This is a genomic window from Shinella agrisoli (assembly GCF_046557955.1).
Classification (GTDB): Bacteria; Pseudomonadota; Alphaproteobacteria; order Rhizobiales; family Rhizobiaceae; genus Shinella.
In genome coordinates this window covers 1-217,722 of sequence record NZ_JBJIEP010000010.1, presented here as the reverse complement: position 1 = coordinate 217,722, position 217,722 = coordinate 1, and the positions used below count along the sequence as shown (strand labels likewise).

Sequence of the window (217,722 nt, the reverse complement as noted above, 5' to 3'; positions counted from 1 at the left end):
TGCACCGGCCGGGATGCGCATCCCGGCCGGTGCATCCAGTAAACCACACTTCTTCCACACAAGCCCGAGGATGACGGAGGAGATGGGGGAGAGCGGGGATAAGGTGAGGGGCCGGGCAAGACGGACGGGCTGCTCACCAGCTCGTTCAGCCTCTCAAGCAGCCGATCGATCCGGCCTTACGCCGCCGGCGAAATCAGGCACGCGCCGTCCACCCGCGGCAGGTCGTCCGCCGCAACCGCCCTGCCGCCCTCCATGCGCACCCTGCCTTCCGCCACGAGCCTGAGCGCCAGCGGGTAGCTGCGGTGCTCGACGGTCAGCACCCGCGCGGCGAGCGTGTCGGCCGTGTCGGCCGGCAGGACCGGCACGGCCGCCTGCACGATGGCCGGGCCCTCGTCCATGCCTTCCGTCACGAAATGCACCGTGCAGCCGGCGATCCGCATGCCGGCGTCGAGGGCGCGCTGGTGCGTGTGGAGGCCGGGAAAGAGCGGCAGCAGGGAGGGGTGGATGTTGAGGATGCGACCCTCGTAGCGCTGGATGAAGGCGCCGGATAAGAGGCGCATGTAGCCGGCAAGGCAGACGATGTCGGGCGAGAGCGCGTCGAGCGCCTCGAGGATCGCCGCCTCGTGCGCCTCCTTGCCGGCAAAATCCCGGCGCAGGAAGGTGCGGGTCTGAATGCCCAGCGCCTCGGCCTTCGCCAGCCCGCCGGCCTCCGCCTTGTCGGAGAAGACCGCGACGATCTCCGCCGGGAAGTCCGGCGCCTCGGCCGCCTTCGCCAGCGCCAGCATGTTGGAGCCGCCGCCGGAGATGAAGGCGACGACGCGCTTGCGGGCGCGCGTCATAGGGCGAGCGCGCCCTTGTAGATCGTGCCGGCCGCGCCTTCGTTGCGGGCGACCATGCGACCGAGGCGGAAGACGCTCTCGCCCTCGCGGGCCAGCACGGCGGCGACCGCATCGGCCTTCTCCTCCGGCACGACCGCGATCATGCCGACGCCGCAGTTGAAGGTGCGCAGCATTTCCTTCGCCTCCACGCCGCCGGTCCCGGCGAGCCAGGAGAAGACGGGCGGCGCCTTGACGGCGTCAAGGTCGATCTCGGCGGCAAGATGCTTCGGCAGCACGCGCGGGATGTTCTCCGGGAAGCCGCCGCCGGTGATATGCGCCAGCGCCTTGATCGCGCCCGTCTCGCGGATCGCCTTCAGGAGCGGCTTCACATAGATCCTCGTCGGCGTCAGCAGCGCCTCGCCGAGGCTCTTCGCGCCGTCGAACGGGGCAGGGGCATCCCAGGCAAGGCCGGAGAGCGCGACGATCCTGCGCACCAGCGAATAGCCGTTGGAATGCACGCCCGAGGAGGCAAGGCCGAGGATGACGTCGCCTTCGGCGATGTCGCCCGCCGGCAGCAGCTTTCCGCGCTCGGCGGCCCCCACGGCGAAGCCCGCGAGGTCGTAGTCGCCATGCGAATACATGCCCGGCATTTCCGCGGTCTCGCCGCCGATCAGCGCGCAGCCGGCCTGCCGGCAGCCTTCGGCGATGCCCTCGACGATGGCCGCGCCCTGCTCGGGATCGAGCTTGCCGGTGGCGAAGTAGTCGAGGAAGAAGAGGGGTTCGGCGCCCTGCACCACGAGGTCGTTGACGCACATGGCGACGAGGTCGATGCCGACGGTGTCGTGCCGATTGGCATCGATCGCGATCTTGAGCTTGGTGCCGACGCCGTCGTTGGCCGCCACGAGCACCGGATCGGAAAAGCCGGCGGCCCTGAGGTCGAACAGCCCGCCGAAGCCGCCGATCTCGCCGTCCGCGCCGGGGCGGCGGGTGGAGCGCACCGCCGGCTTGATCTTCTCGACCATCAGGTTGCCCGCGTCGATGTCGACGCCCGCATCGCTATAGGTCAGACCGTTCTTTCCCGACTGGCTCATGCTCTCGTCTCCGGCTCGCGCGCTGTTGCGCCCGATTGGCACGATGGGGGATGAAGTGCAAGAAGAATGCCGGGAATGCAGGGGTTTTTTCACCGGTTTGCCGGCGGCCGTGTGGAGATTGCCCCTCACCCTGACCCTCTCCCCGCAGGCGGGGAGAGGGGACGCGCCACGCAGCCATGTGGAAATGGGGGAAAACGGTTCGGCATCTTTCCTTCGCCCCGCCTGCGGGGAGAAGGTGGCCGGCAGGCCGGATGAGGGGCATTTCGCACGAATGCGGCTTCTCCTGCTTTTCCAACGGAGCCTTGACCTTCCTCGCCCCCGCATCCTATCTCGTCTGCCAACAGCGGCGGAACACGGGAAAGAGCGCGATGGCAGCCCATATCAGCGGCGCGGGATTGAAGCGGCAGGTGATCTTCTGGCTCATCGCGCTCGCCTTCTTCGTGCTCTTCCTGCTCGTCTTCAGCGACATCCTCCTGCCCTTCATCGCCGGCATGGCGCTCGCCTACTTCCTCGATCCGGTGGCCGACCGGCTGGAGCGCTGGGGCCTCAGCCGCCTCATGGCGACGGTGGTCATCCTCGTCGCCTTCGTCGTGCTCTTCGCGCTGTCGCTGATGATCGTCATCCCGCTGCTGGCGACCCAGGCCGCCGACTTCCTCGAGACGCTGCCGGGCTATGTCAGCCAGCTGCAGGAGCTGGTGGCGAGCTTCAACCCCGATCTCCTGCCCACCTGGATCAGCAGCCAGATGGGCACGATCAAGCAGAGCTTCTCGTCCATCCTCGCCGAGGGCGCCGGCTTCCTCGGCACGGTGTTCAGGCAGCTCTGGAACTCCGGCATGGCGCTGGTCAACATCGTCTCGCTCCTCGTCATCACGCCGGTCGTCGCCTTCTATCTCCTGCTCGACTGGGACCGCATGATCGCCAAGGTCGACAGCTGGGTGCCGCGCGACCATGTGACGAACGTCCGCCGGATCGCTTCGGAGATGGACGCGGCGATCGCCGGCTTCGTGCGCGGGCAGGGCTCCATCTGCATCATCCTCGGCCTCTACTACGGCGTCGGGCTTTCCTTCGCGGGCCTCAACTTCGGCCTGCTGATCGGCCTCTTCGCCGGGCTCATCAGCTTCATTCCCTATGTCGGCTCGCTGGTCGGCCTGGTGCTCGCGGTCGGCGTGGCGATCGTGCAGTTCTGGCCGGACTACTGGATGATCGTCCTCGTCGCCGCCATCTTCTTTTCCGGCCAGTTCATCGAGGGCAACATCCTCCAGCCCAAGCTCGTCGGCTCGCGCGTCGGGCTGCATCCGGTCTGGCTGATGTTCGCGCTGGTCGCCTTCGGCGCGCTCTTCGGCTTCGTCGGGCTGATGATCGCGGTGCCGGCCGCCGCCGCGGTGGGCGTTCTTGTCCGCTTCGGCCTCCAGCGCTACCTTGACAGCGACCTCTATCACGGGGCGAGCAAGCCCGTCCTCCTCGAAGAGAGCCTGCCGGAAGAGTGACCGGCCTCGACAGCGTATCCGGGTAAGACCATGACCTCGCGCAGCAAGACCGCCGAACAGTTGCCGCTGGCCTTCGGGCACGATCCCGCCACGGGGCGCGACGACCTGCTCGTCGCAAAGCCCGTCGACGCGGCGGTGGCGATGATCGACGCCTGGCCGCACTGGCCCTCGCCCGTCGTCGTCATCGCCGGGCCGGTCGGCTCGGGAAAGTCGCACCTTTCCGCCATCTGGCGCGAGAAGGCCGGCGCGACGCTGGTTTCGGCCCGGCCGAGGGAGGGCGCGGAAGAGGCGGCCGCGCGCGGCCCCGTGCTCATCGAGGACGCCGACCGCGCCGGCTTCGACGACCGCACGCTCTTCCACGTCATCAACAATGTGCGCCAGCACGGCCACACGCTGCTCGTCACCAGCCGGCTCTGGCCGATGTCCTGGCCGGTCGACCTGCCGGACCTGCGCTCGCGCCTGAAGGCGGCGACCGTGGTGGAGATCGGCGAGCCCGACGACGAGCTGCTCTCCCAGGTCATCGTCAAGCTCTTCGCCGACCGCCAGCTCTTCGTCGACGACAGGCTCGTCGCCTATATCGTCGCGCGCATGGAGCGCTCGCTGGAGGCCGCCCAGACGCTGGTGGACCGGCTCGACCGCCTCGCGCTCGCCCGCGGCAGCCGCATCACCCGCGCGCTGGCGCAGGAGGTGCTGGGCGAGATGGTCGGCGGGGAGGATTTCGCGGGGTAGGTTCCCGGTGCCTGCGGTTTGCCGCCGTCGCATTTGGCGTTCGCCCCTCACCCTGACCCTCTCCCCGCAGGCGGGGAGAGGGGACTTGCCTTGCGGGCCGCCATTGCTTCAGGAAAACGGTGCGGCACATCTCCTTCGCCCCGCCTGCGGGGAGAAGGTGGCCGGCAGGCCGGATGAGGGGCAGTCTCCAGATGCGGCGGCCTGACCGCGATGGGAGATGCCCGGCAGAGGGGGAGTACCCGCCTTATTCCACCGCCCCGGATTGACTGTCACAGTTCCGTCGTCAAACTGGGATAGGAGCCGGAAGACGGTCAACGGGCGGAATGTGAAATGGATACAGCGACTTCGGACCTCTCTCAGGAAAAGCCCGTCGAGGACGCGGCGCCGGAAGGGGCGGTGGTCGACATCGAAGCCCTGATGGCGAGCCCCGAGCGCTTCATCAACCGCGAATTCTCCTGGCTCCAGTTCAACCGCCGCGTCCTGGAAGAGACGCTGAACACGGCCCATCCGCTGCTCGAGCGCGTGCGCTTCCTGTCGATCTCGGCGGCCAACCTCGACGAGTTCTTCATGGTGCGCGTCGCGGGCCTGGAAGGCCAGGTGCGCCAGGGCGTCGGCATCCGCAGCCCCGACGGCAAGACCGCCGCCGAACAGCTCGACGACATCCTCAAGGAGATCGACAACCTCCAGATGGAGCAGCAGGCCTCGCTCGCCGTGCTCCAGCAGTATCTCGCCAAGGAGGACATCCTCATCGTCCGTCCCACGGCGCTGTCGAGCGACGACAAGGTCTGGCTCCAGCAGGAGTTCACCCAGTCGATCTTCCCGGTGCTGACGCCGCTCTCCATCGATCCGGCCCACCCGTTCCCGTTCATCCCGAACCTCGGCTTCTCCATCGGCCTGCAGCTGGAAAGCACGACGGGCAAGGAGCCGATGACGGCGCTCCTGCGCCTGCCGGTCGCGCTCGCCCGCTTCATCCGCCTGCCGGACGCCGACCAGGCGATCCGCTACATCACGCTGGAAGACGCCGTCGGGCTCTTCATCGGAAGACTCTTCCCCGGCTACATCGTGCGCGGCTCGGGCACGTTCCGCATCATCCGCGACAGCGACATCGAGGTGGAGGAAGAGGCCGAGGACCTGGTGCGCTTCTTCGAGACGGCGCTGAAGCGCCGCCGCCGCGGCTCGGTGATCCGCATCGAGACCGATTCGGAAATGCCCGAATCGCTGCGCCGCTTCGTGGTGCAGGAACTCGGCGTGCCGGACAACCGCGTCGCCGTCCTGCCGGGCCTGCTCGCCCTCAACACGCTGTCGGAGATCACCAAGGCGCCGCGCGACGACCTGAGGTTCGAGCCCTACAATGCCCGATTTCCCGAACGCGTCCGAGAGCACGCCGGAGACTGCTTCGCCGCCATCCGCGAAAAGGACATGGTCGTCCACCATCCTTACGAGAGCTTCGACGTGGTGGTCCAGTTCCTTCTCCAGGCTGCGCGCGATCCTGACGTCCTGGCGATAAAGCAGACGCTCTACCGCACCTCCAACGACAGCCCCATCGTGCGCGCCCTCATCGACGCGGCCGAGGCCGGCAAGTCGGTGACGGCGCTGGTCGAGCTCAAGGCCCGCTTCGACGAGGAGGCGAACATCCGCTGGGCGCGCGATCTGGAGCGCGCCGGCGTGCAGGTGGTCTTCGGCTTCATCGAGCTGAAGACCCACGCCAAGATGTCGATGGTGGTGCGCCGGGAGGAGGGCAGGCTTCGCACCTACTGCCACCTCGGCACGGGCAACTACCACCCGATCACGGCGAAGATCTACACGGACCTTTCCTTCTTCACCTGCAACCCCACCATCGCCAACGACATGGCGAACATCTTCAACTTCATCACCGGCTACGGCGAGCCCGAGGCCGGCATGAAGCTCGCCTTCTCGCCCTATACGCTGCGCCCGCGCATCCTGCGTCACATCGACGAGGAGATCGCGCACGCGAAGAACGGCGCGCCGGCGGGTATCTGGATGAAGATGAACTCGCTGGTCGACCCGGAGATCATCGACGCGCTCTACCGGGCGAGCCAGGCGGGCGTGGAGGTCGACCTCGTCGTGCGCGGCATCTGCTGCCTGCGCCCGCAGGTGCCGGGCCTTTCGGACAACATCCGCGTCAAGTCCATCGTCGGGCGCTTCCTCGAGCATTCCCGCATCTTCTGCTTCGGCAACGGCCACGGGCTTCCCTCGGACAAGGCGCTGGTCTATATAGGCTCGGCGGACATGATGCCGCGCAACCTGGACCGGCGGGTCGAGACACTCGTGCCTCTGATCAACCGGACGGTGCATGAGCAGGTACTTTCGCAGATCATGCTGGGCAATCTCATCGACAACCAGCAGAGCTACGAGATCCTTCCGGACGGAACGTCCCGGCGCATGGAAGTGCAGCCCGGCGCCGAGCCGTTCAACGCTCAGCACTACTTCATGACCAACCCCAGCCTGTCCGGCCGGGGCGAAGCCCTGAAGTCCAGCGCACCGAGGGCGATCGCGGGCTGGCAAGGCCGCCGGAAGAAGTAACTGGACATGCATGGTCGAATCTGAAGCCCAGGGGCGTTTGCCTGGAATTGCCCCGGTCTCGGTGGTGGATATCGGTTCCAACTCCATTCGCCTCGTCATCTACGAGGGCATGAGCCGTTCGCCGGCCATGCTCTTCAACGAGAAGGTCATGTGCGGTCTCGGCAAGGGGCTTGCGAAGACCGGCCGCATGGACCCGGCGAGCGTCGAGCGGGCGCTCTCCGCCCTCCACCGTTTCAAGGCCCTGTCGAAGCAGGCCCGCGCCTCCACCATGTTCGCGCTGGCGACCGCCGCCGCGCGCGAGGCCGAGAACGGCCCCGATTTCATCCACCAGGCGGAAATGATCCTCGGCCAGAAGGTGCGCGTGCTGACCGGCGAGGAGGAGGCCTATTTCTCCGCCCTCGGCATCGTCAGCGGCTTTTACGATCCGGACGGCATCGTCGGCGACCTTGGCGGCGGCTCGCTGGAGCTGGTGGACGTCGCCGGCGGCATGATCGGCAAGGGCATCACCCTGCCGCTCGGCGGCATCCGGCTTTCCGAGGCCTCCGGCGGTTCGCCCGCGCAGGCGCGCGTCGTCGCGCGCAAATACCTGCGCACCGCCGGCCTCCTGAAGAACGGGGCGGGCCGCGCCTTCTATGCGGTCGGCGGCACGTGGCGCGCCATCGGCGCCCTGCACATGGAGATGCAGAACTATCCCCTGCACATGATCCAGGGCTACGAGCTCGGCTTTTCCGACGCCATGGATTTCCTGACGGACATCGTCACCGCCAAGGACCAGAAGGACCCGGCCTATGCGGCGATCTCCAAGAGCCGGCGCAACCTCCTGCCCTTCGGCGCCGTCGCCCTGCAGGAGACGATCGCCATCATGAAGCCCTCGCGGGTCTTCTTCTCCGCGCAGGGCGTGCGCGAGGGCTACCTCTATTCGCTGCTGCCGGAACGCGAGAAGGCGCGCGACCCGCTGCTCGCCGCCGCGGGCGAGCTCGCCATCCTGCGCGCCCGCTCGCCCGAGCACGCCCGCGAGCTTGCCGAATGGACCGGCCGCATGATGCCGCTCTTCGGCATCACGGAGACGGCAGAGGAGCGCCGCTACCGCGAGGCCGCCTGCCTTTTGGCCGACATCAGCTGGCGCGCGCATCCGGACTACCGCGGCCTCCAGGCGCTGAACCTCATCGCGCACGGCACCTTCATCGGCATCACCCATCCCGGCCGCGCCTTCATCGCGCTCACCAACTACTACCGTTTCGAGGGGCTCAACGACGACGCCGTCAGCAGTTCGCTGGCCGGCATCGCAACGCCCCGCCTGCGCGAGCTCGCCAAGCTCGTCGGCGGCCTCCTGCGCGTCGTCTACCTCTTCTCGGCCTCCATGCCGGGCGTCGTGCCGCACATCGCCTTCCGCAGGTCGGCGCAGCCGGACGTCGACCTCGAGCTCGTCGTGCCGGCGGACTATGCCGAGCTCGCCGGCGAACGGCTCGACGGCCGCCTCCAGCAGCTCGCCAGGCTGACGGGCAAAAAGCTCGCCTTCCGGTTCCTGTGATGCCCATGGCGAGCACCCGCTTCCTGTCCGCATCCCTCCTCGCCGCCGGCCTCCTCCTTGCGGCACGCGCCGCCGCGCAGGACTGGCAGGCGGTCGAGCGGGTCGAGCCCTATACGGTCGAGGGCTCGACGGGCCTGGAGATCTACCGGTCGATCGGCGAGCGCGGCCCCAAGCTCGGCGTCGCCCGCGTCATCGCCCATACCGGCTTCAAGCTCACCTGGACGCGCAAGTACGAGCGCCAGGGCGATGCCTGCGTCATCACGGTCAACCGGCCGAAGCTCGTCATCACCTACACGCTGCCGAAGCTGAAGACGAAGCTCTCCGAGCCGCTGAAAAGCCGCTGGGAGACCTTCATTTCCGGCGTGACGGCGCACGAGAAGGTGCACGGCGACTTCATCAAGGACATGGTGCGGCAGATCGAGGCGGTGAGCGTCGGCATGACGGTCGGGAACGACCCGCACTGCCGCAAGATCCGCCCCGAGCTGCAGGCCCGCCTCGGCGAACTCTCGCAGGCCCAGCGCGCCCGCAGCCGCGATTTCGACAAGGTCGAGATGAGCGACGGCGGCAACGTGCACCAGCTCATCCTGCAACTGGTCGATCCGCGGTAGCGGGGCGGTGCCGGCCCGCTTTCCGGTTCATTCGGCCTTCAAGAGCGCGCCGGCTTCCAGCAGCACGAACTCGTTGTCGTCCGCCTTGTCGAGCGCGCGGCCGGCGGAGAAGGGCAGGTTGTTGTCGTTGCCGACGACGATGTGCGTCTCGTCCACCCGGTCGACGTTCTCGATCGTCACGAACGGCATGTCGTAGAAGCCGTCGCCGCCGCCCTGGCGCTTCCGGTTGTCCGGGTCGGCGATCTTCAGGAGGTCGATATAGCCGATCTTGCGCACCGCCTTGCCGGCGTTCTCGTCGGTCATGGCGATCTTGTAGATGCGCTTGACCTTGGAGGGGGTGGCGAAGCAGTCCGGCTTCGGGTCCTTGGGATCGGCGCAGGCCTTGTCCGCCGTGCCGGCGCCGTTGTCGCGCTCGATCACCAGCGCGGTCGTCTCGTCCAGCATGTTGAAGTCGCCGATCGCCTCGCCGCCGTCCGCGAGCGGATAGAGCCAGCTGCGGCCCGTCCACGCCTTGGAGGCGGTGTCGAGCTCGATGATGCGCAGCGCCGGGCGGCCGTCCGCCTGCTCGACCGATTCGCTGTCGGTCCACAGCGGGCCTTCCAGCAGGCCGTAGAGCTTCGTGCCGTCCTTCGAGAGCGCCAGGCCCTCGTAGCCGCCGGAGCGCTTCAGGTTGAAGGCCGGCGCCTTCTTCGACGGGTCGGCCTGCACGGTGAGCGTCGGGTTGTCCGGCGAGGTCACCGGCTTGCCGTCGACTTCTGTCGCGATCACGTCGGTCAGCCGGCCGTCGAGGTCGAACTTCAGGATGTAGGGGCCGAATTCCTCGCCGACCCAGAAGCCGTCCGCCACCGGCTGGATGGATTCGACGTCGAAGTCGCCGCCCGTCAGGTAGCGCTTCCCGGCGCCTTCCATGACGATCGGGAAGGGCGCCTTCCTGTCCGGGTCGGAAAGGAAGACGGTCTTCACCGGCTCCAGCGTGCCCTTTTCCCAGTCGAAGCGCACGTTGTGCAGCATCAGCATGGCGTCGGTCGAGTTCAGCTTGTTGCCGAAGCCGTTGTCGGAGAGCGTCCAGAACGTGCCGTCCTCCATGGCCTTGATGCCGGAGAAGCCCTGCATCGGCTGGCCCTCGAAGGGCAGGGCGAGGCCCGTCTCGCGCACGCCGTCCTTGCCCATGACGCTGCCGGGCGCCTCGGCGCGCTTGCGGTCGGCGGTCGAGAACTTGCCGGAGGTCTTGAGGTAGTCGGCGGCGTCCGCCGGCGCGGCGATGATGGTGTCGGCCGGAAGGATCGCATGGCCCTTCAGCGTGGCCGGGAATTCCCTCTCCTCGGCGAGGGCGGCGGTGGTCATCACAAGCGCGAGCGCGGCGGTCGAAAGAAGGTGCCTGGTCATGATCGTCCCCATGGGTTGGCAAAGCGACGCCAGTTGATAGGCGGCGCACATGACGCTCGCTTGACAGTTGCTTGTCGCTTTCGTGACGGGGGAGGGATCAGGCGGCATCGTGGCCCAGCTTGCGGCGGATCTCCGTCAGGAACAGCCGCAGCGACGGCACCGGATCATTGTGGTGATAGACGATATAGACGTCGGAGACGGGCGGGTTCGGCCGGATCGGCACGAAGGCGAGCGGTCCGGCCGTCAGCCTGGCGATGCCAGCGGGCACGATGCTGACGCCGAAGCCCGCGACGATGAGGCTCGGGATCGACTGCGCGTCGATCACCTGCTGCGAGACGCGCGGACGATAGCCGGCGGCGACGATGCAGGCCATCACGTAGGCCGCGAAATCCGAGCTGTCCGGCCGCAGCACCACGTGCTGGTCCTCGCGCAGGTCGGTGATCGAGACGCTGGCGCGCCCGGCGAGCCGGTGGTCGCTGCGCAGCAGCGCCACCATCTCCTCCTGCCAGCCGTATTCGCAGGCCAGCTCCTCGTCGCGCGGCATCGAGCGGTTGAAGCTGACGTCGGTGCGGCGGCTGAGCACCTCGTTGATCTGCGCGGCGGGCGACTGCTCGTGCACGCGAAGGGTGATCCGGGGATGCGCCGCGGCGAAGCCCGCCAGGAGCTCCGACAGGCCGCCGCGCAGGATGGAGCCGGTCGTGCCGATCTCGATCATGCCGTCCTGGCCCTGCTGGATCTCGCGGATTTCCTGCAGGCTGCGCTCGTACTGGTCGAGCATGTTCCTGGCCCGCTGCAGGAACAGTTCGCCCGCGCGGGTGAGCGTCACCTTGCGGCTGGTGCGGCTGATCAGCTCGGCCCCCAGCTCGCGCTCGAGTGTCTGGATCTGCGTGCTGAGCGGCGGCTGGGACATGTTCAGCCGCTGGGCCGCGCGGGTGAAGCTCAGCTCCTCGGCCAGGACGACGAAACATTGAAGCTGACGCATCCTCATAGCGTTACCGTATAGATCGGTGATAAATCGATATTAGACAAAGATATGATATTCGCCAATATCGTTCCACGAGGGGCAACCGCTGCGCCGCCGATGCGAGGGAGACGGTGGAGGCCGTGCATCCGGCTCGCAGGCTGTCCCTTCCGTCACAGGGAGGAACACATATGCCGAATTGGTCGAAGTCCTTGTTTGGACAGGTCTGCCTCGCGCTGCTGCTCGGGGTGGCCGCCGGTTTCTTCGCGCCGGAGTTCGCTGCGAAGATGAAGCCGCTCGGGGACGGCTTCATCAAGCTCATCAAGATGCTGGTCCCCGTCATCGTCTTCTGCGTGGTCGTGCACGGCATCGCGGGGGCGGGGGACCTGAAGAAGGTCGGCCGCGTCGGCGTGCGCGCCATCGTCTACTTCGAGGTGATCACCACCATCGCCCTCGCGCTCGGCATCGCCATCGCCTACATCTTCGGGCCGGGCCACGGCATGAACATCGACGTCAGCACGCTCGACGCCTCGGCGCTGTCCTCCTATGTCGAGAGGGCGCACGAGGTCAGCAGCGGCGGCACCGTCGAGTTCCTGATGAAGCTGATCCCCAGCACGATGATCAGCGGCTTCGCCCAGGGCGACGTGCTGCAGGTGCTGGTGGTCGCCATCCTGTTCGGCTGCGCCCTGTCGCAGGTGGGAGAGCGCGGCAGGCCGCTCCTGCACATGATCGAGCTGGCCGGCGACGTGACCTTCAAGATCATGTCCTTCATCGTCCGCCTGGCGCCGATCGGCGTGTTCGGCGCCATCGCCTTCACGGTCGGCCGGTACGGCATCGGCTCGCTGGCGCAGCTCGGCTATCTGGTGGCGCTGTTCTACCTCACCATCGCGGTCTTCGTCTTCGTCGTCCTCGGCTTCGTGATGCGGCTCGCGGGCTTCAGCCTGGTCAAGCTGCTGCGCTACCTGCGCACCGAGGTCGGCATCGTCGCCGGCACCGCATCGAGCGACGCCGTGCTGCCGCAGACCATGCGCAAGCTGGAGCATCTCGGCATCAAGGATTCCACCGTCGGCCTGGTGATCCCGACCGGCTATTCCTTCAACCTCGACGCCTTCTCGATCTACCTGACGCTGGCCGCCGTCTTCATCGCCCAGGCGACGAACACGCCGCTGTCGACGGTCGACCTGCTGGCGATCCTGGGCGTGGCGCTGGTGACCTCGAAGGGCGCCCATGGCGTGCCGGGCTCGGCCATCGTGATCCTCGCCGCCACGCTCGCGGCGATCCCGACCATTCCGGCCATCGGCCTGGTTCTGGTGCTGTCGGTCGACTGGTTCATGGGCATCGCCCGCGCGCTGGGCAACTACCTCGGCAACTGCGTGGCGACGGTGGTGATCGCCTCCTGGGTCGGCGACATCGACCAGGACCGCGCCCGGCGGGTCCTCGACGGCGAGGCCATGCCGGCCCCCGCCTTCCCGGAAGAGCCCGCCACGCACGGCGCGGGCTGACGCCGGCGGAAGGCTGCGAGGAAAGGCCCGCGCCACGGCGCGGGCCTTTTCCGTTCCGCCCGCGGCGGAATGCTAAAGCTCCACCGCCTCGATCCGCTTGTCGACGAAGCGCAGCGCCACCTTGCCGCCGATGAGGTTGAGGGCGGTGTCGCCGAAGAGCTCGCGGCGCCAGCCGTGAAGGGCCGGCACGTCCGCCGCCTCGCCCTCGATGGCGATCCTTTCGAGGTCGTCGGAATTGGCGATGATCTTGGCCGCGACACCTTCCTTCTCGGCGACGATCTTCAGCAGCACCTTCAGCATCTCGCTGGCGGCGGCGGCGCCCTCCGGCACGTGGTTCTGGCGCGGCAGGCGCGGCAGGTCGGCCTTGGGGATCGCGAGCGCCTCGTTGATCGCCTCGACGAGCGCGGCGCCGGACTGCGAGCGTTCCCAGCCCTTGGGGATGGTGCGCAGGCGCGCCAGCGCCTCGGCGTCGGCCGGCTGCTGCTGGGCGATCTCGTAGATCGTGTCGTCCTTCAGGATGCGCGAGCGCGGCACGTTGCGCCCGCGCGCCTCGCGTTCGCGCCAGGCGGCGACCTTCTGCAGGACGGCCAGCTCCATCGGCTTCTTGACGCGCATCTTGAGCCGCCGCCAGGCGTCGTCCGGGTGCAGGTCGTAGGTCTCGCGCGATTCCAGCACCGCCATTTCCTCGGTGAGCCAGAGCGAGCGGCCGGCCGCGTCCAGCTTCTCCTTGAGCGCCAGATAGACGTCGCGCAGGTGCGTGACGTCCGCGAGCGCGTATTCGAGCTGCTTTTCGGTCAGCGGCCGGCGGCTCCAGTCGGTGAAGCGCGAGGACTTGTCGATGTGCACGCCCTTGATCTTCTGCACGAGCTGGTCGTAGGACACGCTGTCGCCGAAGCCGCAGACCATGGCGGCGACCTGCGTGTCGAAGATCGGATGCGGGATCAGCCCGCCGCGGTTGAAGATGATCTCGATGTCCTGCCGGGCGGCGTGGAAGACCTTCAGCACCGCCGGGTTCGCCATCAGCGCGAAGAAGGGGGCGAGGTCGAGGCCCTTGGCGAGCGGATCGACGATGACCTCGGTGTCCGGGCCGGCGAGCTGGATGAGGCACAGTTCCGGCCAGAAGGTCGTCTCCCGCAGGAACTCCGTGTCGATCGTCAGATACTCGGAACGGGCAAGCGTCTCACAGGCGTCGCGAAGGGCTGCGGTGGTATCGATGATCTGCATGACGGGCTCGGGCGGAACTTTCTCGAAATTTTCGATCGGGCAGCTTTAGACTCTTCACGGTTTTGCCACAATCGAAAAGTTGGCCGATGCAACCGGAAGGGTTGGGCATGGACGCCCCGCGCGCCGCCTGGTTCCCGGGCCGGGCCCGAGGATGACGACAGAAGAGAGGTGCGGAGGGCGATCACGACGGTTCCGCGTGCCGCGCCGCCGATGGGCAGCCCTCACGCCACCCGCACATAGCTCGTCATGCCGGTCTTCTGGTGCTCGATGATGTGGCAGTGGAACACCCAGTCGCCGGGATTGTCGGCGACGAGGGCGAGCTGCACCTTCTCGTCCGGCAGGATGAGGTAGGTGTCGGAGAAATGCGGGGCGGGCCGCTGCTTGTTCGAGTTCATCGGCCGGAAGACGAGGCCGTGCAGGTGGAGCGGGTGGATCTGCGGCGTCGGGTTCTCGACGTTGAAGATGTAGGTCTTGCCCGCCTTCATCTCGGCGAGCGGGGCGGTCGGGTCGCCCGTGTCGTCCGCCCACGGCACCTTGTTGATGGCCCAGAAATTGTAGCCGAGCGAGCCGCAGATGCCGTCCTTCGGCCGCTCCTCCGCCGAGGCGCTGAGGACGAAGGGGATTTCGCTGGCGGCCGAAAGGTCCGGCTCGGGCAGGGGATTTGCCGAAAGCGCCGGCAGGTCGGCGATGGCGCGCTTCAGCGAGGCGCCCGCGGCGCGGAAGGTGGCGAGCGTGGCGGGCTTCGTGCCGCGAAGGTCGCGCAGGGCGGCGAGCGCGCCCTCGCCGTCGGGCATGCGCAGCACGAGGTCGAGCCGCTGGCCGGGGCCGATCATCAGGTGGTCCGGCACGAAGCGCTCCGCGACGGGATTGCCGTCGAGGGCGATCACCTGCGCCTCGGCGCCCTCCACGGAGAGCGCGAGGATGCGGGTGACGTCCGTCGCGGCGAGGCGCAGGCGCACGAGGCCGCCGGCCGGCGCGTCGTATTGCGGCGACATCCGCCAGTTGGCGGTGCGCACGGTGCCGAAGGTGCCGGCGCGGGCGGCGTCGCGCGGGCGGAACTGGGCGATGAACTGCCCGTCGCCGCCGAGCCGCCAGTCGCGCAGGTTGAGCACGATCTCCGCGTCGAAGGCCGGGTCCGCCGGGTCCTCCACGACGACGACGCCGGCAAGGCCGCGGCCGATCTGCGTGAGCGTGTTGCAATGGGGATGATACCAGAAGGTGCCGGCGTCGGGCGGGGTGAAGGCATAGTCGAAGCCGTCGCCGCCGTAGACGTAGGGCTGCGTGAGGAAGGGCACGCCGTCCATGCCGTTGTCGATCCTGAGGCCGTGCCAGTGGATCGTCGTCGGCTCGTCGAGCCGGTTGTCGAGGCGCAGCGCGAACGGCTTGCCGCGCCGCATGCGCAGCACCGGCGGCACCTCCGCCTCGCCATAGGTCATGGCGCCCTTCGTCGGCCCCTTGCCGGTGATCATCGCCTCGGTGGTGCGCGCGACGAGCGTTTCCGCCGCCTCGGCGTTCGCCGGCCCGCCGAAGCGCCCCGCAAGGCCGAGCCCGCCGGCATAGGCCCCGGCGGCGAGTGCGCCCTTCATCAGCGTGCGGCGTGTCAGCATGGCGGTCCCTCCGGGTAGCGTTCCCCGCTGCCCCCTCGTCCGCCTGCCGGCATATCCGTTTCCCTCTCCCCTCGGGGAGAGGTGTGCCGGCGAAGCGGCGGCGGGGCGAGGGGGCGATGCGAAATGCTGTCCTGCTTCTAAACCTGAGCGCAGCGCTCAGCAATAAGCGGCGGGCGACCAGATTGCCGCAGCCTCAGCGCTCGTCGTCCCGGTCCTTGTCGGAGGCGGCGAGCTTGTTGAAGAAGAAGGAGGTGCGCAGGAGGTTGCGGAAGCGGCTGCGCCGCTCGCCGGCCGGCACGGGCGGGCGCGCGCTCATGCGCAGCGCCGTATAGGCCATGAAGGCGACGAGCACGGCGGCGGTGTAGAGGAACAGCGCCTCGGGCCCGAAGAACTGCAGGAGCACCGAGGCGAAGAGCGGGCCGATGATCGCCCCGATGGACCAGAAGAACAGCATGCCGGCCGAGACCAGCGCATGCTCGCCCTCGCCGGCATGGTCGTTGGCATGCGCCGAGCAGAGCGAGTAGAGCGGCATGGCGAAGGCGCCGAAGACGAAGATGCCGACGAAGTTCCTCCACTCGTCGCCGCCGGCGAAGAAGGCGAGGTAGAGCGCGGCGAGCGCCGAACCGAGCGTGGCGACGAGGATGATGAGGCGCCGGTCGAGCCGGTCGGAATAGACGCCGAGCGGATATTGCAGCACCACCCCGCCGACGATGCCGGCGCTCATGAAGCTGGCGATCGCCGTCACCGAGAGCCCGATGTCGTGCGCGTAGATCGGTCCGAGGTTGCGGAAGGCGGCGTTGGTGAGGCCGACGACGATGCAGCCGACGGTGGCGAGCGGCGAGATGTTCCAGAGCTTCTTCACGTCGAAGCGGATCGCCTCCGGCACGGTCGGGCTGGAGCGGTCGGCGAGCGAGATCGGCACCAGCGACAGCGACAGCGCCATGGCGATGACGGCGAAGAGCTCGAAGCCGCCGATGCCGATGCCGGGGATCAGGTATTGCGCGGCGGTGACGGAGCCGAGGTCGACGAGGCGGTAGACGGAGAGCGTGCGCGCCCGGTTGGCGTTGGTGACCGCCGCGTTCAGCCAGCTTTCGACGGTAGCGAAGAGGCTGGCGAAGCAGATGCCCGCCACCAGCCGCATCGCGAACCAGAAGAGCGGGTCGACGACGAGCACCATGGCGATGGCCGAGGCCGAGGCGATCGCCGCCATGGCGGAGAAGGTGCGGATGTGGCCGATGGCGCGCAGCACGCGCGTCACGTAGATGCAGCCGATGGCAAAGCCGATGCTGTAGCCCGCCCCGACGAAGCCGATCACCGAGGTGGAGAAGCCTTCCTGCGCGGCCCGGAGCGCGATGAACGTGCCCTGCAACCCGTTGCCCCCGATCAGGATGCCTGCGGTGACGAGAAGGGGAATCAGGGGACGAATCGTCGACATGCGGCCACTATGGCGAAGCTTTCGCGGAAAGGGAGAGGGAAAGCGGCGGCCTGCCGAAATTGTATACGAGAGGGTGGTTCGGAGCCCAAGGGCAAGCCGCCGCATAGCCTGCCCCTCATCCCGCTGCCGCGACCTTCTCCCCGCAGGCGGGGAGAAGGGGGATGACGCGCCGTTTTCCTCAGGCAAGGCCGGTTTGAAAAGCATGTCCCCTCTCCCCGCTTGCGGGGAGAGGGTCAGGGTGAGGGGCAAAGCCGCAGGCGCTTCCATTGGGGAGGGGAAGCCGCTCCTCAGCCGTCCAGCAGTTCCGCATCGTCCGCAGGTGGTCGGCCTGCAACGGCTTTTCGAAATAGCTCTTCACGAAGCTGTACTGCATCGCCCGCTCCCGGTCCCTGCCGAGATGCGAGCTGGTCAGCATGGCGACGACGGGGGCGTGCACCTCGAATTCCTGCGCATAGCGGTCGAGGAACTCGAAGCCGTTCATCACGGGCATGTTGATGTCGAGGATGATGGCGTCCGGCGTCTCGGCCCCTGCGGGCGCCGACCCCGTAAAATCCGGCTTTTCAGGCGGCGTCGTCGCGCGCCTGGGCCGCTTCCAGCCGTTCGGTCAGCGCCTGGAGCTCGCCGGTCAGCGCTTGCAGGGCTTCGAGCGGGCATCCCGTCGCCTTGCCGATCGCCATGCGGATGGCGACCGCCTCGTGCTGCATGGCGCGGCCCTTGTCGGTGAGCGTCACGAGCACCTGGCGCTCGTCGCTCCTGTCGCGGGCGCGGCGGATGTAGCCGGCCGCCTCCAGCCGCTTGAGAAGGGGGGAGAGCGTGCCGGAATCGAGCCCCAGCGTCTCGCCGAGCGCCTTCACCGTGCGCCCGTCCTCCTGCCACAGCGTCATCAGCGCGATATATTGCGGATAGGTGAGGCCGTAGGGGTCGAGCAGCGGCTTGTAGGTGCGGTTGAGCGCATGGGCCGCGGAATAGACGGCGAAACAGAGCTGCCGGTCGAGCGCCAGCATGTCCGCCGGAATGTCGTCTGTCTCAGCTTCGTCACGTTTGTCGGTCATGGTGCCATTGTCGCACAAACGGCCGGAATTGCAATTTGCAAAATCATATTGCGCGCAATCTAATTATGCGCTATCAGTATTCCATCGTCAACGACAGCAGGAAGGAGACACCCATGCCCATTCTCTACAGGACCAAGGCTTCCGCAACCGGCGGCCGCGCCGGCCACGGCGCGACGGAGGACGGCACCGTCGACGTGACGCTCACCGTTCCGAAGGAGCTCGGCGGCGACGGCGCGACGGGCGCGAACCCGGAAAAGCTCTTTGCGGTCGGCTATTCCGCCTGCTTCCTCGGCGCGCTGAAGTTCGTCGCCGGCAAGGAGAAGGTGTCGATCCCGGACGACGCCAAGGTCACCGCCACGGTCGGCATCGGCCCGCGCGAGGACGGCGGCGGCTTCGGTCTGGAAGCCGCCCTCGAAGTCTCGGCCCCCGGCGTCGACAAGGCCGTGCTGGAGGACCTCGTGAAGAAGGCCCACGTCGTCTGCCCCTACAGCCACGCCACCCGCGGCAACCTCGACGTCAAGACCACCGTCGCCTGACCGGCTCCGGCCATCGAGCGAAAAGGCCGCCCGCCGAACCGGGCGGCCTTTTGCCTGTTCCGCCGGGAACAGCGTCGGGAAGGGGGATGTGCGACCTTCCGATCACCGGATGAGAGAGGCTCATCCCAACCGATCAGGAGAGACCCCATGCGCAAGATCATCGTTTCCGCCGCCATCGCAGCCATCGCCGCCGTTTCCTTCGCCGCCCCCTCGCAGGCCGGCTACTACGGCTACGGCTACAAGCCGCACTGCTTCGTCAAGAAGGTGAAGTCCTACGACTACTACGGCAACGTGATCATCAAGAAGATCAAGGTCTGCAAGTAAGCCGTTCGCCCGCCGACCTCCCCGAAGGCCCGGACGTTCCCTGCGTCCGGGCCTTTCTTTGTGTGGTCGTACGGAGGTGGGTCCTCGGGTCAAGCCCGAGGATGACGACAGAAGAGAGGTGCGGCGATCGAAGCGGCGTCGCCGCATGCCGCATCGTTCAATAGACGGGAAACCGCTTCCTCCCCTCCGTCATCCTCGGGCTTGACCCGAGGATCCGTCCACACGGCACGCCGCACAATACATCTTGTCACGGGAAAAATAACGCCTATATTGTTTCCCATGAAAGGAGATCGTGTCATGCAGCGCAAGCCCGTACCGCAAGCCAATGCCGAAGGCGTCGTGCTCACCAAGGCCGCCGTCAATGCGGCGGAGCGGCTGGGGCTGACGGCGCGCATCCTTTCGGCGGTCATCGGCGTGTCGGAGGCGACGGTCTCGCGGCTGAAGCGGCAGGACGTGCTCCTGGAGCGCGGCACCAAGCCGTTCGAGCTTGCCGTGCTGCTCGTGCGCCTCTTCCGCTCGCTCGATGCCATCACCGGCGGCGACGAGACCGTGGCCCGCGCCTGGATGACGGCGCAGAACAGCGTCCTCGGCGCGCGCCCCGTCGACCGTATCGTCTCCATTTCCGGCCTCGTCGATGTCCTTGCCTACCTGGACGCCCGCCGCGCTCTCGTCTGAGGCGCGGCCCTTTTCGGGCGCCGTCTGGCGGTTCGTCGAGGCGCAGCACCGCGTCTCGACGCTGAAGCTCGTCGATACGCTGGACGAGCAGGCGCTGCTGGAAGACCTCCTCGAAGAGAGCAAGCCGGTGCTGCCGCCCGAATGCGCCGGGCTCGACTACCTGCTCGCCACGCCCTTCCGCTACGGCGCGGTCTATCCGCACGGCTCGCGTTTCCGCCGGGCAGGGCGCACCCTCGGCGTCTACTACGCCTCCCTCGCGGTGGAGACGGCGCTCGCCGAGATGGCCTTCTACCGGCTGCTCTTCTTCGCCGAATCGCCCGCAACGCCCCTGCCGGGCAATGCCGCCGACTACACCGCCTTCTCCGCCGCGATCGCGGCGGACGAGGCCATCGACCTCACGCTTCCCCCGCTCGACCGGGACGCGGCCTTCTGGACCCACCCGACCGATTACGCCGCCTGCCAGGTGCTGGCCGACGGCGCGCGCGCGGCGGGCGTCGCCGCCATCCTCTACCGCTCCGTGCGCGATCCCGCCGCCGGCGCCAATCTCGCGCTCCTCACCGCCGCCGCCTTCGCCGCGCCGCGGCCGGTGGAACGCCAGACCTGGCGCATCCGGCTCTCGTCGCTCGGTGTGCAGGCGCTCTGCGACCACCCGCCCCGCCGCATCGGTTTCTCCCGCGAGGATTTCCGCGCCGATCCGCGCATCGGGTGAGGGGCAGCGCCGAGCGCTTCCTACCGCCGCAGGCTTCCCAGGATGCCGCGCACCAGCGCCTTGCCGAGCGAGGTCGCCACGCTGCGGGCCACCGACTTCATCGCCGCTTCCGCCACCGTCTCGCGCTGGTAGCCGGAGCGGGCGCGCGGCTGCCTGGGGGCGGGCTGGGCGGCCGGTTCCTCGTCGCCGAAGCCGGGCAGCTTCCAGCGGCTGCCGCCGGAGGACGGCTGTCCGGCCTGCTCGGCCTCCGCCTGCTGCTGCGCGGCGGCGGCATCGGCCGCCTGCCTGGCGCGGGCGGTGAGGATCTCGTAGGCCGATTCGCGGTCGACATCCTCGTCGTAGAGGCCGGAGACGGGGCTGACCTTCATGATGTCCTGGCGCTCGGCGTCCGTGACCGGGCCGAGGCGCGAGGACGGCGGGCGGATCAGCGTGCGCTCCACCATGGAGGGCGCGCCCTTGCCTTCGAGCGTGGAGACCAGCGCCTCGCCGGTGCCGAGGTTGGTGATGACGGCGGCGCAGTCGAAATCCGGGTTCGGGCGGAAGGTGTCGGCCGCCGTCTTCACCGCCTTCTGCTCGCGCGGCGTATAGGCGCGCAGCGCGTGCTGCACGCGGTTGCCGAGCTGGGCGAGCACGGTCTCCGGCACGTCGAGCGGGTTCTGCGTGACGAAGTAGACGCCGACGCCCTTGGAGCGGATGAGGCGTACGACCTGCTCGACGCGCTCGACCAGCACCTTCGGCGCGTCGTTGAACAGAAGGTGCGCCTCGTCGAAGAAGAAGACCAGCTTGGGCTTGTCCGGATCGCCCACCTCCGGCAGCACCTCGAAGAGCTCGGAGAGCATCCAGAGCAGGAAGGTGCCGTAGAGGCGCGGGTTCATCATCAGCTTGTCGGCGGCGAGCACCGAGATCGCGCCGCGCCCGTCGTTGGTCGTGCGCATGATGTCGGAGATCTTCAGCGCCGGCTCGCCGAAGAACTGCTCGGCGCCCTGCTGCTCGAGGATCAGCAGCTCGCGCTGGATCGAGCCGACGGAGGCCTTGGAGATGAAGCCGAACTGGCTGGAGAGCGCGCCGGCGTTCTCGCCCATATAGTTGAGCAGCGCCTGGAAGTCTTTCAGGTCGAGCAGCGGCAGGCCGCCCTGGTCGGCGATCTTGAAGGCGATGTTGATGACGCCTTCCTGCGCGTCCGTGGCGTTCATCAGGCGCGAGAGGAGCAGCGGCCCCATCTCCGAGATGGTGGTGCGCACCCGGTGGCCCTTCTCGCCGTAGAGGTCCCAGAAGATCACCGGGAACTCCTGGAAGTCGTAAGGGGTGAGGCCGATCTGCTCGGCGCGCTTCTCAAGGAAGTCCTTCGGCTCGCCCATCGCGCCGATGCCCGAAAGGTCGCCCTTCACGTCGGCGCAGAACACCGGCACGCCGGCATTGGAGAAACCCTCGGCCAGGATCTGCAGCGTCACCGTCTTGCCGGTGCCGGTGGCGCCGGTGATGAGGCCGTGGCGGTTGCCGAACTTCAGCTCCAGATATTCCGGCTTGTTGTTCGTATCGTCCGGCTTGCGGCTGGTGCCGATATAGAGCTTTCCGTCCTGAAGAATGGAATCCGCCACGTTGAAACTCCTTGGCTGCCGGTTCCTCGTCCGATCCCCGAAAGGAGGCGGATCGCCGCGCCCTGACGGTTTTCATTGAATCGTCTCAGGCAGGTTATAAGGATAGTCCGGCACGGGAACAACACGCTTTGCAAGCGGTCCGCCCCGGCTGTCGAAGAGGCTGAAGGCCGGCTTGAGTTTGCCGGAGAATTCATTTACCTTGACGTCAACGTCAATTCCTTCGGAGGGTTTTCCATGAACGAACTCGTCACCCGCGTTTCCAATGCTGTCGGCATCGACGCGGCTCTCGCCGAAAAGGCCATCGGCATGATGCTCGGCTTCCTGCAGCGCGAGGCCGCGGACGGCCCGGTCGCCAGGATGATCGAATCCATCCCGGGCGCGGCCGACCTCGTCGCCAAGTACAACGGCGAAGGCGAGGGCAAGGGCCTCATCGGCGGCCTGATGAGCGCCATCGGCGGCGGCGGCGTGATGGGCCTCGGCCAGCAGCTGATGAGCCAGGGCCTCGGCATGGGCGAGATCACCGGCCTTGCCAAGGAGACCATCGCGGTCGCCCGCGAGCATGCCGGCGACGAGACCGTCGACGAGGTCGTCGCCTCCGTGCCGGGCCTCAGCCAGTTCGTCTGAGCTTGCCTTCGCCATCCCGCGCCGGCGCGGGATGGCCTGCCCGCATCATGCTTGGGCTTTCAGCCACTTGCGCAGGCGGCCGCGCGCATTGGCATAGGGGGATGAGGTGTTGAACTGGATCATCCTGCCCATCGGCCATTTCCCGTACCACGGGCGGCCGTAGAGCGCCGCGTCGTCCTTCTCGTTTATCGCGGCGACGATCCTGTCCTTGGCGGCATGCAGCCGTTCGACGAGTTGCGGATAGGGGACCCCGGCATAGTCGGCGTAGAATTTCTGCGCGAGGCGGCCGAGTTCGTTCCACTTGAATCCCGTTTCCGGAAAATCGACGGGCTGGCCAGCGGCGTCCCGCTCCAGCCATTTGAGCACCAGTTCGTTCCAGCCGGTGAGATAGGCGACGAGGTCGAGGGGGCTCATCTGCGTGCCCCTGGCATGCCCCTCCATCGTGCGCGCGTGGGCGAGGGCCGGAGGGACATCGTCCAATGCCTTTGCGAGCTTGCCGAACTCCGTGCGGATCGCCGCGAGCAGTCCGTCCCTGTCCCGTGGAACCGCCATGGCCGTCACCGCCGCCGCGAAAGCAGCATCACGGCGGTGAAGGCGACGAGGCCGAGGCCGACGGAGAGCGGTCCGGCCTTCGGCCCGCCGGCCTCCATGATCGCGCCGGTGAGGCCGGAGCCCGCGCCGCTGCCGGCCGCATAGGCGAGCGCGAAGGCGGCGCTGCCGGCGACCAGCATCGCGCCGCTGTAGCGTTCGCCGAGGATGGTGAGCGCGCAGGTATAGAGCGAGAAGGCGGCCGCGCCCATCAGCGCGAAGACGCAGAGGATCGCCGCCTGCGATTCCATCGACGGCAGGGCGAGGTAGCTCGCCGCCGCCACGCCGGCGGCCCCGAGCGCGACGCGCTCGCGCGGCAGGCGGTCGAGGGCGACGCCGATGAAGGGCTGGGCGATCGCCGTCGGCAGGGCGAGCACGGTCACGCTGACCGCGGCGAAGGCCTCCGAATGGCCCGTCTTCACGAAATAGACCGGCATGGCGGAGATCGCCGCGATGTCGGCGAAGCCGAAGGCGAAGACCATGCCGACGAGCAGCGGCGCCGCCCTGAAGAAGCGGAAGACGTCGCCGGTGGAGGACGGCTCCGGCACCGTGCGGGTGGAGACCGTCAGCATGCCGGTGGCGAAGGCGACGATGGCGAGGTAGACGGCCGTCAGCGCGAAGCCGAGCCCGCCCTCGCTGCCGAGGAGCGGAATGGCGAGCGGGCCGGCCGCAAAGCCGGCGCACATGCCCGCGCCGTAGATGCCGGAGACCCGGCCGCGCAGCCGGTCCGGGCAGGCGGCGTTCAGCCAGGCTTCGCCGAGCATGAAGATGAGGCTGGCGAAGAAGCCGAGCAGGAAGCGGGCGGCGAGCCAGACGGCGAAGGACGTGGATGCCGCGAAGGTGGCAAGGCACAGCGAGCAGCCGACGAGGCTCGCGATGATCAGCCGGTCGGCCCGCCAGCGCGCGGTGAGGCTGCCGACGAGCAGCGTCGAGGCCGCCAGCCCCGCGGCGAAGGCGAGCGCATTGACGCCGATCAGCGTCGAGGAGGTGCCGCGCGCCTCCAGCGTCAGCGAGATCAGCGGATAGGTGAGTCCCTGCGCCACGGAAAAGGCGGTGACGCCGAGGATGACGGCCGCGATGGCCGGCCAGTCCGGCGAAAGGACGGTGGTGGACGAGGACTGCATGAGGGCTCCCTGCCGCGCGCGGGGGGCGGCATGCTCTCCTTACCGGGTGCGCCGGGGATTGGGAAGGGAGGCCATGACGAGCGTTGCAGCATCGAGGGGGGTGGCTTGTCTTGCGGAACCGTTCAGCCCTTCACCGCCACGACGAACAGCCGGGGAAACCGCAACAGCCGCCGCCCGTCCGCCATCGGCGGGTAGGCGTCGGCGATGCGGCCTTCGTAGTCGGCGAGGAAGCCGCCGCGCTCGTCCGCCGGGATGCGGTCGAGATAGGGGCGCAGGCCCGTGCCCTTCACCCATTCGACGATCGCCGCCGCGTCCGCCATCGGGTGGTTGTAGGCCGTGTGCCAGACGTCGACGCGCGCCGCCTTGGGGCCGAGCGCATCGAAATAGGCGGCGGGGGCGGGCAGGGGCCTGCGGCGCGGGGTGCCGGCCTCGAAGGCCGCGCGCCAGGGCCCGGCGCGCGCGCTTTCCTCCATCAGAAGGTGGGAGGGCTCGCAGAGGTTGTCCGGCATCTGCACGGCGAGCACGCCGCCCGGGCGCAGGCCCTCCATCAGCCGCGCCAGCAGCGTAAGGTGATCGGGCAGCCACTGGAAGACGGCGTTGGCGAAGAGCAGGGCGGCCGGCTCGTGCGGGTGCCACTTCGCAAGGTCGCATTCGACGAAATCGACGCCCGGCAGGCGGTTCCGCGCCGCCTTGAGCATGTCGGCCGCGTTGTCGACGCCGCGCACGCCGCGGCCGGGAAAGCGTGCCGCCAGCAGTTCCGTCGAGTTGCCGGGCCCGCAGCCGAGGTCGTAGACCGTGCCGGCGGGAAGCGCGGCCGGCACCTGGGCGAGGAGGTCGCGGGCCGGGCGCGTGCGCTCGTCCTCGAATTTCAGGTACTGCGCGGCGGACCAGGCCATTCTAGAGGCTCTCCAGCGAGGGCAGGATCAGCGCCGGGCCGAGGTCGAAATACTCGTCCGGCATGCCGCTCCGGTTGATCCAGACGGTGCGGAAGCCGAATTTCGTCGCCCCCGCGATGTCCCAGCGGTTGGAGGACTGGAAGGAGACGGCGTCCGGATAGAGCCGGTAGCTGGTCGTCACCAGGTCGTAGACGGCGGGCGCGGTCTTGTAGGTCCTCAGCGCGTCGACGGAGAAGATGTCGTCGATCACCGTGTCGAGCGCGGCGTTCCTCACCGCCGAGGCGAGCATGGCCGGCGAGCCGTTGGAGAGGATGGCGACGGCGGCGCCGCGCTGCTTCAGCGCCTTCAGGACGGCGGGAACCTCCGGGTAGCAGTCGAGCTTCCAGTAGGCGTCGAGCAGCTTCTGGCGCAGCGCCGGATCGACGCCGCCGATGCGCTGGAACGTATAGTCGAGCGCCTGCTCGGTAAGCTGCCAGAAATCGGCGTAAGCCCCCATCAGCGCCCGCGTCCAGGAATATTCGAGCTGCTTGGCGCGCCAGATCTCGGAGAAGATCTGGTAGTTCGGCCCCACGTCGCCCGCATGGCGCCGCACCGCCGCGTGCACGTCGAACAGCGTGCCGTAGGCGTCGAAGACATAGGCGGCGTGGGACATGGGCGGCGATTCCTTATGGCACTGTCGTGGCGATTGGCGGGTATCGGGCGGGGAAAGTCAATCGCGGCCTGCCCCTCGTCCGCCTGCCGGCACCTTCTCCCGCAGGCGGGGCGAAGGACGGGATGTGCCGGCTTCCCCCGGGCGGAAGAGCGCGGCTTTCGGGAAAAGCGAGACCCCGGCCGCCTTCTCCCCGCTTGCGGGGAGAAGGTCGCGGCAGCGGGATGAGGGGCAACAATGCCCTCAGAACCGCGTGATCACGCTGATGCCGAGCTCCGTCGCCCGGTCCATCGCCGTCAGCGCCGGCACCGCCTCCTCCAGGCCGATGTGCCGGCCGATCAGCTTCTGCGGCGCGAGCCTGCCGCTTGCCATCATCGCCAGCATGGCGTCGTAGCGCCAGGCCTGCATGCCGTGGCTGCCGTAGATCTCCAGCTCGTGGCCGATGACCTGCGCCATCGGGATCTCGGGCGTCGCATGCTCGGCCAGCATCAGCCCGACCTGCACGTGCCGCCCGCGCCGGCGCAGGTTCCGGATGGAGTTGAAACAGGTGGCGGGCGAGCCCAGCGCGTCGATGGAGGCATGCGCCCCGCCGCCGGTGACCTGCCGCACGGCCTCCGCGACGTCCGCGACGTCGCGGGCATTTACGGTGGCGACCGCGCCCACCGTCTTCGCGAAGTCCAGCTTCTCCGCCGAGATGTCGATGGCGACCGGATTGGCCCCGAGCGCCGCCGCGATCATGATCGCCGACAGCCCAACGCCGCCGCAGCCGTGCACCGCCACCCATTCGCCGCCCGTCACCCGCGCCTGGTCGACGACGGCGCGGAACGAGGTGGCGAAGCGGCAGCCGAGGCTGGCGGCGGTGGCGAAATCGATCGTTTCGGGCAGATGCACGAGGTTGTGGTCGGCATGGTCGATCGCGACATATTCGGCGAAGGAGCCCCAGTGGGTGAAGCCCGGCTGGAACTGCGCCTCGCAGACCTGCTGGTTGCCCGAGCGGCACTCGCCGCAATGGCCGCAGCCGGAGACGAAGGGCACCGTCACCCGCTCGCCCACGCGGAACCGCCGCACCGCCGCGCCCACCGCCGCCACCGTGCCGGCGAGCTCGTGCCCCGGCACGTGCGGCAGGCGGATGTCCGGGTCGTGGCCCATCCAGCCATGCCAGTCGCTGCGGCAAAGGCCCGTCGCCTCCACCTTGATCACCACCCCGCCGGGCGCCGGCGCCGGGTCCGGCAGGGTGCGGATTTCGGGCGTCGCCCCGAAGGCCTCGTAATACATCGCGCGCATGGCTTTCTCCCTTTTCGTCCTCTATCGCACGCGCCCCGGAGACCCTCAACCGCGCGATCCATGACAAGGCCTGATGCACCCATTCAACATCTTGAATGGACAAGCCGCGCGCGCTGCCCGAAGGCATTTGCGGCTTGACCGGGCGCGCCGGGCGGGCCTTGATGGGCGAAAAGGAGTAGAAAATGCCAGTCGATACCTCACCACGCTCGACGACCTGGACCTTCGTGGACGGCGAATGGGTTTCCGGCAACCCGCCGCTCGTCGGCCCCACCTCGCACGCCATGTGGCTCGGCTCCACCGTGTTCGACGGCGCGCGCTGGTTCGACGGCATCGCGCCGGACCTCGACCTCCATTGCCAGCGCGTCAACCGCTCCGCCGAGGCGCTCGGCCTCAAGGCGGCGGTGAGCGCGCAGGAGATCGAGGCGCTCGCCTGGGAGGGCGTCCGGAAATTCGACGGCCGGACGGCGGTCTACATCAAGCCGATGTACTGGGCCGAGCACGGCTCCCCCGCCAGCGTCGTCGCGCCGGACCCGGATTCGACCCGCTTCGCGCTCTGCCTGTTCGAGGCGCCGATGGGCGATCCCAAGGCCGGCTCCTCGCTCACCGTCTCGCCCTTCCGCCGGCCGACGGTGGAATGCATGCCGACCGACGCCAAGGCCGGCTGCCTCTATCCCAACAATGCCCGCATGCTGGTGGAGGCGAGGAAGCGCGGCTTCGACAACGCGCTGGTGCGCGACATGCTGGGCAACGTCGCCGAGACCGCGTCCTCCAACATCTTCATGGTGAAGGACGGCGCCGTCTTCACGCCCGCCGCCAACCGCACCTTCCTTGCCGGCATCACGCGCGCCCGCGTCATCGGCCTCCTGCGGGAGGCGGGCTTCGAGGTGGCCGAGGCGACGTTGACGCTCGCCGATTTCGAGGCCGCCGACGAAATCTTCACCTCTGGCAACTATTCCAAGGTGGTGCCGGTCACCCGCCTCGACGGCCGCGACCTTAAGCCCGGCCCCGTCACCGCCAAGGCGCGCGACCTCTATTTCGACTGGGCGCATTCGAACGGCGACGCGTGAGGGAAAAGCCGGCGGAAGAGCCGCCTCCTTGCCCTATTCCTGCCCCGCCGGGTCCTGCGTCGTGTTGTCCCCGGTCGCGGCGCGGGCCTTCGCCGCCGCCTCGCGCTCGCTCTCGCGCACCACATGCAGGAACTCGGCGGCGATCGGCGGGGAGACCTCCACCGTCTTCTTCTGCTTGTCGTAGATGCAGACATAGGTGATCTGGCTCTTGGCTTCCGGCGAAAGCCCCTCGACGGCGGCGATGCCGAAGGACTGCGTGCCGGTCGGCTCGACGAAGACGGTGGGCGTCCCGAGCGCTTCCGGCAGGCTCGCAAGGCAGCTCTTCTCCACGTCGGCGCGGAACTCCTCCCAGGCATCCGGCGAGGAGGCGCGGGCGGCCGGTGCGGCGAGGCAGAGGGCAAGAAGGGCAAGGGGGATGGCGCGCATGGAAGGCTCCCGTGTTGCAGGCGGACGGGGCGAAATGCCCCGGATGCGATTTCGGTTCCCCGCCCGCGTCCTGGCGGGCGGAACGGGAAGGATTTTGCCCGCGGCGCGGAAAATTTGGAAGGCGGGCGGTTGCCTCTTCCGGTTGCCACTCCTATGTTCCGGGTCACGGATTTCATTCACAAAATTCCGTCGCCAGGCAATCCCGGCAAAAGTGCGCGATGCGGCTTTGGTCCGGGACTGCGTCAAAGCAAAGAGGAGACACGACGATGGCTTTCGAACTTCCGCCGCTTCCCTACGATTACGATGCGCTCGCGCCCTTCATGTCGCGCGAAACGCTCGAATATCACCACGACAAGCACCACAAGGCCTATGTCGACAACGGCAACAAGCTGGCGGAGGAAGCCGGCCTGGCGGACCTGCCGCTGGAGGAGATCGTCAAGAAGTCCTACGGCACCAACCAGGGCCTCTTCAACAATGCCGGCCAGCACTACAACCACATCCACTTCTGGAAGTGGCTGAAGAAGGGCGGCGGCGGCAAGAGCCTGCCAGGCGCGCTTCAGAAGGCGATCGACAGCGACCTCGGCGGCTACGACAAGTTCCGCACCGACTTCATCGCCGCCGGCACCACGCAGTTCGGCTCCGGCTGGGCCTGGCTCTCGGTCAAGGACGGCAAGCTCGCTATCTCCAAGACCCCGAACGGCGAGAACCCGCTGGTGCACGGCGCCGAGCCCATCCTCGGCGTCGACGTGTGGGAGCACTCCTACTACATCGACTACCGCAACGCCCGCCCGAAATACCTCGAAGCCTTCGTCGACAGCCTGATCAACTGGGACTACGTCCTGGAACGCTACGAAGCGGCCACGAAGTAAGCGCCTCGTTCCGCGAGATGACTCCAGGCCCCGGCCGGTGACGGCCGGGGCCTGGATTGTCGACACCCTTGCTCCCGGCACGCCGTCATCCTCGGGCTTGACCCGAGGATCCATTCTTTTCAAAGGCTTATGGATGGCCGGGTCAAGCCCGGTCATGACGGAGGAGAGGTTTGCGGACTTTGACGGCAGTCTGGGCCTGGCCGGGAGTGGCCGGGTTTTTTGTTCCGGGCCTCAAAAAGATTTTACTTTCATCGACTTCCCAAAATGCAATCATGCGGCCGCATCGTAAATCGGCGGCGCGGAATCGGCCAGCCGCCAGCAATCGGGAGAACTCGATGAAGTTCAGGATTTTGGCGGCCGCGGCCGCGCTTGCGGCCCTCGGCGCGGGCGCCGTCGCGGCGGCGGATGAGCCGCAGGTCGTCCGCCAGGACATGATGAAGAAGGTCGGCGGGGCCATGGGCGCGCTGTCCGGCATCGCCAAGGGCGAGAAGCCCTACGACGCGGAGGTCGTCAAGGCATCGCTGACCACGCTCAGCGAGGTGGGCAAGGCCTTCCCGGACCAGTTCCCGCCCGGCTCCGAGGCGGGCCACGAGACGGAGGCGAGCCCGAAGATCTGGGAAGCGACGGACGACTTCAAGGCGAAGTCCGCAAAGCTTGCGGCCGATGCCGAGGCCGTGCTCGCCGGCCTGCCGGCGGACCAGGCGGCGGTCGGCGCCGCGCTCGGCACGATCGGCCCCAATTGCGGCGGCTGTCATGAGGTCTACCGCCTGAAGAAATAGGCGGTAGGCCGGCTCCTCCTCAAGAATACGCTGACTGTCCCGGCATGCGCCGGGGCGGCAGCCTTGCGTCTCCCGGCCGCGGGAGCGGGATCCCGGTCAGCGAGAGGGAAAACCATGGCACTCAAGAAACTCCTCGGCGGCATCGTGCTGCTCGGCGCGGTCGGCGCCGGCGCGTTCCTCCTCGTGACCGCGCCCGGGCGGCTGCCGGCCGAGACCTGGGCCGCGGCGGGCGAGCCGGACCTTGCCAACGGCGAACGCGTCTTCCATGCCGGCGGCTGCGCCAGCTGTCACGCGGCGCCCGGCGCGCCGGACGACCGGAAGCTCGTGCTCGCCGGCGGGCTGGCGCTGAAGAGCCCGTTCGGCACCTTCCACGCGCCGAACATCTCGCCCGACGAGACGGCGGGCATCGGGGCATGGACGCTCGCCGAATTCGGCGACGCCATGAAGCGCGGCACCGGCCGCGACGGCGGGCACCTCTACCCGTCCTTCCCCTACGCCTCCTATGCGCGCATGACGGTGAAGGACATCGGCGACCTCTACGGCTATCTCAGGACGCTGCCGAAGAGCGCGAATGTCGCGCCGGGGCACGACCTGCCGTTCCCCTTCAACATCCGCCTGGCGCTCGGCGGCTGGAAGCTGCTCTACCTGAACGAGGCGCCGCGGGTGGAGCTGGCGGACGCCGACGAGACGGTGAGGCGCGGCCAGTACCTCGTGGAAGGGCCGGGCCACTGCGGCGAGTGCCACACGCCCCGCGACGTGCTCGGCGGCCTGAAGACGGACCAATGGCTCGCCGGCGGGCCGAACCCGGAAGGCGAGGGGCGCATCCCCAACATCACGCCCGCCGAGGGCGGCTTCGGCAGCTGGAGCGCGGGCGACATCGCCAGCTATCTCGAAACCGGCTTCACGCCGGAATTCGACAGCGTCGGCGGCTCGATGGTCGCCGTGCAGAAGAACCTCGCGCAGCTGCCGAAGGAAGACCGCGAGGCGATCGCCGCCTATCTGAAGGCGATCCCGGCGCGGTGAGGCGGACGATTGCGGCCGCGGGGCCCGGTCAGGCCGTCGCCTGCCGATGCTCGTCGCCGTACATCGCAAGATAGTCGAAAAGCTCGGCCGAGCCGAGGCCGATCGCCTCGAGGACCTCCCGCGCGAAGGTGACGGGCGCCGCGCCGGAGGCGGTGACGACCGCGCCGCCGCGCACGGCCTGCGGCTGGTTGCGGTAATGCGCCTCGCCGCGATAGGCGGGCACGACGTCCTTGAGCTGGCCGGGATAGTTGCCGGTATGCGCCCGGCCGTCGAGCAGGCCGAGGCGGGCGAGCTCCAGCGTGGCGTCGCAGATCGCCGCGACGGGCCTGCCGGCGTCGGCGAAGCGCCCGATCGGAGCCGAAAGGTCGGGCGCCGCGCCGGATTGCCAGATCGTGCCGCCGCACAGCACCAGCACGTCGAAATCCTGCGGCGAGGCGTCTTCCACGCTGCCGGCGGACCTGACGGAAAGGCCGCCGAGCGAGGTGACGTCCGCGCCGCCCGGCGTCAGAACCACGGTCTGCGCCCCGCAATCGCCGCGGGCCGTCGCCATCAGCAGGGCGCATTCCCAGTCGGCATATCCCTCGGTCAGTACGATCGCCAGTCGCTTCGCCATGTCTCGGCCTCCTGATCAGGATTCTTCGCGATTTCGGGCGCGGGACCGCCGCGCATTCCCGCCGGTTTCCTAGCCCAGGGACTGAACGTAGCGCATTCCGGTCACCGGGCCAGCCCGGAAATTCATCTGCTCGTAGAAACGGTGCGCGCCGAAATTGCCGGTCGCCGCGCTCACCGAGAGGTAGCCGCAGCCGGCGATGCGCGCATGCTCGCGGGCGCGGGAGACGAGGTGGCGGCCGATGCCGTGGCCGCGGTGGCCCTCGCGCACGAAGATCTGGTGCAGCTCCATGCCGCGCAGGCCTTCGAGCGCACGGTACATCGGAACGAGGAGCGCGTAGCCGATCAGCCGGCCGCCGGCCTCGGCGACGAGCGCGGTGATCCACGGGCCGGGGCCGAACAGGTCGCGGTCGAGATCGGCGGCGGAGATTTTCGCCGTGTCGCCGTGGCATTCGGCATGCAGCGCGATCATGTCGAGGATCTGCTGGAGGTCGCCCTGGCGCGCGGCGCGGATGGTCAGCATCGGCGGGCGGTCGGCGGCGTGCGGTTCGAGCTTGATGACGGTGTTGTGCATTTCGGGCTCCTTGGGTTTTATGCCACCAGGTGCCCTTGAAACAACAAAGCCGCCCGATGGCGGCTTGTTGACATGATCGAACAGCCGCTCCTTACCGGAACAGCCAAAAATACGTCGCGGCGATGTGCGTGTTCTTGATCATGGCCGCGATATTCTCCGTTTCGCGCCGTTTGTCAATCGAGATTTGCGTGAAAGGCGCCGGGAGGGGATCGCGCCCTTCAGACCACGTTCTCCACGCGCCCGGCGCCGAGCCGCACGACGTGGTCCGAAGGGGCGATCACGCTCGTGCGGTGGGTGACGGCGAGGATCGTCACCTCGCCGGCAAGGCCGCGGATGTGCTGCATGATTCCCGCCTCCGTCGCCTCGTCCAGCGCCGAGCTCGCCTCGTCGAGGAAGAGGAACTGCGGATCGGCGTAGAGCGCGCGGGCGATGGCGATGCGCTGGCGCTCGCCGCCGGAAAGCTTCATGCCGCGCTCGCCGACCAGCGTCTCGAAGCCCTCCGGCAGGCCTTCGATGAAAGGCAGGATCGCCGCCTTCTCCGCCGCGCGGCGCAGCCGGTCCCGGTCCATCTTCCGGCCGAGCACGATGTTGACGGCGAGCGTGTCGTTGAGCAGCACCGGCTCCTGCGGCACGATGCCCACGGCGGCGTACCAGTCCTCCTGGGACACGCCGGCAAGGTCCGCGCCGTCGACGGTGATCCGGCCGGAGGCGGGGGAGAGCGACTTCAGCGCGAGGCGCAGCAGCGTGGATTTGCCCGATCCGGTCTCGCCGACGAGATAGGTGATGCGGCCGCGCGCCGCGGTGAAGCTGACATCCTCCAGGCCGCGGCCGTTCTCGTGGGCGTAGGAGACGGCCTCGAAGGCGAGCCGGCCCGCCTTCGGCAGGAAGCCGCCGGGCGTGGCGGCCTCCGGCTCCTCCGGTGCGGCCCAGATGCGGGCGAGCGGCAGCAGCGAGGCCCGCGCGCGCACCACGTCGTCGACGGCGTGGCCGATCATCTCGAAGGGCTGGTTGAGCTGGAGCAGCAGCGTGTTGAACAGCACCACGTCGCCGACGCTGAGCTCGCCCGCCCGGTAGCGCGGCAGGAGGATGAGGAAGGTGACGACGAACTGCACCGCGAGCCCCGCGCCGAGCAGCGAGGAATAGCCGATGCGGCGGCAGAAGGCGGCCCAGTTGTCGCGCTCCTCGCGGGCCTTTTCGGCGAAACGCGCGCGCATCCAGCCGTGGCTGCCGAAATGGCGCAGCGTCTCCATGGCCGTCATGGCGTTGCCGACGAACCTGGAATTGGCCTGGCCGGCGGCGATCGCGGCATCGAGGAAACCGCGCGTGCGGTGGTTGGCGAGGCCGGTCAGCGCGATGAAGCCGCAACCATAGGCAAGGACGATCAGCACGACTTCGAGGTTGATCGTCGCGCCCAGCATGGCGAGCGCCAGCATGATCTGCGTGATGCCGGGCACGAAGACGACGAGGCCGAGCTGCACCAGCGTCATCAGCGCACCCTGGCTGCGCCGGCTGGCGTTTTCGATCTCGGCCGGGTTGTGCTCGACGAAGAAGGCGGCGCGCTTGCGCAAAAGCCGCTCGAACAGGCTGGTGCCGACGATGAAGCTGAGGTTCTGCGCGCTCATGTAGGAGAGGTACTGCACCATGTGCTGGAGCGCCGCGGCCGCGCCGATCATGAGCGCATAGACGGCAAGGCCCGCCGCCAGCCCCTCGGCGAGCCGGTCGGCGCTCATGGCGTCGACGAGGCGGGAGAAGAGGTAGGGCGCGGCGACCGCCGAGACGGCCGACAGGAACACGATGGCCGCGACCAGCGCCAGCAGCCCGCGCGATGCGCGCCAGTAATTGGCAAGGATGATCTTCACCGGCGCGGCGATCAGCCGCCAGTCGTCGTTCATGGCGAATCTCCCGGAGAGGATGGGGAAGGCGGCATGATGGAGGGGCCGGGGCGGGGAGGCAAGCCTTTGCACCGGCCTTTCTCCGGCGAAGGCAAGGTGGTGCGTCTGCCGCGTCACCCCCCTCTGTCCTGCCGGACATCTCCCCCTCAAGGGGGGAGATTGGATGGGGCACGGCCTCGCCCATTGCTGACGTTGCGGATTGAGCAAGGTTCGCACGTCTTGCCGATCTCCCCCTTGAGGGGGAGATGCCCGGCAGGGCAGAGGGGGGTGGCCCCGCCTCCTGAGCGGTGCAGGCCCGCTACGGCAGCGTATAGGCGATGACGTAGTCGCCCGGCTTGGTGCCGACGGAGCCGTGGCCGCCGGCGACGATCAGCACGTATTGCTTGTCGCCCACCGTGTAGGTCATCGGCGTCGCCTGACCGCCGGCGGGAAGGCGGGCTTCCCAGAGCTGGCGGCCGTCGGTGACGTCGTAGGCCCTCAGGTAGTTGTCGACGGCCGCGCCGAGGAAGGCGACGCCGCCCTTGGTGATGATCGGCCCGCCGATGCCCGGCACGCCCACCTTGAAGGGCAGCGGCAGCGGCGTCATGTCGTAGACCGTGCCGTTCTTGTGCTTGTAGGCGATCTCGCCCGTCGCAAGGTCCGCGCCGGCCACATAGCCCCACGGCGGCGCCTGGCAGGGAATGCCGAGCGGGCCGAGGAACGGGCCCATGTAGACGCCGTAGGGCGCGCCCTCGTTGCGGTTGAGGCCCTGCTCGGAGCCCTTCTCGTCCTGCCCCTTCGGCGGGATCTGGTCGCGCGGCACGAGGCGGGAGGTGAAGGCGAGGTAGGTCGGCATGCCGAACATCACCTGCCGCTCCGGATCGACCGCGACCGAGCCCCAGTTGAACGTGCCGAAATTGCCGGGATAGACGATCGTGCCTTCCAGCGAGGGCGGCGTGTAGCGCCCCTCGTATTTCAGCGACAGGAAGTCGATGCGGCATTTCAGCTGGTCGAACATGGTGATGCCCCACATGTCCTTCTCCGTCAGCGGATCGGGCATGAAGGTGAGGCCGGAGACGGGCTGCGTCGGCGCGGTGAAGTCCTCCGGGATCGCGCCGGTCGGGGCGGGCACCTCCTCGATCGGGATGATCGGCTCGCCGGTGCGCCGGTCGAGCACGTAGACGTCGCCCTGCTTGGTGGGGCCGACGAGGGCGGGGACGGTCGTCCCGTCGCGGGTGATGTCGATCAGCGCGGGCTGGGCCGGAACGTCCATGTCCCAGAGGTCGTGGTGCACGGTCTGGCGCACCCAGCGCACCGCGCCGGTCGCGATGTCGAGCGCGACGATGGAGGAGGAGTACTTCTCCACATGCTCGCTGCGGCCCATGCCGAGCTGGTCGGGCACGCGGTTGCCGAGCGGGATATAGACGAGGCCGAGCGCCTCGTCGTAGCTGAAGACGGACCAGGAGTTCGGCGAGTTGACCGTGTAGACCTGGCCTTCCGGCAGCGGCGTCGTGACGTCCGGGTTGCCGGAATCCCAGTTCCAGATGAGCGCGCCGGAATTGACGTCGAAGGCGCGGATGACGCCCGACTGCGACTGGGTCGAGTAGTTGTCGTTCACCGCCCCGCCGATGATGATCTTGCCGTCGGTGATGACGGGCGGCGAGGTGGAGTAGTAGTAGCCGGCCGGGTTGTAGGGCATGCCCTGTTCCAGCTGGAGCACGCCATTCTCGGCAAAGCCGGTGCAGACGTCGCCGGTCGCCGCGTCGAGCGCGATCAGCCGGGCGTCGGAGGTCGGCAGGTAGACGCGCGCCGCGCAGGCCGTGCCCGCGGTCGCCGCCGGGTCGGCATAGTAGGTCACGCCGCGGCAGGTCTGGTGCTGGCGGTCCGGGTTCATGCCGGAGTTGGAATCGTACTTCCACTTCTCCTTGCCGGTGGCCGCGTCGAGCGCGATCGCCCAGTTGTGCGGGGTGCACATGTAGAGCGTGTCGCCGATCTTCAGCGGCGTCACCTGGTAGGTGGTCTCGCCCACGTCGTCGGGCAGCTTGACGTCGCCGGTCTGGTACTGCCAGGCGACCTGGAGCGTTCCGACATTGTCCTTGTCGATCTGGTCGAGCGGCGAGTAGCGCTGGCCGTATTGCGTGCGGCCGTACTGGTGCCATTCGCCGGCCGGCACGTCGCCGCCGAGCGCGGGCGTCGCGTTGACCACGTCGGTCGGCAGCGCGCCGGCGACGTCGTGCGGGTCCTGCGTCATCGAATAGCCGGCGGCGGCGATGGAGACGAGGACAGCGATGGCCAGCGGCAGGGCCGAGGCCGGGTAGGGTATGCCGGTGGGGCTCGCAAAGCCGAGCGGCCGGCGGATGGCCGGCAGCATCAGCCACAGGCCGAGAAGCACGATGACGCCGCCGCGCGGGCCGAGCTGCCACCAGTCGAAGCCGACCTCCCAGACCGCCCAGCCGAGCGAGCCGAGGATGACGAGGGCGTAGAGCCAGAGCGCCGCGGCCGAGCGGCGCAGGAGCAGGACGGCGGTGGCGAGGAAGGCGATGCCGGTGACGAGATAGTAGGGGCTGCCGCCGAGCGACAGCAGCCACCCGCCTCCGCCCGTCAGCACCAGTCCGATGATGGCGATGACGGCGGCGGTAAGTGTTAGCAACATGACGGTCTCCGTTGGTGATGCCGGCCGCGGGGAGGAACGGCCGGCAAGACGTCCGGCTCAAGGAGGGACGCTGGAGAAATTAGGGCGAAAACGTGACGCTTCAATCCCGGAAAAGAAGGGATGCGAAAATTATACTTTTATACTCATGTTTTGATGGGCGAGGGCAGGCGCCAAGCGCGATGCCCCTTTCCTCCTCACGTGCCGCAGAAGGTGGCGGTGATCTCTTCCCCCGGCTTCGGCGGCTCGGCATAGGCGGCGAAGGCCGGCTGGTCCTCGTAGGGCCTCGCCAGCACGTCGTTCAGCGCGAAGAACAGCGAGAAGTCGCCGTGGTCGACCGCCTCGGTCAGCGCCTCCTCGACCTTGTGGTTGCGCGGGATGAAGGCGGGGTTGACCTTGCGCATCGCCGCCGCGCGCGCCTGCGGGGGCGTCGTCCCGCGCGAAAGCCGCTCGCGCCAGGCGGCAAGCCAGGGCGCCAGCGCGGCGGGATCTTCGAGCAGCCGGCCGAGCGCGGCGTTCGCCGCGCCGCTTTCCGCCGCGTCGGCGAGGTAGCGGAAGGCGAGCGTATAGTCGGCCTTCTGCTCGTAGAGGGTGACCAGCAGGTCGCGGATCAGCGCCTGGTCGCTCTCCTCCTCGTCCGCGCCAAGGCCGATCTTGGCGCGGATCACCGCCTTCCAGTGCTCCTGGAAACGGTCCATGAAGCGCCCGACGGCCTCGTTCGCCGCCTCCACCGCCTTCTCCTGGTCCTCGTCGAGAAGGGCAAGCAGGCATTCTGCGAGCCGGGCGATGTTCCACTGGCCGATCATCGGCTGGTTGCCGAAGGCGTAGCGGGCCCCGTGGTCGATGGAGGAATAGACGGTGCGCGGGTCGTAGCGGTCCATGAAGGCGCAGGGGCCGAAGTCGATGGTCTCGCCGGAGATCGTCATGTTGTCGGTGTTCATGACGCCGTGGATGAAGCCGACGCCGAGCCATTTCGCGATCAGCGAGGCCTGCCGCTCCGCCACCGCCTCCAGCAGCGCGAGATAGGCGTTCTCCTCGCCCTTCAGCTCCGGATAGTGCCGGCCGATCACGTAGTCGGCAAGGAGGCGGACATTGTCCGTCTGGCCGCGCGCGGCGAAGAACTGGAACGTGCCGACGCGCACGTGGCTCGCGGCGACGCGCGTGAAGACGGCGCCGGGCAGCACCCGCTCGCGGTAGACCGGCTGGCCGGAGGCGACCGCCGCGAGCGCCCGCGTCGTCGGGATGCCGAGCGCGTGCATCGCCTCGCTGACGATGTATTCGCGCAGCACCGGGCCGAGCGCCGCGCGCCCGTCGCCGCGGCGCGAATAGGGCGTCTGGCCCGCGCCCTTGAGCTGGATGTCGCGGCGCTTCCCGTTCCGGTCGACCACCTCGCCGACGAGGATCGCCCGCCCGTCGCCGAGCTGCGGCACGAACTGGCCGAACTGGTGGCCGGCATAGGCCATGGCGAGCGGCAGCGAGCCGGGCAGGGGCACGTTGCCGGAGAAATAGGCGGCCCCGTGCCGTTCGAGCGCGTCCGCGGCAAGGCCGAGCTCCTCGGCCAGCGGCCGGTTGAACGCGATCAGCCGCGGCGCCTCCACCGGCGTCGGATCGACCGGCGAGAAGAAGGCGTCCGGCAGGCGCGCATAGCTGTTGTCGAAGGGAATGGGGCGGGCCGTGTCCGGGGTCTTTTCCGGGGCCGTGTCCGCCGTCGCCGTGGTTGCGCCGCTCATCATCGTTCCGTCCCTTCCTTCGCGTCCATGCCTATCAGATAGGGTCTGCGGGCGGCGAGCGAAAGGTTTCTTCGCCGTAAAGCCCTTGCGGGGCGGGCAGGGATGGAATTTCATGGTCTTCTGAATAAGCGGAAGGGGCCGTCCGTTTCCTTCTTCAGCGGGGATGCGCGCCGTTCGGGATGCCGGCGGTCCCGGTCGTTCCTGGCCCGGTCGTTTCTTGGAGGATATCGTGCAGCGGAATGTCCATCGGTTGATCGGGGCGCTCGCCGCCTGTCTCATCGTCCTTGCGGCGCCCGCGGCCTTCGCCGCCGAGCGCTACGCGCTCCTCATCGGCAATGCCGGATACGAGGATGCCGAACCCCTGGAAAACCCGCTGAACGACATCGACCTCGTCGGCGAGGCGCTGGAGCGGGCCGATTTCGACGTGACGCGCGCCACCGACGTCGACCATCTCGGCATGCTCTCGGCGCTCAACACCTTCACGCGGGTGGCGGAGAAGGCCGAGAACCCGGTGCTCTTCGTCTATTTCTCCGGCTATGCGGTGCAGATCGGCGGGGAGAACTACCTGCTGCCGACGGATGCGTCCGGCCGCACGCTGACGGGCCTGCGCAACCGCTCGCTCGCCGTCTCCGAGATCGCCGACGCGCTGCGCAGGCTCGGCACCGGCCTCAAGGTCGTGCTCTTCGACGCCGCGCACGAAAACCCGTTCCCGGCGCTGCGCGACATCCCGGAGGGCCTTGCCGAACCGGGGAACGCCGGCGGCATCCACTACGCCTATGCCGCCGCGCCCGGCGCGGCCTACGACTATGCCGGCACGCCGATCAGCCCCTTCGCCTCGGCCTTCGTCGATGCGGTCAGCATTCCCGGCATCGCGCTCGAGGACGTCTTCCGCAAGGTCTCCGACATCGTCAGGGAGCGCAGCCAGGGCCGGCAGGCCGTCTGGCAGAGCGACGCGGACTACGGCGGGTTCGCGCTGAGCGCCAGGGACGCCAAGGTCGACGAGGCGGAGATCGCCTTCTACGAGTTCGCCTCGCTCTCGGACAACCGCGAGGCCTATGACCGCTATCTCAGCCGCTATCCGGAAGGCGTCTTCGCCTATGTCGCCGAACGCAAGATCGACCTCCTCGGCAGGACGTTCGAGGGCGCGCATGCGGACACGGGCAGCCTGCCATACGTCACGCTCTCCAACGACCGGCACGATCCCTGCGGGCGTCTCGCCTTCGCCGGCAACGATCGCGACCGGCGCCTCTCCGACATCTACAAGGACGGCCAGCTCGTGCTGATCGACCTCAGCTTCTGGGCGCCGCCGGAGGGCTGCGACTATCTCTCCTATTTCACGACCGTCTATTCGCACGAGCGGCTGCGCAACGTCATCACCTCGGCCGCCATCCCCGAGCGCCGCGTCCATGTCGCCACGCAGGACGACCTCAGCCCGAGCGAGGAGCGCGCGATCTACGACTACTTCGACGAGGACCGCCGCGGCTACGCCCAGTCGCTGATGTTCCGCGCGGTCAACGAGGACCGCCGCCACGGCCTCGGCATCGCGGTGAAGACGCCGGACGACAGCGCGCGCGAATATGTCGACGAGATCGACTGCGGCGACGGGTGCCTGCGCGTGCGCGGCCTCGTGCGTTTCCGCGACAATTCCGTGCGCTCGCTGGAGGACTACGAGTTCGAGTTCGTCGACGTGCGCCGCCTCGGCTACTACGACAGGTACCGCGACGCGCTGCGCGACTTCCCGGCCGCCGAGCATGCCTCGAACGACCATGCGGGCCACGAGGCGAAGGCGGACGGCTATGCCGGGGGCGGCTCGTCCGGCCATGACGACGGCTACGGCGCGGATGCCGATCCCTACCGCGCGGTGCGCTCGGTCGGCGGCTGGGACGTCGCCGCGGACTTCGCCGACGGGCGCTTCCTCAACTGCCGCGCCGTGCGCCGCGACGGCGGCCGCCATGCCGCCTTCCGCTGGTACGCCGACGGCCACGTGACCTTCGGCTTCCAGGATGCGTCCTACGACTATGCCGACAGTTACACGAAGGACGGCACCTACTGGATCGACGACGGCAGGGGCTACGACGTCGTCGGCAAGGCCTACGGCCGCCAGGAGATCGCCTACGACCTCGGCAGCGACCATGCGGTGATCGACGCCCTGAAGCGCGGCCGGTTCCTGCGCATCGGCGACGTGCGCACCAGCCTCAAGGGCTCCAGCGCGATGCTGACCGATTTGCAGGCCTGCGTCGGGGTGTTCCGGTAGGACGTCCGCCCCTCATCCGCCTGCCGGCACCTTCTCCCCGCAAGCGGGGCGAAGGGGTACGAGGCGAGGGCTTCCCGAAATCCGGAAAATGGCGCGGCATGTCCCTTCTGCCCGTTTACGGGGAGAAGGTGCCGGCAGGCGGATGAGGGGCAATTCCCGATCCTACACCTTCCCCGCCACCTTGATCGCGAAGGCGTATTCGAAGGCGATCTCCTCCAGGCGCTGGAAGCGGCCGGAGGCGCCGCCGTGGCCGGCGCCCATGTTGGTCTTGAGGAGGATCGGCTCGGCGCCGGTCGTCTTCTCGCGCAGCCTGGCCACCCACTTGGTCGGCTCCCAGTAGGTGACGCGCGGGTCGGTGAGGCCGGAGAGCGCGAGGATCGCGGGATAGGGCTTCGCCTCGACATTGTCGTAGGGCGAGTAGCCGGCGATGAGCTGGTAGAAGTCCCTGCTCTCGATCGGGTTGCCCCATTCGGGCCATTCCGGCGGGGTCAGCGGCAGCGTGTCGTCCAGCATGGTGTTGAGCACGTCGACGAAGGGCACGGCCGCGATGATGCCGCCGAACTTCTCCGGCGCCATGTTGGCGACCGCGCCCATCAGCATGCCGCCGGCCGAGCCGCCCTCGGCGACGATCTTCGCGTAGGACGTGAACTTCTCCTGATTCAGATAGTCCGCCGCGGCGATGAAGTCCTTGAACGTATTGGTCTTCCTGTCCATCTTGCCGTTCTCGTACCAGGCAAAGCCCTTGTCCTTGCCGCCGCGGATATGGGCGATGGCATAGACGAAGCCGCGGTCGACGAGCGACAGGCAGTTGGTGTTGAAGGACGCCGGGATGGTGATGCCATAGGCGCCGTAGCCGTAGAGCAGGCACGGGGCCGAGCCGTCCAGCGGCGTGTCCTTGCGGTAGAGCAGGGTGACGGGCACCGTCTCGCCGTCCGGGGCCGGGGCGAAGACGCGGCGGGTGACGTAGTCGTCCGGGTCGTGGCCGGAGGGCACCTCCTGCGTCTTCAGGAGCGTGCGCTCGCGCGTCGCCATGTTGTAGTCGAAGAGCTGCGAGGGCGTCGTCATCGAGGAATAGGAGAAACGGATGACGTCGGTATCGTATTCCGCCGCGCCCGAAAGGCCGAGCGAATAGGCCTCCTCGGAGAAGGCGATCGCGTGTTCCTCGCCGGTCTTGCGGTCGCGCACGACGATGCGCGGCAGGCCCTCGTGGCGCTCCAGCCACACGAGGTGGCGGGCGAAGGCCATGTGGCTGAGGATCAGCGTGCCGGGGCGGTGCGGCACGACCTCGCTCCAGTTCTCCCGGCCCGGCGCCGTCACCGGCGTCTGCATGATCTTGAAGTCCTTCGCCCCGTCCGCGTTCGTCAGGATGAAGAAGACGTCGCCGCCCTCCGTCATCGAATATTCGAGGCCCGTCTGGCGCGGGGCGACGACGATCGGCGTCGCGAGGAGGTCCTTGGTGGAGAGAAGCCGGTACTCGCTCGTCTCGTGGTCGTGGATGTCGATATAGATGAAGTCGTCGATGAGCGAGCCGCCGACCGACAGGAAGAAGCCCGCGTCCTTCTCCTCGTAGACCAGCCGGTCGTTCTCCTGCCGCTCGCCGAGGATGTGGTGGAAGATCTTCGAGGGGCGGTGGTTCTCGTCGAGCGCGGTGTAGAAGAAGCTCTTCGCGTCCGGCGCCCACACCCCGCCGCCGCCCGAGTTGACGATCTCGTCCGCGCGGTCCTCGCCGGTCGCAAGGTCGCGCACCTTCAGCGTGAAATATTCCGAGCCCTTGTCGTCATAGCCCCAGATGCCGAGCGAATGGTCGCTGGAATGGTCGAGGCCGGAGAGGCGGAAATACTCCTTGCCGGCGGCCTGCCTGTCCCCGTCGAGCAGGATCGCCCGCTCGCCGCCCTCGCGCGGCTCGCGGAAGTAGCGCGGCTGCTCGCCGCCGGTGACGTAGGCGGTGCCGTAGGCATAGGGGCCGTCCTTCACCGGCACGGAGCTGTCGTCCTCCTTGATGCGCCCGCGCATCTCGGCAAACAGCGTCTTCTGCAGCGCCTCGGTGTCGGCCATGGCGGCGGCCATGTAGGCGTTCTCCGCCTCCAGGTGCGCGCGGATCTCCGGCTGGAGGATGGAGGGATCCTTGAACATCGCCTGCCAGTTCTCGTCGCGGAACCAGGCGTAGTCGTCGGTGCGGGTGATGCCGTGGCGGGTGTCTGAGACGGGCTTCTTGGCGGCGACGGGGGCGGGCGGAAGGTTCTTGAAGGCGGACAATATCTCACTCCGGCGGATGGGTAGGCGGGACAGAAGAGATAGAGAGCCGGGGCGCTCGCATCAAGCGGAGGTTTTCGGTGAGAGGGAAAGCTTGCCCCTCATCCGGCCTGCCGGCCACCGTCTCCTTGGCTGCGGGGCGAAGGAGATATGCCGGGATGTTTTCCTCAACCACCCTTCTTGAGGCACGGCCCCTCTCTCCGCTTGCGGGGTGAGGGGCAAAGCCACAAGACCGCTGCCGTTCACCCCGGCAGGCTGCGGCGGGCCTTGCGCTTCGCAGGCCGCAATTCGTCGGCGATGGTCATGCCGATGATGGAGAGGGGAAGCGCCAGCATGGCGCCGGCCGCGCCCCACATCCAGGTCCAGAAGATGATGGCGGTGAAGATGATGAAGGCGTTGACCTCCAGCCGCTTGCCCATCACCGCCGGCATGACGAGGTTCTCCATGGCCAGGTGCACGAGGAAGAAGGCGAAGGCCGGCAGGAGGCCCATCACCAGCGTCTCGTGCGTCAGAAGGCCCGCCGTGGCGAGCGCGATGGTCATCAGCGTCACGCCGAGGAAGGGCACGAAGCTGGAGAGGAAGGCGAAGAGCCCCCACAGCGCCGGCATGGCGAGCCCGCCGCCCCAGGTGATGAGGCCGGTGACGACGCCGAGCGCGCCGTAGACCAGCGCGGCGGTGGCGAAATAATAGCCGAGCGCGCTGTCGATGGCGTTCATGATGCGGATGGTCGTCAGCCGCTGGCCGCGGCGCGGGAAGGCCATGATGATCATCTGCCTCAGCTTCAGCCGCGCCGAGAGGAAGAGCACGAGCGCGGCGAAGAAGATCATCGCCTGAAGCAGGGCGGGCGTGAGGCTCGCCGAGAGGATGCCGAGGATGCTGCCGGTGTTTTCCAGCACCTTCTCCATCGACATCTGGCCGGTCTCGAAGGTCTGCGGGCTGATGTTCAGCCAGCCGAGGCGGGAGAAGAGCGGGGTGATGCGGTCGTAGGCGCCGCGCACGAGGTTCGGCGCGTCGGCGGCCAGCTGCGCGACCGGCTCGGCCAGCAGCCCCGCCACGAAGAACAGGCCGAGGCCGAAGAGGCCGGCGAGCAGCAGCGCGGTCGGCAGCGGCGGAATGCCGAGGTCGTGCAGCTTTTCCGCCGCCACGCCGAAGATGAGGCCGGTGACGACGGCGAGCGAGAGGGGGATGAGGATCGGCGCCATCAGGTAGACGACGCCCATCGCCATGATGGCGAAGATGCCGATCGCCGCCCAGGCGGCGGCGATGTCGAGGCCGTAGCGGCGCGGCGCGCCTTCCACGAGGCCCTTCTCTATGTCGAGGCTGCCCCGCAAGAGGCGGCGTTCGGCCGGCTTTCCCGACAAATCGTGCATGGTGCGTCCCCCCAAGTTCGCGCCAGAAACGCGCGCCGCGAACGGAAGTTCCAGAACGCGGCGCTTGAAACCTTGGGTGGGTTGCGGCTGTCGTCAAATCGACCTATTGCGCTTCGGTCCCCAATGGGACGAGGCATGACGGCACGAAGAGGAGGCATATCGTTGAAACGGCACGCAACCGGGCTTCGGACCATCCTTTGCACGCTGGCGCTCGCGCCGCTCGCCGCATCGCCCGCGCTCGCCATCGACGCCCGCATCCGCAGCCAGCTCGAGAAGCTGACGCCCGAGGAGCGGCTGGAGCAGCGCTGCGACATCGAGGCGATGGACCGGATCGGCGACGGCAAGGGCGGCTTCCGCCCGGACAAGGTGATCGCCTACGCCTTCGGCGACCCCAAGCTCGACGGTACGACCTTCAAGACGAAGGGCGCCGTCTTCCGCAGCAGGGGCGAATGGTACCGCCTCTCCTACAGATGCGAGGCGAGCGAGGACCGCCTGGAGGTCAACGCCTTCAAATACAAGGTCGGCGACCGGGTTCCGCGCGAGGACTGGGCGGCGCATTACCTCTACGACTAGGCGAAGCGCCGGCGTCGGTGACGCACCCCCTCATCCGGGCCCTTCGGGCCCGAGGATGACGACAGAAGAGGGGTGCCGGACAAGCGGAGCGGCGCTTTATGCGCCGTCCATCCTCACTTATGCCGTAAGCTTCAGCCCGATGCCCCAGGGATCGACGAGCGATACCGTGCTGCCCGTGCGCGTTGCGGGGATCGAGAGGGCGTCGAGCTTCTTCACCGCCGCTTCGAGCCTTGCCGGATCGTTGAAGCGGATCGTGTAGTCGGAAAGGCCGCTCATGCCGTCCTGCCGCTTCGGCTGGCCGCGCGAGTTCCAGACGTTCGCCGCGACGTGGTGATGGTATTTTCCCGTGGCGAAGAAGCTGGCGCCGGGATAGCGCGCCATGACGTCGAGGCCGAGCACGTCCCGGAAGAAGGCGTCGGCCTGCGGGATGTCGGAGACCTGCAGGTGGATATGGCCGATGGCCGTGCCGTTCTCCTGGCCGCTCCAGCCGTCCTTCGGCGCCTCGTCGTAGAGCGCCTGCAGGTCGAGCCGGCGCGTCGCCATCTTCACCGTGCCGTCGGGCACATAGGTCCATTCGGACCGGTCGCGGTCGCGGTAGATCTCTATGCCGTTGCCTTCCGGGTCGTCGAGGTAGATCGCCTCGCTGACGAGGTGGTCCGAGGCGCCGGTGAGCGGCACGTTGCCGTGCGCGGCGTGCGCCAGCCAGCGGCCGAGCGCCTTGCGGTCCGGCACGAGGAAGGCGGTGTGGAAGAGGCCCGGCGCGTTGCGCGGCGCGCGGGCGGCCCTGCCGTCCGTCGTCAGCGTGAGCAGCGGCCGGCCGCCGACGCCGAGCGTCTCGCCGGAGGCGGATTTCTCGATCGTCTCAAGCCCCATCACCTGCCGGTAGAAGGCCGAGAGCATCGGCAGGTCGATCACTTTCAGGTGCGAATGGTCGACGAAGGCCGGCATGTCGATGGCGCCGGCCGTTTGTGTGCTATTGTCGGTCATGGTGGCGGTCTCCGCGCGAATGGGGCCGGCCTTGCTTGCAGCGATGCCAACGGCGGCGGCGCCGAGGAACGTCCGTCTGTCGAGGTCCGTCATGATGGGTCCTGTTCCGGTTTCATGGGAAACCGCTCTGTCGGGACGAATATGGCGGAGCGCGCGCGTTCACGAAAGGCGGCGTTTCGGCGATTTACCGTCAACGTGGCGTTGACGATGCGCCGCCGGAACTTGATTCCGATCAATGCCGGCGGGCGCGGGCGATGCCAATTTCGGCGCATGTTGAAACGAAGGGAGACGGGTATCGTGACGGACCTGGCGCATTACAAGGACATTCTTCTCAATCGCAAGCGCGAGCTCTACAGCCGCCTCAACAGGATCGAGAAGGACCTGGAGACGCTGAAGAGCGGCGACAGCGCCGACCGCGCGACCGAGCGCGAGAACGACGAGGTGCTGGAGGAATTCGGCACGACGGGCCTCAAGGAGATCGAGGCGATCGACGCCGCGCTCGACCGCATATCCGCCGGCACCTTCGGCCTCTGCGCCAAGTGCGGCGAGCCGATTTCCGCCGCGCGCCTCGCCGCCGTGCCGCACGCCGCGCTCTGCGAGGAATGCATCGCGCGGCAGTGACGGCGTGCCGCGGGGTGACGGATCCCCAGGCCCGCCCCGAGGATCCGTGTCAAACGGCAAACTTTCGTGATCCGCGCGCTTCTTGCTCCCGCGCCGCAAACGCGCCACCATGGCGGAAAAGCACGATGCAGGGCAGGCGAAGGTGGAAATCAAGGGCGTCAAGTGGAACTATGACCGGTACGAGGTGATCGCCGACGGCATCGTGCATGGCGTCGGCGTGGTCCTGGCGCTCGTCGGGGTGACGGCGCTGATCTTCTACGCCACGGTCTTCGCGACGAGCGGGCAGCTTGCGGCGGCCTGGGTCTACGGCGTCGGCCTCGTCTTGGCGCTCTCCACCTCCTTCGCCTACAATCTCTGGCCGGTCTCGAAAGTGAAGTGGCACCTGCGCCGCTTCGACCATTCGGCGATCTTCGTGCTGATCGCCGCCACCTACACGCCCTTCCTGCAGCGCGGCATCGACGATCCGTTCCTGGCCGGCATGCTCGTCTTCATCTGGGCCATGGCCGCGGCGGGCGTGGCGCTGAAGTTCCTCTTTCCCGGCCGCTACGACAAGCTGGCCATCCTCATCTATCTCGGCATGGGCTGGAGCGGCGTCTTCGCCGCCGGGCCGCTGATGACGCACCTTTCCACCGCCACGCTGACGCTGATCGTCACCGGCGGCGTGCTCTATTCGGTGGGCGTCATCTTCCATGTCTGGGAGAAGCTGCGCTTCCAGAACGCCATCTGGCACGCCTTCGTCGTGGCGGCGGCGGCCGTGCACTATTCGGCGGTCGTCACCAGCGTCGTCTCCGGCACCTGACGGGTCATCGCGCGGCCGGCGCGGCGCCCTGCGCATCGGCGCAGCCCTCGGCGGGGCGCAGCGACTTGGCCAGCCTGCCGACGACGGGCGAAACCTCCGCCTTCATCGCCTCGGGGTATTCGAGCACGAACGAGGCCACCGCATCCGCGCAGAGCGCGACGATGCGGTGGTAGACGATCCTGTCGCCGCGCGTGCCGGAAAGGCTCGCCCAGCCGGCGGTCTGCCGGTCGTAGGCAAGGTCCCAGCCTTCCTGCCGGTAGGTCGCGCGCCGCGCCGCCACCTCGTCCTCGAAGTCGCCGGCCGCAAGGACGTGCGCCCAGACGGCGAGCGTCGCCGCGCCGTTCGCGAAGGTCGCCCCGTCGCCGTTGCCGGCCTCGCGGGCAAGGGCGAAGCCGGGCGGGATCTCCGCCGCAAAACCGAAGCGGGCGTTGGCATAGGGCTCCCAGCCCTCCGCGACGGCGGCGGCGGGCAGGAGCAGCAGGAAAAGCGCAAGGAAGCGTCGCATGGCAGGACCGTTCGTTGAGGCCGTCTTGCGGATGACGGACAAAGACGGGCGTTTCATCGCCCCGCGGCGCAAGCAGGCTGGACAGCTTTCCCGCTCCTCCTGTATGGCATGGGGCAAAACCGGGGGGAACCATGGACATTACGATACGCGACGCCATGGAGGCCGATCTTCCCGCCATCATGGACATCTACAACGATGCCGTTGCCAACACGACGGCCATCTGGAACGAGGCGGTGGTCGACCTCGACGACCGCAGGAGGTGGTTTTCCGCCCGCCGCGAACGCGGCTTTCCGATCCTCGTCGCGCTGCGCGGCAGGCAGGTGATCGGCTATGCCTCCTACGGCGACTGGAGGAACTTCGACGGCTACCGCCATACGGTCGAGCATTCCGTCTATGTGCGCAGCGACGTGCGCGGAAGCGGGGTCGGCAAGCGCCTCCTGAAGGCGCTGATCGACCGGGCGAGCTTCAACGGCGTCCACGTCATGATCGCCGGCATCGAGGCGGAGAACGCCGCCTCGATCAGGCTGCACGAAACGCTCGGCTTCCGCGTGGTCGGCCGCTTCAGCGAGGTCGGCATCAAGTTCGGCCGCTGGCTCGACCTCACCTGCATGGAACTGAAGGTGCCGAAGCGCTAGCCTTCGCAGCTCCGCACGCAAGACCGCTGCGCAGCTTCGCTGGGATTGCCCCGATCAGTCCGGGTCGAAGCGCAGCGCCACGCCGTTCATGCAGTAGCGCAGGCCCGTCGGCGGCGGGCCGTCGGGGAAGACGTGGCCGAGATGGGCGTCGCAGTCCGAGCAGCGGATCTCCGTGCGCGTCATGCCGTAGGAATAGTCCGGATGGTCCGTCACCGCCCCGGGCTCGATCGGCTGGTAGAAGCTCGGCCAGCCGGTGCCGGAATTGTACTTCGTCTCGGACCGGTAGAGCGGCCTGTCGCAACAGATGCAGCGGTAGGTGCCCTTCTTGGAAAGGTCGAAATCCGGGCTGGAGAAGGCGCGCTCCGTGCCGTGCTCGCGCGTGATGCGGAACTGCTCCGGCGTCAGGATCTGCCGCCACTCTTCCTTCGTCCTGCTGACCTTCAATGTCGTCGTCGTATCGCTCATGGTGTCCTCCTGTCGGCTCCATAGATAGGCCTTGGAATGTGGCAAGACAATCGGCGCCGTCTTGAAAGCCGCCACGGTTCCTCTTATCCTCCATTGGCGGTGGAACGGAGGAAGTCATGCCCTTGAACATCAAGGACGAGGAAGCCCATGCGCTTGCCCGCGCGCTTGCGGAGGCGACCGGCGAAAGCCTGACCCGCGCCGTCAAGACGGCCATCGAGGAGCGTCTGGACCGCGTGCGGCACCTCAAGGCGCCGCGCCTGGCGGATCAGCTCGATCGTATCGCTCTCGATTGCGCGGGCCTGCCGGTGCTCGACCCGCGCACGCCCGATGAAATCCTCGGCTACGACGAGAACGGCCTGCCGCGATGATCGTCCTCGACACCTCGGCGCTCGTCGCCATCCTCACCGACGAGCCGGAGCGCCGGGCCTTCAACGAGGCGATCGAACGCGCGGCAACCCGCGTGATGAGCGCGGCGACGCTGCTGGAGGCGAAGATGGTGCTCTTCGCCCGCTACGGCGGCACCGGCGTCAACGCGCTCGACGCCTTCGTGCTGCGCGCCAATATCCGGGTGGAGCCCGTGACCGCGGCGCAGGCCGAACTCGCCTTCGACGCCTTCCGGCGCTTCGGCCGCGGCACGGGCCATGCGGCGCACCTGAACCACGGCGATTGCTTTTCCTATGCATTGGCGCGCGAAAACGCCGCACCTTTGCTGTTCAAGGGTGGCGATTTCGGGCAAACGGACATAGAAACAGCGCTCTGACAGTTCGGGGCCAATGACGGGCGAAGCCCGCGCAGCAAGGGGAAGGGGATGATGCCGGGCACGATGGGCTTGACCTTCCTTGCCTTTTGCCTGCCGTTCCTCGGCGCGATGATCGCGCCGGCCCTCACGCGGCTGCTCGGCCACAACGCCGCCTGGCCGCTGGCGCTCGTCCCGCTCGCCGTCTTCCTGCATTTCCTCGGCTTCGGCGCGGAGGTGGCGCGCGGCGAGATCGTCACCGGCGGCTATGCCTGGGTGCCGTCCTACAATGTCAGCTTCTCCTGGCTGATCGACGGCCTGTCGCTCGCCTTCCTGCTGCTCATCTCCGGCATCGGCACGCTGATCGTGCTCTATGCCGGCGGCTACCTGAAGGGCCACCCGCACCAGGGGCGGTTCTTCTCCTTCATCCTGATGTTCATGGGCGCGATGCTCGGCCTCGTCGCCTCCGACAGTTTTTTGATGCTCTTCGTCTTCTGGGAGCTGACCTCGATCACCTCGTTCCTGCTGATCGGCTTCGACCATCGGCGCGAGGCCGCGCGCCGCGCCGCCCTCCAGGCGCTGATCGTCACGGGGGGCGGCGGGCTCTTCCTGCTCGCCGGCCTGCTGCTCCTGTGGAACGTCACCGACGTCACGCAGTTCTCGCTGCTGATGTCCTTCGGCGCGGAGGTGCGGGAAAGCCCGTTCTACCTGCCGGTCCTCTTCCTCGTCCTCGGCGGCGCCTTCACCAAGTCGGCGCAGTTCCCGTTCCATTTCTGGCTGCCGAACGCCATGGAGGCACCGACGCCGGTATCCGCCTACCTGCACTCGGCGACCATGGTGAAGGCCGGCGTCTACCTCCTGATGCGGCTCAACCCGGTGATGGGCGGCACGCCGGCCTGGGAGACGATCCTGCCGGCCTTCGGCGGGCTGACGCTGCTTGCGGGCGCCGTGCTCGCCATCCGCCAGACCGACCTGAAGCTGATGCTCGCCTATACGACGGTCGCCTCGCTCGGCCTCCTGGTGCTGCTGACCGGCTTCGGCTCGGAGCATGCGGCCGCGGCGGCCGCGCTCTATCTCGTCGCCCATTCGCTCTTCAAGGGCGCGCTCTTCATGGTCGCCGGCCTCGTCGACCACGAGGCGGGCACGCGCGACGTCACGAAGCTCGGCGGGCTCAGGCGCGCCATGCCCGTCACCTTCCTGGCCGCGCTTCTCGCCGCGCTCTCGATGGGCGGCCTGCCGCCCTTCTTCGGCTTCCTCGCCAAGGAGGAGGTCTATGCGGCGCTCGCCGGCGGCAGCCCGCGCGCGCTCGCCTTCACGGCGGCCGCCGTCGTCGGCAACGGCCTGATGTTCGCCGCCGCCTTCGCCGTGGCGCTGAAGCCGTTCCTCGGAGCGCCCGTCGCGACGCCGAAGGAGGCGCACGAGGGGCCGGCGCTGCTGTGGATCGGGCCCATGCTGCTGGCGGCGGCGGGCCTTGCCGCCGGGCTCTTCTCCGCCGTCGCCCATGCCGTCCTGACTGCGCCGCTCGCCTCGGCCATTGCCGGCAGGCCGCAGGCCGTCACCGTCTCGGCCGTGCCGCATCTCGGCACCGCGCTCGCGCTCTCCGTGCTTACCGTCGCCCTCGGCGTCCTCGTCTTCCTGGTGCTCGACAGGGCGCGGGCGGCGGCGGACCGGCTGGTGGAGGACATCGGCTGGGGGCCGGACCGGGGCTTCGACCAGGCGATGGGCGGCCTCGTGCGCGCCGCCGCGAAGGTCAGCCGGCTCGCCCAGCCGGGGCTCATGGAGGTCTACATGACGGCGACCTTCGCGGTCATCGCGCTGGCGCTCCTCGTGCCGCCGGCCGTCTACGGCGAATGGCCGCGCCTGCCGGTCTGGCCGGCGGGCATGCCGTTCCACGAGCTCGCCGTGATGGCGCTCGCCGTCGTCGGCATCGGCGCGGTGCTGACGGCGAAGAACCGCCTGACGGCCATCGTCGCGCTCGGCATCCAGGGGTTCTGCGTCGCCGTGCTCTTCCTCCTCTTCGGCGCGCCGGACCTCGCCTTCACCCAGTTCATGATCGAGACGCTTTCCGTCGTCATCCTCGCGCTGGTCATGACGCGGCTGAGGCTGACGCCGCGCGACCACCGGCCGCTCAGGGAGAAGATCCCGGACGCCGCGATCGCCGCCGCCTGCGGCCTCGGCTTCGCGCTCTATCTCCTGAAGGTCGTGCAGGGCCGCTTCGACACCGCGCTCACCGACTTCTTCAACCTCTATTCCAAGACGGTCGCGCACGGGGCCAACGTGGTGAACGTCATCATCGTCGATTTCCGCGGCACGGACACGCTGGGCGAGATCGCCGTCGTCATGGTGGCGGGGCTGGCGATCCTCTCGATCATCCGCATCCGCAAGGGGAGGGCGTGATGGCGGGCGTTTGCAGCCTACACCCCTCTCCGGCCTGCCGGCCATCTCCCCCTCAAGGGGGGAGATCGGCAGGAGGCACGGCCTTGCCAAATCATCCTTCTCCCCGCCTGCGGGGAGAAGGTGCCGGCAGGCGGATGAGGGGCAGGCAGGACGTCAACCTCTTGCCGCCACCGGCCCCGTTCGACCGGCGCTGCCCCTCATCCCGCTGCCGCGACCTTCTCCCCGCGGGCGGGGAGAAGGGGCAGGAGGCGCGGCTTTCCGTCCTCAGGCCATTGCCCTGCGCGGCGTCCCGGCCCGCCTCCATCCCGGAGGGCGCCGCCGCATGAACACCCTCATCTTCCGCACCGTCGCGCCGTTCCTCACCGCCCTCATGGTGCTCTTCTCCCTCTTCGTCCTGCTGCGCGGCCACAACGAGCCGGGCGGGGGCTTCATCGGCGGGCTGATCGCCGTCTCGGCGCTTGCCGTCTTCGGCATCGCCAACGGGGTCGCCGCGGTGCGCAGGGCACTGTGGTTCCACCCGATGGCGATCTCCGCCTTCGGGCTTTTCATCGCCTGCCTCGCCGGCCTGCTGTCGGCCGCCTTCGCCGTGCCCTTCATGACGGGGCTCTGGGTCTATCCGTCGGTCCTCGGCGTCGAGGTGCCGCTCTCTTCCGTCATGCTGTTCGATACCGGCGTCTATCTCGTCGTGGTGGGCTCGATCACCTCGATCGCGCTGGCGCTCGAAGCGGGGGACGACGCCTGATGGAAGTGCCCTTCGTCCTGCTCATCGGCCTCTTCTTCGCCGCCGCCGTCTACCTGATGCTGTCGAAGTTCCTGGTGCGCGTGCTGCTCGGCGTCGTGCTGCTCGGCAACGGGGTGAACCTTCTCCTCTTCACCGGCGGCCGCATCCTGCGCGAGGTGCCGCCGATCATCCCGGCCGGCCGCGACGTGCCGGCGACGCTCACCGCCAATCCGCTGCCGCAGGCGCTCATCCTGACGGCGATCGTCATCTCCTTCTCCTTCTTCGCCTTCCTCCTCGTGCTCGTCTACCGCGCCTACCAGGACCTCGGCACCGACAACGGCAACGAGATGCGCCTGGCCGAGCCGGAGGACGATCCCCTCCCGCCGACCGGCTACTGACAGGACCCGCCCCGCCGATGGCCGTGAACCCCGCAGACCTTTCCGCAGCCCTCGTCACGACGCCGGTCGCCCCGGCCGACTGGCTGGTCGTGCTGCCGCCGGCCTGGTGCATCCTTTCCGGCGCGGTGCTGCTGATGCTGCGCAAGTCGCTGCACCTGCAGGGATGGCTCGCCGTCCCCGCGCTCGCCGTGCTCGTGCTGCTCGACGCCCTGCTGCTCGCCCATGTCGCGCAGAACGGCCCCGTCACCATGGTCATGGGCCGCTGGCTTCCGCCCTTCGGCATCGCCTTCACGGCGGACCTTACGGGCGCGCTCTTCGCGCTCGCCGGCGCGGTCGTGGCGCTCGCCGGCGGCGTGCACGCGCTCGGCGACATCGACGGCAGCGGCCGGCGCTACGGCTTCTATCCGTTCCTCCTCCTGCTGATGGCCGGCGTCTCCGGCGCGTTCCTGACCGGCGACGTCTTCAACCTCTATGTCTGGTTCGAGGTGCTGCTGATCTCCTCCTTCGGCCTGATCGTGCTCGGCTCGGAGCCGCGCCAGATCGACGGCGCGGTGAAATACGCCTTCCTCAACCTCGTCGCGACGACGCTGTTCCTGATCGCCACCGGGTACCTCTACGGCCTCTTCGGCACGCTCAACATGGCCGACATCGCGGTGAAGGCGGCGGAGAACCGCGCCGGCCTGCCGCTGATGACGCTCGCCGCGCTCTATCTCCTCGCCTTCGGCATGAAGGCGGCGGCCTTCCCGGTGAACTTCTGGCTGCCGGCCTCCTACCACACGCCGCGCGTGGTGGTCTCGGCGCTCTTCGCGGGCCTCCTCACCAAGGTCGGCATCTATGCGCTGCTGCGCACGCTGGTCATGCTGTTTCCCGTCGAGCGGGAGGAGCTGAGCTTCGTCATCGCGCTCGCAGGCGCCGCGACCATGGTGCTCGGCGCGCTCGGGGCGCTCGGCCAGAGCGATATCCGCCGGATGCTCGGCTATGTCGTCGTCTCCGGCATCGGCACCATGCTGGCGGGCCTGTCGCTCGGCAGCCCCGGCGGCGTCGGCGGGGCGATCTTCTACGCGCTGCATTCCATGGTGGTGATGACCGCGCTCTACATGGCGGCGGGGCTCGCCGGGCGGCTTGCCGGCACGTTCGACCTCAACCGGCTCGGCGGGCTCCATGGCCGCTCGGCGCCGTTCTCCGCGCTGTCGCTCGTGCTCTTTTTCGCCGTCTCGGGCCTTCCGCCCTTCTCCGGCTTCTGGCCGAAGGTCATGGTGGCGAAGGCGGCGATGGACATCGGCGCCTGGTGGCTGACGGCGACGGTCCTCCTCACCGGCTTCCTGACGACAATCGCGCTCGGCCGCGTCTTCGCGCTCGCCTACTGGCGCCCGGCGGAGGGCGCCCTGCCGGACGAGGCGATCCCCGCAAGCGCGCTCGTCCCGCTCGCCGCGCTCGCCGCGCTCACGGTGGCCTTCGGCCTCTTCCCGGACGCGCTGCTCGCGACGATCCAGCACGCCGCGCAGGGCCTTGCCGATCCGCGCGCCTATATCGGCTCCGTCTTTCCGGAGGGAGGCTGACCATGCGGCCCGCTGCCATCATCGCGCTCTTCGCGCTCGTCTGGCTCGCCGTCTCGGGCAGCTTCACCGTGCCCAACCTGCTGCTCGGCATCGCCGCGGGCGCGCTGTCGCTCGCCCTCATCCGCGGCCATGTCCGGCCGGACGGAAGGCGCATCCGGCCGCTGAAGGTGCTGTCGCTGCTCGTCCTCTTCCTCAGGGAACTGGCGCTCTCGGCCTTCAAGGTCGCGCTGCTGGTGGCGAGCCCGAAGATGGCGCTGAAGCCCGGCATCTTCGCCTTTCCGCTGACGGTCGACCGCGACTTCGAGATCGCGCTGCTCGCCAACCTCATCACGCTGACGCCGGGCACGCTCTCCGTCGACGTCTCCGAGGACCGCAAGGTGCTCTACGTGCACGCGCTCGACTGCTCCGATCCCGCCGGCATGCGGCGCGCCATCGCGGGCGGCTTCGAGAGGAAGATCATGGAGGCTTTCCGCTGATGGGTGCCGCGACCGTCATCTCCTTCGCCTCGTCGATCGCGCTCTTCCTGATGTGCGCGGCCTTCTTCCTGACGGCTTTGCGCGTCGTCAGGGGGCCGACGCTGCCGGACCGCATCGTCGCGCTCGACATGCTGGCGGGCATCGCCATCGGCTTCATCGCCGTCGTCGCGATCCGCACCGGCTTCAACCTCTATATCGACATCGCCATCGCGCTCGGCCTCGTCGGCTTCCTCGCGACGGTCGCCTTCGCCCGCTTCGTGCTGCGCCACGGCCTGGAGCCGGGCGAGGAGGACGAGGCCGGCCGCACCGCCCGGCGCGGCAGGCCGGCGGCAAAGGGGAGGGCGCGGCGATGACGGACCTCGTCCTTGCCCTCCTCGTCGGCGCCATGCTGATTGCCGGGGGCGTCTTCACCTTCCTCGCCGCGCTCGGCGTCGTGCGCCTGCCGGACGTCTATACGCGCATGCACGCCGCCTCGAAGGCCGGCACGGTCGGCTCGGGCCTGATGCTCCTTGCCGCCGGCATCCATGCGCTGGACGCGGCGGTCTTCACGCGGGCGCTGGCCGGCTTCGTCTTCTTCGTGCTGACCGCCCCGGTCGCCGCCCACCTCGTCGCCAAGGCCGCGCACGCCGCCGGCTACCGCCCGGCGCGGCTCACCGTTATCGACGAGATGCGCGACGCGCAGGAGCGCGATGCGAAGAAGCGTTGACAATGAGTTGAATTGCTTACCCCTAAATTTTGCAGTATCGGCTGGATTTCCGTGGATCGAATGGATTAATCAGAACTATCCTTCCCGAGATTCAAAATAATACTGGACAATGAATCCGGGAATGATATTTCAGGCTAAGTAAAGCATTCGGGTTGATTTAGCTTGCATGCGGCCTTCCTGTTTAAGTTGAGTTGATGCCCGGACCGCGCCCGCGCGGTATATATGTTGGCAAGAGAATCGGCGAAAACAGCGTCCGCTGTGGTGAAAAGTTATATTGACGCAAAATGCCGGTGTTTCGACAGGCATCGGTGCCTGCGGGCATTATTCCGCCACGCAATCGGCCGAGAACGAGGCTTTATAAGGAATTCGACAGCCAGGTCGATGGATGGGGCCATCGATCTTCGCGTTGCCCGATAGGAGAAAGAAATGACTGAAACGACCCTTGGCGCCGGCTCCAATCTACTCGTCGAACTCACCGCGGATATCGTCGCCGCCTATGTCGGCAACCATGTGGTGCCGGTCTCGGAACTGCCGGGCCTGATCGCCGACGTGCATGCGGCGCTCAACAACACGACCCAGCCGGCCGCCGCCGTCGAGGCGCCGGTCGTCGCCGAGAAGCCGAAGCCGCCGGTGCCGGTGAAGAAGTCGGTGCAGAACGACTACATCATCTGTTTGGAAGACGGCCAGAAGTTCAAGTCGCTGAAGCGCCACCTGATGACCCACTACGGCATGACGCCGGAAGAGTACCGCGAGAAGTGGGACCTGCCGGCCGACTATCCGATGGTCGCTCCCGCCTATGCCGAGGCGCGCTCGCGCCTGGCCAAGGAAATGGGCCTCGGCCAGCGCCGCAAGGGCAACAAATAAGAGCCCCCGCATCCGTTTCGCAGGCGGGACAGGCCGGAGCCGTGAGGTTTCCGGCCTTTTGCTTTGCAAGCGATAAGGAATAAAAGCCTACAGCGGGGATGACTGTCGCAAATTTATTAAGAAATTCAATGCATGGTTGTGGCTTGACGCTTCATTCATCCCCGCTCGTCCTCTAGGGTGTATGAATAAATTCCTATCAACGGAGTTGCCAGCCATGCACCAGTTCATCGTTTTCGAGAGGCGGCCGTCCCCGCAGGCCTCGCCCGGCGCCGTCCGCGCGCCGGAAACCAAGAGCGCGGAGCCGGACGCGGGCGCGCGGCCCGCCCGCCGGGCGACGGGCGCCCCGGAAGGCCCGGCCGTGCCGGCCCCGGTCGCCTGCCGCATCGTCCGCCAGCTCGTCCTGGAAATGACCGCGATGGCGAGCGACCGGCCGCTCTGGCGCCGCGACGGCAGGCGCTCCACCTGCCATGTGCGCCAGGTCGCCATGTATGTCTGCCATGTCGTGCTGCGGCTTTCGCTGTCCGACATCGGCGCGGCCTTCGGGCGCGACCGCACCACGGTCGGCCATGCCTGCAACGTGGTGGAGGATCGCCGCGACGATGCCGCCTTCGACGCCTTCGTCTCGGCGGTGGAGCGCGTCGTCATCTGCGTGTTCGGCACGGCGGGGATCGGCAGCCATGAGTGAGGTCCCCGAGAAGGCGAACGCCGCCGAAATGGCGCGGCTCCTGCGCTTCCTGCTGTCCGCCGGCGGGGCGGCGCTGGGCGGGGACGGCGTGCTTTCGGCCGGCAACGGGCGCTACCGGCCGCCGTCGCCCGCGCTCCTGGCCGAGGCGCTGCGCCTCGGCCTCGTGCGCCACACCGGCGCGCGCCTCGCCGCGACGCCGGAGGCGCGCGCCCACCTGAAGCGTCGGCTCTGCGAGGCGCAGACGCCGTTCGCCGGCCAGCATCGCGATCTGGCCGAGGTGGTCGTGCTGCGCGACGGGGCGCGGCAGACGGCGCTCGCCAACCGGCTGGAATCGCCGCTGGCCGCCCTCGCGCGGCTGAAGGAGAAGACGGGCGGGGCCTTCCTGCCGGAAAGCGCCATCGCGGCCGGCGAGCGGCTGCATGCGGACTTCACCCGCGGCGGCCTCCAGCCGCGCACGACCATGTCCTGGGAGCCGCGCATCGCCGGCCGGCAGAAGGGGGAGGCCGGCGCGGCGCGCGAGCTCACCGACACCGCGCTTGCCGCGCGCCTGCGCGTCGCCCGCGCCGTCGAGGCGATCGGGCCGGAGCTTTCGGGCGTGGCGCTCGACGTCTGCTGCTTCATGAAGGGGCTGGAGACGGTGGAGCGCGAACGGCAATGGCCGGCCCGCTCGGCAAAGCTCCTGCTGCGCGCCGCGCTGATGGCGCTTGCCCGCCACTATGCGCCGCCGGCCCCGGCGGGAAGGCGGTCGCATGCCTGGGGAGCGGAGGGCTATCGGCCGGAGCTTCGGCGGTGAGGAGCGGGACCGAAGAAAGGCCCTACGCCGCCACCTTCATCGCCGCCTCTTCCCGGATGCGCCTCACCATCGAGCGCAGGCCGTTGGCGCGCTGGGAGGAGAGGTGCTCAACGAGGCCGATCGCGTTGAACGTGTCGATGGCGTCGGTGGCGGCGATCTCGGAGGCGCGCTTGCCGGAATAGATGGCGAGCACGATGGCGACGAGGCCGCGCACGATATGGGCGTCCGAATCGCCCTCGAAGGTCATCACCGGGTCGGATCCGCCGTCGGCATGGCTGACGAGCCAGACCTGGCTGGCGCAGCCCTGCACCTTGTTGGCCGCCGTGCGCTTTTCCTCCGGCAGGTCCGGCAGCGCCTTGCCGAGCTCGATGACATAGCGGTAGCGGTCCTCCCACTCCTCGAGGAAGGCGAAGTCGTCGATGATCTCTTGCAGCGTGGCCATGTCGTATCCGTTCCGGGTGCTGGTTCCCATATAGGCGAGGGCGCCGCGGATTTGAACCGCAAACAGCCCCGGACGAAAAGAAACGCCGCAGGGAACGGGTCCGTGCGGCGGGTTGCAGGGCAACGAGTGAGGCAGGCAGAAAAGCAGGAAAAGAGGGGCGGCTCAGCCCTTGCGGTCGGGGCGGCGGGTCGGGATGGCGACGGTGCCGGTGATGACCTCGTCGTCGGCGTCGATCTTCGCGACGTCCGGCAGCGGCTGGTCGAGGGCTTCCTTCTTCGCCGGATCGGCCTTGGCGAGGTCGGCGCCCTCCTCGGCGAACTGGGTATCGAGGAACTGGTAGGCGATGCGGGCGCCCTCGCGGGCCCGGTGGCCGAGGGCGACGAAGGTTTCCGCGCCCTTCTGGCAGACGTCCGGCTTCTCAAGGCACATCGCGGTCACATAGTGGATCGCCTCGCTGGCGGCGGTGAACGTATCGCCGATCTGGACGGTCGGCCCCTGTTCCAGCTTCGCGGAGGATTCCGCGTCCAGGAAGGGGAGCAGGACGAGAACCAGTGAGAACCAGAACGTTCCCTTGATCAGAAACCACATCGCTTGCCATCCTCGTTGGGGCCTCGGCTCTTTGCGGCCTTCGGCTTGTTGGTCCTTGGCGAACCGTTGATGCGAGAATAGGGCCCGGAAGGAAATTCCCTTTTGCTGGAATCACTCGGGTTTTGCCCAGTTTTGATTAAAATGCGAGACAATCCGCACTTTAGCGGCATTTGAGGCAGATTTTAGCGAATGCCGTTAAGGATGATGGCGCGTCCTGCCGGCGCCCGTGCCCGGAATGCCGGAAGGCGCGCCTCCGGCCTCTTGCCCCAGAAGTTAATACGAACAGAAAAATGCCGCAAAATGAGGCGCTTACGCCCCGTTAACCACGCCGGACGAATGCCCGTTGGATTGCCCCGAAATGGGACTTTTGGGGCTTTTTCGCCCCCTTCCGGCCCCCCGCGTTTATCCTTTCCTTAAGTCGCCGATGCGATTTTGGGGCCACAGAAAAGAACATGAACGGCAGGGTTTTGCGTTGCGCCAATTGACCACCATCGCTGACAGAATGGCAGCCTGCCTGGGCGCCGTTGCCGGCGTTGCGGGCGCATGCGCCGCCGACGAGCGCCCGTCCTCGGCCCTGCGCGCCACGACGCTCGCGCTCATGGCCGCCGTTCCCGGCCTGCCGCTCGCCTTCTCCGCCGTCATGCCCGCTTCCGCCGCGCTGCCGGCCGGCGTCGCGCTCGCCGGTGCGGGCGCGCTGCTCGCCGCCGCGGCAAGCGCCGTGCGCCGTCCGAAGACCGCCCGGCCCGAGGCGGCCGCGCAGGAGGCGCCGCAAGCCGTCGCCGCCTTCTCCCCCTACGACCTCTTCGCCGGCCTGGTGACGCTGCACGACGCGCGCGGCTTCGTGACCGCCGTGCACGGCCGCGACCGCGCCGACATGCTCTCCTGGATGCGCGACCCGGCGGGCCGCGGCTATCTCGACCAGATCCACGTGTCCGACCGCCTCGGCTTCCTCGCCGCGATCGACCGCCTGCGCCAGGGCGGCGCGCGCGAGACCGTCGACATCCGCATCGACCGCCCGCGCATGGAGGCGGACGCCGAGCAGTTCGTGCACATGCGCGTGGAAATGACGGCGCTCTGCGGCCCCGACGGCGGGCTTGCCGCCGTCGTCGCCCAGTCGCGCGACATTTCCGAGGAGGCGAGGCTGAGGAACGAGAACGCGCGCAAGGCGGCGGAGGCCGAATCGGCCAACGACGCCAAGACCCGCTTCCTCGCTGCCGTCAGCCACGAGCTGCGCACGCCGCTGAACGCCATCCTCGGCTTTTCCGACATCCTCGCCGGCGAGTATTTCGGCCGGCTGGAGAACGACCGCCAGCGCGAATACGTGACGCTGATCCACCAGTCCGGCTCGCACCTGCTCTCGGTGGTCAACACCATGCTCGACGTCTCGAAGATCGAGGCCGGCCGCTACGAGCTGCTGACCGAGCCCTTCGCGGTCGCCGACAGCGTCAGGGCCTGCGAGCAGATGCTCGGCCTCCAGGCGCGCGAGAAGGGCATCAAGCTGACGAGCCGCGTGCCGCGCGCCATCGGCGAGGCGGTGGCCGACCAGCGCGCCATCCAGCAGATCCTCATCAACCTCGTCGGCAACGCGATCAAGTTCACCGACCGCGGCGGCGTCGTCACCATCGACGCGGCGCGCGAGGGCCGGGACCTCCTCCTGACGGTCAGCGATACCGGCATCGGCATCCCGGCCGACAAGCTGGAGCTGATCGGCCAGCCCTTCATGCAGGTGCAGAACGAGTATACCCGCAAGTACGAGGGCACCGGCCTCGGCCTGTCGCTGGTCAAGGGGCTCGTGGCGCTGCACGGCGGCAGCTTCGTCATCCGCAGCCGGCCGGGCGAGGGCACGGTCATCACCGTGCGCGTGCCGGTGGACGGCTCGGGCGTCGCGCGCGAGGGAGAGCGGGAGCCGAAGGGCGCCGCCCGATCCACCGTCGATTTCCCGCCGCGCCTTGCGGCGGCCATAGAGACCGTTTACGAGCCGTCGGACGATGGCAGGGACACGCAAGATGAACGCGCACGTCAGAAGACAGCCTGAGCGGCGGCCGCAGGGCCAGGCCCGCAAGGGCCGTTCCGGCGGGCGCGCGCCGGCGCCGCGCCGGCCGAACATCGTGATCGCCGGCCTGCTGGCGCTGGGGGGCCTCGCCGCGCGCCATCCGGGCGCCGTCGGCGGCACCTGCGCCTTCCTCGTCGTCTTCTCCTTCGTCGCGGCCAATGCGCTCTGGTACCAGCCGGGCGGCCATCCGGCGCCGTTCCTGAAGATGCGCTCGGCCGACAATTCGCTCGGCTTCACCGCCACGAAGCCGCAGCCGCACGACGTGACGACCTTCGTCATCGAGCGCCTGGACGAGGGCGAGGAACTGCCCGAGGTGACCGACGTCACGCCCGCCGAGCGGCCCTTCGACGAAGTGGCGACGATCATCGAGAAGCAGCCGGCGAAGACGCAGGCCGGCGAGGAGGGCGATCCGGTCGCCGCGGCGATCCTGGAAGCGGAGGCCGATCCCGCCGTCACCTCCGCCGTCGCAAGGCCGGCCCCGAGCGACCTGGTGATGAAGATCCAGAAGGGCCTCAGCAACATCGCCTATACGGACATCGCCGTGGACGGGCTGATCGGCGAGAAGACGCGCACCGCGATCCGCCATTTCGAGAAGCACTACCGCCTGCCGGTGACCGGCGAGCCCAACGAGCAGGTGCTGGAAAAGCTCAAGGACATCGGCGCCCTGTGACGCCGCCGGCATTCGACGAAAGTCTTACGCCTACGGCCGGCCCATCCGCCGCCCGCCTCTAAAGGATGCGTTAACCATGCCTGCCGGATGATCGTCCGATTATCGGGAGGATCGTCGAGCCATGTCCAACGCCGCCTTGCGGGAGACCGCGGATAGCCTTGAAGAGGAAGGGCCGGAACCGCCGGCCGATGCGGACGCGCTGCGCCGGGTGATCGGCTCGCTTGCCGCCGAGGCGTCGGACCTCGGCCTGCACCTCGTGGACATCGCCGGCTCCATCCAGGACACCGCCGCGCAATCGCGCGAGCATGCGGGCCTCTTCACGCGGCTGACGCAATCGGCCGCGGCGATCGCCGGCGCCAACGGCGACATCGCCCGCGCGCTCGGCGAGACCGACCAGCTTGCGGCGAGCGCCCGCAAGGTGCTGGGCGAGCAGGCCGCCGAGCTCGACGGCTCGATCGCCGCCATCGACCACATGGTCACGGCCTCCAACGAGATCGGCACGGAGATCTCCGCCTTCTCCGGCGCGCTCGCCGACGTCGGGCGGCTGGCGGACGCGATCGGCACCATCGCGCGGCAGACGAACCTGCTGGCGCTGAACGCCGCCATCGAGGCGGCGCGCGCGGGCGATGCCGGCAAGGGCTTCGCCGTCGTCGCGGCGGAGGTGCGGGCATTGTCGCTCGAGACCTCCAACACCACGGCCTCCATCCAGAAGACGCTGCAGGAGCTGCGCGCGCGCATCGACCGGCTGGAGGGCGCGGGCGAGGGCGCGCGGGTCTCGGCCGAGGGCGTCAAGGCGACGGCCTCCCGCGTGCAGGGCTCCTTCGCCGGGGTGGAGGAGGTCATGTCGAGGATCCTCGACAGCGCCTCCTCGCTCGCCGCGACCACCGGGGCGGTGGACAAGGAATGCAGCGAGTTCGCCCGGTCGATCGGCGCGGCCTCGGCAGAGGTCATCCGCTGCACCGAGATGCTGCAGAGCGCCTCTGGCAAGGTCGGCGAGGTGGTGGCCATCTCCGAGCGCATCATCCAGGCGACGGCGAGCGCCGGCATCGAGACGCCGGACAGCCCCTATATCCGCCTGGTGCAGGAACTGGCGGGCGAGGTCGCCGCCCGCTTCTCGGCGGCCGTGCGCAGCGGCGAGATCGGCATGGAGGCGCTGTTCGACCGGCAGTACCGGCCGATCCCCGGCACCGACCCGCTGCAGATGCTGACGCGATTTACCGACTTCACCGACCGGGTGCTGCCGGCGATCCAGGAGCCGGCGGTCGCCGCCGACGCGCGCATCGCCTTCTGCGCGGCGGTCGACGAGAACGGCTACCTGCCGACGCACAACCGGAAATTCTCCGAGCCGCAGCGGCCGGGCGATCCGGCCTGGAACACCGCCAACTGCCGCAACCGCCGCATCTTCGACGACCGCGTGGGCCTGGCCGCGGGCCGCAACACCCGGCCCTTCCTGCTCCAGACCTACCGGCGCGACATGGGCGGCGGCCAGTTCGTGCTGATGAAGGACATCTCCGCCCCCATCACCGTCCACGGCCGCCACTGGGGCGGGCTGCGGCTGGCGGTCCGGGTGTGAGGCACGCCGCGGCCTGCCGGCGATGGCGGCCGCGCTTGCCGGCATTGCCGTGCCGCCCGGCGCCGTGTATGCCGCGGTCATGCGCCTTCGTACCGACATCTTCGTTTCCGCCCTGATGCGCCGCGTCTTCGCCCGCGGCGATTTCGCCGCCGTGGAGGCGAAGGGGGCGGAGGAGGCGGGGGCGGTCTTCGTGCGGCAGGTCTTCCGCGACGGCGCCGAGAGCCTGCATGCGCCCGCCCCGCAGAGCCTCTTCGAGGCGGACGACGGCGACAGGCGGCTGTTCGAGACGCGGCTGGAACGCGTCGACGCCGGCGCGGTTGCCGAGGCGGTCGCGCGCGAGCGGCGCTTCGACGGCGACCTCTGGGTGGTCTCCATCGAGACGGACGACCTCGGCGACCTGATCGAGTTCGCCGGTGCCGGGCCGAGGGACGACGGGTTCTTCCGGCGGTAGATATGTCGTTCGGCTGCCGTGCCTTCCACTTGGGCGAATGCGGCGCCGCTCTCCCCGGCAGGGCAGATCGCCTGTTCCGCCGGGAACAGCCGGCGGCGCGGCGGTGTGGGAAAAGGAAGGCGCACGGGCAGCGGCCCGTGCCCGACCGCAAAGGAACGCCCCATGCTGATCGTGCTGCCTGCCCTTGCCCTGCTGATTTCGGGAATGTTCGTCGTGACGACGCTGGCTGCGCTTGCCGCCGGGCGCCGCGAGGGTGCGACGGTTCGCGCACCGGCCAGGCGCCGGGTTTTCCGGTAGAGATGGTCAGGAGGCGGCGCGTTGCCGCCCGATCCTGGAGGACCTGTCGTGGTGATCCTGCCCCTTCGCCTCAACGTCGTCACCGTTGGCCGCCTTCGGCAGGCCGTCGCCGTTCGTGTAGCGATCCGCCCTCTGCCAGCTCTCGACCCGGCGGGCCGCCTCGCCAGGATCTAGCGAGGCGAGCAGCGTTCCGGCGCCTCCCGCGGCGAGGTGCGGATAGATCCTCTCCAGCACGGACAGGCTGTCGGCCTCGGGCACGCCGAGAGCCAGCAGCGTCTCGGCGAGCTGCCGCCCCGATATGTCGAGGAGGATGCGCTCGGAAAGCCACTGGCTGGAGGACAGCGCGTCGGCGAGCGTCACGGCGACCATGCCGACCTCGCCGGCGCGCGCGAAACGCACGAACAGCGCCTGGTGGACCTCCGTGGCCGGCTCGAGGCGGATTTCGGGCTCGGCCCGAGGCGTCGCGGCGCGAACGAGCGCGCGCAGCTCCTCGCGGATGCCCTCCTCCCGCTCCAGCCGCGCGGCCTCCCTGAGGTCCGCCTCGCGGTCCCCGCCGGTGCGGCGGCTGGCGTGATGCTGGTGGGCGCCGACGAGCGCCTCGACGACCGCGGGCGAAAGGTCGTCGCGCCGGCCGATGGCATGGGCGTGCTCGGGGCCGGCCGCGCGCAGGATGCGCAGCAGCGTGCTGTCGGCGATGGCCTTCGATCCCATGAGGAAGATGGCGGCGATGCCGATCGGCTGGCGCGCGATGAAGACGGCGGTCTCCTCCGGCACCTGCGGGCAGCGCGAAAGCGCCGCGACCGCCTGCCGGCGGGCCTCCTCGGTGGAGGCCTCATAGAGCTGCTCGAAGAGCTCGCCGAACTGCCGCAGGTCCGATTTCGAGGGGAAGCGCAGGCTCTCGAAGCTGGAGACCGTGGCCATCAGCACGATGTCCTTCGGCCGCCCGGCTTGCGGTCTCTCCAGTTCGCGAAACCTGTCCGCCACAAAACACCTGTCATCCCCGGACCGGCGGCCCCTTGCCGATCCCCACTGTCGTTCACGAAAAGTAGAGGAAAAACGTTAGCGAGCCGTTAACCTTGCTCGCGCGGAAACCGCAATGTTTACAAGGCGGTGTCGCCGGGGTTGCATATGGCGGTCGAACGGGGCGTGCCGGAATGGCGCGGGGACCCCCGCCGCCCCGCCTGTGCCGCGGGGAACAGCATGAGGCGTCCGTTCACGCTAGTGTTAACAGCATGTTAACCCGATAGTCGCTAGTTTTGGGGGCGCGGATCTGCTCGTCTATTGCAACGGACGTGCTATGATTCGACCATGGAAGCGGCGCTTCGCCTCGAGGCGGCGCCGTTTCGGAAGGGAAAGGTGCGATCTTCCGGATGCCGGGCGGCCGCCAGACAACTTCCCGTGAATGGGAAACTTCTGGCCCGTATCGCCGTTTTCCACCCGTATGCGACTGGGATGACATCGAGCTCATGTCGCGTCCGGGTGAAGGAACCGGATGCACCGGCCCGCCAGGACGGGCAGGGTGAGATTTGTAGGAGTACTTCATCCGTCTCGATTCTTCTTCTGGAGGCGAGAATGGCAGACGTGGTACGATTGAAGGAATGGCTCGCGCGAACGCCGAGACGCGACACCATTCGCCCTGGGGCTCCGGCCCAGATACTGCTCTTTACCGGTGTGCGCTACGAGCGCCTGACCCCCGCCATGCTGGCAGCGCGCGGCAAGGCGGCCAAGCACGGCGCCCAGGACACGGCCCGCCGGCCTTAAGCGACGCCTCCCGTCGCCGCGGGCCGGCGATGGCGCGCGCGTGCGGACGGCCGCCGCGCATTGCCGGCCTTGGGCCAGTCGCGGGCCGGCCGCGGCACACCCCGCCGGATGCCTTGTCCTCATTGTTCCGCCGTGAAGGGTTCGCAGCTTGCGTCCGCCAGGAAGGCGGTCGCCGCGTCCAGCCGGCTTTGCGCGGGCACGAAGGTGCGCAGCACAGCATAGCCTTCCTCTCCCCGCATCTCCACGAGGATCGCCTGCTCCAGTTCCTGCGGCAGCGCCTTGCGCAGCGCGATGAGCTGGATGGGCGTGGCGAGGAGCGTGTCGAGCGCGCCGGAGACCGAGGTGCGGTCGTTCATGCTGAACACCTCGTTGGAGGCGCTGTCGTAGATGGCGAGGGACCAGAAGGGCACGTCGCCCTCCGCGAAGAGCCGGATGGGGCCGTTCTCCACCGAGAAGGCGCAGACGGCGGTCTTCATCGCCGGGTCGTCGTTGATCGGCGCCAGCGTGTCGCCGGCATCGGCGAGCGGGAAGAAGCGGTTCGTCTCGCCGAAAGCCTGCACGCGGGTATAGGCGTCGCGCCCGGTGAAGCTCGGCAGCGACAGGATGATGACGATGTGCAGCAGCGCCGCGCCGACGAGGCCGACGGCGATGGCATAGAGGAAGCTACGCATCGGCGCAGTCCAGCCGGGCGATGCCGGGCATGGAAAGGTCGATGAGGCCGGAGCTGCCCGCCGTCGGCGTGTCGAGCAGCGTCATGACCAGAAGGAACGGCGCCCTGCCTTCCGGCACCGCCAGCCAGTTGCCGGGCATGGCGGAGGAGCCGATGCGGATCACGAAGTCGCCGTCGGCGTTGCGCAGCACGGACCAGGCGTTGATGCCCGTCGGCAGGTCCGGGTGCGCGCCCGGCAGCGGGTTGCCGTTGCGGTCCGCCGCATGCAGCGTCCACAGGCGCGCGGGGGGCGTGATGCCGCGGATCTCGTAGCGGCAGTTTTCGACGAGGGTGCGGCTGTCGCTGTCCGTGGCGGCGGTGAAGGCGAGGCCCTCGGCGCTGCCGAGCAGCAGCCTGCCGTCGCGCGCGCGGTGGGCTTTGGCGTAAGGGTCGGCGTCGATCGTCTGCGCCGCCGGGAAGGCCGTCCACGGCCCGAGCGCGATGGCGCCGAAGCCGACCGTCGCCCGGAGCGCGTAGATCGAGCTGAGGATGCCGAGGCCGAAGGCGACGGCGAGCGCTGTGGCGATGACGAGGGGCGTGCGGAACAAGGGCGATCGACCGTGGGAATCAGGTTGGCGTCACTCTGTCCGGTTCGCCGGAGCAAGGTCAAGCGCCGCGTCGAGCGCGGCCACGCGGCCATCGGCCTTGAGCGGCTTGGCCTCGTTGAACCGGCGGGCGACGTCCTTCAAGAGCTTGGTGACCTCGGCCGAGAGCGAGCGCGGGCGCACGAGCGCCGGCAGCGCGTTCTCGTCGGCCGGCGCGGCGGCCACCTCCGCGGCCTTCGTGCCGTCCGGCAGCGGGTTCTCGATGCCGGGGATGGGGCGAAGCTCGATGCCCTGGTGGGCATAGTCCATCAGGCGCTTGAAGGTCATGGCGGGCAGCGAGCCGCCGGTCATGTTGTTGGTCGAGGTGTAGTCGTCGTTGCCGAACCACACGGCGGTCGTGTAGTTTCCGGTGAAGCCGACGTACCAGGCGTCGCGGTAGGCCTGGGTCGTGCCCGTCTTGCCGCCCGAGACGATGCCGCGCTCGAGCGCGCCGCGCCGGGCCGTGCCGCTCACCGGGATGGTGACGAGGATCCTGTTCATCGACGACATGGCCTTCTCGGAAAGGACGCGCTTCGGCGGCGGCTCGTCGCGGGAGAAATCGTAGAGGATGTCGCCGTCGTAGTTGAGGATCTGGCTGATGCCGTGGCGGCGCGACTGCAGCCCGCCCGCCGGGAAGACGCCGTAGGCGGTCGCCTGGTCGAGCACGGTCACCTCCGAGGTGCCGAGCGGCATGGTCTTGTCGGTGCGGATCGGCGTCTCCACGCCCATGGCTTTCGCCATCTCGGCGATCTTCGGCGTGCCGAGCTTCTCCTTGGCGAGGCGCACGGGCACGGTGTTGATGGATTTCGCCAGCGCCGTCATCAGCGTCATGCGGCCGGCATAGCTGCGGCCGTAGTTCTGCGGCGACCAGCCGTTCCAGCTGATCGGCGCGTCGACGATTGTCGTCTCGGGCGTCATGCCGGATTCCATGGCGGCGGCATAGGTATAGGCCTTGAAGGAGGAGCCCGGCTGGCGCAGCGCGCGCGTGGCGCGGTTGAACTGGCTTTCGCCGTAGTCGCGCCCGCCGACCATGGCGCGCACGGCCCCGCCGTTCTCCATCATCACCAGCGCGCCCTGCTTGACGCGGTAGCTCTCGCCGTACTGGCGAAGGCCGCTCTCCACCGCCTCTTCCGCCGCGGCCTGAAGGCCCATGTCGATGGTGGTGCGCACGATGAGCGAGTGCTGGGCGAAGGGCTTTGCGATGCGCTGCACCTCCTCGAAGGCCCAGTCGAGGAAGAAGTCGGGCGCCGTCTTCTCGTTGCGGTCGATGACGGTGGCGGGGTTGCGCCGCGCGGCGATCACCTGGCCCTCGGTCATCAGCCCGCCCTGCACGAGGTTGGTCAGGACCTCGTTGGCCCGGGCGCGGGCGGCCGGCAGGTTGACGTGCGGGGCATAGCGCGCCGGCGCCTTGAAGAGGCCGGCGAGCATGGCCGATTCGGCGAGGTTCACATCCGTCACGTTCTTGCCGAAGTAGAACTGCGCCGCCGCGGCCGCGCCAAACGTGCCGCCGCCCATATAGGCGCGGTCGAGATAGAGCCGCAGGATCTCCTTCTTGGAGAGGTTGGCCTCCAGCCAGAGGGCGAGGAAGGCCTCCTTGATCTTGCGCTCGATGGTGCGCTCGTTGGACAGGAACAGGTTCTTGGCGAGCTGCTGGGTGAGCGTGGAGCCGCCCTGCACGACGCCGCCGGCGCGCGCGTTCTCGTTCATGGCGCGGGCAAGGCCGAGGAAGTCGATGCCGAAATGGCTGAAGAAGCGGCGGTCCTCCGTCGCCAGAACCGCCTTGATCAGGTGGTCCGGCAATTCGTCGATCGGCGCGGAATCCTCGTGGATGATGCCGCGATGGCCGATCTCGTTGCCGTAGCGGTCGAGGAAGGTGACGGCGAAGTCGCTCTGGGCGCGCCAGTTGCCCTTGGTCTCCTCGAAGGCGGGCAGCGCCAGCGCCAGCAGCAGCACGAAGCCGGCGGTGCCGAGGTTCATGCCTTCGCCGGCGACCTCGAAGACCGCCCTTTTCCAGCCCTTGACGTGGAAGCGGCGGGAGAAGATCGTGATCTCCTCCCAGATCTCCGCCGCGCGGAAACCGGCGTTCCAGACCGTGGAGTCGATCCACGAATCGATCCGCAGGAGGATGTGCCGCTTGCGGCGGCGGGATTTTCTCGGCTTCTGGCTTTCGTCTTCCACGATCGCGGTCTCTTGCGTTCCTCGGTGCGGGCGCCACACTGCCCGCCACCGGTTAACGTCCTCTCACTACCGGTTTATTCTGGCACGATACCAGTCTTTTGCAGGCAGCAGAACGGAATTTGCGGGGAACGGTTACCGTCGCCGGCCCTTGACCTTTGCGCATAAGGGGGTCAGGGGTCGGGGATGACGACCCGCCGCGCGCAAAGGCAGGACGACCTGCCGTTCTGGAAGACCAAGACCCTCGCCGAGATGACCGACGCGGAGTGGGAGAGCCTGTGCGACGGCTGCGGGCTCTGTTGCCTCAACAAGCTGGAGGACTGGGACACCGGCGAGATCGCCTGGACCTCGATCCGCTGCGTGCTGCTCGACGGGGAGAGCTGTCGCTGCAAGGACTACGAGAACCGGCAGGCGAGCGTGCCGGACTGCATCCGCCTGACGGTGGAGAGCGTGGAGACGATCAGCTGGCTGCCGCCGACCTGCGGCTACCGGCTCGTGCGCGACGGCCACGACCTCTACTGGTGGCATCCGCTCGTTTCCGGCGATCCCGACACCGTGCACCAGGCCGGCATCTCCGCGCGCGGGCGCACGGTGAGCGAGGAGGGCATCGATATAGACGACTTCGAGGACTACCTCGTGACCTGGCCGCTGGACGTGGGCCGGCAGAAATAGCGGGCGTCAGTGAAGGCTCGCGGCGACGAGCTTCTTCGGCGCGACGTTGCGCCAGGCGGTGCCGATGAGGTCGCGCACGCGCTCGCTGTCGGCGTCCCCGAAATAAAGCGACGTCCAGCCCTTCAGGCCCCAGCCGCCGGGCACCGGCGCGCAGAGGCCGGGATCCGTCTCCAGCACCATCAGCTGCTGGTCGGGCGTGAACTTGAGCACGGCGCGGCCGGGCTCCGGCAGGGTCATGAACACCTTCTCGCCCACCCGGAAGTCGCGCTTGCCGAAATGGGCGCTTTCCCGCGCTCCGGGCATGCCGAGCGCCATCGCGATGAGATCGTCGGACACCATGGAAAAAGGATAGCACCGAACGGGAGGAAGGAAAAGTTTTCGCAAGGAATAGGAAAATAGTCCTTGACGGCGTGACGGTCGCCTGATAGGGTTATGGCATGGTCGGAAAGGTGCGGGCGGACGGATCGCCGGACTTTCCGGAGGCCGGATGGCCTGGCGGTATCCGCCCGCGGCCGGCTCGCAGGAACATGCAGGAATATATTGACAGGCGCTCGCTCCGACAGGACCGGGCGCCTTTTCTTTTCGGGTGCGGCGATGGAAGCGGACTTGACGATCGACCTCGACCTTTTCGGCGTCCTGCCGGAGCCGGCGGCCTATGACGGCCTTGGCGGCCGGCGGACGGTCTTCGAGGGCGGCGCGGCGCCGCTGCTCGACACCAAGGCCGAGGCGCCTGGCGGTCCCTTCCCCGACATGCAGGCCATGCTGCTCGAAATGACCAAGGAGCTGCGCGAGCGCTTCCAGCGCTTCCAGAGCCAGAGGGCGCTGGCCGACAGGGACGCGGAGGCCGCCGGCGACGAGGCTTCCCGCAAGCTGGCGCAGGCCGACGCCAAGGCGGCGATCGAGGCCGTCTCGCTGATCGTGCGCACCCTCGAAAAGATCGACAGCCTCCAGCGCACGCTGATCAGCGAGCGGGCGGCGGCGGACGGCGGCGAAGCGGACGACGAGGAGGCGCTGGCCGAGGAATTCGAGCGGCTCGTCGAGGCGCGGGTGAAGGACCGGGTGAATGCGGCGAAGGAAGACTGGATGCGCGAATTCGGGCTTGGCGGCGATGCTGCCGCGCGAATGGAAAGCGGGCCGTAGGGAACTGCTCGCCTCAAGGTCGATCCGGCAGAAGCTCGACAGGACGATGAGGAAGGCGGCAGCGCGCTTGCGGATGATCGAGGAACAGCGGGCGCGGGCGGACCTCAACGCCGCGATGGATGCGGCGGAGGCCGGCATCCGGCGGCGGCATGCGGAGGCCGGCGGCACATCCCGCGGGGACGCCGCTACGGCGGGCGACGGGGCTGCCGCATATGCGGCCGGGGATTGCCGGGCGGGCGCGGAAGATCGCGCCTCCGGCGTCCCCCTCATCCCGCTGCCGCGACCTTCTCCCCGCGGGGGAGAAGGGGGCGGGACGCACTCCGAATGCGATCCTCCCGCCGCAGGCGGGGGGATGGGGGGCCATGATACGGCTCCGGCGAAAAGGATGGCGTTCCGCAGCCGGGAGCAGTCCCGCGCGTGGCGCTTCACCTACCGCATCGCGCAGCTGCCGCCGCCGGGCGACTGGCGGGTGTGGCTGCTGATGGGCGGGCGCGGCTCGGGCAAGACGCGGGCGGGCGCCGAATGGGTGCATGCCCAGGCGCTGGCGCGGCCCGAGATGCGCATCGCGCTGGTGGCCGAGACGCTCGGCGACGCGCGCGAGGTGATGATCGACGGCGTCTCCGGCATCTGCCGCATCGCTGGGCGGTCGCGGCCGGACTTCGAGGCCTCGCGCCGCCGGCTCGTCTGGCCGAACGGGTCGATCGGGCAGATCTTCTCCTCGGAGGACCCGGAGAGCCTGCGCGGGCCGCAGTTCCATCTCGCCTGGTGCGACGAGCTCGGCAAGTGGAAGCACGGGCAGGAGACCTGGGACATGCTGCAGTTCGGCCTGCGGCTCGGCGAGGACCCGCGCGTGCTGGTGACGACGACGCCGCGGCCGGTGCCGCTGCTGCGGGCGCTGGCGGGCGATCCGGGAACGGCGGTGCGGCGCATCGCCACCGCGGACAATGCGCGGAACCTGTCGCCGGGGTTCCTGTCCGCCATGGCGGAGCGCTACGGCGGCACGCGGCTCGGCCGGCAGGAGCTCGACGGCGAGCTAATCGCCGACCGCGAGGACGCGCTGTGGAACCGGGCGCGGCTGGAGGCGATCCGGCTTCGCAACCCGGGGCCGCTCTCGCGCATCGTCGTTGCGGTCGACCCGCCGGCGACGGCGTCGGCGGCCTCGGTCTGCGGCATCGTCGTCGCGGGGCTGGACGGGGCGGGCCGCGCGGCGGTGCTGGCCGACTGCTCGGTGACGGGCGAAAGCCCCGCGGGCTGGGCGGGCGCCGTGGTGCGCGCCTTCCGCAAGTTCGACGCGGACCGGGTGGTCGCGGAGGTCAACCAGGGCGGCGACATGGTGGCGGCGATGCTGCGGAGCGTCGACGCCGCCCTGCCGGTGACGACGGTGCGCGCCACGCGGGGAAAGTTCCTGCGCGCCGAGCCGGTGGCCGCGCTCTACGAGCAGGGGCGGGTGGTCCATGCCGGCGCCTTCCCCGAGCTGGAGGACCAGATGTGCGATTTCGGGCCGGACGGGCTTTCCTCCGGCCGCTCGCCGGACCGGCTCGACGCGCTCGTCTGGGCGCTGACGGCGCTCATCATCGACCGGCAGGGCGAACCGCGGGTGCGCGGAATCTAGAACCTCAAGGGACAGGACGATGATCGACCGCAGGGCGTTTTTCGACGGCGTGCGCGGGGCCCTCTACGGCGGGCGGCTGCGGCGCGGGCAGGTGGCGGGGCTGACCGCGCTTCTCGACCGCTTCGAGCGGGGCGGGGAGACCGGCGACCGGCGCTTCCTCGCCTATATGCTGGCCACCGCCCATCACGAGACCGGCGGGCGCATGCAGCCGGTGCGCGAGACCTTCGCGGCGAGCGACGGCGAGGCGATCGCCCGCCTCGACCGCGCCTTCGCGGCGGGGCGCCTGCCGCAGGTCGCCGAGCCCTACTGGCGGCGCGACCCGCACGGTACGAGCTGGCTGGGCCGCGGGCTGGTGCAGCTGACGCACCGGCAGAACTACCAGCGCATGGCCGACCTCACGGGCATCGACCTCGTTTCCCGCCCGGAGCGGGCGATGGAGATGGCGGTGTCGGTGGAGATCCTCTTTTCCGGCATGCTGAAGGGCGCCTTCACCGGGCACAAGCTGGCCGACCATTTCTCCGGCTCCCGCGCCGACTGGACGGGCGCGCGGCGGATCATCAACGGGCTCGACCGCGCCGAGCGCGTGGCGGGATACGGGCGGGCGTTCCTTGCGGCGCTGGGCGGGTAGGGGCGTTGAATGCTGCCCTTCATCCGGCTGCCGCCACCTTCTCCCCGCAAGCGGGGCGAAGGGGATGTGGCTCCGGTTTCCCGGGAGATACGACCGTCATGGCAGCAGGAAAAGTTCGCGTCTTGCCCCTTCTCCCCGCTTGGGGGGAGAAGGTCCCGGCAGGGGGAGGAGGGGCGGCTTCGGGCGAACAATCGCATTTTCACAAGATCCGAGGGCATCATGAAGCTACCATCCTTCCTCTCGCGCCGGCCGCGGCAGGCGGCGGAAACCAAGGCGTCGGGCTTCTTCGCGCTGACGGCGGAGGGCCGGGCGCACTGGTCGAGCCGGTCCTACGCCTCGCTGTCGCGCGAGGGGTTCATGAAGAACCCGGTGGCGCACCGGGCGGTGCGCATGATCGCCGAGGCGGCCGCCTCGGTCTCCTGGCTCGCCTACGAGGGCGAGGCGGAACGGCCGGACGACGCCCGGCTCGCGCTGCTTTCGCGGCCGAACGCGCGCATGGCGGGCACGGATTTCTTCGAGACGCTCTACGGGCACCTGATGCTCTCCGGCAACGCCTTCGTCGAGGGCGTGCGGGTGGGCGAGGAATTGCGCGAGCTGCACCTCCTGCGGCCCGACCGGGTGCGGGTGATCGAGGGGCGGGACGGCTGGCCGGAGGCCTACGAATACCGCGCCGGCAACCATGTGCGCCGGCACAGGGCGGGAGATGCGGCGGCGGGCGAGGGGCAGGCGATCCTGCACCTCAGGCTCTTCCACCCGCTCGACGACCAGCTGGGCTTCGCGCCGCTGGAGGCGGCGTCCATGGCGCTCGACCTCTCCAACGCGGCGGCGGCGTGGAACAAGGCGCTGCTCGACAATTCGGCGCGGCCCTCCGGCGCGCTCGTCTACCAGCCGAAGGAGGGCGGCAACCTTTCGCCCGACCAGTACGACCGGCTGAAGGGCGAATTGGAGGAGGGCTATTCCGGCCCGGCGCGGGCGGGGCGGCCGATGCTGCTCGAAGGCGGGCTCGACTGGAAGGCGATGGGCCTTTCGCCGCGCGAGATGGATTTCGTCGAGGCGAAGAACGGCGCGGCGCGCGACATCGCGCTCGCCTTCGGCGTGCCGCCCATGCTGGTCGGCATCCCGGGGGACGCGACCTATGCCAATTACCAGGAGGCCAACCGCGCCTTCTGGCGGCTGACCGTGCTGCCGCTGGTGAGCCGCACGGCGGCCTCCTTCGCGGCCTGGTTCCGCGAGGACGGCGGGACGGCGCTGCGGCTGGTGCCGGACCTCGACCAGGTGAGCGGGCTGGCGGCGGAACGCTCCGAGCTGTGGGCGCGGGTGGGGGCGGCCGGGTTCCTGACGGACGAGGAGAAGCGGCGGGCGGTGGGGTATTGAGGGCAGAGGGGCTTTGCCCCTCATCCGGCCTGCCGGCCACCTTCTCCTTGGCTGCGGGGCGAAGGGGACAGGGCCGCCGGACAAAAGTGCCGCCTCCATGATTTCTTCGTGAAATCAAGGAACTGGCCTGGCAATCTGAATCGCTTTGCTTGCCTGCGGACCTTTCGCGCGAGCCCTTTGAATCGGATTTCGAGGAAACCGCCGCAAGGGATTCGAAAGACTCGGCAATCCCGCCGCCTCGCCCCGGCATTGGGCGGGCGGGGCCGCGGTTCGTTGTTTTCCACGATAACCTGAAAGGCTTAACGATGGCTGACTTCGGAAACGACGGCGGGCTGTGGACGGCCCGGCTCATCGGCGCGTGCGCGGGGGCGGCCGTCTCGCTCATCTACCTCCTGCCGAAGAGCCGCCGCGAGGCGGCCTGCCGGTTCCTGACGGGGCTGGCCTGCGGCCTCGTCTTCGGCGGGCCGGCGGGGCTGTGGATCGCCGTCCGGCTCGGCATCGCCGGCTATCTCGGGCCGGCGGAGGTGCTGCTGACCGGCTCGGCCGCCGCCAGCCTCTCGGCCTGGTGGGGGCTCGGGGTGCTGGCGCGGGTGGCGGAGAAGATGAGGGAATAGGCAGTAGGGGGTAGGCAGTAGGCAATAGGCAGTAGGGGGTAGGCAGTAGGGAGTAGGCAGTAGGGGGGAGGCAAGGGCGAGCTCGCGGCTGGGCTCGCAGGCATTCTCCGTCCCAACCCTACTGCCTACTGCCTATCCCCTACTGCCTCCCCCCAATTTCACATCGGAGAGACCCATGACAACCGACGACCTGCCGGTCTGGCGGACGAAGAAATATGCCGATCTGACGCTTCAGGGGGTATCCGGCAACGGGCTGTTTTCCGGCTATGCGAGCCTCTTCGGCGAGGTGGACCTCGGCAAGGACGCGATCGCGCCGGGGGCCTTCGCCCGCTCGCTGGAGCGGCGCGGGGCGGCCGGCGTGCGCATGCTGTTCCAGCACGACCCGGCCGAGCCCATCGGGCGCTGGCGCACCATCCGCGAGGACGGGCGCGGGCTCTATGTCGAGGGCGTGCTTTCGCCCGGCGTCGCGCGGGCCCGCGAGGTGCTGCACCTCATGAAATCCGGCGCGCTCGACGGGCTTTCCATCGGCTTCCAGACGGTGCGCTCGAAGACCGACCGGGCGAGCGGCGTGCGCCGCATCCTGGAGGCGGACCTCTGGGAGATCTCGATCGTCACCTTCCCGATGCTGCCGTCGGCGCGGGTGTCGAACGTGAAGAATGCGCGGTGGTTCCGCGACCGGGAGACGGAGCTCGTGCGCACCATGCGCCGGGCGGCCCGGATGATGAAACGCTAACGGAAGAAGAGGAAGACAGGATGGAGACCCAGAAGAGCGCGCCGGAAACCAAGGCCGTGCCGGAGACGATGGCCGCCGCCTTCGACGACTTCATGGAGGCCTTCGAGGCCTTCAAGGAGACGAACGACCGCAGGCTCGGCGAGATCGAGCAGAAACTGACCGCCGACGTGGTGACGCGCGAGAAGGTGGACCGCATCAACCGCGCGATGGACGAGCACAAGCGCGTGCTCGACCACCTGGCGCTGAAGAAGGCCCGCCCGGCGCTCGGCGGCGGGGAGGGCAGCCCGGAGGCGGGCGAGCACAAGGCGGCCTTCTCCGCCTACATGCGCCGGGGCGACGAAAGCGCGCTGCGCGCCCTCGAAGGCAAGGCGATGTCGGTCGGCTCGGCGGCGGACGGCGGCTACCTGGTGCCGCCGGAAACGGACGGCGAGATCGGCCGCCGGCTTTCCGCCGCCTCACCGATCCGGGCGCTCGCCACGGTGCGCCAGGTCTCCGGCGCGGTGCTGAAGAAGCCGTTCGCCACGAGCGGCATGGCTTCCGGCTGGGTGGCGGAGACCGCCTCGCGGCCGCAGACGGGCACCGTCCAGCTGGCCGAGCTCTCCTTCCCGACCATGGAGCTCTACGCCATGCCGGCGGCGACCCCGGCGCTGCTCGACGACGCGGCGGTGGACGTGGAGAGCTGGATCGCCTCGGAGGTCGACATCGTCTTCGGCGAGCAGGAGGGCACGGCCTTCGTCTCCGGCGACGGCATCAACAAGCCGAAGGGCTTCCTCAGCTACACCAACGTGGCGGAGGCGAGCTGGAGCTGGGGCAATATCGGCTATGTCGCCACCGGCGCGGCCGGCGCCTTCAAGGCGAGCGGCCCGTCCGACACGCTGATCGACACGATCTACGCGCTGAAGGCCGGCCACCGGCAGAACGCCAGCTTCGTCATGAACCGCAAGACGCAGGCGGCGATCCGCAAGTTCAAGGACGCGGACGGCAACTACCTCTGGCGCCCGCCGGCGACGCCCGGCCAGGCCGCCTCGCTGATGGGCTTTGCCATCGCCGAGGCCGAGGACATGCCGGACGTCTCGGCCGACAGCTTCTCCATCGCCTTCGGCGACTTCCGCGCCGGCTATCTCGTCGTCGACCGCACGGGGGTGCGCGTGCTGCGCGATCCCTATTCGGCCAAGCCCTACGTCCTGTTCTACACCACCAAGCGCGTCGGCGGTGGGGTGCAGAACTTCGAGGCGATCAAGCTGGTGAAGTTCTCGGCGAGCTGACGGCGTCGTCCAATGGTACCGCCGTCCCCGGGCCGGGCCCGGGGACGGCGGATCGTGTGTGCCGGCGGCCGTTCCCTGCCGCCGGCGCCGCGGGCGCGGTTTCCTCCCGGCCGCGCCCGCATCCCTTCTCCATCGAACAGGACGACCATGACGATCGCCGAACTCCTGCCGCCGGCGGCCGAGCCGATCACGCTCGCCGAGGCGAAGGCGCACCTGCGCCTCGATACGAACGACGAGGACGGGCTGCTGACCGCGCTCATCCGCACGGCGCGCCAATACCTCGAGGCCGAGACGGGGCTTTGCCTCATCGTGCGGCCCCTGCGCCTCTACCTCGACCGCTGGCCCGGGGAGAGGGTGATTCAGATTGCCAGGGGACCGGTGCAAGCCATTGAAACGGTGACGGTCTACGACGCGCTCGGCGAGCCGGTGGCGGTCGATGCGGCCGGCCATGTGCTCGACGGCGCGGCGCGGCCGGCGCGGCTGCTGCTGCCCCGGCGGCCGGCGGCCGAGCGCGCGGTCAACGGCATCGAGATCGATTTCACCGCCGGCTTCGGCGAGAGCGGGGCGGACGTGCCGGACACGCTGAAGCGGGCGCTGCTGCTGCATGTCGCGGCGATGTACGAGCTGCGCGGCGTGCTGGCGCCCGACGCCCAGCCGGGGGCCGTGCCGCCGGGCTACGACCGGCTGGTCGCGCCGCACCGCCTGAGGAGGCTGTGATGGCGAGGGTCCTCGATCCCGGCGCGCTCTCGGCGCGGCTCATCCTGGAACGGCCGGTCGAGACGCCGGACGGGCAGGGCGGCGCGACGGTGGAATACGCGGCGCTGGCGACGCTCTGGGCGCGCATCGAGCCGGTCGCCGCGAGGGCGGAGGAGGCGGCCGGGGCGCTCCGGGCCGCGGTGACGCACCGCATCTGGCTGCGGCGGCGGGCCGGCCTTGCCGGCGGCATGCGGCTGCGCAAGGGCGCGCGGCTCTTCGTCCTCAAAGCCTTCCGCGATCCCGACGAGACGGGGCGCTACACGCTCTGCGACTGCGAGGAGATCAAGCCATGAGCGGGGAGATAAAGCCATGAGCGCGGCGTCCGCCTTGCAGAAGGCCATCTTCGCCCAGCTTTCCGGCGATGCGGCGCTGACGGCGCTTGTCGGCGCGCGGGGCGTCACCGACCGCCGGCTCGCCGAGCCGGCCGCGCCCCTCGTGGTGATCGCCGGCATCGACAGCGCCGACCATTCGACGGCGAGCGAGCCCGGCGAGGAGCATACGGTGACGCTGGAGGTCTGGTCGCACGCGGCCGGGCACCGGCAGGCGCAGGCGGTCGCCGCCGCGGTGCGGACGGCGCTGCACGATGCCGCCCTGGCGCTCGTCGGCCATCGCCTCGTGCTCCTCCTCCATCGCGACACGCGGCTGCGGCGCGACGGCAAATCGCGGTTCCACCGGGCGGACATGCGGTTCCGCGCGGTGACGGAGCCGGACGACTGAACCCAGTTTTCCAAGGAAAGGACCTTGCCATGGTGGCACAGAAGGGGCGGGATCTGCTGCTCAAGATCGACAACGGGTCGGGTTTCGCCACGGTCGCGGGGCTGCGCTCCAAGCGGCTGTCGTTCAATGCCGCGCTCGTCGACGTGACGGATGCGGAATCGGCGGGGCGCTGGCGCGAGCTCCTGGGCGGGGCTGGCGTGCAGCGCGCGGCGGTCTCCGGCAGCGGCATCTTCAAGGACCAGGCCTCGGACGGGCTGGTGCGCTCGCTGTTCTTCGCCGGCACGATCGCCGCCTGGCAGGTCGTCATCCCGGATTTCGGTACGGTCGCCGGCCCCTTCCAGATCGCCGCGCTCGACTATTCCGGCGCACATGACGGCGAGGTGCTGTTCGAGATCGCGCTGGAATCGGCCGGCGCGCTGACCTTCGGGGCGCTCTGATGGGCGCGCGGGCGAACCGGCATCGCGGCGAGATCGAGGCCGTCATCGACGGCGAGCGGCGGGTGCTGTGCCTAACGCTCGGCGCGCTCGCCGAGCTGGAGACGGCCTTCGCCGTCGACAGCCTGACGGGCCTTGCCGAGCGCTTCTCCACCGGCCGGCTGAAGGCGGACGACCTGATCCGCATCATCGGCGCGGGCCTGCGCGGCGGCGGCAACCTCTTTTCCGACGAGGACGTGGCGGCGATGGCCGTGGCGGACGGGCTTGCGGGCTTCGCGCGCATCGCCGGCGACCTCCTGCAGGCGACGTTCGGGCCGGGCGGGGAGGCGCGAAACCCTCCGCAGCCGCATCCGGCCTGAGCGGCGCGAGCTCCGCCTTTCCCTGGAAGGCGGCGCTTCATGCCGGGCTCTGCCGGATGCGGCTGCCCGCAAGGGACTTCTGGGCGATGACGCCGCGCGAGCTGGCCTTCGCGCTCGGCCTTGCCCGGCCCGCGCCGGCGGCGCCGGGCCGGGCGGCGCTCGCCGCGCTGATGCATGCCTTTCCCGATGAGATGGAGTGAACCATGGCCCTTTCCGACGACACCCCGCTTTCCACCCCGCTGGTCGGCACGCTGGAGGACGCCGAGGCGCTCTCGGCGGTCTTCGACGACCTGGAGGCGCGCTCGCGCTCCTTCGGGCTGGCGCTCGCCAACGCGCTGAAGGGCGCGGCGGTGGACGGCAAGGGGCTGGAAAGCGTGCTGCGCGGGCTGGCGCTGCGCATGAGCGACATCGCGCTCTCCGCGGGGCTGAAGCCGCTGGAAGGCCTCCTGAGCGCCGGCGTCTCCGAGCTGCTGGGCGGCGTGACGCCCTTCGCCAAGGGCGGGGTCGTGTCCGCGCCCACCTATTTCGGCAGCGGCGGCGGCCTCGGGCTGATGGGCGAGGCGGGGGCGGAGGCGATCCTGCCGCTGAAGCGCGGGCCGGACGGAGCGCTCGGCGTGGCGGCCGAGGGCGGCGGGGCGGGTGCGCGCATCGTCTTCAACGTGACGACGCCGGATGCGGCGAGCTTCCGCAAGTCCGAGGGGCAGATCGCGGCCATGCTGACCCGCGCCGTGGGGCGCGGGCAGCGGAGCCTGTGAGGCGGCGTGCGGTGATTGCCCCTCATCCCGCTGCCGCGACCTTCTCCCCGCAGGCGGGAAGAAGAGGCCGGACGCAAGGGTTTCCCGCCCAAATGCTTATTGCTTGGGGAAGGTCGGGCATCCTCGCCTTCTCTTCCCTGCGGGGAGAAGGCCCCGGCAGGGGGACGCGGGGCGGGCAACCGGCAGGGTGCTTCCAGGAGAGACAAGATGGCAGGATTTCACGAGGTGCGGTTTCCGCTGCGGGTGGCGCTGGGCACGAGCGGCGGGCCGGTGCGGCGCACGGACATCGTCAGCCTTTCCAACGGGCGGGAGAACCGCAACCGGCGCTGGCAGGACGCGCGACGGCGCTACGACGCGGGGTCGGGCGTGCGCTCGCTCGACGATCTCTACGCGGTCCTCGCCTTCTTCGAGGCGCGGGCCGGGCAGTTCTTCGGCTTCCGCTTCCGCGACCCGGTGGACCACAAGTCCTGCGCGCCCTCCGCCGCGATCGGCGCGCAGGACCAGTTCCTCGGCGCGGCGGACGGGGCGACGGCGACGTTCCAGCTCGTCAAGCGCTATGCGGACGCCGGCGGCGAGACGGTGCGCCGGATCGACAAGCCCGTGGCGGGCACCGTGGCCGTCTCGGTGGCGGGCATGCCCGTGCCGGCGGCCGACTACACGGTGGACGCGGCGGCCGGGACGGTGACCTTCAAGCCGGGCAAGGTGCCGGCGTCGGGCGCCGTCCGGGCCGGCTTCGAGTTCGACGTGCCGGTGCGCTTCGACACGGACCGCATCGACATCGACCTCGCCCAGTTCGACGCCGGGCGCATCCCTTCCATTCCGCTTGTGGAGATCAAGCCATGAGGACCATCGCGAGCGGGCTCAAGGCCCATCTCGACGGCGGGGCGACGACGCTCTGCCATGCCTGGCGCGTGACGCGGCAGGACGGCACGGTGATGGGCTTCACCGACCACGACCGCGACCTTTCCTTCGGCGGGCTGACCTATCTCGCGGCGAGCGGCTTCGAGGCGAGCGAGGCGGAGGACGGCAACGGGCTTTCGGCCGAGGGCGGCGAGGTCTCCGGCGGCTTTTCCGCCGACGCGATCCGCCCCGAGGACCTTTCCGCCGGGCGCTACGACGGAGCGACGGTGGAGGTCTTCACGGTCAACTGGCAGGACACCGCGCAGCACCTGCTGCTGCGGACCGCCGAGCTCGGCGAGGTGCGGCGCGAGGGCGGGCTTTTCCGCGCGGAGCTGAGGCGCCTGACGCACCGGCTCGACCAGGTGCGCGGGCGCATCTACGGCCGCCAGTGCGACGCCGTGCTGGGCGACCGCCGCTGCGGCGTGGAGATCGCCGCCTACCGCGCGGCGGCGACGGTGAGCGCCGTGCCGGACGACATGCATGTGCGGGTGAGCGGCCTTTCCGGCTTTGCCGGCCGCTTCTTCCGCTACGGCGTCGCCGCCTTCACGAGCGGCGCGGCCGCCGGCCTCTCGGCGGACATAGAGGACCATCGCAAGATCGACGGCGCGGACGAGCTGACGCTCTGGCTGCCGATGGCGGCGAAGGTCGCCGCCGGCGACGCGCTGGAGGTGACGGCGGGCTGCGACAAGCGCTTTTCCACCTGCCGGGAGAAGTTCGGCAACGGGCTGAATTTCCAGGGCTTCCCGCACATGCCGGGCAGCGACTTCAGCTACGGCTATGCCGACGGCGAGACCGTGCACGACGGGAGCCCGCTCTATGACTGAGCCCTTCGGCGCGCGGGTCGTCGCCGTCGCGCGCACGTTCATCGGCACGCCCTACCGGCACCAGGGCTCGCGCAAGGGCGTCGGCTGCGACTGCCTCGGCCTCGTGCGCGGCGTCTGGCGCGAGCTTTACGGCGCGGAGCCGGAGGTGCCGGCGCCCTACGCGCCGGACTGGGCGGAGCGGACCGGCGAGGAACGGCTTCTCGAGGCGGCTGCACGGCATTGCGGGCCGGCCCTGCCGCCCAGGGCGCTGCGGCCGGGCGACCTCATCGTCTTCCGCTGGCGGGACGGCACGGCGGCCAAGCATGCCGGCATCGCCGCCCCGCACGACCGCTTCATCCATGCCTACGAGCACGCGGCGGTGATCGAATCGCCGCTCGTGCCCGCCTGGCGCCGGCGCATCGCCGGCGTCTTCCGTTTCCCGGAGCTTTCCTGATCCATGGCGACCCTTCTCTTCCAGGCGGCCGGCGCCGCGCTCGGCAGCGTGTTCGGCCCCCTCGGCGCGATCGTCGGGCGGGCGGCGGGCGCGCTCGCCGGCTCCGCCGTCGACCGCGCCCTCATCAACGGCGGCAGGACCGTCTCCGGCCCGCGCCTCGCCGATGCCCGCGTTCCGGGCGCCGAGGAGGGCACGGCGATCAGCCGGGTCTACGGCACGGCGCGCGTCGGCGGCACGCTGATCTGGGCGACGCGCTTCGAGGAGCAGGTGATCACCGAGCGCGGCGGCGGCAAGGCGAGCGGGCCGCGGACCCAGACCTACCGCTACTTCGCCAATATCGCCGTCGGCCTCTGCGAAGGCCCCATCGCCGGCGTTCGCCGCATATGGGCGGACGGCCGCGAGCTCGACCTGTCGGCCCTCCTGGTGCGGGTCTATACGGGCGCGCACACGCAGCCGCCCGACCCGCTGATCGAGGCCAAGCAGGGGGCGGGCAACACGCCGGCCTACCGCGGGCTCGCCTATGTGGTGCTGGAGCGCTTCCCGCTCGACGCCTACGGCAACCGCATCCCCGTCCTGCACTTCGAGGTGGTGAGGCCGGTCGGATCGCTCGAAGGGAAGATCCGCGCGGTCACCATCATCCCCGGCGCGAGCGAGCACGGCTATGATCCGCGGCTCGTGACGGAGGGGTCCGGCGCGGGCTCGGCCCGCCACCTCAACCGCAACATGGTCCTGTCCTCGACGGACTGGCTCGCCGCGCTCTCCGACCTTCAGGGCCTGTGCCCGAACCTCGAACGCGTGGCGCTCGTCGTCTCCTGGTTCGGGACCGACCTCAGGGCCGGCCATTGCCGCATCGTGCCGGGCGTCGAGGCCCGCGCGCGGGGCGCCGAGACGCGGCCGTGGAGCGTCGCCGGCCTGACGCGGGCGAACGCCTATCTGGTGAGCCGGAGCGGCGGGGCGGCGGCCTACGGCGGCACGCCCTCCGATGCGAGCGTGATCGCGGCGATCCGCGACCTCAAGGCGCGGGGGCTGGAGGTCTACCTCTATCCGTTCCTGATGATGGACGTGCCGGCGGGCAACGGCCTGCCCGATCCCTATGGCGGGCCGGAGCAGGCCGTCTATCCCTGGCGCGGGCGCATCACCTGCCATCCGCCCTCGGCGGACCGGACGGACGCGGCGCGGGACCAGGTCGCCGCCTTCCTCGGCAATGCCCAGGCGGGGCATTTCTCCGTTTCGGGCGAAAGCGTCGCGGCGCCGTCCGGCGACGAGGGCTTCCGCCGGATGATCCTGCATTACGCCTGGCTCGCGCAGGCGGCCGGCGGCGTCGACGGCTTCCTGATCGGTTCGGAAATGCGCGGGCTGACCTGGCTGCGCGACGGGGCGGGGCTGTTTCCCTTCGTCGAGGGGCTGTGCGACCTTGCCGGCGACGCGCGCGCGGTGCTCGGCCCCGGCACGAAGATCACCTATGCGGCCGACTGGAGCGAGTATTCCTGCTTCCGTCCGGACGACGGCAGCGGCGAGGTGCGCTTCCATCTCGACGCGCTCTGGGCCCATCCCGCCATCGACGCCGTCGGCATCGACAACTACATGCCGCTGTCCGACTGGCAGGACGGCGACACCCTTGCCGGCAACCCGGACGGGTTCCGCCATGCGGAGGACGCGGCGGGCATGCGCGGCATGATCGCGCGCGGCGAGGGCTTCGACTGGTACTACGCCAGCGACGCCGACCGCAGGGCGCGCAACCGCACCCCGATCACCGACGGGGCGGCGGGAAAGCCCTGGGTGTTCCGCTACAAGGACATCGAGGGCTGGTGGACGAACCTGCACTACGACCGCGCGCCGGGGGGAGCGGAAATGCCGGCCCCCACCGCCTGGGTGCCCCGCTCCAAGCCGGTCTGGTTCACGGAACTCGGCTGCCCGGCGATCGACAAGGGCGCGAACCAGCCGAACACCTTCGTCGACATGAAGAGCGTCGAGAACGCGCTGCCCTACCATTCCGGCGGCGCGCGCAGCGATTCGACGCAGCGCCGCTTCCTCGACGCCCACCACGACTGGTGGCAGGGCGGCGGGCCGGAGCCGGGCATGGTCGATCCCGGCCGCATCTTCCTCTGGACCTGGGACGCGCGGCCCTATCCGGCCTTCCCGGAGAACGTTGCGCTGTGGGCCGACGGGGTCAACTGGCCGCGCGGGCACTGGCTGAACGGCCGGCTCGGCGCGGCCACGCTCGCGGACGTCATCGCCTCCATCCTCGCCGACCACGGTTTCGCCGATTTCGACGTGTCCGGCGTGGCGGGCGACCTGCCGGGCTTCGTGCAGGGCGAGCAGGCCTCGGCGCGCGGGCTGCTCGAACCCCTCATGGCGGCGTTCCAGATCGACGCGCTGGAGGCGGACGGGCGGCTGACGTTCCGCTCGCGGCTGAAGGCGGCCCTGCCGGCCGCCGACCTCGACGTCCTCGCCGAACGCCCCGGCGAGGCGCTCTTCGAGGAGAGCCGCGGCCATGTCAGCGACCTCGCCGGCGAGGCGATCCTCGACCATTTCGACGAAACGGGCGCCCATCCGCGCGTGACCACCCGCTCGCGGCGCATGGCGGGCGACACGGACCGGGTGCTGCGGATGTCCCTGCCGGCGGTGCTGCATGCGGACGCCGCGGCGGCGAGCGTCGAGACGGCCCTGCGCGACCACCGCGCCGGCCAGCGGCGCGTCACCTTCCGCCTGCCGCCGACGGCGCTCGGCTTCACGCCCGGCGACGTGGTGCGGCTCGCCGGGGGGGCGGCGGGGCGCTTCCTGATCACCGGCATCACCGACGGGCTGGTGCGCGAGGTGGAGGCGCGGGGCATCGCGGCGGGCGACAGCGGGGCGCCGATGCCGGGCGGGGGCGGCCGGCCGGTGAACGGGGCGGGGCCGGCGGACGCCTTCGCACCGGTGGTCGCCTTCCTCGACCTTCCGGTCCTCGGCTCGGGCGAGCCGCAGGACTTCGCCTGCATCGCCGCCTATGCCCGGCCGTGGCGCTCCATGGTCGTGTCCAGCTCCGAAGGGACCGAAGGCTACCGCGTGCGGGTGCGCCTCGACCGGCCGGCGCGGATCGGATGGCTCGCCGAGCCGCTCGGCGAAGGCATCGTCGGGCGCTTCGACGGCAACGGGGCCGTCGTGCTCGACCTGCCCTCGGGCGGGCTCGCCTCCGCCGACCCGGTGAGCGTGCTGAACGGCGCCAACCGCATCGCCCTTCGCGCCGGAAACGGCGCATGGGAGATCGTCGGCTTCCGCGACGCGAGCGAGATCGCCCCGGGGCGCTGGCGGCTGTCGGGCCTCCTGCGCGCCCTCTGCGGCACGGAGGACGCCATGGCGGCCGGCCATGCCGCCGGGGCGCAGGCCGTGGTGCTCGACGATGCCGTGCGGCCGCTCGGCCTCGACGTGGAGGAGGTCGGGCGCCCTTCCAACTGGGTCGTCGACGCGGTGGGCGTGTCGGAGGCGCAGGCCGGCCCCTTCGCCTTCGCCGGCGGGCTGCGCGCGCTGACGCCGCTTTCGCCGGTGCATCTTCGCGCCCGGCGCGGGGCGGACGGCATCGCGCGGTTCTCCTGGGTGCGGCGCGGGCGGATCGATTCGGACAGCTGGCTTGCGGCCGAAATCCCGCTGGACGAGCCAAGCGAGGCCTACCGCCTCGACATCCTCTCGGGCGGGACGGTCGTGCGCAGCGTCGAGACCGGCGCGCCGTCCTATGCCTATCCCGCCGCGGACGAGCTTGCCGATTTCGGCGCCCCGCAGGCGACGATCGCCATCCGCGTGCGCCAGCTCGGCCGCGCGGTGCCGCTCGGCCTGCCGGCCGAGGCCACGCTCAACCTCTAGATCCTCGTTTTACCGACGCCGAAGCGATGACGCTTCGGCTGGAAACGCCCGGAAAGGAAAAGCCATGAACGACGTGAAAGCCTGGTACCAGTCCCGCACCGTCTGGGGCGCGTTGACGGCGATTCTCGCCTCGCTCGCCAATGCGGCGGGCGTCGAGGTGACGGCCGGCGACGAGGGCGAACTTGCCGATCTCGTCGTCGCGGCGATCGGCACGCTCGGCGGTCTCGTCGCCCTGATCGGCCGGATTTCCGCGCGCCGGCGCGTGACGTGACGCGCCGCCGGAGGGCCGGTTGCATTCATTTGCCATTCAGCGTGGATCGTTTATTGCTTGCATCAGAATGATCCGCACCTGAAAGTATGTTCATGGCATCGCCACTTCTCATATCCGCGCTTGCGGCCAGCCTGATGCTCCCGGCGCCCCTCGATACGGGCGCCGCACGGGATGTCGTCCAGGTGGCAGGCGACTGCAGCAATGCGGCCGCGCAGGTGGTGGCCCAGACCGGCGGCGAGCTTCTCTCGGCCGAACCGAGCGGCGACAGCTGCGTGGTGACCGTGCTGGTGCCCGGAAAGGGCAACGCCCGGCCGCGCAAGGTGACCGTGCGCGTGCCGATGTGAGGCCGCCGGGCGGTTCGCCCGGGCGATTTGATGGAGGTAGAAGAGGCGAATGCGCATCCTGGTGGTCGAGGACGACGTCAACCTGAGCCGGCAGCTCAGCGAGGCCCTGAAGGAATCGGGCTACGTGGTGGACCAGGCCTTCGACGGCGAGGAGGGCCACTATCTCGGCGACACCGAGCCCTATGACGCCATCATCCTCGACATAGGCCTGCCGGAAATGGACGGCATCACGGTGCTGGAGAAATGGCGCGCCGACGGCAAGTCCATGCCGGTGCTGATCCTCACCGCCCGCGACCGCTGGAGCGACAAGGTGGCCGGCATCGACGCGGGCGCCGACGACTATGTGGCAAAGCCCTTCCACGTCGAGGAGGTGCTGGCGCGCATCCGGGCGCTGATCCGCCGCGCGGCGGGGCATGCGAGCCCCGACATCGTCTGCGGGCCGGTGCGGCTCGACACCAAGGGCTCCAAGGCGACCGTCAACGGCGAGACGCTGAAGCTCACCTCGCACGAGTACCGGCTGCTCTCCTACCTCATGCACCACATGGGCGAGGTCGTCTCGCGCACCGAGCTGGTCGAGCACATGTACGACCAGGACTTCGACCGGGATTCCAACACGATCGAGGTCTTCGTCGGGCGCCTGCGCAAGAAGATCGGCGTCGACCTGATCGAGACCGTGCGCGGCCTCGGCTACCGGATGCAAGCCCCGGCCAATGGCAAATAGCGCCAGACGCTCCCGCTCGCTCACCTTCCGCGTCCTCTTCCTCGCCTCCCTCTGGGCTGCGGTGGCGCTCGTCGTCATCGCCGTCGTCATCTCCACGCTCTACCGGCAGAGCGCGGAGAAGAGCTTCCGCGATCTCCTGCGCGCGCAGCTCTACAACGTCATCAACTCCGTTTCGGCGGGCGAGAACACGCGGCTTGCCGGCACGCCGCAGCTCGGGGACCTGCGCTTCTTCCAGCCGCAATCGGGCTGGTACTGGATCGTCGAGCCGATCGGCGGGGCGCTGGAGGGCGAAGCCCTGACCTCGGCCTCGCTCGGCACCGGCAGCATCCCGATCCCCGACACGGACAGCATTCCCTTCGACACGCGCTACGAGCGCTTCTACACGACCATCGATTCCTTCGGCAACGAGGTGGAGGTGGGCGAGACGGAAGTGGTGCTCGACGACGAGGGGCGCACGGCGCGCTTCCGCGTGGTGGGTAACCGCGACGTCCTGGAGAACGACATCGACGACTTCTCCGGCAGCCTCTACCTGGCGCTCGCGGGCTTCGGCGTCGGCAGCCTCCTGCTCAACGCGGCGGCGATCCTCATCGGCCTCAAGCCGCTCGACCGCGCGCGCAAGGCGCTGGAGAAGATCCGGGCCGGGGAGAGCGAGCAGCTCGACGGCGATTTCCCAAAGGAAATCCTGCCTTTGGCGAGCGAAGTGAATGCGCTGATCGACAGCAACCGGCGCATCGTCGAGCGCGCGCGCATGCAGGTCGGCAACCTCGCCCATTCGCTGAAGACGCCGATCGCCGTGCTGCTCAACGAATCGCGCCTCATCGCGGCGCCGCAGGGCGAGCTGGTCAAGACGCAGGCCGAGGCCATGCAGGGCCAGGTGCAGTCCTACCTCAACCGCGCCCGCATCGCCGCCCAGCGCGAATCGGTGCTCGCCCGCACCGAGGCGCAGCCGGCGCTTGAACGGCTGGTGCGCGTGATGCGGCGGCTCAACGCCGACAAGCAGTTCCCGCTGACGGTCGATCCGCCCGGCCTCGTGCTGGCCATGGAGCAGCAGGACGTCGAGGAGACCGTCGGCAACCTCCTGGAAAACGCCGCGCGCTATGCCCGCACGACCGTCGCCACCCGCGTCCTCAACGCGCCGGCCGAGGTGCGCGGCAATGACGACGCGCGCAAGAGCTGGGTCGTGATCGAGGTCGAGGACGACGGGCCGGGCCTGGAGCCGGACGAGATCCGCGAGGCGATGAAGCGCGGCAAGCGGCTCGACGAAAGCAAGCCGGGCACCGGGCTCGGCCTGTCCATCGTCAGCGAGATCGCGTCGGAGTACCAGGGAACCTTCGGGCTTTCCAGGGGTTCCGGCGGCGGCCTGCTGGCGCGGCTCGTTCTGCCCGCCGTCACAAAGGATGTTGCCTGAGGCGGCGGACAATGCAAAAAGGAAGGAGCTCGCGGCAATGAGGATCGCGGGAGTGAAGAGTTACGGTGCGGCGTGCCGCCCCTTGCGTGAAGAGAGACGGTCCCAGCGGATGAAGACGGGTTTGCGCGGCGCCTTTTTCCCCCTCCTTCTGGCAACAGCGACAGTTTCGGGATGCACGACGACGTCCGGCGGCAGGGGTGTGGCCGGCGGCCTCATCGCGGCCGGTCCGCAGGGTGCCGCCGTCTATATCACCGCCCTGCAGGGCGGCCTCGTCAGCCGCAACGCGGCGGCGCAGCTTTCGAGGGCCGACATGCAGCGGGCGCTTGAGGCCGAATACCGCGCGCTGGAAGCCGCGCCCGGCGGCCAGCCCGTCGTCTGGCAGGGCAAGGGCATCGTCGGCTCCGTCGTCGCGGCCGCGCCCTACCAGGTCGGTTCGCAGAACTGCCGGCAGTACAGCCATACGCTGACGGTGGAGGGCCGAGATACCACGACGCGCGGCGCGGCCTGCCGCAATGCGGACGGCGCCTGGACGCCGCTTTCCTAGAACATTTCCAGCCGAAGCGGCATCGCGGCGGCGTCGGATAATGCGGAAAAAACAAGATCCTAATGGGATTCCGTTGAACCGGCTTCACGGGAATTCCCCCGGAGTCGGTCCGTGCCCGTTACGGGACCGTCCGGCCGTTGCGGCGAAACGCCTCAATTTTGCGTCATTGTTCCCTGGGGAATTGGAAAAGCCTCGGCGTTCCAGTATTTGAACGGTCATGTTTTTCTGGATCCTCGTCGCCATCCTGACGGCAGCCGTCGCGGCCGTCCTGCTTCTTCCCCTGCTGCGCCGCCCCGTGGCGGCGGCGGGCGACGCCAGCCATGACGTCGAGGTCTACCGCGACCAGCTCGAGGAGCTGAAGCGCGACGAGGCGACCGGCCTCATCGGCCCCGCCGAGGCGGAGCTCGCCCGCGCGGAGGTCGCGCGCCGGCTGATCGCCGCCAGCAAGGCCGAGGCGAAGGACCGGACGAGCCCGGCCGGGCGCCGCAACCGGCTGGCGCAGGCCTTCGTGATCGTGGCGCTGCCCGCCATCGGGCTCTGTCTTTACTTGGTGGGCGGCCGGCCGGACCTTCCGGCCCAGCCGCTCGCCGAACGCCTCGCCAATCCCGGCAACGACATCAACATCCTCATCGCGCGGGCGGAAAACCATCTGGCGCGCAACCCGGACGACGGCGCCGGCTGGGACCTCCTTGCGCCCATCTACTACCGGGGCGGGCGGATGGAGGATGCGGCGAACGCCTTCTCCGAGGCGATCCGCCTGCTCGGGCCGAGCCAGGACCGGCTGGACGGGCACGCCGAGACGCTGATCGCGCTTTCCAACGGCATCGTGACGGCCGAGGCGCGCGCCCGGCTGGAGCAGTCGCTGAAGCTGAAGGCGGACAATCCGCGCGCAAGGTACTATCTCGCGCTGGCGCTGGAGCAGGAAGGCAAGCGGGCGGAGGCGCGCGCGGCCTTCGAGGCGCTGGCGAGGCAGACGCCGGCCGACGCGCCCTGGCTGCCGCTCGTCAACCGGCACATCGCGGCGCTTGCCGAGGGGCAGGGCGGCGGGACGGCCGGCCGGCCCGGCAACCCGACGGCGGAGGACGTGGCGGCGGCCGAGGACATGCCGGCGGGCGACCGCCAGCAGATGATCGCCGGCATGGTGGAGAGCCTTGCGGCGAAACTCGAGGAAAATCCCGACAATTTCGAAGGATGGATGCGCATCATCCGTTCCTATGTTGTGCTGGATCAAAGGCCGAAGGCCGAAGCGGCGCTACAGACGGCGTTGAAGACCTTCCCGGCGGACAGCGAGAGCGGCAGACAGCTTCTGGCGCTGGCCCGGGACCTTTCAATTCCGGCCGAGGGTAGCGGACAATGACACGCAAGCAGAAACGTCTGGCAGTCATAGGCGGCGGGGTGGCCTTCCTCGTGGCGGCGGTGCTTCTCGTCATGTTCGCCTTCAGCCAGTCGATCGCCTATTTCTACGTGCCCGGGGACCTCGCCAAGGCCAATGTGGAGCCGGGCACGCGCATCCGCCTCGGCGGCCTCGTGGAAAGCGGCACGGTGAAGCGCGGCGAAGGCTCGACCATCACCTTCACGGTGACGGACACGCTCGCCACGGTGCCGGTGACCTATACGGGCATCCTGCCCGACCTCTTCCGCGAGGGGCAGGGCGTGGTGGCCGAGGGCGCCTTCGGCCCGGACGGGCTCTTCGTCGCCGACACGGTGCTCGCCAAGCACGACGAGACCTACATGCCCAAGGACGTGGCCGACCGGCTGAAGGCGCAGGGCGTCGAGCTTTCCGGCAAGGAAACGATCAAATGATCATCGAGCTCGGACACTATGCCCTGGTCCTGGCGCTGGCGACGGTGATCGTCCAGTCCGTGCTGCCGCTCGCCGGCACGATCCGGGGCGACCGCTCGCTGATGGCGGTGGCGCCGGCCGCGGCGCTCGCCGGCTTCCTGCTCGTGCTCTTCTCCTTCTTCGTGCTGACCTTCGCCTATGTCGTCTCCGACTTCTCGGTCGCCAACGTCTGGGAGAACTCGCACTCGCTGAAGCCGATGATCTACAAGATCTCCGGCGTCTGGGGGAACCATGAGGGCTCCATGCTGCTCTGGCTCCTCATCCTCGTCTTCTTCAGCGCGCTGGTGGCGACCTTCGGCGCCAACCTGCCGGAGCGGCTGCGCGCCAACGTGCTTGCGGTGCAGGGCCTCATCTCGACGGCCTTCGCGCTGTTCATCCTGCTCACCTCCAATCCGTTCCTGCGCCTTTCGCCCGCGCCGGCCGAGGGGCGCGACCTCAACCCGGTCCTGCAGGACATCGGCCTCGCCATCCATCCGCCGCTGCTCTATCTCGGCTATGTCGGCTTTTCCGTCTGCTTCTCCTTCGCCATCGCGGCGCTGATCGAGGGGCGGATCGATGCGGCCTGGGCGCGCTGGGTGCGGCCGTGGACGCTCGCCGCCTGGAGCTTCCTCACCGCCGGCATCGCCATGGGCTCCTACTGGGCCTATTACGAGCTCGGCTGGGGCGGCTGGTGGTTCTGGGACCCGGTGGAGAACGCCTCCTTCATCCCCTGGCTCGCCGGCACGGCGCTGCTGCACTCCGCGCTCGTCATGGAAAAGCGCGAGGCGCTGAAGATCTGGACGGTGCTGCTCGCGATCCTCACCTTCTCCATGTCGCTGCTCGGCACCTTCCTGGTGCGCTCAGGCGTCCTGACGTCCGTGCACGCGTTTGCGACCGATCCGACGCGCGGCGTCTTCATCCTCGCCATCCTCGTCTTCTTCATCGGCGGGGCCTTCTCGCTCTTCGCCTTCCGGGCGGCGACGCTGAAGGCCGGCGGCCTCTTCGCGCCGATCTCGCGGGAAGGGGCGCTCGTGCTCAACAACCTCATCCTGACGACGGCCGCCGCGACGGTGCTGACCGGCACGCTCTATCCGCTGGTGCTGGAGGCGCTGACGGGCGAGAAGATCTCGGTCGGCGCGCCCTTCTTCAACCTGACCTTCGGCCTCCTGATGCTGCCGCTCCTGCTGGCCGTGCCCTTCGGGCCGCTGCTCGCCTGGAAGCGCGGCGACATCCTGGCGGCCGGACAGCGGCTCTTCGCGGCCGCCGGCATCGGCCTCGTGCTGGCGGCGCTGGTCGTCTATGCCGAGAACGGCGGGCCGGTGCTCGCCTATTTCGGCCTCGCCATCGGCTTCTACCTCATCGCCGGCGCGGTCACGGACCTGTGGCTGCGCGCCGGCATCGGCAGGGTCAAGGGCGATGTCGCCTTCCGCCGCCTCGTCGGCCTGCCGGGCTCGGCCTTCGGCACGGCGCTCGCCCATATCGGCATCGGCGTGACCGTCATCGGCGTGATCGCCGTCACGGCGTTCGAGACCGAGCACGTCGTGGAGATGAAGCCCGGCATGCAGGTGGAGGCCGGCGGCTATACGCTGACCTTCGACGGCATGCGCCGCGGGCAGGGACCGAACTATTCGGAGGAGTCCGGCCATTTCACCGTGGCGCGCGGCGGCGTGATCGTCACCGACGTCTGGTCCTCCAAGCGCCTCTACACCGCGCGCCGCATGCCGACGACGGAGGCGGGCATCCGCACCTTCGGCCTCAGCCAGCTTTACGTGTCGCTGGGCGACGCGATGGCCGGCGGCGGCATCGTCGTGCGCGTCTGGTGGAAGCCGATGATCCTGTGCATCTGGATCGGCGCGCTGATCATGATGGCGGGCGGCGCGGTCTCGCTCTTCGACCGGCGCCTGCGCGTCGGCGCGCCGCAGAAGGCGCGCAAGGCCGGCAAGCCCGCGCTGGAGGCGGCGGAATGATGCGCCGCCTGCTCCTTGCCGCCGCCTTCGTGCTCGCCGCCCTGCCGGCCTTCGCCGTCAATCCGGACGAGGTGCTGGACGACCCGGCGCTGGAGGCGCGCGCGCGGGCGCTTTCCGCGCAGCTTCGCTGCATGGTCTGCCAGAACCAGTCGATCGACGATTCCAATGCCGAGCTTGCCCGTGACCTGCGCCTCCTCGTGCGCGAGCGGCTGAAGAACGGCGACAGCGACGAGGCGGTGATCGACTACGTCGTCTCGCGCTACGGCGAGTTCGTGCTGCTCAACCCGCGCCTTCGCGGCGAGACCCTGCTGCTCTGGGGCGCGCCGGTCGTGCTCTTCCTGGCCGGCGCCACGGCCATGTTCCTTTTCGTGCGCAGGCGCGGCGGAAAGCCGACGGGAACGCCGCTTTCGGAGGCGGAGAAGGCGGAGCTGGAGAAACTGACAGGCGAATAGCGAATAGGGAGTAGCGAATAGGGAGGAGCGTGTGTTGGCTCTATTCGCTATTCGCTATTCGCTATTCGCTGTTCCCGCCATCTCGCCCAACATTACGAAAAATTCATGCACCGGATAGTGCACCGTAATGTGAAGCGGCCTATCTCTTCGTCATCGGCTGCCGAACGCGGCCCTTGAAAGCAGAGAAAAGGTGCAAAGAATGTCCAAGATTTCAGCATTCCGTCCGGGCCTCAAGACCGCACTGAAGACGTCCACCGTCGCAGGGCTTGCGGCCGTCATGCTTGCGACCGGCATTCCCGCGCGCGTCACCGAAAGTTTTGCGGAAGCCGTTTCCGTCGAGGCGCCGCAGGTCGCGAGCTTCGCCGACGTCGTCTCGGCCGTCTCCCCGGCCGTCGTTTCCGTCCGCGTCCAGTCGGATGTCAAGCCGTCCGGCGACGAGAGCAATTTCTCCTTCAACTTCGGCGGCCGCGGTTTCGACGAACTGCCCGACGACCACCCGCTGAAGCGCTTCTTCCGCGAATTCGGCGGCCAGGACCAGTTCCGTGACGACCGCGGCCCGGATCGCCGCTTCGGCGACCGCCGCGGCCCCGGCCGCAAGCATCTGCGCCCGAGCGCGCAGGGCTCGGGCTTCTTCATCTCGGAAGACGGCTACATCGTCACCAACAACCACGTCGTCAGCGACGGCTCGGCCTTCACGGTCGTCATGAACGACGGCACGGAGCTCGACGCCAAGCTCGTCGGCAAGGACAGCCGCACGGACCTTGCCGTGCTGAAGGTCGAGGAAAAGGACAAGCGCAAGTTCACCTATGTGAGCTTCGCCGACGACAGCCAGATCCGCGTCGGCGACTGGGTGGTCGCCGTCGGCAACCCGTTCGGCCTCGGCGGCACGGTGACGGCCGGCATCATCTCGGCCCGCGGCCGCGACATCGGCTCCGGCCCCTACGACGACTACCTGCAGGTGGACGCCGCCGTGAACCGCGGCAATTCGGGCGGCCCGACCTTCAACCTCAACGGCCAGGTCGTCGGCATCAACACCGCGATCTTCTCGCCGTCCGGCGGCAATGTCGGCATCGCCTTCGCCATTCCGGCCTCCGTCGCCAAGGGCGTCGTCGCCGACCTGATGAAGGACGGCAAGGTCGACCGCGGCTGGCTCGGCGTGCAGATCCAGCCGGTGACCCGCGACATCGCCGACTCGCTCGGCCTTGCGGACGCCGCCGGCGCCCTCGTGGTCGAGCCGCAGGCCGATTCGCCCGGCGCCAAGGCCGGCATCAGGAAGGGCGACGTGATCACGGCGCTCGACGGCGAGCCGGTCAAGACCCCGCGCGAGCTCGCCCGCCGCGTGGCCGACATCGCGCCCGGCACCAAGGTCGACGTCTCGGTCTGGCGCGACGGCAAGTCCGAGAGCGTCCAGGTCGAGATCGGCACGCTCGAAGGCGAGCAGGTCCAGGCTTCGACGGGCACCGAGGAAACCGAGCCGGAAGCACCGGCCAGCGAGCAGGCGCTCGCCGACCTCGGCATCACGGTCACCCCCGGCGACAACGGCCTGACGGTCTCCTCCGTCGATCCGGACTCCGACGCCAGCGAGCGGGGCCTGAAGGAAGGCGACCGCATCACCTCCGTCAACAACCAGGCCGTGAAGTCCGCCGAGGACGTGGTGAAGGTCATCAACAATGCCCGCAAGGACGGCCGCTCCAAGGCGCTGTTCCAGGTCGAGACCAACGACGGCAGCCGCTTCCTGGCGCTGCCGATCGATCAGGGCTGATCGGCTCTCATTTCCCTGCCCGGGCGGCGCCGCGAGATCGCAAGGTTTCGCGGCGCCGCCGTATCGGGATGCGGCTCACTGGCCAAGTCCCGCGGAACATGCTGTAAGGTTCGTGCGATGAAGATACTGATTGTTGAAGACGATCTGGAGGCGGCCGCCTATCTGTCCAAGGCTTTCCGCGAGGCGGGCATCGTGCTCGACCATGCAAGCGACGGCGAGAGCGGCCTCTTCCTCGCCACCGAGAACAGCTACGACGTGCTGGTCATCGACCGCATGCTGCCGCGCCGCGACGGCCTGTCGCTGATCTCGGAGCTGCGCCGCCGCAACATCCATACGCCCGTGCTCATCCTCTCCGCCCTCGGCCAGGTGGACGACCGCGTGACGGGCCTTCGCGCCGGCGGCGACGACTACCTGCCGAAGCCCTATGCCTTCAGCGAGCTCCTGGCGCGCGTGGAAGTGCTCGGCCGGCGCAAGGGAACGCCCGAGCAGGACATGGTCTACCGCGTCGGCGACCTCGAGCTCGACCGGCTTTCCCACACCGTCAAGCGCGCCGGCAGGGAGATCCTCCTCCAGCCGCGCGAATTCCGCCTGCTCGAATACCTGATGAAGAATGCCGGCCAGGTGGTGACGCGCACCATGCTGCTCGAAAACGTCTGGGACTACCATTTCGACCCGCAGACCAACGTCATCGACGTCCATGTCTCGCGACTGCGCTCGAAGATCGAGAAGGATTTCGACCAGCCGCTGCTGCGCACCGTGCGCGGCGCGGGATACATGATGAAGGACGAGGCGGCGGGCTGATCCCATGAACAGGCTGCTCGGCCGGCTGACCGCCCTCTACCGTACCACGGCGGTCCGCCTCTCGGCCGTCTATCTGCTGCTCTTCGCCGCCTGCGCGGCCGTCCTCGTCTTCTACGTCTCCTCGATGTCGGAGGGCCTGCTCCGGCAGCAGATGCGCGAGGCCGTGGCGCAGGAAACCGAGCAGATCGAGCGCATCTTCGACAACAGCGGCATGAACGGCCTCCTGCGCACGCTGGAGCGGCGGGCCCGCCAGCCGGGCGCCAACCTCTATATCATCGCGAGCCCCACCGGCGAGGTGCTGGCCGGCAACGTGGCGTCGATCCAGCCCGGCGTGCTCGACACGGAAGGCTGGACCGAAACGCCGTTCCGCTACCAGCGCTACCAGGAGGAGGCGCGCGGCAACAACCGGCCGATGGCCTATGCGCAGGTCATTGTGCTGTCCAACGGGCTGCGCGTGCTCGTCGGCCGCGACCTCGGCGAGCCGGAGAATTTTCGCAGGCTCGTGCGCCAGGCGCTGATGGTCGCGCTCGGCGTGATGGGCGTCGGCGCGCTCGCCATCTGGTACCTGATCGGCCGCAACGCGCTGAAGCGCATGGACCGTATGTCGGACGCCAGCCAGCGCATCATGGCGGGCGATCTCTCGCAGCGCCTGCCGACGAGCGGTTCCGGCGACGAGTTCGACCGGCTCTCCGAATCGCTCAACACCATGCTCGGCCGCATCGAGAAGCTGAACGAGGGGCTGAAGCAGGTCTCCGACAACATCGCGCACGACCTCAAGACGCCGCTGACGCGCCTGCGCAACAAGGCGGAGGCGGCGCTCGCCGCCGGCGAGGCGGCGGACCACCGCATGGCGCTGGAAGAGATGATCGGTGAATCCGACCAGCTCATCCGCACCTTCAATGCGCTCCTGATGATCTCCCGCGTCGAGGCGGGGCAGGCGCCGGCGGAGATGAGCGCCATCGATATCAGCGGCATCGCCCACGACAGCGCGGAGCTTTACGAACCCGTCGCCGAGGAGTCCGGCCTCAGGCTCGTCACCGGAATAACGGACGGCATCGAGATCAACGGCAACCGCGAGCTCGTCGGCCAGGCGCTCGGCAACCTCATCGACAACGCGATCAAATATGCCGAGGGCAGCGGCGGCGAGCCGGAGATCCGCGTCTCGCTCGCCCGGCAGGGCGGCGACGTCGTGCTCTCGGTCGCCGACAGCGGCCCCGGCGTGCCGGACGACAAGCGCGAGGACGTGGTGAAGCGCTTCGTGCGCCTCGACGCCAGCCGCTCCAAGCCCGGCACGGGCCTCGGCCTCTCGCTCGTCGGCGCCGTGATGGAGATGCATCACGGCCGGCTGGAGCTGGATGCGACCCATCCCGGGCGGGAAAACAATCGGGGGCTGACGGTCAGGATGGTTTTCCCCGTCCGCCCGGACTGATACACCTCGTCTGAAAAGGCGAGGAGGCATCATGAGCGTGACGGAAGCGACGCGGTTTTCCGATCTTTCGGCCTCTCCGATCCGGCCGTTGAGCCAGACGGAGGTCAAGTCGGTCCTGTCCGACCTCAAGGACTGGGGCAGGGACCACGCCGCCATCGCGAAACTTCTCGGCGAGGAGGGGCCGCTCAGGAATTTTATCGTCGCGGCCTTCACGCTCTCGCCCTACCTGCGCGACACCGCCCGCATCGATCCCGGCCTTCTCGCCCGCGCGCTGGAGGAGCCGGTCCTGCCGGCCGTCGAGGCCGCCATCGCCCGCGCCCGCAAGGCCTGGGAGCCGGGGGACGGCGAGGTGACGGAAGCCGCGCTGATGACGCGGCTGCGCCTCGCCAAGCGCGAGGTCGCCTTCCTCACCGCGCTCGCCGACCTCGCCCGCATCTTCGACGCCCGCCGCACCACGACGCTCCTGACCGATCTCGCCACCGCCGCCACCTCCGCCGCAATCGACCATCTCCTCCTCTCGGCGCACGAGAGCGGCAAGCTGACGCTGCCCGACCCCGCCCGGCCGGGCGAAAGGTCCGGCCTCATCGTACTCGGCATGGGCAAGCTCGGCGCCGCCGAGCTCAACTATTCCTCCGACATCGACCTCGTCGTCTTCTTCGATCCGATGGCGGACATCGCGGCCGATCCGAGCGAGGCCGTCGAGACCTTCTCCCGCCTCGTGCGCCGGCTGATCCGCATCATGCAGGAGCGCACGGCGGACGGCTACGTCTTCCGCACCGACCTGCGCCTCAGGCCCGATCCGGGCGCCACGCCGCTCGCCATCTCGGTCGATTCGGCCATGCTCTACTACGAGGGCAGGGGGCAGAACTGGGAGCGCGCGGCCTTCATCAAGGCCAAGCCCATCGCCGGCGACCTTGCGGCCGGCGAGGCCTTCCTGAAGGAGCTCACCCCCTTCGTCTTCCGCAAGTATCTCGACTACGCGGCCATCGCCGACATCCATTCGATCAAGCGGCAGATCCACGTGCACAAGGGGCACGGCGAGATCGCGGTCAAGGGCCACAACGTCAAGCTCGGCCGCGGCGGCATCCGCGAGATCGAGTTCTTCGTGCAGACCCAGCAGCTGATCGCCGGCGGCCGGGTGCCGGCGCTGCGCCTGCGGGCGACGGAGCCGATGCTGCGGGAGCTTGCCAGGGCGAACTGGATCGACGCGGCGACCGCCGAGGAACTGACCGAGGCCTACTGGTTCCTGCGCGACGTCGAGCACCGCGTGCAGATGGTGCGCGACGAGCAGAGCCACGTGCTGCCGGAAGCGGAGGCCGAGCTGAAGCGCATCGCCTTCATGCTGGGCTTTGCGGACACGGCCGCCTTCTCCGCACGGCTCGTCGAGGTGCTGAAGACCGTCGAGCGCCGCTATGCGGTCCTCTTCGAGCAGGAGGCGAAGCTCTCCTCGGAGACCGGCAACCTCGTCTTCACCGGCCAGAAGGACGATCCCGACACGCTGGAGACGCTGAAGCGCCTCGGCTTCGAGCGCCCGGCCGACATTTCCCGCACAATCCGCACCTGGCACTACGGCCGCTACCGCGCCACGCAGTCCGTCGAGGCGCGCGAGCGGCTGACCGAACTGACGCCGGAGCTCCTGCGCGTCTTCGGCGAGAGCAAGCGGGCGGACGAGGCGCTGCTGCGCTTCGACAACTTCATCTCCGGCCTGCCGGCGGGCATCCAGCTCTTCTCGCTCCTCGGCAACAACCCGGCGCTGCTCTCCCTCATCGTCAACATCATGTCCTCCGCGCCGCGCCTTGCCGAGGTGATCGCGGCAAAGCCCCATGTGTTCGACGGCATGCTGGACCCCACCCTCCTCGCCGAGCTGCCGACCCGCGCCTATCTCGCCGAGCGCATCGAGGGGTTCGTTTCCGGCGCCCGGCACTACGAGGAGATCCTCGACCGCCTGCGCATCATCGCCGCCGAGCAGCGTTTCCTCATCGGCATCCGGCTTCTGACCGGCGCGATCAGCGGAAAGCAGGCCGCGCGCGCCTTCACCCATGTCGCCGACCTCATCGTCGCGGCGGCGCTGAAGGCGGTGCTCGCGGAGATCGAGGCGGCGCATGGAAGATTCCCCGGCGGGCGCGTGGCGCTGGTCGGCATGGGCAAGCTCGGCAGCTTCGAGCTGACCGCCGGCTCGGACATCGACCTGATCCTTCTCTACGACCACGACGGCGACGCCTTCGAGTCCGACGGTCCCAAGCCGCTCGACAACGTCAAGTATTTCACCCGCATCACCCAGCGGCTGATCGCGGCGCTCTCCGCACCGACCGCCGAGGGCGTGCTTTACGAGGTCGACATGCGGCTCCGCCCCTCGGGCAACAAGGGGCCGGTGGCGACGCGCATCACCTCCTTCGCGAAATACCAGGCGGAGGAGGCCTGGACCTGGGAGCACATGGCGCTGACGCGCGCGCGCGTGCTGTGCGGCGAGGACAGCCTCGTGAAGGAGGCGGAGGCGATCTTCCGCTCCGTGCTCGCCCGCAGGCGGGATGCGGCGAAGGTCGCGAAGGACGTCGCCGAGATGCGCGACCTCATCGACAAGGAAAAGCCGCCGAAGGACATCTGGGACCTCAAGCTCATCCCCGGCGGGCTGATCGACATCGAGTTCATCGCGCAGTTCCTCGCGCTCGTCGCGCCGGCGCGGGGCGCGCCGCAGCCGGAAAAGGCGCTGCCGACGGGCGATGCGCTGGCCGTGCTCGGCGCGGCGATGATGGACCCGAACGACCTCGACACGGTGCAGAAGGCGCTCGTCCTCTATACGGAGGTCTCGCAGATCGTGCGCCTCAGCATCGACGGAAGCTTCGACCCGAAGGAAGCCCCCGCCGGCCTCGTCGACCTCGTCTGCCGCGCCGGCGACTGCCCGGACCTACGCACCCTGGAGGCGGAGGTCCGCCGGGTGTCGAAGGCGGTGCGCAAGATTTTCCAGGGGGTGGTGAAGGCATAAACGTCGCGTCTTTGGCACCCCCCTCTGCCCTGCCGGGCATCTCCCCCTCAAGGGGGGAGATTGGATGGGGCACGGTCTTGCCTATCTCTAACAGCGCAATTTGAGCGAAGGTTCCGCCTCTTGCCGATCTCCCCCCTTGAGGGGGAGATGCCCGGCAGGGCAGAGGGGGGTAAACACCTGCAACCCTCTCACGCCGCCGCCAGATGCAGCGCCGCGAGCCGTTCCCGGTCGGGGATGCGCACGGAGATGATCGTGCCCTTGCCTTCGATGGAGTGGATGCGCATCGCCCCGCCGTGCAGGTGCGCGAGCGAGCGGGAGATGGCGAGGCCGAGGCCGGAGCCGCCCTTGCTCTTGGCGTACTGGCTCTGCACCTGCTCGAAGGGCTGGCCGATCTTCTGGAGGGCGGATTTCGGGATGCCGATGCCGCTGTCGGCGATCGTCAGCGTGACGGCGCCGCCCACCCTGCGCGCGCGCACCTCCACCTTGCCGCCCTCGTTGGTGAACTTCATGGCGTTCGACAGGAGGTTGAGGAGGATTTGCTTCATGGCGCGGCGGTCCGCGACGGTCAGCAGGTTCTCCGGGCAGGATTGCCGCACGGTGATGCTCTTCTTCTGCGCCTGCAGCATGGTGAGGCGCAGGGTCTCCTCGATCAGCGGCGCGAGGTCGACCGTCTCGCAGCTGATGCGCATATGGCCGGCCTCGATCTTCGACATGTCGAGGATGTCGCTGATGACGTTGAGCAGATGCTTGCCGCTCTCGTGGATGTCGCGGGAATATTCGCGGTACTTGTCCGAGCCGAGCGGACCGAACATCTGGTTCTGGAGGATTTCCGAGAAGCCGAGGATGGCGTTGAGCGGCGTGCGCAGCTCGTGCGACATGTTGGCGAGGAATTCCGACTTGGCGCGGTTCGCCGCCTCGGCGCGCTCCTTCTCCGCCTGGTAGTTGGCGTTGGCCAGCGAAAGCTCCGCCTTCTGCCGCTCCAGCTTGGCGCGGGAGGCGGAAAGGTCGCCGATGGTGGCCATCAGGCGGCGCTCGGATTCGCGTAAGCGCACCTGATGGCGCTTCATCATGGTGATGTCGGTGCCGACGGAGACGAGGCCGCCGTCACGGGTGCGCCGCTCGTTGATCTGCAGCCAGCGCTCGTCGGCAAGCTGAACCTCGCTCGTCTGCGAGATGCCGGTGCCGTCCGCATCCGCGATGCGCCGCTCGATGACTGGGCGGGCCGCGGCGGCGTGCACCGCCGCGCGGTCCGTGCCGGGCACGAGCACCTCGTCCGGAAGGCCGTAGGCCTGCTGGTAGTGCGCGTTGCACATGACGAGCCGGTCGTGCTTGTCCCACAGCACGAAGGCTTCGGACGTGCATTCGATGGCGTCGGCAAGCCGCTGGTCGGCCTCCTGGTAGCGCTGGGCGAGCCGGTGCTGCTCCGTCACGTCCATGGCGATGCCGATCATGTGCATGCGGCCGGAGGCCATGCGGATGAGCTGGGCGCGGGCGCGCAGCCACACATAGTGGCCTTCCGCATGGCGCATGCGGAACACCTGGTCCACCTGCTTGGCGTTGCCGCGGGCAACCGCGCGGGCGACCTGATAGATGCCGTCGTCGTCGGGGTGCATCAGGCGCGCCGCATCGCCGAAGGAAAGCACGCTGTCGCGCGGCGGCATGCCGAGCATCTCGTACATGGAGCGCGACCAGAACAGCCGCCGGTTCGTGAGGTCGAAATCCCACAGGCCGCAGCGGCCGCGGGCGAGCGCCGTCTCCACGCGCAGGTTCGATTCCGCGAAGATCGCGTCCGCATCGCGCGCCCGCTTCGCCTGGATGTAATAGGCGTAGAGGATGACGAGCAGGATGGCCGAGATGCCGGAGAACAGCGTGACGTTCAGCGCCACCTCGTCGCGCCACAGCACGGCGAGCTGGCCGAGCGGATTGGCGACGACGATGAAGCCGCCCTTCCGCGGCATCTGCACCAGCGAGGCATAGTAGTCCTGCCCGCCGATGCGCGTGCGGAAGACGCCGGCCGGCTCGCCGAAATACTGGGTGGCCGCAAGGTCCGGCGAGAAGCGCGCGAGCGACTGGCCGACATAGCGCGCGGCCGCCAGCGAGGCGCCGAAGACGCGGCCCTTCTCCTCGACGAAGAGGACGATGCCGCCCGGCTGCATGCGGTCCTGCGGCAGGTGCACGGACAGCGCCGCCTCCACCGCCATGCGGTCGGATCTCGCCAGGCTCTCGGCCATGGGGCCGGAAAAGACGGCGCCGACCGCGATTGCCGTCAGCGATGTCACATCGCGCACGCCCGTGTCCATCCGGTCGTGCTCGACCAGGATGCCGACCATCCGCGAGATGGCCACCACGGACAGGAAGGCGATGATCAGGATCGGTATCGACCGTTTCAGCACGGGCTCGGCCCGTGTCAGATGCCGTGCGGCAGGTCCGGCGAAAATCTTCGCCTGTCCCGTCAGCTCATTTTCCCAGGCCGCCATTCCCGGAAATTTGAGACGAGTCCACCCGCCGGCTGCGCGTCCTCGTTGCGCGTCCGCCATAGTCATAAACCTTGTAACCCTCTCGTGATTCGGCGCGCCGCTCGCCCGAATCTGCCCTAATGAATCAATTGTGATTCGGCTTGTCCAGAAGAAAAGGTAAAAGTCCTTTAACCATTTCTGACGGGTGCGATTTCGCAGTTCAAACCGGGTCGGCGCAGCTCTGGGCGCCATCGCGCCGCCGCGGGCCGTTCTCCTTCTCGCGCCACGCCTTCATCAACTGGGCGCGCCGGCGCGGATAGCGCGTGTCCATGAGTGCGATCTCGCGCATGCGGTCGGTGCGGAAATGCCGGAAGTCATCGCGCGCCTCGCACCAGGCGACGAGCATCCGCGTCTCCTCGAAATAGCCGAGCGCGACGGGCCAGACGACGCGTTCGGTGAGCGTGCCCGCCCCGTCCGCATAGGCAAGCCGCAGCTTGCGCTCGCGCCGGATCGCCGCCCTCAGCAGCGCAAGATCGATCACCTCGCTGTCGACGATCCGGCGAGGCCCGACGAGAAGAGCCGTGTTTTCCAGCTCATCGCGCAATTCCGCCGGCAGCACGGCCGAAATCTTGGCAAGCGCGTCCGAGGCCGCCCTGGTCACCGGGACATCGGCGAACTTCTGCACCCAGCGGAAGCCGAGGATCAGGGCCTCCAGCTCGCCTTGCGAGAACATGAGCGGCGGCAGCATGAAGCCGGGCCGCAGCACGTATCCCACGCCCGGCTCGCCCTCTATGTCGGCGCCCTGCGCCTGGAGCGTGGCGATGTCGCGGTAGAGCGTGCGGATGCTGACGCAGGTCTCCGCCGCAAGAACGGCGCCGCTCACCGGATGCCGGTGGCGTCTGAGAACCTGGAGGAGGGCGAGCAGTCTTTCCGAACGGGCCATCGCACGATACTGCCACTTTCTGGCAGCGTTGTCGCCTAGCGTCCTTCCGCCAACACAGCGAAAGGACGCTTCCAATGATCTCTCCGAACCTCGTGATCCTCTATGTCGAGGACCCCGCCCGCAGCGGCCGCTTCTACGAGAAGCTTCTCGAGCAGGCGCCGGTCTTCCAGTCGCCGGGCTATGTCGGTTTCGCGTTCGCAAACGGGCTCGGCCTCGGCCTGTGGTCGACGGCCGCGACGGACTTCGTTTCCGGCGGGACCGGCCAGCGATGCGAAATCGCTATCGCCATGGACGGAGACGACGGCATCGACGCCCTGCACGACAAGTGGAAGGCAGCCGGCGTCGCCATCGAGCAGCCGCCGTTCACGGCCGTCTTCGGCCGCACCTTCGTCGCGCTCGATCCGGACGGCCACCGCATCCGCGTCTGCCCGCCGGACAAGTAAGCCGGATCATGCCTTCAGCATGCGCTCCACGATGTCAGACACGTCGGAGGAGAGCTTTTCTCCCGCCGCGATGGTGCGCAGCGCGGCGCAGGCGTGGTCGGAGCGCACCTCCTCCAGCGCCCGCCAGGAGCGCATGGAGGTGAGGATGCGGGCGGCGAGCTGCGGGTTCTTCGGGTCGATCTCCAGGATCTGCCCGGCGAGGAAGTGGTAGCCTTCGCCGTCCGCCCGGTTGAAGCCGGTCGGGTTGGAGAAGGCGAAGGTGCCGACGAGCGCGCGCACCCGGTTCGGGTTCGCCTTGTTGAAGTGCGGGCTTTCCATCAGCGCCTTGACGCGCGCCAGCGCCCCGTCGCCCGGAATGGTCGACTGGATGGAGAACCACTTGTCGATGACCAGCGCATTGTCGGCGAAGCGTGCGCGGAAGGCCTCCAGCGCCTGCGTGGTTTCCGGCGCGTCCGGGAAGCGGTGGGCGAGCACGGTGAGCGCGGCGCTGAGGTCCGTCATGTTGTCGGCGGACGCGAACGCCTCCGCCGCGCGGGCCGGCGCGCCGTCGGAGACGGCGAGATAGGCCAGCGCCGCGTTGCGCAGCGCGCGGCGACCGGCGCCCGCCGCGTCCGGCGTGAAGGCGCCTTCGGTGCGGTGACCGTCGAAGAGCTCGGCGAAGACGGCGGGATCGCGGTTCGCGATGAAGGCGAGCACGGCCTCCCGGCCGGCGCGGATGGCGTCGGGATCGTTGTTGCTGCCCAGCTCCCGGGCGATGTCGGATTCGGAGGGCAGGGCGAGCGCCTGCGCCCGGAAGGCGGGTTCCAGCGCCTCGTCGCCGGCAATGGCGATCAGCGTGTCGGCGAGCACCGCGTTCGTCTCGACCGGCTCGCCGGCGCGGGCCTTGCGGGCCGCCTCGACGAGGTTCGGAAGCGCAAGGTCGTTCAGCGCCTGCCAGCGGGCGAAGAGGTCGCTGTCGTGACGCGCGATGTGGGCGAGATCGGCCGGCAGCCGCTCGAAATGCAGGTTGACCGGCGCGGAGAAGCTGCGGTTGAGCGAGACGACCGGGCGCGCGGCGATGCCGGAGAAGGTGACGGTCTGGCGGCGCTCCCTGAGGTGCAGCACGTCGCCGGTCACCTCCGCGCCGCTGACCGCGGCGGGCCTTGCTTCCGAACCGTCGGCGAGGATGAGGCCGAAGCGCAGCGGAATGTGCATCGGCTCCTTGGCGCTCTGGCCGGGCGTCGGCGGGATCATCTGCTCCAGCGACAGCGTGAATTCGCCCCTCGCCTGGTCGTAGGCGGTCGAGACGCTGACGAGCGGCGTGCCGGCCTGGCTGTACCAGAGGGAGAACTGGCCGAGATCGACGCCGTTCGCATCCTCGAAGCACCTGACGAAATCCTCGATCGTCGCGGCGTCGCCGTCGTGGCGCTCGAAATAGAGGTCCATGCCCTTCTTGAAGCCGTCCCGGCCGAGGATGGTCGCGATCATGCGCGTCACCTCGGAGCCCTTCTCGTAGACGGTCGTCGTGTAGAAGTTGTTGATCTCGCGGTATTTCGTCGGCCGCACCGGATGGGCGAGCGGCCCGGCGTCCTCGGGGAACTGCTCGGATTTCAGGTGCCGCACCTCGGCGATGCGCTTGACGGCGCGCGAGCGCTGGTCGGCGGAGAATTCGTGGTCGCGGTAGACCGTCAGGCCCTCCTTCAGGCACAGCTGGAACCAGTCGCGGCAGGTGACGCGGTTGCCGGTCCAGTTGTGGAAATATTCGTGCGCGATGATCGCCTCGATATTGGCATAGTCCTGGTCGGTCGCCGTTTCGGGGTCCGCGAGCACGTATTTGTCGTTGAAGACGTTGAGCCCCTTGTTCTCCATGGCGCCCATGTTGAAGTCGGAGACGGCGACGATCATGAAGATGTCGAGGTCGTATTCGCGGCCGAAGACCTCCTCGTCCCATTTCATCGAGCGCTTCAGCGCATCCATCGCATAGGCCGCGCGCGGCTCCTTGCCGTGCTCGACATAGATCTTCAGCGCCACCTCGCGGCCGGACATCGTGACGAACGTGTCCTCCACCACGCCGAGGTCGCCGGCGACGAGCGCGAAGAGGTAGGACGGCTTGGGGTGGGGGTCGAACCAGGCGGCGAAATGCTTGCCCTCGCCGTAGCCCGCCCCGCCGAGGAAGTTGCCGTTGGAAAGAAGCAGCGGGCAGCTCGCCTTGTCGGCGATGATGTTGACCGTGTAGACGGCGAGAACGTCCGGCCGGTCGGGGAAATAGGTGATGCGGCGGAAGCCCTCGGCCTCGCACTGGGTGCAATAGACGCCGTTCGTGCGGTAGAGGCCCATCAGCTGCGTGTTGGCCTCGGGATTGATCATCGTGGTGATCGTGATCTCGAAGGGTTCGCTCGCCGGCAGGTCGCGGATCGTCAGGCTGTCGGGCGTCGCGTCGTAGCGGGACGGGTCCATCTCCGCCTGGTCGAAGAGCAGGCCGGTCATCGTCAGCTCGTCGCCGTCGAGAACGAGCGGCGCGGCCGGGTCGGCGCCTTCGCGGCGATGGAAGATCAGCCGGGCCTCGACCTTGGTTTCCGTCGGGTCCAGTTCGAAGGTCAGGTCGACGCGCTCGAGAACGAAGTCAGTCTGGCGATAGTCTGCCAGATGGATGATCCGGCCGTTCTCTGTCCGCATGGATATGTCCTGCTCTTTGCCGTCCGGCCCCGTGTCGCTCTCGCACGACGTGCCGCCGGGTCGGTCTGCCCCCAATTTCCATGAATAGATATGCGTATTGGCTTAACATCTCATTTCCAGCTGCTTCGCCAATTCACAAATTCGTGCCATGCCGGCACAGTCCGTTCCCGTCCCGCTCCGATCAAAATTATCTGCGACGCATCACCAGAATTGATCCCACCCGGCGGACAATCCCGCTAGACTTGCAATCCTCTGAATCGGTTTTCCTGTCTCCTCAACGCCCGTTGCCATGGCCTGCCGGCCGTGACGAGTTCCCCGCATGGACATGCAGTCTCCCGATCCCATGAAGGGGATTTTCCTCAAGGTCGCTTCCGTGGTGATCTTCCTTTGCATGTCGACGCTCATCAAGGCGGCCGGCAAGGACATTCCGGCCGGGCAGATCACGTTCCTGCGTTCCGCCTTCGCCATGGTGCCGATCCTCGTCTTCCTCGCCGCCCACGGCCAATTGCGCGACGCCTTCCGCACGAACGACATATTCGGCCATTTCAGGCGCGGCTTCGTCGGCATCCTCTCCATGGGCTTCGGTTTCTACGGCCTCGTGCACCTGCCGCTGCCCGAATCGATCGCGCTCGGCTATGCCCTGCCGCTCTTTACGGTGGTGGTCGCCGCCGTCTTCCTCAAGGAGAGGGTCGGCATCTATCGCTGGACGGCGGTCCTGATCGGGCTCGCCGGCGTCGGCATCATCAGCTGGCCGCGCCTGACGCTGTTCCGGGAGGGCGGTTTCGGTTCCTCCGAGGCGATGGGCGCGCTTGCCATGCTGGCCTTCGCCGTGCTCGGCTCCTGTGCCATGGTGCTGGTGCGCAAGCTGGTGCAGACGGAGCGCACGCCGACCATCGTGCTCTATTTCTCGCTGTTCGCCTCCGTCTTCTCGCTCGGCACGCTGCCCTTCGGCTGGGCCGCGCTCAGCTGGCAGGCGCTCGGCCTGATGGCGCTCGCCGGCTTCTGCGGCGGCGTCGCCCAATTGCTGCTGACGGCGAGCTACCGCTATGCCGACGTCTCGACCATCGCGCCGTTCGAGTATACGTCGATCGTGCTCGGCATCGTCGTCGGCTATGTCCTGTTCGGCGACGTGCCGACGAGCACCATGCTCATCGGCACCGCCATCGTCGTCAGCGCCGGCATCTTCGTCATCTTCCGCGAGCACCGGCTCGCGCTGAAGCGCCGGGCCGAGCTCCGGCACCAGACGCCTCAGGGCTGACGCCATTCCGGCGTCGTCGTGTCCTCGACCCGCTCGTCCGTCACCGCGTCCGGCTGGAGGGCCGCAGCCGCCGCATCGGCGGCGAGCGGCTGCACGGCCATCGCCTGGTAGTCCGTCTTCGCGACGAGGCCGTCGTTCTCCTCCCGCCGGCTGATGCGCCAGGCGGCATAGGCGCCGTAGAGCAGGAAGTAGACCGCCAGCACGACGAACAGCGAGCCCGGCCCGAAGCGGTCCATGATCGGGCCGACCATCAGCGGCCCGGAAATCGTGCCGAAGCCGTAGACGATCATCATGCCGGAGGAGACCTCGACATATTCGTCCGGCTGCGCGCGGTCGTTGGCATGGGCGACGTTCAGCGCGTAGATGGGAAAGAGGACCGAGCCGACGAAGGCGGCGACGACATAGAGCAGCACCGGCGGCCCGCCGGCGACGACCGCCATCACCAGGCAGGATATGGTGCCGACCGCGCCGCAGGCGACCATGACGAGGCGGCGGTCCATCCTGTCCGAGGCGCGGCCGATCGGGATCTGCGAGAGCGCGCTGCCGAGAAGCACGCAGGCAAGCAGCGTCGCGCCTTCGGCGGTCGTCAGCCCCGTGCGCTGCGTGAACACGCCGCCGAGGTTGAGCCAGGCGCCCGACAGCGCGCCGGCCAGGAAGGCGCCGACGACGGCGACCCGCGAGCGCCGGTAGAGCGCCGGCACGTTGAAGCGCGCCTGCGTCGGCGGTGCGGGCAGCGGCGAGGAGGTGAGGGCGGTCGGCAGCAGCGCGACGGAAAAGATGATACCGCACAGGATGAAAAGCGAGGTGTTGGACGGATCGCCGAGCGGGACCAGGTACTGTCCGCCGATCGTGCCGACCATCGTCGTGATCAGGTAGATGGAGAAGACCGAGCCGCGGTTCTCGTTCGTCACGCGCTCGTTCAGCCAGCTTTCGACGATGAGGTAGCTGCCGGAGATGGCAAAGCCGGACATGGCGCGGAACAGCATCCAGGCCCGCCAGTCGACGACGAGGGCGCAGAGCAGGATGCCGATGGCGAGCAGCGTAATCAGCGCCACGAAGACGCGCACATGGCCGACGAGCAGCACGAATTTCGGCGTGACGATGCACGAGAGGGTGAAGCCGATCGTATAGCCGGTCGCGATCATCGAGATCGTCTGCGTCGACCAGCCTTCCGCGACGGCACGCACCGGAACGACGTAGCTTTGCAGGCCGAAGGCCACCATCATCAGCAGGGTGGACAGCATCAGGCTCAGGATGGAGACAAGGCTCGCCAGCATGGAGGCTCCGCTAAGAGGGCATTCGATCTCGGAATGTCGCTCTATTGCGGCGGCGGCGCGCTGTCCACTGCGACAGGTTCTGGCGTAAACCAGGGAGATTTTCAGGAAGGCCGCGCAATTCCCGGAAGGGTTGTGCTAAGAAATGCTGCCGGGTGAAATGCCCGGCAAATGAAAGGAGGTGAGACGTTTGAGAATCCGGCTTACGCTGACGATCAGGTTCAGAGGTTGGCGCTTCACCCTGACGATCAGCTAAGAAACTGAGGCCGGGCTTCGGCCCGGTCTCCACCGGAGGAAATTCGTCTCACCTCCTCACGATGGCGATGTTAGCACGATGCCGGTCGGCTTCAAAGCCCGGCCGCTTCTCAGTTGGGCAGGAAGGCCTTGAGCGGGTCGCGGCGCTGCGCGGCATCGCGCGGCAGGGAGGCCAGCACGGAATATTCCCGCGCGGCGTTCACGGCGTTGCGAATATCGGCGATGTCGGACATCAGCTTGCTAAACTTAGCCATGTCGTGCTCCTGGTTCTTGCGTCGAAAGGCGCGAGGCGCCGTGCATCCGTTCAGCGCTGGATGAATTCGGAGAAGAGCTGGACGGGGCGATTGATGCGGGCGAAGCCGGCGGCCGTGAGCTGCTCGTTGGCCGGGGCCGAGATGCCGCCGAAGCCATGGCCGGCGCGCAGGCCGGAATGGCGGAGCGTCTCGAAGCTCGAATGGATGGGCCGAAAGCGGGCGGTCATGGGTCTGTTCCTTAAATCCTGTCCTCCCGTGTCGCTATATTGCGCCGCAACATGGATTTTGCAATGCGACATTCTGCCCGGCAGATATGTGCAATTCGCATGGCTGCTGAAAGATTTTGTTCATGCTTGAGGCAGATTCGCGGACAGATTGGGACAACGGCGGCAAAGCGGAGCGCCAAGTCCTTGAAAAAGCTGAAAGTGCCTTTTGAGATCAGCCCTTCAGCCCTGCACGAAACGTAAGCAGGTCCTGCCAGGCGAGCCGCTTGCTGATCGGCGCCGACGCGAGATCCTGCGGGTGCAGCGTTGCAAAAGCGGGGATCGTGCGGCCAGAAACCTCGATGTTGCGCCATTCGCCGCGCAACTGGTGGATCGTTTCGTTGGAGCGGAACAGGAACCGCGCGGCGAAATTGCCGAGGATCAGGAGGTGATTCGGTTCGGCAAGGGCGATCTGCCGTTCGATGAAGGGCCGGCAGATGTCGGCCTCACGCTGCGAGGGCGGCCGGTTGCCCGGCGGGCGCCACGGCACGACGTTGGTCAGCAGGAGCTCCGCCCGGCCGAGCCCGATGCCGGCGAGCATGCGGTCGAGCATCGCCCCCTGCCGGCCGGAGAAGGGCAGGCCGTCGCGGTCGTCGTCGGCGCTCGGCATGGCGCCGATCACCATGACGGACGGTTTGGCCTTGCCTTCGGCGAAGACGAGGCAGCGGGCGCTTGTCTTCAGGTTGCAGCCGTTGAAGGCCTCCATCGCCGTGCGCAGCTCCTCCAGCGAGCGCGCGCTGCCTGCGGCGAACTCGGCCTCGGCCACCGCCTGGCCGTCCGGGATCGCCACGTTCGGCATCGGGGCGGGGGCCGCGGGGCGCGCCGGCTCCTGCCGCGCCGGTGCCGGCCGGGCCGGCTGCTGCGCGGGCGAGGCCTCCGGGGGCGCGGCTGCAACGCGCGCCGCGCGCATCGCCTCGAACGCGGCGATGCGGTCGACCGCCTCTTCCTCCAGCAGCCATTCCACGCCGGCATCGGCATAGAAGTGCAGGAGCGATCGCAATTGCTCGGGATGGAGGTCTCTGGCGGCGTTCATGGCATGCACATTATCGAAGCGGGCCGCGGGAGGAAAGCGCCCGCGCTCATGCGGCCCATTGCGCCACGTCGTCGCTTTCGCCGATCAGCGCGAGGCCGTGGGCGATCGACAGGAGCTCGCCGCCGCTCTCGATCCTCCCGGCATCGAAGCGCCGCGTGAAGATGCGCCGCACCGCCGGCACGAAGGAGGTGCCGCCGGTCAGGAACAGCTTGTCGATGGCGCCCGGCGCCGTGTTCGTCTTCTCCAGCACCTCGTCGAGCGCGCCTTCGATGCGGGCAAGGTCCGGGGCGATCCAGTCCTCGAAGTCGGCGCGCCTGACCGTCTTCCGGCCGGCCGCCCCGAGCGGGGCGAAGTCGAACGGCGCCTCCTCCGCGTCCGACAGCGCCATCTTGGTGGCCGAGATCGCCTGGTAGAGCGGATAGCCCTCGTCGTGCTCGACGAGATCGATGAAGAGCTCCAGCTTTTCCGGCTCCATCGACGCGCGCACCAGCGACTTGAGGTCGGAGAATTCGCGCGTCGTCTTGAAGATCGACAGCTGGTTCCAGCGGGCGAAACTGGCATAGTAGCCGGAGGGTACCTCCAGCACCTTGTCGAAGCTCCTGAAGAAGGTGCCCCTGCCGATTTCCGGCGCCACGAGGCGGTCGATCATGCGCGAATCGAAATGATCGCCGGCGATGCCGACGCCCGCATGGCCGATCGGCGTCGCCGTCAGCCGGCCGGCCTGCCGTTCGAAGCGGATCAGCGAATAGTCCGTCGTGCCGCCGCCGAAATCCGCGACGAGCACGGTGGCGTCGCTCTTCAAAGTCTGCGCGAAATAGTAGGCGGCCGCGACCGGCTCGTAGACGTAGTGGATTTCCGGAAAGCCGAGCCGCGTCAGCGCCGCGTTGTAGCGCTGGAGCGCCAGCGCCGGGTCCGGAGCAGCCCCGGCGAACTGCACCGGCCGCCCGGCGACGACGCGCGGGACGTCCGCCGGCCACTCGGCGCCGGCATAGGCCTTCAGCCGCCGCAGGAAGATTTCCATCAGGTCGTCGAAGGCGTGGCGGCGCGCGAAGATCAGCGTGCCCTGGAAGAGGGCGCTTGCCGCGAAGGTCTTGATCGATTGCAGGAAGCGGCAGTCGCCGGGATTGTCGATGAACTGGCGGATCGCCGCCTGTCCGGCCTCGACCTTCAGCGCCTGCGCCCCGACGATCGGATCCTTCATGAAGGAGAGCGCCGTGCGCATCGTGTCGGTCGTGCCGGCGCTGCTTTCGAACCGCATGGACCGCGTGGCGCCGCCACCCGCCGAAAGCGCCAGAACCGTGTTCGTCGTGCCGAAATCGAGCCCGAGTGCCCGTGCCATCGCCGTGCCCCCTGTGAATGCCGAACTGTATTGAACCGGAGCAGGCGGCTCCGCGTGAAGGGCGCGCGGGCGCGCCGAAAATGAAGAGCGCGCCAGATGGCACAGGCGGGCAGGGAAGGCAAGGGGAGGGGTAGCCTCCCGCCGCCTCACACCGACCGCGCCGCCCCGCCGTCGCAGCGGACGAGGCTGCCGGTGACGTAGCTCGCCGGCACGCTGCACAGGAACGCGGCGGCGGCGGCGAACTCCTCGACGGTGCCGTAGCGCCGCGCGGGGATCGCCTTTTCCGCGGCGGCGCGCACCTCTTCCACGCTCCGGCCGCTGCGTTCGGCCGCGGCGGCGTCGAGGCTCTTCAGCCGGTCGGTGAAGATGCTGCCCGGCAGCAGCAGGTTGCTGGTGATGCCGTATTCGGCCACCTCGCTCGCCAGCGTCTTCGACCAGCCGGCGAGCGCCGGGCGCAGCGTGTTGGAGAGCGCGAGGCCGGGGATCGGCTCGATCACGCCGGAGGAGGCGACGGTGAGGATGCGGCCCCAGCGCTGCGCCTTCATGCCGGGCAGCAGCCGGTTGGTGAGCGTGATGATCCGCAGCACCATCGACTGGAAATAGGCGGCGAGCTTCTCCTCGCTCATGTCCTCGATCGAGCCCGGCGTCGGCCCGCCGGAATTGTTGACGAGGATGTCGAGGCCGCCGAGCGTTTCGGAAACGGCCTTCTCCACGGTCTCGACGAAGCTTTCGCCGGCAAGGTCCGCCTGCACGAAATCGGCCCGGCCCGGACCGTCCGCGTTGATGGCGTCGCAATTGGCCTTCAGCACATCGGCGCTGCGGCCGCACAGAAGCACATGGGCGCCCTCGCGGGCGAGCGCCACGGCGATGCCCTTGCCGAGGCCGCGGGAGGAGGCGAGGACGAGGGCGCGTTTGCCGGTAATGCCAAGATCCATGACGAAATCCTTGAATGATCGGGCTCAGATGGCCCGGAAGGGCACCTTGCCCGGGTTGAACAGGTTTTTCGGGTCGAGCGCGGCCTTGATCGCCTGCGCCGCGGCGCGGCGGGCCGGGTTGCCGTAGGTGAGGTAGGCGCGCCGCTTTTCCATGCCAACCCCGTGCTCGGCGGAAAAGCTGCCGCCGCGTTCGCCAACGCCCGTGTAGACCGCGTCCTCGATCGCTTCCTTCAACGCCGCGTCCGTCACCCCCTGGCCGATCGCGGAAATGTGCAGGTTGCCGTCCGCGATATGGCCGTAGACATAGGCGTCGAAGCCGGCGCGGACCGCGTCCAGCCGTTCGCGCAGGCCCGCCACGTAGGCGTCGAGGGCGCCGGGCGGCACGGAGACGTCGAAGGAGGGAGCGGAAGGCTGGCGGCGGTATATGAAGTCGCTCTCTTCCCGCAGCGCCCAGAAGCGGCGCGCCTGGTCGAGCGAGGCGGCAACGATGCCGCCCGTCAGCCCGTACTCCTCCCAGAGCCCGGCAAGACCTTCTTCCAGCGCGGCGCGGGCCTCGGCCTCGCCTGCCGCGGAAACCTCGACCAGCAGAACCGCCGGCGCGCCGTCCTCCAGCCAGCCGAGGTCGAAGCCGCGTTCCTCCGCGCTGTCGCGGAAATAGCGGTGCCACATCAACTCCGCGCCTTCGAGCTGCAAGGCGGGCCTGGCGCGGAAATGCGCGACGAGGGCGAGGGCGGCCGCGGCGTCCGGCACGCCGACGAGCGCCGTGGCGCGCATCGGGTTGAGGCTTTCGAGCTTCAGCACGGCGCGGGTGACGAAGCCGTAGGCGCCTTCCGAGCCGATGAGAAGCTGCTTGATGTCCGGCCCGGCGCTGACCTTCACGACACGCGTCAGGTCGCTGAAGAGGCTGCCGTCCGGCATCACGGCCTCGATGCCGAGCACCTGGTGGCGCATCACGCCGTTGCGGAAGGCGAGGATGCCGCCGGCATTGGTGGCGATCATGCCGCCGATCGTCGCGCTGCCGCGCGCGGCGAGGTCGATGCCGGGGGTGAGGCCCCCTGCCGCCGTCGCCTCCTGCAAGGCCTGCAGCGTCACGCCCGCGCCGACGGTGGCGGTGCGGGCGAGGGGATCGATCGCCTCTATCCTGTTCAGCCGCGCCGTCGAAAGGATCAGCTCGCCCGGCCGGCTGGCGCCGCCGCCGACGAGCCCCGTGCGCCCGCCCTGCGGCACGACGGGGACATCGTTCTCGACGCACCAGCGCACGACGGCCGCCGCCGCTTCCGCCGTCGCCGGCTCCGCCATGACGCCCGCCGCGAAATTGTCGCGATGCTCGCCGGGATGCCGGCCGGCCAGCCGCTCGGCTCCGACAAGGTGAAGGTCTTCGCCGAAATCGTTCAGGTCGCGCTGGAGCGATCGGATAAGCTCGGACATGGGTGACGATCCTCCGCCGGTTGGCCGGCTGCCATGCATAGCGCATGCAGCGCGAAAGTGCGTAGCGGTTTTGCGGCAAGGCCACGCGGAAAATCAAGGACCTGGCCGCAAGGGGCGGAACGAAGTCCCCTCTCCAGGCCTTGGGTCTTGCAAGGACATGCAGCCGACTTTCTGTTGACGTTTACGTTAAAGTCAATAAACTTTCGGCGATGTCATGAGGTCATGCGCAAAAGCAGGGAAAGTCTGTCGCAGAACGGCTCGACAAGGTTTCCCGTATTTGTCATGACAGGCCGACCCGAGGGACTGACCGCGGCTTTTGAGGGGTTGCGGGGTGGAGAAACGAATGAGCGAAGAAATGGAACTCCCCGAACGCGAAAGCATGGAATTCGACGTCGTGATCGTGGGCGCGGGGCCTGCGGGGCTTTCGGCGGCGATCCGGCTGAAGCAGGTGAATCCCGAGCTTTCGGTCGTGGTGCTGGAGAAGGGCTCGGAAGTCGGCGCGCATATCCTGTCGGGCGCGGTGGTCGATCCCATCGGCATCGACCGCCTCCTGCCCGGCTGGCGCGAGGACGCGGACCATCCCTTCAAGACCGAGGTGACGGACGACCATTTCCTCTTCCTCGGCCCGGCCGGCTCGGTGCGCCTGCCGAACGCCTTCATGCCGCCCTTGATGAACAACCACGGCAACTACATCGTCTCGCTCGGCAATGTCTGTCGGTGGCTCGCGACCAAGGCGGAAGAGCTCGGCGTCGAGATCTATCCGGGCTTCGCCGCGACGGAAGTGCTCTACAACGACGAGGGCGCGGTGATCGGCGTCGCCACCGGCGACATGGGCATCGAGCGCAACGGCGAGCCCGGCCCGAACTATACCCGCGGCATGGCGCTGCTCGGCAAATACACGCTGATCTCCGAGGGCGTGCGCGGCTCGCTCGCCAAGCAGCTCATCGCGAAGTTCAAGCTGGAGGAGGGCCGCGAGCCCCAGAAATTCGGCATCGGCCTCAAGGAGCTCTGGCAGGTCAAGCCCGAGAACCACAAGCCCGGCCTCGTGCAGCATTCCTTCGGCTGGCCGCTCGGCATGAAGACCGGCGGCGGCTCGTTCCTCTATCACCTGGAGGACAACCTCGTCGCCGTCGGTTTCGTGGTGCATCTCAACTACAAGAACCCGTATCTCTATCCCTTCGAGGAGTTCCAGCGCTTCAAGACGCACCCGGCGATCCGCGGCACCTTCGAGGGCGGCAAGCGTCTCTCCTACGGCGCGCGCGCCATCACCGAGGGCGGCTACCAGTCGGTGCCGAAGCTGTCCTTCCCCGGCGGCGCGCTGATCGGCTGCTCGGCCGGCTTCGTCAACGTGCCGCGCATCAAGGGCAGCCACAACGCGGTGCTTTCGGGCATCCTCGCCGCCGAGAAGCTGGCGGACGCCATCGCGGCGGGCCGCGCCAACGACGAGCCCATCGAGATCGAGCAGGGCTGGCGCGACAGCGCCATCGGCTCGGACCTGAAGAAGGTGCGCAACGTCAAGCCGCTCTGGTCGAAGTTCGGCACGGCGGTGGGCGTGGCGCTCGGCGGCCTCGACATGTGGACGAACACGCTGTTCGGCTTCTCCTTCTTCGGCACGCTGAAACACGGCAAGACGGACGCGCAGAGCCTGGAGCCGGCCGCCAAGCACCAGAAGATCGACTATCCGAAGCCGGACGGCGTCCTCACCTTCGACCGCCTCTCCTCGGTGTTCCTGTCGAACACCAACCACGAGGAGGACCAGCCGATCCACCTCCAGCTCAAGAACCCGGAGCTGCAGAAGACCTCCGAGCTCGACGTCTATGCCGGCCCGTCGACGCGCTACTGTCCCGCCGGGGTCTACGAATGGGTGGAGAAGGACGGCGAGCAGGTCTACGTGATCAACGCGCAGAACTGCGTGCACTGCAAGACCTGCGACATCAAGGACCCCAACCAGAACATCAACTGGGTGCCGCCGCAGGGCGGCGAGGGGCCGGTCTATCCGAACATGTGATGGGTGGAGGGCGGCCCTCTTCCTTGAAAGGCAAGGCTGCCCTTGAGGGACGCGGCTGCCGATCACATTCCCGCCACGCACCTTAACGTTTCCTGCAACCGCAGCGCGCCGCTTAACCCTCGCTTAACCATAACTGCATAATTTCCAGCCCCAGGAACGAAATATTCAAGGGGCTTTAACCATGTCGATTTCCCGCCGCGGATTCCTGCTCGGCGCTTCCGCACTGCTCGCAGGCTGCGCGACGAACGGCACCAGCGATCGCGCCAACTACGGCGACCGCATGGAGGAGAAATTTCCGCTGCGGGCGATACCGCTCGACAAGATCAAGCCCGAGCTTCGCCGCCAGGAAGTCGCCTACGACACCGGCCACGCGGCAGGCACCATCGTCGTCGACACGCCGGCGCGCCGGCTCTATTACGTGCTCGGCAACGGCCGGGCCATACGCTACGGCATCGGCGTCGGGCGGCAGGGCTATTCGCTGGCGGGCAACGCCTATATCGGCCGCAAGGCGGAATGGCCGAGCTGGACCCCGACGGCGAACATGATCCGCCGCGATCCGAAGAAGAACCTGAAATATGCCGGCGGCGTGCCGGGCGGCCTCAACAACCCGCTTGGCGCCCGCGCCATCTACCTATACCAGAACGGCAACGACACCATGTTCCGCATCCACGGCACCAACCAGCCCTGGTCGATCGGCCAGGCCATGTCGAGCGGCTGCGTGCGCATGCTCAACCACGACGTGATCGACCTTTACGAGCGCGTGAAGGTGGGCGGCCGCGTGCACGTCATCCAGGGCCGGCGCGAGGCCTGATTTTCGCCTCCAGGGTGCAGACCCGCAACGGAACTACGCCGGCGCACGCCGGCCTTTTCTTTGCGGTTTGAAAAAACTGAATTGTATCATACCATTGCCCTGGTGATCCCACGCTTGGACAAAGTCGGGGCGGTCGCGCAAAATTGACGGTTCCATGACGCATTGGGGTCAATGGCAGACGCATTCGTACCGGCATTCGACTCCGTAGCTGCAAAAGTCGAGGATGCGGTATCGCGGAACCACGGGGCTTTTCCGGCCTGTCCGAGAACGATCCGCAGAGGATCACGAGACCCGCGGCGGCGGTGCAGCGGGCTCGAACGGGCACAACGACACCGCCGCAAATGAGGGAACGGATATGAAACATCTTCTTGCTTCCACCTGCCTCGTCGCCGGCCTCCTGGCCATGACGGGCGCCGCACGCGCCGAGTGCGGCGACGTGACCATCGCCAGCATGAACTGGCAGAGCGCCGAGGTCCTCGCCGCGCTCGACAAGTTCATCCTGACCGAAGGCTACGGCTGCAACGCGGAGGTCATCGTCGGCGACACGGTCCCGACCATCACCTCGATGATCGAGAAGGGCGAGCCGGATCTTGCGCCCGAAGGCTGGGTGGACCTGCTGCCGGACGTCGTCAACCGCGGCATCGAGGAAGGCAAGCTGATCGGCGCGGCCGTCGCGCTTTCCGACGCCGCCGTCCAGGGCTGGTGGATCCCGAAATACATCGCCGACGCCCATCCGGACATCAAGACGATCGACGACGCGCTGAAGCACCCCGAACTGTTCCCGGATCCGGAAGACAAGAGCAAGGGCGCCGTGCACAACGGCCCGCAGGGCTGGGGCGGCACGGTCGTGACCAGCCAGCTCTACAAGGCTTACGGCGCGGAAGCGGCCGGCTTCACGCTGGTCGACACCGGCTCTGCCGCCGGCCTCGACGGCTCGATCGCCAAGGCCTACGAGCGCAAGGAAGGCTGGGTGGGCTACTACTGGGCCCCGACCGCGCTTCTCGGCAAGTACGAGATGGTGAAGCTCGAGCACGGCGTGCCCTATGACGAGGCCGAGTGGAAGCGCTGCAACACGGTCGCCGATTGCCCGGACCCGAAGAAGAACGACTGGCCGAAGGACAAGGTCCAGACGCTGGTGACCAAGGCGTTCTCCGAGCGCGCCGGCGAGGACGTCATGGGCTACCTCAACAAGCGCGCCTGGAGCAACGACACGGTCAACAAGCTGATGGCCTGGATGACCGACAACCAGGCGAGCGGCGACGACGGCGCCAAGCACTTCCTGGAGGAGAACGAAGCCCTCTGGAAGGAATGGGTCTCGCCGGAAGTGGCCGAGAAGATCAAGGCCGCTCTCTGATCGCCTGGTCGAAACGGCGGCGCGCCTTCGGGCGCGCCGCCTTCCGTCTTCGTTTTCGCGCATGCCGTTGGCAAGATCGCCACGCGCCTTTCGGCGGCATGCTTCAGGGTTTGGTTCGAAAGCCGGCGCAAGACCGGCCGGAGCCGGAAGGGGATCGATATGGAATGGTTCACGAAATTTCCGACGATGAACGCGGATTCGCTGCGCGACCTCAAGAAGGCGATCGATGAGGGCTTCCGTGCCTTCACGCGCGCCTATGGCGACAGCATCGAGTCCGTCTTCGAGCCGCTGCAGCATTTTCTCATCTGGTCCGAGCGCTTCATGACGCGCACGCCCTGGCCGATCATCCTTCTCCTGATCGCGCTCGTCGCCTGGTTCGCCAGCCGCAACTGGAAGATCGTCGCCGGCACCATCGTCACGCTTCTCCTGATCGGCTATTTCGACATGTGGGACGACACGATGAAGACGGTCTCGATGATCTTCGTCTGTACGGTGCTCTCCATCGTCATCGGCATACCGATCGGCATCCTCATGTCGCGCTCGGACAGGGTGCAGAACGCGATCAACCCGATCCTCGACGTCATGCAGACCATGCCGAGTTTCGTCTACCTGATACCGGTGGTCATGCTGCTCGGCATCGGCAAGGTCCCCGGCCTCATTGCCGTCGTCATCTACGCCATACCGCCGATGATCCGCCTCACCAATCTCGGCATCCGCCTCGTCGACAAGGACGTGCTGGAAGCGGCCGACGCCTTCGGCTCGTCGAGCTGGCAGAAGCTGAAGAACGTGCAGATGCCGCTGGCCCTGCCCACCATCATGGCCGGCATCAACCAGACGATCATGATGGCGCTCGCCATGGTGGTCATCGCCTCGATGATCGGCGTGCAGGGCCTCGGCCAGCCGGTGCTGAAGGCGATCTCCAACCAGTACTTCACGCTCGGTATCTTCAACGGCCTTGCCATCGTCGGCATCGCCATCATCTTCGACCGCGTGAGCCAGGCCTTCGGCAAGCGCCTGCAGAAGCACCGCGAGATCATCCACGGCTGACCGAAAGAGGGCGCCCGGCACGAGCCGCGGGCGCCCTCCCTTAACCTCAGCGCCTCGGCGAGAGGATGCCGGTGGAGAGCGCGACGCCCGCGCCGACGACGAGGGCGGCGGTGATCTCCGCCGCGCCGAAACGTTCCCCCAGGAAGACCGCGCCGCCGAGCGTCGCCAGCACCGGCGTGATCGCCGTGAAGGCGGCGGCCTGGCTGCCGCCGAGGGTACGGATGGCGGTGCCATAGGCGAAGGTGGCGATGAGGCCGGACAGGATGCCCTGGCTGGTGATCTGGAGCGCGAGGTCGGGCAGCGACGCCTCGGCAAGATGCGTGCCGAAGATCGCGGCCAGCAGCAGATGGATCAGGAACGACCAGGCCGCGATGAGGGCGGCGCCCTCCAGCGCGGAAAGCCCGGAGCGGCGGAAGGCGTGCGTGAACCCCGCCCAGAGCACGGCGCCGAGCGGCAGCAGCAGGAAACCGGTCATGGTCATGCCGCTTTTCTGCAGGCTGGCGGCAAGCAGGATGACGACGCCGGCGACGATGGCGGCAAGGCCGGCAAGGCGCATGCGGTCCGGCCGCTCGCCGAAAAGCGCGATGCCGATCAGCGCGGTGGCAAGCGGCATGGAGCCGCCGAGCAGGATGCCGCCGGGCGCGGCGGGCGTCGTATGCAGCGCCGCGGCCGTGACCTGGAAGAACAGCGCGCCGGCCCCCGCCACCATGACGGCGACGAGCCTGGACGGCACGCCCTTCGGCAACAGCCCGGTTTTCAGCCAGATCGGCGCGAGCAGGATCGCCGGAACGCCGTAGCGGATGAGGCCGATATCGATCGTGCCGAGCGGCGTTGCCGCCGTGTGGCGCGTCGCCAGCACCCAGGCCGCCCAGATCAGCACCGTGACGACCGCCCCGGCATAGCCGGCGATGAGGGGATTGGATTTGTCTGCGGAGGGAAGCGAGACCATGGCCATGGCGATGTCCTTTCTGCCGGGCTCGATGCATGGCCGGACTCTAGCGCTGAAGGGCAAGGCACGTCCTTGCGATTTATGCCTTCATTCGCGTAGGATGCACACGATCGTATCAATTACGGCCGAAGAAGTTCTTGGATATGCCAAACCTGGATAAATTCGACATCGCCATCCTCAAGGTGCTGCAGGAGGATGCGCGCGCGACGAACGTCGAGATCGCCGAACGGGTGAACCTGTCGCCGTCGCCGTGCCTGCGCCGCATCCGCAACCTGGAGAAATCGGGCGTGCTGCGCGGCTATCGCGCCGACATCGACCGCAAGGAGGTCGGCCTCGGCCTGACGGTCTTCGTCGAGATCAAGGTGGGGCAGCACAGCCGGGAGAATGCGATGGCCCAGCAGGAGGCGCTGCTGGCCATACCGGAGGTCGTGTCCTGCTTCCTGATCTCCGGCAACGCGGATTTCCTGGCGGAGGTCGTGGTGGAGGACCTCGCCGCCTATGAACGGCTGCTGACGGAAACCCTGCTCTGCATGCCGAACGTCACGGACATAAGGTCCAATTTCGCGATTCGCAGCATCAAGACCGGCGGCCCGCTGAAACTGCCGGCGCCGTAGCGCCTGCCGCGGACGAAGACGGCGCCCGAAGGCGCCGTGCGGTCCTTTCCGGTCACTCGGCCGGGCAGGCGGGCGTTGCCGCCCGATCCATCTTCTCGAGCGTCAGCGAGACCAGGAAGACGCCGAAGCCGACGATGGCCGTCGCCGCGCCGACGAAGCCCATCGAGCCGTAACCGTAGCCCGCGCTGATCGACAGGCCGCCGAACAGCGCGCCGAGCGCGTTGGCGACGTTGAAGGCGGAATGGTTGAGCGCGGCGGCGAGCGTCTGCGCATTGCCGGCGACATCCATCAGGCGCGTCTGGAGGGCCGGGCCGACGACGAAGCTGCAGCCGATCAGGAAGCAGCAGATGCCGAGCAGGATGGGGTTGTGCGCCGTCAGCGACAGGCCGACGAGCACGACGAAGTAAAGCACCAGCGACCAGCCGATGGTGCGCATCAGCGAGAGGTCGGCGAGCTTGGCCCCGAAGACGTTGCCGACGATCATGCCGCAGCCGAAGATCGCCATGATGACCGGCACCATGCCGACGCTGAGGCCTGCGACCTCGGTGACGATCGGCGAAATGTAGGTGAAGACCGCGAACATGCCGCAGAAGCCGGACGCCGCGATGCCGAGCGTCAGCCATACCTGCTTGCGCTTGAGGGCGGAAAGCTCGGTCAGCGCATTGATGCCCCTCTGCGCCTTGTCGCGCGGAAGGAAGACCGCGATCAGCGCGACGGTCAGGAGCCCGGTGACGCCGACGGCGACGAACATGTACTGCCAGTCGAGCAGCTGGCCGAAGAAGGCGGCGAGCGGCGTGCCGATCAGCGTCGCGAGGGTGAGGCCCAGCATGACCTTGCCGACCGCCTGCGTGCGCTTGTTGACCGGCACCATGGAGGCGGCGACGAGCGCCGCCACGCCGAAATAGGCGCCGTGCGGCAGGCCGGAGAGGAAGCGGAAAAGCATGAAGCTCTCGAAGCTCGGGGCGGCGGCGCTGGCGAGGTTGCCGGCCGCGAAGACGCCCATCAGCACCAAAAGCAGGTCGCGCCGGCGGTAGCGGGCGCCGATGACGGCGATCACCGGCGCGCCCACCACGACGCCGAAGGCATAGGCGCTGATGACGTAGCCGGCCTGGGCGGTCGTCACGCCGAAGGTGGCCGCGACGTCGGGCAGCAGGCCCATGATGGCGAATTCGCCGGTGCCGATGCCGAAGCTGCCGACGGCCAGCGCCAGGATGATCAGGGTGACGGCGAGCGGCGGAAGCGGCGGCTGCCCGGAGGAGAGGGCGGCGCTGGGCAGGGGATGTTCGGACACGGGGGCGGCTCCGCAGGTATGGCCCACGCGGCAAATCGGCGACGAACCCTCACGGGGGCGGCCACTCCTCCTGGCTGCTGATGTGGGTCTGGTCCGGCCGGGTGGCCACGATGGGGAAGGTAAAATACGGCCGGCAGGCGCACTCCCGACGCACGCGACCGGCTTGCACTATATCAAATCGCGGCCCGCTGCCTACTGCGATTTTTCGCCCGTCCCGCATTTGGCCGGACGGCGGCGTTTCACGATTTATTGCAATCTGTTTCATGATCGCCTGTGAATTGCCGCTTTCTCGACTATCTAATGGGGACAGTCACCCTTCGGGCGTTCTCGGCCGCCACGCGGAGTATGCGAATGAGAGTTCAGGCGATTTTCAACAGGGACGGGGGGACGTTCCGCACCACCGACATGGAGGCCTATGCCCGCCACGCGGAGAAGGTCTTCTCGGAGGCGGGGCACCACCTCGACTGCGACATCGTTGAGGGAAGCGATATCGAGACGGCGCTGCGCCGCTGCGCGGACCGCACCGATCTCGACGCGATGCTGGCCGGCGGCGGCGACGGCACGGTTTCGGCCGCGGCCGGCCTTGCCTGGCAGAGCAAGATGCCGCTCGGCATCGTTCCGGCGGGCACGATGAACCTCTTCGCGCGCTCGCTGAACATCCCGCTCGACATCTGGCAGGCGATCGACGCGCTGGCGGACGGCGACATAGCGGCCGCCGACATCGGCACGGCGGATGACCGCCCGTTCGTGCACCAGTTCTCCGCCGGCCTGCATGCCAGGCTGGTGCGCCTGCGCAACGCGATGACCTATCGCTCGCGCCTCGGCAAGATCGCAGCCAACACCCGGGCCGCCTTCGGCGTCATCCTCGATCCGCCCGAGTTCGAGGTGGAGTTCAATGTCGACGGCGTCGAAGAGCACCGCAAGGTCTCGGCCATCAACGTCTCGAACAACCGGTTCGGCGAAAACGGCCTGCTCTATGCGGACGATCCGACCGGCGGCCATCTCGGCTTCTATACGACCAATCCGCTCAAGCCGGCCGGCGTCGCCAAGCTCGCCTTCGACATCCTGCGCGGCAAGCTGCGGGAAAATGCCGATGTCACGGAAATGACCGGCACCGCCGTCGACCTTCACTTCCCGAAGGTCGACCGGGCGATCAACTGCGTCATCGACGGCGAATTGCTGCCGATGGACCGCGAGGTCTCGATCCGGCTGCATCCGGGCGAGTTGAAGGTGATCGTGCCGAAGGCGCAGGCCGAAAGCATGGAGACGACCGAGCCGGCGGCCGCTTGAATCCGGGGCGCAGCATGGGCGATTGCCCCTCACCCTAACCCTCTCCCCGCAAGCGGGGAGAGGGGACTTGCCCCACGAGCCGGCCATGGTTGAGGAAACCGGTGCCTCACGTCCCCTTCGCCCCGCTTGCGGGCAGGCGGATGAGGGGGATGCTTTTCCGCAGTCCTATCCTAGATCCGCGGCAGGTAGGTCTGGTAGTCGAAGTCCGAGACCGTGCGCAGGTAGGTGATCGCCTCCTTGCGCTTCGTGTCGCCGTAGAGCTTCTGGTACCCTGCGCCAAAAGTGTCTCTGATGAAGGGCGAGGCGGAGAATTCTTCCACGGCCGTCAGGAAGTCGTGCGTCAGGCGGGTCGCCGGCGGGGCCTGCTTGCCCGGCTCCGTCACCGGTCCGGGATCGAGGTCCTCGTCGAGCCCGAGGAGGATGCCGCCGAGGATCGCCGTCAGCAGGAGGTAGGGATTGACGTCCGCGCCCGCCACGCGATGCTCGACACGCGCCGCCGGCCCGTCCTTGTCGGGTATGCGGATCGCCGTGCCGCGATGGCCGAAACCCCAGGTGAGGTCCACCGGCGCGAAGGAGCCCGGCTGGAAGCGGCGGTAGGAATTGGCGAAGGGCGCGAAGACGAGCTGCGCGTCGCGCATCGTCCGCAGCATGCCGGCCGTGACCGACTTCAGCTTCGCCGGCTCGCCGCCCCTGGCGTCGAGGATGTTTCGGCCATCCCTGTCGACGATGCTGCAATGGACGTGCAGGCCCGAGCCCGCCTGGTCGGCATAGGGCTTGGCCATGCAGGTGGATTTCAGGCCGAAGCGGCGCGCGGCGTGATCGGCGATGCGTTTCAGATAGATGCAGTCGTCGGCCGCGGCCATCGCGTCCGGCCGGTGCAGGAGGTTGATCTCGAACTGGCCGGGGCCGAATTCCGCCGTCGTCGCATCCGCCGGCAGGTCCATGGCCTTCGCCCAGGCGCGCACGGTCTGGAGGTAGCCGTCGAGCGCGTCCGTCGCGCGCATGTCGTAGAGCTGGAAGCCGTTCGGCTCGTCGCGGTACATGAGGGCGGCCGGCGGGCGGGGCCTGCCCGTCTCGCGCCAGTCGTCCTCTACCACGTAGAATTCGAGCTCGGTCGCCACGACCGGCGTCAGGTCGCGGTCCCCGAACCGCTTGAGCATGCGCGCGAGGATGGCGCGCGGGTCCATGAAGGAGGGCGTGCCGTCGAACTCGTGCATGGTGGCGAGCACCTGGCGCGAGCCTTCCGGCGCCCAGGGCATGACGGTCAGCGAGCGTTTGTCGGGAATGCACACCCCGTCCGGGTCGCCGACGGATAGCGAAAGGCCCGTGATGTCGTCGTTGTCGTCGCCCCAGATGTCGAGCGACTGGGTGGAGGAGGGCAGACGGACCGACCCGTCCCAGATCTTCTTCTCGCCTTCCGGCGGAACCTGCTTGCCGCGCAGGTCCCCGTTCATGCCGACGAGGAGGATTTCGATACGGGGCGGAGCATTGGCGGGCGGGGAACCGGCTGCCGTTCTGTCGTTTGTCATGCTGTCTGCTTCGGTTGGGCGGGAAGCCTTGGAAAGAAGTCGCGGCCTTCGCCCGATGCCTTGCCAAATGCCTGTTCTGTGGGCATTTTCGTAGCCCATTCTTTCCCGCCGTTCAATAAGGCGGGCCTATCCCCGGGGATGTATCAAAATGTCGAAAAGCAGTGCAGCAGCCGTATCCAACCTCGGCGCCCTCGATGCCGCCCATCACCTTCATCCCTTCTCGGACATGAAGAAGCTGAATGCGGCCGGCACGCGCATCATCGAGCGCGGCGAGGGCTCCTACATCTTCGACAACCACGGCAAGCGCTATCTCGACGGCTTCGCCGGCCTCTGGTGCGTCAACATCGGCTACGGCCGCAAGGAGATCGCGGGCGCCGTCGTGCGCCAGATGAACGAGCTGCCCTACTACAACACCTTCTTCGGCACCACGACGCCGCCGGCCGTGCTGCTCGCCCAGAAGATCACCTCGCACGCCGGCCCGCACATCAACCGCGTCTTCTTCACCGGCTCGGGCTCGGAGGCGAACGACACCTGGTTCCGCATGGCCCGCGTCTACTGGGGCGCCATGGGCAAGCCCACCAAGAAGGCGGTCATCGCCCGCAGGAACGGCTATCACGGCTCCACCGTGGCCGGCGCCTCGCTCGGCGGCATGAAGTGGATGCACGAGCAGGGGGACCTGCCGATCGCCGGCGTCCACCACATCGACCAACCCTACTGGTTCGGCGAGGGCGGCGACCTGCCGCCGGACGAGTTCGGCCTGAAGATGGCCCGCCAGCTGGAGAAGAAGATCGACGAGCTCGGCGAGGACAATGTCGCCGCCTTCGTCGCCGAGCCGGTCCAGGGCGCGGGCGGCGTCATCGTGCCGCCGGCGACCTACTGGCCCGAGATCGCCCGCATCTGCAAGGCGAGGAACATCCTGCTCGTGACGGACGAGGTGATCTGCGGCTTCGGCCGCACCGGCTACTGGTTCGGCCACCAGCATTTCGGCGTCGAGCCGGACCTTGCGCCCATCGCCAAGGGCCTCTCCTCCGGCTATCTGCCGATCGGCGGCGTCATGGTCTCCGACCGCGTCGGCAACGTGCTGGTCGAGGAGGTCGGCGACTTCAACCACGGCTTCACCTATTCCGGCCACCCGGTCTGCGCCGCCGCGGCGCTCGAGAACCTGCGCATCATCGAGGACGAAGGGCTCGTCGAGCGCGTGCGCGACGACATCGGCCCCTATCTTGCCGCGGGCCTGAAATCGCTGGAGGACCTGCCGATCGTCGGCGAGGTCCAGCAGGTCGGCCTGATGGCCGCCGTCCAGCTCGCCGAGGACAAAGCGGCCCGCAAGCGCTTCGAGGACAAGGAGAAGGCGGGCGTCACCGTCCGCAACCATTGCCTCGAAAACGGCCTCGTGCTGCGCGCCACCGGCGACCGCATGCTCTTCTCCCCGCCGCTCGTCATCACCCATGCCGAGGTCGACGAGATGATCGACATCACGCGCAAGGGGCTGGAGCATGCGTGGAAGGTGCTGGGGGCGTAGCTATGGGCAATCGCGCAGCTGGATGACGCGAAGGGTCTCGTCGGAAACGAATTTCGCATCGTTGGTCACGAGAGACTCGCAGCCGAAGTCGATGGCGGAACAATAGTGGCTGGCATCGAGCAGCTTGAGGCCCTTCGTAGCGCCGATGCGCGCCGCCGTGTCCAGCAGGCGGAAGTCTGCCGGGACGACCGTTATGATTCCGGCCTCGAAGAAAAGCGACCTGTAGGCGGCTTCCACGTCCGCTCGCCCGAGGCGGTAGGCGCCGTAGAGACATTCGCAAACGACGATTTCGTTGGCGATGAGTTCGATATTGCGGGACAGGGCGTCCGTCAGCAGGGCATCGACCTGCCTTTGCCGGTCGGCTTCGCCCTGGATGTAGTAAATGACGATATTGGAATCCAGATAGAGCCGTGTCGTCTGGTCGAGCCAGCCGCTACTCGTCATCGCCGGAGAATTCGCGGCGGAGGACGTCTATTTCATCCGAGGAAAGAGGCCCGTACCGTTTTGCGCCCACCCCTTTGAACGCACGGAGGCGTTCGATCTTCCCTGCCGTTTCATCGGCATCAATCGGCCCCGCCGTCGCCGCAAGGTGCCTTCGGACGGCCTGCTCGACGAGAAATGACCGAGAACGCTTTGTTTCGCGTGCGCGCTGATCCAGCAGCGCAAGCGTTTCCTTCGACAATCTTATGGAGGTGGGGTGGGTTGCAGTGCTCATCGCCTATCGCCACGGTTCTGTAGTCGAATGTAGTCGATACCGCCATGAACTTCAATTCCACCGACCGCTACTGGAACGCCGTCTCGAAGAAGCTTCTCAGCTTGCGCGAATGCAGCTTCTCCGTCGGCATGCCCGCCAGCTTCTCCAGCGCGCGGATGCCGATCCTCAGGTGCTGGTTCACCTGGGTGCGGTAGAAGGCCGTCGCCATGCCGGGCAGCTTCAATTCGCCGTGCAGCGGCTTGTCGGAGACGCACAGCAGCGTGCCGTAGGGCACGCGGAAGCGGAAGCCGTTGGCGGCGATGGTGGCCGATTCCATGTCGAGCGCGATGGCGCGCGACTGGGAGAGGCGTTTCACCGGCCCGCGCTGGTCGCGCAGCTCCCAGTTGCGGTTGTCAATGGTCGCGACGGTGCCGGTGCGCATGATGCGCTTGAGGTCGTAGCCTTCGAGGCCCGTCACCTCCTCCACGGCGCTTTCGAGCGCCACCTGCACCTCGGCGAGCGCCGGGATCGGCACCCAGACGGGAAGGTCGTCGTCGAGCACGTGGTCCTCGCGCACATAAGCGTGGGCGAGCACGTAGTCGCCCAGCGTCTGGCTGTTCCTGAGGCCCGCGCAATGGCCGAGCATCAGCCAGGCATGCGGGCGCAGCACGGCGATATGGTCGGTGATCGTCTTGGCGTTGGAGGGCCCGACGCCGATATTGACGAGCGTTATACCGCCGTGGCCCTTCTTCTTGATGTGATAGGCCGGCATCTGCGGCAGGCGGCCGGGCGTGATGTTCGGCTCCGGCCTGTCGGCGCCTGCCGGCGTGACGATATTGCCGGGCTCCACGAAGGCCGTGTAGCCGTTGCCGCCTTCGGCCATCTGCTGGCGCGCCCACTCGCAGAACTCGTCGACGTAGAACTGGTAGTTCGTGAAGAGCACGAAGTTCTGGAAATGGTTGGCGCTCGTGGCCGTGTAGTGGCTGAGGCGGGCGAGCGAATAGTCGATGCGCTGCGCGGTGAAGGGGGCAAGCGGCGAGGGCTCGCCGGGACCGGGTTCGTAGGAGCCGTTGGCGATCTCGTCGTCGGTGTTCGTCAGGTCCGGCGCGTCGAAGAGGTCGCGCAGAGGAAGCTCGATGCCCTCCGCGACGCCTGCCTCCACATGCGCGCCTTCCCCGAAGGCGAAGTGCAGCGGGATCGGCGTCGTCGATTCCGAGACGGTGACGCTGATGCCGTGGTTGCGCATCAACAGGCCGAGCTGCTCCTTGAGATAGTGCCGGAAGAGCTCCGGGTGGGTGATGGTCGTCGTATAGACGCCGGGCGAGGCCACGTAGCCGTAGGAGAGGCGGGAATCGACGTGGCCGAAGCTGGTCGTCTCGATGCTGACCTGCGGATAGCAGGCGCGGAAGCGCTTTTCCGGCGTGCCGGTCTCGCCGAGCGACAGGAAGGCGTCGGTCAGGAACCTGGTATTGCGGTCGTAGAGTTCCTGGAGGGCATCGACGGCGGCCACCGGATCATCGAAGGACCGCGGCTCGTAGGAGGGGGGCGTGGCGAAGGAGAGGGGCTTCGGAGAAAAGATTCGCTTGCTCATGAATCACTATAGTTGTTGTTTTTCGACAAGCAAACGACAACTTGGACGCGCCCGCAAGCCCTATCGCGGGGCGGCGAGAATGACGCCCGCGCCGGCGAGCGCCAGCGCCGCGCCCGCGACGTCGAAGCGGTCGGGGCGCAGCCCCTCGGCGAACCAGAGCCAGAGCAGGGAGGCGGCGATATAGACCCCGCCGTAGGCCGCATAGGCGCGGCCGGCGAAGGCGCTGTCGACCTGCGCCAAGAGCCAGCCGAAGAGGGCGAGCGAGGCCATGCCGGGAACGAGCCAGAGGATGGGCTTGTCGAGCCGCCACCAGGCCCAGAAGGCGAAGCACCCGGCGATCTCGGCAAGGGCGGCGGCGGAAAAGACGAGAAGGGATTTCATCCGGTGCTCCGGGTGGCTGGCGTGAAGCTCACCCGGTTTAGCACGGAACGGCACGGCTGCCAGCGTGGTTCTCAGCTCATCGACTGGCGCTGGAGGGTGACGAAGAGCACGAGGCCGGCGCCCTGTTTCTCGATGCCGAGACCGCCCGCATTGTTCCAGGCAAGGGCGCCGACCGGGGCGATCATCATCGCCGAGAGAGCGAGGATGCGCAGGGCGATGGCGCAGGTTTGGAGGAGGGCGGTCGTCATCGGAAGGATCCAGGTCTGGTCAGGGTAAGATCAGAGGGCGGCGCGGCACATCTGCGGCGCCGAGCAGGCCATCATCTTGCCGGTGGCGTTGTGCGTGCTGCGGCGGTAGTCGGTCTCGACGGCGGCGGCCAGCATGATCGCGAAAATGGCCATCAGAAGGGTGATGATGGTCAGGCGGCGCGCGAGGATGTCCATGGTCTTGTCCCTCATCCAGGTGTTTTCGATGCAGCCCTTGTCGCATTCCGGGACTGAACGCTCCCTGAGAGGCCGGTTCATCTCCCGTTCAGGAAAGCTGTGAGGGCGAACAGCCAACGAAAAAGCCGCCGGGCATGCCCGGCGGCTCGTCAAACGGAAGGCGGGCTTCCGGTCCTTTCCGCTCTTGGCTAGAGCCGCGTCCAGGTCTGCGACTTGCAGAGCACGGCCAGCACGCAGCCCTTCATGCGCAGCGATTTGCCGCTGACCGAGCCTGAACCGCTGTAGGTCTTGTCCGTCTCGGGATCGGTGATCGAGCCGCTGTAGTCGGAGCCCGATCCCTTCAGCTGGCCGATGCGCTTTCCGGCATGCTTGCCCGATTTCAGCGTGATGCAGAAGCTGCCGCCGCATTTGGCGATGACGGCCGTCGCGCCGCTCGCCGTCTTCCAGTTTCCTTCGATCGGCTCGGCGGCAAGGGCGGCGCCCGGAACGGCAAGAAGGGCGGCGGCGATCCATGTCCTCAGTTTCATTCTCTTCCTCCTCCAGAATGAGAGCCGAAGCATATCTTACGCAAACGTAAAGGTAAATATCCACTCCGGCCGGATTTCAGCGGTTCTCGGGAGGTCCCGGCGCATGAAAAACGGTGTGCCTGAAAACCGCAGTCGTCTGCCGTGGTTAGCGAAAGGTTGAAATCGCCGGTTGAACAATCCGTAAATTTTGAAGCGAATGCCGCCATTTCCAAGGGGTGCGATGTTTAACGAAAATCCAATTTTACCAAGCGTTTGGATTTTGTTCGTCTCAAATTAAGCATGCATTTTAAGCGCATTTTGAAAGGCTGGCGGCATAGTCGGGCCATAAGACGAGCACGGAAGAACCGGCCGGCAAAACTCCGAAGGAAGACCAAGGCCGCAGAAGACGGCAGGCGCCGGAGGAGGCCCGAAAGGGCAGGTAAAACAGGGTATTAAAAGCAGTAAACCAGTCAGACAGGGACAATCGAAATGGCACGCTTTGACTTTCAGAACACCGAAACGGCCGCCATGACGGGCGGCGAGAACCGCGCCGAAACCTTCTGCGACATGGGCCTCATGTATGCGACGGGCCGCGGCTGCGACGTCGATCTGGTGCAGGCGCACAAATGGCTCAACATCGCTGCCATCAAGGGTTGCGATCGCGCCGCCGAACTGCGCGCCGACCTCGCCGCGACGATGACGAAGACCGACCTCGCCCTGGCGCTGCGTGCGGCGCGGGAATGGATGACGGTGCATTGAGGGGATAGGCGTCAGGCGGTAGGCAGTAGGCAGTAGGGCGTTACCTCTACTGCCTACTGCCTACTGCCTTCAAAACCCGCGGCAGCGCTTCCTCCAGCAGCGCCATGTCCTCGTCCGGCCCGACGCTGATGCGGATGCACCGGTTGAGGGGGGCGATGCCCGGCATGCGGATGAAGACGCCGTGTTCCATCAGGCCGTCGACGATGGCCCGGGCGTGGGTGCCGTCCCGCCCGCAGTCGATGGTGACGAAATTGGTGGCGGAGGCAAGCGGAAGAAGGCCGTTTGCCCCTGCGATCCCCGCGATACGCTCGCGGGAGGCGGCGATGCGGGCGATGACGTCCGCAAGATAGGCCTGGTCCTTCAGCGCGGCGAGCGCGGCCTGGACCGAGACCCGCGCCATGCCGAAATGATTGCGGATCTTGTCGAAGGCCTGCGCGTTGCCGAGCGTGCCGATCGCATAGCCGATCCGCGCGCCGGCAAGGCCGTAGGCCTTCGAGAAGGTGCGCATGCGCAGGACGTTCGGCTGGCCGATCAGCGCCTCGACGGGCGGGATCGTGCCGGCCGGCGCCGTTTCGCCGTAGGCCTCGTCGAGGACGAGCAGCGTCGTTTCCGGCAGCGCCCGCGCGAAGGCGACGACGCTGTCGGCATCCCACCAGCTTCCCATCGGATTGTCGGGATTGGCGACGTAGACGAGCGGCGCGTTTTCCTGCCGCACGGCGGCAAGCAGGCCGTCGAGATTCTCCCTGTCGCCCGCATAGGGCACGGTGACGAGCCGCCCGCCGAAACCGTTCACATGGTAGTTGAAGGTGGGGTAGCCGCCGAGCGAGGTCACGACCGGCGTGCCCGGTTCGACGACGAGCCGTGCGATCTCGCCGAGCAGCCCGTCGATGCCGCCGCCGACCGCGATATTGTCGCGCGAAATGCCGTGGGCGAGGGCGAGAGCCTCGCGCAGCTCGAAATTCTCCGGATCGCTGTACATCCAGGTCGTCGCGGCCGCCGCGCGCATCGCCTCGAGCACGGAAGGGGCGGGGCCGAAGCCGCTTTCGTTCGCGCCGATGCGGGCCTTGACAGCAAGGCCGCGGTTGCGCTCGATGGCTTCCGGGCCGACGAAGGGCACGGCTGCGGGCAGGGACTGGGCGATGGCGGTGAAGCGGGAGAATGCGGACATGAAGGCGCCTGCGGATGGGTGGGGCGGATAGGAAGGCCGCCGGAATCGGCGGCCGCAGGCACCCTAGCCAATAATCCGCGGCGGTGGAACGCTTAAGGGGTGGAACGCTTAAGGGCGGGTCGAGCCGATGCCGCCCTTTTCCACGCCGACCATGTAGCGCCGCTCTTCCTTCCTGGGCCGATTGTTGACGCCGCCGGTAAAATAGTCGGAGCGCACGATCGTGTGCAGCAGTTCCTCGTCGATCTCCTTGATGAACTGCACGCCGATGCGTTTGTCGTTGCGGTAGATCTCCGCGCAGCCGATGCGCGAGGCGACGCCGACGATGGAGAGGTAGTAGTGGAGCGGCAGGCCGAGGGTGGTGGTGACGGTGAAGCTCGCGCCGCCCTGCGATATGTCGATCAGCTTGCAGCTGCGCATCTTCGGCGCGGCCAGGTCGAACCCCACGGTCATCAGCATGCCCTGCCGGTTGACCGCAAAACGCTCCCATCTGCGCTCGTAAAGCCCTGCGGCTGACCGCGGATCGGCACCGATACTCATTGCCACACTCCCGATGGGGGACATCATGTCCGACAGATGGCGGGAGTGTCGCAGGCGAGTATTTTGTTTCATTGAAACAAATGCTTAAAAGTTTAATCGCCGGACCTTCGGGAGAATCCGCTTACGCGCCGTGCATTTCGGTCCGGCGGCCGAGCACCAGGTCGAGGAAGTCGGGGTCGAGGAACATGTTGAAGCGCACCACCATCTCCTCGCCGTCGCGCTTGAATTCCGTGCAGGGGATCTCGTCGCGGATGCCTTGGATCTCCAGGTAGAAGTTCTCCGGCAGCGTCAGCGCCTTGTTGATCGAGAGCACAGCGCCGGCGCTGGAAATGCTGCGGACGAGGCAGGTATAGCGCATCGCCGTGCTGAGATGGTGGCCGATCGGCGTGACGAAGCCGGGCTTGTCGAGGCGATACTGGACGAAGCTGCGCTTAGGATGGCGCAGGCGAAGCTGGTCGTGGACGCTGTCGAGGGGCATGGCGCCCTCCCGCTTGTGTTGCCGGACCCGGATTGTATCGAAACGGGATGGATAAAACGTGAAAACGGCCGCTCGCATTTGAACGAGCGGCCGGGGATGGATCTTCGGGCGAGCCCGCAAGCCGAAGCGCTTGCCTTACTGGAACGCCTGCAGCCCCGTCTGCGCGCGGCCGAGGATCAGCGCGTGGATGTCGTGCGTGCCCTCGTAGGTGTTGACGGCCTCGAGGTTCATGACGTGGCGGATGACGCCGTACTCGTCCGAGACGCCGTTGCCGCCGTGCATGTCGCGCGCCACGCGGGCGATGTCGAGCGCCTTGCCGCAGTTGTTGCGCTTCATCAGCGAGATGAGCTCGGCCGGCGCGCGGTGATCGTCGAAGAGGCGCCCGAGGCGCAGCGCGCCCTGAAGGCCGAGCGCGATCTCGGTCTCCATGTCGGCGAGCTTCTTCTGGATGAGCTGGTTGGCGGCGAGCGGCCTGCCGAACTGCTTGCGGTCGAGCGTGTACTGGCGGGCGGCGTGCCAGCAGAATTCGGCCGCGCCCATTGCGCCCCAGGCGATGCCGTAGCGCGCGCGGTTGAGGCAGCCGAAGGGACCGGCGAGGCCGGAAACCTCCGGCAGCAGGTTCTCGTCCGGCACGAAGACGTCCTGCATCATGATCATGCCCGTGACGGAGGCGCGCAGCGAGAACTTGCCCTCGATCTTCGGCGTCTCCAGGCCCTTCATGCCGCGTTCCAGCACGAAGCCCTTGATCTTGCCCTCGTGCGCGTCGGATTTCGCCCAGACGACCGCGACGTCGGCGATCGGCGAATTGGTGATCCAGTTCTTGGCGCCCGAGACGAGATAGCCGCCGTCCACCTTCTTGGCGCGGGTGATCATGGAGGAGGGGTCGGAGCCGTGGTCGGGCTCGGTGAGGCCGAAGCAGCCCACCCATTCGCCGGAGGCGAGCTTGGGAAGGTATTTCCTGCGCTGCTCTTCCGTGCCGTAGGCGAAGATCGGGTGCATGACGAGCGAGGACTGCACGGACATGGCCGAGCGGTAGCCGGAATCGACGCGCTCGACCTCGCGGGCGACGAGGCCGTAGGAGACGTAGTTGGCGCCGACGCCGCCGTATTCCTCCGGGATCGTCGGGCCGAGCAGGCCGAGCGCGCCCATCTCGGTCATGATCTCGCGGTGGAAGACCTCGTGGCGGTTCGCCTCGGTGACGCGCGAGGCGAGCTTGTCCTGGCAATAGGCGCGCGCCGTGTCGCGGATCATGCGCTCCTCGTCCGTCAGCTGGTCTTCCAGGAGGAAGGGATCGGCCCAGTCGAAGGGCGCCATCCTGGCGCGGGCCTGCTGCGGAGTGGCGCTGTGGTGCTCGCTCATGGACTTCCTCCTGTCGCGGTTTCGTCGTGGCAGAAGTGCTACATCAGCTTCCTTCTCTCCGAAAGGGCGGGAACGAAAAGGGCGGTCGAAGGCTTTGGCTATTTCTGAATGCCCTCATGAGCCCGCAGAATGAGCCGTCCCGCCGCATTTTTCCCGTTTCGCCTTGATCCTGCCGCCCCGGATGAGCAATTAACCTGACGATGAGCAATTCCACGACCGATTCCACGAAAGGAAGGCCAAGCATGCGGGACCGTTTCAAGCGATCGGTCGAGCGGCTGCTGCCGGCCGAAGCACGGCTGGGTGACCTGTTCTGGCCGTTCCACCGCACGCCCGAGCGCAAGGCGCCCGTCGCCCGGCGGCGGCCGGCCGGCTCTTCCACGCTCACCGAGGTCACCGGCTTCGGCAGCAATCCGAGCAGCCTGCGCATGTTCGAGCATATCCCGGAGGGCCTGCCTGCCGGGCGTCCCCTCGTGCTGGTGCTGCACGGCTGCCGGCAGGACGCGGAAAGCTACGACCGCGCCGCCGGCTGGGCCTCGCTCGGCGAGGAGCGCGGCTTCGCCGTCGTCTATGCCGAGCAGCGCGAGGCGAACAACCCGCGGCGCTGTTTCACCTGGTTCCGGCCGAGCGAGGTGATGCGCGACCGGGGCGAGCTGATGTCCATCCGCCAGATGGTGGCGCATGCGGCCGAGCGGGCGGGCAGCGACCCGGAGCGCATCTTCGTCACCGGCCTTTCCGCCGGCGGCGCGATGGCCGCGGCGATGCTCGCCAACTATCCCGAGCTCTTTGCCGGCGGCGCCATCATCGCCGGCCTGCCGTTCGGCGCCGCGCGCGATGCGACCCGCGCCTTCGACGCCATGGGCGAGGCGCCGGAACGCACCGCCCGCGAATGGGGCGACCTCGTGCGCGCCGTTTCCCCGCGCATCGCCCGCAAGCCGGCCATATCGATCTGGCACGGCACGGCGGACGAGACCGTCTCGCTCTCGAACGGCCTCGCGCTCGTCGAGCAATGGCGCGACCTCTACCGCCTGCCGGAGGACGCCTTCGTGGAAAAGCGCATGAAGGGCCGGCGCACCCGCATCTGGCCGGACAAGGACGGCCGCCCGCTCGTCACCTTCCACGCGATCGACGGCATGGGCCACGGCACGCCGGTGCTCTCAGGCGAAGGCGGCGGCTACGCGGTGTCCGCCGAGCCCTTCATGCTGGAAGCGGGCTTTTCCTCGACGCTGGAGATCGCCAAGGAATGGGGCCTGACGCGCAAGTGGAAGCGGTAGGGGCTGCGCCATTCTTCCCGGTTGCCCCTCACCCCGCAAGAGGGGAGAGGGGACGTGCCCCACGAACGGGCATTGCTGGAGGAAAACGGTGCATCCTATTCCCTTCGCCCCGCAGCCAAGGAGAAGGTGGCCGGCAGGCCGGATGAGGGGCAACCGCATAGACGAGTTGCCGGAGAGATGGGGGCCGGTCCGTTCGAAGGGATGCGGCCGGGTAGAGGTCTCGCGCCCGCTCACCCCAGCAGCCACTCGTGCTCCTTCGCGTTGTGGAACTTCCACACCCGCTTCGGCCCGGCCATGACGTTGAGGTAGTAGAGGTCGTAGCCGTGGATGGTGGCGCAGGGGTGGTAGCCTTTCGGCACCAGCGTCACGTCGCCGTCCTCCACCGCCATCGCCTCGTCGAGCGAGCGGTCGTCCGTGTAGACGCGCTGGAAGGCGAAGCCCTGCGGCGGGTTGAGGCGGTGGTAGTAGGTCTCTTCGAGCAGGCTCTCGTTCGGCAGGTCGTCCCGGTCGTGCTTGTGCGAGGGGTAGGAGGATGTGTTTCCGTTCGGCGTGATCACCTCGACGACCAGCAGCGAACGGGCCGAGTTGTCGTCCTCCGGCATGATGTTGTGGACGTGGCGGACGTTCGAGCCCTTGCCGCGCGTCAGCTTCGGATGCGTGCCGGGCGGGATGGCCTTCGCCCTGTAGTCGCCGCCGCCGGGCGCCGAGCAGACGGCGAGCTCCAGGTCCGTCTCCGCCGTCACCGACCAGTTGGAATCGGCCGGAACGTAGAGCGCGTGCGGCGGCCCGTCGAACGGGCTCATGCGCTCGCCGATGACGCCGAAATCCTCGCCGCCCGCCGTCGCCTTGCCCTTGCCGGAAATCCACACGAGGCAGACCTCGCGGCTTCCCGTCTCCGCCGCGACGATCTCGCCCGGCTTCATGCGGTGCAGGTCGAAGCCGACATAGGTCCATCCGGCGTTTTCCGGCGTCACATGGCTGACGCGGCCATGGGTGCCCTCGGGTTTTCTGAGCAGGTTCGGCATGAGCGTGTTCCTATCCTTTCGGGAAGCCTTCCGTCTCCACGGTATAGCCCGCGGCCGTCATGACGCGCATCAGCTCCGCATGACCGATCTCGGCCATCTTCTGCGGCGGCGCCTTGCGCGGGTCCTGCTCGGCCTCCACGACGAACCAGCCCTCGTAGCCGTAATCGGCAAGGCGCCGGACGATGGCGCCGAAATCGAGCGAGCCGTCGCCGGGCACCGTGAAGGCGCCGAGCGCCACCGCGTCGAGGAAGGACTGTTTGCTGCGGTCGATCCCGTCGATCACGGCCTTGCGGATGTCCTTGACATGGACGTGGTTGATGCGGGCATGGTGGTTGTCGATGGCGCGCAGCACGTCGCCGCCGGCAAAGGCGAGGTGCCCCGCATCGAGCAGCAGCGGGATGCCTTCGCCGGAATTGTTCATGAAGGCGTCGAGCTCCGGCTCGGTCTCGACGACGGCGGCCATGTGGTGGTGGTAGGAGAGCGGCATGCCCCGGTCGGCACACCATTCGCCGAATTCCGTGACCCTGCGCGCATAGGCCTTCATCTCGTCGTCGGAAAGGCGCGGCTTGGTGGCGAGCGGCTTGGAACGGTCGCCCTGGATGGACCGGGCCACCTCGCCATAGACGATGCAGGGCGCATCGACCGCCTTGAACAGCTCGATCATCGGCGCGATGCGGTCCTTGTTGGCGGCAAGCTCCTCGTCGACCAGCGTGCCGGAGAACCAGCCGCCGCACAGCGTCACGTCGGCCGCACGCAGGATGGGCAGCATCTCCTCGGGATTGGAGGGAAAGCGGCGGCCCTGCTCCATGCCGGTGAAGCCGGCGCTGCGGGATTGCCGCAGGCATTCCTCCAGCGAGACGTCGTCGCTGAGTTCGGGAAGGTCGTCGTTCCACCAGGCGATGGGCGACATGCCGAGTTTGGCTTTCATCTGCGGTCTCCTTGGGGAAGGCGATGGGCCTTCCGTGTTATTGTCTCTCCCTCCCTCTCTTTCGTCATCCTCGGGCTTGGCCTGAGGATCCATGCCACGCCCTCCGGTGCGCCGCGTGGGGGGCGAATCCTCGGGTCAAGCCCGAGGATGACGGAGGAGAGGAGGGCGGGTATCTCTTCTCTATCCTAGCCGATCCGCTGGGCTTCGAGCGCCTTCTCATAGGCCGCGCGCGCCTTGTTGACCTCGGCGCGCGGGCTGACCTCGGGCACCGCGACGTCCCACCAGTGGCCGCCGGCCTCGGTGGTGACCAGCGGGTCCGTGTCGATGACGATGACGGAGGTGCGGTCGTTGCCCTTGCTTTGCTCGATGGCCGTTTCGAGGTCGGCGATGGAGGAGACCTTGACGGCGACCGCGCCCATGCTTTCCGCATGCGTCCGGAAGTCGATGTCCGGCATGGTCTCGATCATCGCGTCCTTGAGGAGGTTGTTGAAGTTCGCCCCGCCCGTGCCCATCTGCAGCCGGTTGATGCAGCCGTAGCCGCGGTTGTCGAGCACGACGACGGTAAGCTTCCTGCCCAGCATGATCGAGGTCGAGAGCTCGGAATTCATCATCATGTAGGAGCCGTCGCCGACCATGACGACGACATCCGCCTCCGGTCGCGCCAGCTTGACGCCGAGCGCCCCGGCGATCTCGTAGCCCATGCAGGAAAAGCCGTATTCCATGTGGTAGCCGCCCGGCTTCACCGCCTGCCAGAGCTTGTGCAGCTCGCCCGGAAGCCCGCCGGCCGCGCAGACGAGGATGGAATTCTCCCCGCCGATCGTGCGCTGCACCGCGCCGATGACCTGCGCGTCGGAGGGAAGGGCCGCGTTGGTCGCGGCGGTCGCCTTGTTCGCGGCCGCCATCCATTCGTCCTTGCGGGCTTTCGCTGCCCCCTCGACCGCGGCCGGCGCCTTCCAGCCGCCGAGCGCTTCGGAAAGCAGCGTCAGCCCCTCGCGCGCATCGGCGACGAGCGGCTGGCTGCCGTGCTTGGCCGCGTCGAAGGGCACCGTGTTGAGGCCGATCATCGTGACGGCCTCGTTCTTGAAGAGCGCCCAGGAGCCGGTGGTGAAGTCCTGGAGGCGCGTGCCGACGGCGAGGATGACGTCCGCCTCCTCGGCAAAGGCGTTGGCCGCCGAGGTGCCGGTGACGCCGACAGAGCCCATGGCGAGCGGATGGTCGTCGGGGATTGCCGACTTGCCGGCCTGCGTGACGGCGACCGGGATGCCGTGCATGCCGGCGAAGGCCTTCAGCTCGGCCGTCGCCTGCGAATAGAGGACGCCCCCGCCGGCGATGATCAGCGGCTTTTCCGCCTTGCGCAGCGTGGCGATGGCGGCGGCAAGCTCTTCCGCGTCCGGGCGCGGGCGGCGGTGGGTCCAGACCTTCTCCTCGAAAAGGCTCGCCGGATAGTCGTAGGCTTCCGCCTGCACGTCCTGGCAGAGCGAGAGCGTCACGGGGCCGCAGTCGACCGGGTCCGTCAGCACCTGCATGGCGCGCTTCAGCGCGGGGACGATCTGCTCGGGGCGGGTGATGCGGTCGAAATAGCGCGAGACGCAGCGGAAGGCGTCGTTGACCGAGACGGTGCCGTCGCCGAAATCCTCGATCTGCTGGAGCACCGGGTCGGGGATGCGGTTGGCGAAGACGTCGCCGGGCAGGAAGAGGACGGGCAGGCGATTGACATGCGCGACGCCGGCCGCCGTCACCATGTTGAGCGCGCCGGGGCCGATGGAGGTGGTGCAGGCCATGAAGCGCTGGCGGAAGCTCGCCTTGGCGAAGGCGACCGCCGCGTGCGCCATGCCCTGCTCGTTATGGGCGCGCAGCGTCGGCAGCTCCTCGCGCACATGGTAGAGCGCTTCGCCCATGCCCGCGACGTTGCCGTGGCCGAAGATGGCCCAGACGCCCGCGAAGATCGGCACCTTCCTGCCGTCCACGACGGTCATCTGCGCCTTCAGGAAATGCGCGACGGCCTGCGCCATCGTCAGCCGGATCGTCTTTGCCATGGGGTCCTCCCGCAATTTCATTTTCACTTCGCTCGCGTCGCGCTCCCTCTCCCCCGCAAGGGCGGGAGAGGGAAGCATGCCGCAGCCTCATCCGAGACCGCGCGTCCTCAGCCACGCGTCGGTCAGCTCGCGGAAGCGGCCGGCCATGTCGGCGATCGCCGCCTCGTCGTCCATCCTGCCGGCCATCCAGGCGCGGGCGGCCTCGATGAAGATGGTGCGGCCGACGGCAAAGCCCTTCACGGCCGGCGCCACCTTCGTCGCCTCGAACGCCTTCACCAGCTCCTCCGTCGGCGCCTCCAGCCCGAGCAGCACGATGCCGCGGCAATAATCGTCGTTCCTTGTGATCACCGCCTCGATGTTCCGCCACGCCTCGCTGGATGCCTGCGGCTCCAGCTTCCACCAGTCCGGCTTGATGCCGAGGTCGTAGAGCTCCTGCAATGCGGTCGACACCGTATCATCCGCGAGCGGCCCGTTCTTGCCGGCGATGATCTCGATCAACAGTTCGCGCCCGACGCGGCGCGCGGCCTCGAAAAGCGTGCGCAGCTTCTCCTGCTGCTCGGCCTTGAGCCCCGCCGGGTCGTCCGGATGATAGAAGCACAGGCATTTGATGCAATGGTCGAGCGGCCATTCCACGAGTTGCGAGCCGATGTCCTGGCTGAACTCGAAGCGCAGCGGCCTGGAGCCCGGCAGCTCGACGGGCCGGCCGAGCCAGGTGAAGTTCTTCGTCGCGGCGTCGAAGAAGGCATCGCGCCCGAAGCGCTCGTCGATCAGCATGCCGTAGCCCGGCCGGCCTTCGCCGACGCGCGCGGCGGCCTCGACGGTGAGGCGCTTGAACGCGGAAATCCTCTCGTGCGGCACGCCGAGCTCGTCGGCGACGTCGACGAGCTGCATGCGGTGGTCGCAGGCGAGCGCCATGAGGAGCGGGATGCCGCCCTGCTTGCGGTTCGTCGCCCAGTGGATGTGGTTGATCGCCTCGTCCTTCCTGAGCGCCCGGTGCCGGCTGCCGTTTTCCAGGAAGAAGGTCAGTTCCTCCCAGCTCGGATATTCCGGCGAGCAGAGCAGGCGCGAGACGGCGAAGGCGCCGCAGGCGTTGGCCCAGGTGGCGGAGGTCGCATGGTCCTTTCCGGTGAGCCAGCCGCGCAGGAACCCGGACATGAAGGCATCGCCCGCGCCGAGCACGTTGTAGACCTCGATGGGAAAACCCTGGCCGACGATACCGTCCTCCAGGTCGTCCGAGATCGGCCCGTCATAGACGATGCAGCCCATCGCGCCGCGCTTGAGGACGATGGTGGCCGGCGAGACGGCGCGGATCGCCTTCAGCGAGGAGAGCACGTCGTCGGCGCCCGAGGCGATCATGATCTCCTCTTCCGTGCCGACGATGAGGTCGCAGTCCGGCAGCACGGACTTCATGATGGCCGAGACGCGGTCGGACTTCACGTAGCGCTCGAAGCCTTCCGCATGGCCGGCAAGGCCCCAGAGGTTCGGCCGGTAATCGATGTCGAAGATGACCTTGCCGCCGTTCTCCTTGGCGATGCGGATCGCCTTGCGCTGCGCGGCCTCGGTGTTGGGGCGGGAGAAATGGGTGCCGGAGACCAGCACGGCGCGGGAGGAACGCACGAAATCCTCGTCCACGTCGTCCTCGTCGAGCGCCATGTCGGCGCAGTCCGTGCGCACGAAGATCATCGGCGAGACGCCTTCGGCCTCGATTGCGAGCAGCACGAGCGCCGTCAGGCGCTCCCGGTCGGTGCGGATGCCCGCGACCTCGACGCCCTCGCGGGCGCATTGCTCGCGGATGAAGCGGCCCATCTGCTCGTCGCCGACGCGGGTGATGAGCGCGGACCTGAGGCCGAGGCGGGCGGTGCCGATGGCGATGTTGGCCGGGCAGCCGCCGACGGATTTGGCGAAGGAGGCCGTGTCCTCCAGGCGCGTGCCGAGCTGCTGGCCGTAGAGATCGACGGACGAGCGGCCGATCGTGATGACGTCGAGCGTCCGGCCCTGGTCGCGGTCAATATGGGGCATGTCGTCCTCCCGGTCTTACGGCGCCGTCATGGAAGCGCGGCGGCATTGCGGGAAAATGAAACATGAATTCCATTATTATGTCAATTCGGAATATACATTCCGTTTTTATTCCACGGCATTCCGCCCGGACCGCCTGAGGCTGCGCCGCTTTTCCGCGATCGCGACGGGCAGCGCCATGGCGAGCGCCATGGAGGCGGAAAGCGAGCGGAAGCCGGCATAGTCCGCCTCGGACACCTCGAACCAGTGGGTGGCGGAGGCGGCCAGCGGCGAGAAGACCGAGTCGGTGATGGCGACGATCGGCACGCCGCGGGCGGCGAGTTCCTGCGCCTGCGTCAGGCTTTCGGCGGCATAGGGCGAGAAGCTGGCGGCGATGACGGCGTCCCTGGCCGTCGCGAACTGCACCATTTCGGGATCGATGCCGTTCGGCGAGGCGATGATCTGGTGGCGGATGCCGAGCTTGCCGAAGGCATAGGCGATGTGCGCCGTCAGCGGATAGGAGCGGCGCTTGGCGACGAGATAGATGGTCTCGGCACGCGCCAGCAGCTCGATGGACTTGGAGAAGGTCTCGCCGTCGATGGTGCTGGCGAGCCGGGCGACGGACTGGCTCGCCGCCGTCAGGAAGCCCGAGAGCAGTTCCGTGTCGCTGTTGGCCGCCGGCCCCGCCTCCAGCGAGAGCAGCCGTTCCTCGTAGGAAAGCGTCCTATCGCGCAGCCGCGCGCGAAAGACGTTCTGGAGGTCGGAAAAGCCCTCGTATCCGAGGTGGTGGGCGAGGCGCACGAGCGTCGAGGGCTGCACGTCGGCCGCCGTCGCGATGCTCGCCGCGGTGCCGAAAGCCATCTCGTCCGGGTTGGACAGCGCATAGGCCGCCACCTGCGCCAGCCGCTTCGGCATGGTCGACTTGCGTTCGATGATGACGCTGCGCAGGCTGTCGAAATCGCGGGGCACGCGCGCAAGGGCCGCTTCGCTGTTGTTCATGGATCCGTTCTCCCTCATGCGGCCATTCTGCGACAAATGAAATAAATATTCCATATCGTCAGAAAAGATAGTTTCCGTTCCAAATCTTTCCCGCTATGCATTGCGCCCGGAACGCCGTGGGCGAGATATAGCAATTCCGGCACGGCCGCGTAGCGGTTTTACGCCCGGAGCGGCGCACGGACAAAGCGGAGGAAGGATTCGTCATGAAGGCCCTGGGTATAGGACTGATCGGCACGGGCTACATGGGCAAGTGCCATGCGCTCGCCTGGAACAATGTCAGCACGGTCTTCGGCGACGTCGAACGCCCGCGCCTCGTCCATCTCGCCGAGGCCGATACCGGCCTTGCCGCGGCCCGCGCCCGTGAATTCGGCTTCGCCAGGTCGACCGCGAACTGGCGCGACCTGCTTGCCGACGAGGAGGTCGACGTGGTCTCCGTCACGACGCCCAACCAGTTCCACGCCGAAATGGCGATCGCCGCGCTGGAGGCCGGAAAGCACGTGTGGTGCGAGAAGCCGATGGCGCCGGCCCTTGCCGATGCCGAGCGCATGCTCGCCGCCCAGCGCTCCTCCGGCAAGGTCGCGGTCATGGGCTACAACTACATCCAGAACCCGGTGGTGCGCCACATCCGCGCGCTGATCGACGAGGGCCGGATCGGCACGGTCAACCATGTCCGCATCGAGATGGACGAGGACTTCATGGCCGATCCGCAAGCGCTGTTCTACTGGAAGAGCGAGGCGTCCTCCGGCTACGGCGCGCTCGACGATTTCGCCGTGCACCCGCTTTCGCTGCTGTGGAGCCTGTTCGGCCATGTGGAGGCGGTCATCGCCGCGCTCGCGAAACCCTATGCCGACCGGCCGCTGAAGGAGGGCGGGCGCCGCGCCGTCGAGAACCACGACATCGCGAGCGTGCTCATGCGCCTTCCCGGCGGCATTTCCGGCGTGCTGATGGCCAACCGCGCGGCCTGGGGCCGCAAGGGCCGCATCGCGCTGCAGATCTACGGCTCGAAGGGCTCGATCCTCTACGACCAGGAGCGCATGAACGAGTTCCAGCTCTACACGGCCGACGGCCGCGCCACCGAGCAGGGCTTCTCCACGATCCTCGCCGCCCCGCACCACAAGCCCTACGACCGCTTCATCCCGGCCCCCGGCCATGGCCTCGGCTTCAACGACCTGAAGGTCATCGAATGCCGCGAGCTGATCGCCGCCATCGCCGGCATGGCCTCCCATTCCATCGACTTCAACCATGGCCTGCGCATCGAGAAATCCGTGCATGCGATGGCGCGGTCCTTCCGCGAGGGGCGCTGGGTGGAGATCGGCGCGGCGTGATTTTTCGCCGGCCGGGCCAAAAAAATCCGGTTGCATGCTCATTGAAACGGCATGGGCCATACGTAATACTGGCGGCAATAATGCCGGAGGGAAGGGCATGTTCAAGCGAATGCAAAAACGCTGGGCGCCGGTCTTCTTTGTCTCGATTGCTGTCATTGTGTTCAATGCGGGCGCCGCAGAGGCGAAACGCGTTGCATTGCTGATAGGCAACCAGAAATACGAAGAGACGGCCCAGCTTAACAATCCTGCGAACGACGTGGAGCTGATGCGCGCCTCGTTCGAGAGCGCAGGCTTCGATTCCGTGAAGACCGTCTTCGATCTCGACCGCGCCGCGATGGTCAAGGCGCTGCGCGAGTTCGAGGACGACTCGATCGATGCGGAAATGGCGGTGGTCTATTATTCCGGCCATGCCATGGAGATGAACGGGGTCAACTATCTGATCCCGGTCGACGCGGCGCTGAAGAGCGACCGCGACGTGGAGGACGAGAGCGTCGCCATCGACCGCGTCCAGCGCTCGCTGGAAGGCGCCAAGAAGCTGAAGCTCTTCATTCTCGACGCCTGCCGCAACAACCCGTTCGCCCAGTCGATGACCCGCTCGATCGGCACCCGCGCCGTGACGCGCGGCCTTGCCCGCGTCGAGCCCGAATCGGCCGACACGCTGATCGCCTTCGCCTCGAAGGCCGGCACGGTGGCGCTCGACGGGGAGGGCAGGAACAGCCCGTTCGCCACGGCGCTGGCCAAGTACCTGACGGAACCCGGCCTCGACGTGCGCATCGCGCTCGGCAAGGTCCGCGACGAGGTGGTGCAGGCCACCAACCGCGAGCAGGAGCCCTTCGTCTACGGCTCGCTCGGCGGCGCGCAGATCTTCCTCAACATCAAGGAAGTGAACATCAACGTCACCAACAGCGGCAACACGCAGGAGGTCTCGCCGAACGGCCAGTCCGAGGCGGCGGCCGACTGGCAGAACATCCGCGACCTTGCCGACGAGGACCTGATCAGCGCCTTCATCGCCAAGCACGGCAAGGACCCGGTCTACAAGATGCTGGCGGAGAAGAAGCTCGCCAGCCTCAAGGAGGCCACCCAGAACGACGGCCAGGATGCCGCCGGCATCGCCTGGGAAGCGCTCAAGGGCTCGACCGATGCGGCCGCGCTCCAGCGCTTCATCGAGCGCTATCCGGACAGCACGCACCGCAGCGAGGCCGAACAGCTCATCGCCGCGCTGGAGCCGAAGAAGGGCCTCAGCGTCGACCTGACGTCCAAGGAGACGCCGGCCTCGCGGGACTGCTACCTGCTCGCCGGCGAACCGCAGTCGCTGCCGGGCTTCATGGGCGTCAACTTCCTGAAGATCGACGCCAAGCGGGCGCTTGCCGCCTGTGCGCAGGCCGTCAACGAAAACCCGTCCGACGGCATGCTGGTGAACCTGCTCGGCCGCGCGCACGACGCCGACCGCAACTATGTCGAGGCCCGGCGGAACTACGAGAAGGCCATCGAGCTCGGCAACATGTACGCGCTCACCAACCTCGGCTGGTTCTCGATCTACGGCACGGACGGCCCGGTCGACGTGCCGAAGGGCCTCTCGATGTTCGAGAAGGCGTCGATCGCCGGCAATGCCTACGCCCAGGCCTCGCTCGGCTGGCTCTACCGCGAGGGCTACGGCGGCACGCGCCAGGACTACAACGAGGCGGTGAAGTGGTATCAGCAGTCGGCCAACCAGGGCTATGCCAATGCCATGGCGACGATGGGCTGGTTCTACCGCGAAGGCCTCGGCGTGTCGCAGGATTACGTCCAGTCGCTCGCCTGGTATCGCAAGGCCGCGGACGCCGGCGACGCCAACGCCATGTCCTCGCTCGGCTGGGCCTACCAGAACGGCCTCGGCACGGCACAGGACTACGCGCAGGCCAAGATCTGGTACGAGAAGGCCGCCAATATCGGCGATTCCTACTCGATGGCCTCGCTCGCCTGGCTCTACGACGTCGGCAACGGCGTGAAGCAGGACTATGTGGAAGCCCGCTACTGGTATGAGAAGGCCGCCAATGCCGGCAGCGCCTATGCCATGGGCAACCTGTCGCGCCTCTACGACCAGGGCCTCGGCACGCCGGCCGATGCCAAGGAAGCCGTGCGCTGGGCCGCCGCGAGCGTCGAGAGCGGCGATGCCAACAAGCTGAAGGAGCTGAAGGAGACCCCCGGCAACTTCACGGCCGCCTTCCGCATGGAGATGCAGAACCTCCTGCGCGAGCGCGGCCATTACAGCGGCTCGTCGGACGGCGAGTTCGGCCCTGCGACGCTGGCCGCGATCGACAAGCTCGCGACGGGCCGCAACGACGGCTCGCTGTCGAGCTCCACCACGACCACGACCACGACCACGACGACGACCGGCCAGTCGACGGCCACGCTCACTGGCTCGGATGCCGACCAGTGCTATGAGCTGGCCGGCGAACCGAACCTGCGCCCGGGCTTCGTCGGCAAGCTCTTCGCGCAGATCGACTACGGCCGCGCGATCCCGGTCTGCGAGGCGGCGCTCAGCGCCAATCCGTCGGACAACATGATCCGCAACATGCTGGGCCGTGCCCACGACGCGGCGCGCAACTTCCAGAAGGCGCGCGAGCACTACCAGAAGGCGGCCGACGAGGGGAACCTCTACGCGCTGACGAACCTTGCCTGGTACTCGATCTACGGCACGGACGGCCCGGTCGACATGGCCAAGGGCACCCGCATGTTCGAGCAGGCCTCGAATGCCGGCAATCCCTATGCCCAGGCCTCGCTCGGCTGGCTCTACCGCGAAGGCTACAACGGCACGCGCAAGGACTATGACGAGGCGATCAAGTGGTATCGCAAGGCCGCCGAGCAGGGCTATGCCAATGCGCAGGCCACGATGGGCTGGTTCTACCGCGAGGGCCTCGGCACGCCGCGGGACTACGCCGTCTCGCTCGACTGGTACAAGAAGGGCGCGGAAGGCGGCGACGTCAACGCCATGTCGTCGGTGGGCTATGCCTACCAGTCCGGCCTCGGCGTCGCGGTCGACTATGCCGAGGCCCGCAGGTGGTACGAGAAGGCGGCCGCGTTCAACGACTACTACTCGATGGCCTCGCTCGGCTGGCTCTACGACGTCGGCAACGGCGTGAAGCAGGACTATGTCCAGGCCCGCGACTGGTACGAGAAGGCGGCGAACGGCGGCAACACCTACGCCATGGGCAACCTGTCCCGCCTCTACGACCACGGCCTCGGCACGCGCGCCAATGCCAAGGAAGCCGCTCGCTGGGCCGCCGCCAGCGTCGAGGGCGGCGACCAGGGCAAGCTGCAGGAGCTCAAGGGCTCGCCGGCGAACTTCACGCCGCAGTTCCGCAGGGAGTTCCAGCAGATCCTCAAGGACCGCGGCTACTACAACGGCCCGATCGACGGCGATTTCGGCGCCTCGACGCAGAACGCGATCGACCGCCTGGCCGCCCGCACCTGAGCCGCCCGGCCGGGTGCCAAAAAACCAAGCCGCTGGAAAGGCACCGTTTCCAGCGGCTTTTGCTTGGCTGCCAAGACACGCCGCAGGCGTTCCGAAGGTTATCGGGAACCGCCGGGTTTCGTGAGAATCGAGATGCGGCCGAAATCGTACTTCCTGTACGCCCGTCCCCCGCGGGACGCACTGCAACTCATTCCACGTCTTCGCGGGCGACGGAGGGGGAAAAGCCGCGTGTCTACCCGCGGTTCGCAGATACCATGCCGACCCGTTGGATCGGGGGGGGGATATCAAAGAGTGGGGACTGGCGGAGAAGAAGGGATTCGAACCCTCGATACCGTTTCCGGTATACTCCCTTAGCAGGGGAGCGCCTTCGACCACTCGGCCACCTCTCCGCTCGCGGTTTCACTATGCGGCATGGGCTGAGATTGCAAGGCTTTTTTCCATTTTATGCCGAAGTTTCTATAGCCTCTCCGGCATGCCGGCGAGGGGAACAGATGCGAACATATCCCCGGTCTCCGGCGCGTTCCCGAAAGCTTTCCGTGCGGCTTCCGCGCCGTTTCGCCCGGCCGGAAAATCGCGCGCCGGCGTGCGGACGCTCGTTGCGGAAAGGGAAGGTGCCGGCTTTGCGAGGCGCTGCCGCTCCCTGATTCCCTGGGCGCAAGCCGGTTCCCGCCGGCGCCGGACGGCTTCCTACTTCGCCTTGGCGCGGGCGGCCCGCTCCAGGATCGGCACGCAGATGTCGAGGTCGCCGGAAGCCAGGTGCGCATAGCGCATGGTCATCTGCAGCGTCTGGTGGCCGAGCCAGGTCTGGACGCGCCGGATGTCGATCCCGCCCTGGACGAGCCGGGACGCGCAGGTGTGGCGAAGGATATGGGGCACGATGTCCGGCTCCGCCCCCAGCCCCACCTCCTGCTTCGCCTCGTTCCACGCCGCACGGAACTTCGCCTGGACGATGCCGGTGAAGGGGCCGCGTTTGGTCCTCTCCGAGGCGTGGATCGCCGCCGCGGCCCGCTCCGTGAGCGGGACGGAGCGGCTCTTGCCGCTCTTGGTCAGCCAGAAGGTGACGCGCTCGCCGTGAATGTCCTGCCAGCGCAGGCCGATCCCCTCGCCGAGCCGTGCGCCGGTATCGATGAGGAAGATGCAGAAGCGGCCGTAGATGTCCGATTTCTCGTGCATCGCGGCAAAGAGGCGTTTTTCCTCGTCCGGCTCGAGAAAGCGGATCCGCCCCGCCTTCTCCTTCAGCCGCTTGAATTCCGGCAGGCTGCGGATGTCGCCCATCTTGTGCGCCTTGCGCAGCAGCTTGCTCAGCGCCGCCATCTTGCGGTTTATTGTGGCATTGCTGTTCCCGCGCTTGCGCAGCGCGGCGACCAGCCTGTCCAGCAACTCGTCCGTGAAATCGGAAAACTCCGCGCCGAACAGGATCTCGTCCAGTTCCCCGACGAAGGACGACACATTGTATTTGTGCGAGCCCGGCTCCCACAGGACATCGACATAGCGGTCGAGAAGCGTCCGGAGACTGACACGCCGGGCCGTCTGGTTACACGCATCAATGAGTTGATAATTCAGGCAATAAATAGCGTTTACTTGGGTGTGATTTGGCATGCTGACCCCTGTCGCTTCCCTCCCTGAACGCGCATTGGTTGCATTAAATGGTTACCGTTTCTTTCTGTTGGCCCAAGAGTCCGCTGAAACAAGAAGACCCGGCTTGAAAGCCGGGTCTTCCAACGAAGACAAAGTCAGGTTGGATTAGAATGCGCGTTCAAATTAGAAGTTGCGCTGAAGGCGAAGGAAACCGGTGACGGAGTCGCCAGCGATGTCTTCGTCGTAGTAATTGACGGTCGCCTTCAAGGCGAGGTTTTCAACCACGGTGTAATCCACGGTCAAACCACCCGTCCAGGCGTCGTTGCCGTTGATCAGGTGACGGTCACTGAAGTACTGGAAGCCGGGGGTGATGCGCAGCTTCTCCGTAGCCTGGAAGGCATAGTCGACCGCGATGCTCCATTCAGCTTCTTCAAAGTAGACGTTCGGGCCGCTGGCATACCAACCCGCCAACTCGAACGTGCCCGGACCAACTTCAGCGGACAGCCAAGCGCGGACGGCACCTTCTTCGAGTTCCGTGTCATAAGCGCCGAGCAGCTCGAAGCTCACGCCGCCCAGCACGGCACCGAGCATACCGGAGATACCGACACCGTTCGGCTTCGTGGATTCGATTTCATCGACGCTCAGGCCGGCACGGAAAGTTCCGGCGTCATAGACATAGCGGGCCGAGGTGAAGCGGGTGGTCGTGGAAGCGATTTCGGTTTCGCCGATAAGGTCGTCATCCCACCAGTTCAGGAACGTACCGACACGGAAGCCACCGAGCTCGATGTAAGCCTCCTCAACGTAGAAGCCGTCCGTATGATCGATCAAACTGCCGTTGGCATCATAGGTAAGGCTATTCGTAGCCCCACCCGGGAAGCCACGGCTGCTTTCCCCGTGGATAGCAATGAAGCTCGTCAGCGTGCCGAGTTCGGTATCCGACTTTGCATCAAACGTGACACGGGCACGCGTCCAAGAATCCCAGTCGGACGAACCCACCAGATCACGGCCGAACTCGGTCTGGAAACGAACGTAACCGCCGATCTTGAGGCAGGTCTCGGTGCCCGGGATGTAGAAGAAGCCGGTGCCGAAGGCGTCGCAGACGCGAACGTATTCCAGCGGCTCGGGTTCAGCAGCAACGATAGCGTCGGCGGCCTGTGCGCCGGATACTGCTGCGAGCGCAGCAGCGGAGCCGATGAGAAGGCTCTTGATGTTCATTTCTGACCTCCAGTCAAAGAGGCCCGGGCGTGCGTTCGCCGGCGCAGATCAACCTCCGGCACGCCAATTCACGCATATATAGAGAGTGGATGCGGGAAACGGGCGGCAGGCGCGGCCGCCGGCGGAAGGCAGATCCGCCTTGGTGCCCTCTCGAAAACGGGCCGGCTCCCCGCCGTTCGGCCCGCCGCAGGCCGCGCCGCGACTCGGCCGCGAATCGAGCAGCGGCGCCAGGCGCGATTCCCGCTTTTCATCCCGCCAGCGGTGCCCGCCGGCAAAGCGCGGCGCTTGTAAAAATGCCCGCCTGCCACCGTGAGGCGCCGAATTTGCCCCGTTCCTGCCGGCTTTGTGGCAGGCCGGCCCCGTCGAAAAGGGCGGCTAAGTGCCCGCTTCATAAGGCATTTTGTTAATGATCTTTAAACTTTTAGCGATCCGCACGGCCATTTTGTGTCCTTTGCGCAACAGGACGGGGCGAAGGCTGACACAAACCCCGCCTCGTTTCAGTTTGGAGATTGCTTACGCAAGCGCGTCTTGTATTTTCAGCTTCGGAAGCAGGGGCGGTTGATCGTCCGCTTCCTGAACTTGGGGATGGGGCAGGGAACGCTGTCCTTCAGCAAAAAACCCAGACCCGTTTGAAACTTTTTGACTGGAGGTCAGAAATGAACATCAAGAGCCTTCTTATCGGCTCCGCTGCTGCGCTCGCAGCAGTATCCGGCGCACAGGCCGCCGACGCTATCGTTGCTGCTGAACCCGAGCCGCTGGAATACGTTCGCGTCTGCGACGCCTTCGGCACCGGCTTCTTCTACATCCCGGGCACCGAAACCTGCCTCAAGATCGGCGGCTTCGTCCGCTTCCAGGTCGGCTTCGGCCGCGACGAGTACGGCAGCCTCAGCCAGGACTTCCTGCGCAGCCGCGACCATTCTGACTGGGATGCATTCACCCGCGGTCACGTGAACTTCGACGCACGCAACGACACCGAACTCGGCACGCTGCGCTCGTTCATCGCTCTCGAAGCCAACGCTGAAGACCAGGGCCGCAACGGCGGCTTCGGTATCGATGAAGCCTTCATCGAACTCGGCGGCTTCAAGGTCGGTTACTTCTACAGCTGGTGGGATAGCGGCATCAACGGCGAAACCGACTCGCTCGGCAACGTCACGCGCTTCAACTCGGTTGCTTACACCTATGATGGCGGCACCTGGCGTGCAGGCGCTTCGGTCGACGAAATCGAAGGCTACTTCCACCCGTTCACGCTTGAAACCCACCACAATGTCGGTATCGCCGGCACGGTCGGCTTCTCGCTCGGCGGCGTGAACCTCGACGTCCTCGGCGGCTACGACGCCGGCGTTGAAGAAGGCGCCATCCGCGCCATCCTGTCGGCTGAACTCGGCCCGGGCACCTTCCAGCTCGCTGGTATCTGGGCGTCCGACCCGAACGCTTACTGGGAAGCTTCCGAGTGGACCGTTGCTGCTTCGTACTCCTTCAAGGCTACGGAAAAGTTCACGATCACCCCGGCTGCTCAGTACTTCGGTGACCTCAACTTCGACGGCGCTGGTTCGCCCGACATGTGGCGCGTTGGCCTGACGGTCGACTACCAGATCGTCTCCGGCCTGAACTTCAAGGGTACGGTTGACTACAACGACATCAACGGTGACGACGACTTCGTTCGCGGCTTCCTCCGCCTGCAGCGCGACTTCTAATCTGAAGTTGAGCTAAAGATCGACCCGCAGTCTCTTCGAGGCTGCGGGTTTTTCGTTTTGGGCTATCCGTCTTGCCGCTCCCGGCCGGCGCGGGCAGGTCTCCGGATGACCTGCCGGAAAGCACGCCTAGAGGCGGTCCACGAACGCCTTTACCTGCGCGAACAGGCCGGAAAGATGGAGGAGCGGGGCATGGCCCTGGCCTTCGGCGGTCACGGTCTTCACGTTCGGGCCGTGCGCCGCCATGCGCGCCAGCGTTTGCGCCGAAAACAGCCGGGAATGTTCCCCGCGCACCACGAGCAGGGGGCGCTGCGCCAGCAGGCCGAATTGCGGCCAGAGCGTCGGCAGCGGCTTGCTGAAATCGATCGCCTGGAGTTGGTCGGCGAGTTTCGGATCGTGGTCGGCGACGATCCGCCCATCATCCCTTTGCGCATAGATGGCATCGGCCATGTCCAGCCAATCGGCGCGCGTCAGCGCCGGGAACGTCGGCCCGTGGATGCGTTCGAGCGCATCGGCCGCCGCCTCGAAGCTCGCCGGCCGGGAGCGTGCCGCCAGGTAGTCGCGGATCTCCTTCAGGCCTTCCGCCTCGATTTCGGGGCCGATGTCGTTGAGCACCGCGCCGGCGACGAGGTCGGGCTGCACCGCAGCCATGACATGCAGGATGAGCCCGCCGCGCGACGTCCCGACGAAGAGGCCGCGCGCGATGCCGAGCGCTTGGCACACCGCGATCACGTCGCGGCATTCGATGGATAGATTATAGTTCGCCGGATCGTCGTCATAGGCGGAAAGCCCGCGCCCGCGATAGTCGAGGGCGACGACGCGGCGGGGCGAGACGGGATCCTTCGAGACGAAAAGGGCGAACCGGTGGAAGTCGCGGGCGTTGCGGCTGAGGCCCGGCAGGCAGACGAGGGGAAGGCGCCCTTCTCCTCCCGAGGCGGGCCCGTAGTCCCGCGCATGCAGTTGCGGTCCGTCCGGGGCAGGAAAGAAGCGGCTGATGAAATCCGTCATGCGGTTGCGTGCCTGCTGCAGCGTGAAGCGGTTCCGGCCTAGGCGTGCAGCGGTTCCCGCCGAAAACCGGAGGATAGGACGTTTTCACGATCCTTAGAAAGGCGGAAATACGCGGGGAAGCGGGGGCGCTACCGCCCCACGCGCAGGTCATGCACGATGTCGGCCTTCTGGCCGAGCCGGGTCTTGTAGACCTGGTAGTTCTCCATGACGCGCTGCACGTAGCTGCGCGTTTCGGAGAAGGGGATGCGCTCGATCCAGTCCACCACCTCGTCGATGGGCTTGCCGCGCGGATCGCCGTAACGGGCGATCCATTGCGGCACGCGGCGGGGCCCTGCATTGTAGGCGATGAAGGTCAGCACGTAGGAGCCGCCGAAGTCGCTGATCTGCTCGCCGAGATAGTGTGCGCCGAGCGTGGCGTTATAGGCGGCGTCCGTCGTCAGCCGCTCCTTGGAATAGGCAAGGCCGTAGCGTTTGGCGACGCCCTGGGCGGTGCCCGGCAGAAGCTGGAGGAGGCCCTGCGCATTCGCGGGCGAGACGGCGGCCGGGTTGAAGGCGCTTTCCTGCCGCGCGATGGCATAGGCGAGCGCCTTGCCGGAGCCGGAGATGTTGGCGCCGTCGGGGATCACGCCGATCGGGAAGGCGAGCGCGGCGACGTCGATGCCGCGGCCGAAGGCGATCTTGCCGATCTGCAGGGAAAGCTGGTGGTTGCCGCTCTTTTCCGCCTGCGCGGCAAGAAGCGCCAGTTCGCCGGGATTTACCAGCTCGCCGGCGAGCGCCCGGTAGAGGCTGTCGGCGCGCCAGCCGTGGCCGGCGGCCTGCAGGCGGGCGATGGCCTGCACGGCCTCGCGCTGGTGGAAGCGGGTGCGCTCTTGCGTCGTCGGCGTCGGATAGGCGACGTTCAGCGCCGTGCGGCCGAGCCGCGCGGCGGCGAGCTGGCCGTAGAAGGTGCCGGGGAAGTTCGCCGCCTTGGCGAAAAAGTCCTTCGCCTCGCCCGGCCCGCCCTTTTCCGCCGCGCGCCCGAGCCAGTACCAGGCGCGGGAGACGGAAAGCGGCCGGTCGGAGGCTTGCAGGATGCGCTGGAAATGCTTTGCCGCGGTCTTCGCGTCGCCAAGGTCGCGCAGCGCGTACCAGCCGGCGTGGAACTCCGCCTCCACGATGTCCGTCGGCTCGTCCGCGCCATGGCGCGAGGCGATGCGGTAGGCGTCGCGGTGGTCGCCGAGATCGGCGAGCCCGCGGCTGACGATACGCTGCTCGTTCCACCAAGCGCCCGGATTGACGAGGCGCGCCGGGTCCTCCGGCATCGCGGCGAAGAGCTTTGCCGCCGCGCGGTACTCTTCCTTGTTCCTGAGATGGCGGATGCGTAGGAACGTATAGGCCGGGTCCTTCTGCCAGCGCGCGTCCACCGCCTTGATGAGGTCGCCGGCATTCCTGTTCTTGCGCAGGACGGCGGCCCAGGCGCGGTAGAGCGACTGCGCCTTGCCGAGATCGCCGAAACGCTGCGCCTGGTCGGCGCGGTCGCGATAGAGCAGCATGTCCATGCGCGCCTTGTGGTCCGCCGCCGTGAAGAGCGGGCCGAATGCGTCGAGCATCCGGCTTTCGAGCTCCTTGGAAAGGATTTCCTTGTGCCAGAAGGAACGCAGGATCTCCGTGGCGCGGGCCGTGTCGCCGCTTGCAACAAGCGCGCGGCAGAGCACGATGGCGCCCTCCGCCGTTTCGGGCCGCGTCGTGCCGAAGGCGGCGAGCACGTCGTCCGCCGGCGGGTTCTCGCGGGCGAGCGCCCGTTCGGAATGGGCGCGCAGCGCCTTCAGGCCCGGCCAGCCCTTGAGCTCGCGCTGGGCGCTCGCGATCTCCCAGGAGGGCACGCCCCGCTGGCCCGAAACCGCGATGGCCCAGGTCAGGATATGGCGGTCGAGGCTGTCGGCGGGCAGGCGGTTGCGCGCGGCGATGGCGGCGGCCGCATCGCGGTTGGAGAGCGCGTCGAGGCCTGCGCGCAGCTCGGCGCTTGCCGGCTGCAGGCTGTCCGAGCGCGGAATGGCATTCGTGATGATGTCCTTGGACGGCATGTCGGCCGCAAAGCCGAGCGGCCTTATCGCCGGCATGGAGCCGCCTTCGGCCTCCACCGGCGAGGAGCGCAGCGCAAGGCCGGCGACGCCGGCAAGCAGCAAGGCGCAAAGGGCAAAACTGTTTCTCGAGATCATGCTGCGTCCCGGATGCCTGACGGGCGGTGTCCGACCCCTGCTTTCCGCCCGAACTTCGACAATCATTAATCCTTTATCGCCTTAACGAAACCTTAACCGTGGCGCTCACTAAGCCGTGAACGCCGCCGCTTTCAACGCGACGGATCATGCGAGGTGGATATTCGTTCGCCTGCGCCGTTTCCGCCTTGATCGTGCATGAAAAACGCCAGCCGCGCCGCTTGCCGCATGACGGTCACATGATTATTGTGCGGCAGTTTTTAACCACGGAATACGGCCAAAGCATGTAAGCCGCACGGCAGCTCTGGTCCTAGGAGTTCTAGATGTTCAAGGGATCCATTCCCGCTCTCGTCACCCCCTTCACGAATGCCGGCGCCGTCGACGAAGAAGCCTTCGCCGCGCATGTGGAGTGGCAGATCGGCGAAGGCAGCCACGGCCTCGTGCCGGTCGGCACCACCGGCGAATCGCCGACGCTGTCGCATGACGAGCACAAGCGGGTGGTGGAGCTCTGCATCAAGGTCGCCGCCGGCCGCGTTCCGGTGATCGCCGGCGCCGGCTCGAACAACACGAAGGAAGCGATCGATCTTGCCCAGCACGCCGAAAAGGCCGGTGCGGACGCGATCCTCGTCGTCACGCCTTATTACAACAAGCCGACGCAGAAGGGTCTCTTCGCCCATTACGCCGCGATCGCCGAGGCCGTGAAGCTGCCCATCGTCATCTACAACATCCCGGGCCGTTCCGTGGTCGACATGACCCCGGAGACGATGGGCGCGCTCCACAAGGCGCATCCGTCGATCATGGGCGTCAAGGATGCGACGGGCAAGATCGAGCGCGTTTCCGAGCAGCGCATCGCCTGCGGCAAGGCCTTCGTCCAGCTTTCCGGCGAGGACGCGACGGCGCTCGGCTTCAACGCCCATGGCGGCGTCGGCTGTATCTCGGTCACGGCCAATGTCGCGCCGCGCCTTTGCGCCGAGTTCCAGAACGCCACGCTTGCCGGCGACTATGCCAAGGCCCTGGAATATCAGGACAGGCTGATGCCGTTGCACAAGGCGATCTTCCTGGAGCCCGGCCTTTGCGGCGCGAAATATGCGCTGCACCGCACGCGCGGCATGAACCGGACGGTGCGGTCGCCGCTCCTGTCGACGCTTGAGCCGGCCACCGAGGCGGCAATCGACGCGGCGCTTCGCCACGCCGGCCTGCTGAACTGACATGGCGACGAAAGCGCGTCCGACGACGGTCAGGAAGATTGTGGCGGAGAACCGCAAGGCCCGCTTCAACTACGAGATCGTGGATACCTACGAGGCCGGCCTTGTGCTGACCGGCACGGAGGTCAAGTCGCTGCGTGAAGGCAAGGCGAACATCGCGGAGTCCTACGCTTCGGACGAGGATGGCGAGCTCTGGCTGATCAATTCCTACCTTCCGGAATATCTCCAGGCGAACCGCTTCAACCACGAGACCCGCCGCCGGCGCAAGCTCTTGCTTTCGAGGCGCGAGATCCACCGCCTGCGCAACGCCATCAACCGCGAAGGCATGACCCTCGTGCCGCTGAAGATCTATTTCAACGACAGCGGGCGGGCCAAGCTCGAACTCGCGCTCGCCAAGGGCAAGAAGCTGCACGACAAGCGCGAGACGGAGAAGGAACGCGACTGGAACCGCCAGAAGAGCCGCCTGCTGCGCGACCGCGGCTGAGGCGGATCCGGCAAGGTGCCTTTTGCGCGCCGCGGAGGCGACGCGCCATTCCTCTTCAGAACTGGCTGTAAAGCTGTGCGATCACCGATTGCCGCGCATTCTGGGAAAGCTGTGCGCCGCTCGCCTCCGCCGGCATGTCCGGCGACGGGGCAGGGTTGGCGCTCGGCGTGCGCGGAACCAGGAACGAGGACATCAGCGCGTTGAGATCGTTGCTGTCGACGGCGAGCCGCGCGGCCGGGCTGCGGTCGGCGGCCACCCGTTCGTCCGTCGTCGCCTGCGACGGCGGCACGGCGTAGGAGGGCAGGGCGGAAATGCCCGCCAGGCTGCCCGGTGCGTAGAGGAAGCCGAGGTCGCCGGGGTCTTCCGCCGTGTCGGACGGGGCCAAGACCTCGGTGACGGGCTGCGGCAGCGCGAGGGCGGCAAGCGCCGCGGCGGCAGGGCGGCTCTCGGCGGCCGGCCGCACGTCGAGCGCGTTCGATGCGGCCCGGTAGCTGCTGCCCGAAAGCGAAACTGCGTCCACCATGTCTTAAGATGCCCGATGAGAATTGACTGTACGGTACCGTACTATCCGCAGAGTCTTGAAGAAGCTTGACGGGCAGGAAGGGGATTTGAATCGATGTTTAACGAAGCATTGAAAGCGCCGGCTCAAGGTTAGCGGCAGACCGCGCCCCACCTGCCGCCATCCTCGGCCTTGAGCCGGGCCCGTTCTTTTCAAGGCCGCCGTGTCGCCGCGGAAGGGCGGCTCAGTCCGCGACATTCTCCACCGGCTCCACCGCGCGCTGCGGGCGCTCGGAGGGGTCGCGGCCGATCTCGGCCTTGAGCGAGGCGAGGTCGATGAAATAGTCGGCCTGCCGGCGCAGGTCGTCGGCGATCATCGGCGGCTGGGTCTGCATGGTGGAGACGACGGAGACCTTGCGGCCGCGGCGCTGGAGCGCCTCGACGAGCGTGGTGAAATCGCCGTCGCCGGAGAAGATGACGAGGTGGTCGACCGTCTCGGACTGCTCCATCGCATCGATGGCGAGCTCGATGTCCATGTTGCCCTTGATCTTGCGGCGGCCGAGCGAGTCGGTGAATTCCTTGGCGGGCTTGGTGACGACCTTGTAGCCGTTGTAGTCGAGCCAGTCGATCAGCGGGCGGATGGAGGAATATTCCTGGTCCTCGATGAGGGCCGTGTAATAGTAGGCACGCAGGAGATAGCCGCGCTTCTGAAAGGCCTTGAGGAGCTTCCTGTAGTCGATGTCGAAGCCGAGTGTCCTTGATGCCGCATAGAGATTTGCGCCGTCGATGAAGAGGGCGATTTTCTCGCGGGGGTCGAACATATCGAGCAATCCTTTAAATAGAAGTTGAGGAAAACGGTTGAGTTTTGGCCGGTTATCGCCGCCGCAATGCACTAGGCGGTTGAATTATCTCTTTTTCATATAATCTTCATTTAGGGCAGCGCCGCGCGCTTTCCAAGCAAACCTAGGTTGCGTCGGTGATTTTTCCGGCCGATGCCGTTCGGGCGGATTCAAGAGCTTCGGAATTGAAGAATAGTTCCCGCATCTTACCTTCTCTGTCCGATGGTCCGGCCTTTCGCTTCCCCTAAGGGAAGGCCTCAACCACAGGTTATCCGGACCGCCGGACGGCGCCTCCTGCCGGGGTGGAAGGGAAGGAAAAACTTGAATTTGCCTTCCTTTGCCTGTATCGGGCATGCAAACTCCTGAAATTCTCGATCACAAAGGACAGGCAATGGCCCGTGTCACCGTTGAAGATTGCATTGACAAGGTAGACAACCGTTTCGAGCTGGTTCTTCTTGCAAGCCATCGTGCCCGCCTCATCTCGCAGGGCGCCGCCATCACCGTCGACCGCGACAACGACAAGAACCCCGTCGTGGCGCTGCGCGAGATCGCCGACGAGACCCTTTCGCCGGACGACCTCAAGGAAGACCTGATCCACTCGCTGCAGAAGCATGTGGAAGTGGACGAGCCGGAGCCCGATCCGGCAAGCCTCCTGGCCGAGGACGCCTCGGCCGTTACCGCCGACGAGGACGAGGACCAGCCGGAAACGATCGCCTTCGACCGCATGTCGGAAGAAGAGCTGCTCGCCGGCATCGAAGGCCTCGTGCCGCCGGAAAAGAGCGACGACTACTGAGAGCGAGGAATTAGGGGGTAGGCAGCAGGCAGTAGGAACTACATGCAAGTCGGCTGACCCTGCCAACCCCTATCGGCTATCGCCTAATTCCTACTGCCTCTTTTTATATTGCGAATGCCGGTGCGCCCCTCTTAAGGTCGGGGCGCACTTTTTCTTTGCCCCGCTTCAAGCCGGGGAGGAGCCGACCGAGGATGATGCGCCAATATGAACTCGTCGAACGGGTTCAGAAGTACAAGCCCGATGCGAACGAGGCCTTGCTGAACAAGGCCTACGTCTATGCGATGCAGAAGCATGGAAAGCAGAAGCGGGCGAGCGGCGATCCCTACATCTCGCATCCCCTCGAGGTCGCCGCCATCCTGACGGACATGCGCCTCGACGAATCGACGATTGCCGTCGCGCTGCTGCACGACACGATCGAGGACACGAGCGCGACGCGCGCCGAGATCGACGAGCTGTTCGGCGAGGACATCGGCGCGCTGGTCGAGGGCCTCACCAAGATCAAGAAGCTCGACCTCGTCTCCAAGAAGGCCAAGCAGGCGGAAAACCTGCGCAAGCTCCTGCTCGCCATCTCCGACGACGTGCGCGTGCTGCTGGTCAAGCTCGCAGACCGGCTGCACAACATGCGCACGCTGGACCACATGTCGCCGGAAAAGCGCGCCCGCATCTCGGAAGAGACGATGGACATCTATGCGCCGCTGGCCGGCCGCATGGGCATGCAGGACATGCGCGAGGAACTGGAGGACCTCTCCTTCCGCTACATCAACCCGGAAGCCTATGAGACCGTCACGCGCAAGCTGGAGGAGCTGTCCCAGCGCAACGAGGGCCTGATCCGCAAGATCGAGGACGAGCTGCGCGAGCTGCTGGTGGCGAACGGCCTTTCCGAGGCGCTGGTCAAGGGGCGGCAGAAGAAGCCCTACTCGGTCTTCCGCAAGATGCAGTCGAAGTCGCTGTCCTTCGAGCAGCTGTCCGACGTCTACGCCTTCCGCATCCTCGTCAACGACATACCCGCCTGCTATGCGGCGCTCGGCATCGTGCACACCCGCTGGCGCGTCGTGCCGGGGCGCTTCAAGGACTATATCTCGACGCCGAAGCAGAACGACTACCAGTCGATCCACACGACGATCGTCGGCCCCTCGCGCCAGCGCATCGAGCTGCAGATCCGCACAAGGCGCATGCACGAGATCGCCGAATACGGCATCGCCGCCCATTCGCTCTACAAGGACCGGGAAGTGGTGAACGGCGAGGAGCGCACGCAATCGCCGCGCTCCAACGCCTATGCCATGCTGCGCCGGACGATCGAGGCGCTGGCGGAGGGCGACAATCCGGAAGAGTTCCTGGAGCATACGAAGCTCGAGCTCTTCCAGGACCAGGTCTTCACCTTCACGCCGAAGGGCCAGCTCATCACGCTGCCGCGCGGCGCGACGCCGATCGATTTTGCCTATGCCGTGCACACGAATGTCGGCGACACCTGCGTCGGGGCCAAGATCAACGGCCGCATCATGCCGCTCGTCACGCGCCTTAACAGCGGCGACGAGGTGGAGATCATCCGCTCGGGCATCCAGGTGCCGCCGCCGGCCTGGGAGGAGATCGTCGTCACCGGCAAGGCGCGCGCCGCCATCCGCAGGGCCACCCGCGCGGCCGTGCGCAAGCAATATTCCGGCCTCGGCTACCGCATCCTGGAGCGCACCTTCGACCGCGCCGGGAAGACCTTCTCGCGCGACGGGCTGAAGCCGGTCCTGCACCGGCTCGGCCAGAAGGACGTGGAAGACGCCATCGCCGCGGTCGGCCGCGGCGAGCTCTCCTCGCTCGACGTGCTGCGCGCCGCCTTCCCGGATTACCAGGACGAGCGCGTGACGGTGAAGCCGAGCTCCGAGGACGGCTGGTTCAACATGCGCAGCGCCGCCGGCATGGTCTTCAAGCTGCCGGGCAAGACCAAGGCGGCGCTCGAGCGCGAGGAAGGGGAGGCCGGACCGGAAGCCCTGCCGATCCGCGGCCTTTCCGGCAATGCCGAGGTGCATTTCTCCGCCGGCGGCGCCGTTCCCGGCGACCGTATCGTCGGCATCATGGAGAAGGACAAGGGCATCACCATCTATCCCATCCAGTCGCCGGCGCTGCAGAAGTTCGACGACGAGCCGGAACGCTGGATCGACGTGCGCTGGGACCTCGACGAGGCGAACAACACCCGCTTCATGGCGCGCATCATGATCAACGCGCTGAACGAACCCGGCACGCTGGCCGAGGTGACCCAGACGATCGCCACCAGCGACATCAACATCCGCTCCATGTCGATGACGCGGGTCGCCGCGGATTTCACCGAGGTGCATATCGACCTGGAGGTCTGGGACCTCCGCCAGCTCAACCAGCTGATGGGCCAACTGAAGGAACTCCAGTGCGTTTCCACGATCAGCCGCGTCTTCGAGTGACGGGTTCCATGCAAATTTGCGGCAGCCTGCCTCCGTTGAGGCAGGTTTGCCCAAGTTTTGACCAGTCGTTATGCGCCATATGCATGGCAGTATTGGAATAGTGTCGCTGGTGCCTGCGGGGCGATGAACCTATCTTCTGCATCGGGAGGTCAACCGAACGAGGTTTACCATGCTGAAGCAGTTCAAGAACTTTGCCCGCGCATTGCGCATCCCGAGCGCCGAAGAGCGCGAAACCGCCTACCTCAACGGCGCCATCGACCGCATCGACCTGGAATACCGCCAGCGTCAGATCGACCGCGGCCTCTTCCGCAAGACCTACTGAGTTCCGGGAAGTCCGTGTGGCGCACGCCGTTGCGCCACGGCGCCGCTGCCTATGGCGCCATGAGGGCGCCATTGAAATGCCACCAAGGGATCGGCTATGTCTGGCCCATGTTGTTCAGACGCCGAAAAAAGGCCTCCTGGCCGGACCGGTTGCGCGAATTCTTCTGGCCGCGCAAGGGGGTTACGCGCCCGGCGCGCTATCTCGCCAAGCGAATCCTGCGCCTTTCGGCGTCGCCCCATGCGGTGGCTGCGGGTGTCGCCGCCGGCACGTTCTCGGCCTTCACGCCGCTCCTCGGCTTCCATGTCGTTCTCGCCCTTGCGCTTGCCTATCTGGTGGCCGGCAACCTTTTTGCCGCCGCGCTCGCCACGACCCTCGCCAATCCGCTGACCATTCCGTTCATCGCCCTCGCCACGTTCCGGCTGGGCGAAGGGCTGCTCGCCGTCCAGCCGGCGCAGGCGGTCTCGGCCGCCGAGCTCTTCCACATGCTGGAGCATCTCGAACTTGCCGAGCTCTGGCAGCCGGTGCTGAAGCCGATGCTCGTCGGCGCCGGCATCCTCGGTGCCTCGGCGGCATCCCTCGCTTACGGCGTGACGCGTCTTGCCGTGCGCTCCTTCAAGGCGCGGCGCCATGCGCGCCTGCTGGAACGCGCCGGCCTTCTGTCGGCCGCCCAGGCGCCCGTCCTTTCCCGCGGAGACACGTCCCCATGATCATCGGCATCGGCAGCGACCTCATCGACATCCGCCGGGTGGAGAAGTCGCTGGAGCGTTTCGGCGAGCGTTTCACGGAGCGCTGTTTCACCGAGATCGAGCGGGCGAAATCCGACGGGCGCAAGAACCGTGCGGCGTCCTATGCCAAGCGCTTCGCCGCCAAGGAGGCCTGTTCCAAGGCGCTCGGCACGGGGCTGGCGCAGGGCGTGTTCTGGAAGGACATGGGCGTCGTCAACCTGCCGGGCGGCAAGCCGACCATGCGGCTCACCGGCGGCGCGCTCGAAAAGCTGAAGCAGCTTCTTCCCGAGGGCCACGAGGCGCGCATCCACATCACCATCACGGACGACTACCCGCTCGCACAAGCTTTCGTGATCATCGAGGCCCTGCCGGGGAGCGCAGCCGGATGAGGGGGCTTGCACCGTCCCGTCTCTTTTTGACCGATACGATTTCCAACAGGCAACCTTTCCTCTATAGAGAGCCCCATGTTTGCAGATAAGGAAAAGTCCGGCGTGGCAGAGAAGACTGAGAAGGCCCAGAGCGGCCTGTGGGAAAACGTCAAGGTCATCGTTCAGGCGCTCCTGCTTGCCGTCGTGATCCGCACGGTGCTTTTCCAGCCCTTCACCATCCCCTCCGGGTCGATGATGCCGACGCTGCTCGTCGGCGATTATCTCTTCGTCAACAAGTTCTCCTACGGCTATTCGAAGTATTCGCTGCCGTTCTCGCCGAACCTGTTCTCCGGCCGCATCTTCGCGAGCGAGCCGGAGCGCGGCGACATCGTCGTCTTCCGCTTCCCGCCGAACCCGGACATCGACTACATCAAGCGTCTCGTCGGCCTGCCGGGCGACCGCATCCAGGTGCGCGATAGCGAGCTTTACGTGAACGGCGTGCCGGTGAAGCGCGAGCATAACGGCTTCTTCCGCGCCGACGACCAGTACGACACCGGCGAGAACGTGCCGATCTTCCGCGAGACGATGGACAACGGCGTCTCCTACGACACGCTCGACACCCGTCCGGGCACGGTCGGCGACAACACGCGCGAGTTCATCGTGCCGGAAGGCCACTATTTCATGATGGGCGACAACCGCGACAACTCGGCCGACAGCCGCTTCGACGTGGGCTTCGTCCCGGCGGAGAACCTGATCGGCCGCGCGAGCCTGATCTTCTTCTCGCTGGGCAACGACACCTCGTTCAGCGAGGTCTGGAAATGGCCGGCGAACCTGCGCTGGGACCGCCTCTTCAAGGTCGTTGAATGAAGGGCGCCATACCGCTCAACGACGCCAACCGCAAAGTCCTCGAGGACCTGATCGGCTACGTCTTCACCGACAAGGAGCGCCTCGACCGGGCGATCACCCATTCGAGCGCCCGTCCCGGCAAGGGCGTGGACTACGAGCGGCTGGAATTCCTGGGCGACCGCGTGCTCGGGCTCTGCGTCGCCGAGATGCTGTTCCGCACCTTTCGCGAGGCGAAGGAGGGCGAGCTTTCGGTCCGCCTCAACCAGCTCGTCAGCGCCGAAAGCTGCGCGGCCGTCTCCGACGACCTCGGCCTGCACCGCTTCATCCGCACGGGCGCGGACGTCAAGAAGCTCACCGGCAAAGCCATGCTGAATGTCAGGGCCGATGTGGTAGAGTCGCTGATCGCCGCGATCTACCTCGACGGCGGGCTGGAGGCGGCGCGCGGCTTCATCCTGCGCAACTGGGAAGCGAAGGCCGCCCGCGCCGAGGGGGCGCGGCGCGACGCCAAGACCGAGTTGCAGGAATGGGCGCATGCCAGGTTCGGCCTGACGCCGAGCTACCGGGTGGACGAGCGCTCGGGCCCGGACCACGATCCCCGCTTCACCGTGACGGTGGAGATCAGGGGCGTTCAGCCGGAGACCGGCATCGACCGCTCGAAACGGGCCGCCGAGCAGGCGGCCGCGACGAAAATTCTGGAACGCGAAGGCGTCTGGCCCAAAAGCCAGGTCACGGATTGACGGACATCATGACGGAAGAAAACCAAAACCCCGCCGAGAACGGCAGCGCCGGTGAGGGCGCGACCCGCTCGGGCTTCGTGGCGCTGATCGGCGCGACGAACGCCGGCAAGTCCACGCTCGTCAACCGCCTCGTCGGCGCCAAGGTGACGATCGTCAGCCACAAGGTGCAGACGACGCGCGCCATCGTGCGCGGCATCGCCATCCACGACAACGCGCAGATCGTCTTCATGGACACGCCCGGCATCTTCAAGCCGCGCCGCCGGCTCGACCGCGCCATGGTCACCACCGCCTGGGGCGGCGCCAGGGATGCCGACGTGATCCTGTTCCTGATCGACAGCGAGCGGGGCCTGAAGGGCGATGCCGAGACCATCCTGGAGGGCCTGAAGGAGGTCCGCCAGCCGAAGATCCTCGTCCTCAACAAGATCGACCGGGTGAAGCCGGAAGACCTCCTGAAGCTCGCCGCGGCCGCCAACGAGGCCGTGGCGTTCGAGCGCACCTTCATGGTCTCGGCGCTGACCGGCTCGGGCTGCGGGGACCTGATGGACCATCTCGCGGCGGCGCTGCCGGAAGGGCCGTGGTACTATCCGGAAGACCAGATCTCCGACCTTCCCATGCGCCAGCTCGCCGCCGAGATCACGCGTGAAAAGCTGTTCCTGCGCCTGCACCAGGAGCTTCCCTATTCCTCCCATGTCGAGACGGAGAAGTGGGAGGAGCGCAAGGACGGCTCCGTGCGCATCGAGCAGGTGATCTATGTCGAGCGCGACAGCCAGAAGAAGATCGCGCTCGGCAAGAACGGCGAGGCGATCAAGGCGATCTCCATGGCCTCGCGCAAGGAGCTGTCGGAAATCCTCGAACAGCCCGTGCACCTCTTCCTCTTCGTGAAGGTGCGCGAGAACTGGGGCGACGACCCGGCCCGCTTCCGCGAGATGGGCCTCGATTTCCCGACCTCCTGACCGATTACGGCTGCGCCTTCACGGCCGGTCCGATCTCAAGGATCCGGTTCGTCCAGACATAGCCGGGGAACGGCTGCGGCAGATCCTCGACCTGTGCCGTCGTGTCGATGCCGGTCGATCCGGCTTCGCCGCCGTAGGGGCCGATGAGGATGACCTCGCTGCCGGCGTCCTTCATGCGTGTCAGGAAGCGGTTCGGCCAGCCCCAGAGCAGGAAGGCATAGTTGCTCGGCACGGGCACCAGCGTGTTGCGGCAGGCTTCCGGCACGTAACCGATCCAGCCGGTGCCGAGATAGCGCAGCAGGCAGCCCATGGCGGATTTGCCCGTATAGCCCTTGAGGCCGGCAAGCCCGGCCAGCGCGGCTTCCGTCGGCTCCGTCCCGCCATAGACGCCGACGACCTTCTCCCGCCACGCCGGATTGGCGTTCAGCAGCGCGGCGAGCGCTTCGCCTTCCTCCGCCCGCCGGCTCTTGAAGTTGATGAGCAGCCCGCCCGCCGGACCGGCCGCGAAGACCTCCTCCAGCATCGGCATCTGGCCGATGCCCTTGCCGCGGAACGGATAGGTCTTGCCGCCGTCTGCCGTATAGCCGTAGCCGATGTCGAGCGTCTTCAGCGTGGTGCTGTCGGTCTCCTCCGTCACGCCGGTTCCGTTCGTGCGGCAGTCCAGCGTCCAGTCGTGGAAGACGGCGAACTTTTTGTCGGGCGTCAGGTGCACGTCGATCTCGACCACGTCTGCGCCGGCCGCAAAGGCGGCCTGCATGCCGGCGATCGTGTTTTCCAGAAAGTTGTGGGCCGGCGGGTCCATGAGCGCCGCCGTGCAGGTGTCGCTCCCGACGTTCTCGTGGCCGAACGTCTGGTGCGCGCCGCGATGGGCGAGCAGCTTCGTCTCGCCTTCCGGCGCGCTCGCGATCAGCGAGCTGTTGAAGGACCAGACGAGCAGGGCGATGCCCAGCAAGAAGATCGGCACATTCCTCATAAAGCTCCTCCTGCGGCCCCGGCAAAGTGATAGGGGCCTGCAGGAGGGACGGCAAGTCGTGAAAAAGTATCAGGCGCGGGCGCGCTGTTCAGGCATCTTGGTGATTTCGCGGGCCTTTTCCACCAGCCGCTGCATGGCCCAGATGCCGAGCTCGTCGAGGGCGAGGGGGCGGCTGATGAGGTAGCCCTGGTAGAGGTCGCAGCCGGCCGCGGCGAGCAGCGCCATCTTCTCCGTCGTGTCCACGCCTTCGGCGATCACCGACATGTCCTGCGCATGGCAGAGCGCGATGAGGGCGCGCAAGGTCGGCAGCGCGGCCGAGCGGGTGAGGCTTTCGACCAGCTCGCGGTCGAGCTTGATGGTCTCGGCCGGGTATTCGATGATCTGCTGCACGGACGTATAGCCCGCGCCGAAGTCGTCGATCGAGATGCGGAAGCCGCGCCCGCGCAGGATCTCGATGTTGCGGCGCGACTGCTCGCCGAGCTTGACGGCGAAAGTCTCCGTCAGCTCGATCTCGATCATACGCGCATCGATGCCGTGGCGGTCGGCGCACTCGCAGAAATGATCGCTGATCGACTTGGTGTAGAGCTCGGCCGACGAGATGTTGATGCAGAGGATCGTTTCGGCGCCGAAGAGCTTCTTGATCTGGCCGTATTCCGCCATCGCCCGGTCGATCACCCACCAGTCGATCTTGCTGAAGAGGCCCGTCGTCTCGGCGATCGGGATGAATTCGTCCGGCGTGACGCGGCCGAGCAGGGGGGAATTCCAGCGCAGCAGCGCCTCGCAGCCCGTGACCTTGCCGTGGCCGTCGACGATCGGCATGTAGACGAGGTGGAATTCCTCGTCCGGGCTGAGGACGCGCAGCTCCTCCTCGATGCGGCGCTGGCGGTTGCGCTTTTCGTGCAGCGAGCGCGAGTAGCGGGCCGAGCCGTTCTTGCCCTGGGATTTCGCCTGGTACATCGCCGCATCCGCATTGGCGATGAGCTCCGGCAGGGTGCGCGCGTCCTCGGGATAGACGGCGATGCCGATGCTGGCCGTGACCGGATAGGCCTTGTCCAGCACTTCGAAACCTTCCGCGAAGAGCGCGAGGATCTCGCCCGAGATCTCCGTGATCGTGCCGCTGCCCGGCTGACAGCGCAGCATGATGGCGAACTCGTCGCCGGACAGGCGGGCGAAGAGGCCGTTCGGCAGGCCGCGTTCGGCGACGACGCGCTCGACGATGGCGGAGATGCGGGCGGCGAGCGTCTTCAGGAGCTCGTCGCCGATCTTGTGGCCGTGCTTGTCGTTGACGAACTTGAAATTGTCGACGTCGATGAAGAGCAGCGTGCAGCCGATATCCTCGGCTTCCGCTTGCTCGATGATCTGCGTCGAGCGGATGTTGAAATATTCGCGGTTGGAGATGCCGGTCAGCGTATCCGTCCAGGAGGCGTTCTGCACGAGGTCGAAGGAGCGCATCGAATGGTCATGCAGCCGCTTGACGTTCGCCGACAGGCGGCCGATCTCGCCGGCTTCGCTCATTTCCGGCAGCGCGCTGCGATTGCCGGTCATCACGTCGGTGAGCTGGCGGTCGAGGCGGGCGATCGGGTTGGTGATGTAGCGGCGCACGAGCAGCAGCACGAGGCCGATCGTGCACAGGCTGAGCGCGATGGCGCCGAAGGCCAGCAGCGTCTTCAGCGCCCAGAGCCGGCCTTCGAGGAAGGACGGCTCCGGCGTCAGGCGGGCGAAGAGCGAAGGGCTCAGCGTCGCGGTGGCCGAAAGCGCGCCCTGCGCGAGGAACTGGTGCTGCCCGATCTCGATCGTCGCCCCGTATTCCTTCTCCAGGGTCCGCTTCATGTCGAGGAAGGCCTTCGGCCGCACCGCCGTCTGCACGAGGATCGCGCTGCTCTTGGCGCTCGCCACGGGCCGCTTGAAGGTGAGCGGATCGATGAACTCGGAATGCACGATCAGCGGCTCGATGCCGCCCGCGTTGAGATAGGCCCAGGTGGACAGGCGGGGGCTCTGGATGACCTGCCGGGCGTGCGCGAGCTGCTGCTCGGTGATCTCGGCGAACGGGTCGTCGCTGTCCTCGTAGTAGTAGTCGACCGTCAGCGGCGGGCGGATGATCGCGACCGAGATGAATTTCTTGCGGTCGTCGGAAAGCGAGGTGATGCTCTGCTGCAGCCGGACGCCGAGCGCGGTGTTGCGGTAGCCCGCATCCTGCTCGTTGACGAAGAGGCGCACCGCATCGCCCTCGACGAGCGAGTAGATCAGGCTGCGGTTCTGCGTCACCTCGTTCTGGAAGAGGGCGGTCAGCAGGCCCATCTGCTGCCAGAGGCGGGCGCGCTCCAGCCCGAGGATGGACGCGCTCTGCACATAGTAGATGAGGGAGGCAGCGAGCACGTAGCCCGCCAGCACGACCGGGAAGATGAGGGCGAGGGCGCGTTTACCGAGCGTCACTGAGCTGGGCCAGACTGCTGATGATGCGGCGGCGGGCCTGGACCGACTGGACGGTCAGCTCCTCCTGGAGCTGGCTCTTCGCCAGGATTTCCGGTGCGGCATAGATTTCGGGATTGGATCGCACGTCTTCCGGCAGCAGCGCGAGGGCGGCGGTGCTGGCGGTCGGCATGTTGAGCTTGATGGCGTTGCGCGCGCCGTTCTCGGCGTTGCTGATGAAGTCGACGAGCTTCAGCGCGAGGTCCTTGTTCTTCGAGCGCTCGCTGACGGAGATGCAGTCGAGCCAGGAGAGCGTGCCTTCCTTCGGCACGACATAGCGCCAGAGGCCCGGCGAGGAGACCTTGTCGTTCAGCGTGTACTGGTCGCCGCTGTAGCCGAGCGCCATGTGGATGTCGGGGCCCTTGTCGGCGCTCTGGATCGAGGTGATGACGTAGTCGTAGGTGAGCACGTAGGGCGCCTGCGCCTTCATCAGCTCGTAGGCCGCCTTCAGCGTTTCGTTGTCGTTGGCGTTCACCGACTTGCCGAGCAGCACGAGCGGGGCGACGAAGGCCTCGGCATGGTCGTCGTACATGGCGATGTGGCCGCGCAGGCTTTCCGCCGGCTTCATGATGTCCGCCCAGGAGGAGGGCGGCGTGGCGATCTTGTCGGAGCGGTAGAGGATGCCCATCGTGCCCCACAGATAGGGCACGCCATAGCCGCCGCAGCGCTTCGACCAGCTGTCCGCATAGTCCTTCAGCGCCGGCACGTTCGTCGTGTCGAGCGCCACGATGACGCCGCGGTTTCCGTAGAGTTTCGCGCCGTTCTCGTTGGTCACGACGACGTCGACGTTGCTGTTGGGGTCGGCGAAGATCTCGTCGCGCGCATCGCCGCTGTCGTAGAAGGTCTGCCGCACCTCCACGCCGGTCTTCGCCGTGAAGTCGGCGAGGATCTGCTCGTCGATATAGGCTTCCCAGATGAGGAGGTTCAGCGTCGCCGCGCCGGCGGGGGCGGCCGCGGCAAGGACCGTCGATGAGACTGCTGCAAGAAATGCGCCGCGCATGCCGAAGGCCCCGTTGCCGTTACAGCGCAAAGGATAGCCGGCAAGGCTTTATGAAGCGTTACAACCGGGTCGCCCGCCATCGTGCCCGCCGGCCCCGGCGCGGCGCGGGCCCGGCAATGATATATTGTGGACGTGGGCGCCGGTGCGCCCGCCCGCGGTTGGCTTGCGGGCGGGCGCTCACTATGGTCGCCGCCCGCGCCACGCAGAGGAGTTCGACATGGCCCCGACACCGCTCAAGATCGCGAACCTGATCGCCGCCGAGATCAAGGCGACCGCCGCGCAGGTCTCCGCCGCCGTGGCGCTGCTTGACGAGGGCGCGACCGTGCCCTTCATCGCGCGCTACCGCAAGGAGGCGACGGGCGGCCTCGACGACACGCAGCTGCGCGTGCTCTCCGAAAGGCTCACCTACCTGCGCGAGCTGGAGGCCCGCCGCGCCTCCATCCTCGAATCGATCGCGGGGCAGGGCAAGCTGACGGACGAGCTTGCCGCCAGGATCGCCGCCGTCACGACCAAGGCCGAGCTGGAGGACATCTACCTGCCCTACAAGCCGAAGCGCCGCACCAAGGCGGAGATCGCCCGCGAACGCGGCCTCGGCCCGCTCGCCGACGCGATCCTCGCCGACCGCGCGGCGGTGCCGGCGGAACTGGCGGAAAAATTCCTTTCCCCCGACGTGCCGGACGTGAAGGCGGCGCTCGAAGGCGCGCGCGACATCGTCGCCGAGCAGATGACGGAGAACGCCGACCTCCTGAAGCGCCTGCGCGACTACATGAAGGACAACGCGTTCCTGCGCTCGCGCGTGGTGGAGGGCAGAGGGGAGGCCGGCGCGAAGTTCTCCGACTATTTCGACCACGCCGAGCGCTGGGCGACGGTGCCGGGCCACCGCGCGCTCGCCATGCTGCGCGGCTGGAACGAGGAGGTCCTTTCGGTCGACATCGTCGTGGACCAGGACAGCACCGAACCGGTCAAGCCCGTCGAGCGCATCATCGCCTCGTTCTACGCGGTGGGCAGCAAGCCCGGCGACAGGTGGCTTTCGGACGTGATCGGCTGGACCTGGCGCGTAAAACTCTCCATGTCGCTCTCCCTCGACCTGATGCGCGAGATGCGCGAGCGCTCGGAGGAGGAGGCGATCCGCGTCTTCGCCCGCAACCTCAAGGACCTGCTGCTCGCCGCCCCTGCCGGCAGCCGCGCCACGATGGGCCTCGACCCGGGCATCCGCACCGGCGTCAAGGTCGCGGTGGTCGACAACACGGGCAAGGTGGTCGAGACGACGACGGTCTATCCCTTCCCGCCGAAGAACGACGTGCGCGGCACGCAGGCCGAGCTTGCGAGCCTCATCCGCAAGCACAGGGTCGAGCTGATCGCCATCGGCAACGGCACCGGCAGCCGCGAGACGGAAAAGCTGGTCGCCGACATGCTCGCCCAGCTTCCCGCGCCGAAGCCGACGAAGGTCATCGTCTCGGAGGCCGGCGCCTCGGTCTATTCCGCCTCGGAAGCGGCGGCGGCCGAATTCCCGAACCTCGACGTCTCGCTGCGCGGGGCCGTCTCCATCGCCCGGCGGCTTCAGGATCCGCTCGCCGAACTCGTGAAGATCGAGCCGAAGTCGATCGGCGTCGGCCAGTACCAGCACGACGTCGACCAGGGCAAGCTCTCGCGCTCGCTCGATGCCGTGGTGGAGGACGCGGTGAACGCCGTCGGCGTCGACCTCAACACGGCTTCCGCGCCGCTGCTTTCCCGCGTCTCCGGCCTCGGAAAATCCTCAGCCGAGGCGATCGTCGCGCACCGCGACGCCAACGGCCCCTTCGAGAGCCGCAAGGAACTGATGAAGGTCCCGCGCCTCGGCGCGCGCACCTTCGAGCAGTGCGCCGGCTTCCTGCGCATCCCGAACGGCAGGGAGCCGCTCGACGCCTCGTCGGTGCACCCGGAGGCCTATGGCGTCGCCAAGAAGATCGTCGCTGCCTGCGGGCGCGACGTGCGCTCGCTGATGGGCGACAGCGCGGCGCTGAAGAAGCTCGATCCGCGGCTCTTCGTCGACGAGCGCTTCGGCCTGCCGACCGTCAGGGACATCCTCGCCGAGCTGGAAAAGCCCGGCCGCGACCCGCGCCCGGAATTCAGGACCGCGACCTTCGCCGAAGGGGTGGACGACATCAAGGACCTGAAGGTCGGCATGCTGCTGGAAGGCACGGTGACGAACGTTGCCGCCTTCGGCGCCTTCGTCGACATCGGCGTGCACCAGGACGGCCTCGTGCACGTCTCCCAGCTCGCCGACCGCTTCGTCAAGGACCCGCACGAGGTGGTGAAGGCCGGCGACGTCGTGAAGGTGCGCGTCACCGAGGTGGACGTTGCCCGCAAGCGCATCGGCCTTTCCATGCGCAAGGACGGCGCGGCGCCCGCCGCCCGCGACAACGCCCCGCGGAGCGACAGGAACGCGCCGACGAAGCAGAGGCCCGGCCAGCCGAAGCCGCAGGCCCCGTCGCATGGCGCGCTCGGCGCGGCGCTCGCCGAGGCGATGAAGCGGAAATAAGCCCAAGTTTTCCTAATGGCTGCCGGCAGAAATCGTCGTTTGTCCTGATCCGCCGGCTTTTGCATAGTCGCGGCGTGGGCAGGCGCGCTGCGCCTCCGGGGCCTGACAGACAGGAAAATGGACATGACGATCACGATTTCACGCCGGCAGGCGATTGCCGGCGCTCTCCTTGCCGTTCCCGCGGTTTCCGCGCTCGCCGGAACGGCCGGTGCCGCGGCCGGCGGCGCACTCGAGGAACGGCTTGCCGAGCTGGAGGCGCGCCACGAGGGCCGCATCGGCGTTGCCATACTTAATCTCGCGACGGGCGCGCGGCTTGGCCACCGCGTCGACGAACGCTTCCTGATGTGCAGCACCTTCAAGGCGCTGCTGGCGGGGCATGTCCTTGCCCGCGTGGACCGCGAGGAGGAGACGCTCGACCGGCGCATCGTGGTGAAGGCGTCCGACCTCGTGGACTGGTCGCCGGTGGTCGAGAAACGCGTCGGCGGCGCCGGCATCTCGATCGCCGAACTGTGCGAGGCGACGATCACGCTCAGCGACAATGCCGCCGCGAACCTGCTGCTGGCCGCCTTCGGCGGGCCGAAGGCGGTCACGCAATTCCTGCGCGGGGCGGGCGATGAGGTGACGCGCCTCGACCGCACCGAGCCGACGCTCAACTATCATGAAGCGCCGGACGACGAGCGCGACACGACGACGCCCGCCGCCATGGCCGAGACGCTGCGCAAGCTGATCTTCGGCGACGTCCTTTCCGCACGCTCGAAGGCGCAGCTCGCCGCCTGGCTGGTGATGAACAAGACCGGCGACGCGCGGCTGCGCGCCGGTTTCCCGGCCGATTGGATGACCGGCGACAAGACGGGCACCAACGGCGACAAGCACGGCAACGCCAATGACGTCGCCGTCGCCTGGTCGCCGGACCGCGGCGCGGTCATCGTCGCCGCCTTCTGCGAGATGCCGGGCATCTCCGGCGACGCGCGCAACGCCGTCATCGCCGGGATCGGGCGCATCGCCGCCGAGGTCTGATTCTCCTCATCCCTCCAATTCGCCCTTGAGCGCCGAGAGCACGTTCATCGCGTGCCCCGCATATTGGCTGATCCAGCGGTCGTGTATCGCCTGGATCGGCAGGGCGTTGAGGTGGTTCCAGCGTTCGCGCCCCTCGCGGCGCGGGATGATCAGGTCCGCCTCTTCCAGCACCTTGAGGTGCTGCATCACCGTGCAGCGGTCCATGTCGGCGAACCGCTCGCACAGCGCCCCCGTCGTGAGCGGCGCGTCCCTGATCGCATCCAGCATCTGCCGCCGTTTCGCATTGGCGAGCGCCTTGAAGACGGCGTCCTCTTTCGATTCGCTTGACATGTTATATTTTTATAACATATTTTGACCGGGTACAAGACGAGGGAGGGCGGTACGCCCCGAAGGAGGACGGCATGACGCTGGAATTTCGCGTGAACGGGCGGATCGGAAAGCCGGTCGCCGAGGTCTTCGACGCCGTGGTCAACCCGGAAAAGCTGAGCGGCTATTTCACGACGATCGGCGGGGCCAGCGCCCCGCTGGTCGAGGGCACGACGGTCACCTGGTGGGGCATGGCCCCGGTCATCGTCGACAAGGTGGAGGAGAACGCGCTCATCGTCTTCCGCTGGGATGCGATGGTCGAGGAAGGCGAGGAGCCCTACAAGACGCGCGTCGAGATGCGCTTCAGGCCGCTGGAGGACGGCGGGACGATGGTGACCATCGCCGAGACGGGCTGGCGCGAGAACGAGCGCGGCCAAAAGTCCTCCTACATGAACTGCGAGGGCTGGTCGCAGATGCTCGCCTGCATGAAGGCCTATGTCGAATACGGCATCAACCTGCGCGAGGGCTACTACCCGAGCGAGATGAAGGGCGTCGTCGCGTCCGAGCAACAGGATTTCACCTAGGAGGGCATCATGACTGCGCAGATCACGGGCGGCATCGACATCGCCATGAAGGTGCCGTCGCACCAGTACGAGGCGACGATCGCCTTCTATCGCGACGTCGTCGGTCTCCAGCCGTTCGACGACAAGGTTCCGGCCAGGGGCTTCCTCCTCGGCCCGAACCGGCTGTGGATCGACGAGGCGCCGAACTACAGCCAGGCCGAACTGTGGCTCGAGCTCTTCACGCCGGACCACGAGGCGGCGCTCGCCCACCTGGAAGAGAGCGGCGTCGTGCGCTGCGACGCCGTCGAGGACCTGGGCGAGGGCTTCCGCGGCGGCTGGATCATGAACCCGGCCGGCATCGTGCACATGGTGCGCGAGCCCGACGCCTGGTAGCGGTCAGATGGCGGCCGGCGGCGTCAGGCCGTCGGCCGCGGCCATCGGCACCGCCTCGTCGGCTGGTGCCTGGTGTTGCAGCACCACGACGCGGCTTCCGGTCGGCACGCGGCCGTAAAGGTCGATGATGTCCTGGTTGAACAGGCGGATGCAGCCGCTCGACACCGCCTTGCCGATCGACCAGGGCTCGGACGTGCCGTGGATGCGGAAGAGCGTGTCCTTGCCGTCCTTGTAGAGGTAGAGCGCGCGCGGCCCGAGCGGGTTGGTCAGGCCCGGTTCCATGCCGCCCGCCCATTTGAGGTTCCGCTCCGGCTCGCGCTCGATCATGTTCTGCGTCGGCGTCCAGCGCGGCCATTCCGCCTTGCGGCCGATGCGCGCCGTGCCCTCGAATTCCAGCCCGGACTTACCGACGCCGATGCCGTAGCGCATCGCCATGCCTTCGCCCTGCACGAGGTAGAGGAAGCGGTTCTGCGTGTCGACGACGATGGTGCCGGCGGGCTCGGCGGTCTGGTAGGCCACCTGCTGGCGGAAGTATTTCGGGTCCACCCGGCTGATGTCCATCGCCGGCAGCGGGAAGCGCTCGTCCGGATGCGGCCCGTACATCGCGACATGGATCGGGTCCGGCCCCTTCTTCACCGGCCTGGCGGTGGTGGCGCAGCCGGCGAGCATGGCGGCAAGGGCGAGGAGGGCGAGAGGGCGGAGAGCCGCGCGAGCGCGGACGCGGGACACACACATGAGTCGGGCACCTGTCGTTTCGATGTCGAAGTCTGGCCTGAATGGCTTGCGCCGGTTCATTGAAGGCAAACGTGGCGACGGCAGGGCGGGAAGAAAGCGAAACTGTGGCAGGGGTTTAGGTGTGGCGCGGGGGTCACGCGGCGTTCCGCCGCATGGCCTGCGTCGAAGGCTACCCCCTCATCCGCCCGCCGGCCCCCGCTTGCCCCCAACCGGTCGACGGCGTAAGGCTTTCCCATGCAGTGGAGTGATGAGGCCATCGTTCTGGGCGTGCGGCGCCATGGCGAGACGTCGGTGATCGCCGAGGTGATGACGCGCGGCCGCGGCCGGCATCTCGGCATGGTGCGGGGCGGCCGTTCGCGCACCATGCAGCCGGTGCTCCAGCCGGGCAATTCCGTCGACGTGACCTGGCGGGCGCGGCTGGACGAGCACCTCGGCGAGTTCCGCATCGAGCCGGTGGTTCTGCGCGCCGGCCGGCTGATGGAGACGGCGACCGCCGTCTACGGCGTGCAGGCCATGGCCGCGCTCCTGCGCTTCCTGCCGGAGCGCGATCCGCACCCGCATCTCTTCGAGGCGCTCGCCGTCATCCTCGACCACCTGCACGAGCCGGCCGATGCCGGCGAGCTCTTCATCCGCTTCGAGCTGGCCGTGCTGAACGACCTCGGCTTCGGCCTCGACCTCCTCGAATGCGCCGCCACCGGCACGCGCGAGAACCTCTGCTACGTCTCGCCGAAATCCGGCCGCGCCGTCTCGCGCGAGGCGGGCGCCCCGTGGGCGGACAAGATGCTGGCGCTGCCCGCCTTCCTCGGCGTCGAGGGCCGGCACGCCGCCGATGCCGACGCCCTTGCCGACGGCTTCCGGCTGACGGCCTTCTTCCTCAACCGCCATGTCTGCGAGCCGCGCGGTCTCACGCTCGCCAGCGCCCGCGACGGCTTCGTGCAGGCGGCGCTGAAGGCCCTCGGCAGGCCGGGCAACGATCGACCGAAAGAGGCAAGCGCATGACGATCCAGATCTATCCAGGACTTACGGTCGGCGGCATCGGCACGCTGCCGCTCGATGTGGTGAAGCGCGACGGCGGCCTGAAGGTGCTGCGGGCGATGCTCGCCGGTGAGCTGCCCGCCCCGCCCATGGCGAAAACGCTCGCCTTCAGCCTGACCGAGGTGGAGGAGGGGCGCGTGGTCTTCTCCGGCCTGCCGTCGGCGGACTACCTCAACCCGCTCGGCACCGTGCATGGCGGCTGGACGGCGACGGTGATGGATTCGGCCCTCGGCTGCGCGGTGTTCTCCGTCGTAACGCCGGGCGAGGCCTATACGACGATCGAGTTCAAGCTGAACCTCGTGCGTCCCGTGCTGCCCGGCATGGGCGAGGTGTACTGCGAGGGCAGGATCGTCCACCGCGGGCGCACCATCGCCACCTCGGAGGCGTGGCTGCGCGACGGCAAGGGCAAGCTGCTCGCCCACGGCACGGAAACCTGCGCCATCTTCCCGATCGAAAATCTGATGCGATGAACGGCGAACAGATTGCGATCCTGAAACGTAACCCGGTTTGGTGTTTGGAAAAAACCGGGTAGTCTCCCGCCCGGACAGTGCCGTTCTGGAGTCGCAATGCTCGAAATCCTCTCCCTGGTCGCCATAGGCCTGGCGCTCTACACCCTCAATGCCTCGCGAAACAGCGCGCAGAAACTCGGCGAAGAACTGATGCGTCTGAAGCGCGAGGTCGAAACGCTGAAGGCCGGGGGCGTGACGGCGCCGGCGGAGGCGGTGGAGGAGGCGGCCGGCGAAACGGCCGAGGCCGCGCGCGAGGAGGCGGCCGATGCGCCGGTGCCGGAGGCGTTTTCCGGTCCCTGGCCGGCAAGGCCGGAGGAGGGGGAGGCCGAAAGGGGCCGCGCGATCTTCGGCGGCGCCACGCCCGCCGTGCCGGCCGGGACGGCCGCCGCAAGCGAGAGCGTGGAGGAGACCGCGGCTGCCACCGCCGCCGCTCCGGCAAGGCCGAGGGAGAGCTTCGAAAGCCGCATCGGTGCGCGCTGGGCCGTGTGGGTCGGCGGCATCGCGCTGGCGCTCGGCGGCATCTTCATGGTCAAGTATTCCATCGAGGAGGGCCTTCTGGGGCCCGCCGTGCGCCTGTCGCTCGCGGCGATCTTCGGCCTCGCGCTGATGGCGGTGGGGGAGTTCGTGCGCCGCCGCACCCAGCCGCTCATCGCCAATGCCTTCCAGAACGCCATGATCCCCGGCGTGCTGACGGCCGCCGGCGCCGTCACGCTCTTCGCCGTCACCTATGTCTCCTACGGCTTCTACAGCTATTTCGGCCCGGTGACCGCCTTCGTGCTGCTCGCCGCCGTCTCCTTCGCGACGATCGGCCTTTCGCTGCTGCACGGGCAGGCGCTGGCCGGCCTCGGCCTGCTCGCCTCCATGGTCACGCCCGGCCTGGTCGCGACCGAGGAGCCGAGCGCCTGGGGCCTGTTCGGCTTCCTCGGCGTCGCCTGGCTCGCGACCTTCGCCGCCTCGCGCATCCGCCGCTGGCAGGTCGTGCCCGCGCTCGCCAATGCCGGCATGGCGCTCTGGGCCGTGCTCTACCTGGCGCAGTCCGACAGGGTGGAGGTCATGCCCGTCCTCCTCGCCATGCTCGTGCTGGTGCTCGGCCACGGCCTCGTCTGGCCCGGCGATGTCGCGGCGGAGGACTTGCCGTCCTCGACCGGCGCGGCCTCCGTCGATCCGTTCGACCGCCTGTTCGCCCCGCCCGCCGTTGCCGTCTCGCTGACCGGCGCGCTCGCCGTCCTCTTCCCGGCCCTGATGCTGGCGAGCGGCGTGCCGGCGCTCGCCTTCGCCGATTACGGTTTCGCCGCCGTCGTGATGGCGCTCGCCGCGCTCGGCGCGCTGCGCGGCTGGGGGATCTATCCGGCGGTCTTCTCCGCCGTCGGCGCCGTCGTCGGGGTCGGCACGATGGCGGCCCTGCCGGGCGGCATCCTGATCGACGATTTCGGCACGCTGGCCCCGCCCGTGCTGGGGGGCACGGCGCCCGTGCCGGTCCTCGGCCCGGTGCCGGTCGACCTGCTGCTGGTGCTCGCCGTCGCCTATGCCGCGGTGGGCCTTGCGGCCGTGCGCCTGCGCATGGCCGGTTCCGGCACGCTCGCGGCGCTCTGGAGCGTGCTGGCGCCGGCGGTGCCCTTCGCGATCCTCGCCATCAGCTTCCTTACTTTCGGCAACCTCTCCTTCGACCCGAAGCACGGACTTCTCGCCCTGCTCTTCGGCCTCGTCTTCTTCGCGGCGGCAGAGGCCTTTTCCCGCGAGCGGGGCGGGGAGGACGGCCTCTTCGTTCCGCAATGGGCGCTCGCCGCCGGCGGCTTCGCCTTCCTCCTCCTGGCGCTGCACGCCCTGACGGACGGCCTCGTCACCACGCTCGGCATTGCGGTGCTCGGCACCGCCGCCGTGTTTGCGACGCGTCTTCGCGCCTGGCCGGTGCTGCCCTGGCTGATGGCCGGCGCCGCCGCGGTCGTCGCGGGTCGCATCGCCTGGGAACCGACCATCGTCGGCGCGGCGAACCTGTCCAGGACCCCCGTCTTCAACCAGCTTCTCGCGGGCTACGGCATTCCGGCCGCGCTCCTCGCGCTCTCTGCCTTCGAGCTCCGCCGCTGGCCGGGAACGCGGGTGCGCAACCTGCTGCAGGCGCTCGCCAGCCTCTTCCTGCTCCTGACGGCGGCGATCCTCGTGCGCCACGGCATGAACGGCGGCGTGCTCGACAGTTCCGTGCCGACGCTCGGCGAGCAGGCGATCTACACGCTGCTGGTCATCGGCGCCTCGGCGATCATGATGTCGCTCGACCTCAAATCGCCGAGCCCCGTCTTCCGCTACGGTTCCATGGCGGTCGGCGTGCTTTCGGTCCTTTCGGTGCTGAGCGCCCATTTCGTCGGCCTCAACCCCTATTTCACCGGCGAACTGCTCGGCAGGTGGCCGGTCGTCGACCTGCTGCTCATCGGCTACCTCCTGCCCGGTCTCGCCTATGGCGGCCTTGCCTGGTATGCGCGCGACCGCCGGCCGATGCCCTACGTGACCATGCTGGCGCTCACCGGCGTCGCGCTGGTCTTCGCCTGGTTCACGCTCTGCGTCCGCCGCTACTGGCACGGCGAGGGCATCGCCGACTGGAAGGGCTTCCTCCAGCCGGAGACCTATACCTATTCGGTCGTCTGGCTGCTGCTCGGCGTGCTGCTGCTGGCGGTCGGCTCGAAATTCGATTCCAAGAGCGTGCGCCTCGCCTCCGCCGGCCTCGTGCTGATCGCCGTCATCAAGGTCTTCCTGATCGACATGGCCAATCTCGAGGGCATCCTGCGCGCGCTCTCCTTCATCGGGCTCGGCGCGGTGCTGATCGGTATCGGCCTGTTCTACCAGAGGATACTTTCCGGAAAGTCCGGGACGGAGGAAAAGGCGGAATTGAACGCCAGCTCCTGACGGGCGAAGGTCAAGGCTCGATCAGATCGGGTTTTGTCCCTTGGTCCCGGGCAGCCGCTTCGGATCGCGCCCATGTCCTTCGCCTGCCTTGCACCCTGCCGCCGCAAGGGCGGCGACCCGCGACATGCTTCTGGATGAAATCTGAAGGAAAACATGCTTTTGTGCCGCCGGGTTGAATCGGTTCGCCAGGGCATTGAATCAAAACCTCAGGAAAGTCGCCGGCATGAAGATAGAAGGTCTGAACATTCACCCGCTGAAGAGCGGCCGGGCGATCCCCGTCGAAAGCGCGGCCGTGCGCCTCGACGGCCTTGCCGGCGACCGGCGCTTCATGGTCGTCGAGCCCGACGGCCGCTTCATCACCCAGCGCGAGCTCCAGGCGCTCGCCCGCATCGAGGCGACGGCGGTGGGCGAGAGCCTGCATCTGGAAATGGAAGGCCGCCAGCTCTTCGCCAGCTTCGAGCCGGACGACCGCATGGACGTCACGATCTGGGACAGCCCGGTGAGCGCGGCCGTCGCCGACGAGGCGGTGAACGAGGCCCTGTCCGGCTGGCTCGCCCGGCCGGTCAGGCTCGTGCAGATGGATGCGCTCTCCGCACGCGCCGAGGGCGAAGAATGGGCAGGCCGCCCGGTGCCGGTCGGTTTCGCCGACGGTTTCCCGGTCCTCGTCACGACGACCGGCTCGCTCGATGATCTCAACCGGACGCTCCTCGCCAAGGGCCAGGAGCCGGTGGGCATGGACCGCTTCCGCACCAACATCCTCGTCTCCTGCGACGAGCCCTGGGCGGAGGATTTCTGGGAAACGATCGAGATCGGCGGCATCGCCTTCGATTTCGTGAAGCCCTGCGCCCGCTGCATCATGACCACGCAGGACCAGACGACGGGCGAGCGCACCGGCGGCAACCCGATCCAGGGCCTCGCCGAAAGGCGCATGTCCGCCGACCGCCGCGTGCCGGGCGTCCTCTTCGGCTGGAACGCCGTGCCGCGCGGCGAAGGCGAGATCCGCCTTGGAGATGCGGTGCGCGTGGTGAAGACGCGGGCCGAGCGGTGGCCGATGAAGGTGCGGGCCTGAGCGTTCGCTGCGGCGCATCCTTGTCGTTTCGGGCTTTGGACATTATGTATATCCCAGCGGGATATCACATGAGGATGCAGCATGGCCAATTCGACCGTTTTTACAAGCAATCGCAGCCAGGCAGTTCGACTTCCCAAGGCCGTCGCCTTCCCGGAGGATGTGCATGTGGTGGATGTTCTCAAGATTGGCCGTAGCCGTGTCATCGTCCCGCAGGGGCTAAAATGGGACGATCTTTTCCTGAACGGACCGCGTGTCAGCGATGATTTCATGAGCGAGCGGGAGCAGCCGGCAGTGGAGACGCGCGAGTCGTTCTGATGCTGACCTATATGCTCGACACCAATATCTGCATCTATGTGATGAAGACCTACCCGCCCGCCGTCCGCGAAAAGTTCAACGCGCTGGCCGAGCAGCTGTGCATATCGAGCATCACGCTGGGGGAGTTGCACTATGGCGCGGAGAAATCGGCCCGCCGCGCGGAAAACCTGACGGCGATCGAGCATTTCGTGGCGCGGCTGGAGGTCCTGCCGTTTGCCGACAAGGCTGCCGCGCACTACGGGCAGGTCCGCGCGGAGCTGGAGCGGGCGGGCACGCCGTGCGGCCCGCATGACATGCAGATCGCCGGCCACGCACGGAGCGAGGGTTTGATCGTCGTCACCAACAACCTGCGGGAGTTTGCCCGCATGCCCGGCGTGAGGGCCGAAAACTGGTTGTAGCCGGCCCTTCACCCTTTGTCCGGAGGCTCAGACCCATCCCCGCCGCTTGAAATAGAGGAACGGCATCAGGGCCGAGACGACCATCAGGCCGACCGCCCAGGGATAGCCGAGCTGCCATTGCAGCTCCGGCATCACCTCGAAGTTCATGCCGTAGGCGGAGGCGACCAGCGTCGGCGGCAGGAAGACCACCGAGGCGACGGTGAAGATCTTGATGATCTGGTTCTGCTCGAGGTTGATGAGGCCGAGCGTCGCGTCAAGCAGGAAGTTGATCTTGCCGGAGAGGAACGCCGCGTGGTCGCCGAGCGAGGAGGCATCCCGCTGCACGAGCTTGACGAGCTGGCGGATTTCCTTCGACGGCCGGCGGGCCGGGTTCTCCACCGCCGCATGGTAGGCGACGAGGCGCGAGATGGAAACGAGGCTTTCGCGCACGCCGCTGAGGAAATCGCCCTTGCGGCCGAGCTGCTCGATCAGCGCTTCGAGGTCCCGCGTCTTCTTGCTGGAAGAGCCCTTCTTGTTGCGGAAGACGCCGCGCGAAATGCCGTCGATCTCGTTGCCCAGGCGCTCCAGCACGTCCGCCATGCGGTCGATGACCGCCTCGATGAGGCCGAGCATGACGTCCTCGCCGGTCTCGTAGCTGTGGCCGTTGCCGCGCAGCGCCCGCTGGCGGAAGGTGGCGAAGGGCTTTGCGTCCGCATGGCGCACCGTCACCAGCGTCGGGCCCTTCAGGATGAAGGTCACCGGCAGCTTGGCCGGCTCGTCGCCGTCCAGACCGGTGAGCGCCGTCATCGTCATGAAGGCCGCGCCGTCCTCCTGGTAGAGGCGGGCGGAAAGCTCGATGTCCTCCATCTCCTCCCGCGTCGGGATGGAGATGTGCAGCGCGGCCTCCACCTCCTTCACTTCCTCCGGCGTCGGGCTCAGGAGGTCGTACCAGAGGGCAGGGGAAATCGCCTGCTCGATGGCCGGGTTGGAAATTTCGCGCAGGCAAAAGCGGTCTGCCTTGCGGGCATGGATCTGCAGCATGCTTCACTCCTTTGAGGGCGTCTCGCCGTCCGGAGCAAAGCCAGGGGCCTCTTACCGGACAGGTCGCGCGATCGCTCTTGATGGTCGACTATCGGGGTCCATTGTTCTATCCGGGTTGGGTTGGCGCCGTGTGACGCCCGCGGTGGACATGCACCTGAAACGCTGCGGCGTCAAGTACATACGGCAGGCGGACGGATCGGAATGTTCCATCAATCCGGTTGATCGCCCGGTCAATTAAATTCGCTTTTGTTCATCGATGCCCCGGCGTAGGTTTCAGTCCCGGAATTCGGAGACGCCCATGTCCGCCCCATCCAGCCTTGCGGCCCCGGCCGCGCGCCGGCCCATGCCCTGGCTCATCATCACCGCCGGCTCGCTGATCGCCGTGCTCACCTTCGGCCCGCGCTCGGCGATGGGCTTCTTCCAACTGCCGATGCTGCAGGATACCGGCTGGGACCGCACGACCTTCGGCCTCGCCATGGCGCTGCAGAACCTTGCCTGGGGCGTCAGCCAGCCGTTCTTCGGCGCCATTGCCGACAGGTTCGGCACCTGGCGCGTGCTTTTGATCTCGGGCATCGTCTATGCGCTCGGCCTCTTCCTGATGTCGCTCGGCACCTCGCCGCTCTGGCTGCATGTCGGCGGCGGCGTGCTGGTCGGCCTCGGGGTCGGCGCCGGCTCCTTCGGCATCCTCCTGTCGGCCTTCGCGCGCAACGTCACGCCCGAGCAGCGCTCCATGGCCTTCGGCATCTGCACGGCGGCGGGCTCGGCCGGCATGTTCCTCTTCGCGCCGCTCTCGCAGGGCCTCATCAGCGCCCTCGGCTGGTCGGACAGCCTTGTCTGGCTCGGCGTGCTGATGCTCCTCGTGCCGGTGCTCGCAATCCCGCTGCGCGGCAACTCCTCCTCCGGCATCGCCGCCGCCAGCGAATACAAGCAGACGATCGGCGAAGCGCTCGGCGAGGCGCTCGGCCACCGCTCCTATGTCCTGCTCGTCGCCGGCTTCTTCGTGTGCGGCTACCAGGTCGCCTTCATCACCGCGCATTTCCCGGCCTATCTCGGCGACATCGGCATCGATGCGCGCTATGCGGTGATCGCGCTGGCGCTGATCGGCTTCTTCAACATCATCGGCTCGCTCGCCGCCGGCTATATCGGCCAGCGCTACTCCAAGCCCTATTTCCTCGCCTATATCTACCTTGCCCGCTCGGTCGCCGTAGCGGCCTTCATCCTGCTGCCGCAGACGCCGGCCTCGGTCATCGTCTTCGCCGTCGTCATGGGCCTCCTGTGGCTCTCCACCGTGCCGCCGACCAACGGCCTCGTCGCCATCATGTTCGGCACGAAGCATCTCGGCCTGCTCGGCGGCATCGTCTTCCTGTCGCACCAGGTCGGCTCGTTCCTCGGCGTGTGGATGGGCGGCTACCTCTACGACCGTTTCGGCACCTACGATCCGGTCTGGTGGCTCGGCGTGGCGCTCGGCGTCTTCGCGGCCATCGTGCACTGGCCGATCGAGGAGAAGGGCGTTACCCGCCCGGCCGCGGCCTGAGCCCGCGACATCCGTCCCGTCCGGCAGGAATCCGGACGGGGCTTCTTGCAAACCGTCACAAAAGTTTCTAAATCTGATCCACCGGCAATGCCGGTTTTGTTTTGAAGCTATTATGCTCAACTTGAGCAAAATGGCGATGCCGCCGAGGGGCGGCGGAAGAGGAGGGTTCCATGACCGTTCTGGCCCAGCATGCGGCGGCAGCCGAGGCCGCCCGCCCGCTCACCGCCGCGGAGCGCTTCGGCGTGATCGAGAAGCCGGACCTCACCTTCACCCCCGAGATCGCCCGCGAGACCGAGCACCTCTACGAGAAGGTGAAGCAGTTCATCCCCGCCTTCGAATGGCCTGTCTACGCGCCCTATGTCGCCGCCATCAACCGGCTGAAGAAGGAGCGCGGCGCCGTCATCCTCGCGCACAACTACCAGACGCCGGAAATCTTCCACTGCGTCGCCGACATCGTCGGCGATTCGCTGCAACTCGCCCGCGACGCCACCAAGGTGGACGCCGAGATCATCATCCAGTGCGGCGTGCACTTCATGGCCGAGACCTCCAAGCTCCTGAACCCGGAAAAGACCGTGCTGATCCCGGATGCGAAAGCCGGCTGCTCGCTGTCGGAATCGATCACCGGTGCGGACGTGCGGCTCCTGAAGCAGCGCTATCCGGGCGTGCCGGTCGTCACCTACGTCAACACGTCCGCCGACGTGAAGGCGGAGACGGACATCTGCTGCACGTCCTCCAACGTGCTGGCGGTGATCGAGAGCCTGGAGAGCGACACGGTCCTGTGCATCCCGGACGAATACCTCGCGATGAACGTCGCCAAGCAGACGAACAAGAAGATCCTCACCTGGAAGGGCCATTGCGAGGTGCACGAGCGCTTCACGCCCCAGGAACTGCTCTCCTACAAGGAAGCCCATCCCGGCATCGAGATCATCGGCCATCCGGAGTGCCACCCCGACGTCATCGCCGTCTGCGATTTCGCCGGCTCCACCTCCGGCATGATCAACTACGTGAAGGACCACCGTCCCTCGCGCGTGCTGCTCGTCACCGAGTGCTCGATGGCCTCTAACATCCAGGCCGAGCTGCCGGGCGTCGATTTCGTCAAGCCCTGCAACCTCTGTCCGCACATGAAGCGTATCACGCTGCCGAAGATCCTCGACAGCCTGGTGACCATGACGGAAGAGGTGACGGTGGACCCGGCGATCGCCGACCGCGCCCGCCTCGCCGTCGAGCGGATGGTGAACTTGAAGCAGTAATACGTGTACGGTCGCCCCTTGCGGCCCCTCATCCCCCTGCCGGGACCTTCTCCCCGCAAGCGGGGAGAAGGAGGAAAACGGCAAGCCCATCGTTCCTCGCCCCGCTTGCGGGGAGAGGATGCCGGCAGGCAGGTGAGGGGCAGGTCGGCTTGGCGATGCGTCGGAGGAAAGACAAATGCCCATCGACAGTTTCCGTCCGCAATCCTGGAACGGCATCGACGACATCGTCATCGTCGGCGGCGGCCTCGCGGGCCTGTTCTGCGCGCTGAAACTCAGCCCCCGGCCCGTCACGATCCTCGCCGCCGCGCCGATCGGGCAGGGCGCGTCGTCCGCCTGGGCGCAGGGCGGCATCGCGGCGGCCATGAGCCCCGGCGACACCTTCGACAAGCACGTTGCCGACACGCTGGAAGCCGGGGCCGGCATCGTCGACGAGAAGATGGCGCGCTTCATGGTCTCCGAAGGCCCCGCGCGCATCCACGACCTGCTCGAATACGGCGTGCCCTTCGACCGCGACCTCGAAGGCAAGCTCCTGCTCTCGCGCGAGGCCGCCCATTCCGAGCGCCGCATCGTGCGCGTGAAGGGCGACATGGCCGGCAAGGCCATCATGGAGGCGCTGATCGCCGCCGTGCGCAACACGCCGTCGATCCGCGTGCTGGAAGGCTATGTGGTCGAGGAACTGGTGCGCGAGGGCCGCTTCATCTCCGGCGTCGTCGCAAGGCCGGATGCCGGCCAGTCGAAGAACCGCGTGCATTTCCCGGCGCGCGCCGTGGTGCTCTGCTCGGGCGGCGTCGGCCATCTCTTCGCCGTCACCACCAATCCGTGGGAGGCCTGCGGCCAGGGCGTCGGCATGGCCGCGCGCGCCGGCGCCATCATCGCCGACCCGGAATTCGTGCAGTTCCACCCGACGGCCATCAATATCGGCCGCGACCCCGCACCGCTCGCCACCGAGGCGCTGCGCGGCGACGGCGCGCACCTCGTCAACGCCGCCGGCCACCGCTTCATGCTGGACATCCACGAGGACGGCGAGCTCGCCCCGCGCGACATCGTCTCGCGCGGCGTCTTCGCCGAGGTGCAGGCCGGCCGCGGCGCCTTCCTCGATTGCACCAGGGCGGTCGGAAAACACTTCCCGGAGATGTTCCCGACCGTCTACGCCTCCTGCATCGCCGCCGGCATCGACCCCGTCACCCAGCCGATCCCCGTGGTGCCCGCCGTGCACTACCACATGGGCGGCGTGCTGACGGATGCGGAAGGCCGCACCTCGATCGACGGCCTGTGGGCCGCCGGCGAGGTCACCTCCACCGGCGTGCACGGGGCGAACCGGCTGGCCTCCAACTCGCTGCTCGAGGCCGTCGTCTTCGCCGCGCGCATCGCGGAGAACATTAAGGGCATCCTGCCGGAACCGAAGCTCAACGACTGGGGCAAGAATGCCGGCGAGAGCGACGATCTCGTGACGATCGAGGACAGCCCCGCGCTCAAGCGGCTGCGCCGCCTCATGAGCGACCATGTCGGCGTCATCCGCGACCGCGACGGCCTGAAGGCCGCCATCCGCGAGATCGCGGTGCTGGAGCGCGAGAACAGCCGCATGCGCTTCCACAACATCGTCACCACGGCAAAGCTCATCGCCGTCGCCGCCTACCTGCGCGAGGAAAGCCGCGGCGGCCACTTCCGCGCCGATTTCCCCGGGCAGGAAGCGGCCTGGAAGCACCGCACCTTCCTGACGCTCGCCGATGCGGAGAAGGTGGTCGCGGACCTGGCGGAAACAGCGGCGGCATGAGGGTTGGCAAAAATTGACAATCGCTCTTGCGGCGCTAGAATCGGGCGAAAGGATCGCGCCATGCCCACGTTGAACGTAAGCCTGACACCCGAATTCGCCGACTTCATCGAGGACGCCGTGGCGAGCGGTTCCTATGTCTCGGCCAGCGAGGTCGTGCGCGATGCGCTGCGCATGATGCGCCAGGCGCAGGAGAGCGAGGCGGCGAAGCTCGCGCTGCTGCGCAAGGCTGTCGACGCGGGGCTGGCGCAATCCGGGCGCGGCGAATTTTCCGAGCGGTCCGTCAGCGACATCTTTGCCGCGGCCGTCCGCGAAAAATGACCGTCCGGCTGACGCGGGAGGCCGAGCGGGATCTCGCCGAGATCGCCCGCCATACGGTGGCGACGTTCGGCGCGGATCAGGCGGTGCGTTATGCGGCGCTGATCGAGCATGCCCTTGCGCTTCTGGCCGAGGACCCGTACCGGCCGGCATCGCGCGGGCGGGACGAGCTTCGCCCCGGCGTGCGGTCCATGCATCTTTCCCGCGCCGCCGTCCGGCGCCATGCGGCCTCGCACATTCTCTATTATCACCTTGCGGCAGGTGCGGAGGGCGCGCAGGATGTCGTCATCCTCCGCGTCCTGCATGAACGCATGGAGCCGCTGAAGCGGCTCGTCGATGCCAAAAGCCCGGAAAAGGATGAACAGCCATGACCACCCCCCATCTCCCCGTCCTTTCCCCTCTGATGGTGGAGGAGCAGGTGCGTGCGGCGCTTGTCGAGGACCTCGGCCGGGCGGGCGACATTACCAGCCAGGCGACGATCGCGCCGGAGATGGCGGCGAAGGCGGAGCTGAACGCGCGGGAGGAGGGCGTCGTCGCCGGGCTCGATCTCGCCCGCGCCGCCTTCCGGCTGATGGACCCGGCGATCCGCTTCGAGGCTTTCGTCAAGGACGGCGACAGGCTTTCGCCCGGAACCGTGATCGCCAAGGTTTCCGGCCCCGCCCGCGCCGTGCTCTCGGCCGAGCGGGTCGCGCTCAACTTCCTCATGCACCTTTGCGGCGTGGCGACCCACACGGCGCGCTTTGCCGGCGAGATCGCCCATACGCCGGCGAAGGTCTGCTGCACGCGCAAGACCATTCCCGGCCTCAGGGCGCTGGAAAAATACGCCGTGCGCATGGGCGGCGGCTCCTCGCACCGCTACGGGCTCGATGATGCCATCCTCATCAAGGACAACCATATCGCCGTCGCCGGCGGCGTTGCCGGCGCCATCCGGGCCGCCCGCGCCTTCGCCGGCCATCTCGTCAAGGTCGAGGTGGAGGTGACGACGCTGGAGGAACTGGAAGAGGCGCTGGAGGCGCAGCCGGACGTCGTCCTGCTCGACAACATGGGGCCGGAACTGCTGCGCCGCGCCGTCGAGATCAACCGCGACTGCGCCGGCCTCACCGATGCCGCCTATGCCGCCGACCCACGCCGGGTGAAGCTCGAAGCCTCCGGCAACGTGAATCTTGCGACCGTGCGCGCCATCGCCGAGACCGGCGTCGACTACATCTCGACCTCCAAGATCACCATGGCCGCGCCGACGCTCGACATCGGCCTCGACGTCGTCGTGGGCTGATCGGCGGGAACACCCTACCGCACGATGCGTTCCCGCTCCGTGAGCAATCAACCGGAAGGACGCATCATGTTGAAGATCGTTGCGCTCGCCGCGGCGGCGGGCACGTTCGCGGCGCTCGGCGCTCCCGCTTTCGCCCAGCAGGCGAAGGACACCGCCCAGGCCAATTTCGTCGACCGTTCCGGCACGGAGACCGGCCGCGCGCACCTTACCGCCGCAAACGACGGCGTGCTGTTCGAGGTGGAGGTCTCTGGCCTGACGCCGCGCAAGTGGGTGGCGCTGCACATCCACGAGTCCGGCACCTGCGACCATGCCGGCGGCCACGAATCGGCCGGCGGCCATTTCAATCCGGACGACAAGGAGCACGGCTTCCTCTCGGCGAACGGCCCGCATGCCGGCGACCTGCCCAACCAGTATGTGGCGGACGACGGCGTACTGCGCGCGCATATCTATTCGACGACGGTGCGCCTCGACGATGCCGAGCGCGGCATCCGCGGCCGCGCGCTCGTCGTCCATGCCGGCTCGGACGACTACCGCACCGATCCGGCGGGGGGCGCGGGCGACCGTCTCGCCTGCGCCGTGATCCAGTAGGTCACTCGGCCGGGGCCGCGTCCGGCTCCGGCCTGTCCGCCGCAAAGCGCTGGCCGAAGGCGATGCGCACCCGCCGGTTCATGTCCTTCGTCGTCTTGAACCAGCGCGGCGTGGCGACCCAGTAGCGTAGCGTCAGCACCGCCGCGCTGTCCTCGAGCCTGTCGACATAGACCTGCGGGGCGGGCGCGCTCTCGATCGTCGGGTCCTCGCGGGCGATCGCCAAGAGCCGGTCGATCTCGTCGTCGATGTCCCGGTCGTCCGGCACCGTCACCTGGAGGTCGTGCTTGCGCGTGCGCTCGCGGCTGTAATTGGTGACGGGCGTGTTCCACAGCGTCGAGTTCGGCGCAAGGCGGTAGAGCCCGTCGCTGGTCTTGAGCTCCGTCGCGAAGAGGCCGACTTCGGTGATCGTGCCGGACACGTCCTTCGTCTCGATATATTCCCCGACCCGGAACGGCCGCAGCACGAGCAGCATGATGCCGGCCGCGATGTTCTGGAGCGTGCCTTGCAGCGCCAGGCCTATGGCGAGGCCGGCGGCGCCGAGCGCGGCGATGATCGAGGCCGTCTGCACGCCGAACTGGCCGAGCACCGTCACGAAGACGAGGACGAGCACCGCATAGCGCAGGATGTTGGCGAAGAAGTGCGCCAGCGTGGCATCGATGCCGCGCACATGCGAAAGCCCGGAAAGCGCCCAGCGGTGCAGCAGCCGCGAGAGGAACCAGCCGAGCACGAGCAGCACGAGCGCGCCGAGGATCGAGAAGGAATATTGCACGGCGAGCGCGCTCGCCTGCGCCAGCGCCGCGCGCGTCGCGACGATGATGTCGGTGGCCTGTTGTTCCATGGATCCTTTCCCCGTCGTTGACGTCGACGGGTGGAATGGCATGGGCGCGCAGAAGTTCCCTGCGGCCCTACCGCATGCCGACCTTCAGGCCCGGCGCGGGGCGCTCCTCGAGGATGCGGCGGCGGAAGCGGAAGAGCGCGGCGGGACGCCCGCCCGTGGCGGACGTGGAGCCGCCCGTCGGCTCGACGAGTTCGGCGCCTTCGACGAGGCGGCGGAAATTCTGCTTGTGCAGGTGCCGGCCGGAGATCGCCTCCACGGTCGCCTGCAGCTCGGTGAGCGTGAATTCCGGCGCCATCAGCTCGAAGATCACCGGACGGTACTTGATCTTGCCGCGCAGCCGCGCCATCGCGGTCGCAAGGATGCGGCGATGGTCGTGGCGCATCGCCACGCCCGGCGAGGGCTGGCCGGGCCTTGCGCGCCCGTCCGTCACCGCCTCCTCGGCAAGGCCGGCTTCGTAGAGCAGCTCGTAGCGTTCCAGCACGCGCTCCTCGTCCCAGGGGAAGTCGTCGAGGCCGAAGGCAAGGCGCATGCGCGTGCGCGGTGAGGGCATGGGGGTAATGCGTTCGGCGGCGGGCACGTCGCAGGCCCAGCTTTTCAATGCGGGCAGGATCACCTGGTCGATCACCGCCGGTCGGCCCTGCCGCCAGTCCTCCCAGGGAAGGTAGGTGTACCAGTCGCGCCACGCCGCGCCGGCCTCGGCCAGCCGTTCGGTCGCCTCGGCATCGGTGCGGGTCAGCGCCAGGTAGCCGACGGAGACCATGTGCGTGCCCGCTTCGTCCGGCAGCTTCTGGCGGCCGCGGTCGCCGAAGGTGTAGAGCTGTTCGATATAGCCGAGCTTCAGCGCCGTCTGCGCCTCGACGCTTGCGCGCAGGCTCGTCTCGAAGGTGCGGTGCTGCTGCGGGTCGAACGGGCCGAAGGGCAGGGCGTCGCGCGCCTGTTCGCCCTCGCCGCCGACCGCCAGGATCGAGGGGCTGCGGCCGGAGATCGCGACGACCGCCGCGTTGAGGCCGATTTCGACCGGCGGGCGGGCGGGCGGTCGCGTCATCGGCGCACGCTCTCCGGCAGGGCGGAGAAGACGAAGGGGCTGTCGCCGGCATAGTCCGCGCCGCGGCCGATGGCCTTGACGGCGGCGACGAGGCGCCCGTTCCGCCCGAGCATATGGTCGCCGATCTCGATGAGCCTCGCGTTCGGCGTCGCCTGGGCGGAGGCGCGGCGAAGGCGCTGCGCCAGGTCGTGCTCGTCCTGGTCCGGTTCCACGGCAAGGGCGGCGAGAAGCGCGGCCGCCGGCGAGCGCGAGACGCCCATCTGGCAATGGACGAGCAGCGGCGCCTGCCGGTCCCAGCCGCGGGCAAAGCCGAGGATGGCCGCCACATGCGCCTCGCCGGGGGCGACGAGGCCGCCCGTGCCGGCAAAGGCGATGTCGTTGACGCCGACGATCATGTGGCGCTCGGCGGCGATCACCGCGGGGCGGTGGAAGTCCTGGCGCGGCGCCACGAGGCTCAGCATCTCGCGGCAGCGGTGGCGCACGGCGAGTTCGGCGATCTTTCCCAGCGGCGCGACGACGATCGTGCCCATCGTCACACCGCCGCGGAAAGGGGGCCGCGCTCCCGCTCCAGCGCCTCGAAGCGCTCGGCGAAGCGCCGCTGCGCCTCGACGGCGGGCAGCGGGGCGATGTCGATCATCTCCAGCGTGATGCCGCGCGGCGCGCCGAAGAACTTGACCGCCTCGGCATGGGAAAAACCGGCAAGCTCCGTGGCCTCGAAGAAGGCGGCGACCTGGTCGGCCTTCTTGATCCGGGCCTTGAGGGCGGCGGGCGTGGCGGGCGGCAGGCCGAAGCGCAGGTGCACGGCCGCCTCCAGTCGCTTCTCCACCGCCTTGTAGCCGCCGCCGACGACGGCCTTGAAGGGCGAGATCATGTCGCCGATCACGTATTCCGGCGCATCGTGCAGCAGCGCCATCAGGCATTCGTCCGCATCGCAGCGGTTCTGCCGGCGGAAGACCGCCTCGACGACCAGCGAATGCTGCGCGACCGAGAAGGCGTGGTCGCCGTTCGTCTGGCCGTTCCACCGCGCGACCCGGGCAAGGCCGTGCGCAATGTCGGAAAGCTCGATGTCGAGCGGCGAGGGGTTGAGCAGGTCGAGACGGCGGCCGGACAGCATGCGCTGCCAGGCGCGGGGCTCAGTCTTCGCACGCGTAGGCCCGCTCATGGGACGATGTGACCGCCCATGGCGATCTCCCCCCTGCCGCGGCCACCCCCATCTGCCCTCATTGCGCCGGCACCTCGGCGGTTTCCTGCGGGAAGCCAAGGCCGGTCCAGGCGGGAAGCTCGACGCTCACGGGCGCGCCGCCGGCGGTGATCGGCGTGCCGCCATGGATCGCCTCGGCCGCGCGGTCGATGCGCACGATGGCAAGGCCGAGCGCGCCGGAGACGCTGCCCATCGCGCCGATCGGCTTGCCGCCGGCCAGAAGCTCGGTGCCGGTCTCGGGAAGGGCGGCCTCCCCCTTGACGATGACCGGGCGGCGGCGGGCGGTGCCGCGGTGCTGCATGCGCGAGACGACCTCCTGGCCGACATAGCATCCCTTGCGGAAGGAAAGCCCGCCGCTGAGATCGAGCAGGACGTCGTGCGGGAAGGCGTCGGAAAGCGCGTAGTCGCGCCCGGATTCGGGAATGCCGGCGCTGATGCGCAGCACGTCGAAGAGGCCCGGATCGTCGTTGCCGCCCGCGCCGGGGCGGCGGGAGAGATGAAGGCCGGCCCTCGCGAACCGTGCGTCGCGCGGCGCATCGGCTTCGGCGCCGTCCCAGGCGACCGTCACCTCGTTTTCTTCGACGACGGCGAGATCGACCGCCGCGCGCAGCCTGTACATGGTCAGCCGCTTGAGGAGGGCGTCGCGCTGGTCTTCCGTCGTCTCGATCAGGAAGGCGCCCGGCCCGTCGCGGCGGATCAGGAAGTCGAAGAGGATCTTGCCCTGCGGCGTCAGGAGCGCGCCGGGGCGGATCTCGCCCTCGGGCAGGTCGGGAAGGTTGGTGGTGACGAGCGCTTGCAGAAAGGTCTCGGCATCCTTGCCGGAAAGGCGGAGAAAGGCGCGGCCGGAAAGCGTGACGGAAGGCATGGGGGTCATCCAGATTTCTCGCGCACCGGCATGGCCGGCGCAGGGCGGTGCATCATCGCACCCGTTGAAACAGAAGTAGAACCGCCGGGCGGCTTTCGCAAGGTCATGGCGAGATGGTGCACGTTTCGGCCGGAGGCATTCCCTGCCTCGCGCCGGAGGCCGTCCTGCTCTTCAAGGCAAAGCACCGGCGCGACAAGGACGAGGCCGATTTCGCCCGCGCCTTGCCGAAGCTGGACGCGGCGCAGCGGCGCTGGCTGGCTGCATCGCAAGGACCCATCCCGGTCATGCGTGGCTGGATGCGCTATAGGCTCATTCGCCGGTGACGAAGAACTTCCACTGGCCGTCCGGCGTGATGCCGACGCGGTAGAAATTGTAGCTGCCGAACTCCTGCATGTCGGCGAAGTCGCCGGCCGTCACGATGCGCAGCAGTTCCACCTTCTCGGGCGGCGTCAGGCTGGCGAGCGGCTTTTCGGCAAAATAGGGCCAGACGTACATTTCCTCCGGCGTGCCCTTGTCGACATGCGCAAAGCCCGTCGCCAGAACGTCGAGCAGGATGGCGAGGACCTCGATGCCCTCCGGATCGCCGGACTGGCCCTTCAGCGTCTCGACGGGCCCCTCCTCGCTCTCGACCATCGAGACCTGCGTCTCGGTCATGCCCTTGCCGAGCAGGGGGCGAAGGCGCTCGATGTCGCCGGATGCGGCCGCCTCGACGATGAGCTCGCGCATGCGGCGCACCGGTTCCGGCGCCTTGCCGATGTCGTAGAGCACCTCGGCGGGCACCTGCGGCTCCTCGGCCGCCTTGTCGTCGGTGACGGGCGCCTCTTGCGAGGGCTCGGTCACCGCCTCGTTGCCGCGAATCAGCGGGTCCGGCATCGGCAGTTCGAGCGGGCCGGTCTCTTCCTCTTCCTCGATGGGGGGCGCTTCGCCGCCTTCCGCGGGCTTTTCCTGCACCTGGCCCTGCTCGCCCTTCAGTTCGCTCAGCGCAAAAGCGGGACGCAGCGGCGCGGTAAGCGCCGTCGCCGCAAAAAGCACCGACAACGCGAGAAGGCTGCTGCAAAGCAGCTTTTTGCCGTCAGCGGACGTCTGCATGACCTGTCTTTCCAGCCTATTGCAGGATACGCTCGGGGGAGAATTCTCCAGCCAGCATGCGCTCGCGCAGCGATTCGAGCATCGCTTCCGCGCCGTGTTCGCCATGGACGCGGATGGTCTCGCGCAGGGCAAGCGCGATGGCCGCGTCGGCGATGATTTCCGGTTCGATGCCGTCCGCCATGCCGTCAGCCCAGGCCTCGTTCTGGTATTCCAGAGCGGCCTGCATCTTCTCGTGCACGATCATCTCGTCGATATCGTTGAGAGTAGGTTCCATTGATCGGTCCATGCGAGGCATTCAGTTCTTACTTGACTGTTAACGACCTTAGCAGCCTTTTCCCAAAACGGCACTGGCTGCCGCGAAAACAGGTTAATTAATCGCTAATTTCCGAACCTTGCGGTTATTTCCGTGGCAAGTGTTGCACCTTCGTTACGGTATCTGTCTTCTGCGACAACCGCCGAGTCGGTGCAAGCGGTATAGATGGCGGCGAAGGAGCGGTAGCCCCGGTTGAAGGCCGCGGTAAGCTTTTCCCGGCGTTTCGGCTCGTTCGCCGCCTCCAGGTCGATGAGGCGCTGCATGGCGGCGCGCCAGCCGTCCTCCGCCGTGTCCATGCACAGATTGCGCAGGTAATGCACCGCGCCGAGGATTTCCGAGAGCCGTTCCAGCCGCTCGTCGTAGGGCGCGGGCTTTTCCTCGACGGCGGGCGTCTGCTTGGCCGTATCGCCCTTGGCCTGCTGGGCGAGGGCGGGCGCGGCGAGCATAAGGCCCATGAACACGGCGAGGCGAATCACCTTCATGCGGTGAGCCTCGCCCGTTCGGCCTCCAGCCGGCCGATGCATTCGCGCACGCTGTCGGGCGCGGGAAGCTTCTCGATCTCCTCGGCGGTGTACCAGCCGACGCCAGCCGCATCGTCGGAGGCGACGGCGACGGCCGCCGCGTCGGCCTGCACCTTGAAGACGGACAGGAAGAAGGACGGGCTGCCGGGCCCGTCCTCGCGGCCGGGCAGGTCGTAGGTGGCGAAGAGCACCGGTTTTTCCCCGCGGATGCCGGTTTCCTCGTAAAGCTCGCGCAGCGCCGTCTCGGCCGGCGTCTCGCCCTCCTCGCCGCGCCCGCCCGGAAAGGCGAACATGGCGGCCGCCGGCGGGTTGCTGCGCAGCACGAGCAGGTAGCGCCCGTCGCGCTCGACGATGGCGGAGGCGGCAGGCTGGGGCTTCTTCGATCTCTTCATCGCGGGCGGATCCGGTTGCGCTTCATTGACCCCTTATAGGCAAAGTGCGATGACGATGCCATGTGTGGACGATTTGCATTGCTGGCCAAGACGGACCTCGCGCGCGAGTATTTCGATCTTGCGGAGCTGGAAGACCTGCCCGAGCGCTATAACATCGCGCCGACGCAGCCGATCCTCGTCGTCGTGGCGGGCGAACGGCGCGAGCCCGGCAGCAACCTGCCGGAGCGCAGGGCCGTGCTGGTGCGCTGGGGCTTCCTGCCCGGCTGGGTCAAGGACCCGCGCGACTTCCCTCTGCTCATCAATGCCCGCGCCGAGACGGCGATCGGCAAGGCCTCCTTCCGCGCCGCCATGCGGCACCGCCGCATCCTGGTGCCGGCTTCCGGCTTCTTCGAATGGCGCCGGCCGGAAGGGAAGGGCGCGAAGGCGCAGGCCTACTGGGTGCGCCCGAGGAAGGGCGGGATCGTCGCCTTCGCCGGCCTGATGGAGACGTGGTCCTCGGCGGACGGTTCGGAGGTCGATACCGGCGCGATCCTGACGACGGCGGCCAACAACGACGTTTCCCGCATCCACGACCGTATGCCCGTCGTCATCCGCCGGGAGGACTTTTCGCGATGGCTCGACTGCAAGACGCAGGAGCCGCGCGATGTGGCGGACCTCATGAAGCCAGTCGGCGACGGCTTCTTCGAGGCGATCCCGATCTCCGACAAGGTGAACAAGGTCGCCAACATGGGGCCGGACATCCTGGAGCCGGTGGCGGAACCCGCCGAAGACGTGGCCTTAGAAACGAACAAGGGCGCGCAGGCGCCCCCATCGTCGGATCAGCTTTCTCTCTTCTGAGCCGGAATATCGCGCTTGCGGCGCGTATCGGCGGCCTTCTTCTCGGGCTTGCACTGCGTGGCGGCAACGACGGCGCGCAGGCCGAGCGGCTTGTAGCGCTCCTGCAGCTTTTCGTTGGCGTCCGTGTGCTCTACCGGTTGCTTCCTTGCGGTCGACATTTCACTCTCCTGAAGCGGTTTCCATCAGGCAGCCCCGTTTCTTCCCCCGGTTGCTACCCCCGACGAGCCATGCATTTACACGGCCCATTCGGCCAAATTCTGCTCAAACTTTGATCGCTCTGCGGCGAAAGGCCCAAATCGCCGGTTTCGGCGATCAAGAATTGTAACGGTCGCTAATATTCATTTTGCGGCGGCGGGCCTGGCCAGCAGCGCGGCGGCCACGACGGCGCGTATGGCCACGGGATTGTAGCGGGCGGCAAGGTCGGTCGCGGGGCGGTTTTCGGTCTTTGCGGTGCTCATCGGTCCTGCTCCTTCGGTCTTCGGGTTGGCCGCCTCTTCTCGCACAGGCGGCGGCGCCGACCTGTCACCGCGGTAACAGGCCGGAAGAACGGGATTTTCGCGTGGGGATGCGCTCTGCCCGCTTGACCGGACGCGCCCGGGGCGCGATAAAGCAGGCCATGAAAACGGTACTCTGCATTCGCCGGAGCATTATTCGCTAGCGCACGCGCTGGCCTGGCCGTTTTCGTCCCTCAAAATCCCCGGATGACAACGACCCGGCCAGCCGGGTTTACGCATTTTGGGAGATTCTTATGGCCGAAAAGCCGGTCCTGACGCTGTACAACACGCTCACGCGCTCGAAGGAGCCCTTCGCTCCGATCGATCCCGGCAACGTGCGCATGTACGTCTGCGGCCCGACGGTCTACGACTTCGCCCATATCGGCAACGCCCGGCCGGTCATCGTCTTCGACGTGCTGTTCCGCCTGCTGCGCCATGTCTATGGTGAAAACGGCGTCACCTATGCCCGCAACATCACGGACGTCGACGACAAGATCAACGCGCGCGCCCTGCGCGATTTCGGCGGCGAGATCGAAAGCGGCGCGCTCACGCTGAACGAGGCGATCCGCCGCGTGACGGAGAAGACGGCGAACCAGTTCCATTCGGACGTCGCCGCGCTCGGCTGCCTGAAGCCGACGCACGAGCCGCGCGCCACCGAGTTCGTCGAGCCGCGCGAGGACGGCAAGGCGGACATGATCACCTTGGTTCAGCGTCTGATCGAACGCGGCCATGCCTATGAAACCAATGGCGAAGTCCTGTTCGACACCGGCTCGATGGCCGATTACGGCCAGCTCTCCAGGCGCAACCTCGAAGAGCAGCAGGCCGGCGCGCGCGTCGCCGTCGATGCGCACAAGAAGAACCCCGGCGACTTCGTGCTGTGGAAGCTCTCCTCGCCGGAGGAGCCGGGCTGGCAGAGCCCGTGGGGCCGCGGCCGGCCGGGCTGGCATATCGAGTGCTCGGCCATGTCTGCGGCCTATCTCGGCGAAACCTTCGACATCCACGGCGGCGGGCTCGACCTCATCTTCCCGCACCACGAGAACGAGATCGCCCAGTCGCGCTGCGCCCACGGCACGAACGTCATGGCCAACGTCTGGATGCACAACGGTTTCGTGCAGGTCGAAGGCCGCAAGATGTCGAAATCGGAAGGCAACTTCGTCACGATCCACGAGCTCCTGCACGAGGAGAAGTTCGGCGGCCGCAAATGGCCGGGCGAGGTGCTGCGCCTTGCCATGCTGATGACGCACTACCGCGAGCCGATCGACTTTTCCGTCAAGCGGCTGGAGGAGGCCGAGCGCCTCATCGCCAAGTGGCCGGCCGGCGGCGATCCGGCCGAAGGCCGCGTGGACGAGAGCGTGCTCGCCCCGCTCCTCGACGACCTCAACACGGTCGCGGCCGTGCAGGCCCTGCATGCGCTCGCCCAGTGCGCCAACGCCGACCCGCTGATGCTGCCCGTCTTCGCCGCCAGCGCCGAGATTCTCGGCGTGCTGCCGAAGAAGGTCGAGGTCCCGAAGGCGCTGGAGGAGAGCATCGAAACGCTCATCCAGCTCCGCCTGGAAATGCTGAAGGCGAGGAATTTCGCCGAAGCCGACAGGATCCGCGACGACCTTTCCGCAAAGGGCATCCAGCTCAAGGACGGCAAGGACCCGGAGACGGGCGAGCGCGTGACGACGTGGGAGGTGAAGCGATAGCGTTGTATTGGGGGGAATGAAGGCATATGCTTGGGCATATGTCATCGTCGATGGAGGTCGCCATGAATGCGAGACTGAAGGAGATGCCGCAGGCAGCACAGGAGCGGGAGGTGAAACTCTTCCGCAACGGCCGCAATCAGGCCGTCCGCATTCCCGTGGAGTTCGAGCTTCCGGGAAACGAGGCTGTCATGCGCAAGGAAGGCGACCGCCTCATCCTGGAGCCGAAGCACAGGAAGATGGGGCTTGCCGCCTTGCTGGCGACCTTTGAGCCCTGGGAAGGAGATTTCCCGGAACTGGATGAGACGCAACCGCCGCCTGAGGAGGTCGACCTTTGACCACCTTTCGCTACATGCTCGACACGAACGTGATCTCGGACATCGTCCGCAATCCCGATGGCGCGGCCGCGCGCCGGGTAGCGACGATCAATGATGACGCGCTATGCACGAGTGCCATCGTGGCTTCGGAGCTGCGTTACGGCTTGCGGAAGAAGGGGGCTGTCGCGCTTGCCCGCCGCGTGGAGGCCGTCCTGGGTGAGGTGGAGATCCTCCCCTACGATGCGCCGGTTTCCTTCGCCTATGCGCAAACGCGCAGCACGCTTGAGAAAAGCGGGCAGCCGATCGGTTATACCGACCTCTTCATCGCCGCCCACGCCCTCTCGCTCGACCTGACGCTCGTCACCGCCAATGTCCGCGAGTTCTCCCGCGTCGAGGGGCTGAAGGTCGAGAACTGGTTGGAGGCCCGGCCATGACCACACCCTTCTATACCGGCGGGTGCCAGTGCGGTGCCGTGCGCTTCCATGTCGAGGGGGCGCTGGGCGACGCGTCGGTCTGTCATTGCCGGATGTGCCAGAAGGCGAGCGGCAATTTCTATCTGCCGCTCGTCTCGGTGCGCGAGGCCAGGCTCACCTGGACGCGCGGCGCGCCCAGGCGTTTCCGCTCCTCCAACCACGGCTATCGCGGCTTTTGCGCCGAATGCGGCACGCCGCTGACCTACGAGGCGCCGGACGGCGTGGCGCTCACCATCGCGTCCTTCGACGATCCCGCCGGGATCGCCCCGCGCATCCAGTGGGGCATCGAGGCGAAGCTGCCCTATGTCGACGCGATCCGCGATCTGCCGGGCGAGGAGACCATGGCGGACCAGGATGCCGCTTCGTTCCTCGCCGACCTCGTCTCCTACCAGCACCCGGACCACGACACGGACGAGTGGCCGCCGGAGCGCAAGCCATGAGCATCGCGCGCATCTATACCGGCGGCTGCCAGTGCGGCGCGGTGCGCTACCGCGTGGAGGGCACGCTCGGCGACCCGCATCTGTGCCATTGCCGCATGTGCCAGAAGGCGGCCGGCAACTATTTCCTGCCGCTCGCCAACGCGCCGCGCGAGCGCTTCTGCCTGACGCGCGGCGAGCCCGGCTGGTTCCGCTCCTCGGACCTCGTGCGCCGCGGCTTCTGTCGGGACTGCGGCACGCCGCTCTTCTACGACGCTCCCGCCTCGGCCCATATCAACGTGACGCTCGGCTCGCTCGACGATCCGGACGACGTGCGCCCGCTCGCCCAGTCCGGCGTCGAATCGCGCGTGGTCTGGTTCGGGCAGCTGCCGAAGCTGCCCGAGCACGAGAGCAACGAAGGGGAGGGCGGCGAGGCGCGCCACGTGGCGATCCGCGACTCCAACCGCCAGCATCCCGACTACGACACCGACCACTGGCCGCCGGAGGATACGGCGTGAGCGAAGGAGCCTGCCAATGACCGCGCAACAGGACGAGATCAGAACCGGCGGCTGCCAGTGCGGCGCCGTCCGCTTCCGCATCAGGGGCGGGCTCGGCCGCCCGTCGATCTGCCATTGCCGCATGTGCCAGAAGCAGTTCGGCGGCTTCTTCGGCCCGCTCGTCACGGTCAAGGGAGAGGCGGAATGGACGCGCGAGGAGCCGACCTATTTCCAGTCCTCCGTCAATATTTCCCGCGGCTTCTGCAAGCGGTGCGGCACGCCGCTGACCTACAGGCATCCCGGCGGGCTGGAGATCGCCATCGGCGCCTTCGACGAGCGCGGCGACCTCGCCCCGCAGATCCAGGTGAATTACGGCTCGCGCCTTCCCTGGGTCGAGACGATCTTTTCCGCGCCCGTGCATGACGACCCGGACTATTACAGCCAGCAGGAGAGCATCATCTCCTTCCAGCACCCCGACCATGAAACCGAGAACTGGCCTGCCCACGGACTGAAGCTATGAGTGAAGCGTTGCGTACCCTCTATCCCGAGATCGAACCCTATGCATCCGGCCACCTCGATGTCGGCGACGGACACGTCGTCTACTGGGAGCGCGTCGGCACGCCGGGCGCCAAGCCGGCCGTCTTCCTGCATGGCGGGCCGGGCGGCACGATCTCGCCGAACCATCGCCGCCTGTTCGATCCGAAGCTCTACGACGTGACGCTGTTCGACCAGCGCGGCTGCGGCAGGTCCACGCCGCACGCCGAGCTCGAGGCCAACACGACCTGGCACCTCGTCGCCGATATCGAGCGGCTGCGCGAGATGGCGGGCGCGGAGAAGTGGCTGGTCTTCGGCGGCTCCTGGGGCTCGACGCTGGCGCTCGCCTATGCGGAGAAATACCCCGAGCGCGTCTGCGAGCTCGTCGTGCGCGGCATCTACACGCTGACGAAGGCCGAGCTCGACTGGTACTACCAGTTCGGCGTGTCGGAAATGTTCCCGGACAAGTGGGAGCGCTTCGTGGCGCCCATCCCGCCGGAAGAGCGCCACGAGATGATGCTGGCCTACCATCGCCGCCTGACGAGCGACGACAAGGCGACGCGCATCGCCGCCGCGAAAGCCTGGAGCCTGTGGGAAGGCGAGACGATCACGCTCCTGCCGGAGCCGGAGACGAGCGACCCCTTTGCCGAGGAGGAATACGCCCATGCCTTCGCGCGCATCGAGAACCATTTCTTCGTCAATGCCGGCTGGCTGGAGGAGGGGCAGCTCCTGCGCGACGCTCACAGGCTGAGGGGCATTCCCGGCCTCATCGTGCACGGCCGCTACGACATGCCGTGCCCGGCGAAATACGCCTGGGCCCTGCACAAGGCCTGGCCGGAGGCGGAGTTCCACCTGATCGAGGGGGCGGGGCACGCCTATTCCGAACCCGGCATCCTCGACCGGCTGATCTACGCGATGGACAAGTTCGCGGGGAAGGTTTGAAAGAGCGCCCCTCACCCTGACCCTCTCCCCGCAGGCGGGGAGAGCGGACCTGCCCGACGCGACGGCAGGGTTGGAGGAAAACGGTGCCGCATATCCCTTCGCCCCGCTTGCGGGGAGAAGGCGGCGGCAGCCGGATGAGGGGCATATCTGAAGTTCCAACAGGTTCCCAGGGAGGGACCATATGCAGAAAGACCGCATCTACCTCTTCGACACCACGCTGCGCGACGGCCAGCAGACGCCCGGCATCGACTTCTCCGTCGAGGACAAGATCGCGATCGCCGGCATGCTGGACGCGTTCGGCCTGGACTATGTCGAGGGCGGCTATCCCGGCGCCAACCCGACGGATACGGCTTTCTTCTCGAAGAAGCGCACCGGCCGGGCGACGTTCGTCGCCTTCGGCATGACGAAGCGCGCCGGCATCTCCGCCTCCAACGATCCCGGGCTCGCCGCCCTTCTCGATTCGCGGAGCGATGCGATCTGTCTCGTGGCCAAGAGCTGGGACTATCACGTCCGCGTCGCCCTCGGCTGTTCCAACGAGGAGAACCTCGAAAGCATCGCCGAGTCCGTGAAGGCCGTCGTCGCCTCGGGCCGCGAAGCCATGGTCGACTGCGAGCATTTCTTCGACGGCTACAAGGCCAATCCGGATTACGCGCTCGCCTGCGCGAAGGCCGCATTCGCCGCCGGCGCCCGCTGGGTCGTGCTCTGCGACACCAACGGCGGCACGCAGCCTTCGGAGGTCGCGGCGATCGTCAAGGCGGTGGTCGCCGCCGGCGTGCCGGGCGAAAACCTCGGCATCCACGCCCACAACGACACCGGGCAGGCCGTCGCCAATTCGCTCGCCGCCGTCGAGGCCGGCGTGCGGCAGGTCCAGGGTACGCTGAACGGCATCGGCGAGCGCTGCGGCAACGCCAACCTCGTGACGCTCATCCCGACGCTCGCCCTCAAGGAGGCCTACAGCGCGCGCTTCGAGATCGGCATCGACGCGGAAAAGCTCACGGGCCTCACCAAGCTCGCCCACACTTTCGACGAACTGCTCAACCGCTCGCCGGACCATCAGGCCCCCTATGTCGGCGCCTCCGCCTTCGCCACCAAGGCCGGCATCCACGCCTCGGCGCTGCTCAAGGACCCGCGCACCTACGAGCACGTCACGCCGGAAAGCGTCGGGAACCTGCGCAAGGTCATGGTGTCGGACCAGGGCGGCAAGGCGAACTTCATCAACGCCCTGAAGCTGCGCGGCATCACGGTCGCCAGGGACGACCCGAAGCTCGACCGCCTCATCCAGATCGTCAAGGAGCGCGAGGCGACCGGCTATGCCTACGAGGGGGCGGACGCGAGCTTCGCGCTGCTCGCCTACCGCACGCTCGGCACGGTGCCGGATTTCTTCCATGTCGAGAGCTTCCGCGTGATGGTCGAGCGCCGCTACGACGCCAACGGCCAGCTCAAGACGGTATCGGAGGCGGTGGTCCGCGTGATCGTCGACGGCGAGACGATGATGTCGGTCGCCGAAGGCCACGGCCCGGTCAACGCGCTGGACCTCGCGCTCAGGAAGGACCTCGGCAAGTACCAGGCCGAGATCGCCGACCTGGAGCTCGCGGACTACAAGGTGCGCATCCTCAACGGCGGCACCGAGGCCATCACCCGCGTCCTCATCGAATCGACGGATGCCTCGGGCGCCCGCTGGTGGACCGTCGGCGTCTCCGACAACATCATCGACGCCTCCTTCCAGGCGCTGATGGATTCCATCGTCTACAAGCTCCTGAAGAACCGCGGCGAAGCGGGACGGGTGGCGGCGGAGTAGGGGCTGTTTGATTTGCTGCGTAGACGGTGCCATATTTGTCTACACGGGAGTAGGTCATGGCCCTCAACATCCGCAGCAGGCAGGTCGACGCGCTGGCTGAGAAGCTGGCGGCGCGCAAGCGCGTCACGAAGACGGAGGCGGTCCGCATCGCCCTGGAGAACGAGCTTCGGCGTTCCAGGGACGAAGTTCCGCTGTGGGAGAGGTTGAAGCCCCTGCGCGACCGGGTCGCCGCCGCGCAAAGCACGGGGCTGGCTGCGGACAAGGCCTTCTTCGACGAGTTGAACGGCGAAGACTGATGTTTGTCGATGCGTCGGTGATGATTGCGATCCTGACCGGCGAAGACGACGGTGAGGTCTATGCGAGCCTCTCGACGGGCGCCGAGCAGGATAACTTCCGTGCTTGCGAGATGGGAGGCATCGGCCGGATTGTTCCGCAAACGGAAGCAGTCCATGAGCGAGGCGAAGGCGATCGTTCAGGCCTTCATCGAAGTCGCCGGCATCGATGTGTTGCCGCTCGATGCAAGGGACGAGGCCTTGGCGCTCGACATATTCGAAACGCATGGAAGGCACGCCGTGCCCGAAAGCAAGCGAAACCGCGCGCTGAACATGGCGGACTGCTTCCATTATGCGGTGGCCAAGCGCCGGGGTGTGCCTATCCTCACGAAGGATGAGGGTTTCGCCTTCACTGATCTGGAGACGATCGGAGCGCCGGCATAAGCACGTCGCGCAAAAGTGCGCAGTCATCCTGCGGCAACGACGTGCGAAACAGAAGGACCGTGTTCAGCGCCGCTCAACCATCCCTTCACCGGAATGAATTGGTGCATTCACGGCTGTTGGAGTATCCCGTCGGGAAAATCCGAAAATCGACGGGAAGAGACACCATGGCCGACGAAAACTCCTCCAGCGGCGCCCACAATGGCGATTCGCCGCGCGGTTTCGCCTTTGCCCTGGCGGCCTATCTGCTCTGGGGCTTCCTGCCCTTCTTCATGAAGGCGGTGGCGCATATCCCGGCTTCCGAGGTGGTGGCGCACCGCATCATCTGGTCGGTGCCGCTTGCCGGCCTCGTGCTCGTCTGGTTCGGCCGCACGGCGGACATCAGGGCGGCGCTGCGCTCGCCGCGCATGCTCGCCATGGCGACGCTGACGGCGGTGCTGATCACCGTCAACTGGGGCATCTATGTCTGGGCGATCGGCGCGGGCCGCGCGATCGAGACGGCGCTCGGCTACTACATAAACCCGCTCTTCTCGATCTTCCTCGGCGCGGTCCTCCTCAAGGAGAGGCCGGATCCGGCGCAGATGGTGGCGATCGCGCTTGCCGCGGTGGCGGTGGCGATCCTCGCCTTCGATGCGGGCGGCCTGCCGTGGGTGTCGCTGGGCCTGTGCATCTCCTGGGGCTTCTACGCCTTCTTCCGAAAGACGCTGCCGGTCGGCCCGAACCAGGGCTTCTTCCTGGAGGTGCTGCTGCTCAGCGTGCCGGCGCTCGGCTACGTGGTCTGGCTGGAATCGACGGGGCAGGGCCATTTCGGCGACACCGGCACTGCCGACGTCCTGTGGCTGCTTGCCTGCGGCATCGTCACCGCCGTGCCGCTGATGATCTATGCCAACGGCGCCAAGCTGCTGCGGCTTTCCACCATCGGCATCATGCAGTACATCGCCCCGACGATGATCTTCCTCATCGCCGTCTTCGTCTTCGGCGAGCCCTTCGGCACCGCCAAGCTGGTCGCCTTCGTCTTCATCTGGGCCGCGCTCTTCCTCTATTCCGGCTCGATGCTGCGCTCCGCCCGCGCCCGGCGCCTTGCGGCGGCGGAACTGAAGGCGGCGGAATAGATAGGAACGGGAAGGAGCCTTCGCGCGGTGTCAGAGCCGCGCGATGATGTCCGCCTCGCCCTCGCGGTCCACCTGGCTGGCCCAGTGGTCGATGAGCGCCGCGACGATCTCCTCCGGCTCGTCGATGACCATCGGCTGGACGAGATGGGCGGTGTGGATGAAGCCCTCGTCGGCCATGTGGCGGATGAGCTTGAGCATCGGGTCCCAGAAGCCGCCGATATTGGCGAAGACCATCGGCTTGCGGTGGCGGCCGAGCTGGGCCCAGGTCATCACCTCGACGATCTCCTCGAGCGTGCCGATGCCGCCCGGCAGCGCCACGAAGGCGTCGGCGCGGTCGAACATCTTGTGCTTGCGCTCGTGCATGTCCGGCGTGACGATCAGCTCGCTGAGCTGGCCGAGCGAATGGCGGGTGGCCTCCATATCCACGAGGAATTGCGGTATGATGCCGGTGACGCGGCCGCCATGGGCGAGCACGCCGCCGGCGACGGCTCCCATGATGCCCTTCGTGCCGCCGCCGTAGACGAGGCGCAGGTGGTTCTCGGCCATGGCCTTGCCCAGGCGCCGCCCGGCGGCGATATAGGCGGAATCACGGCCCGGCTGGGAGCCGCAGTAGACGCAGACGGATCGAATCGGCAGGGTTTGTTCGTTCATGGCCGGATTCAGACACCCGCCCGGCGGCCCGTCAAGGATAATGACGGAAAAAGCGCGGGAGCGACGGTCCGGAACATCCCCGGAACCTTGTGCAAGGCACGCTGAATCGATAGCAATTTCCATAGGGGACTCCCCGGGAAACCGGGACAGAGAGAGAGTTGATGATGAAGAACAAGTCCGGCCTGGTGGCCTTGATCGTGCTGGCGGTGGCGACGCTGCTCATGGTTTTCTTCGTGCTGCCCAACATGGACAAGGAAAAGCCGGCGCAAACGCCCGTCGCCACGCTCGTCGAAAAGCCCGCCGAGGGCGGCGGCGAGACGGCGACGGCGGACGGCAAGCAGGCCCGCACCGGTGGCGGCGAGACGGCTGGCGAGGACGGCAAGCCGGCGGACGCCGCGACCGGTGAAGCGGCCCCGGCCGGGACCGGGAAGACCGCCGGTGCCGAGCAGACCGCCGGGGCGGATGCGACGCCGGCCGATCCCGCCGCCGGCTGGGTCACGCCCGCCTTCGATCTCCTGCGCGTCGAGCCGGACGGCTCCACGGTGATCGCCGGCCGCGGCCAGCCGAACACCAGCCTGGAAGTCAGGAGCGGCGAAACCGTCGTCGCCACGACTGAGATCGGCCCTTCGGGCGATTTCGCCGCCGTCTTCGACCAGCCGCTCGCCGCCGGCGACCATCAGCTGACCCTCAGCACGAAGGACGACAAGGGCGCCTCGAAGACCTCGGAGGAGGTGGCGACCGTCTCCGTCCCCGAGGATGGCGGCGACGAGCTGCTCGCCATGGTCTCGAAGCCCGGCGAGGCGAGCCGCCTGATCACGGTGCCGGACGCGGCCGGCGACGCGCTCGAGGCCGCTGAAAAGCCGGCCGACCGGGCCGCCGGCGAAACGCCGTCCGCGGCAGGCGATGCCGCCGCTGGCACGGGCGAGACGGCGACGGCCGCGACCGGCGGCGAGGCTGGCGGCGCGCAGGCCGCGCAGACGGCCGGCGAAGACGACGGCGCATCCGGCGTGGCCGGGGCGGCGGACGCTGCGGCAACGACCGCCGGCAATGCCGCTGCCGACGCGGCCGCCAAGGTGCAGGCCCGCGTTTCGGCGGTTGAGCTGGAGGGCGAGCGCATGTTCGTCGCCGGCACGGCAAAGCCCGGCGCCCTGGTGCGCATCTATGCCGACGACAAGCTCGTCGGCGAAGCCAAGGCCGACGAGCAGGGCCGTTACGTCGCCGACGGAAGCATCGACCTTCCCGTCGGCCGCCATACCGTGCGCGCCGATGTGATGAGCGCGGACGGCAGCAAGGTCGAGTTCCGCGCCTCCGTTCCGTTCGACCGGCCGGAGGGCGAACAGGTCGCCGTGGTGGCGCAGGACAACGCGACGGCCGACACCGATCCGGCGCTCGGCCTCCTCGGCGGCGGCACGTTCGACCGGCTGCGCGCCGAGGCCGACAAGGCGATCGCGCTCCTCAAGGGGCTTTATGCCAACGGCCGCGTGCCGACCGCGGAGGAGCTTGCCGCGGCCCGTTCGGCAACGGAGATCGCGCTGAAGTCGCTGGCCGAGTTCAGGCCGGGCGCGGAAGAGGGCGAAGCCGCCCGCGACATGGCCGCAAGGGCCTCCGCCGCCGCGGCGGCCGCGCTTGCCCGCCTCCAGTCCCTGCCGGCGGATGCCGCTGCTGTCGGCGAGGCGATGGGCTCGATCGAAACGGCCGTCGCCGATGCGCTGGCGCCGGCCATCGAAAGGGCGGAGGCCGCCGCGGGCGCCGTGGCGGCTGCGGCGGACAGTTCCATCGAGGCGCTCGCCGCGCGGGCGGCGGCGCTCCAGCAGCAGTTCGTGGCGCTCTTCTCCGACGGCCGCAACGCGACCGCGGCGGAAATCCAGACTGCGCGCACGGCGCTGGAAGGCACGCTCAGGAGCATCGCCGGTTTTGTCCCGCCCTCGGGCACGGCCGCGGACGTCACCGCGGCCGTCGAGAGGCTGAAGGGCTGGGCCTCGACCGCGCTCGACCGCCTTGCCGCCGTTCCGGCGGGCGCGGGCAAGGACGCCTACCAGCAGGCGCTCGTCGCGCTCGAAGGCATGCCTTCGCTCACCGCCGCCGATGCGGCGGCGGGCGCGGCCGAAGGCGGATCGTCCGCAACGGGCGGTTCCGAGGCCGCGGGTTCCGGAGCCGGCACGGCGTCCGCGGCCGGCGAAAGCGGCACGGCGGGCGGCGCGGCCACGGCCTCCGCCGGCCAAGAGGCCGTCGCCGATGGGCCGGAAACGGTCGAGCAGGCGCCGCTCAAGGCGAGCAAGACCTCGGTCATCATCCGCCGCGGCGATACGCTGTGGCAGATCTCCCGCCGCATCTACGGCAAGGGCGTGCGCTACACGACGATCTACCTCGCCAACGAGGACCAGATCTCCGATCCGGACCGCATCATTCCCGGCCAGGTCTTCGGCGTGCCGGACAAGGCGGCGGAAACCGACGCCGAGGCCGAGGAGATGCACCGCAAGCGCCTGCGCGGGACCTGACGGCCGTTATTTCCCGCCGGCGGTTGCGAAGCGGCCGGCAAGGACCTATCTGCGCACTGCGGCGTCCACCGGGCGCCGCATTTTCATTCAGGCGATTTTGGCAAGAGCGCGCGGCGGCCCGCCCTGCGGCGCGTGGCAAACGGGCATATGGCCGGGCGGCAGCCCGGCGGAGGCAAGCGTGGCGACGACGACGAAGAAGACGGTTTCGGCCGACAGCAGCAATCCCTTCCGGACGCTGGTGAACCTCTGGCCCTACATGTGGCCGTCCGACCGGCCGGACCTGAAGATGCGGGTCGTCTGGGCGACGGTCTTCCTGCTCGCCTCCAAGGTCGTGCTGCTGCTCGTGCCCTATTTCTTCAAATGGGCGACGGATGCGCTGAACGGCACGCCCGATGCCGCCGGCCTGCTGCCGGGCTTCCTTCTCGGCGCCGTCATGCTGGTGCTCGCCTATAACGGCGCGCGCATCCTGCAGGCCGGCCTCAACCAGCTGCGCGACGCGCTCTTCGCCAGCGTCGGGCAACATGCCGTGCGCCAGCTCGCCTACCGCACCTTCGTGCACCTGCACCGCCTGTCGCTGCGCTTCCACCTCGAGCGGCGCACCGGCGGGCTCTCGCGTGTCATCGAGCGCGGCACCAAGGGCATCGAGACGATCGTGCGCTTCACGATCCTCAACAGCGTTCCGACCTTCATCGAATTCCTGCTGACGGCCGCCGTCTTCTGGTGGGGCTACGGGCTTCAATACCTTCTCGTCACCGCCGCCACGGTCTGGCTCTACATCTGGTTCACCGTCAGGGCGAGCGACTGGCGCATCTCCATCCGCCGCGCGATGAACGACAGCGACACCGAGGCCAACACCAAGGCGATCGACTCGCTCCTCAATTTCGAGACGGTGAAGTATTTCGGCAACGAGGAGATGGAGGCCCGCCGCTTCGACCAGTCGATGGAACGCTACGAGAAGGCGGCGACCGGCGTCTGGACCTCGCTCGGCTGGCTGAACTTCGGGCAGGCGCTGATCTTCGGCGTCGGCATGGCCGCCATGATGGCCATGTCCGCGCTCGCCGTGCAGCGCGGCGAGCAGACGGTCGGCGATTTCGTCTTCATCAATGCGATGCTGATCCAGCTCGCCATCCCGCTCAACTTCATCGGCTTCGTCTACCGCGAGATCCGCCAGGGCCTGACGGACATCGAGCAGATGTTCGACCTCCTGGAGGTGGAGCAGGAGGTGCAGGACAAGCCGGGCGCGAAGGATCTCGTCGTGACGGACGGCGCGATCTCCTTCAGGGACGTGCATTTCGCCTATGATCCGGCGCGGCCGATCCTCAAGGGCATCTCCTTCGACGTGCCGGCGGGAAAGACCGTCGCCGTCGTCGGCCCTTCCGGCGCCGGCAAGTCGACGCTCTCGCGCCTGCTCTACCGCTTCTACGACGTGCAGCAGGGCGAGATCACCATCGACGGGCAGGACGTGCGCGACGTCAGGCAGAAGTCGCTGCGCGCGGTGATCGGCATGGTGCCGCAGGATACGGTGCTCTTCAACGACACGATCGCCTACAATATCCGCTACGGCCGGCCCGGCGCGAGCGATGCGGAGGTCGCCGCCGCCGCCGAGGCCGCGCAGATCGGTCCCTTCATCCGCCACCTGCCGGAAGGGTTCAGCGCGAAGGTCGGCGAACGCGGCCTGAAGCTTTCCGGCGGCGAGAAGCAGCGCGTCGCCATCGCCCGCACGATCCTCAAGAGCCCGCCGATCCTCATCCTCGACGAGGCGACGTCGGCGCTCGACACGCGCACGGAACAGGAGATCCAGGCGGCGCTCGACGTGGTCTCGAAGAACCGCACCACGCTCGTCATCGCGCACCGCCTCTCCACCGTCATCTCGGCGGACGAGATCATCGTGCTGAAGGACGGCGTGATCGCCGAGCGCGGCACGCATGGCGAGCTGATGCAGCGCGACGACGGCCTCTACGCCTCCATGTGGAACCGCCAGCGCGAGGCCGTCGAGGTCGAGGAGCGGCTGAAGCAGGTGCGCGAGAGCGACGAGCTCGGCATGGTGGTGCGCGGCGCGCCGGCGGCGGAATGAGAATGAGCGAATAGGGAGTTGCGAATAGCGAATAGGGAAAGAACCTTTCTCGCTATTCGCTATTCGCTATTCGCTATTCGCTATTCGCTATTCGCTATTCGCTACTGCCTGCCGCTTAATCCCACGTCCTAAAACATTGCCCCCGCCGCCATTTCACGCTAGGTCATGCCGCGAAAACAGCAGGAGATGTCGGAAGATGAGTTTGGTCGATACGATAAGAAGCACCCTGGTGCCGATCCATCGGGAAGGCTGGAAGTTCGTGGCCGGCTTCTTCGTCGCCTCGCTCGTCCTGGGCGCGGCGTGGGAGCCGCTGATGTGGATCGGCTTCATCCTCACCGCCTGGTGCGCCTATTTCTTCCGCGATCCCGAGCGCCTGACGCCGCAGGACGACGACCTCGTCATCTCGCCGGCGGACGGCCGCGTCTCGGCCATCGCCATGGTGACGCCGCCGGCCGAGCTCGAGCTCGGCGACCAGCCGATGCTGCGCATCTCGGTCTTCATGAACGTCTTCAACTGCCATGTGAACCGCGCGCCGATGCGCGGCAGCGTTTCGCGCGTCGCCTACCGCGCCGGAAAGTTCCTCAATGCCGATCTCGACAAGGCGAGCCAGGAGAACGAGCGCAACGGCCTCGTCATCGAGACGGCCCACGGCCCGATCGGCGTCGTGCAGATCGCCGGCCTCGTCGCCCGCCGCATCCTGTGCTGGACCTCGTTGAACGACCATCTGGAAGCCGGCGAGCGCTTCGGCCTCATCCGCTTCGGCTCGCGCCTCGACGTCTTCCTGCCGGCAGGCGCCGAGCCGCGCGTCAGCCTCGGCCAGACGGCGATCGCCGGCGAGACGGTGCTGGCGGAATTCGGCTCGGCCAAGGGCCCGGTCGTCAGCCGACGTGGTTAGGCAATAGGAATTAGGCAATAGGCAATAGGAACAACGCTGTAGCCAACAGACTTTTGACCAAGCATCTCTCTACTGCCTACTGCCTACTGCCTACTGCCTACTGCCTACTGCCTACTGCCTACTGCCTACTGCCTACTGCCTTAGAACAAGAAGCGAAAAGCGATGGACACTCCGTTTCCGCCCTATGAGCCGAATGGCCCGAACGACGAGGCCCGCGGCCCGCGCCTGCGCGAGATCCCGATGCGCGTCATCATCCCGAACGTCATCACGGTCCTTGCCATCTGCGCGGGCCTCACGGGCATCCGCCTCGCCTTCGAGAACCGCTACGAGCTTGCCGTCGGCATGGTGCTGCTCGCGGCCTTCCTCGACGGCATCGACGGGCGCATCGCGCGGCTGCTGAAGGCGACGTCCAAGTTCGGCGGCCAGATGGATTCGCTCGCCGACATCGTCAATTTCGGCGTGGCGCCCGCGCTCGTGCTCTACGTCTTCATCCTCGACCAGGCGCGCTCCTTCGGCTGGATCGCGGCGCTGATCTATACCATCGCCGCGGGCCTGCGCCTGGCGCGCTTCAACGTCATGGCCGAGCGCGAGAACAAGGCGAAATGGCAGAGCGAATATTTCGTCGGCGTGCCGGCGCCGGCCGGCGCCATGCTGGTGCTGCTGCCGGTCTATCTCGGCTTCCTCGGCATCGCGCCGAGCCCGCTCTTCGCCTACCTCGCCTCCGGCTACACGGTGCTCATCGGCTTCCTGCTGGTCAGCCGCCTGCCGGTCTGGTCCGGCAAGTCGGAGGGAAGCCGCATCCGCCGCGACCTCGTTTTGCCGGCGATCCTGCTCGTCGTCCTCTATGTCGCGACGCTGATGAGCTTCACCTGGGAGACCATGGTGGTGACGGTCGTCGCCTATCTTGCGACCCTGCCGTTCGGCGCGCGCTCCTGGCAGCGCAAGTACGGCGGCTGGACCGCCCCGCCGGCCCATGGCGAAAGCGAGTTCCCCGAGGAAACCGACGGCCGCTAGACACCGGCCATCACATCCGCGTGAGCCTTGCAAAAGCCCTGTCCACAGACCGTGGGCGGGGCTTGCTTTTTGCGTGCATGTCGACTAACTAGCGAGCAAATAGATAGCAAGCTAATAGTATCGGAGCTACCGAGATGAGCACTGCCGATCCGCGCGAGCGCATCCTCGACGACCTTTCCCGCGTGCAGCGCAAGATGCGCGCGCTGTTCGATGCCCGCGTGAAGGAGAGGGGGCTGACGCTGCCGCGCGCCCGCGCGCTGCTGATCCTCGGCCGCGGGGCGCAGCTCAACCAGCGCGAGCTTGCCGACGAGCTCGACATCGAGACGCCGACGCTCGTGCGCCTGCTCGACGGCATGGAGAAGCAGGGGTTCATCGAGCGCCAGTCCGTCGAGGGCGACCGCCGCGCCAAGCAGATCGTCATGACGCCCTATGGCGCGAGGGTCGCCGAGGAGGTGCTGGATCTGGCGAAATCCCTGAGGGCGGACGTGCTGAAGAGCATTTCCGCCGGCGACATGGCGACCACCGTCAAGGTCTTCGCCGCCATGTCGGAGAACATCGCGAAGAGCTGTCGGGAGAGCGTCGAGGCATGAGCACCGTTTCCGCCGCCGGCGAGCGCGGGGCGCGGGACGGGCAGGCGGAGGCGGCGGAGGAGAAGCCGGCCGCACCGCCGCCGGCTCCGCCCGCGATGGCGCCGCGCCGCGCGGCCGCCTATATGGCCGCCTCGACGCTGCTGGCCATGACGCAGGGCTTCGGCATGAACCTCGTCGCCGCCAACATCCCGCAGCTCCAGGGGCCCTTCGGCGCGACGAGCAGCGAGGCGGTCTGGCTGATGGCGGCCTATATGGCGCCGAACGCCTCGCTGTCGCTCGCGCTCATCAAGATCCGCACCCAGTACGGCCTGCGCCACTTCGCCGAGCTCGGCATCGCCGTCTTCCTGATCGTCTCGGTGGCGCACGTCTTCATCACGGACCTCCGCTCCGCGATCGTGCTGCGCTTCTTCGCGGGCATCGCCGCCGCGCCGCTCTCCTCGCTCGGCTTCCTTTACATGCTGGAAGCCTTCACGCCGGCGAGGAAGCTGACGGTCGGCATCTCGCTGGCGCTGACGAATATCGGCCTTGCCGCCCCGCTGACGCGCCTCGTCTCGCCCGCGCTCATCGAGCTTGGCGGCGTGCGGGCGCTGCTCCACCTCGAAGTGGCGCTTTCCATGCTCGCCTTCGCGGCGATCTACCTCCTGCCGCTGACGCCGATGCCGCGCGCGAAGGTCATCGAGAAGCTCGACGTCGCCAGCTATCTCTTCATCGCCGTCGGCTTCGGATCGGGCGCCGTCATCCTGGTCACCGGCCGCGCCTACTGGTGGCTGGAGGCCGAGTGGATCGGCGAGCTCATGGTCGTCATGATCGGTGCATTGACCATCGCGGCCGTGCTCGAGCTCAACCGCGAAAGGCCGCTCATCGACCTGCGCTGGCTCGTCAGCCGCGAGGTCCTGCATTTTGCCGCGGTGCTCGTCCTGTTCCGCCTGATGCTCGCCGAGCAGACGGCCGTCGCCGGCAACTTCTTCCAGATCATGGGCCTGCAGAACGACCAGCTCACCCGCCTTTACGGCGTCGTGGCGCTCGCCACGCTCGCGGGCGGCCTCGTCTGCGCGGCTATCATGAAGCCGGGCAGGGAGCCCGCCATCCACATGGCCGCCCTGCTGCTGATCGGCGCCGGCGCCTTTCTCGACAGCCGCGCGACGAACCTGACGCGGCCCGGCGAGATGTATCTCAGCCAGGCGATGATCGCCGCCGGCGGCAGCCTGTTCCTGCCGCCCGCCATCGCCTCCGGTTTCACCATGGCGCTGAAGAAGGGCCAGCAATACATCCTCAGCTTCATCGTCGTCTTCCTGATGACGCAGAGCCTCGGGGGGCTTGCCGGCTCGGCGCTGTTCGGCTCCTTCATCACGCTGCGCGAAAAGTTCCATTCCAACATCCTCGCCGAGGCGATGACGCTCGCCGATCCGCTGGTCGCCGCCCGCGTCTCGCAGCTTTCCGCCGCCTATGGCCACACGATCACCGATCCCGCCGTGCTGAAGGCGGAGGGCATCGCGCTGCTCGGCCAGCAGGTGACGCGCGAGGCCAACGTGCTCGCCCACAACGACGCGTTCTTCGTCATCGCGCTGCTGGCGGTGGCCGCTGCCGCCGCGCTCGCCATCCACCTGCTTTACGTTCACATCAGGCAGGCCGCCGCCCGTTCCGGCGCGCCTGCGGCCGTTGAAGGTCGACCGACATGAAGACATACATCCGCAACACCGCCACGAGCCTTGCCGTCGTGCTCGGCATCGCCGGCATCGGCGCCGTGCTCTATGCCTGGCAGCTGCCGCCCTTTTCGAGCGAGGTCCAGACGACGGACAACGCCTATGTGCGCGGCTACGTGACGCTGATCAGCCCGCAGCTTGCCGGCTACGTCACGGAGGTTCCGGTGAAGGACTACGAGACCGTGAAGGCGGGCCAGGTGCTCGCTCGCCTCGACGACCGCATCTACCGCCAGAAGGTCGAGCAGGCCAATGCCACGCTCGCCAGCCAGAAGGCGGCGCTCGCCAATTCGGTGCAGCAGGAAAATGCCGCCAGGGCGCGCATCGGTGCCAGCGAGGCCGCCCTTGCCGGCGCGGCCTCCGCCAAGCGGCGCGCGCAGGAGAACTGGAACCGCATCCAGGAACTGTCCGACAAGGGCATCGCCACCCAGAGCGACCGCGAGCAGAGCCGCACCACGCTCGACCAGGCGGAAGCCGCCGTCTCGCAGGCGCAGGCGAACCTCGAAGTGTCGAAGCAGGATCTCCAGACCATCATCGTCGGCCGCGATTCCCTGCGCGCGGCGGTCGCGGGCGCCGAGGCGTCGGTGGAGCTCGCCAGGATCGACCTTTCCAACACGGTCATCACCGCGCCGCGCGACGGCGTGGTGGGCGAGGTGGGCGTGAAGCTCGGCCAGTACGTCGCCGCCGGCACGCAGCTGATGGCCGTGGTGCCGCACGACACCTGGGTGATCGCCAACTTCAAGGAAACGCAGCTTGCCTATATCAGGCCCGGCCAGAAGGTCGAGGTCAGCGTCGATGCCTTCGAGCACGCGACGCTGAAGGGCCATGTCGAGCGCTTCTCCCCCGCCGCCGGCTCCGAGTTCAGCGTCATCCGGCCCGACAACGCCACCGGCAACTTCACCAAGGTCGCCCAGCGCGTGCCCGTGCGCATCGCCATCGACGAGGGCCAGGAACTGGCGCAGCACCTCGCGCCGGGGCTTTCGGTGGTGGTGACGACGGTCGTGGAGGAGTAGGCGGCTTCGGCCCGTTTGGTGTGGCGGAGGGCCGGGGTTGGTCGCGGTGTGGGATCCTCGGGGCAAGCCCGAGGATGACGGAGGGGAGGAGAGGCCGCCCATCCGTCGAACGGTGCGGCATCCGGAACCGCTGCTTTGGCCGCAATGCTTCTCTTCTGCCGTCATCCTCGGGCTTGTGTGGAAGAAGTGTGGTTTACTGGATGCACCGGCCGGGATGCGCATCCCGGCCGGTGC

General features: G+C 67.8%; 215 protein-coding genes, 1 tRNA gene and 3 pseudogenes. 132 read left to right on the top strand and 87 right to left on the bottom strand.

The genetic code is table 11. The annotated features are described in order from the left end of the window. Positions 1-176 precede the first annotated feature (176 nt). On the bottom strand, positions 177-839 hold the full coding sequence (purN, locus tag ACIIOY_RS13420; RefSeq protein WP_411035174.1) for a phosphoribosylglycinamide formyltransferase: 663 nt from the start codon (positions 837-839) through the stop codon (positions 177-179). Next, complete coding sequence (purM, locus tag ACIIOY_RS13415; protein WP_411035173.1) at positions 836-1,909, bottom strand: phosphoribosylformylglycinamidine cyclo-ligase; 1,074 nt, start codon at positions 1,907-1,909, stop codon at positions 836-838. Before purM ends, purN begins: the two co-directional genes overlap by 4 nt. Before the next feature lie 368 nt (positions 1,910-2,277). Between purM and ACIIOY_RS13410 the strand changes: the two genes are divergently transcribed. The 5 genes from ACIIOY_RS13410 (at position 2,278) to ACIIOY_RS13390 (ending at position 8,808) form a co-directional block, all read left to right on the top strand. Next, positions 2,278-3,396 carry an AI-2E family transporter gene (locus ACIIOY_RS13410; RefSeq protein ID WP_411035172.1) on the top strand — a complete coding sequence of 373 codons (1,119 nt, stop codon included), beginning with the start codon at positions 2,278-2,280 and terminating at the stop codon, positions 3,394-3,396. Between the two features lie 30 nt (positions 3,397-3,426). Further along, positions 3,427-4,125 carry a DnaA regulatory inactivator HdaA gene (gene hdaA, locus ACIIOY_RS13405; RefSeq protein ID WP_411035171.1) on the top strand — a complete coding sequence of 233 codons (699 nt, stop codon included), beginning with the start codon at positions 3,427-3,429 and terminating at the stop codon, positions 4,123-4,125. A gap of 330 nt (positions 4,126-4,455) precedes the next feature. Next, positions 4,456-6,669: an RNA degradosome polyphosphate kinase gene (locus ACIIOY_RS13400; RefSeq protein WP_411035170.1), complete on the top strand. Its 2,214-nt coding sequence runs from the start codon at positions 4,456-4,458 to the stop codon at positions 6,667-6,669. A 10-nt stretch (positions 6,670-6,679) separates the two neighbouring features. After that, positions 6,680-8,200: an exopolyphosphatase gene (gene ppx, locus ACIIOY_RS13395; RefSeq protein WP_411035169.1), complete on the top strand. Its 1,521-nt coding sequence runs from the start codon at positions 6,680-6,682 to the stop codon at positions 8,198-8,200. Beyond that, positions 8,200-8,808 (top strand): DUF922 domain-containing Zn-dependent protease, encoded by a 609-nt coding sequence (locus ACIIOY_RS13390; RefSeq protein WP_411035168.1) that lies wholly within the window; start codon positions 8,200-8,202, stop codon positions 8,806-8,808. Before ppx ends, ACIIOY_RS13390 begins: the two co-directional genes overlap by 1 nt. Before the next feature lie 27 nt (positions 8,809-8,835). Here the strand turns inward: ACIIOY_RS13390 and ACIIOY_RS13385 are convergent, their stop codons facing one another. Further along, on the bottom strand, positions 8,836-10,194 hold the full coding sequence (locus tag ACIIOY_RS13385) for an esterase-like activity of phytase family protein (RefSeq protein WP_411035167.1): 1,359 nt from the start codon (positions 10,192-10,194) through the stop codon (positions 8,836-8,838). A gap of 97 nt (positions 10,195-10,291) precedes the next feature. Then, positions 10,292-11,176: a LysR substrate-binding domain-containing protein gene (locus ACIIOY_RS13380; protein WP_411035166.1), complete on the bottom strand. Its 885-nt coding sequence runs from the start codon at positions 11,174-11,176 to the stop codon at positions 10,292-10,294. A 170-nt stretch (positions 11,177-11,346) separates the two neighbouring features. Between ACIIOY_RS13380 and dctA the strand changes: the two genes are divergently transcribed. After that, on the top strand, positions 11,347-12,657 hold the full coding sequence (gene dctA / locus ACIIOY_RS13375; RefSeq protein WP_411035165.1) for a C4-dicarboxylate transporter DctA: 1,311 nt from the start codon (positions 11,347-11,349) through the stop codon (positions 12,655-12,657). 72 nt (positions 12,658-12,729) lie between these two features. Here the strand turns inward: dctA and rnd are convergent, their stop codons facing one another. From rnd to ACIIOY_RS13350, 5 genes and pseudogenes are all read right to left on the bottom strand, one after another. Beyond that, positions 12,730-13,875 (bottom strand): ribonuclease D, encoded by a 1,146-nt coding sequence (rnd, locus tag ACIIOY_RS13370; protein ID WP_411035183.1) that lies wholly within the window; start codon positions 13,873-13,875, stop codon positions 12,730-12,732. A gap of 227 nt (positions 13,876-14,102) precedes the next feature. Continuing rightward, positions 14,103-15,488: a multicopper oxidase family protein gene (locus ACIIOY_RS13365; protein ID WP_411035164.1), complete on the bottom strand. Its 1,386-nt coding sequence runs from the start codon at positions 15,486-15,488 to the stop codon at positions 14,103-14,105. A 193-nt stretch (positions 15,489-15,681) separates the two neighbouring features. After that, on the bottom strand, positions 15,682-16,923 hold the full coding sequence (locus ACIIOY_RS13360; protein WP_411035163.1) for an MFS transporter: 1,242 nt from the start codon (positions 16,921-16,923) through the stop codon (positions 15,682-15,684). A 178-nt stretch (positions 16,924-17,101) separates the two neighbouring features. After that, positions 17,102-17,437 (bottom strand): annotated as a pseudogene (locus ACIIOY_RS13355) (response regulator); the annotation flags it as partial. A 46-nt stretch (positions 17,438-17,483) separates the two neighbouring features. Next, positions 17,484-17,975, bottom strand: coding sequence for a MarR family winged helix-turn-helix transcriptional regulator (locus ACIIOY_RS13350; protein WP_411035162.1), 492 nt, complete (start codon positions 17,973-17,975; stop codon positions 17,484-17,486). Between the two features lie 113 nt (positions 17,976-18,088). Between ACIIOY_RS13350 and ACIIOY_RS13345 the strand changes: the two genes are divergently transcribed. The 4 genes from ACIIOY_RS13345 to ACIIOY_RS13330 all read left to right on the top strand — a co-directional run bounded on the left by ACIIOY_RS13345 (position 18,089) and on the right by ACIIOY_RS13330 (position 20,219). Continuing rightward, positions 18,089-18,511: an organic hydroperoxide resistance protein gene (locus ACIIOY_RS13345; RefSeq protein WP_411035161.1), complete on the top strand. Its 423-nt coding sequence runs from the start codon at positions 18,089-18,091 to the stop codon at positions 18,509-18,511. Between the two features lie 147 nt (positions 18,512-18,658). Then, the gene (locus tag ACIIOY_RS13340; RefSeq protein WP_411035160.1) at positions 18,659-18,835 is read left to right on the top strand and encodes a hypothetical protein; all 177 of its coding nucleotides are present in this window, start codon (positions 18,659-18,661) and stop codon (positions 18,833-18,835) included. 297 nt (positions 18,836-19,132) lie between these two features. Beyond that, a complete protein-coding gene (locus tag ACIIOY_RS13335; protein ID WP_411035159.1) occupies positions 19,133-19,510 on the top strand; it encodes an antitoxin Xre/MbcA/ParS toxin-binding domain-containing protein in 378 nt (125 codons plus the stop codon). Continuing rightward, a complete protein-coding gene (locus ACIIOY_RS13330) occupies positions 19,470-20,219 on the top strand; it encodes an RES family NAD+ phosphorylase (protein WP_411035158.1) in 750 nt (249 codons plus the stop codon). Before ACIIOY_RS13335 ends, ACIIOY_RS13330 begins: the two co-directional genes overlap by 41 nt. A 20-nt stretch (positions 20,220-20,239) precedes the next feature. Here the strand turns inward: ACIIOY_RS13330 and ACIIOY_RS13325 are convergent, their stop codons facing one another. Continuing rightward, the gene (locus ACIIOY_RS13325; RefSeq protein ID WP_411035182.1) at positions 20,240-21,805 is read right to left on the bottom strand and encodes a helicase HerA-like C-terminal domain-containing protein; all 1,566 of its coding nucleotides are present in this window, start codon (positions 21,803-21,805) and stop codon (positions 20,240-20,242) included. A gap of 246 nt (positions 21,806-22,051) precedes the next feature. Here ACIIOY_RS13325 and ACIIOY_RS13320 point away from each other — a divergent pair, with 246 nt between their 5' ends. Continuing rightward, a complete protein-coding gene (locus tag ACIIOY_RS13320; protein WP_411035157.1) occupies positions 22,052-22,441 on the top strand; it encodes a hypothetical protein in 390 nt (129 codons plus the stop codon). A gap of 45 nt (positions 22,442-22,486) precedes the next feature. On the opposite strand, the gene ACIIOY_RS13315 is transcribed toward ACIIOY_RS13320, so the two are convergent. The 5 genes from ACIIOY_RS13315 to ACIIOY_RS13295 all read right to left on the bottom strand — a co-directional run bounded on the left by ACIIOY_RS13315 (position 22,487) and on the right by ACIIOY_RS13295 (position 26,982). Beyond that, a complete protein-coding gene (locus ACIIOY_RS13315; RefSeq protein ID WP_411035156.1) occupies positions 22,487-22,993 on the bottom strand; it encodes a ClbS/DfsB family four-helix bundle protein in 507 nt (168 codons plus the stop codon). Between the two features lie 5 nt (positions 22,994-22,998). Beyond that, on the bottom strand, positions 22,999-24,153 hold the full coding sequence (locus ACIIOY_RS13310) for an MFS transporter (RefSeq protein WP_411035155.1): 1,155 nt from the start codon (positions 24,151-24,153) through the stop codon (positions 22,999-23,001). A 122-nt stretch (positions 24,154-24,275) separates the two neighbouring features. Then, entirely contained in the window at positions 24,276-25,049 is a 774-nt protein-coding gene (gene tam, locus ACIIOY_RS13305) for a trans-aconitate 2-methyltransferase (RefSeq protein WP_411035154.1), read from the bottom strand. Position 25,050: 1 nt separating this feature from the next. Beyond that, complete coding sequence (locus ACIIOY_RS13300; RefSeq protein ID WP_411035153.1) at positions 25,051-25,701, bottom strand: haloacid dehalogenase type II; 651 nt, start codon at positions 25,699-25,701, stop codon at positions 25,051-25,053. 240 nt (positions 25,702-25,941) lie between these two features. Then, positions 25,942-26,982, bottom strand: coding sequence for a zinc-dependent alcohol dehydrogenase family protein (locus ACIIOY_RS13295; protein WP_411035152.1), 1,041 nt, complete (start codon positions 26,980-26,982; stop codon positions 25,942-25,944). 182 nt (positions 26,983-27,164) lie between these two features. On the opposite strand from ACIIOY_RS13295, the gene ACIIOY_RS13290 reads away from it, so the two are divergent. Next, a complete protein-coding gene (locus ACIIOY_RS13290; protein ID WP_411035151.1) occupies positions 27,165-28,049 on the top strand; it encodes a branched-chain amino acid aminotransferase in 885 nt (294 codons plus the stop codon). 33 nt (positions 28,050-28,082) lie between these two features. Here the strand turns inward: ACIIOY_RS13290 and ACIIOY_RS13285 are convergent, their stop codons facing one another. Then, a complete protein-coding gene (locus ACIIOY_RS13285) occupies positions 28,083-28,475 on the bottom strand; it encodes a hypothetical protein (protein WP_411035150.1) in 393 nt (130 codons plus the stop codon). 266 nt (positions 28,476-28,741) lie between these two features. On the opposite strand from ACIIOY_RS13285, the gene ACIIOY_RS13280 reads away from it, so the two are divergent. From ACIIOY_RS13280 to ACIIOY_RS13270, 3 genes are all read left to right on the top strand, one after another. Beyond that, complete coding sequence (locus ACIIOY_RS13280) at positions 28,742-29,344, top strand: superoxide dismutase (RefSeq protein WP_411035149.1); 603 nt, start codon at positions 28,742-28,744, stop codon at positions 29,342-29,344. Between the two features lie 335 nt (positions 29,345-29,679). Further along, complete coding sequence (locus ACIIOY_RS13275) at positions 29,680-30,123, top strand: c-type cytochrome (RefSeq protein WP_411035148.1); 444 nt, start codon at positions 29,680-29,682, stop codon at positions 30,121-30,123. Between the two features lie 114 nt (positions 30,124-30,237). After that, positions 30,238-31,146, top strand: a complete 909-nt coding sequence (locus tag ACIIOY_RS13270; RefSeq protein ID WP_411035147.1) for a c-type cytochrome — start codon at positions 30,238-30,240, stop codon at positions 31,144-31,146. 28 nt (positions 31,147-31,174) lie between these two features. Here ACIIOY_RS13270 and ACIIOY_RS13265 read toward each other — a convergent pair whose 3' ends face one another. From ACIIOY_RS13265 to ACIIOY_RS13245, 5 genes are all read right to left on the bottom strand, one after another. Continuing rightward, positions 31,175-31,759, bottom strand: coding sequence for a DJ-1/PfpI family protein (locus ACIIOY_RS13265; RefSeq protein ID WP_411035146.1), 585 nt, complete (start codon positions 31,757-31,759; stop codon positions 31,175-31,177). Between the two features lie 69 nt (positions 31,760-31,828). After that, positions 31,829-32,329 (bottom strand): GNAT family N-acetyltransferase, encoded by a 501-nt coding sequence (locus ACIIOY_RS13260; protein ID WP_411035145.1) that lies wholly within the window; start codon positions 32,327-32,329, stop codon positions 31,829-31,831. 218 nt (positions 32,330-32,547) lie between these two features. Continuing rightward, the gene (locus tag ACIIOY_RS13255; protein WP_411035144.1) at positions 32,548-34,221 is read right to left on the bottom strand and encodes an ABC transporter ATP-binding protein; all 1,674 of its coding nucleotides are present in this window, start codon (positions 34,219-34,221) and stop codon (positions 32,548-32,550) included. 298 nt (positions 34,222-34,519) lie between these two features. Further along, positions 34,520-36,853, bottom strand: coding sequence for a glucose/quinate/shikimate family membrane-bound PQQ-dependent dehydrogenase (locus tag ACIIOY_RS13250; RefSeq protein ID WP_411035143.1), 2,334 nt, complete (start codon positions 36,851-36,853; stop codon positions 34,520-34,522). A 194-nt stretch (positions 36,854-37,047) separates the two neighbouring features. Then, a complete protein-coding gene (locus ACIIOY_RS13245; protein ID WP_411035142.1) occupies positions 37,048-38,583 on the bottom strand; it encodes a protein adenylyltransferase SelO in 1,536 nt (511 codons plus the stop codon). A 226-nt stretch (positions 38,584-38,809) separates the two neighbouring features. On the opposite strand from ACIIOY_RS13245, the gene ACIIOY_RS13240 reads away from it, so the two are divergent. Beyond that, on the top strand, positions 38,810-40,834 hold the full coding sequence (locus ACIIOY_RS13240; protein ID WP_411035141.1) for a caspase family protein: 2,025 nt from the start codon (positions 38,810-38,812) through the stop codon (positions 40,832-40,834). 162 nt (positions 40,835-40,996) lie between these two features. Here ACIIOY_RS13240 and ACIIOY_RS13235 read toward each other — a convergent pair whose 3' ends face one another. Further along, positions 40,997-43,090 (bottom strand): S9 family peptidase, encoded by a 2,094-nt coding sequence (locus ACIIOY_RS13235; protein ID WP_411035140.1) that lies wholly within the window; start codon positions 43,088-43,090, stop codon positions 40,997-40,999. Positions 43,091-43,329: 239 nt separating this feature from the next. Continuing rightward, positions 43,330-44,457 (bottom strand): AI-2E family transporter, encoded by a 1,128-nt coding sequence (locus ACIIOY_RS13230; RefSeq protein WP_411035139.1) that lies wholly within the window; start codon positions 44,455-44,457, stop codon positions 43,330-43,332. Between the two features lie 162 nt (positions 44,458-44,619). On the opposite strand from ACIIOY_RS13230, the gene ACIIOY_RS13225 reads away from it, so the two are divergent. Continuing rightward, positions 44,620-45,030 (top strand): DUF930 domain-containing protein, encoded by a 411-nt coding sequence (locus ACIIOY_RS13225; RefSeq protein WP_411035138.1) that lies wholly within the window; start codon positions 44,620-44,622, stop codon positions 45,028-45,030. A 117-nt stretch (positions 45,031-45,147) separates the two neighbouring features. Here ACIIOY_RS13225 and ACIIOY_RS13220 read toward each other — a convergent pair whose 3' ends face one another. Next, the gene (locus ACIIOY_RS13220; RefSeq protein WP_411035181.1) at positions 45,148-46,017 is read right to left on the bottom strand and encodes a VOC family protein; all 870 of its coding nucleotides are present in this window, start codon (positions 46,015-46,017) and stop codon (positions 45,148-45,150) included. Positions 46,018-46,314: 297 nt separating this feature from the next. Between ACIIOY_RS13220 and ACIIOY_RS13215 the strand changes: the two genes are divergently transcribed. Together ACIIOY_RS13215 and trhA are read left to right on the top strand one after the other, a co-directional pair. Then, a complete protein-coding gene (locus tag ACIIOY_RS13215; RefSeq protein ID WP_411035137.1) occupies positions 46,315-46,638 on the top strand; it encodes a TraR/DksA family transcriptional regulator in 324 nt (107 codons plus the stop codon). A 109-nt stretch (positions 46,639-46,747) separates the two neighbouring features. Continuing rightward, entirely contained in the window at positions 46,748-47,437 is a 690-nt protein-coding gene (trhA, locus tag ACIIOY_RS13210) for a PAQR family membrane homeostasis protein TrhA (RefSeq protein WP_411035136.1), read from the top strand. A gap of 4 nt (positions 47,438-47,441) precedes the next feature. Here trhA and ACIIOY_RS13205 read toward each other — a convergent pair whose 3' ends face one another. Beyond that, positions 47,442-47,942: a hypothetical protein gene (locus ACIIOY_RS13205; protein ID WP_411035135.1), complete on the bottom strand. Its 501-nt coding sequence runs from the start codon at positions 47,940-47,942 to the stop codon at positions 47,442-47,444. Between the two features lie 131 nt (positions 47,943-48,073). Here ACIIOY_RS13205 and ACIIOY_RS13200 point away from each other — a divergent pair, with 131 nt between their 5' ends. Beyond that, entirely contained in the window at positions 48,074-48,577 is a 504-nt protein-coding gene (locus tag ACIIOY_RS13200) for a GNAT family N-acetyltransferase (protein ID WP_411035134.1), read from the top strand. A gap of 54 nt (positions 48,578-48,631) precedes the next feature. On the opposite strand, the gene msrB is transcribed toward ACIIOY_RS13200, so the two are convergent. Then, positions 48,632-49,042 (bottom strand): peptide-methionine (R)-S-oxide reductase MsrB, encoded by a 411-nt coding sequence (gene msrB, locus ACIIOY_RS13195; RefSeq protein ID WP_411035133.1) that lies wholly within the window; start codon positions 49,040-49,042, stop codon positions 48,632-48,634. A 116-nt stretch (positions 49,043-49,158) separates the two neighbouring features. Between msrB and ACIIOY_RS13190 the strand changes: the two genes are divergently transcribed. The 12 genes from ACIIOY_RS13190 to ACIIOY_RS13135 all read left to right on the top strand — a co-directional run bounded on the left by ACIIOY_RS13190 (position 49,159) and on the right by ACIIOY_RS13135 (position 58,377). After that, complete coding sequence (locus ACIIOY_RS13190) at positions 49,159-49,410, top strand: type II toxin-antitoxin system VapB family antitoxin (protein ID WP_411035132.1); 252 nt, start codon at positions 49,159-49,161, stop codon at positions 49,408-49,410. Beyond that, positions 49,407-49,802, top strand: coding sequence for a type II toxin-antitoxin system VapC family toxin (locus tag ACIIOY_RS13185; RefSeq protein WP_411035131.1), 396 nt, complete (start codon positions 49,407-49,409; stop codon positions 49,800-49,802). The genes ACIIOY_RS13190 and ACIIOY_RS13185 overlap by 4 nt, the downstream gene beginning before the upstream one ends. 48 nt (positions 49,803-49,850) lie before the next feature. After that, entirely contained in the window at positions 49,851-52,175 is a 2,325-nt protein-coding gene (locus ACIIOY_RS13180) for a putative monovalent cation/H+ antiporter subunit A (protein WP_411035130.1), read from the top strand. A 322-nt stretch (positions 52,176-52,497) separates the two neighbouring features. After that, on the top strand, positions 52,498-52,917 hold the full coding sequence (locus ACIIOY_RS13175) for a Na(+)/H(+) antiporter subunit B (protein ID WP_411035129.1): 420 nt from the start codon (positions 52,498-52,500) through the stop codon (positions 52,915-52,917). Then, the gene (locus tag ACIIOY_RS13170; RefSeq protein ID WP_411035128.1) at positions 52,917-53,294 is read left to right on the top strand and encodes a Na+/H+ antiporter subunit C; all 378 of its coding nucleotides are present in this window, start codon (positions 52,917-52,919) and stop codon (positions 53,292-53,294) included. Before ACIIOY_RS13175 ends, ACIIOY_RS13170 begins: the two co-directional genes overlap by 1 nt. A gap of 17 nt (positions 53,295-53,311) precedes the next feature. After that, positions 53,312-54,853 (top strand): Na+/H+ antiporter subunit D, encoded by a 1,542-nt coding sequence (locus ACIIOY_RS13165; protein WP_411035127.1) that lies wholly within the window; start codon positions 53,312-53,314, stop codon positions 54,851-54,853. Positions 54,854-54,855: 2 nt separating this feature from the next. Further along, positions 54,856-55,329, top strand: a complete 474-nt coding sequence (locus ACIIOY_RS13160) for a Na+/H+ antiporter subunit E (RefSeq protein WP_411035126.1) — start codon at positions 54,856-54,858, stop codon at positions 55,327-55,329. After that, entirely contained in the window at positions 55,329-55,682 is a 354-nt protein-coding gene (locus ACIIOY_RS13155) for a cation:proton antiporter (protein ID WP_411035125.1), read from the top strand. Before ACIIOY_RS13160 ends, ACIIOY_RS13155 begins: the two co-directional genes overlap by 1 nt. Then, positions 55,679-56,035: a monovalent cation/H(+) antiporter subunit G gene (mnhG, locus tag ACIIOY_RS13150; RefSeq protein ID WP_411035124.1), complete on the top strand. Its 357-nt coding sequence runs from the start codon at positions 55,679-55,681 to the stop codon at positions 56,033-56,035. Before ACIIOY_RS13155 ends, mnhG begins: the two co-directional genes overlap by 4 nt. Positions 56,036-56,461: 426 nt before the next feature. After that, complete coding sequence (locus tag ACIIOY_RS13145) at positions 56,462-56,899, top strand: Ros/MucR family transcriptional regulator (RefSeq protein WP_411035123.1); 438 nt, start codon at positions 56,462-56,464, stop codon at positions 56,897-56,899. Between the two features lie 214 nt (positions 56,900-57,113). After that, positions 57,114-57,584, top strand: a complete 471-nt coding sequence (locus ACIIOY_RS13140; RefSeq protein WP_411035122.1) for a helix-turn-helix domain-containing protein — start codon at positions 57,114-57,116, stop codon at positions 57,582-57,584. Beyond that, positions 57,577-58,377, top strand: a complete 801-nt coding sequence (locus tag ACIIOY_RS13135) for a DUF6456 domain-containing protein (RefSeq protein WP_411035121.1) — start codon at positions 57,577-57,579, stop codon at positions 58,375-58,377. The genes ACIIOY_RS13140 and ACIIOY_RS13135 overlap by 8 nt, the downstream gene beginning before the upstream one ends. A 22-nt stretch (positions 58,378-58,399) precedes the next feature. Here the strand turns inward: ACIIOY_RS13135 and ACIIOY_RS13130 are convergent, their stop codons facing one another. Next, complete coding sequence (locus ACIIOY_RS13130; RefSeq protein ID WP_411035120.1) at positions 58,400-58,819, bottom strand: SufE family protein; 420 nt, start codon at positions 58,817-58,819, stop codon at positions 58,400-58,402. Between the two features lie 162 nt (positions 58,820-58,981). Beyond that, entirely contained in the window at positions 58,982-59,407 is a 426-nt protein-coding gene (locus tag ACIIOY_RS13125) for a DUF5330 domain-containing protein (RefSeq protein ID WP_411035119.1), read from the bottom strand. A 502-nt stretch (positions 59,408-59,909) separates the two neighbouring features. On the opposite strand from ACIIOY_RS13125, the gene ACIIOY_RS13120 reads away from it, so the two are divergent. The 5 genes from ACIIOY_RS13120 to ACIIOY_RS13100 all read left to right on the top strand — a co-directional run bounded on the left by ACIIOY_RS13120 (position 59,910) and on the right by ACIIOY_RS13100 (position 64,451). Further along, entirely contained in the window at positions 59,910-61,442 is a 1,533-nt protein-coding gene (locus tag ACIIOY_RS13120; protein WP_411035118.1) for a sensor histidine kinase, read from the top strand. Then, positions 61,414-62,130 carry a peptidoglycan-binding domain-containing protein gene (locus ACIIOY_RS13115; RefSeq protein ID WP_411035117.1) on the top strand — a complete coding sequence of 239 codons (717 nt, stop codon included), beginning with the start codon at positions 61,414-61,416 and terminating at the stop codon, positions 62,128-62,130. Before ACIIOY_RS13120 ends, ACIIOY_RS13115 begins: the two co-directional genes overlap by 29 nt. 121 nt (positions 62,131-62,251) lie before the next feature. Further along, the gene (locus ACIIOY_RS13110) at positions 62,252-63,703 is read left to right on the top strand and encodes a methyl-accepting chemotaxis protein (protein WP_411035116.1); all 1,452 of its coding nucleotides are present in this window, start codon (positions 62,252-62,254) and stop codon (positions 63,701-63,703) included. A 79-nt stretch (positions 63,704-63,782) separates the two neighbouring features. Further along, entirely contained in the window at positions 63,783-64,154 is a 372-nt protein-coding gene (locus tag ACIIOY_RS13105; RefSeq protein ID WP_411035180.1) for a DUF1491 family protein, read from the top strand. A gap of 162 nt (positions 64,155-64,316) precedes the next feature. Further along, positions 64,317-64,451 carry a hypothetical protein gene (locus ACIIOY_RS13100; protein ID WP_411035115.1) on the top strand — a complete coding sequence of 45 codons (135 nt, stop codon included), beginning with the start codon at positions 64,317-64,319 and terminating at the stop codon, positions 64,449-64,451. Between the two features lie 6 nt (positions 64,452-64,457). Here the strand turns inward: ACIIOY_RS13100 and ACIIOY_RS13095 are convergent, their stop codons facing one another. After that, positions 64,458-65,372, bottom strand: a complete 915-nt coding sequence (locus ACIIOY_RS13095; protein ID WP_411035114.1) for a hypothetical protein — start codon at positions 65,370-65,372, stop codon at positions 64,458-64,460. Positions 65,373-66,023: 651 nt separating this feature from the next. Here ACIIOY_RS13095 and ACIIOY_RS13090 point away from each other — a divergent pair. After that, positions 66,024-66,212, top strand: coding sequence for a hypothetical protein (locus ACIIOY_RS13090; RefSeq protein WP_411035113.1), 189 nt, complete (start codon positions 66,024-66,026; stop codon positions 66,210-66,212). 119 nt (positions 66,213-66,331) lie between these two features. Here ACIIOY_RS13090 and ACIIOY_RS13085 read toward each other — a convergent pair whose 3' ends face one another. From ACIIOY_RS13085 to ACIIOY_RS13075, 3 genes are read right to left on the bottom strand one after another with little or no spacing between them, the layout of a single operon-like run. Next, the gene (locus ACIIOY_RS13085) at positions 66,332-66,883 is read right to left on the bottom strand and encodes a DUF1254 domain-containing protein (RefSeq protein WP_411035112.1); all 552 of its coding nucleotides are present in this window, start codon (positions 66,881-66,883) and stop codon (positions 66,332-66,334) included. Further along, positions 66,876-67,469, bottom strand: a complete 594-nt coding sequence (locus ACIIOY_RS13080) for a DUF1214 domain-containing protein (protein ID WP_411035111.1) — start codon at positions 67,467-67,469, stop codon at positions 66,876-66,878. Before ACIIOY_RS13080 ends, ACIIOY_RS13085 begins: the two co-directional genes overlap by 8 nt. Positions 67,470-67,499: 30 nt before the next feature. Continuing rightward, a complete protein-coding gene (locus tag ACIIOY_RS13075) occupies positions 67,500-69,683 on the bottom strand; it encodes a transglycosylase domain-containing protein (RefSeq protein ID WP_411035110.1) in 2,184 nt (727 codons plus the stop codon). A 183-nt stretch (positions 69,684-69,866) separates the two neighbouring features. Between ACIIOY_RS13075 and ACIIOY_RS13070 the strand changes: the two genes are divergently transcribed. Then, on the top strand, positions 69,867-70,352 hold the full coding sequence (locus ACIIOY_RS13070; protein WP_411035109.1) for a YcgN family cysteine cluster protein: 486 nt from the start codon (positions 69,867-69,869) through the stop codon (positions 70,350-70,352). Positions 70,353-70,358: 6 nt separating this feature from the next. On the opposite strand, the gene ACIIOY_RS13065 is transcribed toward ACIIOY_RS13070, so the two are convergent. Further along, on the bottom strand, positions 70,359-70,691 hold the full coding sequence (locus ACIIOY_RS13065) for an MmcQ/YjbR family DNA-binding protein (protein WP_411035108.1): 333 nt from the start codon (positions 70,689-70,691) through the stop codon (positions 70,359-70,361). A 267-nt stretch (positions 70,692-70,958) separates the two neighbouring features. On the opposite strand from ACIIOY_RS13065, the gene ACIIOY_RS13060 reads away from it, so the two are divergent. From ACIIOY_RS13060 to ACIIOY_RS12910, 31 genes are all read left to right on the top strand, one after another. Continuing rightward, positions 70,959-71,492, top strand: coding sequence for a hypothetical protein (locus ACIIOY_RS13060; protein WP_411035107.1), 534 nt, complete (start codon positions 70,959-70,961; stop codon positions 71,490-71,492). 385 nt (positions 71,493-71,877) lie between these two features. Then, complete coding sequence (locus ACIIOY_RS13055; RefSeq protein WP_411035106.1) at positions 71,878-73,104, top strand: DNA-packaging protein; 1,227 nt, start codon at positions 71,878-71,880, stop codon at positions 73,102-73,104. A gap of 19 nt (positions 73,105-73,123) precedes the next feature. Then, positions 73,124-73,732, top strand: a complete 609-nt coding sequence (locus ACIIOY_RS13050) for a hypothetical protein (RefSeq protein WP_411035105.1) — start codon at positions 73,124-73,126, stop codon at positions 73,730-73,732. Between the two features lie 219 nt (positions 73,733-73,951). Further along, complete coding sequence (locus ACIIOY_RS13045; protein ID WP_411035104.1) at positions 73,952-75,106, top strand: phage portal protein; 1,155 nt, start codon at positions 73,952-73,954, stop codon at positions 75,104-75,106. Positions 75,107-75,411: 305 nt separating this feature from the next. Beyond that, positions 75,412-75,720: a DUF6107 family protein gene (locus tag ACIIOY_RS13040; RefSeq protein WP_411035103.1), complete on the top strand. Its 309-nt coding sequence runs from the start codon at positions 75,412-75,414 to the stop codon at positions 75,718-75,720. Between the two features lie 175 nt (positions 75,721-75,895). Then, positions 75,896-76,453 carry an HK97 family phage prohead protease gene (locus ACIIOY_RS13035; protein WP_411035102.1) on the top strand — a complete coding sequence of 186 codons (558 nt, stop codon included), beginning with the start codon at positions 75,896-75,898 and terminating at the stop codon, positions 76,451-76,453. A 20-nt stretch (positions 76,454-76,473) separates the two neighbouring features. Next, positions 76,474-77,718 carry a phage major capsid protein gene (locus ACIIOY_RS13030; protein WP_411035101.1) on the top strand — a complete coding sequence of 415 codons (1,245 nt, stop codon included), beginning with the start codon at positions 76,474-76,476 and terminating at the stop codon, positions 77,716-77,718. 147 nt (positions 77,719-77,865) lie between these two features. Beyond that, positions 77,866-78,435 (top strand): head-tail connector protein, encoded by a 570-nt coding sequence (locus ACIIOY_RS13025; RefSeq protein WP_411035100.1) that lies wholly within the window; start codon positions 77,866-77,868, stop codon positions 78,433-78,435. Next, the gene (locus tag ACIIOY_RS13020) at positions 78,435-78,767 is read left to right on the top strand and encodes a phage head closure protein (RefSeq protein WP_411035099.1); all 333 of its coding nucleotides are present in this window, start codon (positions 78,435-78,437) and stop codon (positions 78,765-78,767) included. The genes ACIIOY_RS13025 and ACIIOY_RS13020 overlap by 1 nt, the downstream gene beginning before the upstream one ends. A 16-nt stretch (positions 78,768-78,783) precedes the next feature. Further along, entirely contained in the window at positions 78,784-79,191 is a 408-nt protein-coding gene (locus ACIIOY_RS13015; protein ID WP_411035098.1) for a DUF3168 domain-containing protein, read from the top strand. Positions 79,192-79,220: 29 nt separating this feature from the next. Then, the gene (locus ACIIOY_RS13010) at positions 79,221-79,628 is read left to right on the top strand and encodes a phage major tail protein, TP901-1 family (protein ID WP_411035097.1); all 408 of its coding nucleotides are present in this window, start codon (positions 79,221-79,223) and stop codon (positions 79,626-79,628) included. Then, positions 79,628-79,984 (top strand): gene transfer agent family protein, encoded by a 357-nt coding sequence (locus ACIIOY_RS13005; protein WP_411035096.1) that lies wholly within the window; start codon positions 79,628-79,630, stop codon positions 79,982-79,984. Before ACIIOY_RS13010 ends, ACIIOY_RS13005 begins: the two co-directional genes overlap by 1 nt. After that, positions 79,981-80,184, top strand: coding sequence for a rcc01693 family protein (locus ACIIOY_RS13000; RefSeq protein WP_411035179.1), 204 nt, complete (start codon positions 79,981-79,983; stop codon positions 80,182-80,184). The genes ACIIOY_RS13005 and ACIIOY_RS13000 overlap by 4 nt, the downstream gene beginning before the upstream one ends. Before the next feature lie 3 nt (positions 80,185-80,187). After that, positions 80,188-80,739: a phage tail tape measure protein gene (locus tag ACIIOY_RS12995; protein WP_411035095.1), complete on the top strand. Its 552-nt coding sequence runs from the start codon at positions 80,188-80,190 to the stop codon at positions 80,737-80,739. Between the two features lie 207 nt (positions 80,740-80,946). Next, complete coding sequence (locus ACIIOY_RS12990) at positions 80,947-81,582, top strand: phage distal tail protein, Rcc01695 family (RefSeq protein WP_411035094.1); 636 nt, start codon at positions 80,947-80,949, stop codon at positions 81,580-81,582. Next, positions 81,579-82,463, top strand: a complete 885-nt coding sequence (locus ACIIOY_RS12985) for a phage/gene transfer agent baseplate hub protein (RefSeq protein ID WP_411035093.1) — start codon at positions 81,579-81,581, stop codon at positions 82,461-82,463. The genes ACIIOY_RS12990 and ACIIOY_RS12985 overlap by 4 nt, the downstream gene beginning before the upstream one ends. After that, positions 82,456-82,896 (top strand): NlpC/P60 family protein, encoded by a 441-nt coding sequence (locus ACIIOY_RS12980; protein WP_411035092.1) that lies wholly within the window; start codon positions 82,456-82,458, stop codon positions 82,894-82,896. The genes ACIIOY_RS12985 and ACIIOY_RS12980 overlap by 8 nt, the downstream gene beginning before the upstream one ends. A 3-nt stretch (positions 82,897-82,899) precedes the next feature. Continuing rightward, a complete protein-coding gene (locus ACIIOY_RS12975) occupies positions 82,900-86,736 on the top strand; it encodes a baseplate multidomain protein megatron (protein ID WP_411035091.1) in 3,837 nt (1,278 codons plus the stop codon). Between the two features lie 64 nt (positions 86,737-86,800). Next, positions 86,801-87,007, top strand: a complete 207-nt coding sequence (locus ACIIOY_RS12970; RefSeq protein WP_411035090.1) for a hypothetical protein — start codon at positions 86,801-86,803, stop codon at positions 87,005-87,007. Positions 87,008-87,099: 92 nt separating this feature from the next. Next, positions 87,100-87,351: a hypothetical protein gene (locus ACIIOY_RS12965; protein ID WP_411035089.1), complete on the top strand. Its 252-nt coding sequence runs from the start codon at positions 87,100-87,102 to the stop codon at positions 87,349-87,351. 49 nt (positions 87,352-87,400) lie between these two features. After that, positions 87,401-88,072, top strand: coding sequence for a response regulator transcription factor (locus ACIIOY_RS12960; protein WP_411035088.1), 672 nt, complete (start codon positions 87,401-87,403; stop codon positions 88,070-88,072). Next, positions 88,062-89,480 (top strand): ATP-binding protein, encoded by a 1,419-nt coding sequence (locus ACIIOY_RS12955; protein WP_411035087.1) that lies wholly within the window; start codon positions 88,062-88,064, stop codon positions 89,478-89,480. The genes ACIIOY_RS12960 and ACIIOY_RS12955 overlap by 11 nt, the downstream gene beginning before the upstream one ends. 109 nt (positions 89,481-89,589) lie before the next feature. Further along, positions 89,590-90,024: an RT0821/Lpp0805 family surface protein gene (locus ACIIOY_RS12950; RefSeq protein ID WP_411035086.1), complete on the top strand. Its 435-nt coding sequence runs from the start codon at positions 89,590-89,592 to the stop codon at positions 90,022-90,024. A gap of 217 nt (positions 90,025-90,241) precedes the next feature. Next, positions 90,242-91,381 (top strand): c-type cytochrome biogenesis protein CcmI, encoded by a 1,140-nt coding sequence (ccmI, locus tag ACIIOY_RS12945; RefSeq protein WP_411035085.1) that lies wholly within the window; start codon positions 90,242-90,244, stop codon positions 91,379-91,381. Beyond that, positions 91,378-91,827, top strand: a complete 450-nt coding sequence (ccmE, locus tag ACIIOY_RS12940; RefSeq protein ID WP_411035084.1) for a cytochrome c maturation protein CcmE — start codon at positions 91,378-91,380, stop codon at positions 91,825-91,827. Before ccmI ends, ccmE begins: the two co-directional genes overlap by 4 nt. Beyond that, entirely contained in the window at positions 91,824-93,812 is a 1,989-nt protein-coding gene (locus tag ACIIOY_RS12935) for a heme lyase CcmF/NrfE family subunit (RefSeq protein WP_411035083.1), read from the top strand. The genes ccmE and ACIIOY_RS12935 overlap by 4 nt, the downstream gene beginning before the upstream one ends. Continuing rightward, entirely contained in the window at positions 93,809-94,264 is a 456-nt protein-coding gene (locus tag ACIIOY_RS12930) for a cytochrome c-type biogenesis protein (protein WP_411035082.1), read from the top strand. Before ACIIOY_RS12935 ends, ACIIOY_RS12930 begins: the two co-directional genes overlap by 4 nt. Positions 94,265-94,463: 199 nt before the next feature. Then, the gene (locus ACIIOY_RS12925) at positions 94,464-96,026 is read left to right on the top strand and encodes a Do family serine endopeptidase (protein ID WP_411035081.1); all 1,563 of its coding nucleotides are present in this window, start codon (positions 94,464-94,466) and stop codon (positions 96,024-96,026) included. Between the two features lie 117 nt (positions 96,027-96,143). Continuing rightward, positions 96,144-96,827: a response regulator transcription factor gene (locus ACIIOY_RS12920; RefSeq protein ID WP_257947619.1), complete on the top strand. Its 684-nt coding sequence runs from the start codon at positions 96,144-96,146 to the stop codon at positions 96,825-96,827. A 4-nt stretch (positions 96,828-96,831) separates the two neighbouring features. Then, the gene (locus ACIIOY_RS12915; RefSeq protein ID WP_411035080.1) at positions 96,832-98,256 is read left to right on the top strand and encodes a sensor histidine kinase; all 1,425 of its coding nucleotides are present in this window, start codon (positions 96,832-96,834) and stop codon (positions 98,254-98,256) included. 31 nt (positions 98,257-98,287) lie between these two features. Further along, positions 98,288-101,239 (top strand): bifunctional [glutamine synthetase] adenylyltransferase/[glutamine synthetase]-adenylyl-L-tyrosine phosphorylase, encoded by a 2,952-nt coding sequence (locus tag ACIIOY_RS12910; protein WP_411035079.1) that lies wholly within the window; start codon positions 98,288-98,290, stop codon positions 101,237-101,239. A gap of 16 nt (positions 101,240-101,255) precedes the next feature. Here the strand turns inward: ACIIOY_RS12910 and ACIIOY_RS12905 are convergent. The 3 genes and pseudogenes from ACIIOY_RS12905 to ACIIOY_RS12895 form a co-directional block, all read right to left on the bottom strand. Beyond that, positions 101,256-101,412: pseudogene (locus tag ACIIOY_RS12905) on the bottom strand (bifunctional diaminohydroxyphosphoribosylaminopyrimidine deaminase/5-amino-6-(5-phosphoribosylamino)uracil reductase RibD); the annotation flags it as partial. A gap of 15 nt (positions 101,413-101,427) precedes the next feature. Continuing rightward, positions 101,428-103,776: a PAS domain-containing sensor histidine kinase gene (locus ACIIOY_RS12900; protein ID WP_411035178.1), complete on the bottom strand. Its 2,349-nt coding sequence runs from the start codon at positions 103,774-103,776 to the stop codon at positions 101,428-101,430. A 139-nt stretch (positions 103,777-103,915) separates the two neighbouring features. Beyond that, on the bottom strand, positions 103,916-104,638 hold the full coding sequence (locus ACIIOY_RS12895; protein ID WP_411035078.1) for a helix-turn-helix transcriptional regulator: 723 nt from the start codon (positions 104,636-104,638) through the stop codon (positions 103,916-103,918). A gap of 74 nt (positions 104,639-104,712) precedes the next feature. On the opposite strand from ACIIOY_RS12895, the gene ACIIOY_RS12890 reads away from it, so the two are divergent. Then, the gene (locus ACIIOY_RS12890) at positions 104,713-105,081 is read left to right on the top strand and encodes a VOC family protein (protein ID WP_411035077.1); all 369 of its coding nucleotides are present in this window, start codon (positions 104,713-104,715) and stop codon (positions 105,079-105,081) included. A gap of 6 nt (positions 105,082-105,087) precedes the next feature. Here the strand turns inward: ACIIOY_RS12890 and pepN are convergent, their stop codons facing one another. Further along, positions 105,088-107,736 carry an aminopeptidase N gene (gene pepN, locus ACIIOY_RS12885; protein ID WP_411035076.1) on the bottom strand — a complete coding sequence of 883 codons (2,649 nt, stop codon included), beginning with the start codon at positions 107,734-107,736 and terminating at the stop codon, positions 105,088-105,090. 319 nt (positions 107,737-108,055) lie between these two features. Between pepN and ACIIOY_RS12880 the strand changes: the two genes are divergently transcribed. Next, entirely contained in the window at positions 108,056-108,994 is a 939-nt protein-coding gene (locus ACIIOY_RS12880; protein WP_411035075.1) for a DMT family transporter, read from the top strand. Here ACIIOY_RS12880 and ACIIOY_RS12875 read toward each other — a convergent pair. The 7 genes from ACIIOY_RS12875 to ACIIOY_RS12845 form a co-directional block, all read right to left on the bottom strand. Beyond that, positions 108,985-110,271: an MFS transporter gene (locus ACIIOY_RS12875; protein ID WP_411035074.1), complete on the bottom strand. Its 1,287-nt coding sequence runs from the start codon at positions 110,269-110,271 to the stop codon at positions 108,985-108,987. The genes ACIIOY_RS12880 and ACIIOY_RS12875 overlap by 10 nt on opposite strands. A 362-nt stretch (positions 110,272-110,633) precedes the next feature. Next, positions 110,634-110,777: a hypothetical protein gene (locus tag ACIIOY_RS12870; protein ID WP_411035073.1), complete on the bottom strand. Its 144-nt coding sequence runs from the start codon at positions 110,775-110,777 to the stop codon at positions 110,634-110,636. A gap of 50 nt (positions 110,778-110,827) precedes the next feature. Further along, positions 110,828-111,004: a hypothetical protein gene (locus ACIIOY_RS12865; protein WP_411035072.1), complete on the bottom strand. Its 177-nt coding sequence runs from the start codon at positions 111,002-111,004 to the stop codon at positions 110,828-110,830. 211 nt (positions 111,005-111,215) lie between these two features. Next, the gene (locus tag ACIIOY_RS12860; protein ID WP_411035071.1) at positions 111,216-112,073 is read right to left on the bottom strand and encodes a uracil-DNA glycosylase; all 858 of its coding nucleotides are present in this window, start codon (positions 112,071-112,073) and stop codon (positions 111,216-111,218) included. Positions 112,074-112,119: 46 nt separating this feature from the next. Continuing rightward, the gene (locus ACIIOY_RS12855) at positions 112,120-113,412 is read right to left on the bottom strand and encodes an Hsp70 family protein (RefSeq protein WP_411035070.1); all 1,293 of its coding nucleotides are present in this window, start codon (positions 113,410-113,412) and stop codon (positions 112,120-112,122) included. A 146-nt stretch (positions 113,413-113,558) separates the two neighbouring features. Next, on the bottom strand, positions 113,559-114,347 hold the full coding sequence (locus ACIIOY_RS12850; RefSeq protein WP_411035069.1) for an SDR family oxidoreductase: 789 nt from the start codon (positions 114,345-114,347) through the stop codon (positions 113,559-113,561). A 24-nt stretch (positions 114,348-114,371) separates the two neighbouring features. After that, a complete protein-coding gene (locus ACIIOY_RS12845; protein ID WP_411035068.1) occupies positions 114,372-115,775 on the bottom strand; it encodes an FAD-binding oxidoreductase in 1,404 nt (467 codons plus the stop codon). Positions 115,776-116,118: 343 nt separating this feature from the next. On the opposite strand from ACIIOY_RS12845, the gene ACIIOY_RS12840 reads away from it, so the two are divergent. From ACIIOY_RS12840 to ACIIOY_RS12825, 4 genes are all read left to right on the top strand, one after another. Further along, on the top strand, positions 116,119-117,783 hold the full coding sequence (locus ACIIOY_RS12840; RefSeq protein WP_411035067.1) for an electron transfer flavoprotein-ubiquinone oxidoreductase: 1,665 nt from the start codon (positions 116,119-116,121) through the stop codon (positions 117,781-117,783). Between the two features lie 181 nt (positions 117,784-117,964). Beyond that, on the top strand, positions 117,965-118,594 hold the full coding sequence (locus tag ACIIOY_RS12835) for a L,D-transpeptidase (RefSeq protein WP_411035066.1): 630 nt from the start codon (positions 117,965-117,967) through the stop codon (positions 118,592-118,594). Between the two features lie 355 nt (positions 118,595-118,949). After that, positions 118,950-119,948 carry an ABC transporter substrate-binding protein gene (locus ACIIOY_RS12830; RefSeq protein WP_411035065.1) on the top strand — a complete coding sequence of 333 codons (999 nt, stop codon included), beginning with the start codon at positions 118,950-118,952 and terminating at the stop codon, positions 119,946-119,948. A 159-nt stretch (positions 119,949-120,107) separates the two neighbouring features. Next, positions 120,108-120,995, top strand: a complete 888-nt coding sequence (locus ACIIOY_RS12825; RefSeq protein WP_411035064.1) for an ABC transporter permease — start codon at positions 120,108-120,110, stop codon at positions 120,993-120,995. 46 nt (positions 120,996-121,041) lie between these two features. Here ACIIOY_RS12825 and ACIIOY_RS12820 read toward each other — a convergent pair whose 3' ends face one another. Beyond that, the gene (locus ACIIOY_RS12820; RefSeq protein WP_411035177.1) at positions 121,042-121,944 is read right to left on the bottom strand and encodes a DMT family transporter; all 903 of its coding nucleotides are present in this window, start codon (positions 121,942-121,944) and stop codon (positions 121,042-121,044) included. 143 nt (positions 121,945-122,087) lie between these two features. Here ACIIOY_RS12820 and ACIIOY_RS12815 point away from each other — a divergent pair, with 143 nt between their 5' ends. Next, positions 122,088-122,558: an Lrp/AsnC family transcriptional regulator gene (locus ACIIOY_RS12815; protein WP_411035063.1), complete on the top strand. Its 471-nt coding sequence runs from the start codon at positions 122,088-122,090 to the stop codon at positions 122,556-122,558. A 52-nt stretch (positions 122,559-122,610) separates the two neighbouring features. Here the strand turns inward: ACIIOY_RS12815 and ACIIOY_RS12810 are convergent, their stop codons facing one another. Next, positions 122,611-123,849: an MFS transporter gene (locus tag ACIIOY_RS12810; RefSeq protein WP_411035062.1), complete on the bottom strand. Its 1,239-nt coding sequence runs from the start codon at positions 123,847-123,849 to the stop codon at positions 122,611-122,613. 351 nt (positions 123,850-124,200) lie between these two features. On the opposite strand from ACIIOY_RS12810, the gene ACIIOY_RS12805 reads away from it, so the two are divergent. Further along, positions 124,201-125,139, top strand: coding sequence for a diacylglycerol/lipid kinase family protein (locus ACIIOY_RS12805; protein ID WP_411035061.1), 939 nt, complete (start codon positions 124,201-124,203; stop codon positions 125,137-125,139). Positions 125,140-125,309: 170 nt separating this feature from the next. On the opposite strand, the gene ACIIOY_RS12800 is transcribed toward ACIIOY_RS12805, so the two are convergent. Then, positions 125,310-126,668 carry a glutamine synthetase family protein gene (locus ACIIOY_RS12800; protein ID WP_411035060.1) on the bottom strand — a complete coding sequence of 453 codons (1,359 nt, stop codon included), beginning with the start codon at positions 126,666-126,668 and terminating at the stop codon, positions 125,310-125,312. A 148-nt stretch (positions 126,669-126,816) separates the two neighbouring features. On the opposite strand from ACIIOY_RS12800, the gene ACIIOY_RS12795 reads away from it, so the two are divergent. Next, on the top strand, positions 126,817-128,190 hold the full coding sequence (locus ACIIOY_RS12795; protein WP_411035059.1) for an aspartate aminotransferase family protein: 1,374 nt from the start codon (positions 126,817-126,819) through the stop codon (positions 128,188-128,190). Here the strand turns inward: ACIIOY_RS12795 and ACIIOY_RS12790 are convergent, their stop codons facing one another. The 7 genes from ACIIOY_RS12790 to ACIIOY_RS12760 all read right to left on the bottom strand — a co-directional run bounded on the left by ACIIOY_RS12790 (position 128,191) and on the right by ACIIOY_RS12760 (position 131,826). Then, positions 128,191-128,634, bottom strand: coding sequence for a type II toxin-antitoxin system VapC family toxin (locus tag ACIIOY_RS12790; protein WP_411035058.1), 444 nt, complete (start codon positions 128,632-128,634; stop codon positions 128,191-128,193). Further along, complete coding sequence (locus tag ACIIOY_RS12785; RefSeq protein ID WP_411035057.1) at positions 128,624-128,905, bottom strand: ribbon-helix-helix protein, CopG family; 282 nt, start codon at positions 128,903-128,905, stop codon at positions 128,624-128,626. The genes ACIIOY_RS12790 and ACIIOY_RS12785 overlap by 11 nt, the downstream gene beginning before the upstream one ends. Positions 128,906-128,972: 67 nt before the next feature. After that, the gene (locus tag ACIIOY_RS12780) at positions 128,973-130,475 is read right to left on the bottom strand and encodes an AMP nucleosidase (RefSeq protein WP_411035056.1); all 1,503 of its coding nucleotides are present in this window, start codon (positions 130,473-130,475) and stop codon (positions 128,973-128,975) included. Positions 130,476-130,535: 60 nt separating this feature from the next. Then, the gene (locus ACIIOY_RS12775) at positions 130,536-130,856 is read right to left on the bottom strand and encodes a YnfA family protein (protein WP_411035055.1); all 321 of its coding nucleotides are present in this window, start codon (positions 130,854-130,856) and stop codon (positions 130,536-130,538) included. Positions 130,857-130,927: 71 nt separating this feature from the next. Next, the gene (locus ACIIOY_RS12770) at positions 130,928-131,104 is read right to left on the bottom strand and encodes a hypothetical protein (RefSeq protein ID WP_411035054.1); all 177 of its coding nucleotides are present in this window, start codon (positions 131,102-131,104) and stop codon (positions 130,928-130,930) included. A 30-nt stretch (positions 131,105-131,134) separates the two neighbouring features. Further along, positions 131,135-131,314 carry a hypothetical protein gene (locus ACIIOY_RS12765; RefSeq protein ID WP_411035053.1) on the bottom strand — a complete coding sequence of 60 codons (180 nt, stop codon included), beginning with the start codon at positions 131,312-131,314 and terminating at the stop codon, positions 131,135-131,137. A 173-nt stretch (positions 131,315-131,487) separates the two neighbouring features. After that, positions 131,488-131,826: a DUF2147 domain-containing protein gene (locus tag ACIIOY_RS12760; protein WP_411035052.1), complete on the bottom strand. Its 339-nt coding sequence runs from the start codon at positions 131,824-131,826 to the stop codon at positions 131,488-131,490. A gap of 468 nt (positions 131,827-132,294) precedes the next feature. Between ACIIOY_RS12760 and ACIIOY_RS12755 the strand changes: the two genes are divergently transcribed. After that, positions 132,295-132,564 carry an SEL1-like repeat protein gene (locus ACIIOY_RS12755; RefSeq protein ID WP_411035051.1) on the top strand — a complete coding sequence of 90 codons (270 nt, stop codon included), beginning with the start codon at positions 132,295-132,297 and terminating at the stop codon, positions 132,562-132,564. A 46-nt stretch (positions 132,565-132,610) separates the two neighbouring features. Here ACIIOY_RS12755 and ACIIOY_RS12750 read toward each other — a convergent pair whose 3' ends face one another. From ACIIOY_RS12750 to ACIIOY_RS12735, 4 genes are all read right to left on the bottom strand, one after another. Beyond that, the gene (locus tag ACIIOY_RS12750; RefSeq protein WP_411035050.1) at positions 132,611-133,732 is read right to left on the bottom strand and encodes a pyridoxal phosphate-dependent aminotransferase; all 1,122 of its coding nucleotides are present in this window, start codon (positions 133,730-133,732) and stop codon (positions 132,611-132,613) included. A 108-nt stretch (positions 133,733-133,840) separates the two neighbouring features. Then, positions 133,841-134,269 (bottom strand): PilZ domain-containing protein, encoded by a 429-nt coding sequence (locus ACIIOY_RS12745; RefSeq protein WP_411035049.1) that lies wholly within the window; start codon positions 134,267-134,269, stop codon positions 133,841-133,843. Between the two features lie 121 nt (positions 134,270-134,390). Next, complete coding sequence (locus ACIIOY_RS12740) at positions 134,391-134,747, bottom strand: hypothetical protein (protein ID WP_411035048.1); 357 nt, start codon at positions 134,745-134,747, stop codon at positions 134,391-134,393. A 135-nt stretch (positions 134,748-134,882) separates the two neighbouring features. Continuing rightward, positions 134,883-136,106: an acyl-CoA dehydrogenase gene (locus tag ACIIOY_RS12735; protein WP_411035047.1), complete on the bottom strand. Its 1,224-nt coding sequence runs from the start codon at positions 136,104-136,106 to the stop codon at positions 134,883-134,885. A 242-nt stretch (positions 136,107-136,348) separates the two neighbouring features. Here ACIIOY_RS12735 and ACIIOY_RS12730 point away from each other — a divergent pair, with 242 nt between their 5' ends. Further along, on the top strand, positions 136,349-137,377 hold the full coding sequence (locus tag ACIIOY_RS12730; protein ID WP_411035046.1) for an extracellular catalytic domain type 1 short-chain-length polyhydroxyalkanoate depolymerase: 1,029 nt from the start codon (positions 136,349-136,351) through the stop codon (positions 137,375-137,377). A 230-nt stretch (positions 137,378-137,607) separates the two neighbouring features. Here ACIIOY_RS12730 and iolB read toward each other — a convergent pair whose 3' ends face one another. From iolB to ACIIOY_RS12705, 5 genes are all read right to left on the bottom strand, one after another. Next, the gene (iolB, locus tag ACIIOY_RS12725; RefSeq protein WP_411035045.1) at positions 137,608-138,402 is read right to left on the bottom strand and encodes a 5-deoxy-glucuronate isomerase; all 795 of its coding nucleotides are present in this window, start codon (positions 138,400-138,402) and stop codon (positions 137,608-137,610) included. A gap of 10 nt (positions 138,403-138,412) precedes the next feature. Next, complete coding sequence (gene iolE / locus ACIIOY_RS12720; RefSeq protein WP_411035044.1) at positions 138,413-139,330, bottom strand: myo-inosose-2 dehydratase; 918 nt, start codon at positions 139,328-139,330, stop codon at positions 138,413-138,415. 185 nt (positions 139,331-139,515) lie between these two features. Then, positions 139,516-141,366, bottom strand: coding sequence for a 3D-(3,5/4)-trihydroxycyclohexane-1,2-dione acylhydrolase (decyclizing) (iolD, locus tag ACIIOY_RS12715; protein WP_411035043.1), 1,851 nt, complete (start codon positions 141,364-141,366; stop codon positions 139,516-139,518). Positions 141,367-141,453: 87 nt separating this feature from the next. Then, positions 141,454-143,385 carry a bifunctional 5-dehydro-2-deoxygluconokinase/5-dehydro-2-deoxyphosphogluconate aldolase gene (locus ACIIOY_RS12710; RefSeq protein WP_411035042.1) on the bottom strand — a complete coding sequence of 644 codons (1,932 nt, stop codon included), beginning with the start codon at positions 143,383-143,385 and terminating at the stop codon, positions 141,454-141,456. 105 nt (positions 143,386-143,490) lie between these two features. Then, positions 143,491-144,360, bottom strand: coding sequence for a MurR/RpiR family transcriptional regulator (locus ACIIOY_RS12705; RefSeq protein WP_411035041.1), 870 nt, complete (start codon positions 144,358-144,360; stop codon positions 143,491-143,493). Positions 144,361-144,563: 203 nt separating this feature from the next. Here ACIIOY_RS12705 and ACIIOY_RS12700 point away from each other — a divergent pair, with 203 nt between their 5' ends. Both ACIIOY_RS12700 and ACIIOY_RS12695 read left to right on the top strand, forming a co-directional pair. Then, a complete protein-coding gene (locus ACIIOY_RS12700; protein WP_411035040.1) occupies positions 144,564-145,685 on the top strand; it encodes a Gfo/Idh/MocA family protein in 1,122 nt (373 codons plus the stop codon). A gap of 196 nt (positions 145,686-145,881) precedes the next feature. Further along, on the top strand, positions 145,882-149,139 hold the full coding sequence (locus ACIIOY_RS12695; RefSeq protein WP_411035039.1) for a caspase family protein: 3,258 nt from the start codon (positions 145,882-145,884) through the stop codon (positions 149,137-149,139). 299 nt (positions 149,140-149,438) lie between these two features. On the opposite strand, the gene ACIIOY_RS12690 is transcribed toward ACIIOY_RS12695, so the two are convergent. From ACIIOY_RS12690 to ACIIOY_RS12680, 3 genes are all read right to left on the bottom strand, one after another. Next, positions 149,439-149,528 (bottom strand) — tRNA-Ser (locus tag ACIIOY_RS12690). Positions 149,529-149,826: 298 nt separating this feature from the next. Further along, complete coding sequence (locus tag ACIIOY_RS12685; protein WP_411035038.1) at positions 149,827-150,738, bottom strand: tyrosine-type recombinase/integrase; 912 nt, start codon at positions 150,736-150,738, stop codon at positions 149,827-149,829. 162 nt (positions 150,739-150,900) lie between these two features. Beyond that, positions 150,901-151,932: a porin gene (locus ACIIOY_RS12680; RefSeq protein WP_411035037.1), complete on the bottom strand. Its 1,032-nt coding sequence runs from the start codon at positions 151,930-151,932 to the stop codon at positions 150,901-150,903. 656 nt (positions 151,933-152,588) lie between these two features. Between ACIIOY_RS12680 and ACIIOY_RS12675 the strand changes: the two genes are divergently transcribed. Continuing rightward, a complete protein-coding gene (locus tag ACIIOY_RS12675; RefSeq protein WP_411035036.1) occupies positions 152,589-153,626 on the top strand; it encodes a porin in 1,038 nt (345 codons plus the stop codon). Positions 153,627-153,752: 126 nt separating this feature from the next. Here ACIIOY_RS12675 and ACIIOY_RS12670 read toward each other — a convergent pair whose 3' ends face one another. Further along, on the bottom strand, positions 153,753-154,631 hold the full coding sequence (locus ACIIOY_RS12670) for an alpha/beta fold hydrolase (protein WP_411035035.1): 879 nt from the start codon (positions 154,629-154,631) through the stop codon (positions 153,753-153,755). A gap of 128 nt (positions 154,632-154,759) precedes the next feature. Next, a complete protein-coding gene (locus ACIIOY_RS12665; protein WP_411035034.1) occupies positions 154,760-156,829 on the bottom strand; it encodes a transglycosylase SLT domain-containing protein in 2,070 nt (689 codons plus the stop codon). Between the two features lie 320 nt (positions 156,830-157,149). Between ACIIOY_RS12665 and dapA the strand changes: the two genes are divergently transcribed. Together dapA and smpB are read left to right on the top strand one after the other, a co-directional pair. Next, a complete protein-coding gene (gene dapA / locus ACIIOY_RS12660) occupies positions 157,150-158,034 on the top strand; it encodes a 4-hydroxy-tetrahydrodipicolinate synthase (RefSeq protein ID WP_411035033.1) in 885 nt (294 codons plus the stop codon). Between the two features lies 1 nt (position 158,035). After that, a complete protein-coding gene (gene smpB, locus ACIIOY_RS12655; RefSeq protein WP_411035032.1) occupies positions 158,036-158,515 on the top strand; it encodes an SsrA-binding protein SmpB in 480 nt (159 codons plus the stop codon). Positions 158,516-158,570: 55 nt separating this feature from the next. On the opposite strand, the gene ACIIOY_RS12650 is transcribed toward smpB, so the two are convergent. Next, positions 158,571-159,038, bottom strand: coding sequence for a hypothetical protein (locus ACIIOY_RS12650; protein ID WP_411035031.1), 468 nt, complete (start codon positions 159,036-159,038; stop codon positions 158,571-158,573). A gap of 220 nt (positions 159,039-159,258) precedes the next feature. Continuing rightward, on the bottom strand, positions 159,259-159,834 hold the full coding sequence (locus ACIIOY_RS12645) for a LabA-like NYN domain-containing protein (protein ID WP_411035030.1): 576 nt from the start codon (positions 159,832-159,834) through the stop codon (positions 159,259-159,261). A gap of 409 nt (positions 159,835-160,243) precedes the next feature. Between ACIIOY_RS12645 and rpoZ the strand changes: the two genes are divergently transcribed. The 8 genes from rpoZ to era all read left to right on the top strand — a co-directional run bounded on the left by rpoZ (position 160,244) and on the right by era (position 167,019). Further along, complete coding sequence (gene rpoZ, locus ACIIOY_RS12640; RefSeq protein WP_411035029.1) at positions 160,244-160,645, top strand: DNA-directed RNA polymerase subunit omega; 402 nt, start codon at positions 160,244-160,246, stop codon at positions 160,643-160,645. Between the two features lie 191 nt (positions 160,646-160,836). Continuing rightward, entirely contained in the window at positions 160,837-163,068 is a 2,232-nt protein-coding gene (locus ACIIOY_RS12635; protein WP_411035028.1) for a RelA/SpoT family protein, read from the top strand. A 169-nt stretch (positions 163,069-163,237) separates the two neighbouring features. Then, entirely contained in the window at positions 163,238-163,390 is a 153-nt protein-coding gene (locus tag ACIIOY_RS12630) for a DUF3563 family protein (protein WP_411035027.1), read from the top strand. Positions 163,391-163,497: 107 nt separating this feature from the next. Next, positions 163,498-164,097, top strand: a complete 600-nt coding sequence (locus ACIIOY_RS12625; RefSeq protein ID WP_411035026.1) for a DUF2062 domain-containing protein — start codon at positions 163,498-163,500, stop codon at positions 164,095-164,097. Then, positions 164,094-164,504 carry a holo-ACP synthase gene (gene acpS, locus ACIIOY_RS12620; protein WP_411035025.1) on the top strand — a complete coding sequence of 137 codons (411 nt, stop codon included), beginning with the start codon at positions 164,094-164,096 and terminating at the stop codon, positions 164,502-164,504. The genes ACIIOY_RS12625 and acpS overlap by 4 nt, the downstream gene beginning before the upstream one ends. Positions 164,505-164,579: 75 nt before the next feature. Beyond that, complete coding sequence (gene lepB / locus ACIIOY_RS12615; protein ID WP_411035024.1) at positions 164,580-165,350, top strand: signal peptidase I; 771 nt, start codon at positions 164,580-164,582, stop codon at positions 165,348-165,350. Then, complete coding sequence (rnc, locus tag ACIIOY_RS12610) at positions 165,347-166,066, top strand: ribonuclease III (RefSeq protein WP_411035023.1); 720 nt, start codon at positions 165,347-165,349, stop codon at positions 166,064-166,066. The genes lepB and rnc overlap by 4 nt, the downstream gene beginning before the upstream one ends. An 8-nt stretch (positions 166,067-166,074) precedes the next feature. Continuing rightward, entirely contained in the window at positions 166,075-167,019 is a 945-nt protein-coding gene (era, locus tag ACIIOY_RS12605) for a GTPase Era (RefSeq protein ID WP_411035022.1), read from the top strand. A 4-nt stretch (positions 167,020-167,023) separates the two neighbouring features. Here era and ACIIOY_RS12600 read toward each other — a convergent pair whose 3' ends face one another. The 3 genes from ACIIOY_RS12600 to ACIIOY_RS12590 all read right to left on the bottom strand — a co-directional run bounded on the left by ACIIOY_RS12600 (position 167,024) and on the right by ACIIOY_RS12590 (position 171,461). Beyond that, the gene (locus ACIIOY_RS12600) at positions 167,024-167,992 is read right to left on the bottom strand and encodes a glycerophosphodiester phosphodiesterase family protein (protein WP_411035021.1); all 969 of its coding nucleotides are present in this window, start codon (positions 167,990-167,992) and stop codon (positions 167,024-167,026) included. A gap of 69 nt (positions 167,993-168,061) precedes the next feature. After that, entirely contained in the window at positions 168,062-170,425 is a 2,364-nt protein-coding gene (locus ACIIOY_RS12595; RefSeq protein WP_411035020.1) for a putative bifunctional diguanylate cyclase/phosphodiesterase, read from the bottom strand. Beyond that, entirely contained in the window at positions 170,412-171,461 is a 1,050-nt protein-coding gene (locus tag ACIIOY_RS12590) for a polyamine ABC transporter substrate-binding protein (protein ID WP_411035019.1), read from the bottom strand. The genes ACIIOY_RS12595 and ACIIOY_RS12590 overlap by 14 nt, the downstream gene beginning before the upstream one ends. A 217-nt stretch (positions 171,462-171,678) precedes the next feature. On the opposite strand from ACIIOY_RS12590, the gene ACIIOY_RS12585 reads away from it, so the two are divergent. Then, the gene (locus ACIIOY_RS12585) at positions 171,679-173,982 is read left to right on the top strand and encodes a Tex family protein (protein ID WP_411035018.1); all 2,304 of its coding nucleotides are present in this window, start codon (positions 171,679-171,681) and stop codon (positions 173,980-173,982) included. A gap of 123 nt (positions 173,983-174,105) precedes the next feature. Then, on the top strand, positions 174,106-174,999 hold the full coding sequence (gene bla / locus ACIIOY_RS12580) for a BKC/GPC family carbapenem-hydrolyzing class A beta-lactamase (protein WP_411035017.1): 894 nt from the start codon (positions 174,106-174,108) through the stop codon (positions 174,997-174,999). 6 nt (positions 175,000-175,005) lie between these two features. Here bla and ACIIOY_RS12575 read toward each other — a convergent pair whose 3' ends face one another. Continuing rightward, the gene (locus tag ACIIOY_RS12575; protein ID WP_411035016.1) at positions 175,006-175,329 is read right to left on the bottom strand and encodes an ArsR/SmtB family transcription factor; all 324 of its coding nucleotides are present in this window, start codon (positions 175,327-175,329) and stop codon (positions 175,006-175,008) included. A 71-nt stretch (positions 175,330-175,400) separates the two neighbouring features. Here ACIIOY_RS12575 and ACIIOY_RS12570 point away from each other — a divergent pair, with 71 nt between their 5' ends. Both ACIIOY_RS12570 and ACIIOY_RS12565 read left to right on the top strand, forming a co-directional pair. Beyond that, positions 175,401-175,889 (top strand): SRPBCC domain-containing protein, encoded by a 489-nt coding sequence (locus ACIIOY_RS12570; protein ID WP_411035015.1) that lies wholly within the window; start codon positions 175,401-175,403, stop codon positions 175,887-175,889. Between the two features lie 9 nt (positions 175,890-175,898). After that, on the top strand, positions 175,899-176,261 hold the full coding sequence (locus ACIIOY_RS12565) for a VOC family protein (protein WP_411035014.1): 363 nt from the start codon (positions 175,899-175,901) through the stop codon (positions 176,259-176,261). Positions 176,262-176,264: 3 nt separating this feature from the next. On the opposite strand, the gene ACIIOY_RS12560 is transcribed toward ACIIOY_RS12565, so the two are convergent. Further along, entirely contained in the window at positions 176,265-176,996 is a 732-nt protein-coding gene (locus tag ACIIOY_RS12560) for a L,D-transpeptidase (protein ID WP_411035013.1), read from the bottom strand. A 234-nt stretch (positions 176,997-177,230) separates the two neighbouring features. Here ACIIOY_RS12560 and recO point away from each other — a divergent pair, with 234 nt between their 5' ends. The 6 genes from recO (at position 177,231) to vapC (ending at position 183,217) form a co-directional block, all read left to right on the top strand. After that, positions 177,231-177,995: a DNA repair protein RecO gene (gene recO / locus ACIIOY_RS12555; protein WP_411035012.1), complete on the top strand. Its 765-nt coding sequence runs from the start codon at positions 177,231-177,233 to the stop codon at positions 177,993-177,995. Next, a complete protein-coding gene (locus ACIIOY_RS12550) occupies positions 177,992-178,501 on the top strand; it encodes a PaaI family thioesterase (RefSeq protein WP_411035011.1) in 510 nt (169 codons plus the stop codon). Before recO ends, ACIIOY_RS12550 begins: the two co-directional genes overlap by 4 nt. 96 nt (positions 178,502-178,597) lie before the next feature. Beyond that, positions 178,598-181,435 (top strand): DUF2339 domain-containing protein, encoded by a 2,838-nt coding sequence (locus ACIIOY_RS12545; protein WP_411035010.1) that lies wholly within the window; start codon positions 178,598-178,600, stop codon positions 181,433-181,435. A 223-nt stretch (positions 181,436-181,658) separates the two neighbouring features. Further along, positions 181,659-182,504, top strand: coding sequence for an MOSC domain-containing protein (locus ACIIOY_RS12540; protein WP_411035009.1), 846 nt, complete (start codon positions 181,659-181,661; stop codon positions 182,502-182,504). 81 nt (positions 182,505-182,585) lie between these two features. Then, positions 182,586-182,819 carry a type II toxin-antitoxin system VapB family antitoxin gene (gene vapB, locus ACIIOY_RS12535; RefSeq protein ID WP_411035008.1) on the top strand — a complete coding sequence of 78 codons (234 nt, stop codon included), beginning with the start codon at positions 182,586-182,588 and terminating at the stop codon, positions 182,817-182,819. Continuing rightward, the gene (vapC, locus tag ACIIOY_RS12530) at positions 182,819-183,217 is read left to right on the top strand and encodes a type II toxin-antitoxin system tRNA(fMet)-specific endonuclease VapC (protein WP_411035007.1); all 399 of its coding nucleotides are present in this window, start codon (positions 182,819-182,821) and stop codon (positions 183,215-183,217) included. The genes vapB and vapC overlap by 1 nt, the downstream gene beginning before the upstream one ends. 27 nt (positions 183,218-183,244) lie before the next feature. Here the strand turns inward: vapC and ACIIOY_RS12525 are convergent, their stop codons facing one another. Continuing rightward, positions 183,245-184,237, bottom strand: coding sequence for a magnesium transporter CorA family protein (locus ACIIOY_RS12525; protein WP_411035006.1), 993 nt, complete (start codon positions 184,235-184,237; stop codon positions 183,245-183,247). A 298-nt stretch (positions 184,238-184,535) separates the two neighbouring features. Between ACIIOY_RS12525 and ACIIOY_RS12520 the strand changes: the two genes are divergently transcribed. The 7 genes from ACIIOY_RS12520 to ACIIOY_RS12490 all read left to right on the top strand — a co-directional run bounded on the left by ACIIOY_RS12520 (position 184,536) and on the right by ACIIOY_RS12490 (position 190,971). After that, positions 184,536-185,771 carry an MFS transporter gene (locus tag ACIIOY_RS12520; protein WP_411035005.1) on the top strand — a complete coding sequence of 412 codons (1,236 nt, stop codon included), beginning with the start codon at positions 184,536-184,538 and terminating at the stop codon, positions 185,769-185,771. A gap of 170 nt (positions 185,772-185,941) precedes the next feature. Next, positions 185,942-187,021: a quinolinate synthase NadA gene (gene nadA / locus ACIIOY_RS12515; RefSeq protein ID WP_411035004.1), complete on the top strand. Its 1,080-nt coding sequence runs from the start codon at positions 185,942-185,944 to the stop codon at positions 187,019-187,021. 175 nt (positions 187,022-187,196) lie between these two features. Beyond that, complete coding sequence (locus ACIIOY_RS12510; protein WP_411035003.1) at positions 187,197-188,795, top strand: L-aspartate oxidase; 1,599 nt, start codon at positions 187,197-187,199, stop codon at positions 188,793-188,795. A gap of 60 nt (positions 188,796-188,855) precedes the next feature. Then, entirely contained in the window at positions 188,856-189,113 is a 258-nt protein-coding gene (locus ACIIOY_RS12505) for a type II toxin-antitoxin system ParD family antitoxin (protein ID WP_411035002.1), read from the top strand. After that, the gene (locus tag ACIIOY_RS12500) at positions 189,110-189,481 is read left to right on the top strand and encodes a type II toxin-antitoxin system RelE/ParE family toxin (protein ID WP_411035001.1); all 372 of its coding nucleotides are present in this window, start codon (positions 189,110-189,112) and stop codon (positions 189,479-189,481) included. Before ACIIOY_RS12505 ends, ACIIOY_RS12500 begins: the two co-directional genes overlap by 4 nt. After that, complete coding sequence (gene nadC, locus ACIIOY_RS12495; protein ID WP_411035000.1) at positions 189,478-190,383, top strand: carboxylating nicotinate-nucleotide diphosphorylase; 906 nt, start codon at positions 189,478-189,480, stop codon at positions 190,381-190,383. Before ACIIOY_RS12500 ends, nadC begins: the two co-directional genes overlap by 4 nt. A 66-nt stretch (positions 190,384-190,449) precedes the next feature. Beyond that, complete coding sequence (locus ACIIOY_RS12490; protein WP_411034999.1) at positions 190,450-190,971, top strand: superoxide dismutase family protein; 522 nt, start codon at positions 190,450-190,452, stop codon at positions 190,969-190,971. Between the two features lies 1 nt (position 190,972). Here ACIIOY_RS12490 and ACIIOY_RS12485 read toward each other — a convergent pair whose 3' ends face one another. The 5 genes from ACIIOY_RS12485 to ygfZ all read right to left on the bottom strand — a co-directional run bounded on the left by ACIIOY_RS12485 (position 190,973) and on the right by ygfZ (position 194,920). Then, positions 190,973-191,809, bottom strand: a complete 837-nt coding sequence (locus ACIIOY_RS12485) for a mechanosensitive ion channel family protein (protein WP_411034998.1) — start codon at positions 191,807-191,809, stop codon at positions 190,973-190,975. A gap of 67 nt (positions 191,810-191,876) precedes the next feature. Then, on the bottom strand, positions 191,877-192,854 hold the full coding sequence (locus ACIIOY_RS12480) for an NUDIX hydrolase (RefSeq protein ID WP_411034997.1): 978 nt from the start codon (positions 192,852-192,854) through the stop codon (positions 191,877-191,879). Continuing rightward, positions 192,851-193,384: a tyrosine phosphatase family protein gene (locus ACIIOY_RS12475; protein ID WP_411034996.1), complete on the bottom strand. Its 534-nt coding sequence runs from the start codon at positions 193,382-193,384 to the stop codon at positions 192,851-192,853. Before ACIIOY_RS12475 ends, ACIIOY_RS12480 begins: the two co-directional genes overlap by 4 nt. Before the next feature lie 2 nt (positions 193,385-193,386). Next, positions 193,387-194,016, bottom strand: a complete 630-nt coding sequence (locus ACIIOY_RS12470) for a YfbR-like 5'-deoxynucleotidase (RefSeq protein WP_411034995.1) — start codon at positions 194,014-194,016, stop codon at positions 193,387-193,389. A gap of 58 nt (positions 194,017-194,074) precedes the next feature. After that, positions 194,075-194,920 (bottom strand): CAF17-like 4Fe-4S cluster assembly/insertion protein YgfZ, encoded by an 846-nt coding sequence (ygfZ, locus tag ACIIOY_RS12465; protein ID WP_411035176.1) that lies wholly within the window; start codon positions 194,918-194,920, stop codon positions 194,075-194,077. A gap of 110 nt (positions 194,921-195,030) precedes the next feature. On the opposite strand from ygfZ, the pseudogene ACIIOY_RS12460 reads away from it, so the two are divergent. Then, positions 195,031-195,227 (top strand): annotated as a pseudogene (locus ACIIOY_RS12460) (amino acid transporter); the annotation flags it as partial. Positions 195,228-195,229: 2 nt separating this feature from the next. Here ACIIOY_RS12460 and ACIIOY_RS12455 read toward each other — a convergent pair. From ACIIOY_RS12455 to ACIIOY_RS12440, 4 genes are all read right to left on the bottom strand, one after another. Beyond that, positions 195,230-196,009, bottom strand: a complete 780-nt coding sequence (locus tag ACIIOY_RS12455) for a hypothetical protein (RefSeq protein ID WP_411034994.1) — start codon at positions 196,007-196,009, stop codon at positions 195,230-195,232. Positions 196,010-196,025: 16 nt separating this feature from the next. Beyond that, positions 196,026-196,295: a hypothetical protein gene (locus ACIIOY_RS12450; RefSeq protein WP_411034993.1), complete on the bottom strand. Its 270-nt coding sequence runs from the start codon at positions 196,293-196,295 to the stop codon at positions 196,026-196,028. A gap of 92 nt (positions 196,296-196,387) precedes the next feature. Continuing rightward, positions 196,388-196,804, bottom strand: coding sequence for a TIGR02301 family protein (locus ACIIOY_RS12445; RefSeq protein WP_411034992.1), 417 nt, complete (start codon positions 196,802-196,804; stop codon positions 196,388-196,390). Beyond that, on the bottom strand, positions 196,801-197,235 hold the full coding sequence (locus ACIIOY_RS12440) for an NUDIX domain-containing protein (protein ID WP_411034991.1): 435 nt from the start codon (positions 197,233-197,235) through the stop codon (positions 196,801-196,803). Before ACIIOY_RS12440 ends, ACIIOY_RS12445 begins: the two co-directional genes overlap by 4 nt. 60 nt (positions 197,236-197,295) lie before the next feature. Here ACIIOY_RS12440 and ACIIOY_RS12435 point away from each other — a divergent pair, with 60 nt between their 5' ends. Continuing rightward, positions 197,296-198,072 (top strand): SOS response-associated peptidase, encoded by a 777-nt coding sequence (locus tag ACIIOY_RS12435; RefSeq protein ID WP_411034990.1) that lies wholly within the window; start codon positions 197,296-197,298, stop codon positions 198,070-198,072. Here the strand turns inward: ACIIOY_RS12435 and ACIIOY_RS12430 are convergent. Next, a complete protein-coding gene (locus ACIIOY_RS12430; protein ID WP_411034989.1) occupies positions 198,054-198,230 on the bottom strand; it encodes a hypothetical protein in 177 nt (58 codons plus the stop codon). The two genes, ACIIOY_RS12435 and ACIIOY_RS12430, sit on opposite strands and share 19 nt — an antisense overlap. 590 nt (positions 198,231-198,820) lie before the next feature. Between ACIIOY_RS12430 and cysS the strand changes: the two genes are divergently transcribed. The 11 genes from cysS to rarD all read left to right on the top strand — a co-directional run bounded on the left by cysS (position 198,821) and on the right by rarD (position 207,053). Beyond that, positions 198,821-200,254, top strand: a complete 1,434-nt coding sequence (gene cysS, locus ACIIOY_RS12425; RefSeq protein ID WP_411034988.1) for a cysteine--tRNA ligase — start codon at positions 198,821-198,823, stop codon at positions 200,252-200,254. Between the two features lie 62 nt (positions 200,255-200,316). Further along, complete coding sequence (locus tag ACIIOY_RS12420; protein ID WP_411034987.1) at positions 200,317-200,589, top strand: antitoxin; 273 nt, start codon at positions 200,317-200,319, stop codon at positions 200,587-200,589. Then, complete coding sequence (locus tag ACIIOY_RS12415) at positions 200,586-201,002, top strand: type II toxin-antitoxin system VapC family toxin (RefSeq protein ID WP_411034986.1); 417 nt, start codon at positions 200,586-200,588, stop codon at positions 201,000-201,002. The genes ACIIOY_RS12420 and ACIIOY_RS12415 overlap by 4 nt, the downstream gene beginning before the upstream one ends. Continuing rightward, on the top strand, positions 200,999-201,481 hold the full coding sequence (locus ACIIOY_RS12410) for a GFA family protein (protein WP_411034985.1): 483 nt from the start codon (positions 200,999-201,001) through the stop codon (positions 201,479-201,481). The genes ACIIOY_RS12415 and ACIIOY_RS12410 overlap by 4 nt, the downstream gene beginning before the upstream one ends. Continuing rightward, entirely contained in the window at positions 201,478-201,975 is a 498-nt protein-coding gene (locus ACIIOY_RS12405; protein WP_411034984.1) for a GFA family protein, read from the top strand. Before ACIIOY_RS12410 ends, ACIIOY_RS12405 begins: the two co-directional genes overlap by 4 nt. Before the next feature lie 16 nt (positions 201,976-201,991). Continuing rightward, positions 201,992-202,474, top strand: a complete 483-nt coding sequence (locus ACIIOY_RS12400; RefSeq protein WP_411034983.1) for a GFA family protein — start codon at positions 201,992-201,994, stop codon at positions 202,472-202,474. Further along, entirely contained in the window at positions 202,471-203,430 is a 960-nt protein-coding gene (gene pip, locus ACIIOY_RS12395) for a prolyl aminopeptidase (protein WP_411034982.1), read from the top strand. Before ACIIOY_RS12400 ends, pip begins: the two co-directional genes overlap by 4 nt. A 181-nt stretch (positions 203,431-203,611) precedes the next feature. Beyond that, the gene (gene cimA / locus ACIIOY_RS12390; RefSeq protein ID WP_411034981.1) at positions 203,612-205,228 is read left to right on the top strand and encodes a citramalate synthase; all 1,617 of its coding nucleotides are present in this window, start codon (positions 203,612-203,614) and stop codon (positions 205,226-205,228) included. Between the two features lie 56 nt (positions 205,229-205,284). Then, on the top strand, positions 205,285-205,524 hold the full coding sequence (locus ACIIOY_RS12385; protein ID WP_411034980.1) for a type II toxin-antitoxin system VapB family antitoxin: 240 nt from the start codon (positions 205,285-205,287) through the stop codon (positions 205,522-205,524). A 60-nt stretch (positions 205,525-205,584) separates the two neighbouring features. Next, positions 205,585-205,944: a type II toxin-antitoxin system VapC family toxin gene (locus ACIIOY_RS12380; protein WP_411034979.1), complete on the top strand. Its 360-nt coding sequence runs from the start codon at positions 205,585-205,587 to the stop codon at positions 205,942-205,944. Positions 205,945-206,108: 164 nt separating this feature from the next. Next, entirely contained in the window at positions 206,109-207,053 is a 945-nt protein-coding gene (rarD, locus tag ACIIOY_RS12375) for an EamA family transporter RarD (RefSeq protein WP_411034978.1), read from the top strand. Between the two features lie 30 nt (positions 207,054-207,083). Here the strand turns inward: rarD and ACIIOY_RS12370 are convergent, their stop codons facing one another. Further along, complete coding sequence (locus ACIIOY_RS12370; RefSeq protein ID WP_411034977.1) at positions 207,084-207,704, bottom strand: LOG family protein; 621 nt, start codon at positions 207,702-207,704, stop codon at positions 207,084-207,086. Between the two features lie 161 nt (positions 207,705-207,865). Between ACIIOY_RS12370 and ACIIOY_RS12365 the strand changes: the two genes are divergently transcribed. From ACIIOY_RS12365 to ACIIOY_RS12330, 8 genes are all read left to right on the top strand, one after another. Next, positions 207,866-210,202 (top strand): LysM peptidoglycan-binding domain-containing protein, encoded by a 2,337-nt coding sequence (locus ACIIOY_RS12365; protein ID WP_411034976.1) that lies wholly within the window; start codon positions 207,866-207,868, stop codon positions 210,200-210,202. 178 nt (positions 210,203-210,380) lie between these two features. Next, a complete protein-coding gene (locus ACIIOY_RS12360; RefSeq protein ID WP_411034975.1) occupies positions 210,381-212,276 on the top strand; it encodes an ABCB family ABC transporter ATP-binding protein/permease in 1,896 nt (631 codons plus the stop codon). A 136-nt stretch (positions 212,277-212,412) separates the two neighbouring features. Next, positions 212,413-213,171, top strand: coding sequence for a phosphatidylserine decarboxylase (locus tag ACIIOY_RS12355; protein WP_411034974.1), 759 nt, complete (start codon positions 212,413-212,415; stop codon positions 213,169-213,171). Between the two features lie 162 nt (positions 213,172-213,333). Then, a complete protein-coding gene (pssA, locus tag ACIIOY_RS12350; RefSeq protein ID WP_411034973.1) occupies positions 213,334-214,185 on the top strand; it encodes a CDP-diacylglycerol--serine O-phosphatidyltransferase in 852 nt (283 codons plus the stop codon). Between the two features lie 134 nt (positions 214,186-214,319). Beyond that, the gene (locus ACIIOY_RS12345) at positions 214,320-214,775 is read left to right on the top strand and encodes a MarR family winged helix-turn-helix transcriptional regulator (RefSeq protein ID WP_411034972.1); all 456 of its coding nucleotides are present in this window, start codon (positions 214,320-214,322) and stop codon (positions 214,773-214,775) included. Positions 214,776-214,870: 95 nt separating this feature from the next. Next, a complete protein-coding gene (locus ACIIOY_RS12340) occupies positions 214,871-216,454 on the top strand; it encodes an MFS transporter (protein WP_411035175.1) in 1,584 nt (527 codons plus the stop codon). Further along, positions 216,451-217,488, top strand: coding sequence for an HlyD family secretion protein (locus ACIIOY_RS12335; RefSeq protein WP_411034971.1), 1,038 nt, complete (start codon positions 216,451-216,453; stop codon positions 217,486-217,488). Before ACIIOY_RS12340 ends, ACIIOY_RS12335 begins: the two co-directional genes overlap by 4 nt. Positions 217,489-217,525: 37 nt before the next feature. Next, positions 217,526-217,722 (top strand): hypothetical protein (locus ACIIOY_RS12330; protein ID WP_411034970.1); only part of this gene is annotated, 197 nt, incomplete at its 3' end.

Bases quoted from the DNA above. Each gene is read 5' to 3' on its own strand.
- purN (WP_411035174.1), bottom strand. From the start codon at position 839: ATGACGCGCGCCCGCAAGCGCGTCGTCGCCTTCATCTCCGGCGGCGGC.
- purM (WP_411035173.1), bottom strand. From the start codon at position 1,909: ATGAGCCAGTCGGGAAAGAACGGTCTGACCTATAGCGATGCGGGCGTC.
- ACIIOY_RS13410 (WP_411035172.1), top strand. From the start codon at position 2,278: ATGGCAGCCCATATCAGCGGCGCGGGATTGAAGCGGCAGGTGATCTTC.
- hdaA (WP_411035171.1), top strand. From the start codon at position 3,427: ATGACCTCGCGCAGCAAGACCGCCGAACAGTTGCCGCTGGCCTTCGGG.
- ACIIOY_RS13400 (WP_411035170.1), top strand. From the start codon at position 4,456: ATGGATACAGCGACTTCGGACCTCTCTCAGGAAAAGCCCGTCGAGGAC.
- ppx (WP_411035169.1), top strand. From the start codon at position 6,680: ATGGTCGAATCTGAAGCCCAGGGGCGTTTGCCTGGAATTGCCCCGGTC.
- ACIIOY_RS13390 (WP_411035168.1), top strand. From the start codon at position 8,200: ATGCCCATGGCGAGCACCCGCTTCCTGTCCGCATCCCTCCTCGCCGCC.
- ACIIOY_RS13385 (WP_411035167.1), bottom strand. From the start codon at position 10,194: ATGACCAGGCACCTTCTTTCGACCGCCGCGCTCGCGCTTGTGATGACC.
- ACIIOY_RS13380 (WP_411035166.1), bottom strand. From the start codon at position 11,176: ATGCGTCAGCTTCAATGTTTCGTCGTCCTGGCCGAGGAGCTGAGCTTC.
- dctA (WP_411035165.1), top strand. From the start codon at position 11,347: ATGCCGAATTGGTCGAAGTCCTTGTTTGGACAGGTCTGCCTCGCGCTG.
- ACIIOY_RS13365 (WP_411035164.1), bottom strand. From the start codon at position 15,488: ATGCTGACACGCCGCACGCTGATGAAGGGCGCACTCGCCGCCGGGGCC.
- ACIIOY_RS13360 (WP_411035163.1), bottom strand. From the start codon at position 16,923: ATGTCGACGATTCGTCCCCTGATTCCCCTTCTCGTCACCGCAGGCATC.
- ACIIOY_RS13350 (WP_411035162.1), bottom strand. From the start codon at position 17,975: ATGACCGACAAACGTGACGAAGCTGAGACAGACGACATTCCGGCGGAC.
- ACIIOY_RS13345 (WP_411035161.1), top strand. From the start codon at position 18,089: ATGCCCATTCTCTACAGGACCAAGGCTTCCGCAACCGGCGGCCGCGCC.
- ACIIOY_RS13340 (WP_411035160.1), top strand. From the start codon at position 18,659: ATGCGCAAGATCATCGTTTCCGCCGCCATCGCAGCCATCGCCGCCGTT.
- ACIIOY_RS13335 (WP_411035159.1), top strand. From the start codon at position 19,133: ATGCAGCGCAAGCCCGTACCGCAAGCCAATGCCGAAGGCGTCGTGCTC.
- ACIIOY_RS13330 (WP_411035158.1), top strand. From the start codon at position 19,470: ATGTCCTTGCCTACCTGGACGCCCGCCGCGCTCTCGTCTGAGGCGCGG.
- ACIIOY_RS13320 (WP_411035157.1), top strand. From the start codon at position 22,052: ATGAACGAACTCGTCACCCGCGTTTCCAATGCTGTCGGCATCGACGCG.
- ACIIOY_RS13315 (WP_411035156.1), bottom strand. From the start codon at position 22,993: ATGGCGGTTCCACGGGACAGGGACGGACTGCTCGCGGCGATCCGCACG.
- ACIIOY_RS13310 (WP_411035155.1), bottom strand. From the start codon at position 24,153: ATGCAGTCCTCGTCCACCACCGTCCTTTCGCCGGACTGGCCGGCCATC.
- tam (WP_411035154.1), bottom strand. From the start codon at position 25,049: ATGGCCTGGTCCGCCGCGCAGTACCTGAAATTCGAGGACGAGCGCACG.
- ACIIOY_RS13300 (WP_411035153.1), bottom strand. From the start codon at position 25,701: ATGTCCCACGCCGCCTATGTCTTCGACGCCTACGGCACGCTGTTCGAC.
- ACIIOY_RS13295 (WP_411035152.1), bottom strand. From the start codon at position 26,982: ATGCGCGCGATGTATTACGAGGCCTTCGGGGCGACGCCCGAAATCCGC.
- ACIIOY_RS13290 (WP_411035151.1), top strand. From the start codon at position 27,165: ATGCCAGTCGATACCTCACCACGCTCGACGACCTGGACCTTCGTGGAC.
- ACIIOY_RS13285 (WP_411035150.1), bottom strand. From the start codon at position 28,475: ATGCGCGCCATCCCCCTTGCCCTTCTTGCCCTCTGCCTCGCCGCACCG.
- ACIIOY_RS13280 (WP_411035149.1), top strand. From the start codon at position 28,742: ATGGCTTTCGAACTTCCGCCGCTTCCCTACGATTACGATGCGCTCGCG.
- ACIIOY_RS13275 (WP_411035148.1), top strand. From the start codon at position 29,680: ATGAAGTTCAGGATTTTGGCGGCCGCGGCCGCGCTTGCGGCCCTCGGC.
- ACIIOY_RS13270 (WP_411035147.1), top strand. From the start codon at position 30,238: ATGGCACTCAAGAAACTCCTCGGCGGCATCGTGCTGCTCGGCGCGGTC.
- ACIIOY_RS13265 (WP_411035146.1), bottom strand. From the start codon at position 31,759: ATGGCGAAGCGACTGGCGATCGTACTGACCGAGGGATATGCCGACTGG.
- ACIIOY_RS13260 (WP_411035145.1), bottom strand. From the start codon at position 32,329: ATGCACAACACCGTCATCAAGCTCGAACCGCACGCCGCCGACCGCCCG.
- ACIIOY_RS13255 (WP_411035144.1), bottom strand. From the start codon at position 34,221: ATGAACGACGACTGGCGGCTGATCGCCGCGCCGGTGAAGATCATCCTT.
- ACIIOY_RS13250 (WP_411035143.1), bottom strand. From the start codon at position 36,853: ATGTTGCTAACACTTACCGCCGCCGTCATCGCCATCATCGGACTGGTG.
- ACIIOY_RS13245 (WP_411035142.1), bottom strand. From the start codon at position 38,583: ATGATGAGCGGCGCAACCACGGCGACGGCGGACACGGCCCCGGAAAAG.
- ACIIOY_RS13230 (WP_411035139.1), bottom strand. From the start codon at position 44,457: ATGCACGATTTGTCGGGAAAGCCGGCCGAACGCCGCCTCTTGCGGGGC.
- ACIIOY_RS13220 (WP_411035181.1), bottom strand. From the start codon at position 46,017: ATGACCGACAATAGCACACAAACGGCCGGCGCCATCGACATGCCGGCC.
- trhA (WP_411035136.1), top strand. From the start codon at position 46,748: ATGGCGGAAAAGCACGATGCAGGGCAGGCGAAGGTGGAAATCAAGGGC.
- ACIIOY_RS13205 (WP_411035135.1), bottom strand. From the start codon at position 47,942: ATGCGACGCTTCCTTGCGCTTTTCCTGCTGCTCCTGCCCGCCGCCGCC.
- ACIIOY_RS13200 (WP_411035134.1), top strand. From the start codon at position 48,074: ATGGACATTACGATACGCGACGCCATGGAGGCCGATCTTCCCGCCATC.
- msrB (WP_411035133.1), bottom strand. From the start codon at position 49,042: ATGAGCGATACGACGACGACATTGAAGGTCAGCAGGACGAAGGAAGAG.
- ACIIOY_RS13190 (WP_411035132.1), top strand. From the start codon at position 49,159: ATGCCCTTGAACATCAAGGACGAGGAAGCCCATGCGCTTGCCCGCGCG.
- ACIIOY_RS13185 (WP_411035131.1), top strand. From the start codon at position 49,407: ATGATCGTCCTCGACACCTCGGCGCTCGTCGCCATCCTCACCGACGAG.
- ACIIOY_RS13180 (WP_411035130.1), top strand. From the start codon at position 49,851: ATGATGCCGGGCACGATGGGCTTGACCTTCCTTGCCTTTTGCCTGCCG.
- ACIIOY_RS13175 (WP_411035129.1), top strand. From the start codon at position 52,498: ATGAACACCCTCATCTTCCGCACCGTCGCGCCGTTCCTCACCGCCCTC.
- ACIIOY_RS13170 (WP_411035128.1), top strand. From the start codon at position 52,917: ATGGAAGTGCCCTTCGTCCTGCTCATCGGCCTCTTCTTCGCCGCCGCC.
- ACIIOY_RS13165 (WP_411035127.1), top strand. From the start codon at position 53,312: ATGGCCGTGAACCCCGCAGACCTTTCCGCAGCCCTCGTCACGACGCCG.
- ACIIOY_RS13160 (WP_411035126.1), top strand. From the start codon at position 54,856: ATGCGGCCCGCTGCCATCATCGCGCTCTTCGCGCTCGTCTGGCTCGCC.
- ACIIOY_RS13155 (WP_411035125.1), top strand. From the start codon at position 55,329: ATGGGTGCCGCGACCGTCATCTCCTTCGCCTCGTCGATCGCGCTCTTC.
- mnhG (WP_411035124.1), top strand. From the start codon at position 55,679: ATGACGGACCTCGTCCTTGCCCTCCTCGTCGGCGCCATGCTGATTGCC.
- ACIIOY_RS13145 (WP_411035123.1), top strand. From the start codon at position 56,462: ATGACTGAAACGACCCTTGGCGCCGGCTCCAATCTACTCGTCGAACTC.
- ACIIOY_RS13140 (WP_411035122.1), top strand. From the start codon at position 57,114: ATGCACCAGTTCATCGTTTTCGAGAGGCGGCCGTCCCCGCAGGCCTCG.
- ACIIOY_RS13135 (WP_411035121.1), top strand. From the start codon at position 57,577: ATGAGTGAGGTCCCCGAGAAGGCGAACGCCGCCGAAATGGCGCGGCTC.
- ACIIOY_RS13130 (WP_411035120.1), bottom strand. From the start codon at position 58,819: ATGGCCACGCTGCAAGAGATCATCGACGACTTCGCCTTCCTCGAGGAG.
- ACIIOY_RS13125 (WP_411035119.1), bottom strand. From the start codon at position 59,407: ATGTGGTTTCTGATCAAGGGAACGTTCTGGTTCTCACTGGTTCTCGTC.
- ACIIOY_RS13120 (WP_411035118.1), top strand. From the start codon at position 59,910: ATGGCAGCCTGCCTGGGCGCCGTTGCCGGCGTTGCGGGCGCATGCGCC.
- ACIIOY_RS13115 (WP_411035117.1), top strand. From the start codon at position 61,414: ATGAACGCGCACGTCAGAAGACAGCCTGAGCGGCGGCCGCAGGGCCAG.
- ACIIOY_RS13110 (WP_411035116.1), top strand. From the start codon at position 62,252: ATGTCCAACGCCGCCTTGCGGGAGACCGCGGATAGCCTTGAAGAGGAA.
- ACIIOY_RS13105 (WP_411035180.1), top strand. From the start codon at position 63,783: ATGCGCCTTCGTACCGACATCTTCGTTTCCGCCCTGATGCGCCGCGTC.
- ACIIOY_RS13100 (WP_411035115.1), top strand. From the start codon at position 64,317: ATGCTGATCGTGCTGCCTGCCCTTGCCCTGCTGATTTCGGGAATGTTC.
- ACIIOY_RS13095 (WP_411035114.1), bottom strand. From the start codon at position 65,372: ATGGCCACGGTCTCCAGCTTCGAGAGCCTGCGCTTCCCCTCGAAATCG.
- ACIIOY_RS13090 (WP_411035113.1), top strand. From the start codon at position 66,024: ATGGCAGACGTGGTACGATTGAAGGAATGGCTCGCGCGAACGCCGAGA.
- ACIIOY_RS13085 (WP_411035112.1), bottom strand. From the start codon at position 66,883: ATGCGTAGCTTCCTCTATGCCATCGCCGTCGGCCTCGTCGGCGCGGCG.
- ACIIOY_RS13070 (WP_411035109.1), top strand. From the start codon at position 69,867: ATGACGACCCGCCGCGCGCAAAGGCAGGACGACCTGCCGTTCTGGAAG.
- ACIIOY_RS13065 (WP_411035108.1), bottom strand. From the start codon at position 70,691: ATGGTGTCCGACGATCTCATCGCGATGGCGCTCGGCATGCCCGGAGCG.
- ACIIOY_RS13055 (WP_411035106.1), top strand. From the start codon at position 71,878: ATGGCGTTCCGCAGCCGGGAGCAGTCCCGCGCGTGGCGCTTCACCTAC.
- ACIIOY_RS13050 (WP_411035105.1), top strand. From the start codon at position 73,124: ATGATCGACCGCAGGGCGTTTTTCGACGGCGTGCGCGGGGCCCTCTAC.
- ACIIOY_RS13045 (WP_411035104.1), top strand. From the start codon at position 73,952: ATGAAGCTACCATCCTTCCTCTCGCGCCGGCCGCGGCAGGCGGCGGAA.
- ACIIOY_RS13040 (WP_411035103.1), top strand. From the start codon at position 75,412: ATGGCTGACTTCGGAAACGACGGCGGGCTGTGGACGGCCCGGCTCATC.
- ACIIOY_RS13035 (WP_411035102.1), top strand. From the start codon at position 75,896: ATGACAACCGACGACCTGCCGGTCTGGCGGACGAAGAAATATGCCGAT.
- ACIIOY_RS13030 (WP_411035101.1), top strand. From the start codon at position 76,474: ATGGAGACCCAGAAGAGCGCGCCGGAAACCAAGGCCGTGCCGGAGACG.
- ACIIOY_RS13025 (WP_411035100.1), top strand. From the start codon at position 77,866: ATGACGATCGCCGAACTCCTGCCGCCGGCGGCCGAGCCGATCACGCTC.
- ACIIOY_RS13020 (WP_411035099.1), top strand. From the start codon at position 78,435: ATGGCGAGGGTCCTCGATCCCGGCGCGCTCTCGGCGCGGCTCATCCTG.
- ACIIOY_RS13015 (WP_411035098.1), top strand. From the start codon at position 78,784: ATGAGCGCGGCGTCCGCCTTGCAGAAGGCCATCTTCGCCCAGCTTTCC.
- ACIIOY_RS13010 (WP_411035097.1), top strand. From the start codon at position 79,221: ATGGTGGCACAGAAGGGGCGGGATCTGCTGCTCAAGATCGACAACGGG.
- ACIIOY_RS13005 (WP_411035096.1), top strand. From the start codon at position 79,628: ATGGGCGCGCGGGCGAACCGGCATCGCGGCGAGATCGAGGCCGTCATC.
- ACIIOY_RS12995 (WP_411035095.1), top strand. From the start codon at position 80,188: ATGGCCCTTTCCGACGACACCCCGCTTTCCACCCCGCTGGTCGGCACG.
- ACIIOY_RS12990 (WP_411035094.1), top strand. From the start codon at position 80,947: ATGGCAGGATTTCACGAGGTGCGGTTTCCGCTGCGGGTGGCGCTGGGC.
- ACIIOY_RS12985 (WP_411035093.1), top strand. From the start codon at position 81,579: ATGAGGACCATCGCGAGCGGGCTCAAGGCCCATCTCGACGGCGGGGCG.
- ACIIOY_RS12980 (WP_411035092.1), top strand. From the start codon at position 82,456: ATGACTGAGCCCTTCGGCGCGCGGGTCGTCGCCGTCGCGCGCACGTTC.
- ACIIOY_RS12975 (WP_411035091.1), top strand. From the start codon at position 82,900: ATGGCGACCCTTCTCTTCCAGGCGGCCGGCGCCGCGCTCGGCAGCGTG.
- ACIIOY_RS12970 (WP_411035090.1), top strand. From the start codon at position 86,801: ATGAACGACGTGAAAGCCTGGTACCAGTCCCGCACCGTCTGGGGCGCG.
- ACIIOY_RS12965 (WP_411035089.1), top strand. From the start codon at position 87,100: ATGGCATCGCCACTTCTCATATCCGCGCTTGCGGCCAGCCTGATGCTC.
- ACIIOY_RS12960 (WP_411035088.1), top strand. From the start codon at position 87,401: ATGCGCATCCTGGTGGTCGAGGACGACGTCAACCTGAGCCGGCAGCTC.
- ACIIOY_RS12955 (WP_411035087.1), top strand. From the start codon at position 88,062: ATGGCAAATAGCGCCAGACGCTCCCGCTCGCTCACCTTCCGCGTCCTC.
- ACIIOY_RS12950 (WP_411035086.1), top strand. From the start codon at position 89,590: ATGAAGACGGGTTTGCGCGGCGCCTTTTTCCCCCTCCTTCTGGCAACA.
- ccmI (WP_411035085.1), top strand. From the start codon at position 90,242: ATGTTTTTCTGGATCCTCGTCGCCATCCTGACGGCAGCCGTCGCGGCC.
- ccmE (WP_411035084.1), top strand. From the start codon at position 91,378: ATGACACGCAAGCAGAAACGTCTGGCAGTCATAGGCGGCGGGGTGGCC.
- ACIIOY_RS12935 (WP_411035083.1), top strand. From the start codon at position 91,824: ATGATCATCGAGCTCGGACACTATGCCCTGGTCCTGGCGCTGGCGACG.
- ACIIOY_RS12930 (WP_411035082.1), top strand. From the start codon at position 93,809: ATGATGCGCCGCCTGCTCCTTGCCGCCGCCTTCGTGCTCGCCGCCCTG.
- ACIIOY_RS12925 (WP_411035081.1), top strand. From the start codon at position 94,464: ATGTCCAAGATTTCAGCATTCCGTCCGGGCCTCAAGACCGCACTGAAG.
- ACIIOY_RS12920 (WP_257947619.1), top strand. From the start codon at position 96,144: ATGAAGATACTGATTGTTGAAGACGATCTGGAGGCGGCCGCCTATCTG.
- ACIIOY_RS12915 (WP_411035080.1), top strand. From the start codon at position 96,832: ATGAACAGGCTGCTCGGCCGGCTGACCGCCCTCTACCGTACCACGGCG.
- ACIIOY_RS12910 (WP_411035079.1), top strand. From the start codon at position 98,288: ATGAGCGTGACGGAAGCGACGCGGTTTTCCGATCTTTCGGCCTCTCCG.
- ACIIOY_RS12900 (WP_411035178.1), bottom strand. From the start codon at position 103,776: ATGGCGGACGCGCAACGAGGACGCGCAGCCGGCGGGTGGACTCGTCTC.
- ACIIOY_RS12895 (WP_411035078.1), bottom strand. From the start codon at position 104,638: ATGGCCCGTTCGGAAAGACTGCTCGCCCTCCTCCAGGTTCTCAGACGC.
- ACIIOY_RS12890 (WP_411035077.1), top strand. From the start codon at position 104,713: ATGATCTCTCCGAACCTCGTGATCCTCTATGTCGAGGACCCCGCCCGC.
- pepN (WP_411035076.1), bottom strand. From the start codon at position 107,736: ATGCGGACAGAGAACGGCCGGATCATCCATCTGGCAGACTATCGCCAG.
- ACIIOY_RS12880 (WP_411035075.1), top strand. From the start codon at position 108,056: ATGGACATGCAGTCTCCCGATCCCATGAAGGGGATTTTCCTCAAGGTC.
- ACIIOY_RS12875 (WP_411035074.1), bottom strand. From the start codon at position 110,271: ATGCTGGCGAGCCTTGTCTCCATCCTGAGCCTGATGCTGTCCACCCTG.
- ACIIOY_RS12870 (WP_411035073.1), bottom strand. From the start codon at position 110,777: ATGGCTAAGTTTAGCAAGCTGATGTCCGACATCGCCGATATTCGCAAC.
- ACIIOY_RS12865 (WP_411035072.1), bottom strand. From the start codon at position 111,004: ATGACCGCCCGCTTTCGGCCCATCCATTCGAGCTTCGAGACGCTCCGC.
- ACIIOY_RS12860 (WP_411035071.1), bottom strand. From the start codon at position 112,073: ATGAACGCCGCCAGAGACCTCCATCCCGAGCAATTGCGATCGCTCCTG.
- ACIIOY_RS12855 (WP_411035070.1), bottom strand. From the start codon at position 113,412: ATGGCACGGGCACTCGGGCTCGATTTCGGCACGACGAACACGGTTCTG.
- ACIIOY_RS12850 (WP_411035069.1), bottom strand. From the start codon at position 114,347: ATGGATCTTGGCATTACCGGCAAACGCGCCCTCGTCCTCGCCTCCTCC.
- ACIIOY_RS12845 (WP_411035068.1), bottom strand. From the start codon at position 115,775: ATGTCCGAGCTTATCCGATCGCTCCAGCGCGACCTGAACGATTTCGGC.
- ACIIOY_RS12840 (WP_411035067.1), top strand. From the start codon at position 116,119: ATGAGCGAAGAAATGGAACTCCCCGAACGCGAAAGCATGGAATTCGAC.
- ACIIOY_RS12835 (WP_411035066.1), top strand. From the start codon at position 117,965: ATGTCGATTTCCCGCCGCGGATTCCTGCTCGGCGCTTCCGCACTGCTC.
- ACIIOY_RS12830 (WP_411035065.1), top strand. From the start codon at position 118,950: ATGAAACATCTTCTTGCTTCCACCTGCCTCGTCGCCGGCCTCCTGGCC.
- ACIIOY_RS12825 (WP_411035064.1), top strand. From the start codon at position 120,108: ATGGAATGGTTCACGAAATTTCCGACGATGAACGCGGATTCGCTGCGC.
- ACIIOY_RS12820 (WP_411035177.1), bottom strand. From the start codon at position 121,944: ATGGTCTCGCTTCCCTCCGCAGACAAATCCAATCCCCTCATCGCCGGC.
- ACIIOY_RS12815 (WP_411035063.1), top strand. From the start codon at position 122,088: ATGCCAAACCTGGATAAATTCGACATCGCCATCCTCAAGGTGCTGCAG.
- ACIIOY_RS12805 (WP_411035061.1), top strand. From the start codon at position 124,201: ATGAGAGTTCAGGCGATTTTCAACAGGGACGGGGGGACGTTCCGCACC.
- ACIIOY_RS12800 (WP_411035060.1), bottom strand. From the start codon at position 126,668: ATGACAAACGACAGAACGGCAGCCGGTTCCCCGCCCGCCAATGCTCCG.
- ACIIOY_RS12795 (WP_411035059.1), top strand. From the start codon at position 126,817: ATGTCGAAAAGCAGTGCAGCAGCCGTATCCAACCTCGGCGCCCTCGAT.
- ACIIOY_RS12790 (WP_411035058.1), bottom strand. From the start codon at position 128,634: ATGACGAGTAGCGGCTGGCTCGACCAGACGACACGGCTCTATCTGGAT.
- ACIIOY_RS12785 (WP_411035057.1), bottom strand. From the start codon at position 128,905: ATGAGCACTGCAACCCACCCCACCTCCATAAGATTGTCGAAGGAAACG.
- ACIIOY_RS12780 (WP_411035056.1), bottom strand. From the start codon at position 130,475: ATGAGCAAGCGAATCTTTTCTCCGAAGCCCCTCTCCTTCGCCACGCCC.
- ACIIOY_RS12775 (WP_411035055.1), bottom strand. From the start codon at position 130,856: ATGAAATCCCTTCTCGTCTTTTCCGCCGCCGCCCTTGCCGAGATCGCC.
- ACIIOY_RS12770 (WP_411035054.1), bottom strand. From the start codon at position 131,104: ATGACGACCGCCCTCCTCCAAACCTGCGCCATCGCCCTGCGCATCCTC.
- ACIIOY_RS12765 (WP_411035053.1), bottom strand. From the start codon at position 131,314: ATGAGGGACAAGACCATGGACATCCTCGCGCGCCGCCTGACCATCATC.
- ACIIOY_RS12760 (WP_411035052.1), bottom strand. From the start codon at position 131,826: ATGAAACTGAGGACATGGATCGCCGCCGCCCTTCTTGCCGTTCCGGGC.
- ACIIOY_RS12755 (WP_411035051.1), top strand. From the start codon at position 132,295: ATGGCACGCTTTGACTTTCAGAACACCGAAACGGCCGCCATGACGGGC.
- ACIIOY_RS12750 (WP_411035050.1), bottom strand. From the start codon at position 133,732: ATGTCCGCATTCTCCCGCTTCACCGCCATCGCCCAGTCCCTGCCCGCA.
- ACIIOY_RS12745 (WP_411035049.1), bottom strand. From the start codon at position 134,269: ATGAGTATCGGTGCCGATCCGCGGTCAGCCGCAGGGCTTTACGAGCGC.
- ACIIOY_RS12740 (WP_411035048.1), bottom strand. From the start codon at position 134,747: ATGCCCCTCGACAGCGTCCACGACCAGCTTCGCCTGCGCCATCCTAAG.
- ACIIOY_RS12735 (WP_411035047.1), bottom strand. From the start codon at position 136,106: ATGAGCGAGCACCACAGCGCCACTCCGCAGCAGGCCCGCGCCAGGATG.
- ACIIOY_RS12730 (WP_411035046.1), top strand. From the start codon at position 136,349: ATGCGGGACCGTTTCAAGCGATCGGTCGAGCGGCTGCTGCCGGCCGAA.
- iolB (WP_411035045.1), bottom strand. From the start codon at position 138,402: ATGCCGAACCTGCTCAGAAAACCCGAGGGCACCCATGGCCGCGTCAGC.
- iolE (WP_411035044.1), bottom strand. From the start codon at position 139,330: ATGAAAGCCAAACTCGGCATGTCGCCCATCGCCTGGTGGAACGACGAC.
- iolD (WP_411035043.1), bottom strand. From the start codon at position 141,366: ATGGCAAAGACGATCCGGCTGACGATGGCGCAGGCCGTCGCGCATTTC.
- ACIIOY_RS12710 (WP_411035042.1), bottom strand. From the start codon at position 143,385: ATGCCCCATATTGACCGCGACCAGGGCCGGACGCTCGACGTCATCACG.
- ACIIOY_RS12705 (WP_411035041.1), bottom strand. From the start codon at position 144,360: ATGAACAACAGCGAAGCGGCCCTTGCGCGCGTGCCCCGCGATTTCGAC.
- ACIIOY_RS12700 (WP_411035040.1), top strand. From the start codon at position 144,564: ATGAAGGCCCTGGGTATAGGACTGATCGGCACGGGCTACATGGGCAAG.
- ACIIOY_RS12685 (WP_411035038.1), bottom strand. From the start codon at position 150,738: ATGCCAAATCACACCCAAGTAAACGCTATTTATTGCCTGAATTATCAA.
- ACIIOY_RS12680 (WP_411035037.1), bottom strand. From the start codon at position 151,932: ATGAACATCAAGAGCCTTCTCATCGGCTCCGCTGCTGCGCTCGCAGCA.
- ACIIOY_RS12675 (WP_411035036.1), top strand. From the start codon at position 152,589: ATGAACATCAAGAGCCTTCTTATCGGCTCCGCTGCTGCGCTCGCAGCA.
- ACIIOY_RS12670 (WP_411035035.1), bottom strand. From the start codon at position 154,631: ATGACGGATTTCATCAGCCGCTTCTTTCCTGCCCCGGACGGACCGCAA.
- ACIIOY_RS12665 (WP_411035034.1), bottom strand. From the start codon at position 156,829: ATGATCTCGAGAAACAGTTTTGCCCTTTGCGCCTTGCTGCTTGCCGGC.
- dapA (WP_411035033.1), top strand. From the start codon at position 157,150: ATGTTCAAGGGATCCATTCCCGCTCTCGTCACCCCCTTCACGAATGCC.
- smpB (WP_411035032.1), top strand. From the start codon at position 158,036: ATGGCGACGAAAGCGCGTCCGACGACGGTCAGGAAGATTGTGGCGGAG.
- ACIIOY_RS12650 (WP_411035031.1), bottom strand. From the start codon at position 159,038: ATGGTGGACGCAGTTTCGCTTTCGGGCAGCAGCTACCGGGCCGCATCG.
- ACIIOY_RS12645 (WP_411035030.1), bottom strand. From the start codon at position 159,834: ATGTTCGACCCCCGCGAGAAAATCGCCCTCTTCATCGACGGCGCAAAT.
- rpoZ (WP_411035029.1), top strand. From the start codon at position 160,244: ATGGCCCGTGTCACCGTTGAAGATTGCATTGACAAGGTAGACAACCGT.
- ACIIOY_RS12635 (WP_411035028.1), top strand. From the start codon at position 160,837: ATGATGCGCCAATATGAACTCGTCGAACGGGTTCAGAAGTACAAGCCC.
- ACIIOY_RS12630 (WP_411035027.1), top strand. From the start codon at position 163,238: ATGCTGAAGCAGTTCAAGAACTTTGCCCGCGCATTGCGCATCCCGAGC.
- ACIIOY_RS12625 (WP_411035026.1), top strand. From the start codon at position 163,498: ATGTTGTTCAGACGCCGAAAAAAGGCCTCCTGGCCGGACCGGTTGCGC.
- acpS (WP_411035025.1), top strand. From the start codon at position 164,094: ATGATCATCGGCATCGGCAGCGACCTCATCGACATCCGCCGGGTGGAG.
- lepB (WP_411035024.1), top strand. From the start codon at position 164,580: ATGTTTGCAGATAAGGAAAAGTCCGGCGTGGCAGAGAAGACTGAGAAG.
- rnc (WP_411035023.1), top strand. From the start codon at position 165,347: ATGAAGGGCGCCATACCGCTCAACGACGCCAACCGCAAAGTCCTCGAG.
- era (WP_411035022.1), top strand. From the start codon at position 166,075: ATGACGGAAGAAAACCAAAACCCCGCCGAGAACGGCAGCGCCGGTGAG.
- ACIIOY_RS12600 (WP_411035021.1), bottom strand. From the start codon at position 167,992: ATGAGGAATGTGCCGATCTTCTTGCTGGGCATCGCCCTGCTCGTCTGG.
- ACIIOY_RS12590 (WP_411035019.1), bottom strand. From the start codon at position 171,461: ATGCGCGGCGCATTTCTTGCAGCAGTCTCATCGACGGTCCTTGCCGCG.
- ACIIOY_RS12585 (WP_411035018.1), top strand. From the start codon at position 171,679: ATGGCCCCGACACCGCTCAAGATCGCGAACCTGATCGCCGCCGAGATC.
- bla (WP_411035017.1), top strand. From the start codon at position 174,106: ATGACGATCACGATTTCACGCCGGCAGGCGATTGCCGGCGCTCTCCTT.
- ACIIOY_RS12575 (WP_411035016.1), bottom strand. From the start codon at position 175,329: ATGTCAAGCGAATCGAAAGAGGACGCCGTCTTCAAGGCGCTCGCCAAT.
- ACIIOY_RS12570 (WP_411035015.1), top strand. From the start codon at position 175,401: ATGACGCTGGAATTTCGCGTGAACGGGCGGATCGGAAAGCCGGTCGCC.
- ACIIOY_RS12565 (WP_411035014.1), top strand. From the start codon at position 175,899: ATGACTGCGCAGATCACGGGCGGCATCGACATCGCCATGAAGGTGCCG.
- ACIIOY_RS12560 (WP_411035013.1), bottom strand. From the start codon at position 176,996: ATGTGTGTGTCCCGCGTCCGCGCTCGCGCGGCTCTCCGCCCTCTCGCC.
- recO (WP_411035012.1), top strand. From the start codon at position 177,231: ATGCAGTGGAGTGATGAGGCCATCGTTCTGGGCGTGCGGCGCCATGGC.
- ACIIOY_RS12550 (WP_411035011.1), top strand. From the start codon at position 177,992: ATGACGATCCAGATCTATCCAGGACTTACGGTCGGCGGCATCGGCACG.
- ACIIOY_RS12545 (WP_411035010.1), top strand. From the start codon at position 178,598: ATGCTCGAAATCCTCTCCCTGGTCGCCATAGGCCTGGCGCTCTACACC.
- ACIIOY_RS12540 (WP_411035009.1), top strand. From the start codon at position 181,659: ATGAAGATAGAAGGTCTGAACATTCACCCGCTGAAGAGCGGCCGGGCG.
- vapB (WP_411035008.1), top strand. From the start codon at position 182,586: ATGGCCAATTCGACCGTTTTTACAAGCAATCGCAGCCAGGCAGTTCGA.
- vapC (WP_411035007.1), top strand. From the start codon at position 182,819: ATGCTGACCTATATGCTCGACACCAATATCTGCATCTATGTGATGAAG.
- ACIIOY_RS12525 (WP_411035006.1), bottom strand. From the start codon at position 184,237: ATGCTGCAGATCCATGCCCGCAAGGCAGACCGCTTTTGCCTGCGCGAA.
- ACIIOY_RS12520 (WP_411035005.1), top strand. From the start codon at position 184,536: ATGTCCGCCCCATCCAGCCTTGCGGCCCCGGCCGCGCGCCGGCCCATG.
- nadA (WP_411035004.1), top strand. From the start codon at position 185,942: ATGACCGTTCTGGCCCAGCATGCGGCGGCAGCCGAGGCCGCCCGCCCG.
- ACIIOY_RS12510 (WP_411035003.1), top strand. From the start codon at position 187,197: ATGCCCATCGACAGTTTCCGTCCGCAATCCTGGAACGGCATCGACGAC.
- ACIIOY_RS12505 (WP_411035002.1), top strand. From the start codon at position 188,856: ATGCCCACGTTGAACGTAAGCCTGACACCCGAATTCGCCGACTTCATC.
- ACIIOY_RS12500 (WP_411035001.1), top strand. From the start codon at position 189,110: ATGACCGTCCGGCTGACGCGGGAGGCCGAGCGGGATCTCGCCGAGATC.
- nadC (WP_411035000.1), top strand. From the start codon at position 189,478: ATGACCACCCCCCATCTCCCCGTCCTTTCCCCTCTGATGGTGGAGGAG.
- ACIIOY_RS12490 (WP_411034999.1), top strand. From the start codon at position 190,450: ATGTTGAAGATCGTTGCGCTCGCCGCGGCGGCGGGCACGTTCGCGGCG.
- ACIIOY_RS12485 (WP_411034998.1), bottom strand. From the start codon at position 191,809: ATGGAACAACAGGCCACCGACATCATCGTCGCGACGCGCGCGGCGCTG.
- ACIIOY_RS12480 (WP_411034997.1), bottom strand. From the start codon at position 192,854: ATGACGCGACCGCCCGCCCGCCCGCCGGTCGAAATCGGCCTCAACGCG.
- ACIIOY_RS12475 (WP_411034996.1), bottom strand. From the start codon at position 193,384: ATGGGCACGATCGTCGTCGCGCCGCTGGGAAAGATCGCCGAACTCGCC.
- ACIIOY_RS12470 (WP_411034995.1), bottom strand. From the start codon at position 194,016: ATGAGCGGGCCTACGCGTGCGAAGACTGAGCCCCGCGCCTGGCAGCGC.
- ygfZ (WP_411035176.1), bottom strand. From the start codon at position 194,920: ATGCCTTCCGTCACGCTTTCCGGCCGCGCCTTTCTCCGCCTTTCCGGC.
- ACIIOY_RS12455 (WP_411034994.1), bottom strand. From the start codon at position 196,009: ATGCAGACGTCCGCTGACGGCAAAAAGCTGCTTTGCAGCAGCCTTCTC.
- ACIIOY_RS12450 (WP_411034993.1), bottom strand. From the start codon at position 196,295: ATGGACCGATCAATGGAACCTACTCTCAACGATATCGACGAGATGATC.
- ACIIOY_RS12445 (WP_411034992.1), bottom strand. From the start codon at position 196,804: ATGAAGGTGATTCGCCTCGCCGTGTTCATGGGCCTTATGCTCGCCGCG.
- ACIIOY_RS12440 (WP_411034991.1), bottom strand. From the start codon at position 197,235: ATGAAGAGATCGAAGAAGCCCCAGCCTGCCGCCTCCGCCATCGTCGAG.
- ACIIOY_RS12435 (WP_411034990.1), top strand. From the start codon at position 197,296: ATGTGTGGACGATTTGCATTGCTGGCCAAGACGGACCTCGCGCGCGAG.
- ACIIOY_RS12430 (WP_411034989.1), bottom strand. From the start codon at position 198,230: ATGTCGACCGCAAGGAAGCAACCGGTAGAGCACACGGACGCCAACGAA.
- cysS (WP_411034988.1), top strand. From the start codon at position 198,821: ATGGCCGAAAAGCCGGTCCTGACGCTGTACAACACGCTCACGCGCTCG.
- ACIIOY_RS12420 (WP_411034987.1), top strand. From the start codon at position 200,317: ATGAATGCGAGACTGAAGGAGATGCCGCAGGCAGCACAGGAGCGGGAG.
- ACIIOY_RS12410 (WP_411034985.1), top strand. From the start codon at position 200,999: ATGACCACACCCTTCTATACCGGCGGGTGCCAGTGCGGTGCCGTGCGC.
- ACIIOY_RS12405 (WP_411034984.1), top strand. From the start codon at position 201,478: ATGAGCATCGCGCGCATCTATACCGGCGGCTGCCAGTGCGGCGCGGTG.
- ACIIOY_RS12400 (WP_411034983.1), top strand. From the start codon at position 201,992: ATGACCGCGCAACAGGACGAGATCAGAACCGGCGGCTGCCAGTGCGGC.
- pip (WP_411034982.1), top strand. From the start codon at position 202,471: ATGAGTGAAGCGTTGCGTACCCTCTATCCCGAGATCGAACCCTATGCA.
- cimA (WP_411034981.1), top strand. From the start codon at position 203,612: ATGCAGAAAGACCGCATCTACCTCTTCGACACCACGCTGCGCGACGGC.
- ACIIOY_RS12385 (WP_411034980.1), top strand. From the start codon at position 205,285: ATGGCCCTCAACATCCGCAGCAGGCAGGTCGACGCGCTGGCTGAGAAG.
- ACIIOY_RS12380 (WP_411034979.1), top strand. From the start codon at position 205,585: ATGCGAGCCTCTCGACGGGCGCCGAGCAGGATAACTTCCGTGCTTGCG.
- rarD (WP_411034978.1), top strand. From the start codon at position 206,109: ATGGCCGACGAAAACTCCTCCAGCGGCGCCCACAATGGCGATTCGCCG.
- ACIIOY_RS12370 (WP_411034977.1), bottom strand. From the start codon at position 207,704: ATGAACGAACAAACCCTGCCGATTCGATCCGTCTGCGTCTACTGCGGC.
- ACIIOY_RS12365 (WP_411034976.1), top strand. From the start codon at position 207,866: ATGATGAAGAACAAGTCCGGCCTGGTGGCCTTGATCGTGCTGGCGGTG.
- pssA (WP_411034973.1), top strand. From the start codon at position 213,334: ATGGACACTCCGTTTCCGCCCTATGAGCCGAATGGCCCGAACGACGAG.
- ACIIOY_RS12345 (WP_411034972.1), top strand. From the start codon at position 214,320: ATGAGCACTGCCGATCCGCGCGAGCGCATCCTCGACGACCTTTCCCGC.
- ACIIOY_RS12340 (WP_411035175.1), top strand. From the start codon at position 214,871: ATGGCGCCGCGCCGCGCGGCCGCCTATATGGCCGCCTCGACGCTGCTG.
- ACIIOY_RS12335 (WP_411034971.1), top strand. From the start codon at position 216,451: ATGAAGACATACATCCGCAACACCGCCACGAGCCTTGCCGTCGTGCTC.